This is a genomic window from Psychrobacter sp. H8-1, assembly GCF_904846575.1.
Lineage (GTDB): Bacteria > Pseudomonadota > Gammaproteobacteria > Pseudomonadales > Moraxellaceae > Psychrobacter > Psychrobacter fulvigenes.
In genome coordinates this window covers 634,388-865,073 of record NZ_CAJHBG010000001.1, presented here as the reverse complement: position 1 = coordinate 865,073, position 230,686 = coordinate 634,388, and the positions used below count along the sequence as shown (strand labels likewise).

The 230,686-nt window shown below is 43.1% G+C and carries 173 protein-coding genes, 3 tRNA genes, 1 other RNA gene and 8 pseudogenes (1 of these 185 only partly in view); 73 read left to right on the top strand and 112 right to left on the bottom strand.

Annotated elements, in window-relative coordinates; genetic code table 11:
* Nucleotides 1-118: 118 nt before the first annotated feature.
* A complete protein-coding gene (locus JMY01_RS03675; RefSeq protein ID WP_201574271.1) occupies nucleotides 119-337 on the bottom strand; it encodes a hypothetical protein in 219 nt (72 codons plus the stop codon).
* A gap of 421 nt (nucleotides 338-758) precedes the next feature.
* Between JMY01_RS03675 and JMY01_RS03670 the strand changes: the two genes are divergently transcribed.
* From JMY01_RS03670 to JMY01_RS03645, 6 genes and pseudogenes are all read left to right on the top strand, one after another.
* Nucleotides 759-2,498 (top strand): TIGR00341 family protein, encoded by a 1,740-nt coding sequence (locus JMY01_RS03670; RefSeq protein WP_201574270.1) that lies wholly within the window; start codon nucleotides 759-761, stop codon nucleotides 2,496-2,498.
* Between the two features lie 414 nt (nucleotides 2,499-2,912).
* Complete coding sequence (locus JMY01_RS03665) at nucleotides 2,913-3,995, top strand: hypothetical protein (RefSeq protein ID WP_201574269.1); 1,083 nt, start codon at nucleotides 2,913-2,915, stop codon at nucleotides 3,993-3,995.
* A 111-nt stretch (nucleotides 3,996-4,106) separates the two neighbouring features.
* Nucleotides 4,107-6,779, top strand: a complete 2,673-nt coding sequence (gene alaS, locus JMY01_RS03660; RefSeq protein ID WP_201574268.1) for an alanine--tRNA ligase — start codon at nucleotides 4,107-4,109, stop codon at nucleotides 6,777-6,779.
* A 399-nt stretch (nucleotides 6,780-7,178) separates the two neighbouring features.
* Entirely contained in the window at nucleotides 7,179-8,465 is a 1,287-nt protein-coding gene (locus tag JMY01_RS03655) for an aspartate kinase (RefSeq protein ID WP_201574267.1), read from the top strand.
* 361 nt (nucleotides 8,466-8,826) lie between these two features.
* A pseudogene (csrA, locus tag JMY01_RS03650) lies at nucleotides 8,827-8,994 on the top strand (carbon storage regulator CsrA); the annotation flags it as partial.
* Nucleotides 8,995-9,099: 105 nt separating this feature from the next.
* The gene (locus JMY01_RS03645) at nucleotides 9,100-9,474 is read left to right on the top strand and encodes a HopJ type III effector protein (protein WP_227677648.1); all 375 of its coding nucleotides are present in this window, start codon (nucleotides 9,100-9,102) and stop codon (nucleotides 9,472-9,474) included.
* A 109-nt stretch (nucleotides 9,475-9,583) separates the two neighbouring features.
* Here JMY01_RS03645 and JMY01_RS03640 read toward each other — a convergent pair whose 3' ends face one another.
* Nucleotides 9,584-9,895, bottom strand: a complete 312-nt coding sequence (locus JMY01_RS03640; protein ID WP_201574266.1) for a YeaC family protein — start codon at nucleotides 9,893-9,895, stop codon at nucleotides 9,584-9,586.
* A 55-nt stretch (nucleotides 9,896-9,950) separates the two neighbouring features.
* On the bottom strand, nucleotides 9,951-10,955 hold the full coding sequence (locus JMY01_RS03635; protein ID WP_227677647.1) for an NAD(+) kinase: 1,005 nt from the start codon (nucleotides 10,953-10,955) through the stop codon (nucleotides 9,951-9,953).
* A 300-nt stretch (nucleotides 10,956-11,255) separates the two neighbouring features.
* Between JMY01_RS03635 and JMY01_RS03630 the strand changes: the two genes are divergently transcribed.
* On the top strand, nucleotides 11,256-11,978 hold the full coding sequence (locus JMY01_RS03630) for a Bax inhibitor-1/YccA family protein (protein ID WP_201574264.1): 723 nt from the start codon (nucleotides 11,256-11,258) through the stop codon (nucleotides 11,976-11,978).
* Nucleotides 11,979-12,090: 112 nt separating this feature from the next.
* Here the strand turns inward: JMY01_RS03630 and JMY01_RS03625 are convergent, their stop codons facing one another.
* Entirely contained in the window at nucleotides 12,091-14,943 is a 2,853-nt protein-coding gene (locus JMY01_RS03625) for a heavy metal translocating P-type ATPase (RefSeq protein ID WP_201577162.1), read from the bottom strand.
* A gap of 360 nt (nucleotides 14,944-15,303) precedes the next feature.
* Between JMY01_RS03625 and mrcB the strand changes: the two genes are divergently transcribed.
* From mrcB to purH, 6 genes are all read left to right on the top strand, one after another.
* Nucleotides 15,304-17,784: a penicillin-binding protein 1B gene (mrcB, locus tag JMY01_RS03620; protein ID WP_201574263.1), complete on the top strand. Its 2,481-nt coding sequence runs from the start codon at nucleotides 15,304-15,306 to the stop codon at nucleotides 17,782-17,784.
* A 93-nt stretch (nucleotides 17,785-17,877) separates the two neighbouring features.
* A complete protein-coding gene (locus tag JMY01_RS03615) occupies nucleotides 17,878-18,702 on the top strand; it encodes a tetratricopeptide repeat protein (protein ID WP_201574262.1) in 825 nt (274 codons plus the stop codon).
* 153 nt (nucleotides 18,703-18,855) lie between these two features.
* Entirely contained in the window at nucleotides 18,856-19,782 is a 927-nt protein-coding gene (gene prmA / locus JMY01_RS03610; RefSeq protein ID WP_201574261.1) for a 50S ribosomal protein L11 methyltransferase, read from the top strand.
* A gap of 189 nt (nucleotides 19,783-19,971) precedes the next feature.
* A complete protein-coding gene (locus tag JMY01_RS03605; RefSeq protein ID WP_227677646.1) occupies nucleotides 19,972-21,093 on the top strand; it encodes a DUF3426 domain-containing protein in 1,122 nt (373 codons plus the stop codon).
* 289 nt (nucleotides 21,094-21,382) lie between these two features.
* Nucleotides 21,383-21,595 carry a helix-turn-helix domain-containing protein gene (locus JMY01_RS03600; protein WP_201577160.1) on the top strand — a complete coding sequence of 71 codons (213 nt, stop codon included), beginning with the start codon at nucleotides 21,383-21,385 and terminating at the stop codon, nucleotides 21,593-21,595.
* Between the two features lie 272 nt (nucleotides 21,596-21,867).
* On the top strand, nucleotides 21,868-23,448 hold the full coding sequence (gene purH / locus JMY01_RS03595) for a bifunctional phosphoribosylaminoimidazolecarboxamide formyltransferase/IMP cyclohydrolase (RefSeq protein WP_201574259.1): 1,581 nt from the start codon (nucleotides 21,868-21,870) through the stop codon (nucleotides 23,446-23,448).
* A 146-nt stretch (nucleotides 23,449-23,594) separates the two neighbouring features.
* Here the strand turns inward: purH and JMY01_RS03590 are convergent, their stop codons facing one another.
* Together JMY01_RS03590 and JMY01_RS03585 are read right to left on the bottom strand one after the other, a co-directional pair.
* Nucleotides 23,595-25,469 (bottom strand): SurA N-terminal domain-containing protein, encoded by a 1,875-nt coding sequence (locus JMY01_RS03590; RefSeq protein ID WP_201574258.1) that lies wholly within the window; start codon nucleotides 25,467-25,469, stop codon nucleotides 23,595-23,597.
* 341 nt (nucleotides 25,470-25,810) lie between these two features.
* On the bottom strand, nucleotides 25,811-26,083 hold the full coding sequence (locus JMY01_RS03585) for an HU family DNA-binding protein (RefSeq protein WP_201574257.1): 273 nt from the start codon (nucleotides 26,081-26,083) through the stop codon (nucleotides 25,811-25,813).
* Nucleotides 26,084-26,520: 437 nt separating this feature from the next.
* Between JMY01_RS03585 and JMY01_RS03580 the strand changes: the two genes are divergently transcribed.
* The 8 genes and pseudogenes from JMY01_RS03580 (at nucleotide 26,521) to fdx (ending at nucleotide 33,992) form a co-directional block, all read left to right on the top strand.
* Nucleotides 26,521-27,165 (top strand): hypothetical protein, encoded by a 645-nt coding sequence (locus JMY01_RS03580; RefSeq protein WP_201574256.1) that lies wholly within the window; start codon nucleotides 26,521-26,523, stop codon nucleotides 27,163-27,165.
* Between the two features lie 460 nt (nucleotides 27,166-27,625).
* On the top strand, nucleotides 27,626-28,138 hold the full coding sequence (locus JMY01_RS03575) for an Rrf2 family transcriptional regulator (RefSeq protein ID WP_201574255.1): 513 nt from the start codon (nucleotides 27,626-27,628) through the stop codon (nucleotides 28,136-28,138).
* Nucleotides 28,135-29,361 carry an IscS subfamily cysteine desulfurase gene (locus JMY01_RS03570; RefSeq protein WP_201574254.1) on the top strand — a complete coding sequence of 409 codons (1,227 nt, stop codon included), beginning with the start codon at nucleotides 28,135-28,137 and terminating at the stop codon, nucleotides 29,359-29,361. Before JMY01_RS03575 ends, JMY01_RS03570 begins: the two co-directional genes overlap by 4 nt.
* Nucleotides 29,362-29,525: 164 nt before the next feature.
* On the top strand, nucleotides 29,526-29,936 hold the full coding sequence (iscU, locus tag JMY01_RS03565; protein ID WP_201574253.1) for a Fe-S cluster assembly scaffold IscU: 411 nt from the start codon (nucleotides 29,526-29,528) through the stop codon (nucleotides 29,934-29,936).
* Between the two features lie 249 nt (nucleotides 29,937-30,185).
* On the top strand, nucleotides 30,186-30,506 hold the full coding sequence (iscA, locus tag JMY01_RS03560; RefSeq protein ID WP_201574252.1) for an iron-sulfur cluster assembly protein IscA: 321 nt from the start codon (nucleotides 30,186-30,188) through the stop codon (nucleotides 30,504-30,506).
* A 158-nt stretch (nucleotides 30,507-30,664) separates the two neighbouring features.
* A complete protein-coding gene (gene hscB / locus JMY01_RS03555) occupies nucleotides 30,665-31,246 on the top strand; it encodes a Fe-S protein assembly co-chaperone HscB (protein ID WP_201574251.1) in 582 nt (193 codons plus the stop codon).
* 396 nt (nucleotides 31,247-31,642) lie between these two features.
* Nucleotides 31,643-33,537, top strand: a pseudogene (gene hscA, locus JMY01_RS03550) (Fe-S protein assembly chaperone HscA).
* Nucleotides 33,538-33,653: 116 nt separating this feature from the next.
* Nucleotides 33,654-33,992 (top strand): ISC system 2Fe-2S type ferredoxin, encoded by a 339-nt coding sequence (gene fdx / locus JMY01_RS03545; protein ID WP_201574250.1) that lies wholly within the window; start codon nucleotides 33,654-33,656, stop codon nucleotides 33,990-33,992.
* 136 nt (nucleotides 33,993-34,128) lie between these two features.
* Here the strand turns inward: fdx and JMY01_RS03540 are convergent, their stop codons facing one another.
* Both JMY01_RS03540 and mfd read right to left on the bottom strand, forming a co-directional pair.
* Nucleotides 34,129-34,560, bottom strand: a complete 432-nt coding sequence (locus JMY01_RS03540; protein ID WP_201574249.1) for an HIT domain-containing protein — start codon at nucleotides 34,558-34,560, stop codon at nucleotides 34,129-34,131.
* A gap of 296 nt (nucleotides 34,561-34,856) precedes the next feature.
* On the bottom strand, nucleotides 34,857-38,597 hold the full coding sequence (gene mfd / locus JMY01_RS03535) for a transcription-repair coupling factor (protein ID WP_201577157.1): 3,741 nt from the start codon (nucleotides 38,595-38,597) through the stop codon (nucleotides 34,857-34,859).
* A 369-nt stretch (nucleotides 38,598-38,966) separates the two neighbouring features.
* On the opposite strand from mfd, the gene JMY01_RS03530 reads away from it, so the two are divergent.
* Nucleotides 38,967-40,181, top strand: a complete 1,215-nt coding sequence (locus tag JMY01_RS03530; protein ID WP_201574248.1) for an IS256 family transposase — start codon at nucleotides 38,967-38,969, stop codon at nucleotides 40,179-40,181.
* A 45-nt stretch (nucleotides 40,182-40,226) separates the two neighbouring features.
* Here the strand turns inward: JMY01_RS03530 and rraA are convergent, their stop codons facing one another.
* Nucleotides 40,227-40,745: a ribonuclease E activity regulator RraA gene (gene rraA / locus JMY01_RS03525; RefSeq protein ID WP_201577153.1), complete on the bottom strand. Its 519-nt coding sequence runs from the start codon at nucleotides 40,743-40,745 to the stop codon at nucleotides 40,227-40,229.
* A 114-nt stretch (nucleotides 40,746-40,859) separates the two neighbouring features.
* Nucleotides 40,860-41,561 carry an NAD-dependent epimerase/dehydratase family protein gene (locus JMY01_RS03520; RefSeq protein WP_201574247.1) on the bottom strand — a complete coding sequence of 234 codons (702 nt, stop codon included), beginning with the start codon at nucleotides 41,559-41,561 and terminating at the stop codon, nucleotides 40,860-40,862.
* 552 nt (nucleotides 41,562-42,113) lie between these two features.
* On the opposite strand from JMY01_RS03520, the gene rpsT reads away from it, so the two are divergent.
* The gene (rpsT, locus tag JMY01_RS03515) at nucleotides 42,114-42,380 is read left to right on the top strand and encodes a 30S ribosomal protein S20 (protein WP_201574246.1); all 267 of its coding nucleotides are present in this window, start codon (nucleotides 42,114-42,116) and stop codon (nucleotides 42,378-42,380) included.
* 94 nt (nucleotides 42,381-42,474) lie between these two features.
* On the opposite strand, the gene JMY01_RS03510 is transcribed toward rpsT, so the two are convergent.
* From JMY01_RS03510 to JMY01_RS03420, 19 genes and pseudogenes are all read right to left on the bottom strand, one after another.
* Nucleotides 42,475-43,314 carry a histidine phosphatase family protein gene (locus JMY01_RS03510; RefSeq protein WP_201574245.1) on the bottom strand — a complete coding sequence of 280 codons (840 nt, stop codon included), beginning with the start codon at nucleotides 43,312-43,314 and terminating at the stop codon, nucleotides 42,475-42,477.
* 107 nt (nucleotides 43,315-43,421) lie between these two features.
* Nucleotides 43,422-44,216, bottom strand: coding sequence for a metallophosphoesterase (locus JMY01_RS03505; RefSeq protein ID WP_201574244.1), 795 nt, complete (start codon nucleotides 44,214-44,216; stop codon nucleotides 43,422-43,424).
* A 142-nt stretch (nucleotides 44,217-44,358) separates the two neighbouring features.
* Nucleotides 44,359-45,060, bottom strand: coding sequence for an orotidine-5'-phosphate decarboxylase (pyrF, locus tag JMY01_RS03500; protein WP_201574243.1), 702 nt, complete (start codon nucleotides 45,058-45,060; stop codon nucleotides 44,359-44,361).
* 79 nt (nucleotides 45,061-45,139) lie between these two features.
* Complete coding sequence (locus JMY01_RS03495; RefSeq protein ID WP_201574242.1) at nucleotides 45,140-45,547, bottom strand: lipopolysaccharide assembly protein LapA domain-containing protein; 408 nt, start codon at nucleotides 45,545-45,547, stop codon at nucleotides 45,140-45,142.
* A 182-nt stretch (nucleotides 45,548-45,729) separates the two neighbouring features.
* Nucleotides 45,730-46,032: an integration host factor subunit beta gene (locus JMY01_RS03490; protein WP_201574241.1), complete on the bottom strand. Its 303-nt coding sequence runs from the start codon at nucleotides 46,030-46,032 to the stop codon at nucleotides 45,730-45,732.
* A 444-nt stretch (nucleotides 46,033-46,476) separates the two neighbouring features.
* Nucleotides 46,477-48,162 (bottom strand): 30S ribosomal protein S1, encoded by a 1,686-nt coding sequence (gene rpsA / locus JMY01_RS03485; protein ID WP_201577149.1) that lies wholly within the window; start codon nucleotides 48,160-48,162, stop codon nucleotides 46,477-46,479.
* A gap of 326 nt (nucleotides 48,163-48,488) precedes the next feature.
* Nucleotides 48,489-49,259 (bottom strand): (d)CMP kinase, encoded by a 771-nt coding sequence (gene cmk, locus JMY01_RS03480; protein WP_201574240.1) that lies wholly within the window; start codon nucleotides 49,257-49,259, stop codon nucleotides 48,489-48,491.
* A 213-nt stretch (nucleotides 49,260-49,472) separates the two neighbouring features.
* Entirely contained in the window at nucleotides 49,473-50,030 is a 558-nt protein-coding gene (gene tadA, locus JMY01_RS03475; protein ID WP_201574239.1) for a tRNA adenosine(34) deaminase TadA, read from the bottom strand.
* A gap of 9 nt (nucleotides 50,031-50,039) precedes the next feature.
* Nucleotides 50,040-50,780 (bottom strand): uracil-DNA glycosylase, encoded by a 741-nt coding sequence (locus JMY01_RS03470; RefSeq protein ID WP_201574238.1) that lies wholly within the window; start codon nucleotides 50,778-50,780, stop codon nucleotides 50,040-50,042.
* A 216-nt stretch (nucleotides 50,781-50,996) separates the two neighbouring features.
* Nucleotides 50,997-53,534 carry an ATP-dependent Clp protease ATP-binding subunit ClpA gene (gene clpA / locus JMY01_RS03465; protein ID WP_201574237.1) on the bottom strand — a complete coding sequence of 846 codons (2,538 nt, stop codon included), beginning with the start codon at nucleotides 53,532-53,534 and terminating at the stop codon, nucleotides 50,997-50,999.
* Nucleotides 53,535-54,357: 823 nt separating this feature from the next.
* A complete protein-coding gene (locus JMY01_RS03460) occupies nucleotides 54,358-54,777 on the bottom strand; it encodes an ATP-dependent Clp protease adaptor ClpS (RefSeq protein WP_374220342.1) in 420 nt (139 codons plus the stop codon).
* Between the two features lie 146 nt (nucleotides 54,778-54,923).
* Nucleotides 54,924-55,823 carry a hypothetical protein gene (locus JMY01_RS03455; protein WP_201574235.1) on the bottom strand — a complete coding sequence of 300 codons (900 nt, stop codon included), beginning with the start codon at nucleotides 55,821-55,823 and terminating at the stop codon, nucleotides 54,924-54,926.
* Nucleotides 55,824-56,028: 205 nt separating this feature from the next.
* Nucleotides 56,029-57,096 carry an N-acetyl-gamma-glutamyl-phosphate reductase gene (argC, locus tag JMY01_RS03450; protein ID WP_201574234.1) on the bottom strand — a complete coding sequence of 356 codons (1,068 nt, stop codon included), beginning with the start codon at nucleotides 57,094-57,096 and terminating at the stop codon, nucleotides 56,029-56,031.
* Between the two features lie 100 nt (nucleotides 57,097-57,196).
* Complete coding sequence (gene hemE, locus JMY01_RS03445; RefSeq protein WP_201574233.1) at nucleotides 57,197-58,333, bottom strand: uroporphyrinogen decarboxylase; 1,137 nt, start codon at nucleotides 58,331-58,333, stop codon at nucleotides 57,197-57,199.
* A 382-nt stretch (nucleotides 58,334-58,715) separates the two neighbouring features.
* Complete coding sequence (gene proB / locus JMY01_RS03440) at nucleotides 58,716-59,888, bottom strand: glutamate 5-kinase (RefSeq protein WP_201574232.1); 1,173 nt, start codon at nucleotides 59,886-59,888, stop codon at nucleotides 58,716-58,718.
* Between the two features lie 102 nt (nucleotides 59,889-59,990).
* Nucleotides 59,991-61,206 (bottom strand): annotated as a pseudogene (gene cgtA / locus JMY01_RS03435) (Obg family GTPase CgtA).
* Between the two features lie 479 nt (nucleotides 61,207-61,685).
* Nucleotides 61,686-63,131 (bottom strand): glyceraldehyde-3-phosphate dehydrogenase, encoded by a 1,446-nt coding sequence (locus JMY01_RS03430; protein ID WP_201574231.1) that lies wholly within the window; start codon nucleotides 63,129-63,131, stop codon nucleotides 61,686-61,688.
* Nucleotides 63,132-63,493: 362 nt separating this feature from the next.
* Nucleotides 63,494-64,681: a lipocalin family protein gene (locus JMY01_RS03425; RefSeq protein ID WP_227677645.1), complete on the bottom strand. Its 1,188-nt coding sequence runs from the start codon at nucleotides 64,679-64,681 to the stop codon at nucleotides 63,494-63,496.
* 558 nt (nucleotides 64,682-65,239) lie between these two features.
* Nucleotides 65,240-66,382, bottom strand: a complete 1,143-nt coding sequence (locus tag JMY01_RS03420; RefSeq protein WP_201574230.1) for an NUDIX domain-containing protein — start codon at nucleotides 66,380-66,382, stop codon at nucleotides 65,240-65,242.
* A gap of 157 nt (nucleotides 66,383-66,539) precedes the next feature.
* Here JMY01_RS03420 and hemP point away from each other — a divergent pair, with 157 nt between their 5' ends.
* Nucleotides 66,540-66,704, top strand: coding sequence for a hemin uptake protein HemP (hemP, locus tag JMY01_RS03415; protein ID WP_201574229.1), 165 nt, complete (start codon nucleotides 66,540-66,542; stop codon nucleotides 66,702-66,704).
* A gap of 322 nt (nucleotides 66,705-67,026) precedes the next feature.
* On the opposite strand, the gene JMY01_RS03410 is transcribed toward hemP, so the two are convergent.
* Together JMY01_RS03410 and JMY01_RS03405 are read right to left on the bottom strand one after the other, a co-directional pair.
* A complete protein-coding gene (locus JMY01_RS03410) occupies nucleotides 67,027-72,021 on the bottom strand; it encodes a translocation/assembly module TamB domain-containing protein (RefSeq protein ID WP_201574228.1) in 4,995 nt (1,664 codons plus the stop codon).
* 135 nt (nucleotides 72,022-72,156) lie between these two features.
* The gene (locus tag JMY01_RS03405) at nucleotides 72,157-75,525 is read right to left on the bottom strand and encodes an autotransporter assembly complex family protein (RefSeq protein ID WP_374220356.1); all 3,369 of its coding nucleotides are present in this window, start codon (nucleotides 75,523-75,525) and stop codon (nucleotides 72,157-72,159) included.
* A 389-nt stretch (nucleotides 75,526-75,914) separates the two neighbouring features.
* On the opposite strand from JMY01_RS03405, the gene JMY01_RS03400 reads away from it, so the two are divergent.
* The 7 genes from JMY01_RS03400 to JMY01_RS14410 all read left to right on the top strand — a co-directional run bounded on the left by JMY01_RS03400 (nucleotide 75,915) and on the right by JMY01_RS14410 (nucleotide 85,723).
* Nucleotides 75,915-77,255 carry an MFS transporter gene (locus JMY01_RS03400; protein WP_201574226.1) on the top strand — a complete coding sequence of 447 codons (1,341 nt, stop codon included), beginning with the start codon at nucleotides 75,915-75,917 and terminating at the stop codon, nucleotides 77,253-77,255.
* Between the two features lie 152 nt (nucleotides 77,256-77,407).
* Nucleotides 77,408-78,046, top strand: coding sequence for a 2-polyprenyl-3-methyl-6-methoxy-1,4-benzoquinone monooxygenase (gene coq7, locus JMY01_RS03395; protein WP_227677967.1), 639 nt, complete (start codon nucleotides 77,408-77,410; stop codon nucleotides 78,044-78,046).
* Nucleotides 78,047-78,472: 426 nt separating this feature from the next.
* A complete protein-coding gene (locus tag JMY01_RS03390; protein WP_201574224.1) occupies nucleotides 78,473-79,501 on the top strand; it encodes a hypothetical protein in 1,029 nt (342 codons plus the stop codon).
* A gap of 521 nt (nucleotides 79,502-80,022) precedes the next feature.
* Nucleotides 80,023-82,485, top strand: a complete 2,463-nt coding sequence (locus JMY01_RS03385) for a triacylglycerol lipase (protein ID WP_227677644.1) — start codon at nucleotides 80,023-80,025, stop codon at nucleotides 82,483-82,485.
* Between the two features lie 492 nt (nucleotides 82,486-82,977).
* On the top strand, nucleotides 82,978-84,489 hold the full coding sequence (locus JMY01_RS03380) for a cytochrome ubiquinol oxidase subunit I (RefSeq protein WP_201574223.1): 1,512 nt from the start codon (nucleotides 82,978-82,980) through the stop codon (nucleotides 84,487-84,489).
* On the top strand, nucleotides 84,489-85,505 hold the full coding sequence (gene cydB, locus JMY01_RS03375; protein WP_201574222.1) for a cytochrome d ubiquinol oxidase subunit II: 1,017 nt from the start codon (nucleotides 84,489-84,491) through the stop codon (nucleotides 85,503-85,505). The genes JMY01_RS03380 and cydB overlap by 1 nt, the downstream gene beginning before the upstream one ends.
* Nucleotides 85,506-85,606: 101 nt before the next feature.
* A complete protein-coding gene (locus tag JMY01_RS14410; protein WP_374220341.1) occupies nucleotides 85,607-85,723 on the top strand; it encodes a DUF2474 domain-containing protein in 117 nt (38 codons plus the stop codon).
* A 251-nt stretch (nucleotides 85,724-85,974) separates the two neighbouring features.
* On the opposite strand, the gene murU is transcribed toward JMY01_RS14410, so the two are convergent.
* On the bottom strand, nucleotides 85,975-86,703 hold the full coding sequence (murU, locus tag JMY01_RS03370; protein WP_201577140.1) for an N-acetylmuramate alpha-1-phosphate uridylyltransferase MurU: 729 nt from the start codon (nucleotides 86,701-86,703) through the stop codon (nucleotides 85,975-85,977).
* 95 nt (nucleotides 86,704-86,798) lie between these two features.
* Entirely contained in the window at nucleotides 86,799-87,908 is a 1,110-nt protein-coding gene (locus tag JMY01_RS03365; RefSeq protein ID WP_201574221.1) for an aminoglycoside phosphotransferase family protein, read from the bottom strand.
* Nucleotides 87,909-88,436: 528 nt separating this feature from the next.
* On the opposite strand from JMY01_RS03365, the gene JMY01_RS14040 reads away from it, so the two are divergent.
* From JMY01_RS14040 to JMY01_RS03350, 4 genes are all read left to right on the top strand, one after another.
* Nucleotides 88,437-89,501, top strand: coding sequence for a hypothetical protein (locus tag JMY01_RS14040; protein WP_227677642.1), 1,065 nt, complete (start codon nucleotides 88,437-88,439; stop codon nucleotides 89,499-89,501).
* A 26-nt stretch (nucleotides 89,502-89,527) separates the two neighbouring features.
* Nucleotides 89,528-91,708: an LPS assembly protein LptD gene (locus JMY01_RS14030; RefSeq protein ID WP_307781407.1), complete on the top strand. Its 2,181-nt coding sequence runs from the start codon at nucleotides 89,528-89,530 to the stop codon at nucleotides 91,706-91,708.
* A 198-nt stretch (nucleotides 91,709-91,906) separates the two neighbouring features.
* Nucleotides 91,907-93,316 carry a peptidylprolyl isomerase gene (locus JMY01_RS03355; protein WP_201574220.1) on the top strand — a complete coding sequence of 470 codons (1,410 nt, stop codon included), beginning with the start codon at nucleotides 91,907-91,909 and terminating at the stop codon, nucleotides 93,314-93,316.
* A 242-nt stretch (nucleotides 93,317-93,558) separates the two neighbouring features.
* Nucleotides 93,559-95,511: an acyltransferase family protein gene (locus tag JMY01_RS03350; RefSeq protein ID WP_201574219.1), complete on the top strand. Its 1,953-nt coding sequence runs from the start codon at nucleotides 93,559-93,561 to the stop codon at nucleotides 95,509-95,511.
* Between the two features lie 159 nt (nucleotides 95,512-95,670).
* Here JMY01_RS03350 and JMY01_RS03345 read toward each other — a convergent pair.
* Together JMY01_RS03345 and JMY01_RS03340 are read right to left on the bottom strand one after the other, a co-directional pair.
* Nucleotides 95,671-96,848: pseudogene (locus JMY01_RS03345) on the bottom strand (IS3 family transposase).
* Between the two features lie 397 nt (nucleotides 96,849-97,245).
* On the bottom strand, nucleotides 97,246-98,376 hold the full coding sequence (locus JMY01_RS03340) for an endonuclease/exonuclease/phosphatase family protein (RefSeq protein ID WP_201574218.1): 1,131 nt from the start codon (nucleotides 98,374-98,376) through the stop codon (nucleotides 97,246-97,248).
* A gap of 400 nt (nucleotides 98,377-98,776) precedes the next feature.
* Between JMY01_RS03340 and asd the strand changes: the two genes are divergently transcribed.
* Nucleotides 98,777-99,910: an aspartate-semialdehyde dehydrogenase gene (gene asd, locus JMY01_RS03335; protein WP_201574217.1), complete on the top strand. Its 1,134-nt coding sequence runs from the start codon at nucleotides 98,777-98,779 to the stop codon at nucleotides 99,908-99,910.
* A gap of 60 nt (nucleotides 99,911-99,970) precedes the next feature.
* Here the strand turns inward: asd and JMY01_RS03330 are convergent, their stop codons facing one another.
* Nucleotides 99,971-100,636 carry a heme-binding protein gene (locus JMY01_RS03330; RefSeq protein ID WP_201574216.1) on the bottom strand — a complete coding sequence of 222 codons (666 nt, stop codon included), beginning with the start codon at nucleotides 100,634-100,636 and terminating at the stop codon, nucleotides 99,971-99,973.
* A 274-nt stretch (nucleotides 100,637-100,910) separates the two neighbouring features.
* Between JMY01_RS03330 and tgt the strand changes: the two genes are divergently transcribed.
* Entirely contained in the window at nucleotides 100,911-102,062 is a 1,152-nt protein-coding gene (gene tgt, locus JMY01_RS03325) for a tRNA guanosine(34) transglycosylase Tgt (protein ID WP_201574215.1), read from the top strand.
* Between the two features lie 138 nt (nucleotides 102,063-102,200).
* On the opposite strand, the gene JMY01_RS03320 is transcribed toward tgt, so the two are convergent.
* From JMY01_RS03320 to rimO, 12 genes are all read right to left on the bottom strand, one after another.
* A complete protein-coding gene (locus tag JMY01_RS03320; RefSeq protein WP_201574214.1) occupies nucleotides 102,201-103,553 on the bottom strand; it encodes a sodium-dependent transporter in 1,353 nt (450 codons plus the stop codon).
* Nucleotides 103,554-103,806: 253 nt separating this feature from the next.
* Complete coding sequence (lpxA, locus tag JMY01_RS03315) at nucleotides 103,807-104,586, bottom strand: acyl-ACP--UDP-N-acetylglucosamine O-acyltransferase (RefSeq protein WP_201574213.1); 780 nt, start codon at nucleotides 104,584-104,586, stop codon at nucleotides 103,807-103,809.
* Nucleotides 104,587-104,728: 142 nt separating this feature from the next.
* Nucleotides 104,729-105,238, bottom strand: coding sequence for a 3-hydroxyacyl-ACP dehydratase FabZ (gene fabZ, locus JMY01_RS03310; protein WP_201574212.1), 510 nt, complete (start codon nucleotides 105,236-105,238; stop codon nucleotides 104,729-104,731).
* A gap of 156 nt (nucleotides 105,239-105,394) precedes the next feature.
* Nucleotides 105,395-106,411: a UDP-3-O-(3-hydroxymyristoyl)glucosamine N-acyltransferase gene (lpxD, locus tag JMY01_RS03305; protein WP_201577137.1), complete on the bottom strand. Its 1,017-nt coding sequence runs from the start codon at nucleotides 106,409-106,411 to the stop codon at nucleotides 105,395-105,397.
* Nucleotides 106,412-106,592: 181 nt separating this feature from the next.
* A complete protein-coding gene (gene bamA / locus JMY01_RS03300) occupies nucleotides 106,593-109,016 on the bottom strand; it encodes an outer membrane protein assembly factor BamA (protein ID WP_201574211.1) in 2,424 nt (807 codons plus the stop codon).
* 273 nt (nucleotides 109,017-109,289) lie between these two features.
* Complete coding sequence (gene rseP / locus JMY01_RS03295) at nucleotides 109,290-110,666, bottom strand: RIP metalloprotease RseP (RefSeq protein ID WP_201574210.1); 1,377 nt, start codon at nucleotides 110,664-110,666, stop codon at nucleotides 109,290-109,292.
* Between the two features lie 65 nt (nucleotides 110,667-110,731).
* Nucleotides 110,732-111,940: a 1-deoxy-D-xylulose-5-phosphate reductoisomerase gene (ispC, locus tag JMY01_RS03290; RefSeq protein WP_201574209.1), complete on the bottom strand. Its 1,209-nt coding sequence runs from the start codon at nucleotides 111,938-111,940 to the stop codon at nucleotides 110,732-110,734.
* Nucleotides 111,941-112,182: 242 nt separating this feature from the next.
* Nucleotides 112,183-112,992: a phosphatidate cytidylyltransferase gene (locus tag JMY01_RS03285; RefSeq protein WP_201574208.1), complete on the bottom strand. Its 810-nt coding sequence runs from the start codon at nucleotides 112,990-112,992 to the stop codon at nucleotides 112,183-112,185.
* 70 nt (nucleotides 112,993-113,062) lie between these two features.
* Nucleotides 113,063-113,818: a polyprenyl diphosphate synthase gene (uppS, locus tag JMY01_RS03280; protein WP_201574207.1), complete on the bottom strand. Its 756-nt coding sequence runs from the start codon at nucleotides 113,816-113,818 to the stop codon at nucleotides 113,063-113,065.
* A gap of 276 nt (nucleotides 113,819-114,094) precedes the next feature.
* Complete coding sequence (gene frr / locus JMY01_RS03275) at nucleotides 114,095-114,649, bottom strand: ribosome recycling factor (RefSeq protein WP_201574206.1); 555 nt, start codon at nucleotides 114,647-114,649, stop codon at nucleotides 114,095-114,097.
* Nucleotides 114,650-114,758: 109 nt separating this feature from the next.
* Nucleotides 114,759-115,484, bottom strand: a complete 726-nt coding sequence (gene pyrH / locus JMY01_RS03270) for a UMP kinase (protein WP_201574205.1) — start codon at nucleotides 115,482-115,484, stop codon at nucleotides 114,759-114,761.
* A 236-nt stretch (nucleotides 115,485-115,720) separates the two neighbouring features.
* Entirely contained in the window at nucleotides 115,721-117,304 is a 1,584-nt protein-coding gene (rimO, locus tag JMY01_RS03265; RefSeq protein ID WP_201574204.1) for a 30S ribosomal protein S12 methylthiotransferase RimO, read from the bottom strand.
* A gap of 139 nt (nucleotides 117,305-117,443) precedes the next feature.
* Between rimO and JMY01_RS03260 the strand changes: the two genes are divergently transcribed.
* From JMY01_RS03260 to JMY01_RS03250, 3 genes are all read left to right on the top strand, one after another.
* A complete protein-coding gene (locus JMY01_RS03260) occupies nucleotides 117,444-118,850 on the top strand; it encodes a nitrogen regulation protein NR(II) (protein WP_201574203.1) in 1,407 nt (468 codons plus the stop codon).
* Nucleotides 118,851-118,906: 56 nt separating this feature from the next.
* On the top strand, nucleotides 118,907-120,601 hold the full coding sequence (locus tag JMY01_RS03255) for a sigma 54-interacting transcriptional regulator (protein WP_201574202.1): 1,695 nt from the start codon (nucleotides 118,907-118,909) through the stop codon (nucleotides 120,599-120,601).
* 230 nt (nucleotides 120,602-120,831) lie between these two features.
* A tRNA-Leu gene (locus tag JMY01_RS03250) sits at nucleotides 120,832-120,916 on the top strand.
* Between the two features lie 147 nt (nucleotides 120,917-121,063).
* On the opposite strand, the gene JMY01_RS03245 is transcribed toward JMY01_RS03250, so the two are convergent.
* The 9 genes from JMY01_RS03245 to msrB all read right to left on the bottom strand — a co-directional run bounded on the left by JMY01_RS03245 (nucleotide 121,064) and on the right by msrB (nucleotide 130,813).
* A complete protein-coding gene (locus tag JMY01_RS03245; RefSeq protein ID WP_374220340.1) occupies nucleotides 121,064-121,852 on the bottom strand; it encodes a hypothetical protein in 789 nt (262 codons plus the stop codon).
* Nucleotides 121,853-122,135: 283 nt separating this feature from the next.
* Nucleotides 122,136-124,661, bottom strand: a complete 2,526-nt coding sequence (locus JMY01_RS03240; protein ID WP_201574201.1) for a DUF3141 domain-containing protein — start codon at nucleotides 124,659-124,661, stop codon at nucleotides 122,136-122,138.
* A 214-nt stretch (nucleotides 124,662-124,875) separates the two neighbouring features.
* Complete coding sequence (phaC, locus tag JMY01_RS03235; RefSeq protein ID WP_201574200.1) at nucleotides 124,876-127,038, bottom strand: class I poly(R)-hydroxyalkanoic acid synthase; 2,163 nt, start codon at nucleotides 127,036-127,038, stop codon at nucleotides 124,876-124,878.
* 203 nt (nucleotides 127,039-127,241) lie between these two features.
* Nucleotides 127,242-127,958: a phasin family protein gene (locus JMY01_RS03230; protein WP_201574199.1), complete on the bottom strand. Its 717-nt coding sequence runs from the start codon at nucleotides 127,956-127,958 to the stop codon at nucleotides 127,242-127,244.
* A 129-nt stretch (nucleotides 127,959-128,087) separates the two neighbouring features.
* The gene (gene phbB, locus JMY01_RS03225) at nucleotides 128,088-128,849 is read right to left on the bottom strand and encodes an acetoacetyl-CoA reductase (protein ID WP_201574198.1); all 762 of its coding nucleotides are present in this window, start codon (nucleotides 128,847-128,849) and stop codon (nucleotides 128,088-128,090) included.
* Between the two features lie 452 nt (nucleotides 128,850-129,301).
* Nucleotides 129,302-129,378, bottom strand: a tRNA-Asp gene (locus JMY01_RS03220).
* A gap of 56 nt (nucleotides 129,379-129,434) precedes the next feature.
* Nucleotides 129,435-129,510, bottom strand: a tRNA-Val gene (locus JMY01_RS03215).
* Between the two features lie 304 nt (nucleotides 129,511-129,814).
* Nucleotides 129,815-130,303, bottom strand: coding sequence for a glutathione peroxidase (locus JMY01_RS03210; protein ID WP_201574197.1), 489 nt, complete (start codon nucleotides 130,301-130,303; stop codon nucleotides 129,815-129,817).
* An 84-nt stretch (nucleotides 130,304-130,387) separates the two neighbouring features.
* Nucleotides 130,388-130,813 (bottom strand): peptide-methionine (R)-S-oxide reductase MsrB, encoded by a 426-nt coding sequence (msrB, locus tag JMY01_RS03205; protein ID WP_201574196.1) that lies wholly within the window; start codon nucleotides 130,811-130,813, stop codon nucleotides 130,388-130,390.
* A 283-nt stretch (nucleotides 130,814-131,096) separates the two neighbouring features.
* Between msrB and JMY01_RS03200 the strand changes: the two genes are divergently transcribed.
* Nucleotides 131,097-132,731, top strand: a complete 1,635-nt coding sequence (locus tag JMY01_RS03200) for an aminotransferase class I/II-fold pyridoxal phosphate-dependent enzyme (RefSeq protein WP_201574195.1) — start codon at nucleotides 131,097-131,099, stop codon at nucleotides 132,729-132,731.
* Nucleotides 132,732-132,966: 235 nt separating this feature from the next.
* On the opposite strand, the gene JMY01_RS03195 is transcribed toward JMY01_RS03200, so the two are convergent.
* Together JMY01_RS03195 and JMY01_RS03190 are read right to left on the bottom strand one after the other, a co-directional pair.
* Entirely contained in the window at nucleotides 132,967-134,574 is a 1,608-nt protein-coding gene (locus JMY01_RS03195; RefSeq protein ID WP_201574194.1) for an inorganic phosphate transporter, read from the bottom strand.
* A 742-nt stretch (nucleotides 134,575-135,316) separates the two neighbouring features.
* Nucleotides 135,317-136,969, bottom strand: coding sequence for an ATPase (locus JMY01_RS03190; RefSeq protein WP_201574193.1), 1,653 nt, complete (start codon nucleotides 136,967-136,969; stop codon nucleotides 135,317-135,319).
* Between the two features lie 325 nt (nucleotides 136,970-137,294).
* Here JMY01_RS03190 and JMY01_RS03185 point away from each other — a divergent pair, with 325 nt between their 5' ends.
* The 5 genes from JMY01_RS03185 to JMY01_RS03165 all read left to right on the top strand — a co-directional run bounded on the left by JMY01_RS03185 (nucleotide 137,295) and on the right by JMY01_RS03165 (nucleotide 143,180).
* Nucleotides 137,295-138,008 carry a hypothetical protein gene (locus JMY01_RS03185; protein WP_201574192.1) on the top strand — a complete coding sequence of 238 codons (714 nt, stop codon included), beginning with the start codon at nucleotides 137,295-137,297 and terminating at the stop codon, nucleotides 138,006-138,008.
* 106 nt (nucleotides 138,009-138,114) lie between these two features.
* Nucleotides 138,115-139,170 carry a bifunctional demethylmenaquinone methyltransferase/2-methoxy-6-polyprenyl-1,4-benzoquinol methylase UbiE gene (gene ubiE, locus JMY01_RS03180; RefSeq protein ID WP_227677641.1) on the top strand — a complete coding sequence of 352 codons (1,056 nt, stop codon included), beginning with the start codon at nucleotides 138,115-138,117 and terminating at the stop codon, nucleotides 139,168-139,170.
* Between the two features lie 109 nt (nucleotides 139,171-139,279).
* Nucleotides 139,280-139,999: an SCP2 domain-containing protein gene (locus JMY01_RS03175; RefSeq protein WP_201574191.1), complete on the top strand. Its 720-nt coding sequence runs from the start codon at nucleotides 139,280-139,282 to the stop codon at nucleotides 139,997-139,999.
* 54 nt (nucleotides 140,000-140,053) lie between these two features.
* Complete coding sequence (locus JMY01_RS03170) at nucleotides 140,054-141,712, top strand: AarF/ABC1/UbiB kinase family protein (RefSeq protein WP_201574190.1); 1,659 nt, start codon at nucleotides 140,054-140,056, stop codon at nucleotides 141,710-141,712.
* Between the two features lie 19 nt (nucleotides 141,713-141,731).
* The gene (locus JMY01_RS03165) at nucleotides 141,732-143,180 is read left to right on the top strand and encodes an FAD-binding oxidoreductase (RefSeq protein WP_201574189.1); all 1,449 of its coding nucleotides are present in this window, start codon (nucleotides 141,732-141,734) and stop codon (nucleotides 143,178-143,180) included.
* 208 nt (nucleotides 143,181-143,388) lie between these two features.
* Here JMY01_RS03165 and ruvB read toward each other — a convergent pair whose 3' ends face one another.
* From ruvB to JMY01_RS03140, 5 genes are all read right to left on the bottom strand, one after another.
* Complete coding sequence (gene ruvB / locus JMY01_RS03160) at nucleotides 143,389-144,366, bottom strand: Holliday junction branch migration DNA helicase RuvB (RefSeq protein WP_201577124.1); 978 nt, start codon at nucleotides 144,364-144,366, stop codon at nucleotides 143,389-143,391.
* Between the two features lie 169 nt (nucleotides 144,367-144,535).
* Nucleotides 144,536-145,156, bottom strand: a complete 621-nt coding sequence (gene ruvA, locus JMY01_RS03155) for a Holliday junction branch migration protein RuvA (protein ID WP_201574188.1) — start codon at nucleotides 145,154-145,156, stop codon at nucleotides 144,536-144,538.
* Nucleotides 145,157-145,253: 97 nt separating this feature from the next.
* Entirely contained in the window at nucleotides 145,254-146,291 is a 1,038-nt protein-coding gene (gene fba, locus JMY01_RS03150; protein WP_201574187.1) for a class II fructose-bisphosphate aldolase, read from the bottom strand.
* Between the two features lie 403 nt (nucleotides 146,292-146,694).
* A complete protein-coding gene (locus tag JMY01_RS03145) occupies nucleotides 146,695-147,105 on the bottom strand; it encodes a hypothetical protein (RefSeq protein WP_201574186.1) in 411 nt (136 codons plus the stop codon).
* 224 nt (nucleotides 147,106-147,329) lie between these two features.
* Nucleotides 147,330-148,544 (bottom strand): phosphoglycerate kinase, encoded by a 1,215-nt coding sequence (locus tag JMY01_RS03140; RefSeq protein ID WP_201574185.1) that lies wholly within the window; start codon nucleotides 148,542-148,544, stop codon nucleotides 147,330-147,332.
* Between the two features lie 442 nt (nucleotides 148,545-148,986).
* Between JMY01_RS03140 and JMY01_RS03135 the strand changes: the two genes are divergently transcribed.
* Nucleotides 148,987-149,316, top strand: coding sequence for a TraR/DksA C4-type zinc finger protein (locus tag JMY01_RS03135; protein ID WP_201574184.1), 330 nt, complete (start codon nucleotides 148,987-148,989; stop codon nucleotides 149,314-149,316).
* Nucleotides 149,317-149,398: 82 nt separating this feature from the next.
* Here JMY01_RS03135 and JMY01_RS03130 read toward each other — a convergent pair whose 3' ends face one another.
* Together JMY01_RS03130 and JMY01_RS03125 are read right to left on the bottom strand one after the other, a co-directional pair.
* Complete coding sequence (locus JMY01_RS03130; RefSeq protein ID WP_227677640.1) at nucleotides 149,399-150,079, bottom strand: thiamine phosphate synthase; 681 nt, start codon at nucleotides 150,077-150,079, stop codon at nucleotides 149,399-149,401.
* A 125-nt stretch (nucleotides 150,080-150,204) separates the two neighbouring features.
* Nucleotides 150,205-151,278, bottom strand: a complete 1,074-nt coding sequence (locus JMY01_RS03125; protein ID WP_201574183.1) for a serine hydrolase — start codon at nucleotides 151,276-151,278, stop codon at nucleotides 150,205-150,207.
* Between the two features lie 534 nt (nucleotides 151,279-151,812).
* Between JMY01_RS03125 and JMY01_RS03120 the strand changes: the two genes are divergently transcribed.
* The 3 genes and pseudogenes from JMY01_RS03120 (at nucleotide 151,813) to JMY01_RS14405 (ending at nucleotide 156,186) form a co-directional block, all read left to right on the top strand.
* Entirely contained in the window at nucleotides 151,813-152,448 is a 636-nt protein-coding gene (locus JMY01_RS03120) for a response regulator (RefSeq protein ID WP_201574182.1), read from the top strand.
* Between the two features lie 220 nt (nucleotides 152,449-152,668).
* Nucleotides 152,669-154,477, top strand: coding sequence for a PAS domain-containing sensor histidine kinase (locus JMY01_RS03115; RefSeq protein ID WP_201574181.1), 1,809 nt, complete (start codon nucleotides 152,669-152,671; stop codon nucleotides 154,475-154,477).
* Nucleotides 154,478-154,565: 88 nt separating this feature from the next.
* Nucleotides 154,566-156,186 (top strand): annotated as a pseudogene (locus JMY01_RS14405) (sigma-54-dependent transcriptional regulator).
* A gap of 141 nt (nucleotides 156,187-156,327) precedes the next feature.
* Here JMY01_RS14405 and JMY01_RS03105 read toward each other — a convergent pair.
* From JMY01_RS03105 to gpmI, 3 genes and pseudogenes are all read right to left on the bottom strand, one after another.
* A pseudogene (locus JMY01_RS03105) lies at nucleotides 156,328-157,596 on the bottom strand (IS256 family transposase).
* A gap of 101 nt (nucleotides 157,597-157,697) precedes the next feature.
* Complete coding sequence (locus JMY01_RS03100; RefSeq protein ID WP_227677639.1) at nucleotides 157,698-159,200, bottom strand: S41 family peptidase; 1,503 nt, start codon at nucleotides 159,198-159,200, stop codon at nucleotides 157,698-157,700.
* Between the two features lie 332 nt (nucleotides 159,201-159,532).
* Nucleotides 159,533-161,179 (bottom strand): 2,3-bisphosphoglycerate-independent phosphoglycerate mutase, encoded by a 1,647-nt coding sequence (gene gpmI / locus JMY01_RS03095; RefSeq protein WP_201574180.1) that lies wholly within the window; start codon nucleotides 161,177-161,179, stop codon nucleotides 159,533-159,535.
* Nucleotides 161,180-161,366: 187 nt separating this feature from the next.
* Between gpmI and ssrS the strand changes: the two genes are divergently transcribed.
* Nucleotides 161,367-161,562: non-coding RNA, 6S RNA (gene ssrS, locus JMY01_RS03090), on the top strand.
* A 258-nt stretch (nucleotides 161,563-161,820) separates the two neighbouring features.
* On the opposite strand, the gene JMY01_RS03085 is transcribed toward ssrS, so the two are convergent.
* Nucleotides 161,821-162,450: an FxsA family protein gene (locus tag JMY01_RS03085; RefSeq protein WP_201574179.1), complete on the bottom strand. Its 630-nt coding sequence runs from the start codon at nucleotides 162,448-162,450 to the stop codon at nucleotides 161,821-161,823.
* 135 nt (nucleotides 162,451-162,585) lie between these two features.
* Here JMY01_RS03085 and ruvC point away from each other — a divergent pair, with 135 nt between their 5' ends.
* On the top strand, nucleotides 162,586-163,170 hold the full coding sequence (gene ruvC / locus JMY01_RS03080; protein WP_201574178.1) for a crossover junction endodeoxyribonuclease RuvC: 585 nt from the start codon (nucleotides 162,586-162,588) through the stop codon (nucleotides 163,168-163,170).
* 172 nt (nucleotides 163,171-163,342) lie between these two features.
* Here ruvC and JMY01_RS03075 read toward each other — a convergent pair whose 3' ends face one another.
* From JMY01_RS03075 to JMY01_RS03040, 8 genes are all read right to left on the bottom strand, one after another.
* Nucleotides 163,343-164,236 (bottom strand): META domain-containing protein, encoded by an 894-nt coding sequence (locus JMY01_RS03075; protein WP_201574177.1) that lies wholly within the window; start codon nucleotides 164,234-164,236, stop codon nucleotides 163,343-163,345.
* Nucleotides 164,237-164,356: 120 nt separating this feature from the next.
* Complete coding sequence (locus JMY01_RS03070; RefSeq protein WP_201574176.1) at nucleotides 164,357-164,929, bottom strand: IS630 family transposase; 573 nt, start codon at nucleotides 164,927-164,929, stop codon at nucleotides 164,357-164,359.
* Nucleotides 164,856-165,206 carry an IS630 transposase-related protein gene (locus JMY01_RS03065; protein ID WP_201574175.1) on the bottom strand — a complete coding sequence of 117 codons (351 nt, stop codon included), beginning with the start codon at nucleotides 165,204-165,206 and terminating at the stop codon, nucleotides 164,856-164,858. The genes JMY01_RS03070 and JMY01_RS03065 overlap by 74 nt, the downstream gene beginning before the upstream one ends.
* A gap of 321 nt (nucleotides 165,207-165,527) precedes the next feature.
* Nucleotides 165,528-166,190, bottom strand: a complete 663-nt coding sequence (locus tag JMY01_RS03060; protein ID WP_201574174.1) for a glutathione S-transferase family protein — start codon at nucleotides 166,188-166,190, stop codon at nucleotides 165,528-165,530.
* 298 nt (nucleotides 166,191-166,488) lie between these two features.
* Complete coding sequence (locus JMY01_RS03055) at nucleotides 166,489-167,127, bottom strand: peroxiredoxin (RefSeq protein WP_201574173.1); 639 nt, start codon at nucleotides 167,125-167,127, stop codon at nucleotides 166,489-166,491.
* A 226-nt stretch (nucleotides 167,128-167,353) separates the two neighbouring features.
* Nucleotides 167,354-168,079, bottom strand: a complete 726-nt coding sequence (locus JMY01_RS03050; protein WP_201574172.1) for a phospholipase D family protein — start codon at nucleotides 168,077-168,079, stop codon at nucleotides 167,354-167,356.
* Nucleotides 168,080-168,226: 147 nt separating this feature from the next.
* Nucleotides 168,227-169,246 carry a patatin-like phospholipase family protein gene (locus tag JMY01_RS03045; protein ID WP_227677638.1) on the bottom strand — a complete coding sequence of 340 codons (1,020 nt, stop codon included), beginning with the start codon at nucleotides 169,244-169,246 and terminating at the stop codon, nucleotides 168,227-168,229.
* Between the two features lie 224 nt (nucleotides 169,247-169,470).
* Nucleotides 169,471-171,198, bottom strand: a complete 1,728-nt coding sequence (locus JMY01_RS03040; RefSeq protein ID WP_201574171.1) for a glutamine--tRNA ligase/YqeY domain fusion protein — start codon at nucleotides 171,196-171,198, stop codon at nucleotides 169,471-169,473.
* A 231-nt stretch (nucleotides 171,199-171,429) separates the two neighbouring features.
* On the opposite strand from JMY01_RS03040, the gene JMY01_RS03035 reads away from it, so the two are divergent.
* A complete protein-coding gene (locus JMY01_RS03035; protein ID WP_201574170.1) occupies nucleotides 171,430-171,945 on the top strand; it encodes a peptidylprolyl isomerase in 516 nt (171 codons plus the stop codon).
* Between the two features lie 261 nt (nucleotides 171,946-172,206).
* On the top strand, nucleotides 172,207-173,046 hold the full coding sequence (locus JMY01_RS03030) for a UDP-2,3-diacylglucosamine diphosphatase (protein ID WP_201574169.1): 840 nt from the start codon (nucleotides 172,207-172,209) through the stop codon (nucleotides 173,044-173,046).
* A 46-nt stretch (nucleotides 173,047-173,092) separates the two neighbouring features.
* Here the strand turns inward: JMY01_RS03030 and orn are convergent, their stop codons facing one another.
* Complete coding sequence (orn, locus tag JMY01_RS03025) at nucleotides 173,093-173,710, bottom strand: oligoribonuclease (protein WP_201574168.1); 618 nt, start codon at nucleotides 173,708-173,710, stop codon at nucleotides 173,093-173,095.
* Between the two features lie 282 nt (nucleotides 173,711-173,992).
* On the opposite strand from orn, the gene rsgA reads away from it, so the two are divergent.
* From rsgA to secB, 4 genes are all read left to right on the top strand, one after another.
* Complete coding sequence (gene rsgA, locus JMY01_RS03020) at nucleotides 173,993-175,096, top strand: ribosome small subunit-dependent GTPase A (protein ID WP_201574167.1); 1,104 nt, start codon at nucleotides 173,993-173,995, stop codon at nucleotides 175,094-175,096.
* Nucleotides 175,097-175,223: 127 nt separating this feature from the next.
* On the top strand, nucleotides 175,224-175,676 hold the full coding sequence (locus JMY01_RS03015) for a rhodanese-like domain-containing protein (RefSeq protein WP_201574166.1): 453 nt from the start codon (nucleotides 175,224-175,226) through the stop codon (nucleotides 175,674-175,676).
* A 239-nt stretch (nucleotides 175,677-175,915) separates the two neighbouring features.
* Nucleotides 175,916-176,179: a glutaredoxin 3 gene (gene grxC, locus JMY01_RS03010; RefSeq protein ID WP_201574165.1), complete on the top strand. Its 264-nt coding sequence runs from the start codon at nucleotides 175,916-175,918 to the stop codon at nucleotides 176,177-176,179.
* 96 nt (nucleotides 176,180-176,275) lie between these two features.
* Nucleotides 176,276-176,728 carry a protein-export chaperone SecB gene (gene secB, locus JMY01_RS03005; protein ID WP_201574164.1) on the top strand — a complete coding sequence of 151 codons (453 nt, stop codon included), beginning with the start codon at nucleotides 176,276-176,278 and terminating at the stop codon, nucleotides 176,726-176,728.
* Nucleotides 176,729-176,934: 206 nt separating this feature from the next.
* Here the strand turns inward: secB and adk are convergent, their stop codons facing one another.
* The 6 genes from adk to JMY01_RS02975 all read right to left on the bottom strand — a co-directional run bounded on the left by adk (nucleotide 176,935) and on the right by JMY01_RS02975 (nucleotide 184,149).
* Nucleotides 176,935-177,588, bottom strand: a complete 654-nt coding sequence (gene adk, locus JMY01_RS03000) for an adenylate kinase (RefSeq protein WP_201577113.1) — start codon at nucleotides 177,586-177,588, stop codon at nucleotides 176,935-176,937.
* Between the two features lie 342 nt (nucleotides 177,589-177,930).
* A complete protein-coding gene (ccmI, locus tag JMY01_RS02995; protein WP_201574163.1) occupies nucleotides 177,931-179,214 on the bottom strand; it encodes a c-type cytochrome biogenesis protein CcmI in 1,284 nt (427 codons plus the stop codon).
* The gene (locus JMY01_RS02990) at nucleotides 179,211-179,720 is read right to left on the bottom strand and encodes a cytochrome c-type biogenesis protein (RefSeq protein WP_374220355.1); all 510 of its coding nucleotides are present in this window, start codon (nucleotides 179,718-179,720) and stop codon (nucleotides 179,211-179,213) included. Before JMY01_RS02990 ends, ccmI begins: the two co-directional genes overlap by 4 nt.
* A 62-nt stretch (nucleotides 179,721-179,782) precedes the next feature.
* Complete coding sequence (locus JMY01_RS02985) at nucleotides 179,783-180,442, bottom strand: DsbE family thiol:disulfide interchange protein (RefSeq protein WP_201574162.1); 660 nt, start codon at nucleotides 180,440-180,442, stop codon at nucleotides 179,783-179,785.
* A 1-nt stretch (nucleotide 180,443) separates the two neighbouring features.
* Nucleotides 180,444-182,465 (bottom strand): heme lyase CcmF/NrfE family subunit, encoded by a 2,022-nt coding sequence (locus tag JMY01_RS02980; protein ID WP_201574161.1) that lies wholly within the window; start codon nucleotides 182,463-182,465, stop codon nucleotides 180,444-180,446.
* 352 nt (nucleotides 182,466-182,817) lie between these two features.
* Nucleotides 182,818-184,149 carry a hypothetical protein gene (locus JMY01_RS02975; RefSeq protein ID WP_201574160.1) on the bottom strand — a complete coding sequence of 444 codons (1,332 nt, stop codon included), beginning with the start codon at nucleotides 184,147-184,149 and terminating at the stop codon, nucleotides 182,818-182,820.
* 419 nt (nucleotides 184,150-184,568) lie between these two features.
* Here JMY01_RS02975 and mrdA point away from each other — a divergent pair, with 419 nt between their 5' ends.
* The 9 genes from mrdA to scpB all read left to right on the top strand — a co-directional run bounded on the left by mrdA (nucleotide 184,569) and on the right by scpB (nucleotide 193,680).
* Nucleotides 184,569-186,545, top strand: coding sequence for a penicillin-binding protein 2 (gene mrdA / locus JMY01_RS02970; RefSeq protein WP_201574159.1), 1,977 nt, complete (start codon nucleotides 184,569-184,571; stop codon nucleotides 186,543-186,545).
* A 43-nt stretch (nucleotides 186,546-186,588) separates the two neighbouring features.
* The gene (gene rsmD / locus JMY01_RS02965) at nucleotides 186,589-187,299 is read left to right on the top strand and encodes a 16S rRNA (guanine(966)-N(2))-methyltransferase RsmD (protein ID WP_201574158.1); all 711 of its coding nucleotides are present in this window, start codon (nucleotides 186,589-186,591) and stop codon (nucleotides 187,297-187,299) included.
* 196 nt (nucleotides 187,300-187,495) lie between these two features.
* The gene (rplM, locus tag JMY01_RS02960; RefSeq protein WP_201574157.1) at nucleotides 187,496-187,924 is read left to right on the top strand and encodes a 50S ribosomal protein L13; all 429 of its coding nucleotides are present in this window, start codon (nucleotides 187,496-187,498) and stop codon (nucleotides 187,922-187,924) included.
* 10 nt (nucleotides 187,925-187,934) lie between these two features.
* A complete protein-coding gene (gene rpsI / locus JMY01_RS02955) occupies nucleotides 187,935-188,321 on the top strand; it encodes a 30S ribosomal protein S9 (protein ID WP_201574156.1) in 387 nt (128 codons plus the stop codon).
* A gap of 264 nt (nucleotides 188,322-188,585) precedes the next feature.
* Entirely contained in the window at nucleotides 188,586-189,704 is a 1,119-nt protein-coding gene (locus JMY01_RS02950; RefSeq protein ID WP_201574155.1) for a lysophospholipid acyltransferase family protein, read from the top strand.
* A gap of 222 nt (nucleotides 189,705-189,926) precedes the next feature.
* Nucleotides 189,927-191,018 (top strand): lipid A biosynthesis acyltransferase, encoded by a 1,092-nt coding sequence (locus tag JMY01_RS02945; RefSeq protein ID WP_201574154.1) that lies wholly within the window; start codon nucleotides 189,927-189,929, stop codon nucleotides 191,016-191,018.
* A gap of 125 nt (nucleotides 191,019-191,143) precedes the next feature.
* Complete coding sequence (gene trpS / locus JMY01_RS02940) at nucleotides 191,144-192,229, top strand: tryptophan--tRNA ligase (protein ID WP_201574153.1); 1,086 nt, start codon at nucleotides 191,144-191,146, stop codon at nucleotides 192,227-192,229.
* 16 nt (nucleotides 192,230-192,245) lie between these two features.
* On the top strand, nucleotides 192,246-193,121 hold the full coding sequence (locus JMY01_RS02935; protein ID WP_201574152.1) for a ScpA family protein: 876 nt from the start codon (nucleotides 192,246-192,248) through the stop codon (nucleotides 193,119-193,121).
* Between the two features lie 25 nt (nucleotides 193,122-193,146).
* On the top strand, nucleotides 193,147-193,680 hold the full coding sequence (gene scpB / locus JMY01_RS02930; protein ID WP_201574151.1) for an SMC-Scp complex subunit ScpB: 534 nt from the start codon (nucleotides 193,147-193,149) through the stop codon (nucleotides 193,678-193,680).
* Between the two features lie 156 nt (nucleotides 193,681-193,836).
* Here scpB and JMY01_RS02925 read toward each other — a convergent pair whose 3' ends face one another.
* From JMY01_RS02925 to JMY01_RS02845, 17 genes and pseudogenes are all read right to left on the bottom strand, one after another.
* Nucleotides 193,837-194,556, bottom strand: coding sequence for a GNAT family N-acetyltransferase (locus JMY01_RS02925; protein ID WP_201574150.1), 720 nt, complete (start codon nucleotides 194,554-194,556; stop codon nucleotides 193,837-193,839).
* A 152-nt stretch (nucleotides 194,557-194,708) separates the two neighbouring features.
* Nucleotides 194,709-195,920 (bottom strand): DegT/DnrJ/EryC1/StrS aminotransferase family protein, encoded by a 1,212-nt coding sequence (locus JMY01_RS02920; RefSeq protein WP_201574149.1) that lies wholly within the window; start codon nucleotides 195,918-195,920, stop codon nucleotides 194,709-194,711.
* Between the two features lie 79 nt (nucleotides 195,921-195,999).
* On the bottom strand, nucleotides 196,000-196,653 hold the full coding sequence (locus tag JMY01_RS02915) for a NeuD/PglB/VioB family sugar acetyltransferase (RefSeq protein WP_201574148.1): 654 nt from the start codon (nucleotides 196,651-196,653) through the stop codon (nucleotides 196,000-196,002).
* Nucleotides 196,654-196,664: 11 nt separating this feature from the next.
* Nucleotides 196,665-197,261 carry a sugar transferase gene (locus tag JMY01_RS02910; protein ID WP_201574147.1) on the bottom strand — a complete coding sequence of 199 codons (597 nt, stop codon included), beginning with the start codon at nucleotides 197,259-197,261 and terminating at the stop codon, nucleotides 196,665-196,667.
* 1 nt (nucleotide 197,262) lies between these two features.
* Nucleotides 197,263-198,405 carry a glycosyltransferase family 4 protein gene (locus JMY01_RS02905; RefSeq protein ID WP_201574146.1) on the bottom strand — a complete coding sequence of 381 codons (1,143 nt, stop codon included), beginning with the start codon at nucleotides 198,403-198,405 and terminating at the stop codon, nucleotides 197,263-197,265.
* The gene (locus JMY01_RS02900) at nucleotides 198,392-199,462 is read right to left on the bottom strand and encodes a glycosyltransferase (RefSeq protein ID WP_201574145.1); all 1,071 of its coding nucleotides are present in this window, start codon (nucleotides 199,460-199,462) and stop codon (nucleotides 198,392-198,394) included. The genes JMY01_RS02905 and JMY01_RS02900 overlap by 14 nt, the downstream gene beginning before the upstream one ends.
* The gene (locus JMY01_RS02895; RefSeq protein WP_374220339.1) at nucleotides 199,459-200,490 is read right to left on the bottom strand and encodes an EpsG family protein; all 1,032 of its coding nucleotides are present in this window, start codon (nucleotides 200,488-200,490) and stop codon (nucleotides 199,459-199,461) included. The genes JMY01_RS02900 and JMY01_RS02895 overlap by 4 nt, the downstream gene beginning before the upstream one ends.
* Nucleotides 200,487-201,560, bottom strand: a complete 1,074-nt coding sequence (locus JMY01_RS02890) for a glycosyltransferase family 4 protein (RefSeq protein WP_201574143.1) — start codon at nucleotides 201,558-201,560, stop codon at nucleotides 200,487-200,489. Before JMY01_RS02890 ends, JMY01_RS02895 begins: the two co-directional genes overlap by 4 nt.
* A complete protein-coding gene (locus JMY01_RS02885) occupies nucleotides 201,557-202,522 on the bottom strand; it encodes a glycosyltransferase (protein WP_201574142.1) in 966 nt (321 codons plus the stop codon). Before JMY01_RS02885 ends, JMY01_RS02890 begins: the two co-directional genes overlap by 4 nt.
* Nucleotides 202,519-204,030, bottom strand: coding sequence for an oligosaccharide flippase family protein (locus JMY01_RS02880; protein WP_201574141.1), 1,512 nt, complete (start codon nucleotides 204,028-204,030; stop codon nucleotides 202,519-202,521). Before JMY01_RS02880 ends, JMY01_RS02885 begins: the two co-directional genes overlap by 4 nt.
* The gene (locus JMY01_RS02875; protein WP_201574140.1) at nucleotides 204,031-204,594 is read right to left on the bottom strand and encodes a GNAT family N-acetyltransferase; all 564 of its coding nucleotides are present in this window, start codon (nucleotides 204,592-204,594) and stop codon (nucleotides 204,031-204,033) included. It lies immediately after the preceding gene.
* 232 nt (nucleotides 204,595-204,826) lie between these two features.
* On the bottom strand, nucleotides 204,827-206,023 hold the full coding sequence (locus JMY01_RS02870; RefSeq protein WP_201574139.1) for an ATP-grasp domain-containing protein: 1,197 nt from the start codon (nucleotides 206,021-206,023) through the stop codon (nucleotides 204,827-204,829).
* Between the two features lie 214 nt (nucleotides 206,024-206,237).
* Nucleotides 206,238-207,434, bottom strand: a complete 1,197-nt coding sequence (locus JMY01_RS02865) for an acetyl-CoA carboxylase biotin carboxylase subunit family protein (RefSeq protein ID WP_201574138.1) — start codon at nucleotides 207,432-207,434, stop codon at nucleotides 206,238-206,240.
* Between the two features lie 7 nt (nucleotides 207,435-207,441).
* On the bottom strand, nucleotides 207,442-208,536 hold the full coding sequence (locus JMY01_RS02860; RefSeq protein WP_201574137.1) for a DegT/DnrJ/EryC1/StrS aminotransferase family protein: 1,095 nt from the start codon (nucleotides 208,534-208,536) through the stop codon (nucleotides 207,442-207,444).
* Nucleotides 208,533-209,411 carry a glucose-1-phosphate thymidylyltransferase RfbA gene (gene rfbA / locus JMY01_RS02855; protein WP_201574136.1) on the bottom strand — a complete coding sequence of 293 codons (879 nt, stop codon included), beginning with the start codon at nucleotides 209,409-209,411 and terminating at the stop codon, nucleotides 208,533-208,535. Before rfbA ends, JMY01_RS02860 begins: the two co-directional genes overlap by 4 nt.
* Entirely contained in the window at nucleotides 209,411-210,469 is a 1,059-nt protein-coding gene (gene rfbB, locus JMY01_RS02850) for a dTDP-glucose 4,6-dehydratase (RefSeq protein ID WP_201574135.1), read from the bottom strand. The genes rfbA and rfbB overlap by 1 nt, the downstream gene beginning before the upstream one ends.
* A gap of 57 nt (nucleotides 210,470-210,526) precedes the next feature.
* A pseudogene (locus tag JMY01_RS02845) lies at nucleotides 210,527-212,329 on the bottom strand (polysaccharide biosynthesis protein).
* Nucleotides 212,330-212,482: 153 nt separating this feature from the next.
* Between JMY01_RS02845 and JMY01_RS02840 the strand changes: the two are divergent.
* A pseudogene (locus JMY01_RS02840) lies at nucleotides 212,483-213,696 on the top strand (IS256 family transposase).
* 122 nt (nucleotides 213,697-213,818) lie between these two features.
* Here the strand turns inward: JMY01_RS02840 and JMY01_RS14025 are convergent.
* The 3 genes from JMY01_RS14025 to JMY01_RS02830 all read right to left on the bottom strand — a co-directional run bounded on the left by JMY01_RS14025 (nucleotide 213,819) and on the right by JMY01_RS02830 (nucleotide 217,420).
* Nucleotides 213,819-214,856 carry a polysaccharide biosynthesis tyrosine autokinase gene (locus JMY01_RS14025; RefSeq protein WP_265089832.1) on the bottom strand — a complete coding sequence of 346 codons (1,038 nt, stop codon included), beginning with the start codon at nucleotides 214,854-214,856 and terminating at the stop codon, nucleotides 213,819-213,821.
* Nucleotides 214,857-215,053: 197 nt separating this feature from the next.
* Nucleotides 215,054-216,037, bottom strand: coding sequence for a Wzz/FepE/Etk N-terminal domain-containing protein (locus JMY01_RS14020; protein ID WP_227677637.1), 984 nt, complete (start codon nucleotides 216,035-216,037; stop codon nucleotides 215,054-215,056).
* A 327-nt stretch (nucleotides 216,038-216,364) separates the two neighbouring features.
* Nucleotides 216,365-217,420 (bottom strand): polysaccharide biosynthesis/export family protein, encoded by a 1,056-nt coding sequence (locus JMY01_RS02830; RefSeq protein WP_227677636.1) that lies wholly within the window; start codon nucleotides 217,418-217,420, stop codon nucleotides 216,365-216,367.
* 679 nt (nucleotides 217,421-218,099) lie between these two features.
* Between JMY01_RS02830 and rluB the strand changes: the two genes are divergently transcribed.
* Nucleotides 218,100-219,014, top strand: coding sequence for a 23S rRNA pseudouridine(2605) synthase RluB (rluB, locus tag JMY01_RS02825; protein ID WP_201574133.1), 915 nt, complete (start codon nucleotides 218,100-218,102; stop codon nucleotides 219,012-219,014).
* A gap of 122 nt (nucleotides 219,015-219,136) precedes the next feature.
* Here the strand turns inward: rluB and JMY01_RS02820 are convergent, their stop codons facing one another.
* The 3 genes from JMY01_RS02820 to JMY01_RS02810 all read right to left on the bottom strand — a co-directional run bounded on the left by JMY01_RS02820 (nucleotide 219,137) and on the right by JMY01_RS02810 (nucleotide 221,267).
* On the bottom strand, nucleotides 219,137-219,700 hold the full coding sequence (locus JMY01_RS02820; protein ID WP_201574132.1) for a hypothetical protein: 564 nt from the start codon (nucleotides 219,698-219,700) through the stop codon (nucleotides 219,137-219,139).
* Nucleotides 219,701-219,730: 30 nt separating this feature from the next.
* Nucleotides 219,731-220,348: a hypothetical protein gene (locus tag JMY01_RS02815; protein WP_201574131.1), complete on the bottom strand. Its 618-nt coding sequence runs from the start codon at nucleotides 220,346-220,348 to the stop codon at nucleotides 219,731-219,733.
* A 148-nt stretch (nucleotides 220,349-220,496) separates the two neighbouring features.
* Complete coding sequence (locus JMY01_RS02810; protein WP_227677635.1) at nucleotides 220,497-221,267, bottom strand: hypothetical protein; 771 nt, start codon at nucleotides 221,265-221,267, stop codon at nucleotides 220,497-220,499.
* Between the two features lie 147 nt (nucleotides 221,268-221,414).
* On the opposite strand from JMY01_RS02810, the gene JMY01_RS02805 reads away from it, so the two are divergent.
* Nucleotides 221,415-222,017 (top strand): LysE/ArgO family amino acid transporter, encoded by a 603-nt coding sequence (locus JMY01_RS02805; protein ID WP_201574130.1) that lies wholly within the window; start codon nucleotides 221,415-221,417, stop codon nucleotides 222,015-222,017.
* A gap of 173 nt (nucleotides 222,018-222,190) precedes the next feature.
* Here JMY01_RS02805 and JMY01_RS02800 read toward each other — a convergent pair whose 3' ends face one another.
* From JMY01_RS02800 to JMY01_RS02785, 4 genes are all read right to left on the bottom strand, one after another.
* A complete protein-coding gene (locus tag JMY01_RS02800; RefSeq protein ID WP_201574129.1) occupies nucleotides 222,191-223,573 on the bottom strand; it encodes an NAD(P)-binding domain-containing protein in 1,383 nt (460 codons plus the stop codon).
* A gap of 280 nt (nucleotides 223,574-223,853) precedes the next feature.
* A complete protein-coding gene (locus JMY01_RS02795) occupies nucleotides 223,854-224,495 on the bottom strand; it encodes a MarC family protein (RefSeq protein ID WP_201574128.1) in 642 nt (213 codons plus the stop codon).
* Between the two features lie 232 nt (nucleotides 224,496-224,727).
* Nucleotides 224,728-225,600 (bottom strand): carboxylating nicotinate-nucleotide diphosphorylase, encoded by an 873-nt coding sequence (nadC, locus tag JMY01_RS02790; protein ID WP_201574127.1) that lies wholly within the window; start codon nucleotides 225,598-225,600, stop codon nucleotides 224,728-224,730.
* A 324-nt stretch (nucleotides 225,601-225,924) separates the two neighbouring features.
* Nucleotides 225,925-226,974, bottom strand: a complete 1,050-nt coding sequence (locus JMY01_RS02785; protein WP_201574126.1) for a hypothetical protein — start codon at nucleotides 226,972-226,974, stop codon at nucleotides 225,925-225,927.
* A 487-nt stretch (nucleotides 226,975-227,461) separates the two neighbouring features.
* Here JMY01_RS02785 and nadA point away from each other — a divergent pair, with 487 nt between their 5' ends.
* The 3 genes from nadA to JMY01_RS02770 all read left to right on the top strand — a co-directional run.
* Complete coding sequence (gene nadA / locus JMY01_RS02780) at nucleotides 227,462-228,601, top strand: quinolinate synthase NadA (RefSeq protein ID WP_201574125.1); 1,140 nt, start codon at nucleotides 227,462-227,464, stop codon at nucleotides 228,599-228,601.
* Nucleotide 228,602: 1 nt separating this feature from the next.
* Entirely contained in the window at nucleotides 228,603-230,462 is a 1,860-nt protein-coding gene (gene nadB, locus JMY01_RS02775; protein WP_201574124.1) for an L-aspartate oxidase, read from the top strand.
* Between the two features lie 97 nt (nucleotides 230,463-230,559).
* On the top strand, nucleotides 230,560-230,686 hold the 5' end (the start) of the coding sequence (locus JMY01_RS02770) for a phosphatidate cytidylyltransferase (RefSeq protein ID WP_201574123.1). It continues 815 nt past the right edge of the window; only the first 127 of its 942 coding nucleotides appear in the window; its start codon is at nucleotides 230,560-230,562; its stop codon lies off the right edge, out of view.

Below are 230,686 nucleotides of genomic sequence, written 5' to 3'. Positions count from 1 at the left end.
CAAATTAGGACTCGTCTTCAATTGGTATAAAAAAACAGCCTCTAATGGGCTGTTTTAAAATTTGTTAGTCGCTATTCTTTTGTGAGTTGTAACTCTACAGTATGAAAGTGCTCATTAACTAGGCTCGATGTCCGTTTTTACCTTCTTCGCCTGTGATGCTTCCGATTTTTTTAGTAAAGAATAAGCCAGCTGGAATAGAAACCAATAGGCCAACAGCCACAGCGATTTGAATATGAGGAATCTCATTAAACCCTGTCACTAGAGCGGCAATCATGAGCACGCCGACGATAACGGTTGCTGCCATAGAGTAGATCATTGAAAATAACGGCCAGTTCATGGTTTATTCCTTATATTTTTTGTGGGTATACCTATATTTATACACTAACTCCTTACAAAAAGTAAGCCTTAACCGTAGACTGGTAAGCCAACAATAGTAGGAGACTTACAGATAAACCCATGCTATAATTAGGGAGTTATCTATCGGCTATTTTATGCTCGTTTACAGAATATCTTATCTAAAGCCATTGAGTATTTATAACAGTCAGCACCCCTCTCCCTACATAAATCATTTTCTAGTATTGTTTCCTAATATCATTCCCTAGTACTGTTCAGTTATCTGCGATCTTGATTGCGCACGTTAATACCTTTTTCTATATCGCTCTTCTTTTTTAATATTTTTGAGTCATAAAATCTGCTAGGCTTTTACTGATTTACCATTACAATGGTGGTTCTTACTCATCTGCTAAAGCTCTGTCGCCATGACTTCATCTAATAACCACTCACCTGACTCTTTATCTAAACAACATCCACTAGATAATGCAGACCATACTAATAATAATGAAGCGACTACCGAGCCTGATACCCAAACAGCGCAAGAGCCTTTAACTGATCCTATCAATAATTTGACTGCGAAAAGTGCTGAGAAAAATAAAGATAGTGAGGAAGAGACAGATGAAGAAAGTACAGTGAAAGAAGATCAAAAAGCAGAAACTGAGTGCGCACAGCATCCTGAATCTGAAGTCACCATCACCTCGCCTAGCCCTGATGTGGTTATTGCTACCGTAGAAACCCCAGATGTTGAAGACTTGGTTCATGAGAACATAAAAGCAGAGCAACAAAACCACAGCGCATCAACCTCCTCCGAAGTAACAGCGACCCAACAAAACAACTCTAAGGATAATCAAGCAACCCATACAGAGAACGATAGCGTCAATAAAGGACAGAGTGACAACAACACAGACAGTCTTGATAAAACAAATAGTGTCGGTGATGAAGTCAATCAAAGTGAGTCAAACCAACATAGCTTTAATGAAAAAGAGCACGCGAAGAAACAAAGCCTCACTTCTGAAGATGGCGAAAATGAAGAATATCTGGATGATGAAGAAAAACAAGAGGCTGTCGAAAAACAGAAAGAAGCCAAACTCGAATCTTATAAGCAGTTCGTCGCTGAACAGTTTAGTCATCAAAAAGTAGATTATCCTGAGGTACGGGTCAAAATCGAGGCCAATGCCTTACCGAGCAAAATGTACTTTGTGATGAATATCCTCTCTGCCATTATTGCCAGTTATGGATTGGTGACCAATTCTGCAGCAGTAGTGATTGGCGCGATGCTCGTCGCCATGATGCTAGGCCCTATTACTGGCATAGCTTTGGCGATTATTGATCACCGTGCGCCTCTACTACGCAAATCGCTATTCACCGTGATAGCTGGCGTATCTTTGGTAGTCTTGGTTGGATTTTTGGTAGGTTGGCTGCATAAGGAACAACCGCTAACCGCAGAGATCCTATCACGTACTCAGCCGACGTCGATGGATTTGATGATTGCACTCGCAGGCGGCACGGCGGGTGCATACGCTATGGTCTCTCCGCATTTATCAGTCGCTGTGGTCTGCGTGGCAGTTGCGACGGCGTTGGTACCGCCATTAGCGGCCAGTGGTATTTTATTTGCCAATGGTGAGACCCAGCTCGGGCTTGGGGCATTGCTACTCGCTATCACCAACATCATCGCGATTCAATTTACCAATGCCTTAGTACTATGGGTTTTAGGCTTTCGGCGCTTAGTCGATGACGATTATAAGTCGAGCAATTATTTGACCTTTTTGCGCCGTAATGCTGTCACTTTACTGCTACTGGTTGGGCTAGGTATCTATTTATCATACAACCTGAATAAAAATGCCAATCAACAAACTTTTGAGAATAGTATCAAAACAGCGATTAACAACTACTTTATCGATAAAGGCAATGTGCTGACCAATACTCAGTTTGATAATACCTCTGAGCACTTAACCATTCGCGCCGTCATTCAGGGTGAGACGACGCCAAGCTCCTATGATGTGCGCCAAATTGAGGCCATTATCTCTAAAGATATGGCGGATAGCTTTGCTACCGACACGCCTATTAAACTGCAATTACGCTATTTTCCTGTACAAGTGATTGAGGCCGATCCATTGACTGCTGATAAGCTTGATAAAACCGATGCCGCAATTTTGACTAATTAGCTCTTAAACTAATAGACCCTAGTCTACCTTCTCAACAACCTGCAAAAACTCAGGCTTTTTATGTATAAAGCCTTGCCGCCATGATCTGACCCCCTGACGCCCAACCCTCTTGCAATGAAGTACTGGATATCCATTCGTGATGTGGTCATGGCAACGCTCGAGACCTCTTATATTTAGTAGTTTATCCCAATATGTAAATCAGACTTGAATTCAAGGCCCTGCCAAGTACAATGTGCTTCGAGCTAAACAGGCTCTCAGCCCTCATCGCAAGTCATGGGCTGATAAGCAATTCGGCGGCAGAGGTACTATCGCCTACTCAGCCGATGTTTATATATTCTATATTTTGCGCTACTGCAATAACTCAGGCACGTTAGCCTAACGAACCTACAGCTTCAGGGATAGGAGTACATAATAGTGAACAAACAATCTTGGCAAATAGCAGCGGCCTATATGTCGGTAGTGGTTGGCGGAGGTTTTGCCTCTGGTCAGGAAGTGCTTCAGTTTTTTACTGGTTACGGTATGGCGGGTGTTATTGGTACGCTGGTCAGTGCGGCACTTTTTGCTTTTTTGGGAATGCAAATTGCACGCATGAGCTCAAGCATGCAGGCCAATTCACACAAAAAAGTACTGTATACCCTATTTGGCACACGTGCTGGATTTGTTATGGACGTGGTTTTGTCATTCTTTTTGTTTGGCGTTGGCGTGGTTATGCTCGCTGGTAGTGGCTCAATTTTTGCTCAGCAGTACGCTTGGCCACCGCTGGTTGGCGGTGTTTTTATGACGATACTAGTGATTGCCACACTTTGTTTAAACGTAAGGGGCATTATCAGACTAATCAGTATCATCATGCCTATACTGCTATTATTAATATTGGCCATCACCACTTACTCAATTTTTACCAGCAACGTCGCCAATGACACGCTAAATGAGGTAGCAAAGGAAATACCCACTATCAGCTCGGACTGGCCAGTATCGAGCTGGTTTTTTGGTGCGGTGCTTTATGCTTCATTTAACATTGCAGTTGGCTTTCCTATGTTGGCCGTGATTGGGGGTATGACGCGCTCACAAAAAACAGCGGCGAGCGGCGGCGCGATGGGCGGTCTTGGCTTGGGTTTATTAATCTTCTTACTCAACATTGGCCTTTTTGCCAACATCGATACCCTCATAGGCGTTGAAATGCCTACTTTAGGATTGGCCTCAAATATTTCACCAGTGTTAGCGGTGATCATGTCAGTGACGCTCATTTGTATGATATACAGCACTGCAGTAGGCATGTTTTTTGCCTTTAGCACACGCTTTGCTACGCCAGGAACGAAGGGTTTTAAATGGCTTAGCGCCTTTTTTGCTGTCGTTGGGCTTGGCTTAAGTCAGCTTGGTTTCAGTAAGCTCATTGGTACAGTGTATCCAATGCTAGGCATCGTTGGTCTAATCATGATTGTAGCGATTATTTTGGCATGGGTTCGAAGCCGCAACCAGCCAGCACAAATACCAAGCTAAAACTGACCATACTTAGTATCCTATATCAACACCCTTGGCGTTTGTGCTAAAATCGCTTGCAAAATTACTTTACTTATTCTACTTAATATTATCCGTCAGTAAGGAGCCGCTGTGAGCCAGCCATTTCGCTCAGCCGATATTCGTCAAGCCTTTATAGATTATTTTATAAGCAAGCAGCACACCGCAGTCCCCTCATCGAGCCTGATTCCACATAACGACCCGACATTGCTATTTACCAATGCGGGGATGAATCAGTTTAAAGAGACGTTTTTGGGAATGGAGCCTCGTGACTATACGCGCGCGGTGACCTCGCAAAAATGCGTCCGTGCAGGTGGCAAACACAATGACTTAGATAATGTTGGCTATACTGCCCGTCATCATACTTTCTTTGAGATGCTTGGCAACTTCTCCTTTGGCGATTACTTCAAGCAAGCTGGTATCGCTTATATTTGGGAGTTTTTGACTTCTGATGAATGGTTGGCAATCGACAAAGACCGTTTATATGTCACCATTTACGAAACCGATGACGAAGCCTTTGATATTTGGCATACAGATATCGGCGTGCCTGCAGAGCGCATCATTCGTATTGGTGACAATAAAGGCGCGCCTTACGCTTCTGATAACTTTTGGACGATGGGCGATACGGGTCCTTGTGGCCCTTGTACCGAAGTCTTCTATGATCATGGTCCTGACATCGAAGGTGGCCTCCCAGGCACACCTGAAGAAGACGGCGACCGCTTTATCGAGATTTGGAACTGTGTATTTATGCAGTTCAATCGCCAAAAAGACGGCACTATGTTGCCTTTACCTGCGCCAAGTGTCGATACGGGCATGGGGCTTGAGCGCATCAGTGCCATCATGCAAGGTGTCCACAGCAACTATCAAATCGACTTGTTTGTCAGCTTGATGGATGCGGCAGCAGATATCTTAGGCATCGCTAATGAGCAGCAAGCCTCTCTGAACGTCATTGCTGATCACATTCGTGCAGTCGCGTTTTTGATTGCTGATGGTGTGCTACCAAGTAATGAAGGTCGCGGCTATGTCCTGCGCCGCATTATTCGCCGCGCGGTACGTCATGGCAATAAGCTTGGTGCAGAAAGCGAGTTTTTCTATCAAATGGTTGCGCCACTTGTCGCTGAAATGGGTGACGCGTATCCAGAGCTAAAAGACAAACAAAGCCAAATTGAAAATGCGATTCAAAAAGAAGAAGCGCAGTTTGCCAAAACATTGGCGCAAGGCCTACGTCTACTTGCCAGCGAGCTTGAAGGCTTGCAAGATGGTGACGTCCTCTCTGGTGCGGCAGCATTTAAGCTTTATGATACTTACGGCTTCCCGCTGGATTTGACCGCTGATATCACTCGTGAGCGCGGCATTACTATTGATGAAGACGAGTTTGACGAGCACATGCAGGCACAGCGCGAGCGTGCACGTGATGCCGGCAAGTTTGATGTCGATTATAGTAGCGTCATTCAAGTCGATAGCCCGACTGAATTCATTGGTTATGAGCAATTAACAGAAGACAATGTCACTCTGCTCGCTCTTTATCAAAACGGCGAATCTACTGAAGCCTTGAATGAAGGCATGGAAGGCGTCGTCGTTCTTGATCGCACGCCATTTTATGCTGAAGGCGGTGGTCAAGTCGGTGAGCTTGGTGAAATCCGTACCGCTACGGGCGTCTTTGAAGTACAAGACACCAAAAAATCTGGCCAAGCCATCATTCATCATGGTGTCGTTACCATGGGTGAGATTAGCGCTAAGCAAAGCGCTGAAGCGCAAGTACTCTCGGATATTCGTATCGCTAGCGCTAAAAACCACTCTGCGACTCATTTATTACATGCTGCTCTACGCCAAGTGCTCGGTGGCGAAGTCACGCAAAAAGGCTCATTGGTCTCAAGTGAGGTATTGCGCTTTGACTTCTCCTACGATAAGCCAGTCAGCAGCGCTGAGCTGATGCAGATTGAGCGCTTGGTAAACGAGCAAATTCAAGCCAACGCGCCAGCTTGCATCGAGCACATGTCTATTGATGAAGCCATGGATAAAGGTGCCATTGCGCTATTTGGTGAAAAATACGGTAATGATGTACGGGTACTGACCATGGGTACAGACAAAGTGGTTGATGGTCAGCGCCAACCCTTCTCTATCGAGCTATGTGGTGGTCTGCATGTAGAGCGTACTGGCGATATTGGTATCCTTAAAATCACCAGTGAGTCAGGTATCGCCGCTGGCGTGCGTCGTATTGAAGCCGTCACTGGCATGAACGCTGTCAAATATCTACAGCAAGGTGATCAACAGTTAAGCGAGTTGGCAGGTCGACTAAAAGTCAAACGTCCTGAGATTGCCCAGCGTGTTCAGACCATGGCAGACAAGCAACGTGAGCTTGAAAAGCAGCTAGAACGTTTAGAGCAAAAGATGGCCAGCGCGCAAGCAGCGAACCTACTTGATGATGTGCAAAATATTGCTGATGTACCTGTATTGATTAGCACCTTATCAGGCGTAGATGGCAAGTCGATTCGCACGCTGATGGATGATATCAAATCCAAGCTTCCTGATAGCGTCATTGTCTTGATCGGTGATAAAGACGGACAACTGGCATTGGCAGCCAGTGTGGCCAAGTCGGTCACCAATCGCATTAAAGCGGGTGATATCGTTCGTCACTTAGCAGGTGAGTTAGGTGGTAAAGGTGGCGGTAAGCCTGACTATGCACAAGGCGGTGCGCCCAAGCCCGATAATAGTGCTGCTATTATCAGCAGCTTACCCAATTGGCTTGAATCTCAGCTTGGCTAACCAGCACTTGTCTAAGCGCAGTCATGCTTTATTGAACAAGAAACATACGATTGGTTATATAGCTCATAACCAATCGCCATACATCAAAACGCAGCTATGACTTAATTTCAGCGCGTGATTATGGTATAAAGTACCACTGTCAGACAACAAGTCCGTCAATATATAGTCAATCCACTATAAAATGATGCAGTTTTTATAATTCGGCTTCAAGGGTGTTAATTTAATCAACAACGGTGCTTGGCCTCAGCCATCAGACCTACAATCTTTATCCAAAGGTATTTTATTAATAGAGACACTTTATTATCGGGTAAGTAAGGTTACTCAGCTTTAGGTATCGAAACGCCGTTCATTAGAGATTGATATTAACCAACAGCCATCGATGAATAATAGGTAAAACTTATGGCGTTAATAGTACAGAAATACGGCGGTACCTCAATGGGCAGTATTGACCGTATCAAAAACGTCGCGAAACGTGTCAAGCGTTGGCATGATAACGGCCATCAAGTCGTCGTCGTGGTCTCTGCCATGAGCGGCGAAACCAACCGTCTGATTGATCTAGCACGCCAAATTAGTAACGACCCTGATCCTCGTGAATATGATCAAATGGTCTCTACTGGCGAGCAAGTGTCTATTTCTCTACTGGCAATGGCAATTAAAGAGCTAGGCGTTGGTGCGCGCTCATTTACTGGCCGTCAAGTCGCGATTAAAACTGATAGCTCACACAATAAAGCCCGTATCGAAAGTATTGATGACGAAAATATTCGCGAGCAATTAGATGCTGGCAATGTCGTCATCGTTGCAGGCTTTCAGGGTATTGATGAGCACGGTAACGCCACCACATTGGGTCGCGGTGGATCTGATACCACAGGCGTGGCCATTGCAGCGGCGCTAGGTGCTGATGAATGTCAAATTTATACCGATGTCGACGGGGTCTATACCACCGACCCACGTGTCACCTCAAAAGCCAAAAAGCTTGAAAAAATAACCTTTGAAGAAATGCTGGAAATGGCCAGTCTTGGCTCTAAAATCTTACAAATTCGTTCAGTCGAGTTTGCTGGCAAGTACGGTGTACCATTACGCGTACTCTCTAGCTTTGATGAAAACACTGATGGCAGCTTCGACGAGGATTTTCAGAACAATGTCGGCACCCTAATTACGATAGACGAAGGAGACAGTATGGAACAGGCAATCATCTCAGGTATCGCCTTTAACCGCGACGAAGCAAAAATTGTAGTACGCGGTGTACCTGATCATCCCGGTATTGCCTCTGCAATCCTGACTCCGATTGGCCGCGCGAATATCGAAATCGACATGATCGTACAAAACTTATCGACTGGCGGTACGACTGACTTCACTTTTACTGTCAATCGTACAGACCTAGACAAAGCCATGAAAGTGCTGAATGACGAAGTCAAAGACGAGATTGGTGCCAAAGAAATATTGGGCAATAGCGAAGTCGTCAAAGTTTCTTTGGTCGGTGTTGGCATGCGCTCACATGCAGGTGTTGCAAGCCTGATGTTCCAAACTCTTGCTGAAAACAATATCAACATCCAAATGATCTCAACCAGTGAAATAAAAATCTCTGTTTTGATTCAAGATCAGCACCTAGAAAAAGCCGTTAAGTCCTTACATACGGCCTTTGGTCTGGATCGTGAAGAAGGTGATAGCAAGGTTTCAGGGCAATAAAGCGCTCTAACTAAGCAATCTGAGTCTTCAAGACTCTTGATATTAGCTGATAAAACAGGGTCATTTATGACTCTGTTTTTTTTCACTTTTATATTGGTTAAGAGTGATGTTTACCCACCAGTTTTGTTAAAAGCCGTGACAGTATCTGTTATGGCGCCTATAATGGACGCTCATTTGGGCTAAATGAACCTACCTATCATCGTCGCTTATCCCATCGCACTTTATCTATAATATGAGACAAAATGTATCATTTTGGAATTATTATTGATAAGATACATGTGCAATGATATAGCGATGATTTGCAATTGAGATGTAATGTAATGAGTAATATTTTCTTAATGCGACATAAGGAGTGTGACGCATGCTAATTTTGACACGCCGCGTGGGCGAGACATTAATGATCGGCGATGAGGTCAGTGTGACTGTCCTAGGCGTCAAAGGCAATCAGGTGCGTATAGGCGTTAACGCACCAAAAGATATTGCTGTACACCGCGAAGAGATCTATCAACGTATCCAGCATGAGCGCTCTGTACAGTCGCAAATGCAACATCTTGAGCAAGGCAATTTTGCGCCTTCATTTGATGACGAAGATTATTTTAATCGTTAATTTAACTTGCTTTGAGGTCACTTACTTATGAGTATCCGCCAATCAGACATATCGGCTCTACTTAATGGTTTGAACAAAAAAGCCATTGGATTCAATGATGTCATCAGCTTTATTGATGATTTCTATCGCTACACACCCGTACCCTTTGTCAATGGCATGGTACATAACCAAGCTGGCGAAAACGAGGGCAGTGCCAAGATTTTTGGCTTTGCAAAGCTGCATGGTCTAGACCAATTAGATACCCTGAAGCTATTCGGTGAGCATTACGCCAAGGTACAGGCAACACCGAAAGGTACAGATCATGCCAATATTCGCAACTTTTTGCATTGGGGCTGGCAAGGGTTCTTGATGGAAAACAACCCTCTTACAGAGCGTCCAAGTGTAGATACTACTGCGCTATAGTTGATACATAGGCAACCTGATCAAGACTGCAGTAACAACGACCGTAATAAAAAGCCACGCTATATAGCGTGGCTTTTCTTATGTTAACTTGTATGGCTTATAAACATCTTTATTTATCAATAAACTTGATTGGCTGGATTGCGCCTTTAGGATTGGGCATATTTGGATAGTGATGTTCGTGCTCCACATCACACTCAGCACCCACGATAGAGCCATCCTCTTTGACAGGTTTATGAATATAACCTGTACGCTCAGCAGGCGGTAAGTGCTCGTGCTCCCACACCATGACTGCCTGCATACAAGTCTCACGTTGTTCGACCGTTAGTCGTCCACCATCAGGCCATTTACCTAACTCAATGGCGACACGAAACTTCTCGACCACTTCTGGGGTTAAGCTTGCCAATATTGTTTGTTTGTCCATGTTATCTACTCTCCACCGCTGTTTTTAGCTAATATCATTTATATAACAGATATGTTTACTCATCATCAATACTATCATCATCGTCATCAAGGCTAAACTCTTCGGCATGCACATTCCAGTGCAACTTAGTGCGGCACGCTTCATAAAAGTCAAACCCTGGAGGATGCAGCAAGGTTAGCTTGTCTGGATGTTTGCGGATATACAGACGCTGATCCTGCTCCAAGGGCATACTTGCTTTGCCATCAGCACTGACCATAGGTTGGGTACGATTGTCTTCGTGAATCCTAATACAGACCTCACTGTTTCCACTGACCACAATCGGTCTGCTAGACAACGTATGCGGATGCATGGGTACTAAACAGATGGCATCCATGCTCGGATGGATAATAGGCCCGCCACCAGAGAGCGCATAAGCGGTTGATCCTGTGGGTGTCGCTGCAATCAAACCATCACTATGCTGGCGATAAACATCCTGTCCATCAATTTTCATTTGAAAATCAATCATATGCACAGACTTACCTGCATGCAATACCACGTCATTGAGCGCCATATCCTGATGAATAATCTCTCGGCCCTCACGTATCTCCATCGTTAATAAAAATCTATGATCCAGCTGATAATCACCCATCAATACTTGGCGTAATTTAAAAGCGGCCTCATCAGGCTTTACATCAGCCAAAAACCCCAGACGACCACGGTTAACTCCCAATACAGGCACTCGGTAACGGGCAAGCGCTTCTGCAGCATGGAGTATGGAGCCATCACCGCCTACCACAATGACTAAGTCGCAAATTTCGCCAATCAAACTACGTTTGACGATCTTAACTGATTCAATTTCAGTCAGGTCTAAAGTAGGCAAGTTGGCCGTCTGCACATCCATAATCAGCGTCAGTTTCATCTCATTGATGGTTTGGGCAATTTGCACAAGACTTTGGGTGACACTGCGTTTTCCTGCACGCCCCATCAGACCAATACGGCGAAAAGCAGGGTTTTTGATAGCGTGAAAAAGCTCTGATTGATGTAGATGTGGCAATCTTTCTGACTGCGCTGAGTTTTCCATAAAACGACTCGACATAACTTTAAAGTACAGCGCAATGATAGCGATAAATGAGCGCTTAGACTAGCATGTTTATCAATTATCGTTGTTAACTGTCGTAATTGACCCCATATATCAGCTATCATACGTCATCTTTAGACGTGTTTGTCTGGCGACGCAGCAGCCCTTTATCTACCTGTCAATATGCGACTCAATAATCTCGTGAAGCCTTGATGGCTGTCACGTAAACACAGTTGACAATAATGGCTGTTTTGCTAAAGTAGCTGACATCTAAATTATTTATATTTTATTAAGGACATATATATGGCCAATCCTATTGTCAGTCGCGCAGAGCTTGCGATCGGCGGGAATCCAATGACGGTCAAGGGCGTGATTCAAAAGACCAGTCTATTGCTTGGATTATCTGCGATCACTGGTGTGGGCTTTTTCTTTTATGCGCTTATGGCAGGTCTATCGCAGGGTTTCATTACGATGGCGGCCTTTGGTAGTATGTTTGCTGCCTTTGGTTTAGCAGTTTTTATTACCTTTAAACCACAAAAAGCCAAGACCTTTGCAGTACCTTACGCGTTACTAGAAGGCATATTTTTAGGCGGTATCTCGCTGTTTTTTATGAGAATGTACCCAAGCGTGCCAGTCACTGCTATGTGTGCAACCTTCGTGACAGCAGCAGTCATGCTAGGACTCTACCGTTCTGGCCTTGTAAAAGTGACTGAAAAATTCCGCTCAATTGTGACGTCTGCTATTATTGCCATTATGCTCGTTTACGTTGCGCAGTGGGTGCTTTCTTTAGCTTTTGGTTCAAGCTTACCCTTCCTATTCGAAGGTGGCGCTATTGCCATTGGCTTTAGCTTGTTTGTCATCGTTATCGCCTCTTTCACCCTTTTATTAGACTTCGATAACATTGATCGCGGAGTTGCGATGGGCGTTTCTGAAGATTACGAATGGTTATTTAGTATTGGTATTCTTGCAACGCTGGTTTGGATGTACATTGAATTCATGCGTCTGCTCAGCTATCTACAAGACTAATTCGTTAAACTGTCTCATAAAAGCTTTGCTTAAACACAAAAACCGCCTTTTGCTAAAGGCGGTTTTTTTATGGATGTAACTAATCATGGATGCAACGAAGTGCTTATTTATACTAGGCACGTTTTAGACGTAAGGCGTTTAATACGACTAACAATGAGCTTAACGACATCCCGATAGCGGCAAGCCAAGGCGGTACATAGCCTAGCGCTGCTGGTATTAATACGCTACCGTTATAAGCGAGTGCCCAGCGAAAGTTTTGCTTAATGATACGTTCGGTTTTGTCAGCGATACGCTTGGCGGCAGTAATGGCTTCGATTTGTCCATTTAATATGATGCTGTCACTAGAAACCTGCGCCAAATCGGCTGCCCCAGCAATCGAAGTCGAGACATCCGCTGCGGCTAGTACGGGTGCATCATTGATGCCATCACCAACCATCAGCACTATCCCGCCTTCAGCCTGCAGTTTTTGAATATGATTGACCTTATCTGTCGGTGACAAACCATTATAAGCAGCCTGCATGCCCAAGCTCTCAGCCATCACCAGTGCTTGCGGACTTGGATCGCCTGTCAACATAATAGGCTCAATGCCCATGCCTTTGAGCGCATCAAGCATCGATTTGGCGCTATCACGCACCCTATCGTTAAAGTAAAAACAAGCCAGTGCTTGCCATGATTCTGACTGACTCTGTTGGCAAGATAACACCACTGCTGAGCTGGCTCGCTCGGCAACCAAATCAATGGTTAAATCGTTATCCTCATTAAAGCCGCTGTTCGCTCTATCTAAAGCAAAATCCGCATGACCAATCCGGTATAGCACACCCTCAATCATCGCTTCTACCCCACCTGCAGGATAATGACGCAACGCTTGCGTAGGTGGTAGGTGTAGCTGATAAGCAGCGGTGAGCAGCGCATGAGCGATAGGGTGGCGACTGCCTACTTCTAGCGCCGCCGCAATCGCTAATAGCTGATCTTTTTTTGCAGCCAAAGCTAAGTCTTCAGTGTTATTTTGACGAGCAAAGTCTGTTAGCTCAATATTTAATAAGTTGGGCTTACCATAAGTCAGAGTACCCGTTTTATCAAAAGCCACATGCGTAATCTCAGCCAGTGTTTGCAGGGTATGTCCACGAGTAGTCAAAAAGCCATAGCTGGCCAAACGGTTGGTGGAGACGGTCAAAGCAATCGGCGTGGCCAGTGACAGCGCACAAGGACAAGTGGCCACTAGCACCGCTACCGTTGCCCAAATCGCTTGGCTTGGATCGACGATATACCAACCGATAAATACCAAGACCGACAGTACCAAAACCCGCGCGACAAACCAACGTGCCAGCTTATCCGCTTGCTGGGCGAGCTTTGGCTTTTCACTCATGGCACGGTTCATGAGTCTATCAATCAAGCCTATTTGGCTGTCTTCTGGCAAGGCTGTGACCAGCATCTCAAACGGCTGACTGTCGTTTTGCGCACCGCCAACGATATAGTCGCCTTGAGCTTTGATAATCAAGTCACCCTCGCCCGTCAGCAAGCTTTGTGAGACAGTCGCGGTTGGACTAAGCAAAATACCGTCACTGATAATTTCAGATCCAGCATCCACCATAATAATGTCGCCGACTTGCAAGCTATGAGCCGTCACCATGTGTTTTTCTTCTACAGGCTGCTCTGATTTTGAAAGAGAGGCTGATTGACTACTTTTCTGTTGCCAGTCTTGTGCAATACGGGTGGTTATTTTGTGAATATTGGCATCCATGCTCTGCATAAAGTTTGGCAGGGATTCTGGCGTCGTGTTTAATTGGTTTTGAGCGTCTGTATTGTTAGCAGTTTGATTAATAGAATCTTGGTTTACCTGATCAGATTCATTTTGCTTAACAGCATTTTTCTTAACAGAGTTTTGCTGTAGCTGCTGCAAGATACGTTCAGCCGCGTCTTTGTCTTCAGCAATTTTTTGTACCAAGACTGGTTCAATCACCACCAAATCATTGGCCATGGTGGCGGCTTTTAGACGCGCATTATGCTCAATATAACGTCCTGCCAATAAGAAGAAAATAAACATACTGACCGAATCGTAGTACGTCTCCCCTTGCCCCGTAATGGTGGCATAAAGACTGGCAAAGAAGGTCACAATCAAAGCGATACTGACTGGCACATCCATATTCACCTGACGGGCGCGAATCGCTGACCACGCTGAGGTAAAGAAAGGTATTCCCGCATAAAAGAATACAGGCGTACTGACGAATAAAGAGACCCAGCGCAAAAAGTCACGCTGAAAGACCAACATGTCGCTATAGTTACCAAGGTAAATCGCCACAGAATACATCATCGCTTGCATCGAGCCCAATGCAGCGATACCGAGCCTTAGTAGCATTTGATTGGTATGACGCGCTAGCATGGCCTCATGAGTATCTTGGCGATAGGGTTTCGCCTCATAACCAATTTCATTGATAATACCTAAGATACGGCTAATCGGCAGTTTGTCTTCATCCCAAATCACGCGCATACGCTGATTGGTCAAGTTCACCTGACATTTACTAATACCCTCTAGCTCATCTAAACGCGATTCAATCAACCAAGTACAAGCAGCACAGCGCAAATTATTGACAGACAGTTCTGCAACCGACATACCATCCTGCGCATAGACAAACTGCGACTTTATCTCGTCATGATCATAAGCTTCGAGACGAGTGAGCTGCGTTGGCAAGCTTGCTGTTCGGTTAATCTCAGAGCGGTCAAGGTAGTACTGCTCGAGACCAGCCTCTACAATACTTTGCGATGCCAATTGACAGCCCATACAGCACATCTCACGCGGCAAGCCCAAGATCTCGGTATGAAACGGCGGCTGTGGTACTGGATCGCCGCAGTGGAAACAGTGACCAGCGCGCGGTAATACCAGACCTTCAGTAATGGAGTTGTCTTCATAAGAAGATGCTGGATTTGCTGACACGGATGACGAGGCACTGGACGACCTACTAGAAATAGTCACGCTTACTTCCTTTAGATATACTGACTTTGGATATACGGTGTTGCACAAACATTACTTGGATTTAATAAAATGCAAAAATCACAATAACTTAGCAACGATTGGTAGAATAATCGCTGCTAATCCACACAAAAAACATCGTTATCATAATGATAGATTGTTATCTTATATGGCACTCGCTCATCGAATTAAAAGCGTTAATAAGTTATATAATATGGTGACGATAAATGCTGTGCTTAGTATACACTTTCACAGCTCAACACTCCTGAATGACTGAGTAGATGATGAGAGATTGAAAATTTAATCAATTTGCGTCATTATGAGTCAGTTTTTTTATGTTAAAACGGTGCAACATCAGTGCAAAAACCCAAGTTTACTCAGTCAAAGCTTCCTAGATCTGCTATAAGCACTTTGCCATCGCAGCAGCGCGGCATTGTATTTAGCAGTCTCTTATTAATCGTTGTCATCGCTGGCATGGTGTTGTTGGCACTGTATTTGCTCAAGCTCGATCGTACCATCACCCAAAAATTTGAAGGTAAGCGCTGGGATATTCCTGCCAAGGTATACTCGCAGCCTTTGGAGCTGTATCAAGGTGCCAAAGTCGATAATAACGCCATGAAGACTTGGCTTGAGCTGCTCAATTATCGCAGCAATAAAGATTATAATCGTACGGGCAGCTACCATAAGTCAGGCAGCACTTACTATATCCACACGCGTGGTTTTAGCTACAGTGCAAATGATGTCGATGAAGCGCAAGTCATTAAGATGACCATTGCTGACAATATGGTGCAGTCCATACAAAGCACTGTGCCTGCAGAATCTGGCATCATTCGTCTGGAGCCAGTAAGTATCGGTGGTATCTATCCAGATAGCAATGAAGACCGATTGGTCGTCTCTTTAGATGACGTACCGCAGCCATTAATTGATGCCCTGATTGCGACTGAAGATCGCAGTTTTTATGAGCATAAAGGCGTGTCCGTACGTGGTATTGCTCGTGCTGTGCTCAATAACTTCTCTGGTGGTTCTATGCAGGGTGGCTCGACCATCACTCAGCAGCTTATCAAAAACTTCTATTTAAACTCTGATCGCACCTTAAAACGTAAAGCGAATGAAGCTTTGATGGCCGTGTTACTAGAGCTGCACTATAGCAAAGATGAAATCTTGCAAACCTATCTCAATGAGATTTATCTTGGTCAAAATGGCAACCGCTCTATCAATGGTTTCGGTTTGGCTTCGCAGTTTTATTTTAATCAACCACTGAAGGAGCTACGTTTGGATCAGCAGGCGATGCTTGTCGGCATGGCAAAAGGACCAAGTGTTTATAACCCACGTCGCCATCCAAATGATTCAAAAGCACGCCGTGATGTGGTACTTAATAATATGCTCAGCATTGGCATGCTGTCTCAAGAAGAGTATGACGCTGCCATTGCCAAACCCTTAGATGTGGTCGATAAGCCAGTAGAAGGAAAGAGTCAGTTTCCAGACTTTCTAGATATCGTCAAACGTGAGCTCAATGAAGTTTATTACTCTGATGACCTAAAAAACGAAGGTCTCATTATCATCAGTACGCTCGACCCTATTACACAATTGGCAGCCAATAAGGCAGTTGATAACAAACTTGGTGAGCTACGACGCCGCGGTAGCAAAACCAAAGACTTACAAGGGGCTTTGGTCAGTGCCAATCCAGAAACTGGCGAGCTAGTCGCTGTAGTGGGTAGCGGCAGCGAGTTTACTGGATTTAACCGCGCTGTCGATGCAAAGCGTCAAGTGGGTTCACTCTTAAAGCCTGTCATCTATATGACGGCGCTTGAAAGCGGTCGTTATAACTTGGCCAGCCCTGTTGATGACTCACCAATTACGGTCAATTTAGGAGATGGCAGCAAATGGAATCCTAAGAACTACGACGGCCGCGATCATGGCTATGTACCCTTGACCACTGCCCTAGCAAAGTCTTATAACCAAAGTACCGTTCGCTTAGGGATGGAGTTTGGCGTAGATACATTTGCCAAGCAGCTACGCCGTTTGGGTGTTGAAGAAAAAATTCCTGCGTATCCATCAGTATTATTAGGCTCGGTTAACTTAAGCCCGATGGATATGCTCGGCGTCTACCAAGTTTTTGCTACTGGCGGTTTTCGCACTCCTATTCATAGTATTCGTACGGTCATTGATGATCGTGGACGTATCTTGCAGCGCACAGGACTGAACACCCAGCGTAGTATCCCGCCTGAAACCAATTATCTGACCAATTATGCGCTACAGCAAGTGGTAAAAAACGGTACCGCTAGACGTGTGCAATCACTCGGTAGCAACTTGAATCTGGCGGGAAAAACAGGGACAACCAACGATTACCGCGACGCTTGGTTTGCAGGTTATAGCGGTAACTACGTCAGTGTGGTTTGGGTTGGCCGTGATGATAATAAGCCCATTGGCCTGAGCGGTGGTACTGGGGCATTACCAGTGTGGGTTGATTATATGAAACGCTTAAGGCTGACCCCAGTATCTATGCCTGAGCCTGAAGGTATTGAATGGTTATGGCTTGAGAATAACTCAGGTAAACTGTCTCATGAGCGCTGCGAATCTGCGCGATATTTGCCTGTTATGTCAGCGCATCTACCAACAGAGGCCAGTAGCTGTGCTCTCGCTTTATATCAGCAAGAGCAAGCCCGCGATCAGTTGCAGTGGCAACGTGAACAAAGTAGTCTGAATCAGCAGCGCCAACGTGAAGGATTAGAGATACCCAATAGCGAGGTGATTAATCCAGATGAGCAAGGAGCAGATGAAGGTACTGCCCAAGAGCGTGCGGACACTTGGTATGATCGAGCACTTGAATGGTTCTAATACCTCAAATGGTGCTGATAAAAGATGAATGGATTGTTTATCAGCATATAGCGGTATTTAAAATTATCTAGGATTTAGAATAAGGGATTTGGTATGGCATTATCTATCAACGAACAGTTAATAGCAGCTAAAGGGCGCAAACTAAGCGCTACGCCTATTCTCGTTTTAGGCACTTTCATGAGTACCTTGGTGCTAAGCGCCTGTCAGACGGCTCCTTATTCAACGCCCAGTCATACCGCTACCACTACTCACCTGCCAGCAGCTAATGAGGTTGAACAGGCGGCCGACTACCCTATTGAGCCTTACATACCGCCTGCCGAGACAGCTAATGCACCTGTCTATCAGCGCTATCCTGGGTCACAAGGTTTTCCTAGTACTGAGCAACCCTCGACAAGTACCAATCCTTTAACTCAGCAGACGCCAATCATTCAACCGTCTCCAACCATTCAACCACCGATAGTTATCCCGAATGAGCCGCTTCCCACACCTTCGCGTGACGATTATATAATCTCACAGCCGCCAGCAACACCATCACATAGTGACCTGCTAGAGCGTGCGCGTCAAAGCTCGCAGCAGCAAAGTCGTAACACTACCAGCAGTCAAAGCGACCTGCCAGCATTTCGCAGCTTGATGCAAACGGGCACCAACCAGCTCAAAGCGGGTAATTTAACTGCCGCAGAAAACAGCTTTACCCGTGCTCAGCGCTTAGCACCAAGATCCTCAGCAGTATATTTTTATCTGTCACAAGTGGCGTTAAAGAAAAATCAACCACGCAAAGCAGAAGCGATGGCGCGTCGTGGTCTGACCGTCTCCGAAGATGACAGCCGCCGCCGTGCACTATGGCAACTCATCTTAGTTTCAGGACAACAGCAGAACAATGCGCGCGTCGTGCGTGAAGCTCAACAAGCACTTAGGTAATTGCAACACTTTAAGCTTTGAACAACTTAAAGCAATAGTCGCTGGTCATAGCAATGCTAGCGACTATTGCTTTAGATTTATTAATTTTTATATATTGTTCTTTGTCTAATTTAAGCTCAACTCCCTAACTTAAATTTAATTAAGGTTATTTTTATGGCATGGCAACAACTGCACCTACAATGTGAAAAAGCAAACGTCGATCTTGCAGAAGCGCTGTTATTAGAAGCAGGCGCACTCTCTATTGCACTAGACGATGCAGGCGATCAGCCTTTGTTTGAACCCTTACCTGGCGAGTCGCCGTTATGGGATGAGGTCATACTGACGGGTCTGTTTGATGCCACTACTGAGGTTGGTAGTCGACAGGCTGTTGAGCAGTTAAGTCATGACATTGCCGCGCAAGTACAAGCCAGTCGTGTTTGGCTATCAGCCGTTGATGACAAAGACTGGGAGCGTGAGTGGATGTCACATTATCATCCGATTGAATGCGCTAATAACTTATGGATTGTGCCCAATTGGCTGACACCTCCCGATGCAAATGCCACCAATATCATCATGGATCCAGGTCTTGCTTTTGGCACTGGCTATCACGCGACCACGCGTTTGTGTTTAGACTGGCTCACCGAGCAAGACCTAAAGGATAAAGTAGTCATCGATTATGGCTGCGGTTCAGGTATCTTAGGTATCGCCGCACTCCTCTTGGGTGCAAAACAAGTCTACGCGGTAGATATTGACCCGCAAGCAGTACTTGCAACCAATCAAAATGCCGAGCGTAATGATGTTGCTGGGCGACTTAAGGCATTCTTACCAGAGGACTTTACTGACTACTGCGCCCAACATGATGTAATACCTGTTGATGTCATTGTTGCTAATATTTTAGCCAAGCCGCTGATTGGTCTAGCGCCTTACTTTGCCACCTTAATGGCACCCCAAGGTCGGATTGTTTTGGCAGGCCTGATTGAGTCGCAAACAGAGCAAGTAAGTGCAGCTTATGCGCCTTATTTTGCTCTTGATCCCAAGCATGCTTTTACTGCACAAGAAGATCAACATTGGCAACGACTGTCAGGTAAGTTTACATACTAGCTACACTTCTTTACATATGTTACGATAGGGAATCAGTTAAAGCTCACCGGCTTCATACTGCTTCCCTTTCTTATTTATACCTGTTTAATAAATATTCGCTTAAAAAAATAGCGGTATATAGGGGGTAAGACAGCTTTTGGTGAGTGAGTGCGTGATAATTATTGCTGTATCTTTTTGGATTTTGCAAACATGATCTCACTTATAAAAACCCAATGCCCCACTTGCCATACGCTTTTTAGTTTGGCGCCAGCTCAACTGAGCAAGGCGCAGGCGAAAGCGCGTTGTGGCAATTGCCAGCAGGTGTTTTTGGTGAATGAGCATCTGATAGAGACAGAGAGTGAGTCGTCGGCTAAAACCGCCACTGTGCAAAAATCCACGACAGTCAATACACAAAAAAAAGCAACTCAACAAAGCGGCTTTTTAGATTCCGATACTTTGACTCATGACGATATGCCGCATGCGCAGATGCAAGATAACGATGCACAAGATAACTCTCTAGATGAGATGGACGCATGGCTCTCACAGCCCAACTCGGCCTCAATAGATAATATAATTCAAAGCTCTCGCTCTCAAAGCAATCCATCTAATCATTCATCTACAGTTACAACACACAAAAAAACGCCTACGACAGTACGCAAGTCAAAAAAACCTACGAACCATGCAGTGGTTACTGATGAAAAAAGTATGAGTCGCTCCACGAACTCAGCACCAGCGTCGGATACTGACTTATCGCAACTATTGACCAATATGGGTGTGCCAGAACCTAGCAACATTACAGCGCTTAGCTTAAAACAAACAAACACCACTCATTCAAAAAGCCCTGCAGTACAAGCTCAGGCTCAACACCCTGCTGCATTAATATTATGGCTGAGTGGTTGTTTGGTGTTGGTAATGCTATTATTTGCACAGTATGTTATTTTTAACCTAGAAACCTTGATCAAAGATCCAGACCATGCAGCACGCTTGCAAGCCGTTTGTGCGGTTGCCGTTTGTAGTTTACCTAGTGCTGATTTAACGACATTAAATATCACTAACCTCAATGTCAAACCCAGTAATATCAAAGCTGCTGATCAATTTAGTGACATTGAGGCATGGTTGGTCAATCAAAGCTTACAACCGCAGCTGCTACCGAGTCTGAAAGTGAGTATTTATGGCACCGATAGTTTGATTGGCGAGTTCATTGCGATGCCAGGCGATTATCTGGCCAGCCCGCAAAACCTACTAACAGCCGAACAAATCAAACCTTTGATGTTCACTATTCCAATTACTCAAAAACAAATCCGTGAAATCACTATCGACCCTATTTATTAATACCCTATTAAGACAAATGCTAGAGCGAGTTGAACAGAATACCTTACTGCATTCTCGTCACTCTTGAGGACATCACCTTATGGCACACCGTGCACACATCTCTGCCAACCGTTTTGCCCAAAGCTCTACTCATCCTGACCATCATAGTCTGGATAGCGATCACCAGAATAACCACTATCAAGTCTCTCCTAATGTAAACCCTCATTCTGATAAATCAGATCATGGCGACAGCCACTCTTACGACGACACATCCGCACCGATAACTATCGATCCACAAGCTCCATTACGTATGCACGTCGAACGTGTGGTTCGTGAATACTTTGCAGCGCTGGGTGATGAAGTTCCAACAGATCTTTATGAGCTTATCTTGAAGGAAGTGGAGCTGCCGTTATTGACTGTGGTTCTTGAGCAAACCCGCGGCAATCAAACAAAGTGCGCACAAATCTTGGGTCTCAACCGCGGCACCCTACGCAAAAAAATGAAAACTTACCATTTAATGTAGTTTATCTAAAAAAACATACATATTTACACCATAAAATGGCCTAGGGTTTTGTGTAAACTCGCCAGATGTTTTATCATAGCAGTCCTAAAATCTAGAAAATCAATTGGCAGTATTTAAATATCGATGAATACTGCCAATTGATAATGAAGCATCATTCCTCGTTTTTATCACTACTATGCTCGGTGACTCATAGCTTGAACCAATGACAGCTATGATTGCCATTACTATCCTGCCAGACATTTATGTCAGGCTTTTTTTATGGAACTGTTTTTATGGGTACAAAACCGCTTGCTCTACTCTCGGTCTCTGATAAATCCAACATCGTAGAATTCGCTCAAGGATTGATTCAGTCAGGATTTGGTCTGCTATCTACTGGCGGTACTTATCGTTTACTTAAAGAACACAACGTAGAGGTCACTGAAGTATCAGACTATACTGGTTTTCCTGAAATGATGGATGGCCGTGTCAAGACGCTTCATCCAAAGATTCACGGCGGCATCTTAGGACGTCGTGGTACGGATGATGCAGTTATGAGCGAGCATCAGATTGATCGTATTGATCTGGTCGTGGTCAATCTCTATCCATTTGCTGAAACGATTGCTCGCCCTGACGTTACCATGAAAGATGCCATCGAAAACATCGATATCGGTGGCCCTACTATGGTACGTGCTGCTGCTAAAAACCATGCCCACGTAGGTATTGTCACTGATCCTGCTGATTATGAACGTATCATTGCAGCCTTGACAGGTAATGGCCAGCTAACTGCGGCTCTACGTTATGATTTAGCCGTAAAAGCCTTTGAACATACTGCCCAGTATGATGGCATGATTGCTAACTTTTTAGGTAGCCGCGTCAATGAGACTCAGCAGCCAGAAACCTATGCACGCACATTGAATCTACAGCTCGATAAGGTCCAAGACTTACGCTACGGTGAAAACCCGCATCAACAAGCGGCTTTTTATGTGGAGAATCATCCAGGTCGTAGCCAACAAGCGTCTATTGCAACAGCTAAACAGCTACAAGGGAAAGAGCTGTCTTATAACAATATCGCTGACACCGATGCTGCCCTTGAGTGTGTCAAAGCCTTTAGCGCTCCTGCTTGTGTGATTGTCAAACACGCCAACCCTTGTGGTGTCGCAGTTGATAGCGATCAGGTTGCCGCTTACCGTACTGCCTTTAGTACAGACCCTGAGTCTTCTTTTGGTGGCATTATCGCCTTTAACCGTCAGCTGACCACTGCGGCTGCCAAAGCCATTATCGACAACCAGTTTGTAGAAGTCATCATTGCTCCTAGCATTGAAGAAGGCGTGCTAGAAATAACTGCCAGCAAGAAAAACGTACGTGTGTTGGTTTGCGGCGAACTGCCTGCTGCCTATCAGCGTCAAACACAGCTCGACTATAAGCGTGTCAATGGTGGCTTGCTAGTACAAGAGCAAGATCTAGGCCTAATCACTGCTAATGAGCTAAAAATCGTCACTGACGTACAACCAACAGAAGCGCAGATCGCTGACCTATTATTTACTTGGAACGTGGCAAAATATGTCAAATCTAATGCCATCGTTTATGGTAAAAATCAGCGCACGATCGGTGTCGGCGCAGGTCAGATGAGCCGTGTCAACTCAGCACGTATCGCTGCTATCAAAGCTGAGCACGCTGGACTGGCGACTGCAGGTGCTGTCATGGCCTCAGATGCCTTCTTCCCGTTCCGTGACGGCATTGACAATGCTGCAGACGTTGGTATTTCGGCTATCATTCAGCCTGGTGGCTCTATGCGCGACGATGAGACCATTGCTGCGGCAAACGAACATGGTATTGCGATGGTATTCACCGGCATGCGTCATTTCCGTCACTAATCTGATCGGTCAATCGTCATTAAAATAAAGATTGTTCATTAAAAAAGCCACTGTATAAAATACAGTGGCTTTTTCTTTATGCGGCTTTCCTGTGGGTTGATATCGGTCAAACAAGCATTAAGTACTGGGTCATTAGCGACAGGCCATTAGCGACCTTGTGCGCCAGCCATATTGGCTTCGTTGATATCAACTTTATAGACCAAACGTAGATAGTCTAAATAATCTTGTAATTGGTCTTGCCCTAAATTATCACGGATAATATTGGCTGTTTGCGACTTCTCAAGATCAGATAGCTGTGACTGGCGCTGTGTCTCAATGCGATCACCGACGAGCACACTGGCGCCCATTTCTGTTTCACTGGCTAATGCCACAATACCATTCTCAGGAGCCTGGGTACTAAATGCTAGGCTACGTTCTTTCTCTGTTAATAAAGCATTCTGGCGACTCACCTCACCCAATGCTTGCAAGCTTGCTGAGTACTTACTGATATCAGCAGGGGTTTTAATATTAGCGGCTAACTTCTTGGCATCTTTGAGTGCCAGTGCACTGGCTTTTTGTTGACGCAATATCTGTGTGATTCTTGGCGTTGCTGCTGCCAAGGCGAGAGTTTTAGTCGGACGATAATTACTCGGTTGTACCCATACCGTCCCCGTTCCTACTTCAATACCTGCTGTGACGGCTTGATCTTGAATCGTAAACTCATCAAAGGCCTGATTGATCACCGCTGGTTGTGACAACGCTGAGGTATTATTTTCTTTACGGTAGTCTTTGATACGCTTAAGTGCTACGTTTTCTTGTTGCGCGATATCCTCGATACTAAAGCCATCCGCTGCCAAGTCATTGATTGCAGTTACTTTATCCGCATAGACTGCTTGACGCTTATACTCTTTCGCTTTAGCGGTAAGCTCTTCACGCATGCTCTCCATAGTAGGCACTTTACTACCACTGTCTTCTGTTACCATAAATATCTGATAACCAAAGCTGGTTTTAATAGGTGCTGTCACGTCACCCACGCTCAAACCTTGAAGCGCCGTTTCAACAGCGGCAGCGTCATCACCAAACACTGATGGATTAAAGCGTCCAATGGCGCCGCCCGTCTCGCCTGATGGGTCATCTGACTCAGCTTTCGCAAGTGCTGTAAATGACTCACCCTTATCTAAACGATTTTTGATACTTTCAGCACGTGCCTTGGCATCGTCACCCGTTACTAAGATTTGACTAAGCTGACGCTCATCGACGACAGCCAGTCCCTGCTTATAAGCCTCATATTGCTGCTGCAGCTCTTCTGTGGTGATATCATCAACCTTGATCGTCGATGGGCTGATCTGGATATAAGCCAAATCTACCATAGCATCACTTTTGAGCGTGTCTTTATTAGCATCATAATAAGTCTGTATATCAGCATCAGTCAGATTAACTTGCTGCTGATAATCCTGCCAGTTAAACCGTTGGAGCCAAACATTACGTGACTCTAGCTGCAAGTCTATCAACTGGTTGACAGCTTTCATTGGATAAATGGCCGTACCGACAATACTGGCATTAAGCTGATCAAGGCTCAGCTGATTGCGAAATTCAGCAAACAGCTGGTCTTTAGTCATGCCGCGCTGACGCAAAAAGAATGAAAACTGCTCGTTAGAAAACTCACCATTCTCATCTTTAAAGATCTCTTCTTGCAGTAGCAGGCGGTTGATTGTGTCATCAGACACCGTCATCCCAAGCTTGCCTGCTTGTTGTTCAAGCAAAGTACGGTCAATAAGGCCTTTGAGCACTTGCTCATGCAGCACATCTTCGTTTAACAAACTGGCATCATCGAGTTGCTCTAGTATCTCAGAGCGTCGGCTATTAACAGCATTCTGATACTCTGACAGCCCTACACTTGCCTCACCTACCTGAGCGACCTGATTAGGATCAACCCCACCTTGAAAATAGCTTTCGATACCTAAGAGTGCGAGTGGTGATAGGCATAGAATCAATAAAATGCGACCAGGCCAGCTTTTTAAAAAATCGCGCAATTTATCCATAATTATTTCTACTTTTTAAGCTAAATTGATGAAAAACCATTGCAACACAGCCAATATTATTTAAGCCTGCAGTGGAGTGGTGAGGGACATCCGTACTATCTACACTTATATTCAGTTGATACATATAGTGAGTGTTTTTTATACATACAGAACTTATGTAAATAGCAGCGTCACGCGCGCCCTATGATACGTGATTTTTGACTTAGACTCAAAATATTCACACTACTAACATACAAATTTTGGCAATAAAAAAAGCACCTTTATTAAAAGATGCTTTTTTACTGCTTGCGTTGCCATTTAAAACTTAAACGGCAACCTTATATTTACAAGCAAGGAGTCGTTTAGTTTAAACGCTCTTTTAAGTTTTTACCGGCTTTAAAGCTTGGTACTTTGCTTGCTGGAATCGCAAGCTCTTCACCTGTCTTAGGATTACGGCCAGTACGTGCTTTACGGTCTTTTACGCTAAACGTACCAAAACCAACTAATGAAATGCTATCACCAGCTTCTAGAGCTTCGCCGATGCTTTCCATTACTGCATTTAGTGCATCACCAGCTTGTGTTTTGTTTAGGCCGCTTTTGTCTGCGATGCTATCAATCAATTCTGACTTATTCATAAAATTTCCTTCAAGTTTAAGGGCTGTAATAAACGCTAACGTCAGGCATTGTATCGCCCTCAGAGTATTTAAGCAATAAAAACAAATCTCAATGTCTTTATTTACAGATTTTGCGTTATTAACGCCTTTATATCAAGGCTACATAAGGAGCGCAAGTGATTTTACATTTTTTCGTAGCCTATCTTACTTATTTAACACTTAACGTTACGCAATTCAACTGTCAATGATCGCCTAACATATAAACTTGTATTGAATTTACAAAATAATTGGTAAATCTCAATTATTTACCAATGAGCACATCTATATGCGTTACTTTTTATAATGAAGACGTTATGATATACGCGTTATAATTTCCACGCTATCAGTCGCCTTGTGCCACATATTACTTCTAGATATTATTTTTACTTATAACTTGCCCAATAAAATGGATTATTTACATGAAGCGTTCTACGTTATCTCACTCTCTTCTTAATATCATCTTAGTGTTCGCTGAGTCAGCATTGACGCTCGTATTGCGCTTAGATCCTGAGTTACGTAAAGCCGCTTATCCTCTTGCCAAGCAAGGTACTGTCGTCTGCTTACGATTATATTTACCTCATGTGGAAGTATTTGCGACTTTCAGCTACAAAGGTGTGTTATTAGACGCTCAATTACCTGCTGATCGTAGTGAGCCTGACATTGTCATTAATGCTTATAGTATCCAGGTATTAAATGCCATCACCTCTCATGGCAGTGATGCCACCGATAAATTACAAATGCGCGGTGAAGTCAGCCAAGTACAGCAGCTGAAACAGTTCATTATGCAACTGGGCATGGGCAGCCTGATTCAGAGCGTTATCAAGAGATTTAAAGGTGGCAATAGCAAGAACAAGCCCAGTGCTAAAGAAACGGAAGAGAAAAAAAATGAATACAAGCTACGTATTAAAGAACAGCAAACTCAAATCAACACCTTAACCATCAAAAACCGTGAGCTTGAAACCACTGTAAAAGAGCTACAAAGCAAACAAAAGACATTGACCATTTCTGCTGTAGTTGCCGTAGTGATTGCGATTATCGCTCTTATAGCGTTATTTATAAACTAGTCATGTAGTCATGCACCTATCATGGCAATTAGCTGCTCACCTTTTTTTATGCGCTCAATGGCTATATTAAAATGACGATACCAGCTAGCTGTTGAGCCTTTTGCTGAGCCATCCTCTATACCTATCTTCTAACTACATATATCATCAGCCGCCCATCTGTATTTATCTATATTCTTCAGTATAAATATTATGGTTTGATTCTATTAATAATGGCGATAGATAAGATTAACCATTCAACGACATTTCAATCTTGACTAAATTACTCGGGATTAAGTATAATGACTCTATCGCAGCACATATCAAGTTATTCACCTGTTGTTTGACAGCGGTAATATTAGAATTACTTAATTTAGATTTATTAGCAGGGTTGATATCTGTAAAGTTCAGCTTAACGACCCAAATTATGATAATAAGCTCGTGATTGAACTTAGCCTATCATTTATCAGCTTGGAGATACTTTATGCGTTTAACTACTCGAGGTAGATATGCCGTTACTGCATTGCTAGATTTGGCGTTACAAACCAGCCAACAAGACAGCGCGGTCTCTCTATCTGATATTGCCAAACGACAGTCTATATCTATTTCGTACCTTGAGCAGCTGTTCTCCAAACTCCGCAAACGTGGATTAGTCACTAGTATACGTGGCGCTGCAGGCGGTTATCATTTAGCCAAGCCATTGCATGAGATAGATGTGATGAGCATTATATCTGCCGTTGACGAATCAGTGAATGCAATGCAGTGCGAAGGACGTGGTGACTGTCAAGGTGGCGCAATGTGTTTAACCCATGATTTATGGTGCGCATTGTCCAATCATATCGAACAGTACTTGAAAAATATAACATTAGCGCAATTATTAGATATAGAAAGTGTGCAGTCCGTATCATTACGTCAGCACCTATCTTCTACACAAGAGTTTTCTTTGAAAGACATTAACACTATTACCTTATCGACCAGCGAGGCAAACCCAGCATGAGCCAACATAATTCCCTTATTTACTTAGATTACGCTGCCACTACGCCAGTTGCCAAATCGGTGGCTGCAAAGATGAGCGAGTATCTGACTGTAGATGGTATCTTTGGTAACCCAGCCTCGCGCTCACATGGCTACGGTTGGCAAGCAGAAGAAGCAGTAGAAACAGCACGTCAGCAAGTTGCAGAAGCAATTAATGCCGATCCACGTGAGATCGTCTTTACTTCTGGTGCCACAGAGTCAGACAACTTAGCTATTAAAGGTGCTGCGCATTTTTACCACTCTCGTGGCAAGCACATCATTACTAGCAAGATTGAGCATAAAGCCGTCTTGGATACTTGCCGCGAGCTTGAGCAAGAAGGGTACGAGATTACTTACCTTGAGCCACAAGCCGCTACTGGCCTAATCATGCCAGAGCAAGTTAAAGAAGCTCTGCGTGACGATACCATCCTAGTCTCACTCATGATGGTGAACAACGAGCTTGGCACAATCACAGATGTGGCGGCTATTGGTGAGATCACTCGTGAAGCTGGCGTTATCTTCCATGTAGATGGTGCACAGTCTATCGGTAAAGTACCTGTCGATCTTGCAAAGATGAAAATCGACTTGATGAGCTTTTCAGGTCACAAAGCATACGGCCCTAAAGGTATCGGTGCCCTATTCGTCAGTCGTAAACCACGTGTTCGTCTAAAAGCAGAGCAGCACGGCGGTGGACATGAGCGTGGCATGCGTTCAGGTACATTACCGACGCATCAAATCGTTGGTATTGGTGAAGCATTTGCTTTGGCTAAAGAGCGTTATGAAGAAGATCATGCACACGCAGCAAAACTGCGCCAAAAACTGTGGGACGGCCTACAAGATATCGAAGAGACTTACCTAAATGGTGATCTTGAAAATAGCGTACCTAATATTGTGAACATCAGCTTTAACTTCGTTGAAGGCGAATCATTGATGATGTCGCTAAAAGACTTAGCAGTATCATCAGGGTCAGCCTGTACATCAGCAACGCTTGAGCCATCATACGTATTACGCGCTATCGGTCGCCCAGACGAATTAGCACACAGCTCGATTCGCTTTAGCTTTGGTCGTTATACGACTGAAGAAGATATCGATAGAGTGATCAAGCAAATGCATGAAGCAGTCGACAAATTACGTGCCCTATCACCACTTTGGGATATGTATCAAGACGGCGTAGATTTAGATTCAGTCGTATGGGCTGAGCACTAAAATTAAAAAAGCGACATGGTTATGACACATAGCCATTAAACAATTGATCAGACAATGACAAAGACAGTTTTTATTAACTGAATGTTTGACCCCAATTATCGATGAGTAGTGAGACATTCAAAGTCAGTAACTGACTACTCATCATCTAACTAGGAGAAAACCCCATGGCCTATAGTGACCAAGTTATTGATCATTACGAAAATCCACGCAACGTCGGCAATCTTGATAAAGATGCCAAAAACGTTGGAACCGGTATGGTTGGTGCCCCAGCTTGTGGCGATGTGATGCGTCTACAAATCCAAGTCGATGATAACGGTATTATCGAAGATGCGCGCTTTAAAACTTACGGCTGCGGCTCAGCAATTGCTTCAAGCTCGCTCGTGACTGAGTGGCTAAAAGGTAAAAGCTTAGATCAAGCTGGCGAAATCAGAAACAATGACATCGCAGAAGAGCTTGCATTACCACCAGTAAAGGTGCATTGCTCTGTACTTGCAGAAGATGCCATTAAAGCCGCTATTAGCGACTACAAAGGCAAGCATGGCGCTGCTGAAGTAACAGAAGAAGCGACGAGCTAAGCCTGTTAGCGTAGAAACTATTAGCATAAAGCTATATTGTAGTAGCGCAGTAGAGAACCCTTCTCGAAGCTACTAACGCTAAAGAGGTGACAATGACGCTTATGTAATTGTCACCTTTTGCTTTTAAAAATTTATTCACAGACTGTTGTGGCAATCATATATTTCATCAGTTGCCAGTTTAAACAGACCTGTTCATAGAGAATTATATTAAAATATCATTATTAATTTTGATAGTCAGTAGGAGTTGGCATGATTGAAATGACAGAACGCGCCGCTCAGCATGTTCGGGATTTTTTGGACAATCGCGGCAAAGGCGAAGGTATTCGAGTTGGCATTCGTACAGCCGGTTGCTCAGGCTTGGCTTACGTTTTAGAGTTTGTAGATACGCCTGACGAAAATGACACACGCTATGAAAGCCGTGATGTCAGTATCTTTATTGATCCTAAAAGCTTGGTATATTTAGATGGCTTGTTAATGGATTATGAAAAAGAAGGATTGAACGAAGGCTTTAAGTTCACCAACCCAAATAAAAAAGGCGAATGTGGTTGCGGTGAGTCCTTTACAGTTTAATGACTTAACGCTTCTGAGTTTAATAGCATGATCTTTTACTATCAGGCAGTGACGAACGACTAATGCTGTCGTTAGCTCAGTGCTGTACATCCGTTCGCAAGCAAATCTTCAGCCAGACAAAATTTTGAAATTACCAATAAAAAAGCAAGGCGTATGATATGACAGACATCACAGCAGAAGCACAGTTTGATAACTTCTTTGCCCTATTTGAGCAGCCTGTACAGTTTGAAGTCAGTCAAGACAGTCTCGACCAGCATCTACGTCTGCTACAAAAACGCTATCATCCTGATAATGTCGTAAAAAACGTGTCAGATACTGCACAAGCGCAAAAACAATCTGAGCAAGCTTCAGCACTCATTAACCAAGCCTATCAAACGCTAAGTAAGCCTGATAGCCGCGCTAGCTATTTGTTAGATATGGCAGATCAAGCGCAAAATCTAGAACACTCAATCGCAGACTTAGACTTTTTAGAAGATGCGATGCAGATGCGTATTGATCTAGACGAAGCGATTGAAGATAAAGACCGTGCGACCTTACAACAGCTACATCCGCAGATTACAGGACGCTTAGCCAAACAGTCTGAGCGTTTTAGCACTGCCTACCAAAGCCAAGACTGGCAAACAGCGATTGATGCGACGCAAAAGTTGAAGTTTTTAGTAAAGCTAAATGCTGACGTTACTATTGGTCTCGATAATCTAGCCACTGCTGAGCATTCGGATGATGATGATCTGTACGTTTAAATTCGTATAGCTTATTTCAGCTATACGCCTAGCAATTTAATTGCTATTCACAGGTTAAGGTTAAATTAATAGCAACGATACCGTATAATCTCTTATTTTAAGCACTTTTAATCGTTGGTGGTGTTCTAAAAAGTATGCTGGCGATAGAAGCCAATAAAAAATCTATGCTAAGTTCTCTGATTCTATAGGGCTTTCAAGGCTTCAAAAACTGTTCAAGTTTTAATCAGCATACTTTTTGACACACCACCTAATCGTTAAGTCTCTGCATTTTACGTGATTACAGCTTTTACGTAAGTGCAAAAAAGCAGTCAAACTATAAAAGTGTGCTTATCGTATTTGTTCCATTTCACTTATTAATTTTATCTCTTTCATTTCATTTTATCTTTGAGTTATCTTATGTCTTTATTGCAAATTGCCGAACCCAATCAAAGCGCTCAACCTCACCAACATCGTTTTGGTCTGGGAATCGATCTTGGTACCACACGTTCATTGGTCGCAGTGGTACGTTCAGGCAAGGCGCAAGTCCTAGAAGCAGGCGCAACGACAGATACCTTATTACCTTCTGTCGTCTATTATCCAAGTACAGGCAATCCATTAGTCGGCTATGATGCCCTAGCCCATTTAGCGGATGATCCAAAAAATACGATCATCTCGGCTAAGCGTTTTATGGGCCGTAGCCAAGCTGATATCAAATTCTCTCATCCTTATGAGCTAAGTGGCAGCAAAGATGCTATGCCAGCATTCGTGACGGCTCAGGGCGAAGTATCTCCTGTCGAAGTATCAGCACGTATATTAGCAGCGCTAGAGCAACGTGCAGCGAGCGCATTGCCTGCTGACAGCATCGAAGGGGCTGTCATCACTGTACCAGCTTACTTTGATGAAGCGCAGCGTCAAGCGACCAAAGATGCAGCGCAAGCAGCTGGAATCAATGTACTACGTCTATTAAATGAGCCTACCGCGGCAGCAGTCGCCTATGGTCTCGACCGGCCTTCACAAGATGGCAATAAAGAAAGCTATTACTTAATTTATGATCTGGGTGGCGGTACTTTTGACGTCTCTATCCTAAAGCTGACTGATGGCGTCTTTGAAGTATTGGCAACTGGTGGAAATAGTGCCTTAGGTGGTGACGATATTGACCGCCTGATGACCAATTGGCTTATCAAGCAATTGAACATCAACCCTAAAGATGTGAGCCTCCATGACAAATCGATACTCGCACAGCAAGCCAAAGCCTACAAGCAAGCACTGACCGACGCTGAACAAGTTGATATTGATATTACTGTCAATGAGCAGTCTTATCAAGGTGTACTACGTCGTGAAGATTTGCTCGCTATTGCAGAACCAGTTAACCGCCGTACGCTCAGCGTCTGTGAACAAGTTCTACGTGATGCCAAGCTTGAGATTAAAGATTTAGATGAAGTTATCTTGGTTGGCGGTTCTACGCGTATGCCTGCTGTACAACAAGTCGTCACTGAGTTTTTTGCCAAGCAGCCGCTTTGCCGTCTGAACCCAGATGAAGTGGTCGCCTTAGGTGCTGCCCAAACAGCGCATCAATTGGTCAATGGTGATAGTGACAATAACTTATTATTGCTCGACGTAACGCCGCTATCACTCGGTCTTGAGACCATGGGCGGCCTAGTCGAAGTACTTATTCCACGTAATACTCCTATCCCTGTTAAGAAGCGTCAAGTATTTACCACGTATCAAGATGGTCAGACTGGCATGGTGATTCACGTGGTACAGGGCGAGCGCGAAACGGTTGAAAACAACCGCTCGCTTGGGCGCTTTGAGCTATACGGCATTCCACCGATGAAAGCTGGCTTTGCCCGCATCGAGGTGACTTTTAGTATTGATGCTAATGGCCAGTGACGACTTGTTGTACAGCAGGCATACGCGTAGAACCGCCAACCAAGACAGAAAGCAAAATTGAGATTGTGCCTTCTTATGGACTGTCAGATGAGCAAATAGAGCAACTGCTTATGGCAGGGTTCCAGCATGCTGAAGAAGATAAAAATGCGCGCTCTTTGATTGAGACCAAAGTAGAAGCGGAGCGTGAAGTGCTTGCGCTACAGTCTGCATTAAAAGAGTTTGCCGCCCTATTATCTTCTGATGAGCAGCAATCATTAACTGAGCAGATGCAGGCACTACAAACCGCATTAAGCACTGACGATTTGACTGCCATCGAAGCAGAGCAAGCCAAGCTAAAGCCTCATAGTGATGCCTTTGCGGCGCGTATTATGAATCAGAGCGTCAAAGCCAGCATGGCAGGTACCAGTGCCCAAGATTGGTAACAGATATATCTAGGAATATTTATACTTGAGAATTAAGCTTAGCCATCCTACTAAGCTCACCTTTTATATTTCTCAGTTTTCATTTTTTTAATTGATTAGCATCGGACAAATAATTTATGCCAAAGATTACCGTATTACCTCATCATGAAATTTGCCCTGAAGGCACTGAAGTCGAGCTAGAAGCTGGCCAGAACTTATGTAAAGCACTACTAGAAAAAGGCATCAAAATTGAACATGCTTGTGAGATGTCAAAAGCATGTACCACCTGTCATGTGGTCGTACGTAAAGGCTTTAATAGTTTGGATGAGATGGATGATATCGAAGCTGACTTACTTGATCGTGCTTGGGGCTTGGAGCCTGATTCACGCTTGTCCTGTCAGGTTATGCTGGAAGATGAAGACTTAACCATCGAGATTCCTAAATATACGCTCAACCATGCAAAAGAAAACCATTAATGTAAAACTGCTTAGATCTTGCTAATAAGCTTGAATAAGCCGTTCATAAAAAAGCCAGCTATTAAGTAGCTGGCTTTTTCGTGTGTGAATATCTAATGTCTGGACATCTGGCTATTACTGTTACTGTTACTCTTATTTACATCTGCCAATCAAATGGCATCTGATGATGACCACGCAGCGCCATCATCAGTGTCTGCTGCATCTGTGACAATACTGCTGGCGTATACGGAATAGCAGGGACACCCCATACTGGGTTTGGCCACTGCATATCGTTTTGATAACGTACAATGTGATGAAAATGCAATTGTGGCACCTGATTTCCTAGTGCTGCGACATTCATCTTGTCTGCTTGAAAAGTTTTCGCAAGTTGGCTTGATAACCAGCTTGACTCACGTAAAAACTGCGCCTGATCAGATTCAGAAAGCTCATACAGCTCTTTGATGCCTGAGACGCGTGGCACCAATATCAACCAAGGAAACTGGCAATCATTAATCAAACGACACGTCGATAATGGAAAATCGCCCACCAAAAAACTATCAGCGGCAAGCTTAGGATGCAGTTGGAACATAATGAAGGCTTCTCTTGTTATAGAACATCAATAAAATAAAAGGAGGTAGAAGTTACTAAAATCTAAAATATATATTGCCACTATTTTATCAGTTATCTACGAGATAAAATAGCAACATTAGCCATTCACTAAAAGCTAATTGAGTTATGCCGTTTCACCCACCATATAGTCAGCTGAATGTAAAATTGTTATGGATTTAAACGCGCTACTGGTATAAATTTTACTTGCGTGCTGCGTACCCAGAGGCTGCGCAACTGTACTTCAAAAGATAGCATCCCAGTAGCGCTATGACATTTTTAGAGTGTATCGACTATATGCTCACTAAAATAGCGCAGTAGCTCTTGAATGACCGTTACTCGCTGTTGGGCAGTCTGTAGCTTATCCGCATCGCTATAGCGAATACCTGACGCGCCATTCATACGATAACGCTGACCATCAGATTGAATCAACTTAATAATCGCTAACGCATCGACTGGCGTATCGGGGGCAAACTCTAACGTCATACTATTGCTATTGGCATCTATTTTATTAATCTTCAGCGGCTCCGCTTGGAGGCGCAGTCCATGAATGGCAAAAAGCTGCTTGGTTTGATCTGGCAGAGTACCAAAACGATCTATCATTTCAGTACGAATATCCGTTAATGCCTCTTTATCATCGGCATTGCTAATGCGTTTATAAAATAACAAACGCTGGTGTACATCGTGCAAATACTCTTCTGGTATCAATGCTGAGCTATGTAGATTAATCTCACTGGTCAGCGATAATGGTGTATTTAAATCCGGCTCTTTACCCGCTTTGATCGCCTTAGTAGCACGCTCAAGCATGTCCATATACAAGCTAAAACCAATGGCCTGCATATTACCACTTTGCTGCTTGCCGAGTATTTCACCTGCCCCGCGAATCTCTAAATCTTCGCTTGCCAGCATAAAGCCTGCACCCAAGGTATTGGCACGCTCAATGGCATGGAGACGACGCTTGGCATCACCTTTAAGGCCTTTAATAGATGGCACAAGTAAGTAACAATAGGCCTGATGATGGCTACGACCGACACGACCACGCAGCTGATGCAGCTGAGCAAGACCAAACTTGTCAGCGCGCTCAATAATAATGGTATTGGCATTGGGTACATCAATACCGGTTTCAATAATCGTCGTACAGACTAAGACATTAAACTTTTTATGATAAAACTGCTGCATGATCTGTTCAAGTTGCCGCTCCTGCATTTGTCCATGCGCGACCCCTACTCGAGCTTCTGGCACCAGCTCACGAATTGTTTCTGCCATACGCTCAATGCTCGCCACATCATTATGCAATAAATAGACCTGTCCACCGCGTAGTAGTTCACGCAAGATGGCCTCTTTCATCAAGGCTTGCGTCTTTTGCATGACAAAGGTCTTGATGGCGAGACGGCGGGCCGGCGGCGTAGCAATGATAGACATATCGCGCATACCAGATAGCGCCATGTTCAGAGTACGCGGAATCGGCGTCGCTGTCATTGACAGGCTATCTACATTGGTCTGAATAGCTTTGATACGCTCTTTATGGCGTACCCCAAAGCGATGCTCCTCATCAACCACCATCAAACCTAAATTGGCAAATTTAACGTCTTCTTGCAGCAGCTTATGCGTTCCAATCACGATATCCACTTTCCCAGCAGCCAGATCTGCCAGTACCGTCTGCTGATGTTTTTTGCCGCCGAAGCGTGATAAGGTCTCGATACGTACTGGCCAATCGGCAAAACGATCGCGAAAGTTATCTTCGTGCTGCCCTGCCAGTAACGTCGTCGGCACCAGCACCGCCACTTGATAGCCAGCGCTGACCGCAATAAAGGCGGCGCGCATCGCCACTTCCGTCTTACCAAAGCCCACATCGCCACAGATGAGTCGATCCATAGGCTGGTTTTGCTTCATATCATGCATCACAGCATGAATCGCATTGGCCTGATCTGGTGTCTCTTCATAGGCAAATTGGCTGGCAAACAGCTCATACTGTGAGAGTTCAATTTTAAAATGAATACCCACCTTGGCTTCACGTCTGGCCTGCATATGCAGGAGCTCAGCCGCGACATCGTGAATTTGCTCTAGTGCCTTTTGTTTGGCTTTGTCCCATTTACCACTACCAATCTTATGCAGCGGTGCCAATGCAGGATCGCCACCACTATAGCGGCTAATCAATTGCAAATTCGCCACTGGTACATAAATACTGGCATCGTCAGCGTATTTTAGATGAATAAACTCCTGTTCACCATCACCGACATCTAAGGTAATAAGGCCATTATAACGACCAATACCATGTTCAATATGGACAATTGGACTGCCCTCAGTCATCTCTGTGACGCTTTTGACTAAGAACTCTTCTGACACCCCACTCTGCCGACGACGGCGCGTTTGTAGCACTTGACGACCAAACAGCTGCGTCTCACTAATCAGCACCAAACGTTCGGGTACATAAACGCCGCGCTCAATAGGCGCAACAGTTAAGCCAACATGGGGTAAAGTATTATGCTGTGCAGCTTTATGCGCATGATCTATCGCTAAAAAATCTTCAAAACTGCTATAAGCCTTGATATCAATCTTGCCCTTGAACAGCTCTATTAATATCTCACGGCGACCAGCAGTCTCAGCGACGATCAGCACTGGTGTACCTGTCTGCGCTTGCAGCTCCAAGAATGCTAGCAATTCAGCCAAAGGCTCAGCTTTTTGATGGTTGACGGATAGCTGTGGCGGTACAAGCGCACTTAGCGTGACTAGGCCTTGCTGTTTGTTTGAAGTCGTTTTCAATTGTGGTTGTGACTGTTGTTCTAATGACATGTCCTCACTATCAGTTGCAGCGACATCAATTGCAGCAACGTCGGTCATTGTAGCCAGCTCATCACGCGCACTTAAAATCACGCGCGGATAACGGTTGAGCTGTTCATTCAGCGCATTTGATAACAGATACAACCATTCGGGAGCGACAATAGGCTTATCAAGGTCATGACGACGCTCTTCATAGCGGCGCTGGATCTGCGACCAATAGTCGGCCTGTTTTTCACTAATTAATTCATCAGTGATAAATAAAGCATCGCTTGGCAAGTAGGAGAATAAAGTGCTTTCTGCCTCCCAGTCCTTTAAATCAAAAAACAGCGGCTGATAATACTCAAGACCACTACTGGCAATACCTGCCATCACGTCTTTATGCAGCTCAAGTTTACGACTGCTGGCATTAGGAAACATCTCAGCAAAGTTGGTACGAAAGATCTCACGGCCTTCTTCTAGCGGAAACTCTTTTGCGGGTAATATTTGAAACTGGGTAATAGGCTTAGAGATGTCTGGCAGTTTGTGCAGTAGGGATAGCGATTCTTGCCCCATACTCTGATCATTATTTGCAATCAATGCTTTGAGGTCATCTTCGGTCAAGGTACGCTGAGTCTGCGGATGAAAAAAACGAATGGTCTCGATCTCATCATCAAACAAATCTAAGCGCAATGGGAATGGCTGCCCCATCGCAAAAATATCAATGATGCTACCACGTACTGCAAACTCGCCTGGTTCAAACACATTTTCAACGGCTCGATAACCCGCTTTTGCCAGTAGTTCGCGCTGAGTGTTGATATCAAAGGTGTCACCCACGCTGAGATCAAAGTGTTGACCAATCACCCAACTGGGCGGTGCAACACGCTGCATGAGCGTCTGTACAGATATGAGCAAGACCCCTGACGTTGGCATATCAGTAAGCAGGTTAATACGCTCACTGACAATATCCTGATGCGGTGAGAGCTCATCATAGGTCAAGGTTTCCCAATCGGGAAACACGTAAGCATCGACACCGCAAAACGCCAGTTCAGTCTCTATCTGATTGAGTTGGTTCTGATCACGAGTTACCACGACTTTTAATCGATCCGCAACCTTCCATAACGGCTCATCAACCAAACTTGCTAGCCACAAGCTACTGACTGCACCATGGACAGGTGCAAGCCAACGCTTCTGAGTATCCTTAATAGGAAACAGCTGCTGATTAATAGGGGCAAATGCGTCAGTCAAAGCAGTGATAGGCATAGCAGATAGAATCAAGGTTAGGAAACAGAAGGCTATTATACGAGCATTTTGACCATTGACCAAACCAATGCCGTAACGGTTTGTCAATATCCACAAAAAAACCTATTACAGGCTCAATTTGCATCGTATTTATAAAGTAAATTAAAATATGTTGTTAGGGCATGCCTTTAATTCAATCGAAAGATACCTAAATGGGCTAAAAATGATAGAGGCTTGCACTTTTGAATTTTAAAAACCAAAAGCCCCAGTCTTTACCTGTAACCCAGTAGCAGACTGAGGATTTTATATAAACGTAGTACTTATGACAAACAGAGGGAGTTTCCTAAAAACTGTGTAACTGCTTATAATCCCCTAACAGGAGAATAAGCAATGACTACTCAATCTGACATTAAAAAACTGGCCGAGCAAATGGCTGGTAGCATGAACAGCTTTGATGACATCAAAGACTTCCAAAAGCAGCTCATGCAATCCTTTATCGACACTGCCCTTGAAGCTGAGATGGAAGACCATCTCGGCTATCCCAAGCATGAAAAGGCGGATAAACCTAATAAGCGTAACGGGCACACTAAAAAGACCGTCCGCAGTGACACAGGCGAGCTTGAAATCTCTACCCCAAGAGACCGTGATAGCAGCTTTGAGCCTGTACTCGTTAGTAAGCATCAAACCCGTATTAGTGGCCTTGATGACAAGATCATCTTCCTTTACGCCAAGGGTCAAACCACCACTGAGATCGTAGAGAGCATTAAAGAGCTCTACGATGTCGATATCTCCAGTAGCTTAGTTTCAAGAGTCACCGATAATATCTTAGACGACATCACCGCTTGGCAGAACCGGCCACTGAGCAGTGTTTATCCTATCGTCTATTTAGACTGCATCGTCGTCAAAGTACGTCAAGACAAGCAGATCATCAACAAAGCCATTTACTTAGCCCTAGGTGTTGCTCTTAACGGTAAAAAAGAGCTGCTTGGCATGTGGCTCTCAGAGAATGAAGGCGCTAAGTTCTGGCTGGGCGTACTCACTGAGCTACAAAACCGCGGGGTACAAGATATCCTCATTGCCTGTGTCGACGGCTTAAAGGGCTTCCCTGATGCCATTAACACCGTCTATCCAAAGGCACAGGTTCAGCTGTGTATCGTACACATGGTGCGTTACTCAATGAAGTTCGTACCGTGGACGGATAAAAAGGCCGTAGCGGCTGATTTAAAAGCCATCTACGGTGCGGATACGCTTGAGATAGCAGAGGCCAATCTTGAGCACTTTGATGAGACTTGGGGTAAGGATTACCCGCACGTGGTTAAGTCTTGGCGCAATAACTGGGAGGGCCTAACGGTGTTCTTTGGCTACCCTAAAGACATCAGAAAAGTGATTTATACCACCAATGCGATAGAGTCGCTAAACAGTGTGATTCGGACGGCAGTGAATAAGCGTAAGGTGTTCCCATCTGATCAGGCAGCATTCAAAGTGGTGTACTTAGCCACCCAGCAGGCGTCTAAAAAGTGGTCGATGCCAATCCGTAACTGGACGTCTGCTCTGAATCGTTTTATGATTATGTTTGATGACCGTATCAGTAAGCATTTAATCTAAATGGCAGTTACACAGAATCTGGGATGGGCTCCAAACAGAAGTCTATTAAGCGGTTAAAGGCTTGTCGCTTGCGATAATACCATTGTTATCCGCATAGACAAACATACCAGAAGTCAGAGTTAAGTCACCAAAGCTAATCTCTAAATCAGTCTGACCTTCGTCACGGCGGGTAGATTTGCGCGGGATACAGCCTAACGCCATCACCCCGATATCCATCTCTGCCATGTCGTCAACATCACGTACACAGCCATAAACTATGACACCTGCCCAACCATTATCAATCGCTGACTGCGCAATCATATCTCCTAGTAGCGCACAACGCATAGAACCACCACCATCAACGACCAGCACCTTGCCTTCGCCATTTGTGTCCTTGCCATCGCTATTGAGCAATGCCTTAACTCGGCTATTATCTTCAAAGCACTTTACCGTCACAATCTCGCCACAAAACTTGTCTTTAGCGCCGAAACTATGAAACGATTTGCCTTCGATATTAGGTAAGCAAACTTGTGACTCAGGATTGGCGTCCAATAAATCACAGGTTACGAAGTTTTCTTTGGTCATTGCTGTCGATTCTGACATGGCTCTACACTCCTTGTTGAAGGTTGTTTATCTTCTCTGTTTTACTTAGGCTATTTTTAATGATATGAAATACTGGTTAGTTATTTTTATCTTATCTCAATTTTTTACCCGCGTCATTGCCAGCATTTGTTTATTTTCGATAATGTCTGTCGTATTTGGCACGGTTGCTTTACGAAATTTACTACGCTCATACACCTCATGCGCAGCCATTGCCATCGCGATTGCCACACGTTTGGCAGAAATAGGATGCAAGCGTAACGACTCAGAAACCAACGGAGAGATAAGCTGAAAAGCTTTTTGGCTGATACTCTCGAGCGGTCGGCCTTTGTGTTTTCCCAATAACAATGAAGGGCGAAAAATTACCAACTGCTCAAAGCCTAACGCCATGATTGATTGCTCGGTTTCTGCCTTGACTTGATTATACAAAAACCGGCTGTCTTTATCGGCATTCATCGAAGACAACAAAAAGAAGTTCTTAACCCCTTTGTCATGGCATAGCTTGGCAAAGCTCACGTTGTAATCATGATCCACTTTTCGAAAGGCTTCATCACTACCTGCTTGCTTTCTAGTAGTACCAAGACAACTAAACGCATCCGTTGAGCGATCGACACCCACACTGGCAAACACTTCTGCTAAGTTATCAAAATCGTTGACTTGATAAAAACGCATACTGGTGTTGATATAGCGCGGTGGACGCCGTGCAATCACAATTAAAGTGTCATAAATCTCACTAAGCTGCTTGATAAGATGCTGTCCTACCAATCCTGTCGCGCCAATTACAATCGCTTTTCGCTGCATACCTTGTCCGTCTTCTTTTAGTTTTAGTCTTAAAATAAAACATCGTCTTCAAATATTGCGTATTACACGGCTATCAATCATTTTAAACACTGCATATTTTAAGTATGATATATATGTATGGCCTTTATTCTGTCTTACTTTTAAAACATACCATTAGGCTATCATACCTAAGTTAGAGTATGACAGAGGCGATTAATCAATAATTTATTGTAAGAGATTTTATCATAGCGATTGGCATCAACCGACCAGCAGCTGGTGACAATTTGCTGATTCTACGAATAACCAAGCCTAATCAAAACTTCTTTACGCATTAGCCGTCAAATATATTGTCCTTAGTGCAATAATTTGCTAAGATGTTCGGCTTTACACGTCAACGCTATTTAATTATTCCAAATGGCTTTGACGCTTGCGATGATCTCTTGATATTAGATACCTTAATATTAGACATCGACATCATGTTTGACGAGACGGCTGCTCGTCACCGATGATTGTTAAACCTATTATTGCAACCAACATTCATATTTTTATCTGTCTTTCATAAAGGAGATACGCGTGGCTAATACTGCACAAGCTCGTAAACGCGCCCGTCAAAACACCAAACGTCGCCAAGAATCTGCGTCACAACGCTCAATGGTTCGTACTTATTTAAAGCGTGTTGATGCGGCTATCGAAGCAAAAGATTATGACTCAGCTACCGAAGCTTTCAAAAAAGCGGTACCTGTTCTAGATCGTATGGCTGACAAAGGCGTTATTCATAAGAATAAAGCCGCTCGTCGTAAGAGCCGCTTAAACAAAGCTATCAAAGGCTTACAAGCTTAAGATTTGCTGCGCTCACATTACGTGCTAGCGAAAACCTTGTCCCTGTGACAAGGTTTTTTTATGCTTGTTCAAAAAGATAAATTTAATACAAACCTTATGTCCATTTGACCTCTGGTGGCAATAAGAGTTTATTGGGATGAAACCCTGACAAGCGATAGCCCTCTAATAAGCTGTTAATCGGACGCACATAGACCTCACCGCGCCAAACAAAATACGCACTAGCCTGCTCAAACGGTTTATCATCGAACCACAAAAACACCCCTTCCATCATCTTTGGCCAGTCATTCCAATCAATCTCGATGACATCGAGCATGACTGCCAAAAAGGCAGACAGTAACGTATCATGGCTAACTGCTAGCATTAAATGACCCTGCTGCGGCTGATTTTGGTAAAAAAGTGATAAAAGATCTAGACCACCCTGATAGGCATTCTTGGTACCTTCAAGGTTTCCTTGCAAAAAACGATTGATAAAATTAAGTACACCAATCTCTTTAAACACTGGATTGGCAATATCAGGCTCTGTCACTAAGCTACCAGGCTCTACCAATAGCGACTGATGCTCAATATGCCGCTGTAGACCAGCACCCTCTTGCATCAGCTGCGCGGTATCTATACAACGTCCGATAGGGCTTGAGATGCTGTCTACGTTGAGTGAGTATGGCAAATGACCTGCCAGCCAGCGTCCCCATGATTGTGCTAATACGCGGCCTTTTGGCGTCAGTGGCAGCTGATAACTGGCAAAGCCATTACCGTCAGAGCGCTCACGCAAGGAGTGTCTGGTAAATAAAATAAGACGCTTATCAGTCGGTAACAAGCTGACCGAGGAGATCATACTGTCAGGTAGGTGCGCAGGTGCTGGCGCAATTGGATTTTTGGTCACAGGGGCAGCATCAGTCTGTCGTTTGGATATATTAGAATCAGGTAGTTTACTCATGGCAGCTAGCGTAGCAGAATTTTTGTCTTAAGTGAAAGAAATACAAATTGAGTAACGATATAAATTCTAAGCTTACAATGTCCTAATATTTGAATTCCAAAAAAGCATTAGATTTCAATCACTTTATTCCATGCAAACTCTATTTCAGTACTACTGACCTCATTTGGATAAGCACGAGGATTCACAATCACACGCGTGTTATGAATTTGATAATCAAATGCCTCATGCGTATGTCCATGTACCCAAAGCGTAGGCGCCCACGGCTCATGCATCCAAGCACTAAAGTCGCTTACAAAAGCGGCATTACTTGGCAAGTTAGCATACTTCTCAGACACAGATAATGGGCTGATACTATGATGACTCATTACCACTGTTTTTTTACCAAGCGTTTTTGCCGTTATCAATGCTTGTCGTAACCATTGACGCTGCTTGGCATGGATTTTCATCGATACTTCAGGTGAAAAAAGATCACTCCCCGCATAAATCTGCTTATAGTCACGCATAAAACGCCTAGCGATCACCATCGTATCTTCATGAGCTTGGTATTGATAATCCGTCCATAGCGTACAGCCTAAGATACGTATATCACCGATATCAATATGCTGACACTGTAAAAATCGCACACCTTGCCCAGAGGCTTCATTATAATTGTCCCAAGTCGCCAGTTTTTGATCAAAATGCAGCACATCTTCACTAAAATACTCATGGTTGCCAGCGATAGTGATAATTGGCACTTGCAATCTTGCCGCCTGCTCCTGCAGCCACGGCATACCACTATCACTGTTGGCAGTATCCCCTGCTACGAGCACCAAGTCCGCATCTGTCTTGGGGATATGCCCCATCGGATGCGACTGACGAGCATAGCTATCGATGTGTAAATCGCTTAAAATCTGTAATTTCATACTATTCAATACAACCAAAAAATGTCAATAAATAGAAAACAGTGTAACACTTAGCTTTGCGCAGTTAAAAAGTAAAAAAGACAACTCAGGTGAGCTGTCTTTTTTATTATATTTCAAAAATAGATATTCCGTTTTACTCTTGTTAAATACCTTGCAAAATTTTATGTAGCTTTGCAGTAGGGTCTGGCGCTTGAGTAATAGAGCGACCGATGACCAGATAATCTGCGCCATCTTCTAAAGCCTGCTTTGGCGTGCAGATACGCTTCTGATCATCCGCATTGTCTTCAGGTAAGCGGATACCAGGAGTAATCAGTTTGAAGTCATGACCGCACAGCTCTTTTAGCGCCTTTGCTTCTTGAGCAGAGCAAACGACACCATCAAGACCTGACTGCTTCGTGAGCTGCGCTAAACGGCTCACTTGCGACTCTAGGCTATCAGTGATACCAATCTGAGGTAATACATCTTCGGTCATAGAGGTGAGCACTGTAACGGCTATTAGTAGCGTCTCATAGCCACCTGCTACTAATCGCTCCTTCGCTAGTGACATCGCTGCACTACCCGCGCTGGCGTGCACGTTCACCATCCACACACCAAGCTCAGCCGCTGCTAATACTGCTTGAGCAGTGGTATTAGGAATATCATGAAATTTTAGATCTAAAAACACCTCAAACTGACGCTGATGCAAAGCCTTTACAATCTCAGGGCCTGAGCGCGTAAACAGCTCTTTACCTACTTTTAGACGGCACAAGGTAGGATCTAGAGTATCAGCTAATGAGAGTGCCGCATCCATCGTATTATTGTCTAAGGCAACAATAACAGGGGAAGTCATGGTTTTTTTATTCATGGTTTTTTTTACTTTGTATCAGAATTATAGAAATATTATATATAAGGGTTTTCTAGCAATGGTCTGACCCATCATCAAATCAGTCACGTTTACGCTTAGTCAGAGTAGCCCCTTCATCATGAGTATTCTCTGATGCATCGTGCACCTGAGCGGCAGTAGCGCCATAGACGGCTTCCTCTACCGTTGGTGCCGTTGCCTGACGATCGATAACGGCATTTGCTTGCGTTACCTGCTCCTGCAAGTTCTTATTTAACTTTTGCAAGCGAGATATCTCCCACTTGTTTTGTAATACACGGAACATCAAGAGTGCCAATAGCATCCCAATCACAATACCCAGTATCAAGCATAGTATGAGTAATAGCCCTAAATTCATGGCAGGTGCTTGAGAGAACAATAAATTCACACCCACTTCGGTATTATTAGCCAATACCAAACCAAGAGAATAGGCAAAGCTCAAAAACAATAAGACAAACAGTAAAAATCGCATTATCTATATACCTCAGTTCTCAATCATATAGGACACTTACTTGATAACAGTATGCTTGATAAGCATATGCCATTAGTCAGCATCACTCGAGTTATAACTTGTAACTTATGGCTCACAACTGCTTAAGTAATTGGTTATGTAGAAAGTTTATAAATGCTCAAACATTCTAAGTGTTTTTTTTATTAGACTGCTACTTTTTCATTTACTGCTTCACGTAGCGCCTTACCAGGCTTAAAGTGTGGAATGGCCTTGGCAGGCACTGGCACACTCTCTCCCGTTTTAGGATTTCGACCTATACGAGCGCGGCGGTGATGCAAGCAGAAACTCCCGAAGCCGCGGACTTCGACTCGGCCATCATTTGCCAAAGTATCTACCATCAAATCCAATATCTCACGTACTGCGTCGTCTACTACTGTTTCCGCCATCGTGTCACAGTTAGCACTCAAATTGTTAATAAAATCGGATTTATTAATCGCTTGTTGCATTATTACGCTTGCCTTCTCATTTTGTAGTTATCCTCTTTATCTAATAGCAGGAACCTTGAATAGTTATTTAATAAAAATCCTATTCATAACTAAACCATTAGTAATAAAGACTGGTTCTACAGTTAAGTTAATATTTAATTATCGCTTAATATCTTTATTTTCAGAGTACCATCAAGCAGCTAAAAAAACTCTACTCATGAGCCTTTATGTACTCCAAAAGCTTATAGTCTTCAAGTACTTAGTCCTAGTTTACATTTCGTTACTCAGGGTTGCAAATGATAACGGAATTTATTGTAAATGGAAATGGTAGTTTAAGCAATTAAAGCAAAAACTTCATAAATCGTATTTTTGGAAACTAGAAATAATTTACTCATAAAAAAAAGCGACCGAGGTCGCTTTTTTCTTATAACTTGCTATTAAAAACAATCTACAGTTAGCAAAAGCTTACTGCATTTGCTCTTTGATTAAGTCACCAATTGTTTTTGGCTGGGCATCAGTCGACTGTGGCGCGCTGCTGCTACCTAGATCTTTAATCGCTTGACGCTCTTCAGCTTCGTCTTTCGCTTTGATAGACAGGCTGATGTTGCGTGTTTTGCGGTCAACACTGATGATCTTAGCTTCAACATCGTCACCAACTGTTAGATGCTTAGTTGCATCTTCAACGCGGTCACGCTGAATTTCAGAGGCACGTAGATATGCTTCAACTTCTTCAGCTAGCTCAATAGTAGCACCTTTAGCGTCTACTTCTTTCACTTTACCATTTACGATAGCACCGCGGTCATTAGCGACTAGGTATTCGTTGAATGGATCAGAGCTTAACTGCTTCACGCCTAGGCTGATACGGTTGGCTTCTGCATCTACAGACAATACCATTGCTTCAACGGTGTCGCCTTTGTTGTAGTTACGAATAGCGTCTTCGCCAGTTTCGTTCCAAGAGATATCAGATAGATGAACAAGACCATCAATACCACCATCTAGACCGATAAAGATACCGAAGTCAGTGATTGATTTGATAGTACCAGTGATTTTGTCACCGCGCTCATGCTTCTTATCAAACTCATCCCATGGGTTGGCTAGAGTTTGTTTGATGCCTAAGCTAATACGGCGACGCTCTTCGTCGATATCAAGAATCATAACGTCAACTTCATCACCCACTTGCACTACTTTTGATGGGTGGATGTTTTTGTTGGTATGATCCATTTCTGATACGTGGACTAGACCTTCAATACCTTCAGCGATTTCAGCAAAGCAACCATAATCAGTTAGGTTGGTTACGCGAGCTTTAACGATGCTACCTACTGGGTAAGTGCCGCCAACGTTATCCCAAGGATCAGTACCAAGTTGCTTAAGACCTAGGCTAACGCGGTTACGTTCGCGGTCAAACTTCAATACTTTAACTTTTAGATCCTGACCAACTTCAACCACCTCAGATGGGTGCTTGATACGGCGCCATGCCATGTCAGTGATGTGAAGTAAACCATCGATACCACCAAGATCTACGAACGCACCATAATCAGTAAGGTTCTTAACGATACCTTCGATCTCGATACCTTCTTCAAGCTTGTTCAATAGCTCTTCGCGCTCAGCTGAGTTCTCAGCTTCCATAACTGCACGGCGGCTAACCACAACGTTGTTACGTTTTTGGTCAAGCTTGATTACTTTGAATTCTAGCTCTTTGCCTTCAAGATGCGTCGTGTCACGAATAGGACGTACATCTACCAATGAGCCTGGTAGGAACGCACGTACTGAACCAATATCTACAGTAAAGCCACCTTTAACTTTACTTGAGATAATACCTTTTACGATCTCATCATTGTCAGAGATTTTTTCAAGGATGTTCCAAGTTTCAACGCGTTTGGCTTTTTCGCGTGACAGTAGGGTTTGACCCATACCGTTATCAACCGCTTCAACCACTACATCAACGCTATCGCCAACTTCAACTTCAAGTTCGCCTTCTTCGCTTAAAAACTCTTCACGAGCGACGATACCTTCAGATTTAAGACCAGTATCTACTGTGATCCAATCACTATCGATGGCCACAACAGTTCCTGTGATAACCGAGCCACGCTCGATATCCAGACCCTGCTCTTCAATGCTCGCTTCAAATAGTTCAGCAAATGATTCCATTATGTCTACCTTTGTATAGCCGTATCCTGTCCAGCACAGTACGGATCAAATTTATGAATATATAAAACGAGAATACTGGTTTTATATCTTACATATTCATATAAAAAAACGGTTGTTGGTAATAAGCGTACTATATTGACTCATTAGCAACAACTTTCTTTTCGTCTGATTGCTTTCTAATATAAAGATAGCGCTTATAAAACCGCTATCTTGTTCTAATTGCTATAATTTTATACTAAAACCCACCCTTTTTGGAATCTTTTAGTCGTTATTTTATTGTTTATGTTGACTGATGTTGTAATAGCTAGGATTTTATAGCCAAATTAACATTAGCCACTAAAACAAATGCCTTGTTTTTGACAGTGTATTTTAAGCTGCTCATAAACCGTATCAGCATTTAACATTGAGCTATCAATCATTAATGCATCTTTTGCTGGCTTAGAGGGTGCCGTTGAGCGATTTTCATCACGATCATCTCGCTCTTTAATCGTCGCTAAAATAGCGTCAAAATCTGCTGTTTGCCCTGCATTCAGTAGCTGAGTCACACGGCGCTCGGCACGCGCTTCCGCACTGGCCGTCAAAAACACTTTGACATCTGCATCTGGAAATACCACAGTACCCATATCACGACCATCAGCGACCAATCCTGAACGGGTGGCCATATCTTGCTGCAATTTTAGCAATGCTTGCCGAACCTGTGGGAATACTGCGATTTGTGATGCATAACCACCAACCGTTTCATTACGAACTTGCTCACCGACTGCTTCACCATTAACAATGATATCTACACGGCCTGATTCATTATTAGGTACAAATGAGATATCCAAGCCTTGCGTTAATTTAAGCACAGCTGTTTCATCTATTGACTGACTGGCATCAGCTGCAATCAATCCAGCTTCATAGGCTTTCAAGCCTACAATGCGATACAATGCACCTGAGTCCAGCAACTGATAGCCTAATGTCTGTGCGAGACGCCACGCTACCGTACCTTTGCCCGCGCCACTTGGCCCATCAATGCAAATGACAGGAAAACGCAGCGTTGGCAATTGACTCTTGTCTTCACTATCAAGTAGAGAGTTATCAGCTGTGGAGACAGTCATAGCGTTCACTTAGTCATTATCAATATTAAAATTGAAATTTGCTTTAAAGAATAACGGTTGGTCAAAAGATAAGACAAACATATATTTTTAATGATATGTACTTACGCTTCAACCACTTACGAGACAGCCAATTACCCAGCTGCCAAACAGGGCGATATTATAGCAAAAAAACACACCCATCACTAGCATCAAGGCTGATATGTTATTGATTAACTATATTGTCTTTGCGTTTGCTTTGTTTTTCTTTGCCGCTTGCCGACGTTTACGAAAAAAACTTTTGAGTATCTGACTGCTATGCTCCCTACACAAGCCTCTATAAGCTTGGATTTTATGATTATAAAAAGGCTGGATAGATAAATCCATTTGGCTGCCTACCATACCTGCTCGCGGCTCACTCGCCGCATAAATCAGCTTGTCAACACGCGCATGAATCAAGGCACCGATACACATGGTGCATGGCTCCAAAGTAACATATAAGGTCGTGCCCAACGGTAGACGATAATTGTTAAGCCTTAAACAAGCATTTCTGAGCGCAATGATTTCTGCATGAGCCGTTGCATCATGGCGACCTATCGGTTCATTGAACCCTTGGCCAATAATCTCTTGATTATGTACTAGTATTGCCCCTACTGGCACCTCTCCAAGCTCAGCACCACGCTGCGCTAATGTCAGCGCATACTGCATCCATTTGGCATCTTCAATGCTCCAAAACTCATGCGTGCTAAAATCAACAATACTAAGCCTATACGGCTGTAGAAAAGAGCGTGTCATGATTGGCTTCTACTGTGGCAACTGCCAGTCAATAGGCATTTGACCGTGCTGTTTTAGATAATCATTGGTTTTAGAAAACGGCTTTGTACCAAAAAACCCACCGCGATTGGCCGCGAGTGGTGATGGGTGTACCGCCGTCAAAATGAGATGCTTATCAGCATTGATATACTTACCCTTTTTTTGTGCTTTACTGCCCCACAAAATAAATACCGTATGCTCTGTTTGCTCATTGACCACATCAATCACTGCGTCCGTAAACTGCTCCCAGCCTTTACTTTGATGACTATTTGGCTCACTTTCTTTTACGGTTAGAGAGCTGTTCAATAGCAAGACTCCTTGCTGTGCCCAATGCGTCAAATCTCCATGCGCTGAGGGACTTATCCCAATATCATTCGCCATCTCTTTTAAGATATTATTCAGTGAGGGCGGCTTTGGAATGGCTTTTGGAACTGAAAATGAGAGTCCCATCGCCTGACCTGGGCCATGGTAAGGATCTTGACCCAAAATCACCACTTTTACCTGCGATAAGGGGGTCAAGTTTAGCGCATTAAAAATCAAAGGTGCAGGAGGATAAACACTATCGCCTGACTGATACGCCTCTTTTAAAAATTCACGCAGAGTATCCATATTGTCCGAGGTCAGCTCATCTGCAAGCGCAGCTTTCCAATCCTCTGGCAAACGTACCTTGTCTAGTATTGCTTGCTTTTGTGCTGCTGTTTTTTGCTCAGCTTGCTCACCGAATAGCTCCATGGAACATCACCTAATTTTTATTAATTTTAAGATAAGTTAATACTTTTGAATTTCACTAAAACTTGATTAAAACAATTCATAATAATGGTAGCAAAAAAACAGCTCGCATTGCGTTATAAAGTTTAATAATCACATAACAGCCCACTGAATAATCGTCATAAAAAAACGGTTACTCCCATAAGAAATAACCGTTTCTATCTAAACAAACGACCTTGATTAGCTCGCTACTGATTCAGAGTCTGAGTGTGGCTCATGTGTTTCAACCACCGTCAGTATGATTCGACTATCTGCTGAACCTTTATCACTTTTACCAATGTTGGCAGAAGGTTTTTGCAAGTCTACTGCTTCTCCCTCAGCTTCCAAGGTAACATGAACCACGCCACCATTAACCAAGTCACCAAACAAAATCATATTTGCCAACGGTTTTTTTATCTCATCTTGGATCAAACGCTGCATCGGACGTGCACCCATTAAGCGATCGTAGCCTTTGTCAGCCAGATATTCTCGGACTTCATCGTCAATCTCTAAGGTAACTTGCTTATCGTCAAGCTGAGCTTGTAGTTCAACCAAGAACTTATCAACGACTGAAACAACTACTGAAGTATCTAGAGGGTTGAACTGAATGATCGCATCCAAGCGGTTACGGAACTCAGGCGTGAATACGCGTTTGAGTGCCTCAGTATTATCACGACTATGATCTTGCTCAGTGAAGCCCATCGATGAGCGGCTAATGCTATCCGCACCGACGTTGGTAGTCATAATAATAATTACTTGCTTAAAGCTCGCCACACGGCCGTTATTATCCGTCAGTGTGCCATGATCCATCACCTGCAATAGCAAGTTGAAGACGTCAGGGTGTGCTTTTTCAATCTCATCAAACAACAATACACAATGCGGATGTTGATTTATCTTTTCAGTAAGCAGGCCACCTTGGTCATAACCAACATAACCTGGGGGCGCACCGATGAGACGTGAAGCAGTGTGCGCTTCCATGTACTCTGACATATCAAAGCGTACCAGCTCTACTCCCAACAAGTTTGCAAGCTGACGAGATACCTCTGTTTTACCCACACCAGTAGGGCCTGCAAACATAAACGAACCAATTGGCTTCTCTGGTGCTTTTAGGCCTGCACGTGATAGCTTGATTGCATCCGCAAGCGTTGCAATCGCTTCATCCTGACCAAACACCAAATGCTTAAGATCACGATCCAAGTGTTCGAGAATACTCTTGTCATCTGTAGAGACTGACTTAGGTGGAATGCGTGCTAGCTTAGCCACGATAGCTTCAATATCCGCCACATCAATTTTTATGACTGGCTTTTTACTGTTGGCCGTTTGCAGGTCATCGCTGTCCTTCAACTGATCATCTGCTTTGGCAGCTGCGGCTTGATCTTGCATCTCATTGTCAGCACTGGTATCCGCTTCAATATCAATATATTCTTGCTCATCGATATTTTGCTCTAAATCAGCAATGAAGGTATCTTCTGCATCAATGTCTTTGGCATCAGGAACGACTCCTAAACGCTTATAGGCACCCGCTTCATCAATCACGTCAATCGCTTTATCTGGTAAAAAACGCTCATGAATATGCTTAGATGATAACTCTACTGCAGATACCAAAGCTTCGTCAGTGTACTCGACATTATGAAATTCTTCATAGCGCGGCTTTAAGCCACGTAAGATTTCAATACTGTCTGCAACACTTGGCTCTTTCACGTCAATCTTTTGAAAACGACGAGACAATGCATGATCCTTTTCAAATACCTGACGGTATTCGGTAAAGGTCGTTGAGCCTATGCAACGTAACTCACCATTGGCAAGTGCCGGCTTAATTAAGTTTGAGACATCCATATTGCTGCTCATTGATGAACCTGCACCAATAATCATATGAATTTCATCGATAAATAAAATCGCATTAGGCTTTTTCTTGAGCGCATCAAGCAGTGACTTCATACGTTTTTCAAAATCACCACGATACTTAGTGCCTGCAATCAGCGAACCAATATCTAGGCTATAAATCACACAACCATTGAGCGGCTTGGGGGCTTTATTATTGATAATCAGCCACGCTAGACCTTCAGCAATAGAGGTTTTACCCACTCCTGGCTCACCAACCAATAAAGGGTTGTTTTTACGACGACGACATAGTACTTGTGCCGTACGCTCAATCTCAGGAGCGCGGCCAATCAATGGATCGGTTTTACCTTCAGCAGCGCGCTGGTTCAAGTTGGTGGCAAATTCGACCAATGGATCTTTACTGGTTTTTTCTGAGGCACTACGGCGCTCACCAGTCATAGAAGCGCGCGGCTCAGACGGCTCATCTTTATCTTGGCCATGTGACAGATACTGTGTCAGCTCCAGACGACTAATGCCTTGCTTTTTGAGCAAGTAGACGGCGTAAGTATCATGCTCTGAGAACATAGACACCAATATATCTGAGCCTTCAACCAAACGACCACCGCCAATGGACTGCACATGAAAAATAGCCCGTTGCAGTATACGATCAAAGCTTTGAGTAGGCTGCGGCGACTGTTCCATATCTACATCTATCGTTGGCGTATGCTTACTGATATAAGCTTCAAGCTCTGTACGTAGACTTGAGACATTTGCATTACAGGCCGTCAAAGTATTAGCGGCGTGAGTGTTTTCTAAGAGCGCTAGTAATAGGTGCTCAACAGTGAGGTACTCATGTGATTTTTGGCGCGCAAGCGTCATTGCTAAACGCAAAGAGACTTCAAGATGACGACTTAACATAAGGATTTCCTACGGTTATACATGTTTTTATAATTCAATAGCTTACAGACTAAATCAGGGCGGCAGATAGATTGTTCAAGGTCTAAAAGACAGTTTTTAACAGACAACAGCTACTTTGCTTAAACAGCGGCTGCACAACAATACACTCACTAGCTACACTTCAATACACTGAGCTCACTATCACGTTTTACGACAGTGCCTATTCATATCAACATGATAGGCGACTATAGTCAATCTATTAAAACGTACTAAAATGTATCAATACATACAAATATGACAAGTTAGGAGGTGTGATTCACCTGCTCTGGCCTTATATTGCATTGAATTGGTTAATTTAAGAGTAATAATATTGCTAGTAAAAATAGGGTTATTTCATACAAAAAACTTACCGAAACGCAAGGTCTTTGTTGAAATTCAGATAAAGATTAGGAATGAAATGAATACGTAACGACTAGTTATCTAATAGCGACCGATATGGTTGATACTATTTAAAAGAGGGTCATAGCGATTGAGTGCAGTTGTCTGTGTGATGGCTCACGCGATACACTGCAACTCTTAATTATGACGCTTTTACAATGGAGTGACTACAATACTAATATGAGGATGTTCTTGATAAATATCAAGTATAAACAATGACATACGGAACATTGTGCTTGTTTATCTTATACCATCTCCAAAAGTTAGAGTAGCGCGGGAAACTTATGCAAGTACTACTCTTAGTAAGCTTAGCAAGTTTGACAAAGTTAATTGCACTTTTTGGGTTTGGTATTAGACAGTACGAGGAGATGATGAGTATAGACTTAAAGCAGTAGGGTCTTTAATCTTACTCGCCTTGATGAGGTTCTATTTGCGTCAGTAATGGATAGCCTTCACGATGCGCTAGGCTATTTACTTTTTTGGCTTTGGTTTCGGCGATGTCTTTAGGGTAAATACCAGCAATACCTTTACTACTATTATGAATGGTCAACATAATCTCGACAGCTGTGTCGATATTATGACGAAACTCTGACTGCAGGATATATACCACAAATTCCATTGGCGTGTAGTTGTCATTATACATAACGACCGCATACATGGGCGGTTTTGCTATTTCAGGCTCTGCGACTAATACATCGGCTTGCGGACTGGTATCAGCATCGGTATCACTGTCGTGGGCACGATGATCCATTGGTAAGCTTGCTGGCATACTTGGAAAGTGCCAATCAGAAACCGTAGGTTCGGCATGCGTTAATTTTTGTTTCATGGTCATAGTTAAAATAATTTTAAAAGATAAATAGGAGTATAAAATATAAGATAAGTCGTTAGATTGAAACCAAAGCACTTAAGGTTAGGTGGTGCTTAAGACTTAGTAGTGCTTGAGATTTAACAGTACTTAAGTTTCAATAGCACTTATGGCTGAATCGGACTTTGATCAACTTCGGGCAAATCTAGAATTGACAACGGCATGCTATCTACCATATCACCAAGTGTCCAATCATAGAGCTGCTCAACTTCCTGATCATCTGCTTCTAGATTGAGCTTAACTTGCAGCGGCTTGAAGCCAGTAGGCATTACAAAGCGTCCACGAATACGTACGATACCCTCAATGGCATAATATGCAGGATCCAATGGTACCTCTACGAAACTCTCTTTATTTTGCAGAGTCAAAGTCACCTTTAAATTCTTAGCGGCGCCATCCTCACTAAGCATTCCTACATCAAAACCGTATTCAAAGGCGTTTTCAGGTAAAGGTTCAATTTTGGCACCGAGTACTTGTAACTCCATGCCACCTTGCTCAGCAATAATCTTGGCATATAACTCATTGAGCTGTGAGACTTGCTGGCTCTCAACTTTCAGCGCTTGCTGATTACTACGTAGCTCATCTAAGTTTGCCAAGCCAATCGCCAACTCTTGCTTGGCAGTCTCTACCTGACTGGTCAAAACTTTATTGCTAATACGTAAATCTTTGAGCTCATTAGTGGCTTGCTCATTATTGATGGCTGCTTGCTTGGTCTCTGTTTGTAATGCGTAGTAGCCACGTTGATAGCCAAGCTTGTGCCCTAATGTAATAGCCACTATCGCTGTGACTAACACAGCTACCGCAAACAAGGCGAGTAATAATGTCGAGGCACCTTGCTGATTATGATAAATAATTGGACTGTTTTTTAAGTGGCTTTTTATGTGATAGGTCCTATCAATGGTTGGCTGCAGCGTATGCTGAGATTCGACTTCAATAAATACATATGCAAAAGCGTGGCATGACAAACATGCTGGCTGCGAGCGCAAGCGGAGAGCAGTCTTAACACGCATTTATGCAATATCTCTTAACAGTAAAGGCAAGATATTATAACGGAATTTAAAGTCAATACCTAGCACGGGGCTGTAAGCAGAATGACTTAACGGTAAAGGTTCTGTAATAACCATATCTATCATAACAATCCCTGTAATCACTATAATAACAATCATAGTCAGCGACACAGTCATGCGTTAAGAGTAAACACTGAGCACTAAGATATTAAGGGACAATCGGCGCAGCATTTAATCCAAGCGTTTCGTCAAGGCCAAACATTACGTTCATGTTTTGTACCGCTTGCCCTGCCGCCCCTTTTACCAAGTTATCCTGTACCACCATGACAGTCAACTCACCGCGCGCATTATCTTGATGCAAAGCGATACGTAAACGATTGCTGGCACGCACACTGCGCGTATCAGGGTAGATGCCTTGCGGTAGAATATCAATAAAAGGCTCTCCCGCATAGTGGGTCTCAAACGCTTGCTGCCAATCAATAGCACTGCCCTCTTCAGTGAGTGCCATATGAATAGAGCTAAACATACCACGAATCATCGGTACTAAGTGCGGTAAAAAACGAATTTTTTGATCGAACTGACTATTGAGTAGCTGCTCAATGCCTTGCTCAATCTCAGGCAAATGGCGATGTCCTTGAACGCCATAAGCTTTGAAATTATCAGTCGTTTCGGCATAGTTGAGTGCCAAACTTGCCTGACGACCAGCGCCCGATACTCCTGACTTGGCATCAATCACGATACGCGATTCAATTAAGCGTGTCGCTTGCTTATTTTGCATCTCAATGATGGGCTTCAATCCGAGTATGGCTGTGGTTGGATAGCAGCCAGGGTTGCCCACGACTAAAGCATCGGCAAGCTGGTCACGATTAACCTCAGTTAGACCGTATACCGCTGTCTTTAGCAGCTCTGGGCAGCTATGTGGCTGCTGATACCACGCTTCAAACTCTGTCAACGATTGCAGGCGAAAATCAGCCGCCAAATCCACTACCTTAACACCCGCTTGCGTTAAAGCTTCCGCTTGCTTCATCGCAACCCCATGCGGTGTGGCAAAAAACACCACGTCACACTTTTGCAGGGCCGATAGCGTCTCATCACCCAAGTCGCTAAACACAATATCTGAGATACCGCGCAAACTGGGGAATATCTCATCAGCACGAGTGCCTGCTTCACTTCGCGACGTTAGTAAATCGATGGACACCTCAGGATGAGCGGTGAGTAGACGAATGAGCTCAATACCCGTATAGCCCGTACCGCCGACGATAGCTGCTGAAATCATAAGATATCCTTTTACTAATGTGTCATTAAGTGTAGCACTTTAAATATAGCATTAAAGTCTAGTGGTTTTGCAGTGTGTGCCTGGCTATGATCGACAATGTTTAAAGTTGATAATCATGCACAGCATCGATAAATACTTTCGCGCGATCAGGATTGACCCACTGAGTAATACCATGACCCAAGTTTGCCACATAGCCAGTCTTTTGACCGTCAGCATAAGCGCCGTCAAGCATCAGTTTCACTTCTGAGCGAATGGTCTCTGGTGAACCATAAAGTGTGGCTGGATCTAAATTCCCTTGAATGGCTTTATTACGCTGTATCTTTTTATGCTGCTTAGTTAGACTACGCTGACTTTCTGTCAAAACTTGGCGTGCACGATCTAGCGGCATAGTCCAGTCTAGACCCAACGCATCCGCTTCACTGTCTGCTTGAGTATCAAGCCAGAGACCACCGCCTTTGGTGAATAAAACCACAGGTATCTCTGGATGACGTACCTTCAGCTCCGCAACGATACGCTTGTTATAAGCATGCGAGAAGTCAACAAACTGACGATGTGCTAACGCCCCACCCCAGCTATCAAATATCTGTAATATTTGAGCGCCAGCAAGCACCTGCGCATCTAGATAATCAATCACAGCAACGGTCAGTTTGTCTAACAACTGATGTAAAAACTCAGGATTGCTATATAAGAAGCCTTTGGTATAACGATAGTCCTTTGAGCTGCCACCTTCAATCATGTAAGTCGCTAGTGTCCATGGACTACCGGAGAAACCGAATAAAGGTACTTGACCGTTCAAAGCTTTACGGATGCTGGTCACCGCGCGCATGACGTAATCAAGAGAGTCATTAACATCGAGCACTGGTAGCCTATCAAGGTCTGCCTGCTCACGGATAGGATACTTGAACTTAGGCCCTTCGCCTGTCTCAAAGTATAACCCCAATCCCATCGCATCAGGAATAGTCAAAATATCACTAAACAAGATAGCCGCGTCTAAATCCATACGACGTAATGGCTGTAACGTCACCTCTGTGGCACGAGCCGTGTCTTTACACAAGCTCATAAAATCACCACCCTCTGCACGCGTGGCTTTATATTCTGGTAAATAACGCCCAGCTTGGCGCATCATCCACACTGGCGTGGTATCTATCGGCTCAAAACGCAGGGCACGCAACAGTCTATCGTTTTTTAAAGGCGCAAAATTATGCTGGATTGGGGTGGTATTATCTGAAGCGCTCATGCACAAATCTCCAAAATGCTACAATGTTCATTGCTGTCATTGTCAAAAATAAGGATGGATAAAAAGAAATTGAAACAGGTCATAAATATAATAGAACGCTATAGCATTCAAGCTTATAGACGATTACTGCCATTAAAGGAAAGCCCGTTATGACAGTAATATTAAAAGTGAGTGGTACTTATCATAATTAACAATTAAAAACTAACTCAGTACGAACGTATGATTCAGTACAAGCTTAGCCAATCTCACTCATATTTCATAGACTGGCTATGTATCAAAAAACCCATGTATCAAGAAATCTATGCTTCTCGTTACTCAGCTTGCTTCGTACCTGTTTTGCTCACTGATTTGCAATCAGCTTGCTGTATCAAAGAAGGACTTATTATACAGATAATGCCAAGTTATCACGGTGTACCATGACCACGCGTTCTTCATTACCGCCAAGAATCTTATCAAATTGTGCGGTACGCTCACGAGCCACACGGCGAGCATCATGGGATGAAAAGTTCACTTGACCAATGGCTAACCGCTCACCAGTATCTTGATGGACGATTTCTACCACATCACCTTCATCAAAGTCGCCGCGTACTTCTACTACACCAACTGGCAATAAGCTCTTATTAAGTTCAGTCAGCGCTTTGGCAGCGCCAGCATCGACTATCAATGTACCAGACATGCGCAAGTGTGCTGCTATCCACTGTTTGCGGGCAATGATTTTATCCTGCTCATTAGTGGTTAATAAGGTACCTACCGCCTCACCAGACACCACACGAGTAATAACATCGTCAATGGCACCACTGACAATGACCGTTGGACATCCACCCATAGCGGCTAGACGACCTGCACGGATTTTGGTCAACATCCCACCGCGTCCTAACTTGCCGCCATCACCAGCAATATCAAACAAATAGTCTGCCATCGCTCGCTCTTGGCGAATCATTTTTGCATTAGGATTATCACGAGGGTTGTCAGTAAACACACCTTCTTGGTCAGTCAAAATAATATACAAGTCAGCATGCACCATGGCTGCTGCCATTGCGCCTAACGTATCATTATCACCAAATTTAATTTCATCAATCGTAATCGTGTCGTTTTCATTAATAACTGGCAATACACGCCATTCTAATAACTGTGTCAATGCGCTTGCTGTGTTCAAGTAACGACTACGGTTTGATAAATCATCGTGCGTCAATAGCAACTGAGAGCTTTGGACGCCATGTTGAATCAAAGCTGACCACCACGTCTCAATCAAACCCATCTGTCCGATAGAAGCACAAGCTTGTAGCGCAGCGAGCTTTTTGGGACGCTCTTCTAAATTCATACGCACCACACCTTCAGCGACGGCGCCTGAAGAAACCAACAGCACCTCCATTCCCTGATTGTGTAGTTTTGCGATTTGTTTCGCCCACCCGTAAATGGCAGTTCGATCGAGCCCGCGACCATTATTGGTTAATAACGATGAGCCGATCTTGACAATCACACGCTGAATATCAAAGTTACGGTCTTGCTTAATAAACCTTGCTTCTTCGGTCGTTTGTTCCATGTCACCTGCCATAAAAACTCCTGTCTGTTACGGATTGAGTATTGAGTATAGAAAATAAGTATTTTTAAATAAGCGGCCTATAGTCCTGCTATGAAGGGTTGCTTCTGTTTGCAACTAAGGAACATACACTACTTCGACATCGCTGTCATCATCGTCATCAAAGCTATCATCATCAGCCAAATCTAAACCTTCACGCTGTGCTCTACGGGCTGCGCGGTAAGCTTCGCGCTGGGCTTCAGTATTGCGGCGCACTTCTGCCTCTAGACGCTCAAAGCTCTCTTTCTGCGCTTCTGCGAAAATCGGATCTTCTTCTTCACGCTCGCGCTCGCGCTCGATCTCATTCATGAGATGGTACTTGACTGCATCGACGCCTTCACCAGTCAATGTCGAGGTACGGAATACCATACCTGTCCAACCAAGCTCTGCAACGATATGTGTGCATATCTCATTTAAATCTTCATCAACAATTTGATCGATTTTATTCAGCACTAAAATCTGTGGCAAACTGGCCAACTCAGGTGAAAAGCGCTCTAACTCATTTAAGATGACGCGAGCGTTTTCTACTGGGTCACTACCATCAATAGGCTTTATATCAACAATATGTAATAGACGACGAGTACGAGCCACGTGTTTTAAAAAGCGGATACCGAGACCTGCGCCTTCAGATGCGCCTTCAATCAAGCCTGGTATATCAGCCATGACAAACGAACGGTGGACTCCGACATCGACTACGCCTAGATTGGGCACTAATGTTGTGAATGGATAATCAGCTACTTTAGGTCTGGCTGCAGAGACTTGGCGAATAAAGGTAGACTTACCAGCGTTAGGTAGACCTATTAAGCCCACATCAGCGACTACTTTTAGCTCAAACTTCAGTACTTTTAGCTCACCTTCAAAGCCTGATGTTGCCTTGCGCGGTGCTTGGTTGGTTGAGCTTTTGAAATGGGTATTACCCAAACCACCATCACCGCCTTTGGCGACTAAGAAGGTCTGGCCTATCTCAGTCAAATCTCCGATGACTTCATCTGTTTCGGTATCGATAATAGTGGTACCAATAGGCACGGGTAAAAAGATATCCTCAGAGCCCTTGCCCGAACAGTTTCTGCTTTGTCCGTTTTCGCCGCGGCGCGCCGTCATAACGGCGGGTATAGCGATAGTCGACTAAGGTATTGGTATTGTCGTCAGCAATGACATAAACATCACCGCCACTACCACCATCACCGCCATCAGGACCACCACGTGGGACGTATTTTTCTCGGCGAAAACTGGCGATTCCGTTACCACCGTCACCTGCTTTTACCGTTACGACGGCTTCATCAATAAATCGCATGCTACGTTCCTTAATTGACAGTCAATGACTGTTTTCATTTTTTGCGCGTGTAAGTTATTACTAATAAGGTTAAAACTAAAAGTCTCTTCGGGCGTATTAAACACTCGCAAATACGCACTGATAAAGACTGTTTTTTAATACTCACAAATAGTCTAATACGCTCTATTTCTGACTGCTATTATTATAAAAGCAATGCTCGCTCAATTCTATAACACTCGCTCACTTTTAATAGCTTATACCATTTTCAAAATTAGAGTAACGAGAAAAACCTGCGCAAGTACTACTCCTAGTAGGCTTAGCAAGTTTGACAAAGTTAATCACACTTTTTGGGTTTGGTATTATTGTCATAGATTACTTTTATAGTAATAGTAGCCATCCTTATGTCAACAACACCCGATGACCAAATGGACTATCGGGTGCGGTGTAAGTGACATTCAGTATTCTTAACTGACTTAAACTCAAAGTTAGCTAGGCGGGTATTATGCAGGAATCTGAGTGTAGTTAATACCAGCCATCTGCGCCGCTAAGCGTAGTACTTGAGTACTATAGCCAACTTCATTGTCATACCAGATATAGACAGTGGCATGATTGTCAGTGACGATAGTGGCCTGCGCATCTACGATACCGACGTGCTTGGTGCCAACAAAGTCAGTAGACACGGCTTCCGTAGAATCCGTGTAAGCAATCTGCGACTGCCAAGTGCTACTATTGGCCATTTTGCGCATGAACTCATTCAACGCATCAGCACTTTCTGGTGCTCTTTGTAAATTCAAGTTCAGAATCGCTAAGCTCACATTTGGCGTTGGCACACGAATCGCATTACCCGTTAGCTTACCACTCAGCTCAGGCAGTGCTTTACCCACTGCTTTGGCAGCGCCAGTACTGGTGATAACCATGTTTAGTACCGCACTACGACCACGGCGATCGGCTTTATGATAGTTATCAATCAGATTTTGATCGTTGGTAAAGGCATGAATCGTCTCTACATGGCCATTTTCGATACCATATTCATCATGCAATACTTTTAGCGACGGCGTGATGGCGTTGGTCGTACAACTAGCAGCACTGACGATGGTGTCATCACCAATAGTGTCATTGTTGACACCATATACGACGTTTTTAATCTCGCCACCAGCAGGCGCTGTTAGCAATACTTTCTGTACGCCTTTAGCCTGTAAGTGCTTGCCAAGACCAGCTTCATCTTTCCAGATACCTGTATTATCAACGATCAAAGCATTATCGATGCCATAAGCAGTATAGTCGATTTCGCTTGGGTCATTGGCATAGATAATCTGTACAAAACGGCCGTTAATAATCATGCCGTTATTTTCTTCGTCAATACTGACATCGCCTGTAAAGCTGCCATGAATCGAGTCACGCTCAAGTAACGAGGCACGCTTAGCTAAGTCACCCGCTGCAGCAGGACGTACTACGATGGCTTTTAGTTGTAAACCTTTGGCACTCGACGCTTGTGACAATAGCAGACGGGTCAAAATACGACCGATACGGCCAAAACCATATAGTACGACATCAGTGGCACCATTGATGGCTTTTTTGTCAGTGTTGATAGCTTGCAAGGCAGCTTGAATATCACTGTCATTAGCAATCAGCTGACCCACATCGACACGCGCCGCCTGAATATCGCTGCTAGCAGCTAAGGCTTTTACCATCGCTAAAGTATCTGCTATCACGATAGGCTGTGCATCGGTGTCGCGTAAAGCAGCTTTTTGATGCAATGCCAGTACCTGACCGACTGAAGTGGTATCTAATGTTTCACCGAACAAAGTAACTTGGACATCTTGCTCATTATATAGTTTATTCAACAGCCCAATCAGCTCAATCGCTTGTTGTTCTTGATTGTTGTAGTTGCTTAAATGGTCTTGATGCAATTGGCGTAAGGTATCAGCTTGGCTCACGAGAAACATCCTTATGGTCAGTAAAATATAATAAATTGAAGGTGATGACGTATAAAAACAGAAGTATTAAGAACGCTAAATATAAGAAACTTAAACAAGAAACTGAGGTTAATCGCTATTTTTGCAAGGTAACGACTACAATTTAGTGGCACAGTGCTTATCAGGACGATTAATGACTGTCAATTCTAGCTCAAAACGTCCGATTTTGCCAGTGATAACCATTATTACTAACGTTTACCCCTCATAGATTATCATTTTGAATGAAAAACGACCTTTATAACGATTAAAGGTAGCTTAGTCAGCTTTGAGATTATGTAAGGGCCGTGCATGAATTAAAAAGCCTCGTCTCTTATTAATAGACCAATGCAATGTTAAGGTATCAGTTTCACTGTTTGCTTGGCATGAGTGGTCAGCTTAAATTCTTTTAAGCCATAGCCTTGTTGTTGGGCAATTTGACGATATTTTGCATATGTTTTTTGAGAGATATTGGGTGAGCGTGCAAGCAGCCACAAGTAGTCTTTATCAGGCGTACCTACTAATGCTGTTTGATAGCTTGGATCATGCGCTAGCACCCAGTAGTCTGCGCGGCCTACAGGCAACCAGCGAATCCACGACGGCAAAAAGGTAACTTTCAGTTTACTGCCTGTGTCATCAGCAGGTTTTGCGAGCCCTTCAGCGTCGATAGCCTTGCCATCCTCTCCCATACATTCATTGAGTACAGTAATGCCTGAACCGTCTGCTTTTTCAGTATAAGTAGCCGTCACATCGCTGGCACATTTACGCTGAAAATACATAGGCAAACGCCCAATCTCATACCAAGTACCTGCGTACTTTTTGAGATCAATGCTATCGACCGTAGTCGGCTCATCGGCTGACTTGTGAATAATCGTTGACGGCTCGACTTCTATCGTCTCTGTCGTTGTTTTATCTGCTTGTGTTTTGTTGATAGGCATAGCTTGCGGGGCAGCATAAGCAGAAATCGCTGCTAGCGGGACGATAATCGCCAAGGCAATCGCAGTATGTTTGACAAGGCTATTCATAAATACACGCTCTGGAATTTCGCTACTTTGCATAGTGGCCATAGATGTCTTTTTTTTAGGGATTGGTTTTTTATGAGTATCCTTACTAATAGCCAAAGTTTGATCCGTTACGGCATCAGATTGAGACAGTTTTTCAGTCAAGGTAGGCTTGTTATCTATTATACTTTTAGGCATTGCGCGCATTTTTTTGTAGCCATTATCAATGGATCCAACTTTCGAATGCACACTGATATCTTCGCTTTCACGACTCTCAGCACTATTATGTGAGCGCTTATAATCGAGCTCATTATTAGTCATTATTTCGTCGCTTGAGGACATGGACAAAGCCTTATAGCTGTAGTCGGCATCATTACTGGCATAACCTGTGCTTACATAATCTGAGTTACTGGCTGCTTTGTTTTGAGTGCTAGTCACATAATGACTGCTTGATTGATGACTCTTTTTGGTTTGGGAACAGACTGGCTGTAAGTCAGAGTTTCCCAACGTAAATAACTCATTGGGTTTCATATTGGTTTTCATAAGACTACCGTTGATATGTAGATTATTCTTACTAAATAGTTAGAGTTAGCAAACATAGAGCCAATCATGTTTTAACTTCAACCAAATACAGGCGCTAATACGCACCTTTTAATTGATACTTGCTTGTATCTTATAAAGCCTATGTATGACTTTTAGCAAGGTACGAATACTCATCTTTTCCTGGTGATTGTTACCGTCCGCCGTCCAAAATTTTTGGAAGTTCATCAGATAAGCTAAGGTCATGAGTCAATGATAAAAATTACAATGCAAAAGAAGTTGATGGCTTGAGTACTGGCTCATATTGGCTTTGGATTTTCTTACTATATATTAGTGATATGACTGATATTAGAACAGTGTGGCAATGTAGGAAAACGCAACCGTTTGTAAGTATTACTCTCTTTATGCATCGAATCAAATACATAGTTACCAAAAGACTAAGTAATGAAGGCTAGCCGACGATATTGAAATCAGAACAGAATTAAAAACAGTAAGTTGGCTAAAATATAAAACGAAACATAGTACGCAAAGATACCGTCGAAATTGGTCGCTTAACACACATTAGCTTTGCAAAAACTGTCGAATACCTGCAATGCTTGTCGCACCTTTTTGCTTGGCATGCTGCAGCAATTTGGGAGACAAACCGCCTAAACCAATAACAGGAATATCGGCAAGCTCCGCTAACTCTGACCATTGCTGCCAACCAAGTGGCGCAGCGTCTGGATGGGTTTGAGTTGCCAATACGGGGGATAAAAACATGCCCACTACTGGTGGCAATTGCTGTTGTATACGCTCAGCGGCAAGCTGATTGGCGGCATGAATGCTATCTACATCATGACAACTGACTATCATTGGGTGGCTTGATGATAATAATTGCAGATTTTTAGATAGCTCTTGTGACTTGTTTTGAGAACTGTCTTGAGAGCTGTCTTTTACCTCTGCATACCATTGCATCAAAGCGCTGTGCGTCAAATGTTTGGCGACGACTTGAGAATTAGTAATCGAATTAGGCACACCTGACTTATTCAGCAAAGAGTCATGAGCCACAGAATGGTTCGACAATATCATGTGCACATCTGGACGTAACTGCATTAGCTGCTCGGCAATAGCCTCTGAGTCTAACGCCTTCGCTCGAATGTATACCCACGCATCTGTTGCTAGGTTCTTTTGATGATACTCAAGCCATGCGGCACTAGCATCAGAATAGCCATCAAAATGTGCCAGTGGGTAAGTCACGGTTATCAGGGGCGGTAGCTGCAACCATGCAAGAATGGTTTGGTTGGCAGCGGGCAAACGATAGTTCCCTGCCAGTAAGTCAGGTTTATTTACCCACGTCAGAGCCTGCCCTTCTAGCCCGTACTGACAGTGCCTATGCTGATCATACTGCTCCGCTGTAAGCTCAATATCGTAAACCTGCAATGATACCTGCTTGTCACCATAATCATGATGCAGACGCCCAAGCTTTACGAGGGTATTAGCATGAATATCGATACCTGTCTCTTCATTCACTTCACGTATGAGTGCTTGTTTTACCGTTTCACCAACATCAATCTTACCACCGACAAACTCGTAACGATTGCCCTGATGTTGTTCAGTGCTACGGAATCCAAGTAAATACTGCTGCTGATAATGAATAACTGCAACCGCGACATTGACGATATTTTCTTGTTTATTTGTTTGTTGTTGGTTTGAGCTTCTAAGCATCACACTTCCTCTATTTTTTGTATCCAAGGCACAAGTTTTCATAATAGATAATATTTATTTTACAAATTCGCTTGCAAAACTCCTTAATGTAAATGATAATTATTATCGTTAAAAGTTTATTTACCGCTTCACTTTACTTTAGCAAAAGGATTTTACTATGAGCCTCGTTATTTCTCGATTTCTTAACCAACGTGAAAACCGCCTCCCTACTCTGCAATCGCAGCATCTGTTTGCCCTCACCAAAGAAGTGCGTATCGAGCACGAAGGTGAAGAATATCGCTTGCGTCTCACGCGTAATAATCGCTTAATTTTAACCAAATAGCTTATTTTGTTTTGGCTAAAATACAAATGGGGCGTGTCACCAATTAGTACATATAAATGATGACACGCCCTAGATATCGTCCGTTGAATGTAAAAATGTTATGGTTTTAAAGGCGCTACTGGTATAAATTTTACTTGCGTGCTGTTATCACAGAGGCTGCGCAACTTCAAAAGATAGCATCCCAGTAGCGCTATGAAATTTTTAAACTGTATCGACTATATAAAAGCTTATTTTTTAATGGAGACCAATAAAAACGCCTTTATTAATAAAGGCGTTTTTTAATAGATGATATTTACTAATCGATACTCATCATTAGAAGCTTTTAGAACTGCCAACTATAGACTACGTCAACTGCATTTTCAGCAGCAGAAGTCGCTTCAACGTAGATGCGACGTGTAAGCTGATAACGGATAGACAAGCTGTTTTGGGCGTTAAATACACCGACACCATAGCGTATATACAGATCAGGCGTGACGTAACCAGTGACGTTGACATTTGTATCTTCACTATTACCTGACGCATCAACCGTTAAGCTTTGCAGGCCAAAAACTTGTCCGATTTGATTGGTTAGGCTACGCGTACCACTCAAACCGAAACTCAATCCAGCAGCGGCTAGATTATTGGTGACCTGAGATTTAAAGCCTTGTTCACTAATCTGGGTAGCACCAGTATTATTAAGACGACCTGTCACCAAAGCGTTCATTGCTTGCTGCTGGGTAAGACCTGCATTATTAAAGACAATGATATTTGGGTTTTCAGTATCGCCTTTGACTCGTAGACCCACGGTTTTACCATCGATGGTTTTGACCGCCTCAATACTGAGGTTGGGTTTCATCACGTCGCCATTAAAGCGCACTTGCCCATAGTTTAGCTCTAAGTTCTGGCCAAAAGCGTCCACAGTAGTACGACGTGATACCTGTATCACCCCTTTGGCACGCATCACACCAGTGCCGTTTTGGGTGATATTTAACGCCCCTGCTAAAGGAAGTACCGCTCCAAAGCCGCGGAAGTTCACATCATCCCCTAAGTCGATACCGATATCAGCATTGATCGACCAAGGTTTTGAGATGGCTAAAACTTCGTCAATGTTACCAATCAAACGCCTATCGAGCACGACGGCATCTTCGGTCTGGGTAATAATGTCCTCACTGGCCTCAGGAGGACGTATGGTCGCTGATGGTACGCTGATTGCCCCTTCAATATTGACATAACGGTCGCCTGGACGCACGATGATATCAATATCAGGATTAACCTCGGCCAATAATAGTGGCGGCTGAGTTAAGACCAGCCTATCCCCAATGATACTCAGCTTCGCTTGCAGTTTTTGTTGCCAATCAACCGTACCTGTCAGCTTACCGACACCCGAACCTCTATTGAACGGACCATCAATGGTCGCTTGCGTGCCGCGAATTTTGGCCGCTATGTTAAGGTTTGACAGATTGACTGGCAAATCAAGCATCGCGACGCGCCCCTTAGCAAGCTTTACGTCACCATAAAACTGTGGCTTTTCAAGCGTACCACCAAGACCTCCTGCCATGGTGATATTGCCTTCAAGCGCGCGCATACCTGGGAAAAAAGGTTTGAAAACAGCGAGATTGAGCTCATTCAAAACCAAAGCACCTGATATTGGCTTAGGGGTTTTGTACGGATCAACGATGACTTCTGCATAGCCACGAGCACCGCGTCCAGTATTAATGTCTGCACGTAGTTTCAGACCTTCCGGTACTGACAATGCAATGAGAGACACGCGCTCATACGGGAAGGTGACAGGTGCCATATCACCTTCTTGAATCAGACCAATTTTACCATTGTCTGAATATAAGGTGGTATTGATAGTAGGCGGACGACCACGTTGCCAGCCGACAATGGCCTTACCATTAATGGTGCCATGCCAGTCGATATCTTTAGGTAAAAACACTGAAAACAGCGATGTATCTAGCTTTTGTAAAGCGATATCCACTTGACCACTGGCCGCAGAAGCGATGAGGTTCTCACGCAGACAAAGCTTGCCAGTTTGATCAGCCGCTTGCCAACAATGCGCTGCTAGCTGTACCTTTAGATCACTGCTGCCGCTATTTTGCGGTTTTGGTAGATTTACAATCAACTGCGCAGGCTGGAGTTGATTCAAAGTAGCATATTGTGATTTTACGCGGCCTTTGCCGATCACACCTGACCAACTGAGCTGGTCACGATTAAAACCACCTTTTAGCCGTGCTGAGATGTCTAATTGCTCATTGGCCACTTCAAGATCAAGCACATGAGATTGCTCAGTACCATTAAAGGAAGCATTAACATTTTTAAAGCTTTGACCAGCCGCATCCAAGCCTTCGGCGCTGATGATTAACTGACTGGGGCTGTTCGCCAAGTTTACTAACTTGCCACGCACACGACCTTCGCGCAAAATAAACCCAGGTAAAGCTATACGCTCGCCCACTAAATCAATATAGATCGTCGGCAACGCTTGACCTGCGGGCTGCGATAAAGTCGCACCACCTGTCACCTGACCTGCAAGCTTGTCTGAGAGCTGATCGAGACTGGTAATATTGATCTTAGCTTGCAGCTGCTGGGCATTGCCATCAGCAGTCAGATAATTATCTCCCCAACGTAGCACCAGATTGTCAGCATTCAGACTATCGATGAGCGCATTCACTTGTTGATACTGCGCTTCCGCATCTTGAGCCTTTAAACGCTGAAAGTAGCTGGCCAAATCTTCTGGTAAATGTAGCTTGGCTGCCAAACTGCCTTTCGCACTTAACGGCTGACCTTTTAGCGTTCCATTTAGATTGATTTGTTTTAGGTTAATGACTTGCTGCGCTTTACCCCAACGACCATCGGTATTTAAAGTGCCCGTAATCATACTTGGGGTGTCTTTTAGGAAATACCCTAAGTTGAAGCGATCCATCACGGCACTGATATCCCACGCAATGCCTTGACGCACATCAACAGTTCCTTTGGCATCAATACTACCGGCTGTGCCCACATGACGTAAACGCTTGATACGAATCAGCTGCGAGTCGCCACTCGCATCAATGGTCAGTTTACCCGCAGGTAGCTGCTCAGCATCAAGTACACCATCGAAATCTACCGCAAAGCGCTGCAATGTTCCAGCCGCATTTGGGCGATCTTTGGGCGCAGGTTGCCATTGACCGCTGGTGTTTAAGTCACCTGTGACAATGGCTGGGTTGTTCGGTAAAAAATAGCCCAAATCAAATTTGTCAAAGCGCCCTGTTACCGTCCAACCGATGTCTTGACGTAGATCAATCACCCCTTTTGCCGCAACTGCACCTGCCTCGCCGGCATAATCTAGCTTGCGTACGTTAATGAGCTTTGGCGTACCAGCCGCATCGATCGAAAGCCGACCATCAGGGACATCGGCCGTATCAAGCTGACCATTAAAACGTACATCAAATACCGACAGCTCACCCCCGACGATATCCACGCTAGCATCACCGCCACCCGCAATACCAATCTCGCGACCCTCTTGCGTCGCATCAAGCTGTGCCTGTAGATCAGTATTATTTAAATTAATAATATGACGTTGACCTTTGACGCCATTTTTTGTGATATTGAGCAGACGGCCGTTGGCACTGAGACTGCCTGTTAGACGCTCAAGTGGTAAGTCGCTACGGTACTGTTTGGGCAATAAACCATTGGTACGCGCATCGATCTGCCACGTGAGTGGTCGCTGCTTGGTCGCCAGCTGTATCTGACCCTTGCCCGATAGGTCGCCGACAATCCCTTTGTAGTTAAGGGCATTTATGTCGATGACGTTGCCAGCTTTACGCACACGCACATCATAGTTGCCTTTGGGCGCTGCATTTAGCTCATTGATCAGCGCATTGGCATCGACAGACAGGCGCGAGCCACGCACGATGACATCAGCCTGCCCACGCGGACTATCAATGTTGCCAATATCAGGTACATTGCGGCGAATAAGGTTTTGCCATCTGGCAGCAACATACCAAGGCGCAGTTTGGGCAGACTTAGGGGATACCTTGCCACGCACGATATTTGCATTGACGTGCTCGCCATCACGCTGACGTAAGTCAGCATCGATTTGTACGTTGCCAGCAAGGTTTTGCTGTTGATAGTGCAGCGACAGTCTGCCGTTTAGCGTTTGCGGTGCATAAGCCTTAAAGTCAGCATAGTCATCAGGAATGGCGCGGCGCACATCAAAGTTACTACCTGTTGCTCGCACTTTGGCATCAAAGCTGTCTTGCCAGTCTAAAATACCTTGCAGCAACAAACGTCCAGCAGGAACATCTGCGTTTAAACGATCTATGCGCAGTTGGCTATTGGCAATGATGCCGCGACCTTGATAGTGGCCTGAAGGGATGTCTTTGGCGGTCAGCTCAGTATTGATACGCAGGCGTATCTCAGAGATAACCCCAGTTGCAGTAGCCATGCCATCTTGTAGATGTATTTTTTGATCTTCAGCATAGGGAATGAGGACATCTTTCCACTGCAGTTTGGCTTGGAACGGTGCGTTTTTATCCAATCCTTGTACGACAAACTCACCACGCACATCGCCTTCATTATAACGACTACGGACTTTACCGACCGTACGCTTCAGACTGCCAGTTGCGGTAATGTTGAGTGGATCGACATAGGCTTTTTCTAAAGCGCTGACTTCAACGATGGCTGAAGCATCTAGCGGATAGTCCCCTTGCAGATCTATGTTGCCTTTCAGGGCGCTCACTTTGACAATATCTGCATAGCGCAAATCACCACGGCCAACCGTCACCTTACTACCTACCCAGGTCAGATCACGAGCAGCAATATCATGCACGACTACTGGCTCTTTCGTGACTTGCTTATAAACAATACGTTTTATTTTGGCTTGATCAAAACGCAAGTTAACGGGCAGTTGCAGAGTTTTATAATCAAAAGGCTCGCCCGTTGGCGGAGTATTGTTGATGATTTCTATACGTTGGATATCTGCATCACGCAGATGCACTTCTTTGGCAAACACCGCGCGCCAGCCTATTTTGACATACGCTTTGTCCACCAGTATCTGCAGATCTTCGGTCGCCTGAATATCTATGTCACTTACCCAAATACCATCACGCAGGTTGCCCTCACCATATTTGAGCTCAATGCCTGTCTCAGCGCCGACTTTTTCTAAGAGAAACTTGGTACCTGACTCTGTTCCCGCCATATAAAAGAATATCGCAAACATAATCAGCAAAACGACGAGTATCAATACCAATAATTTGAGCACAAAAGACAACGGATACCAACGGCGTACCGCGCGGGCATCTCTTTGAGCAGGATCTTCATCCGATGGATGGTCAGGCGGGGTTTTTTTGGTCAACATGACACTCAACTACGTTAAAAAATCATTACCAGCAATCGGCAAAATTAATGGATACGGCTTACTCATCTTCTTTTTAGTACTGTTTGTTTCGCACTGTCTGTTTGGCTTTATCTTTTGTAGTACTGTATGAAAGCATTATAAAGGCGAGCCGATAAAGAAGTGCAGTCTAACTGGAATACTGTCTTCTGTCACGCCAGCCGCGACATCGACACGTACCACACCTACAGGGGATGCCCAGCGAATACCGACGCCAACGCCGACCTTAGTATCAGCGTTAAAGTCCTTGTCATAGGCGTTACCCACATCAGTAAACACCGCTCCACGAAAACCAGGTATAAATTCATAGTTGTATTCAGCGCTACCGACGGCCAGTATTTGCCCACCCGTTAGATAACCCTTGTCTAATGGCGATAAACTCTCATAGTCATAACCACGAATACTTTGATCACCACCCGCAAAAAAGCGTAATTTATAAGGCACTTCGTAGAAATCATCTGCCCAAAGATATCCGGTATCTAAACTCCCAAGCACTTGATGTTTATTTGAGTCTCCAAAACTATAAATACCACTGACACCTGCCCGAGCGATCGCCATATCAGTATCACTCAGTGCGCTATCCGTACCCGCTTCAACACCATAATGTTGGCGTATACCACGAGTTGGGTTGGTCGCATTGTCAACGTCCGTCTTACTGACACCATAGCCAAATAACAAGGCTTTTTGCTTGGGTCTGGACGAGGTGAAACGCACAGGGAGATCGTCTAGATCAGCTGCATCGACGCCTGTCTCAAGCTCATCTAAGCGGTAACGCACAGAGTAGCTACGATTCCAACCACTGTCGCGGCGAATGTTGCGTGCCAATCCTGCTTTTAGCGTCTTGGTAGACAGATCGAAGTTTCCTTCTCCTTGGTCAATCACTTCTTCTTCATAAGTCAAACTGGCATCCAACTTATCATTTAGCGGATGCTTCCATGGACGACTGCCATAGACGGTCACGTTTTTATTAATCCGCGATATGGCTGTTTCTGCTCCAGCTTGATAGCCTTTACGGTTGATGAGATTGTAGTCTATTTTTGCGGTCGCTCGAGTACCAGTATCGGTACCATAACCGATACCGACTTGGGCATCACGTGGCTTTTCAGCTGAGACATAAACATACAGCGGCACTTTTTTATTCTCTTGCACTTGCTGCGGTGTTTTACGTCCCTCTAGTGTTGGCGCGACAAAATCCTCATCATTGATGACACTTTCTTCTTCAGGGAATATCTTTTGCGCCAGATTGCTGATGGAATTACTAATCTTACCTAAGATACTATCTACGGCTTCTGGTGGCTTTTCGTCGAGCACTCGGTCGTTTGGCAAAGTACTTAAACGCTCTGCTTTTGCTTTAACAGCCAGCAGCTTATCTTCTGTTTCCTGATCGACCTCAAACTCAATGGGAGCCACATCTGCTGCATCTACGGTCGCACCACTATTGGCATTGATAGCATCATCAGCACTGTCAATATCACTATCGTTTGACACACTACTGCCGCGCTCATTAGCAGTGGCTGTAGCATCACCTGTATTAGTATCGACATCGTCATCCATTAAATCGCTATCGTCAGAGTCCGCCGAGGTATTATCAAATGCTAAGGTACTACTTTCGCTACTTTCATCGGGTGGCAATATGGACTCAACGTTGACAGTATTAAAATAACGGGTCGCTGATAAGTCATTACTAAACTTGGTAACAGCCGGACGATAAAACGGATCTCCTGCTTCAAAACCGATCAACTGCTTTAAGACTGAGGTTTCAACAGGAAGCTTGGCAGGGTCGCGCGTCAATGTGCCCGACTCCTTATCGTAAGTAAAAAACACCACCTCATCAAACTCATAACGATCGCCAGTATTGTAAACCAGTGACACATCAGCTGTATTGTCTGGCAAGATGATATCGACTGATTTGTTTAACCAATATTGATCGAAGTACCCATAAGTATTACTCAGAGACTCTAGCGCAGCTTTACTGTTTTTATAGACACGATGGTTAAATACGTCGCCTTCTTGCGGTGGCAAGTCTTTTTCAAGTGCTTGGAACTCAGGTTGCTCAATACCCTCACCGCGAATATCTAAAATACGGCTATCTACACGTACAGGCTCGCCAAGCTCTTCAATAATCACTTCAATGGTATCAGCAGTTGGTTGCCGCAGACGTAAAGTCACATCATAGTAGCCCACTGCGCGCGCCGCATCTAAGGCCGTTTGGCGCAGGCGTGGCAAGGCAGCGGTAAAGTCCTCAACCGCTTGCACACTCGTATCGTCGAGCGCTGCTTTGATATTATTAATCGGCTGAATATCTTTATCAGCTTTGATTAGCTTTGGCTGTGCATTGACTGCATCATCGGCAGGCGCTTGCTGCAAATAAACCGTTGTCTCTACGTTAGGTATCGCCATAACGCCGCCGTTAAACAGACGGTTATATAACCCTTTGACTAACCCACCACCATTACGCGCTACAGATTTGGGTTTCGAGGCTTGCTCTATACTTTCGGTGACAGCCTCGGTCTCGGTAGACGCTTGATATTCAGGTAAATAATCTTCAGGATTTAGAGGGTCAGCATTCTCGCGCTCAATATTTTCTATAGGCAACTTACCAGCATTCGCTTGAGCTCTGATATCAGCGGTACTGTCGTCAGCACCAGTCACCGTATCAGGTTCTTGCTGTGCCAATACTTGTGCAGGCGCTTGGTCTGCATCACCACTGCCCACAGAGTCACTGACGTTAATTGGCCGTGACATAATTTCGGCAGCTTCAGCGCGGTCAGCAGCATCTTGTTCACGCCCCAGGGTCTCAAGGTTGGTCGGCGCTGGCAAATTGGCCGCATCTAATGCTGGATCTAAGCCAATAGGAAGTTGAGTACTGTCTAAAGTGGCAACTGGATTATCAAAGGACTCGTCAAAATCCGAATCCTTGTTGTTGCTTTGAGCACTGCTCTGATTATTTTGCGCATCCAATGCCGCAAGCTCACGATCAATCTGCTCAGGCGTCATCATCTGATACCCTTGCTGCTGTAAAGTCTCTGCTTGCTCGAGCAAACTGTCATCAGCAGCGTTAGACTGCAGCGTTTCTTTCTCATCTGCGCGGTTCAAATCATTAGCTTTATCAGCAGCAACCTTAACTGATGCAGGAGCCTTTAATAAGCTGCCTAGGCTTTGTTTACTATAGTCATCTAGTACCGATTGATCGACAATGCCTTGTTCTACTGCTTGTTTTAGGCGCAGCGCATCCAACGCGGCATCAAGTTGCGTGTCTTCACCAGCCATCAGCGCATTGTATTTGGATAAGCTAGAAAGCTTGGCAGAGCCATCAGCCGTTGGACTGACTTCTTCAGCCATAGCAGGGAATGCAACGCCAAAACCAACTAAGGTAGTCGCTAGCGCGGTGAAAAGCGCAGAACGGGTAAAACGAGTACGCGGCAACTCTAAGCAGCGGCGCGGGAGCGTTGAGGGCTGATGTTTCATCATACTTATTTCCTATCACCTCACGCGGCATACTCATACTGACGATAGTATCGTCTGGACTTACCGGTGATTATACTTATATATAGTAGTTAAACGAATAATAGTTAAACGAACGGATCTCACCATACCATGTTCATTACCCAAACAACTTTGAGGTAATTCAGTGAAAATTGCAAATCATAGCTTAGTTAATTATCAAATCATAGCATCTAGCGCATGTATTTCTAGCGCAGCCTTGCTATTATACGGTCTAAAAACAATAAAACCTATCTTATATTTTGATAAGTTTTTGATAATATTCATAATTATATATAGATATCAATGAGTTTGATCGCTTATATCTACTCTTGTTATTTTGCATTAGACGCTGGCCAATTGTAGGAGCTCACATGGCAAATCAGTTTCAGTTATTCAAGCGTCGCCGCTTTAGCGCTATGTTTTTCACCCAGTTTTTGGGTGCCTTTAACGACAATATTTTTAAGCAAGCGCTGATTTTAGTATTGACCTATACCGCCGCCAGTCAAATCGGTGTCGAAGTAAGCATCCTCAACAACTTAGCAGCCATGCTGTTTATTTTGCCGTACTTTTTGTTTTCAGCATTGGCTGGTCAAATCGCCGATAAGTATGAAAAGTCCAAACTGACTCGCCTTACTAAGCTGCTTGAACTGACAATCATGAGCGTGGCTGCGGTGGGCTTTGTGTTTGAGTGGTATGCGTTATTGTTCGTGGCGTTATTTCTCATGGGCACTCACTCTACCTTTTTTGGTCCCATTAAATACGCCTACCTGCCGCAAGCAATGAAAAAGGATGAGCTGGTCGGTGCGAATGGTTTGTTCCAAATGGGTACATCTTTAGCGATCTTGATAGGTATGATCGTCGCAGGATTATTGACTCAATTACCACAATCTCTATATTGGATCAGTGCAACGGTGGTAGTCATCGCTTTGTTAGGCTATGTGGCTACTCGCTATATTCCGATCACGCCAGCGATGCAGCCTGACCTAAAGATCAACTGGAATATTTTTACCACCAGTATGGCCACCGTGCGCTATTTATATTCTTTGCCGTTTTTGTTTTTTATCATTTTGGGCAATAGCTGGTTCTGGTTTTATGGGGCGACATTTTTGACCCAGACACCTGAGTTTAGTAAGGTCATTTTAAATGGCGATGAATCGGTAGTTATTTTCTTATTAACTCTATTTTCTGTTGGGGTTTCTATTGGCTCACTGCTGTGTAAGTCTTTGACCAGAAACAGAGTTAGCTTGCGACTACTGCCCTTCGGTATCGCTGGCTTGAGTATTTTTGCCATTGATCTGTATTTTTCTTTGTCAGGGTTAGACATCGCGATCAATGCCGACGCTTTATTTGGCATAGGCGAATTATTCAAAGTTACTGGCAGCTGGCGAGTGTTTGCGGATTTATTCTTTTTAGGATTCAGTGGTGGCCTGTATATTGTACCGCTATATGCCTCTATGCAAGCTTATGCACCCAAAAGTCATCGCGCACGTATCGTTGGTGCTAACAATATTTTTAATGCTATTTTTATGGTCACCTCAGCTATTTTTGCGATTGTGATATTAAATACTCTAAAGCTATCGCTGCCGCAGTTGTTTTTGGTCACTGGCGTACTCAACATTGCTTTTGGTATATTTTTATATATCAAATTGAATAAGCATGTTATGCAAGCTGTGATTCAAACTGATGATGAACCCCATGAAAAACAAAGTTAGGATGTGTTGAGGATTCATAAATAAGTAGCCGTACTGCTAGAGCAAATTTATTCATGCCGACGCGCGGCATTGTTTGCTATAGTAATGAGTGATTATAAAACCTCTATAAATACCTTGAGCAGATAACGTTATATCAGGAGCTAAACATGGGAATGCGTTCCTTATCCAAGATTGATCATTTGTTACTTGGCGTCGATCAGGCGCTACGAGCCGTCGTTCCACACTCAAACCCTAGTACGCGCCCGCTTCCTGTCAGTGATGATACTATCCCTGAGCTGAGTATCACAGAATCTCGTCATGTAGCAGGACTGATGCGTATTAACCATACGGGTGAGGTATGCGCGCAGGGCCTATATCATGGGCAGGCATTTACCGCCAAAGATGACGATGTAAAACAAGCCATGCAACAGTCGGCCGCAGAAGAAGTCGATCATCTGGTCTGGTGTGAGACACGCCTGCAAGAACTAGGCAGCCATCCAAGCATATTCACACCGCTCTGGTATGGGATGTCGTTTGGGCTTGGCGCTGTCGCTGGCGCCATTTCTAATGAATTTAGCTTAGGCTTCGTCGCTGAAACCGAAGCGCAAGTCAGTGAACATTTACAAGATCATATCGGTCAGCTACCTACACAAGATAAACGCTCGCGCGAGATACTGGCGCAGATGGATATTGAGGAGCTGCATCACCGCGAGTTGGCACTCGAAAATGGCGGTGCAGAGTTGTCACCACTGGTGCGCCACACGATGCGCTGGATGGCCAATCGCATGAAGGCGACGGCTTATCACTTATAAAGAGCCTTTTATAAAGAATCATTTATAAAAAAACCATTTATCAATGAATAGTAGCGTATAGAAAAATGATATATTCAATTTACTCTAAGAGTTACTCATTAAAATATGATTTAAGCATATGACCTAAGCCCAGTACTTTCTATGCTTTAAGTGGCTGCAAAGTACTGAGACTCTAATAGCTGATGCTAACCCGTAGGGTTTTTAACAATCCTACTACTGAGAAGCCCGATGCTAATTTGCTACGGTATCAAAATTAGGGCGTGTGTGAGACTATCCAACACGTCCTTATAAACGACATACTGTTTGATTGACACCTGTTAACTGAAGTTTTTGCATTCTGTCTATGCAGCACTGATTGTATTTTTATACTACTATTTATTTTATTCTATATACCATAACTTATTAATAACCAAGGTAACGACTGCCATGAGCCAACCCAACAACAACCATACTAAGCATTACAAGTCTGCAACTCTGACTGCTCTAGCAGCGGCCTGCGCCATGATGTTCGCCGCACCTGCCATCGCTGCTACGGATACAACTGACGCCTCTAGCGCTAGTGCTCCTAGTGCCATTGACTCAAGCAAGCGTGTCATTCGCCGTGCTCAGCCGACCAGTAGCGTACAACCAGTAGTACAGCAAAATGCTGCATCAGCAACGGCCGAACAGGCTGCTCAAGCGACTGCTAACGCGCCTACCGCATCAGAATCTACCAGAGCAACGCGCGTTTATGAGCGTGGCCCTATTACTGCCACTGGTATTGATATTAGCGGCGGCCAGCTGGCCAATATCCCAGCGCCACAAGTACAAGTGTCAAGTGTCAGCTTTGTACCGACGCTACTGATTCCGCAAACAACAGCCGTTGGCACCGACAAGCTTGATGTCAGCTTACTAGATGACTTTATTAAAGAAGTTTCACCCAATGCTCGCCATTACCCACCAAACTTCCCTAACCGCTCACAGCGTCATTATGCTCGCGAAAAAATCAAAGTATTAGCAGAGTGGATTGAGCCATATGCCAGTGCACCAAGTGCGTCTTTTGATGTACTTTTACGTGCCGCAAAGCTTAATGGCATGGGTCGTAACTTAGATTTGGGCTCAGACTTTGCAGTGCGCGGCGGCAGTTATGTCGATCGCGCTATCAAACTACAGCCAGACAGCGGCGAAGCAAACTTCTTATACGGTATGATGCTTGCTGAAGGTGGTGGATTTAAAGAAGGCAAAAAATACTTAGATAAAGCAGCCAGCCTTGGCTATACGGAAGCAGAACAAAGCTTAGCGCAGTCGGACTTATTAAGTGATCGTCGTAACGAAGCCTTAGAGCGTCTCCGTCGTCTAGAGCAGCAAGTACCAGACAATTCGGTTATTCGTCAACAGATTAAGCTTATCGAAGAGGGAAAATACTATATTTGGGATTTACCTGCACCTAATATCAATATCAAACCAACGATCTAGTCTTGATCTTATGACTTATCGGTAAATCGTTCAGTCAAAACTACTTTTAAAAGCGCGTTTATTTTATCGTGATATGACATCAGCGGTAAAACAAACGCGCTTTTTTGTGGCACTATTTTATTAACCGTGTCGGTAACGCTTATTTGTGAATCGCTCAATACGCCCTAGGGCGTGTCCTCAATTCAATCGATAGTCATATAAATGGGCTAAAAATGGCTAAATGTTGCCAAACAGCGGCAAATAGCTGGTTAATATCTCGATATTATCTGTGCTATTTTTCTTGTTTGCCTGTCATTTATCTCATTTTTGTCACCACTTTTAAAATGAGAACACGCCCTAGTGTAATTCTAAAAGTTACGCTAAACTTACAAACATATAACAATGCAGTATTGGGGTAATTAAAAGGACTTAATGCCATGTTTTACTTGTTAGGTCACTACTCATTTTAAGTGGCTTACTATTTTAAGTCGTTTTTTGATCCATGCCACTACCTAAATCATTGCTACTTACCGAGGCCACTTATGCTTGCCAAGCACACCGCAGTTGCGGCGATGAATATGAAGAAAAGATCCACGTCCATTGCAGCACTTACAGCATTGGTAGCGACTATGATATTACTCCCTGCCTGTAGCACTGTTTCAGTCAACAAGCAGTCTCAAGCAAAGACCCTTACGGCTCAACGTGGAAACATTGTCACCGAAAACGAACTCAGTAGTGCGACCGCTTCGACATTATTATCTGCAGGGCTTAATGAGCAAGCTTGTATACAGAATTTTGACTTGTGCTTAACCCAATTGACAGACAGCATGCTCAATAAGCACTATAGATCTGCGCTGGCTATTTTTTCTGAGCTGCATTATGCCAAAGCACGCCAGTTAGCAAACTCACAAGATTGCCAGATAGCATTATTACGCCCGCCTCTTGATCCTTATTATGCCAACGCGCCTTTAAGCGCTGAAGAGGAAGCGGCGCAAAAAGAAAATACCAGTGCTTGCCTTATCAGCTATCAAACCCGACTGTTTGATGCCATCAAATCCAGTTATGCCTATCTGTTTTTCAATAGCTTAGCTCATGACTTTGAAGGTGCTGCTACCGACAAAACTGTCGCCCGTCAGACGCATCGTATTCCAACCGATATCGACATTCAAACCCAAGATATCTACAATGCTGCTAGCAATGACATCATCACCCAGTTGTATGAATCTGCAGATCGCTCAGATAAGCTAATGGGAGATACACAAAAGCAGTACTTAGCGATCAATGACCATATTGACGACAGCAATGAAGCAGCCATTGCCAATCTAGCACCGCTAAAAGGCAAACTTACTGATCAAATCAAGGTCATGAATATGACCATCGATAATTATGATCTCAATATCTATCTGCCTAATGAAAACAACTACTTGCAAAATGCTCGTAAACAGACCTCTGCCCTCGCTGATTTGACGTCGACATACGAGTTGCGTCTATCAGGCCTAAACTCTGTCAGTAAGCGTCCAGGATTGGGAGTGAGCTTGGTGGCATCACTGAATGATCGCTACACCACTACGATTCGCCAACTTTTGGCCTCATCCTTATCAGGTAGGCTGTCCAAAACATCTCACAACGACAGTATGGATGACCGTGAGCCTAGCACCCGCATCTATCCAACGGGTCATCTACTGATGACTGGACTGGTAAAGCCCGCTGGTGACAGTGTACTGGAGGTGCTCAGTAGCCGTCAGCTTGATGTAAACCTATACAACCCTTATCGTACTGATAATGTGAATATCCTCGGAAACAACTACCCACTCGCTGCTAACTTTTCTGCAGGGTATGGGCTATGGTTGGCAGAAAACCAGCTTGATGGCGTCGGCTATTTAAACTTAATCACGCGCCAGCCAGAAGCCAACCTGCCTAGGCTGTTTATGCTTGAGCCTTATGATCCCGATAAGCGCGTGCTGATCATGCTGCATGGACTGGCCTCCAGTCCTGCAACTTGGGTAAACTTGACCAACGATATTCTCAACGATGATACCTTGCGTGATAACTATCAAGTGTGGCAAATATTTTATCCAACCAACCTCCCCATTTTAGAGAACCGCTATCAAATTCAAGGTCTGATTAATAGCGCCTATGAGCAGACTGATCCCAAGGGGCAAAACCGCGCCAGTAAAAACAGCGTAATCATCAGTCACAGTATGGGCGCGCTCATTGCCCGCATGATGCTGTCTGACGACAACCTGCTCGATGATCTCGATAGACTTGATGACCAAAACCTACTCTCGAGTAATGAGAAGTATCAAATTCGTCAAGCGCTCAAACAATCTTTTGGCGAACAACAGCTAAAAGCGCGTTTCGAGCTACAGACCTTACCACAAGTAGATACCGCCGTATTTTTGTCCGCGCCGTTTCGAGGGACAGATTATGCAGATCGTTGGTTCACGCGTGCGCTGCGCCGCATTGTTTACTTACCAGTGGGGCTAGTAAAAACAGTCACTGACAATCTGGCAACCATTGCCACTCAAGGTGAGCTAGCAGCGAGTCCTCTTGGGGCTTTATATCTGCAAAACGGTGCCAGCCAGCTAAGTGATAAGTCGTCATTTATCCAGCTGACTAAAGACATCACCATTAATGATCGCATTATCTATCATTCCATCATTGCGAATAACGACGCAGACATCACCCAAGGGTTAGCACAAATGCAGCCGGGTGGTGCCAAAATCGATTTATCTAGGGCATCTACCGCTACTGAAAGTGCTGCGAATACTACGGCTAGAGATGCCGCAATGGAAAATGAGCCATTGTTTGCAGCAGTATCAGTAGATGATGATATTAGCCAAGCGCTAACCGAAAGCTTATCAGATGGTATCGTACCTTATACTAGTGCTCACCTCGATGGCGCAGCATCTGAGACAGTCATTAATGGCGGACATAGTATTCAAACCAACCCACAAACCATCCTTACTCTGCGCCGCATCTTGCATCAGCAGCTACAGCAATAATCTTGGTAAAATTAATGAAGCTCTCTTCAATGACGGCTACATATCAACAAAAAAACCTATCTATCAGCCTCCAATAGTCTCTATTTCCATACATTATTAATACATAATAATGTATGGAATATCTCATGATTTATTCTCGTCTATAGCTCCCAAACGCCCGTCATTATTAACGATTGATGGTCATGAGGCTGTCATGAGCCATTGCTTGCACATCATTATCTTGAAGCGCATAATATTTAAACAATCAATGAGCTAAAATATTGATTTGATAGACAAATAATAGGTGGTTTGTAAGGATATAAATCACCTTAATAAGATCGAAGCAGTTTTGACGATGGCTTATTTTTAAATAAGATAAGTTTAATTTAAAATCCCTGCCGCTAACTAAAACTTGGCTATTGCCCGCGATATTGGTCTGAACCATTGCGGACAGTTACTTGGGCGTATCATGGAAGCCAGCGCTATTCAGCTAACAGATAAAGGTAAGCGCTTATGTTCGCTACATTTATGATAGACCAGCTCGATGCGTTAATGCTTGCGCGCATCCAGTTCGCTTTTGTTATCTCATGGCATATCATCTTTCCAGCCTTTACTATCGGTCTTGCCAGTTGGCTGACCGTTCTTGAGTTCCGTTGGCTCAAAACAGGCGACGCTATTTATGCCGAAGTATATAAACACTGGGTCAAAATCTTTGCCGTGGCTTTCGGAATGGGCGTCGTATCTGGCGTCGTGATGTCCTATCAATTTGGTACTAACTGGGCAGTGTTTTCTGATAAAGCCGGTAACGTCTTAGGCCCGCTACTCGCTTATGAAGTATTAACCGCGTTTTTCTTAGAAGCATCGTTTTTGGGCATTATGCTGTTTGGTTGGGGACGTGTAAGCAAACGCATGCACTTTGCTTCGACAGCGATCGTCGCTATCGGTACGCTTATATCAGGATTTTGGATTTTAGCGGCCAATAGTTTCATGCAAACACCGCAAGGCTTTATGATTGGTGCTGATGGCCTGCTCTATCCGACCAACTGGCTTGAAATCATCTTTAATCCCTCTTTCCCTTATCGTTATGCACACATGATAACGGCAGCGTTTTTGACCACTGCTTTTGTCATTGGCGGCATTGGTGCTTACTACCTGCAGTCCAAACGACATACTGAACATCGACAGCATGGGCGTGTGATGCTAGGTATGGCGATGATAATGGCAATCTTTGTTGCGCCAGCACAGGTGTTGATTGGTGATGGACATGGTTTAAACACCTTAGAACATCAACCAGCCAAAGTGGCAGCAATGGAAGGCATTTGGGAAGACGAACGCGGTGCCGCGCTACGTCTCTTTGCGGTTCCTGACCAAGATAATCAAACCAATAAATACGAAGTCAGCATCCCCTATGTGTCAGGGTTGATTTTAACTCATTCATTTGATGGTGAGGTAAAAGGTCTCAAAAACTGGGCGCCAGAAGACCAACCACCTGTTGCTATTGTGTTTTGGGCATTTCGTATCATGGTCGGTATTGGCATGCTAATGGTCTTGGTTGGGCTGTTCAGTCTGTATAAATACTTCAAAAAACAGCAGTTTAATCCCGAAAGTAAAACCTTTCACCGTACTTGGATGTTGATGACACCGCTTGGCTTTGTCGCTTTATTGGCTGGTTGGTTCGTCACAGAAGTAGGCCGTCAACCCTACACCGTCTATGGTGTGATTCGTACTGCTGAAAGCATATCACCCGTTGCGGCACAGCAGGTGGCAACCACGCTGATCGGTTTTATTGTGCTGTATATCTTCGTCTTTGGTGCAGGGAGCTTTTATATCCTACGTTTGATCGCTCAGGGACCACAGCCATACGAAGATCCAGCGGATGACAACTTCTATGAGCACTCTGTCACTGAGGGTCAAGGACGTACGCTTAGTGGTGACAGCCTTGCCAGTGAAAAAGTGCAGGAACAAGATGGTTCTGAAGATCTCGATAAGCCTGCAAATGACGTCGAAGATGGAGGGTTGCGCTAATGTTTAACTACGGTGATGTATTAGACTTACCCTTAATTTGGGGCGGACTTATCGCTCTTTCTGTGTTTATTTATGTGCTACTTGATGGCTTTGATTTGGGCTGTGGCATCTTGTTTCCCTTTGCCGGCTCAGATAAGAACCGTAGCCGCATAATGAACTCTATCGCCCCATTTTGGGATGGTAACGAGACTTGGCTTGTATTGGGCGGTGGTGGACTATTCGCCGCTTTTCCAGTCGCTTATGGCATCATTATGAGCGGGCTGTATTTGCCTGTGACTTTCATGCTATTCGGTCTTATCATGCGCGGGGTGGCGTTTGAGTTTCGCTTTAAGTCCTCTGCACGACGTTATGTGTGGGATGGTTTCTTTTTTGTAGGTTCTGTGGTGGCTACTTTTTCTCAAGGCATCATGCTCGGAGCGCTCGTGCAAGGCTTAGAAGCTAGCAATCGCCTTTATACGGGCGGCCCTTTTGATTGGCTCTCTCCATTTGCCATTATGTGCGGGTTTGCTCTAATCATTGGCTACGCGCTGCTTGGCTCTACTTGGCTTATTATCAAAACGGAGCACTCACTACAAGTTTGGGCGCGCAAAGTCTCTGGTTGGATGCTCTCAGCATTAATCGCGGCGATGATTGCTGTCACGATATCTATGTATTTTTTAGATATCGATGCGCTCGAAGGTTGGTTCAGTCTGCCAGGCCTATTGTATTTAGCCCCCATGCCGCTCATTGTGCTATTACTATTCTTCCTCATGCGTAAAGACCTAACCACTGAACGTGAATACCGTCCTTTCTTGTTGACCGTTGCTCTGTTTTTGATGGGCTATATTGGGGTTTGTGCCGCTATTTTCCCTTATATCGTACCCTATCAGATGACGATTTATGAGGCTGCTGCTGCTGACACTTCATTGTCCTTTATGCTGATTGGTGCGTTGATTATGCTGCCGATTATCTTAAGTTATACCGCTTTTGCGTATTACACATTCAAGGGTAAAACAGATCATGAGCATATGTATTAAGGATTAGGAAAAAATTAACAAAATTAATAGCTACTTTATATATCGTCAGTAGTGACACTTAGCAAAAGTAAAAAGCGTATTGCTACACAGTAGGAGCGATCATGAAAAAGCTCAGTAAGAAACAATCGCAATGGGCATGGTTCGTTGGCCTATATATAGCAGGATTTCTGGTTGTTTTTATCATCGCACAGTTAATTAAGCTGGCGATGGGGGTCTAATACCCTCTTATACACTGCTATTTATCCATTACCATATAATAAAAAAGCAGCGCCGATTAATCGGCGCTGCTTTTTTTATTAGGCTACGTATATAGATTGATTGAGCTATAGTCAGAGTAAAGTAACATCGATACACTTGTTCATGCTACTGGTATAAATTTTACTTGCGTGCTGTATCCACAGAGGCTGCGCAAAATTTATACCAGTAGTACTTTAACGCTTTTAAAATCTTTCGACTATATTACTTTAACCTAGGCACCCTGATGATTATCAACGCCATTGCTCTTGATAAACTCATTAACCTGCTCTAAACGTTCGGGTGTGCCGACGTCTATCCAGTTATCTTTAATCACTTCAGCGGTAATTTGAAATTTCATCATCGCCTGCTTAAGGAGCGGCGCCAAGGCGGCAGGTTGACCTTGTACCAATCCGTCGACTAGTTGTGGTGACATGACGCTGATACCTGCGAAGGTAAATTTATCTGCCTCGGCAACAGCTTGTTCGCTAGCCAAGCCATTATTAATCGCAAAATCGCCACCGCTGTTATGCGTCGGATTATCAATCAATAACAGATGCGCAAGCTGATCGTTACCCAGCTTATAGTTTTGCAGCTTGATAAAATCATACGTCGTCCAGACATCGGAATTCACTAAGATAAAGGGGGCATCTTTTAGCTTGCCTGTCTGTAAGGCTTGGAATATTCCGCCTGCCGTCTCTAAAGGTTCGTCATCTTCAACTGACCAGTGCAAATTGACACCGTACTGTGTGCCATCGCCCAGTGATGTCATCAGCTTGTCAGCAAGCCATGACGCATTTATCGTAATATCAGTGACACCTGCAGCTTGTAACGCTTTGATGTGCCACACAATCAATGGCTGCCCGCCTACTTCTACCAAAGGCTTCGGCGTCTCAAGCGTGAGCGGACGTAAGCGTGTGCCCTTGCCTGCTGCCAAGATCATTGCTTGCGTAATCGTCGATATGGACATGAAGAGACACGCTCCTTTTTAACAGTATTTAGATGGTTTTTAAGTAGTTTTTAAGTAGTTTTTAAGTACTAAGTTCAACTTATCATCATTTATATTGATGAGAATTTATTTTGATAAGCAGGTAACACAGTCTCTTGTAGCCATTGATTGAAGGGTAGCACTGCTTGCTTTATATCTTGACTACCCTGCTCAGCAAGCCAATTTAATTCAAACATCAAATCACGCATGACTTTGGGTATATCGGCCAAATAGCGATCCTTCCCATCACGCTCAGATAAGCGAATAAAAATTCCTAATACCTTTAAATGACGCTGGACACCCATCACATTCATATCGCTTGCAAACTGCTCTACATTATCCGCAGTGGCCAAACCTGCCTGCTTTTGCAGTTGCCAAAACTCACGAGCCCACTCGGAGACTTGGCTTTCAGGCCAATCAACATAGGCATCTCGCACCAATGACACCAAGTCATAAGTATACGCACCTATCACAGCGTCTTGAAAGTCTATCACTCCTAAACGTGAGTTGTCTGCCTGATCTTGCATCAAATTACGACTGTGATAATCACGATGGACGACAACTTGCGGCTGCGCCAAGATAGCATCAATCAGTGCTGACTTCAGATTTTCCCACAGCGAGTCTGCAAATTTGACTCCGATAAAAGGTATGAACCAATCACGGAACAAGTCCATCTCACGATTTAGTATTACCGTATCATAGTCTGGTAATTGATGCTCTGTGCGTGCCAGCTGTACAGGAGTTTTTTGCAGCTCAATCAGGGTCTGCATCGCCAACTGATAGTAATCATTGACTGCTGCGGCTGGAGCATCGACCAATAAGTGAGCGAACTCTATGGCACCAAAGTCTTGCAGCACTAAAAACCCTTGCGTCACATCTTGGCATATAAGCTCTGGCACATTGACTGCTGGCGCCATCAGCTTAGTGACATTGATAAATTGTTGCATTGCATCTTGTTCATCAGCGGAATCCATGACAATATAGCGCGCCGATGGCTCTTTATCTGCGCTGTTATCAAACAATTGTATGCGATGATATCGTCGGGCACTGGCATCACCTGGTAGACTATCTAGCTTAAACGTTTGCTCTGCAAACTGCTGTTGTAACCAACTCTCTAGCTGCTGCTGGCGAGTATTTACATGAGCATTATCTTGGGACTGTAAGGTAGTATTATCTGTCATAAGAGGCATCGCAGGTCAACGGTAAATGAATTTAAAATTCGGTGCTAATAAAAGATAAACGTAGAATACGGTCATCATAAATCTTAAGCTAATCTAAGCTATCCAAAATAACCTAGATTCATATAACTTAAGCTCATATAACTTAAGTTGACACAGCTTAGGTTTTTATAATTTAGCTTTGTATAACTTAGATCTACATCGTTTTAATTTACATCGTTTTAATTTATATAATAATGACGGCAAATACTTGCTAAAATGCTATCGGGACTTTATCTCCCTTAATAACTTTTATCGACGCCGCTGCGCATGAGCGTATAGAAACATCACGCTAGCGCATAAAAATTGTTCAATAGTGTAGCTGATTTGGTTTTTTTTGACTATGATAAGTCGTCAATATATGTAATATCGACAGATATTTGTGACCATATTATCGTATAGTGGTATTTTAATATCATTCATCATGGCTGACATACATACGAGCAAACCCAATATCGCGAACCAATAGGCTCTACAATCATAGGTGTGCCCTTGTTATATTCTCCGCTTTACCAAAGCATTCGTTTGATTTTATTTGGTGCTTTAAGCTTGACTGGCTTAGCTGTGAGTAATGCTGCGATAGCGGACACTCAATCGCAGACAGCCACGCCTTTAGTCGCTGACAGTCCTGATATCCTAAACAGTACGCCGACCAGTGTTAGTAACACTGACACGAGCAGCATGCCTATTGATCAAACAGCCCTTGCAACTGGTACCACAGATATTCGCATCACACGCTCTGTAACTCCTAGTGTCAATAATACAAATAGAGTCAAAAAGTTAAATTCAAATTCAAGCCGCGATACAGCGTTTGATCAGACAGCTCTCAATCAAGTTGGTATGAATCGAAGCAGAGTTAGCAGTGCTGGTTCTCAGCAAGTTATTAACAGCCCTAACATCACAGTTGTAGCAGACAGTACTGACATAGATATTACTGATACAGATAGCTCTTATACAGACAACACTGAAATAGATCTTTTTGTCCATGACGCAGTTGCGACCTCTGAAGTTCCAGTCACCACAATTACTGACAGCGCTGTAAACTCCGAAGCCTTAGTAACTGAAAACCTAATCTCACAATTAGACGATGCTGATGATAAAAACGACTTAACGCGTGCTGAGCAAGGCATAGCAACAGATCCTGCACTTGATAGCAGTCGCCTTGATGTCAGTGATGAAAGTATTCAAGAAAGCTTAATGCGTTTGGCAGAGTTTTACCAGTTGAAACCCGATAGCGATACCTCTCCAGCAAAAGATACTGATGACGTTGTGAGTGATGGACAACTCTCAATAGACAGCAGCCTATCACCCGATCTAACACCTATAGATATCCCACAAGCCAGCAATAGACCTATACGCCAGCTTGGCACTGACTTAAATCTATTACCACATAGCGTAGACAGCTCTCAGCGCTGCGAAGGTCAATGGGTTTATCCTCAGCGTAATCCCAACTATCAACGTGCCAGCAATGAAGAGGTTATCAGACTAAAAGCGGCACTGATAATAGTCAGGCGCCTTTATTTGCAGAGTCTGATTATGGCTATTATGATAATGTAGATTATGCTGAACTTTCAGGTAACGTCATTCTGAATCAGGGTACTCAGCATATCGAGGCTGATAAAATTGTACTGGATTTGACCAATGGCATCGCTGGCGCACAAGGCAAGGTGATGTTTACCGATCAAGCGATTGGCAATAACAACACAGCTGCAATGCAAGGCCAAGGTAATACAGCTTCTCTTACCGAAAAAGCTTCACAAGGGGGACTTATTGGCGTCGCTGATAGCTTGGCTTATAGTACTGAGTCTGGACAAACCACAGCTTATGGCGTGGCTTTTGCCAGTGTACCACTGCAGTCGCACGGTTATGCCAAGCGCCTAAACCGTCCTAACGAGAGTCAGTATGAGCTGGATGAAGTGATGTTCAGTACCTGTCCACCGACCAATCGCAAGTGGCAATTTGATGCCAAAAGTATTGACTTAGACACGGACACCGGACGCGGCAAAGCTTACGACACGACTTTCCGTATTGCTGATGTTCCTGTGTTTTACTTACCTTACTTCAACTTCCCCATTGATAGTCGCCGTAGTAGTGGGTTTTTGTTGCCTAGCGCCAGCATCGATAGCGAAAGTGGCCTTGAAGTCGACATCCCTTATTATTTCAACTTGGCACCCAACTATGATGCCACACTCAACACGCATATTTATACCAATCGTAACCCTATGCTTTCGGGGGAGTTCCGTTATTTAACTGAAGAGTACGGTGGCGGTATATTTAATGGTTCATACTTGCCAAATGACAAACAATATAATGACGAAGACCGAAGTAGCTTATTTTATGATCACTATTGGTCATCAAACAGCATCCCGCGCTTAAGTGGTGATGCTAAATATAGCTATGTATCTGATGCCAATTACCTCGATGATTTTGACACGCTTGGCTTATCAGATAGTACACTGAACTTACCCAGACGCGCTCGTCTTAACTATTACAATGATTACATCACTGGTGACTTAAAACTCGAAACCTTCCAAACTCTTGATGCCTTTACCAGTACTGGCGAGGCGCTAAAAGATAAAGATAAGCCTTATTCACGCTTACCTCAATTAGAGCTGAGCTATCGCCTACCTTGGGTAGAAAAATTCGATATCACTGGTGTCCATGATTCTGCTTATTTCAAAAAGTCTATCGACGATGGCTCGGAGGCAGAAAAAAGTGGTGTACGCGTTTATAACAAACTCAGCGCCAGCTACCCTATTGAGTCTTCGTGGGGATATATCAAGCCTAAGGTTGGTTTACAGCATCTATATACCTCATATGATCAAGATAGCTTGGCAGATAACTTGTTGAGTGAAGATGACGGTAGTCAGTCGGTGTTTGTGCCACAAGCCAGCATCGATGCAGGTCTTAACCTCTACAAAGCAGGCTCACCATTTGGCGCGTTTGATGACACGATGGGCGGGTATCAGATATTGAGCCCAAGACTTAAATATACTTACTCACCGTTTGAAGACCAAAACGAGCTGCCAAACTTTAACACTCGCATTGCTTCTATCAACTATGAGCAGCTTTTTTCAGACAGCTGGTTCTTAGGTCATGACCGCTTGCAAGACTTACACGCCTTCACTCCGGGCATTAACTATCGTTACATCGACGCAACGGGCGTGACACGTTTTGATGGTAGCATTGCAGAGCAATTTTATATCGATGATGGACGTGTCACCCTTGATGATCAACAATCGGTTTTTAATAGCTCATCATCAGGCATGGTATGGGACGCCAGCACTCAACCTTATAATAATGTCTGGGTTGATGTGAGCGGTGCACTCACCAATAGTTATGATTTGAATTATGTCACGACTGAGCTGCGCTATCAGCCATCAGACAACAGCTTATTTAATGTCGGCTTCGTTAAGCGTATGCGTGATGACAACACCAATCAGTTGCCACTATCCGCGTTTACCGCCTCTGCGATCTTCCCCTTTAACAACAACTGGCGAGCATTAGCACAGGGACAGTACGACTATAATAGTGATAAAATGCTCGATGCACTGGTTGGCATAGATTACGAAGATTGCTGCATTGGTTTTGCCGTATATGGTCGTCGTTATTACAATGACCTCAATACCAGAGACAAGCCAACACAAGCGATAATGGCAGAAATCAGATTAAATGGTCTGGGCAGTGGCGATAGCCGTCTAACCCGACTGCTTGCAGATAAAGTGCTCGGTTTTGAACCAGTACAAACTGCATGGAAAGAGTAGTAATAGCTTTGCGAAGATATCTGCTTAAGAGTCAAAAAACGTATTTAGGCTATGTTATCAACGCCTACCGAACAATCACTTAATAACATTATAGGCAAGATTATCCTATAGCTGATTATTTATACTAAAATCGTGCATAATATATTGGATAATATTGGCCAGACACTATCCGATGCGATGACATTGATGAGGAGCATCATGAGATTTTTTTCTTTACGTCAAACCAGCCGTGCTGTATTAGTTTCTATGGGTATGAGTGCAGGCCTTGCGCTTAGCTTCAACGCTCAAGCGGCAACAACGTCAGAGCCTATAACGCCGCAAGAAGTAGGTTCGACCGCTAGCCAAGATAATAGCGCTCGGTTAACACCCGCTAATAGTACCGACGGCATCATCGCACTAGTCAACGATAATGCCATCTTAAAAAGCGATTTAGTTGCTGCTATCACGCAAACTCAAGCACGCGCGCAAGCAGCTGGTGAGCCAATTCCCAATTCAGCTCAACTGCAGTCTGACGTGTTAAATGCACTCGTTTTACGTGAGCTACAACTGTCACTGGTCAATCGGGTGGGACTCAAACCCGATGAAGCGGCTATCAATCAACGCTTAGCACAAATCGCACAAGCTGAAGGACTCAGTAGCATTGCCGCCCTACAGCAGCGATTGGATAGTGAGCAAACAGGTAGCTATGCCAATTTACGAGCAAAACTGATCGAAGACGCTGCTATTCAGGCACTACAACAACGCCAAATTGCCAATCGTGTGCGCATCAGCGAGCAAGATATTGATGCGTTTTTAGCCTCACCTGAAGCCAAGCGCTTAAACCAAAGTGAATATCAAACCATTCACGTCCGCGTGCCTTATGTAGATGATTACAGTCGTCTATCAGAAGCTCAGCGTACGCAAGCGCTGACAGTCGCTCAAGGGTTACGTACACGCCTACAGGCACCTAACGTAGATGTTGAAGCAGCTATGAATGCCTCTCAAGGTAGCTACCCCATTCCGCTACAAGGCGGCGATATGGGATTTCATAAGGCTGCTGCCCTTCCAACCGAACTATCAAGTGAGATCGTCAAGCTTGATGTGGGCGCTGTGAGTGAACCGCTTATCACTCCTGAAGGCATTGATATCATCAAGCTTGCTAACAAAAAAGCCAGTGATACCATGATCATCCCGCAGTGGCATACACGTCATATCTTGATTAAGGTCGACGAGCTACAAACTGATGCACTCGCCGAACAAAAAGTAAACGACCTATACGAGCAGCTACGTCAAGGTGCTGACTTCGCAGGCTTAGCAGCTACTTACTCTGATGACCCAGGCTCTGCAGGGCGTGGTGGTGATCTTGAGTGGGTCAGTGAAGAAGACATGGTCGGTCCATTTGAAGCAGTCATGAAAAATACCAGCGTAGGGGACTATTCTGCACCGTTTAAGACTCAGTTTGGTTGGCACATCCTCAAAGTTGAAGGCAAGCGTCAACATGATATCAGCGAACAATATCGCCGTAATATCGCACGTCAGGCGCTGTATCAACGTCTCGCGCCACAAGCACAAGAAGACTGGTTACAAGAGCTACGTGCCGGCGCTTATATCCAAGTACTTGCACCCTAAGCAAACTGTCTACAAATAACATATATAAACTATTAGATTAAATAAAGGGGATACGCATTGCGTATCCCCTTTTTAGTTTTGGAAGTCTATCACTATTAAACTTTTACACTCACCCAGTTATAACTGCTGACATACTTACTTTATACCGTATAGAAAGCCAAAGAAAAAGTTTTATACATATATTCGAAAAAACATATATAATACATACAATCACCTTCACTCAACTTTTGGTTGGTTATATTATGAAGTTCAGAAAAGATATTAATGGCATAAGAGCCTTGGCTGTCATCGCTGTTGTATTATTCCATTTTAATACCGCTTGGATGCCAGGTGGTTTTGCTGGTGTTGATGTCTTTTTTGTTATTTCGGGCTTCTTAATGACAGGAATTATATTTAGAGGGATCGAGCAAGAAAACTTCTCTATTTTAAAATTCTATGTCGCTCGTGCTAATAGAATTATTCCCGCCTTAGCACTACTTTGTTTAGTATTATTAGCTTTTGGTTGGTTCTATCTATCGCCTTTAGAATATAAGGCCTTAGGAAAACATGCTGCTAGTAGTGTTACTTTTTTATCCAACATTACATATTGGAAAGAGGCTGGCTACTTCGATGCTGCTTCTCATGAAAAATGGTTATTGCACACCTGGTCACTCTCAGTTGAGTGGCAGTTTTACATCCTCTATCCTCTATTTCTTGTGGCTATGCGTAAGTTTCTATCTATTAATACTATGAAAATAATGTTAATACTAGGAACGATTCTAGGTTTTATTTTCGGTGTTATTGCAACTTATAAGTGGCCTATACCTTCATATTTCCTCTTGCCTACTAGAGCATGGGAGATGATGATTGGCGGTGTCGCTTACCTCTACCCTTTTACATTACAGGAAAGCAGAAAAAAGTTGGTAGAAAGAATAGGCTTAGTCTTAATTATTACCTCTTATTTCTTAATATCAGCAAAGAATCCATGGCCAGGTTATTTAGCCATATTTCCTGTCATGGGTTCGTTTCTAATCATTCAAGCCCAGCGCGACGATAGTTTCATTACAGGCAATATTATTTTTCAAAAATTAGGCTCTTGGTCTTATTCTATATACCTTTGGCATTGGCCTTTTGTCGTAGCTATTTACATGTTCTCACTGCCTAAGTATTATATTTATCCAGGCATGGCGCTATCCATATTAATGGGCTTCTTAAGCTATAAATATGTTGAAAAAATAAGATTTAGCAATAATTTTTCTAGTTTCTTTAGCTACCTCAAAAGCAAACCAATTTATATTGCAGGGTTTGTAGGATTACTAGGCAGCATGTTATTTATGAAATCTGATGCCATTACCCCTTTGCGTCTAACGGCAGAGCAAATTTCAATAATAGAGCAACAGCAGTTAGATCCTAGGACGGAAGTTTGTGGGAAGGTTGAAAATGGAGTGTCTCCAGCCTGCATTTACGGTGATGGTCCAGTAAAAGCAATCGTTATTGGAGATAGTCATTCACAAGTCCAGAATGTCGCTATTGGCAATAGAGCTACTCTTGCGGGTGGAAGCATTTTGAGCTTAGGGCTTTCTGCTTGCCCGACAGTTAGAGGACTTTACTGGGTAGATCAAAATGGACAAAATCCAGATTATAATTGTGGAAAACTGGTAGAAAACGCTATTAACCTTCTAGCAAATAAGTATCCAAATATTCCTGTCATTATTATTAGCAGAACCTCTCTTTATTTTCATGGATATAATGAAAACAAGGATTTTCACTTGGAACCACCAACCCATTTCGTAGATGAGGTGTTCTCTGAGAGAAATGATAAGTATTATAATAACTTAAGCGAACACATGGTTAACAGTATATGTGAACTTAATCAAACAAATCCTGTGTATCTGGTAAGGCCAATTCCTGAAATGTTAAAAAATGTGCCATTAACGATGATTAAGTCTGTAATGTTGACTGGTAAAAAGGAGTCTATCAGAATAGCACTTAAGGAGTATAAACAACGTCATCAGGTTGCTTATAATATGCAAGATAAAGCAGCCAAGCAATGTGGTGCTGAAATACTAAACCCCATTCCACACCTCTGTGATAATGAGTATTGTTATGGTGATATCGATGGTATCCCCCTTTATTATGATGATGATCATCTTAGTAGCTATGGATCAGAGATTATCTCTCCTATGTATGATGAGGTTTTGAAAAAAGTACACTAAGGTATTGGATATAGTTAAATCTTTATAAAATCAATACAGCCCATATCATGAAACAGTTTAGGTAGATTATTCTCCATCCACCCTTGGCGTAGAAACTTAGCCTGTGCCCATTTTGACCCCTGCCGTCAAATCCATACAGTTAAACTTGGGAGATTTTAGTTACGCAGCTTGACGATAATAATCAAACCACACCTGTCTTGGCGATTTATATCCCAAGCCCCCTTGAATCCTAGTCTGGTTGTAATAAAGCTCAATATATCCAATGATATCGTTTATGGCTGTAAATCTGGTTTTGTAATCCTTATGATATACCAGCTCATTCTTCAACACGCCCCAGAAGCTTTCTATTGGAGCGTTGTCATAACAGTTGCCTTTGCCGCTCATTGAGCCTATAAATTGATGCTGCTTGATGATCTTGTGATACGCATAGCTGCAGTATTGACTGCCTCTATCTGAATGAACAATTAATGCCTTGCTTGGTCGTTTGTGTTTAATTGCCATATTTAATGCATTGCAAACTAAGTCAGCAGTCATGCGTTTGTGGATGGCGTAACCGACCAACTCTTTAGTGTATAAATCTTTCACTCCTGCCAAGTATAATCAGCTCTCAGCAGTCCAGATATAGGTAATGTCGCTGACCCATGCTTCGTTAGGACGCTTAGCGTCAAACCTCTGATCTAAAACATTGTCATAGACCAGCTTGTTGTGGCTTGAGTCAGTAGTGACTTTAAAGCGCTCATAATGTTGTGGCCTTGTTTGCTTAGATGAGCATGCAATCGATCTACGCCATAACGTTCTTTACTTTCACTGTGAGCCGCTTTAACCAGTAACTCACAATGGTTGCGATGTATCTGTTGGTCGCTGATATCACGACCCAGCCAGTTATAATAGCTTGAGGGTTTAACCTTTAGTACACGGCACATAGTAGTGGTGCTAAATATCTGATGATTGTCTTTGATAAAGGCGTACTTTACGGGCTGTCACTGCGGACATAGCCCTTCGCCTTGCGTCACTAAAACAGTCTCCCAGACTGTTTCTTAACATTCCTCATTCGCGAAGTACGCGGTGGCCTTTTTTAGAATTTCGCGCTCCTCTTCAGCCACTTTGAGCTGACGCTTGAGCTGCTTTATTTCTTGAAGAGCACTCATAAGGTCAGGATCATATTGCTCTGTGCCGATAAGCTTGCCTTGATTGGCTTTATTATGCCAGTTTGATAGCGTTTGCATGGCAATACCTAACTGCTTTGCAGTAGCTGAGATATTGCCATTATTATCTGCTATCTTCTTGACAGCTTCAGATTTAAACTCGTCACTGTAGGTTCTTACTTTCTTGGTCATGGTAAACTCCGATTAATACGCTTAGTTTACCAAGTTTAGGTGTACGGTTTCTTCAGCATAGCTCAAACCTCTATAAATCAACTATTTAACAGACAAATAAAAACCCGAACCTAGGGCGATTGGTTCGGGTTTAGGGCGCTTCATGTTATTATTATTATCTCTTCCGTGCTGACTTATCCTAAGCCATAAACAATAACCTATAAGACAGTGGGCTGACCTGTGCTTGCATGGTTACTGCCTCAACACTGCATCCATGCCTATCCTTGTGTTGATGATGCTATTGTATGCCGATCATCAGCGGGTAGCTAGACGCCAAAAGCACTATTGTTTGTACGCTTTTGCTTACATTCGTATGTATGACTTTAATGGCCACCAAAAGATAATTCCAATGTCCATATTATTCACAAACACTCTGTTCCTCTGCATGCTCTTTTGAGACTTTACGCCCTTCTTCTTTACCTTCTTGGATTTTATTTTCTGTTTCTTTAAAGTCCTCGGACTGCACTGCAGGTGCATTTTGCTCCTGTTTGCTTGCTTCTTCTGGCTCATACTGCAAAGTAGTCAATACAGGAAAGTGATCGGAACCAATGGACGGTAAACGCTCGATATCGACGACGGTAAAACAAGCACTGTGAAAAAGATGATCCAACGCCCAGCGTAAGAATGGATAGTTAACATGGAAGGTATTGATAAAGTGTCTGCCAACACGTGGATCTAACAGTCCTGATATACGTTGAAAGCGGCGGGTAGTCTTCGACCAAGCCACATCATTCAGATCTCCTGCCAGTATCGCCGTTTGATCATGCTCTTTGATATGTTTGCCCACCATTAATAGCTCAGCATCACGCGTGGTCGACTTATCCGCTTCGGTCGGACTTGGCGGCATTGGGTGCAAACAATACAACCAAATCACACGGCCATTTTCCAAGCGTAGCTGAGTATGAATCGAAGGTATGTCATCAATCATTAGATATTTAACAGTAGGATCTATCAACTCAAGTTTTGAATATAAATGCATACCGTAGAGGTTATCCAATGGCACTTTAACCGTATAAGGATAATCTGACTCAATTTCATTCAGCGCATCCTGCCATTTTTCATCTGATTCGAGTGTGATTAAAATATCAGGCTGCTTTTGCTTGATTAGATTGATGAGCTTATGAGTCTCATCATTGGGAGTTAACACATTTGAAACCATTATTTTTAACTGATACGCTTCTCCCTCGGGCATTTTTTTAGCATTCTGAACTTCTTTTTTCCACAGCTTTGTATAAGGCAGCACCATTCTTAGCTGAAACGCTAAAGTGATATTTAGAGCTGCGAACAATAGCCACTGCCCCATTTGCCATTCTGACCAAAAAGCCAGCATGCCAATCCAAGCAATAATACCAAGCACCATTATCTGAATACGTGGAAAGTCAACACCGCGTACCCACCAGTGATCAAGAGGCAACCAACCCCAGACGGTCACAAAAGCTATTAACCCTGCCAATAACTGCACACCATAATACAATAGGGAAATATCCATAAGTTTCATTAACCGTTTATTAAATAAATTATGAGCAGATAAGAGTCTTCATCTTCATTTAGGTAAATAAGTTCTATATTATATTACCTCATCCGAAATAACTGTTTACTTTAACATTTCGTAGCGAAGGCGCATACTGTGCACTATAAATCTCCATACATCTCTTCTAAAAAATTACAAACTGAATTCTTAAATTATACTGCCTGCGTTATTTTTATATAAGTCATCACAAAGCATTAGGCTCAATTAACGAAGTAAATAACCAAAAGTTATGCTAAGCATAGGTAATAGTGTGTTAAAAACAGCTAAAATTATCTAAAACACCTTGCTTTTCAAGCATATTCACGGCATTGTTATCGGTTGGCAGTGCTACAAATAATTGTTAAAAGGATTAAATTTCATGAGTAATTTAACGGTAGGCTTGGTAGGTTGGCGCGGAATGGTAGGATCAGTACTAATACAGCGTATGCGCGAAGAAAAAGACTTCGACGGCATCACACCTGTGTTTTTTTCAACCAGTAATGCAGGCGGCGATGCACCAAACTTTGATGGTATTAAACCCAGCCAACTTAAAGACGCTCATGATATAGAAGCGCTCTCTGCTTGTGATGTGATTATTACCTGTCAAGGTGGCGACTATACGTCGAAAGTACACCAACCATTACGTGATGGTGGCTGGGACGGCTACTGGATTGATGCGGCAAGCACCCTACGCATGGAAGATGACAGTATCATCATTCTTGATCCAGTTAATCGTAATGTTATTGATAGCGCCCTTGCCAACGGTAAAAAAGACTTTATCGGCGGTAACTGTACCGTGTCGCTCATGATGATGGCGATTGGTGAGCTGTTTAATAGAGGCTGGGTTGAGTGGGTTAGCGCCATGACTTACCAAGCAGCTAGTGGCTCTGGTGCAAACAATATGCGCGAGCTTATCAATGGCATGGGCGTACTACGTGATGCAGTAGCAGACGAGCTTGCCGATCCAGCCAGTGCGATATTAGATATTGATAAAAAAATCGCCCAGACTCAGCGTTCAGATGACTTTCCTAAGCAGTACTTTGGTGTGCCACTAGCAGGTAGTTTAATCCCTTATATCGACTCACAGCTAGAGAACAAACAGTCGCGTGAAGAGTGGAAAGGTGGCGTTGAAACCAATAAGATTCTTGGTAATTCTTCAGACAATACCATTCCTATCGACGGCATGTGTGTCCGTATCGGTGCGATGCGTTGTCACGCACAAGGCTTAACCATCAAGCTAAAAAAAGATATTCCGCTAGAAGAAATCGAAGCAGCACTAAAAAATAGCGGTAATGAGTGGTTAGACTTGGTCGAAGACGATAAAGAAGCCACCATGAATCGCCTAACGCCAGTGGCAGTGACAGGGACATTAACAATTGCGCTTGGTCGTCTACGTAAGCTTAATATGGGTGGTGAGTACTTAGGTGCGTTTACGGTTGGTGATCAGCTATTGTGGGGCGCTGCTGAGCCGTTACGCCGCATGCTAAACATTATCCGCGCGCAAAACAGCTAAACTTGTTCATATAAAAGCTACTCACAAAAAAGACAGCTTAAGCTGTCTTTTTTTTATACATTATTTCTGCTCATATCGAATCATGACTTCATTACGACGCATAAAAGGCAAAGTCCAAGGCGGATTATAACGTGCCAGCTCAGGTGTACCTATAATTTTTAAGTTTTGACCTTGCATCCAAGACTGCAGCGCCTCAGTTTTTTCAGCGACCTTATTGCTCCCTGCCAGTCCCGAAAACTTAATCACACCATAAGTCTGCACAGACAACTCAGTAATCGTGATGTCTGGGTTATTGGGCTTCGGCAGCGATTGCATTGTATATTGACTGGGCATAGTAAATTGTACGCGCCACTTCCCATCGGCTTGTTGCATACTCACTGGTGCAGTCATGGCAATTTTCTCTGACTCGTCACTGTCTTTATTTTCTTCAGAAGACATGGCTTCAGGTTGCATCATTACAGGTGCAGTCATACTGATTTTACGACTCTTGCCACCTGGCGCGGTATTATTACCAAAGATATAGTCCGCTAAGATCTTAAACCCTTTACGACTGGCAGCATCTTGGTCGCCTGTGACCCAAGTCTGAGCCACAAGCTGTCCATCATAGCGACGCAGCTCAAAATCATTCGTTTGCGACAAAATCGTATAGTTAGGTTCTTCGGTCGCCATAGCAACTCTTGATATTAATAATGAGCTGCCAAGCAATAGATAAACTGCCGTTTTCATAAACCGTCTCCATAGCCAAACATCGTCATTAAATAATTGGTTATCTTGCAATGATATATGTCCTATATACCACTTTCTAGCTTATCAATCCGTAATGCCTTATGTCTGTGTATTTTAGTGTAGAAATCTCATTATCAGTCAATATAAAATATAAACTGAGTAACATAAGCGCTTATATACAGCATCTATTATTCCGATAACCATCCCTCACCCAATAAAGTCGCAAAAATGCTATAATCAGCAACATTTTCATAGCTCAGATAGCGATTATTATATGCAATTTATCCTCCATAAAACCGCAAGCGGTGAGACACGCGCACGACGCGGTACCGTCCACCTTAATCATGGCGATGTGCAAACCCCTGCTTTTATGCCAGTAGGGACTTACGGAACCGTTAAAGGTATGCTGCCACGTGATATTGAAGACATCGGTGCTGATATCATCTTGGGCAACACTTTCCATTTATGGCTACGTCCAGGCTCTGAAATTATTGATAAATTTGGCGGTCTGCACAAGTTTATGCATTGGGATAAACCAATCTTGACAGATTCAGGTGGCTTTCAGGTGTTTAGCTTGGGCGCAATGCGTAAAATCACTGAAGAAGGAGTGAATTTCAAATCTCCGATTGATGGTGCCAAAGTGTTTTTATCACCCGAAAAATCGATGCAAATTCAGTACAGCCTAAACTCGGATATCGTCATGCAGTTCGATGAGTGTACGCCCTATCCTGCGACACATGACGAGGCCAAAAAATCTTTAGAGCTATCACTACGCTGGGGACAGCGCTGTCTTGATGAGCATCAAAAGCTTGGCAGCAGCAATGCCTTATTTGGCATCATTCAAGGCAGTATGTATGCTGACTTGCGTCAACAGTCGCTTGAGGGTTTACTTGAGATTGGCTTTGATGGTTATGCGATTGGCGGCCTATCAGTCGGCGAACCGAAAGATGAGATGATGGATGTTTTGGATTATATTCCTCACGCCATGCCTGCGGACAAGCCACGCTATTTGATGGGTGTTGGTAAGCCTGAAGACATCGTCGAAGCCGTGCGTCGCGGTGTCGATATGTTTGATTGTGTCATGCCAACTCGTAATGCGCGTAACGGCCATTACTTCGTTACTGGTGATGCCGATAATGCGGGTGTGGTACGCATACGCAACAGTCAATACCGAGAAGATGAAGGCCCACTAGATCCAGAGTGCGACTGCTACACTTGCCAAAATTTTAGCCGTGCTTATTTATACCATCTAAACAAGTGTAAAGAAATGCTTGGAGCACAGTTGGCGACCATTCATAACTTGCGCTATTATCAACGTTTGATGCAAGGTATTAGAGACGCTATTGAACAAGATAGCTTCGATGAGTTTGTCAGCGAGTTTTATAGCAAGCGTGGACAAACGGTCCCTGAGTTAAATTTACGTTAGTCGCTTTCAACACTGACTTATAGGTTTAGATACAAGTTAAAGGGAATGCAAAAAGGGCTTAAGAATTATCTTAAGCCCTTTTTATTACCTATCAATTCTTAGAAATGAGCAGTTAGCTGCTATTAATAGGTATCTGTATTAGCTCATCAATGTGGTAATAAAGACGACAATTACTGCGATTGGAGCAACAAACTTAGCGATAATCTGCCAAACCTGCCAAGCGCCGTCAGACAATCCAAGCTCTTCTTGGATGCTACGCTGATCCATTCTCCAAGCAAGGAAAATAATCGCTGCAAGACCTGTTAATGGTAAGATGAACTTACTGGTAATCTTATCTAATGCATCAAAGATACCATTACCCATGATGGTAAAATCACTCCATAAGTTGAACGATAATAGAGCTGCAATACCCAATAGCCAAATCACAGTACTAGCAGCGATAGTTGAAACCGTACGACTCATCGGGGTACGCTCTTCCAAAAACTCAACGGTTGGCTCCAGTAGAGAGATCGATGATGTTATCGCAGCAAAGGTAATGAGTAAGAAGAATAACGTACCTATAATAGTACCCGCTCCCATACTACCAAAGGCAATCGGTAAGCTTACAAAAATGAGACCTGGACCTGAAGCAGGATCAAGACCATTACTAAAGATAATTGGGAAGATGGCCAGACCAGCAGCCAATGCAATCACTGTATCTAAGATAACAACTGTTCGTGCTGTCTTAAGCAAGTTTACTTCACGGCCCAAATACGAGCCATAAGCAACCATGATACCCATACCAATAGACAGCGTAAAGAACGCGTGACCTAGCGCAGCTAGCATCACATCAGCCGTGAGCTTACTAAGATCTGGTGCGAATAGATAAGCGACGGCCTCACCAAAGCCACCATTCATAACGTTGTAACCAACAATCACAAATAGAATAATACCTAATAGTGGCATCAAAATTTTGGCTGTTTTTTCAATACCACTAGTGACACCAATACCAACGATGATAGCCGTAATGATCATAAAGACAGTATGCCAGATGGTTAATGTGCCTGCTGATGCTAGCATTGCATCAAAAGTTGCGGCAACAGAGTCGCTACCTTGACCTGAAAAACTACCTGTACCGACTTTTGTAATATAGTTAAGAGCCCAACCGCCAATCACACTATAAAAAGAGAGAATTAAAAAGCCGCCCAATATACCTGAAGCACCAACAATACCCCAACTACGTGATTTACCTTCACTGGCTGCAACATCAGCATAACTGTTTACAGGGTTTTTTTGTCCACGGCGACCGATTAACCATTCAGCGACCAAGATTGGGAAACCAACCAGCGCGATACAAAATAAATAAGCAATAACAAAAGCGGAACCCCCACTTTCACCGACCATATATGGGAACTTCCAAATATTTCCTAAGCCTACTGCCGATCCTACTGCTGCCAGCACAAAGCCAAAGCTTGAGCCCCACTGCGCATGTTCTTTTTTATTGGTAGCCATTTTTCTATCCTCGTGCTTCAATTAACATTGTCTATAACCATCCCTGATTATCCTAAATAGCATCATAAATTATGAGGCTATTCAAATCACGCATCAATGTGACGCGCTCAGCAACATTAAGAAAGAATTGTTTACAATATCGTAGACGCTAAGTTTCTGCTAAGCAACCTAAAAAGTCAAGTAGTCATAAACACAAAAAGCCATAACGAATCGTTATGGCTAATCAATGATAATGCGATAGTAGCTGCACAAACTAACGCACTACACCCCTCGCGCTATTCTCCAACGAATCAATCAATAGTTGAATTTTGGGCTCTTTGAACAGCAAATCTTCTTGTAATATAATAAGTGCTTGTGCGGTAGTCATGCCAGACCTAAATACCGTTAAGTACCCTTTACGCAGAATCTCAATAGTGTCAGCAGACCATTTTCTTCGGCGCATACCCTCAATATTTAGACCATGAGCACGGGCAGGATTACCCGATACCATAGTGAACGCTGCCACATCTTTCAAGATTAAACTGCCACCACCGACCAAGCTATAATCATCGACACGGCAAAACTGATGAATACCTGAGTTGCCACCGATAATGGTATGATCGCCTATGATGACATGACCTGCAATACCAACATTATTTGCCACAACGTTATGATCACCAATCACACAATCATGGGCTACATGGGTATTGACCATCAATAAATTATGATTGCCTATCTTAGTGACGCCCTCATCTTGCGCGGTGCCACGATGCAAACTGCAGGCTTCGCGAATGGTATTGTGATCACCAATCTCAAGCCAAGTGCGCTCACCAGCGTACTTTAAGTCTTGCGGATCTTCGCCAATGCTAGCAAATTGATAAATTTGATTGTGCTTACCGATACGGGTTAGCCTGGTTACAACGACATGCCGATGCAATACAGTGTGTGCCCCTATCGTCACCTCATCACCGACGATACAGTACGGCCCGATAACTGCGGTTTCATCAATCGTAGCAGACGGTGAAACCAGCGCTGTGGGATGGATCTGACTCATAATGCAGGCCTTTGTATCATTTGGTGCAAATAAATTTCAAAACAGGACTTTAAAATAAGCTCAGCTGTTTCATTTTTAATAATACTAATCATTATAAATGTTTTGACAATCAACGTATGGCTAATCAGTACTTCTCAGTCACTTATTGCTCTTGCCGAGCAATCATTACTTGCGCACTAGCCGCCAATTCATCGCCAACATGTACAGTACAATCAAACTTATAGATACCATGACGCTGCATCACTGTTTTGGCTCGAATAATCAGCTGATCCCCAGGTATGACACGGCGCTTGAAGCGCACCTTATCAACGCCAGCAAATAGATATAAGTAACCATCTTCTGCAGTCAATCCTGCACTAATAAAGCCTAATACTCCCGACACCTGAGCCATCGATTCAACCATTAGCACGCCTGGCATAATAGGCTCATCAGGAAAGTGACCATTAAAGAACTCTTCATTGATAGTCACATTTTTGATACCGGTAATACACTCACCCGGCTTACATGCTGTAATTCTATCCACCAGCATAAAGGGATAACGATGTGGCAGATAGTGCTTAAGCGTATGGTAAGTTAGTGGTAGTGTCAGGCCTTGTTCAGACAATGATTGAATATCTGCATCAGTGAGAGTGTCGATATCGATAGCGCTCATAACGGGGCTTCCTTGCTTTTGTTGGGTACTGTTTGCAATGTTTGGTAGTAACTTTAATAGTAAGTATTACAGTGACTGTATTTTAAATAACATGATTTTAGATAACGTGCTTGACTTACGTTTAATCAGGTTGTCTTTGGCTCAGTCTTAATAGCCTTATCCGTTGCCCAGCTGACGAAAACGCACAGCAGCGCGACGCCACTTGGCTGTTGGCATTGCAGCTGTTCCTGATGAGTAAGAACCAGCCGTTTTGATAGATTTTGTTACCATCGTCATGCCTGATAAAGTGACATCATCGGCAATCTCAATATGACCAGTAATGCCGACTGCGCCACCAATAATGCAGCGCTTGCCAATGGTAGTGCTGCCAGCGATACCCGTTTGCGCAGCGATCGCTGTGCCATCACCGATACGTACATTATGAGCAACTTGCACTAAGTTATCAATAATTACATGATGACCGATAACAGTATCATCAATGGCGCCGCGATCAATGCAGGTGTTGCTACCGATGCGCACGTGATTACCGATAATCACACGCCCAAGCTGGGCAATTCGCTCCCAACCACTGCTACTAGGATCTCGGGTTGGTGCAAAGCCAAAGCCCTCAGCACCGACACTAGCCCCTGCATGCAGTCTAACATGTTCACCAATAATACAATCATGACCAACGACAACTTGTGACTTGAGTACACTATCAGCACCGATATGGGTACGATCATCAACGACCACATGTGAATCAAGGAAGCTATTTGCACCAATATGTACATGCTCACCGATGACACAAAAAGCCCCAATGGTCACGTTAGCAGCTATCACTGCACTTTCCGCAATGACTGCTGTCGGGTGAATACCTTGTTTAGATAGCTGTGGCGCAAAGAGCTGGCTGCCGCTAGCATAGGCTAAATAAGGCGTTGCTACGACTAGCGCCAACGTTGTTGATGGTACTTGCTCACGATATTGTTCGGTGACCAATACTGCACCAGCATGGCTGCTTTTGAGACTAGAGATATAGTGTGGATCTGCCAAAAAACTCAGCTGCTTACTAGCAGCATCGTTTAAACCACCGACACCTTCTAAAGTCTGAGATAGCTGCGCAGCATTCAGCTCAGCTTTATTCAATACTGGCTGACGCTGCTCAATTTGGGAAATAAGTTGCTCAATCGTTATCATAATAAAGCTAATATAACCAATAGACATAAAAATGGCACCAAGCTCAAGTCTCAGCTTGGTGACCAATTTAAATAATATTTATAGAGTGACTTTAATATTTTTATATACCTAAAACATCTGAGCCAAATATAGAGCCTCTCTAGGATAATGACCTAACTATTAAATAATAATTTAACTACTATTAGAAGGTACTACCAATCTGGAATTGCACCTTCTCAGTCTCGTCACCTTCTTTATCACCAATAGGTACTGCATAGCTAAGAGAAATCGGTCCAATCGGTGTGTACCAAGTAATACCCGCACCCGCACTGAAACGTAAATCGTTATCCTGAGTAAGCAAAGGCACATCTTGGTCAGGTGTTATATTAGGATCAGGATTGGGATTAGGATCAACAAAGTTACGATTTTTTTTATTCGTGGTATCAAATACTTGCCCACCTTCAGCGAACAGTACTGGACGTACCTGATCTGCCCAGTCGCCTTTAAACGGCATCGGTAAGATTAACTCAGTACCGAAAGTGACCAAAGCATTACCACCAACCTCTTCTTCTTTATAACCTATACTACTATTTATTGCATCATAATAACTTTTTGACTTAGGGCCAAGGGTCGATGATTCATAACCACGTACCGAACCATAACCACCAGCATAGAAATTTTCATAGAATGGCAAATCATTACCATAGCCCAGCTTGGTATAACCACGAGCTATCACATCTTTGTAGATGGGCTTATATACGTTACCACGATAGATCAGCTTTTGATAACTGGCATCACCGAAGCCTAAGGTAGCATCAACAGTATGACTCATACCCTTGGTCGGAAACACGGGACGATCCAAGGTGCTGTAATCCCAACCTAGTAGGAGATTGTAGGTGTTATAATCATTTTTAAAGCCCGTACGATCATCTTCAAATGAAGTAAATGAACCACCATCATCGATAATCTGCTGGACGTTGGACACTCCAAGCCAGCGCCCGCCACGTACAGTGGTATTATCGAAGTTTACCCCTGCACTGACGCGCTTGGTTTCATCGACAGGATAGCTGTAGTTCAGCGTCGCGCCGTAAGAGTCAGTGACATAGTTACTAACGTTTCGATCATCGTATTTAGTCTCACGATAATAGGCACTGATTCCTTGTGATACACCGTTTTCAGTAAAATACGGATCGGTATAACCTAAGCTATATGAATCACGCGTCTCTGAGCGTGACAGTGCCGCTTTGACACGGTTACCCGTACCCATAAAGTTATTTTGCGTCAGATCCAGCTGGAAAGTCACACCACCACTCTGTGAGTAACCAGCAGCAATGGTCGAGCTACCAGAAGGCTGCTCTTCAACCACATAGTTGACGTCAACTAGATCTGGCTGATTAGGTACTGGCTTCACATCTACGTTTACCGCTTTAAAAAAACCTGTACGCATCAAACGCGTACGTGACAGCTGTATTTTATCATTAGAAGCAAGCGCGCCCTCTAATTGACGCATCTCACGGCGCAACACTTCATCCTGGGTTTTTATGTTGCCATTAAAGTTGATACGGCGTACATAAATTGGACGCGCAGGGTCAATATAGTAATCAACATCGACGACTCTGGTCTCATCATCGATACGTGGGACAGGGCGTACTTGGGCTAGATAGTAACCCTCATTGCCATAGCGGCTTTTTAGGGCTGCCGTTGTGGCATCTAGCTTAGCTTGTGAATACTGCTCATTCGGGCCAAAGGTAACAAGCTCTTTGAGCTCATTGGTATCAAATTTTGGGTCGCCTAAGAAGCTGGTCTCACCAAATTGATACTGCTCACCTTCGCTGACACTGACTTCGATAAACACACTGCGCTTATCTTCACTGATATTGAGTACCGCATTATCAACTGCAAAGCGTACGTAGCCATCGTTTTGATAGAGCGCAGTTAAATTCTCTAAACTGGCAGCTAGCTTTTCTTTAGCGTAGCGATCAGACTTAGAAAGCAGACGCGTCCAAGATGATTCTTTTACCGCAAAGACATCTCTAATATCATCATCACTAAAGTGTTTATTACCGATGATATTAATATCGACAACTTTGGCTGGCTTACCTTCGATAAAACGCACGTCCAGTTTGACGCGGTTGCCATCCAGCAAGGTTTGATCGACTTCGATATTACTGTTGTAATAACCTTGGCTGATATATTGCTGCTGCAGCTCATTCGCGACACCTTGCAGCGTCGACTGCTTGAGCACATCTCCTACAGATAGGCCAGCATTTGCCAGACCTTCTGTTAACCCTTCTTTAGGAATGAGCTTATTGCCCTCAAAGTTGACTTCAGCAATGATAGGCCGCTCGACCACGTCAAAGCGCAGCTTACCGCCCTCAATACGACTTTGGATATTGGCAAAGTTGTCCGTGGCATACAAGGCTTTGATACTGGCTGCAAGGCTGCTATCAGTGACCGTATCACCTACCGTAACTGGCAATACTGGATAGAGGCTATCAGGGGTTAGGCGTTGTAAGCCAGTAAAACCAATATCGGTGACCACAAAATCTGCGGCCTGTGCCGAAACACTCATCATCGCTACAACTAACGGCAACCCAGCCGCGCTCATAAATAAAGGCGTACGCATAAACACTATCCGTCAATAAAAAACTTGCTTAAGTTAAGTTAAAAAGCATAATTTGTCTAGCCCAATCGCAATTATTGCGCAGTCGGCGACTTAATTTTGGGGTGACTCAGGACACTTTATATAAAATGCATTATAAAATAAACTAAAAAATACTATTAGTATAGTAGTAATAGCGCTGTTAACGTATCGCCATATTGCTATAAGAACTGAAGCTTGTTTCCTGCTTAGGCGTTATTGTATCGCACCTTACTCTATAAGTGACACCGCTTTCATCTAAAATAGCCGACTAATATCATTACCAATCGCTAACACCATGAAACTTAGCAGTAAGAGTAAACCGATATTCAAACCGACTATCTGAACCCTTTCTGATAAAGGTTTTCCGCGGATAAGCTCAATCACATAATAAACAATATGACCACCATCTAACACAGGAATAGGCAATAAGTTTAATACAGCAAGGCTCAAACTAATCAAACCTGCTGTAGATAATACCATCTCCCAACTGATATCGAAGCTTTGTTTGGCAACTTTGGCAATAGTAATTGGGCCTGATAAGTTATCAAGACCTATCATACCAGAGAGCATTTTGCCCATTGAACTGACCGTCATAACCGCCAATTGCTCAGTTTTTTCAAATGATTTAATCAGTGCCTCACCCGGACCATACACGACTGTCGTCTTATACTCATCAGGTATGACAATCTCAGATTGCTCCACCATAGCACCGATCTGACCATAAGTATTACCTAGATTGTCTTTTTTGCCTTGAGGCATGATCTGTAGCTGTACAGGCTTGTTATCACGTAATACCGTAAAATCTAACAGCACCTCAGGGCTATCACGAATGATACGTGTCACGCTGATCCAGTCTGTCACTGCTGTGTTGTTAATCGCAGTAATACGATCGCCCACTTCTAACCCTTGACGAATGGCTGCGCCATCAGCTGACAACTCACCAACCACGGGCGCGATTTGTGGTTGCCATGGCAACATACCAAAGCTTGTCAACGCGTCCTTACCTTGCGCATCGCCTTGCATAAAGTTAGTGACTGGCGCTTGGTAGGTTTTTGCAGTAACAGTCGCTTGCTCAGATGACTGTAGGGTGATGCTGATATTATCTGTTTCACCCATGCGCCCTGCTAAGCGATAATTGACCCCTTCCCACGTCTGCACATCATGGCCATCAATCGCTACGATTTTATCACCCACTGGCAGCTGTGCCATCGCCGCTGGTGACTCTGGCAGCACTTGCCCAACCTTGGTCGCTAACTGCTCAGATGGGGTCATAAATAACACCCAAAACAGTGCAATCGCAATAACAAAGTTCATGATGGGACCAGCAGCGACGATCGCGATTTTTTTCAGTGGATGCTGACGATTAAAGGCCAAATGCTGCTCATCTTCTGCCACTTCCCCTTCACGCTCATCGAGCATTTTGACATAACCACCAAACGGTAGCATTGAGAGCCGATAGTCGGTGCCTGTTTTTTTGCTTGTCCAGCCCGTCAGCTTAGGGCCAAAGCCTATAGAATACGTCAATACTTTTACACCGCACAAACGCGCCACGATATAGTGGCCCCATTCATGCAATGCAATCAGAGGGCCTAATACAAAAATCGCTGCTAATAGCGTTAGTAAAAACGTCATTACCTTCTCTCGCTTAGGTTACTTTTACTTAAGGTGCCATACATCTGATATTTCGCTTAGTTTGTTTACGCCATTTTTGCGATAAACGCACTGGTGTAGAGCCGCGCTTCATGATCAATGGATAAAATATCGCCTATATCTGCACTTGCGTCTAACAATGACACCTTTACTTGCGTCAACGCCTGCTCATTGATATCAGCAATGTCCGTTAAACGGATCTGTCCAGCCAAAAACGCAGCGACTGCAATCTCATTGGCGGCATTGAGTACAATGGTCGCCTGCGTACCTGCTTGCATCGCTTGACGTGCAAGACGCAGACAGGCGAATTTTTGTAAGTCTGGTTTAATAAACTCAAGGTCGTTTAGCGCAAATAAGTCTAATGGCTGTGAGCCACTATCAATACGATTGGGATAGCTTAAGGCATGAGCAATGGGCGTTTTCATGTCTGGGCTGCCAAGCTGCGCTAAGAAGCTACCATCGCTATATTCTACCATTGAGTGAATGATACTTTGTGGATGAATAACCACATTTATCTTGTTTTCTGGTAGGTCAAATAAATGACACGCTTCTATTAGCTCTAGCCCTTTATTCATCATAGTCGCAGAGTCGACCGATATCTTTTGCCCCATTGACCAGTTAGGATGTTTGACCGCTTCTGCGACCCCTGCCTGCTGCATCTGAGCAAATGACTGCTGTAAAAACGGCCCGCCAGAAGCGGTTAGCCATAACTTACGTACACCGTGGCTTGGTTCATGAATCTGGGTGTTGTTTTGCTGAATAGCAGCTGGCAAGCACTGAAAAATAGCATTGTGTTCAGAGTCAATTGGCAGCAAGGTTGCATTGTGGGATTTGACCGCTGCGATCATCACTTGACCTGCCATGACGAGCGCTTCTTTATTGGCCAGTAAGATACGCTTGCCTGCCCTAGCTGCGGCTAATGTCGAGGGCAATCCTGCTGCGCCAACGATCGCGGCGACCACAGTATCCACCTGTGAGTCTGTTGCTATATCTACTAAACCCTCAGCACCGCCCACCACATCAATAGTTAAACCAACATCACTAAGCCTTTTTGCAAAACCATCGACATCAGCACTCGGCACACAAACACGCGTCGGCTCAAATTGCTGGCATAGCGCCAATAGCTTATCTAGGCGCTGGTATCCTGATAAAGCATAGACATCATAATCATGCGGATGCGCTGCTAAGATTGATAAGGTGCTATCCCCAATAGAGCCCGTTGCGCCAAGTACGGCAATGCGTTGCGTCATAACCATTAATGCCCATTTATCGTGTTAACGTTTGTGTTATTAAAAAACCATCGTGAAAAAATGCCAGCAAAAAAAAGCATAAACATAAAGAAATAAAGAAAGAGAAAAATCAGAAATGCTACATCAGCGCTAGTAAACAACTGACGTAGCCAAATATAGAATAGAGATCTGCAAATAGACTAAAGGGTTTAACTCCTTAATTATGGCGTGTTGAACATTCAACCCACCTTAAGTGTTTGATAAAGCATTTAAGCGACGATTAAGCCCAAATACTGTAACCCCCAAAAACCTAGCGCAAATATCGGCGTGGCAGATAGTAACGAATCAATGCGATCAAGGATACCACCGTGCCCTGGCAAGATAGTCCCTGAATCTTTGACGCCAGCGCGGCGCTTGAGCATTGACTCAAATAAATCGCCAAGTACCGAGGCCAAAATCGTCAGCGCCGAGAGTGCCACAAAGGCGACCAATGCTGTACCAGTGAGTTGTAGCTTAAAGACACTGATGACCACGACGACCAGCAGACCAGTTACTAAGCCGCCCGCCAAACCTTCCATGCTTTTATTGGGGGAGACGTTAGGCGCCATTTTACGCCGTCCAAGCTTGCGCCCAACGAAGTAAGCGCCGCTGTCTGCACACCATACCAATAAAAACACATACATCAGCCACCATGCCGACAGCTGCCATAAATAAAACATAGCCGTAATAGATGCAGTTAATATCACCACCCCCATTAGCCCAAGCTTTTTGCCGTACCAGTTCGTATGCGTTGGGAACTTACCCACCCAAGAGAGCGCCATTAGCCAGATGACCAAAGATGCCACCCACCAAAACAACCAAGTGACTTTGAACATCAAGGATATAAGCGTGATTGCTAATACCATTAGTACAAAGACTGCAGGCTGACGCCATTTTGGCATCAGTTTGGTCCATTCATGCGCGGCTATGGTGACTCCTATTGCTAATAGCGGTGCAAAGAAGATGGGCGTTTGACTCGCAAATAGTGCAATACCAACAATAATAATTAAAATAATTGCTGTTTTAATCCGTTGCCACATACCAATCCGGCCTTATAATAATAAATATCTGCTTAATACTACATTATATTAGTTAATCCGTGTGCATTAACTACCGTGTTCCTTGCGCCTCAATCTGCTCACTGGTTTTACCAAAACGGCGCTGGCGCTGAGCAAACTCTTTTATCATTTGTGCAAGCTCATCTGCGCTAAAGTCTGGCCACAAGGTTTGGGTAAAAAACAGCTCAGCGTACGCAGATTGCCACAATAAAAAGTTAGAGATACGATACTCACCGCCTGTCCTTATGAGCATATCCACAGCAGGCTCATCGGCTAGCTGTACATACTGACTAAGCAACTCTTTGTCTATCTCTTCAGCCCGTAAATCACCTGCTTGTACCTGCTGCGCCAATTGTTGAGCGGCATGGGCGATATCCCATTGTCCACCATAACTGATCGCAATCACCAGCGTCATGGCTTCAAAATGAGCAGTTTTGGCTTCTGCATCTAGCATCAGCGCTTGCAAGTCATCGTCAAGCTGACTGCGATCACCAATGAAGCGGAGCCGAATACGATACTTATTCATTCGCGGCATCTGCTCATGGATGGTTGAGGTCAGTAGCCGCATCAGTAAAGCCACTTCATTGGGTGGACGTAGCCAGTTTTCACTTGAAAATGCAAATACGGTCAGCACTTCAACCCCAGCGTCGAGACAATACTCAACGATAGGATCTAGTGCATCTTTGCCTGCGATATGACCCTCGCCGCGGCCAAGACCTTTGGCTTTGCCATAACGATTATTACCATCCATGATAATAGCGATATGACGAGGAATAAGATCAGTCGGCGATGATAAGGATGTAGGCATGGACTATACTGCTTATTATGAAAGTAAATTTATCAGCGAGATTGGCTCAAAAACTGGCTTAAAAGAATGTGCTTTTATCACATAGTTGTTTCAATATAAAAGAGGATAAAAAAGCCCCTGCAGATGTATAAATAACACTCCAAGTGAGAGTCAAGACTAACGCTGTCACTCTTTTATAGTAGATTGACTACATATAGTAATAAACAGCCAATAGTGGTCCACTATTGGCTGTTAGCTTGAAACCATGATGAAAAGCAGTATTAAAACTGTTGCTAATTACACTTCCATTAGCTCTGTTTCTTTGTTATTCAATCTTCTATCAATGGTTTCGATGAACTTGTCGGTAATCTTTTGAATATCATCACTAGCGCGACGCTCATCATCTTCTGAAATTTCTTTTTCTTTGGCCAGATCTTTAATATCATTCATCATATCACGGCGAATATTACGAATAGAAACACGGCTGTTTTCAGCTTCAGCGCGCGCAAGCTTTTGCATATCGCGGCGGGTTTCTTCAGTCAAAGCTGGCATCGGTACACGAATCACGTCGGCACTCATCGGGTTGAGACCCAAATCTGCTTCACGAATGGCTTTGTCTATCGCCTGCACCATAGTACGCTCAAATGGCTGTACCAATAACGTGCGCGAATCTTCAACGTTGATACTCGCTACTTGGTTAAGCGGTGTATCTGCACCATAATAGCTCACCATGACGCCTGAAAGCATTCCTGGGTGTGCACGGCCTGTACGAACCTTACTAAAGGTGTTTTCAAGCGCCTCTAAGGTCTTTTCCATACGTGCTTCGCCGTCTTTCTTAATCTCATTAATCATTATGTGTCCTTATTTATCGATACCGATAATACTCAATGTTATATAGATGGTTATTAGCTATTAATATACTATGATTGCTACTCATCAGCTTGCAAGCCAACATGTTCCGTTAATGGTAAACGCGCGTTCCTTCATTTTCGCCCATCACGACATTTAATAAAGCGTTGGGCTTCGTCATATCAAATACTTGCAAGGGTACGTTATGCTCACGACATAGCGCAATGGCCGTCAAGTCCATGACGCCAAGCTTTTGCTCAAGTACTTCATCAAAGGTCAAACCGTCATATTTTACAGCATCACTATGTAAACTTGGATCTTTATCATAAACGCCATCCACTTTAGTCGCTTTAAGGATAAGACCCGCTTCAATCTCAATGCCGCGCAAACAAGCCGCGGTATCGGTTGTAAAGAACGGATTGCCCGTACCGGCGACAAAGATGCAAACCTCGCCATTTTTGAGGTAACGAATCGCATTTCGGCTGCTATAACTTTCGGTTACTTCACCGATCGGCAATGCTGACATCAGACGCGTTTTGATATTGCGGCGCTCCAGAGCATCACGCATGGCAAGGCCATTCATAACCGTCGCTAGCATACCCATTTGATCGCCAGTGACACGGCCAACCAAGCCTTCTTTTTGTAGCTGTGCACCGCGATATAAATTACCACCGCCGACGACGATACCAACCTGAACCCCAAGACCACGCAAGTGCGCGATTGACAAACTCATCTTGTCGAGCACTTCTGTATCGATACCCATATCCTTGCCACCTGCCAAGGCCTCGCCAGAAAGTTTGAGCAAAATACGGGAGAAACGAGGGTTTTTATCAGACATGATGGCACCTTTTTTATCGTTAAATGACGGTTATAATCAATAGGATCGGAGCACAGATGAAAACATGCAGTCCAAAATAAACAAGTAGGTCGTGTTCGATAATTCGACCATGACCAAATTGCGCTAATTGTAGCAAAAACTGCCCACTATTGGGCAATTTTCATCAGTAATGAATGATGAGTTTTCATCTGCTCGTTTATTGACTAACGATATCTGACTGTTTTTTTTGCGTTTGATTAACCATGATAGCTGGCAAACAAATCATACTCACTAGCATCGTCGATAGTCACAGTTAAGAATTCCCCGACCTTTACTTTAGCAGTGATATCGTCAACATAGACATGACCATCAATCTCTGGTGCATCAGCATAGCTACGGCAAATAGCGATATTTTCGTCATAATCAATTTCATCAACCAAGACGGTTAACGTTTTGCCGATTTTCTCTTGCAGTTTTTGTGCTGAGATGTCTTGTTGTAACGTCATCAAACGCTCATAACGCGCCTGCTTAACGTCTTCAGGTACATGATTTGGCAACTCATTGGCAACCGCACCTTCCACTTCTGAATAAGTAAATGCGCCAACGTGATCAAGGCGAGCTTCGACCAACCAATCAAGCAAACACTGAAAATCTTCTTCTGTCTCACCAGGGAAGCCGACAACGAAGGTCGAGCGAATGACAATATCAGGGCAAATCTCACGCCAGGCTTTAATACGTGCTAAGGTGTTTTCGCTATGCGCTGGACGCTTCATCGCTTTTAGGATGCGATGGCTGGCATGTTGAAAGGGGATGTCGAGATAAGGCAGGAGTTTCTTTTCGCCCATGAGTTCAACGACCTTATCCACGTGTGGATACGGATACACATAATGTAGACGCACCCAAATACCCAAGTCGTTCAATGCTTGGCATAAGTCATAAAACTTTGACTTCAATGGCATGCCATTCCAAAAGCTGGTCTTATACTTGAGATCTAGCCCATAAGCAGAGGTATCTTGCGAGATGATCAGTAGCTCTTTCACGCCAGCGTTCTTAAGCGCCATAGCTTCATTCATCACATTATCAATCGGACGTGAGACCAGATCACCGCGCAAACTTGGAATAATGCAGAAAGTACAACGATGATTGCACCCTTCTGATATTTTTAGATACGCATAATGACTTGGGGTCAACTTGATACCCGCCTCATTAATCAAATCTATTTTTGGGTCGTAGTTTGCATCTAGGCTACGATTTGGCTTAGGGACATGTTGTGCAACCGCCGTAATCACTTCATCATAAGCATGCGCGCCCGTCACTGCTAGCACTGCTGGGTGCATTTCACGAATTTTATCCGCCTCTTTGCCCAAACAGCCCGTCACAATCACTTTACCATTTTTACTAATGGCCTCACCGATTGCGTCTAGTGACTCTTGCACCGCTGATTCAATAAAGCCGCAAGTGTTGACCACGACCAAGTCCGCACCATTATAGTCGCTGGCTACTTGATAACCATCACGGCTTAGCTCAGTGATAATGCGCTCACTATCGACAAGTGCTTTTGGACAACCTAGCGACACAAATCCAATCTTGGGTGCTGCGTCTACTGGCGCATTAGCTGATACCACATGGCTACTTTGCTCAATGCTACGGTTTTGATTGTGGTTGGCTTTATGGTGGCTGTTGTTCATAGAATTGGGTTGAACACTGCCCATTGAGCTTTGAGCAGATGTTACTGCTGGCTTGGCAGGATCAAAAACTGAGACAGTACTTTTTGCTTCAGTAGATGTTGGCAATGAAGTGGTAATAGTCGTGTTAACTGACTCGGTAGAAGTTTTGGGCATGGCTGACCTTGCTAGAGAAAAATTGGCTGTGCGCATTGTACGTTTTTTTTGTGATAATCACCAGTTTTGCCGCGCTATAGTGTTGATTTATGGTTAAATATTCACTTAAACGCAATTTGCGACTAGGCTTCTTATACTTATGACCTCTCCTACAACCCGTCACAGCACACCAGACTTAGCTTTCATCTCGCAACATTTGTATACCGCCATCCTATGGGTCGATAATGATCTTAGGGTTACATGGCTCAATGCTCAAGCCGAACAGCTATTAGCAATCAGTCGTGAGCGGCTATTAGGTCAGTCAGTACTCACCTTACTTGCTCCTGAAGAATTGAGCAATGGTTTAACTGGCAGATTAAATAATAAAGAAAGTACTGCGTTAAAAACTGACTATTCAGAAAGTGCTGCTGTACATAACGAAATGAATAGTAGCTTAAAAAATGATAAAGAAAAAACGCCTCCAAACTGCCCTCTCACCGAGCGTTTCAGTCAGGCTCAGAAATTCCAGCAACCTTTTATCGACCATGATCATAGTATAAAGCGACACCCAAGCAGCGGTGCAGCAGTGTCAATCGACTATAGCGTAACGCCTGTTACTTATCAGCAGCAGGCTTATTTTATTATTGAGATGTGGGGTAAAGACCGTCAAAGCCGTATCTCAGAAGAACAACGGCAACAGCAGCAATATGAGGTCGCCCGTCATATGCTGCGTTCGGTCGCCCATGAGGTAAAAAACCCATTAGCAGGTATTCGCGGAGCCGCGCAATTATTACAAAGGCAATTTATCAAATTTAGTGACATCTTTACTCTTAGCAACCATAATCCAGTCCTTACTAATATTACCGAACCAACTAGTGATAAAACCCTGATAAAAACCGCTGAAAAGCTGCGTAGCTACACCGATATTATCATCTCAGAGACCGACCGCTTGACCCAGCTCGTTGGCCAACTTCTTGGTTCCAACCAACTGCCAAATTGGCAAGCGGTCAATATTCATGAGCCACTAGAGCATGTTTTATCTTTAGTAGCTCATCAATATCCGAAAGTCACTTTAATACGAGATTACGATTTATCTTTACCTGAGCTGGATGCGGATAAAGATCAGTTGATCCAAATATTTTTAAATTTGGTGAACAATGCTTGTGAAGCGATGACTGACTATCAACAAACGCTCAAAACAACAAACACTACCGCTCAAGCAATAAATGCACAGCCAGACAGCCATTATAAGCCGCACTTGCACATTCAAACGCGCGTTGCCTTTCAGCATACCATCGGCAGTCAGCAGCATAGACAAGCACTACAAGTCACCATCACCGATAATGGCCCAGGGATTGATCCTGCACTCATTGGACAAATATTTTTCCCAATGGTCACCAGCCGTGCCTCAGGCACAGGACTAGGGTTGTCTATCGTTCAAGATATCATCAGCCGCCATCATGGTATGATTGAGGTCAGCTCCATTCAACTTGAAAACTCTAGTCAGAATAGGCAAACGCACTTTACGCTGTATTTGCCTTTTAGACAGCCAGCGCTTAACACGTAAAAATCACAGCTAAACAAAAAAAACGATCTGAAACACTTGCTCATTAGGCCTGATATATGACTGAATATAACGAAAACCCTGCGACTTTATGGCTAATTGATGACGATGCGGCATTGCGCTTAGTGCTAGCCGACACCTTTGAAGATGCTGGTTTTACTGTAATTAGCTTTACCCAAGCACAGGCAGCTTGGACGCAGCTCAATGATGTCTTACAGCACGAATCAGCGACGCAGCTGCCTGATGTGATATTGACTGACATCCGTATGCCGATGATGGATGGCTTATCCTTTAGTGAATGGGTGCAGAAGCACTTCCCTCAGCTGCCTATCGTCATCATGACAGCCCACTCAGACCTCAGCTCTGCCATCAATAGTTATCAGACAGGGGCATTTGAATATCTACCCAAACCCTTTGATCTAGATGATGCGGTTGCGACGATTTATAAGGCCATCAATTATCAGCCGGACTTACAAACAAGTGACAAGCAAGCCGAAACCGATGTCCAAGCTCAGGCAGAGAAAGATCGCAAGCTGAATCCAAAAGCAAAACCAACCAATAGCTCTGACCATGCGATTGAAGATAAGAATTCAATAAAAGATAAAACGACTAAGAGTACTAACAATAACCCCAACGGCATTATTGGACAGTCGCAGGCCATGCAAACGGTCTTCCGAGCAATTGGAAGATTGGCACACTCTCCTATCACTGTTCTCATTACTGGTGAATCTGGAACTGGCAAAGAGCTGGTCGCCAGTGCCTTACATCAGCACTCACCAAGGCAGCAAGAGCCCTTTATCGCACTCAATATGGCGGCCATTCCACATGATTTGATTGAATCTGAGCTATTCGGGCACGAAAAAGGCGCTTTTACAGGCGCTACTACGCGCAGGCAAGGCCGCTTTGAGCAAGCAGACGGCGGTACGCTATTTTTAGATGAAATCGGTGACATGCCCTTTAGTACGCAGACCCGCCTGCTACGAGTACTGGCAAATGGCGAGTTTTATCGAGTTGGTGGTCAACAGCCCATCAAGGTTGATGTGCGCATCATCGCTGCCACCCATCAAAACCTAGAGCATCTCGTACAGCAAGGAAAGTTCCGCGAAGATTTATTTTATCGTCTCAACGTTATTCGTCTGCCTTTACCACCGCTACGCGCTCGCCGTGAGGACATTCCCGCACTTAGCATTCACTTTATGCAGCGCGCCGCTGAGCAAATGAACACCGCACCCAAACAGCTACATCCTGAAGCGCTACGTCTCATGCAAACCTTTGACTGGCGAGGCAACGTGCGCCAACTCGAAAACGTCTGCTTATGGCTGACGGTCATGGCAACGGGAGATACGGTCTTGATTGAAGACTTGCCACCTGAGCTATTGGCTAATACCCATCATTCTTTACAGCAACTTTCTGACCAACAATTACCTTTACAGCAGCAATCAGATCAGCCTTATGATGACTCTTATCATCATGACCTAATGCAGCCGTTAGAGTCTATCTCCTACTCGGTTGCTGCATTAACGTGGCAAGAAGCGCTGGCTATCTGGGCGACAGAATCGCTACAAGCAGGCGCAATCGATATCTTACAAACAGCGACACCTGAGTTTGAACGCGTACTACTCAATGCAGCACTGACTCACAGTGGCGGTAAAAAGATTGCCGCAGCCAATCTATTAGGCTGGGGACGCAACACCTTAACCCGTAAATTACAGCAACTAAATATTGACTTATCAAACAAACAATCAGATAAGTAAGTAAGAGCTTTATTTGATATGAAAAAACTATTTTAAAAATCGCTTAAATATCATACACTTATGCAGAATAATGTAAAAATTAACGATTAACTTGAAATTAAATGCAAAAAGGGCTTGCCAAACTCCTGAAACTCTATATAATAGCCAACCACTGAGACGCACTACCGAATCAGTTATTTATCTTGATGGTGTTTGAATTTAAACACTTTTGATGATAGAGTAACGAAAATGGGGATGTGGCGGAATTGGTAGACGCACCAGATTTAGGTTCTGGCGCCGAAAGGTGTGAGAGTTCGAGTCTCTCCATCCCCACCATTTTCGGATAGTTCATCTTAGACCAAATATTAAAACCCACTAGTTAGTGGGTTTTTTATTGCCTAAAATTTGAGTGGTTTGTTATCGTTGATTCACTTTAAAACGGATATAGTGCTAAAACTCTAGTTAGTCTTACTTTACTCAGTATTAAAGGCTGTCTAACACTTGGACTGGAAACGTAACCACATCAAAGGCTAATGCAAACGGTAATAAGACCAGCTTCTCGGCACCGCTTCTACCACTACGAGAGACCTCTTTCTGCGTTGACTCGCTATAAAAACTTACAGTATAAGGTTTTGTCAGCGCTTTATATTTGGCTTGTATCAAGTTCAAATTACTAACCTGTGGGTAGATGGCACCTTTGATCGGAACACTAAAACAGAACCGCTGAGCGTTGATGCGCTGATCACTAGCCGTGGTACATTCTTTACCGCCGTTTTGTAAAAAGAACTGATAATCAGACCGCTCAAACTCATCTTTGAGTTTTGCATAAGACAACTTCATCTCACCTTGAAAATATCCGTCATTTTTTGGCGAGTAAAAGCTCATCTCGTTATCGACCTGAATATTCTTTGGTGTCAGATTGGTGAGTAAACTCACCATCTCTGTCCCGCCCTGAGTCAGTACATAACTGTTTTTTTCACCCACAATGACCATCGTACTGTTTGGCATATTGGCTATCGGCTGTGCTGGACGACCAAAGGCAACAATTTGATCTTCAGACAGAATTTGCTTTACTGTCTTTGAGCTGACCTGTCTGTCACTACTCTCTAACAATGAGCTGGTCGCACAGCCTGAAACGGCTATCATCGCAGCCATTGAAGCACCAACGCCAACGACAAATGGCTTTGATATGAGAGACTTGGTACTTTTTACCTCACCACTCTCATTGCGTGCTTTATTATTATCAGCAACATTATTGCTACCTCTTATCATAATCAACTTTCCTTGTATACAGTATTTAATTAGCTCACTAGTTACTCGTCCACCTACAAGAGCATATTAGAGTAAGCAGAGATTGTTTCACTCATTACTACCATCTAATAATTATCATGTCATTTATGATGATAGCGTAATTAATATAAAAATCATACAGCCGCTTATCTTTGGCAAAATCATCAGACATAAAAAAACCTCAAGTAAATCAATACTTGAGGCGAAAGTTAGTTAAGTAATAAAACATATTTAGCGATGGTTTGCTTGTTTTATACAAAGACTTTTATTTGATGTCAGCATCCGTTAGACCTAATGCATCATCGATACGGTTTTTGATAGACAAGATTGCAGGATCTTGCTCTACTAGCTTGTCACCGACCACATAGCGAACCAATTTAAGCGCTTCGATACGTTTGTCCTTGGTTGTTAATAGTTTACTTAAGGACTGTATAGAGTCATCTTCCGCAAAACGCACGATAATCGTCTGAGTATGTATCATAGATGCCAAATCAGCTTTTAATATATTGGCAAACGGCTCTCGCTGAGTAAGCACTTCCGTTAATCGCATCAGCTGATCACGATCTATATTGTTATCAGCAACAATATTACCTAAGATCAGCATCCGTACTACCGCTTCATTAAAACCGCCTTTGGTGATTTTGGCTAATGCCTCATCTACTGTTGGCAAATCCTGCAACTCGTCTTTATCTAAAAGACGACGCGAGCCTACGGCTTTACCATACTGACGGAACCACGGCATTGACCATATACTAAAGAACAGGCTCTCAGTATATCGACCATGCCAATCTCGCCAAAAATCAAGTGTCATTCTCGTACTGTCCATAAACATCTTTTCTATCTGCAAGAAAAGATTGTCCTGCTGAAGAGATTCAATGGCTGGTAGTCTCACTCTGCCATAAAAATCAGATGGATCGTACGATTCTTTATTGGTTTGTACAGGAACGAAACTTTCACTTTGGTTTTTTTCGATATTACCCGTGATCATTTGGTTCAATTGACTGGCCGCAACTGCTAATGGGTTTTTGCTACTCCATATACTTCTCTGGAGCCTCAGCGGATGCATGGTGCGCAGAAACTGAGCAGAAGTCTCATTACTCATGGCTTTAACCAATGGACGCAAATTATGCTCATAAGCTTGCGTCTGAGACATAGAGTAGCGATGTACCGCCTTAAATGCCTCCTCATCCGTACGATTTGCCCCTATCGCTTCACTCAAATCTTCGAAGGTTCGACGCTTTAAGTCAACCGTAAAGGTTTTTTCTTTGCCAGACCCTTCATAGTTGTCAATTTCCATCTCATACAAACCAGGTGGTAAAACTTCAATCATATCCATGATTGAGGCAATACCTGTATGCTCATTATTAGCAATTTTTGAGCTGACAAAGATGCCCAAATGACCTACTTGTTCATGAATCATATAGATGATGCGTTGACCGCACACTTCTACATCTTTTTCATCACTATAGGCATCCAAAATCCAAGACAATGCCTGTTGCGGTGGGGTAATATCATCACCATGTGAGGCAAAAGCTATAATCGGCGCTTTGATATGACGCAAGTCAATATTCACGCCTTTTTCTAGCTGGGCAGTATTTCGAGCAATACGATTACCAATGAAGATGTTTTCTACAATCCACTGAATCTCTTGCTCATTCATTAAGAAAAAGCCACCCCACCAGCGCTCAAAATCAAGAAAACGCTGACGGTTGGCCTGTGGGTTTTTGTACAAGTCGTAATATTTACCCACATAGTTCCGATAAGGAGTCATCTGTTCAAAATTATGAACAAGCGCTGCCCCATCAAACACCCCATTGTTCATATCAGCACTAAGCATGGATAACCACGTACCGCCATTGACCCCTGCTTTATAACGCATTGGGTTAACGCCAACCTCTCCACTCCACGCAGATACAGGCGCACCGTTTAGGATAATAGGGCCCTTTATGTCTGCATTAGTTGCGGCCAATATAAGCGCAGCCCAGCCACCCTGACAGTTACCAATGATGACAGGCGCATCTGAATCTGGATGTCTTTTTGCTACTTCACGAGCGAACTTCCCTTCCGCATATGTAACGTCAGCAATGGTCTGTGTCGGCTCTGGCAGACGCTTAAACGCTACAAAGTACACAGGGTGACCCTGATTGAGTGCAACACCGACCTGACTTTCATGTTTAAAGCCACCGATACCAGCACCATGCCCCGCTCTAGGATCGATAATGATATAAGGACGCTTACTATCGTTAGTGATGATCCCTGCAGGTGGAACGATTCTCAGCAATACATAGTTACAAGGGCGTTCAAATTCGCTCGCATCCATGATTACGTCATAGTCATAATCTAACACTGGTGGGCAACCAGCACTTTCATGTTCAAGAAAGACATCGCCGCGCTCTCTGAGTACATCGACTGTTTGCAACAGGCGCTTACTACTATCTGTGCTATAACTCAGCCACTCTTTCCATAATCTGTCAGGTGTATAGGCTTTTTTAAAGCTATCAGTAATGTCCTTAGTGTTTTGACTCAGCGTTTGCACATTTTCTTGTATTTGCTGATGGTTTTGCTGTTGATGTCTTGAAGTGACATCCAATATCAAACTACTACTCTCTGCTTTGTAGCGATTGCGCAGAGAGTATTCGTCGATAGTACTTTCACTCTTGTAAAATTGATGCTTTAGCATATCTTGAAGATTTGGTATCGAACCTGTGACTCTATGACGTGGGTTTTTGCGGCTTAACCAAACTTCGGCTTTGTCTGAATGCTCAATATTTTCTTCGATGATATCTGACATAGGTTTTTCCAGTTTTGATTTGAGAGTGGTACTTCATATTAAGTATATATTGGTTTCAATCTTGAGATTTAATACTAAATATTAATACAAACGTTTAGATATTGAAAATGGTTTAGATATTGAAAATGGTTTAGATATTGAAAATTGTAGTGATAGGTCAAAAAGGGGCTATTTACCGCCCCTTTTTAATAGTAAATAAAATGAATAATGCGCGCTAAGTACTAGCCGCATTTAGAGCTTCATCGGCTCTAACCTTCACATACTCTCCAGGCGCGTCACTCAGTACTTGCCAGTCTTTACCCTTATGATCGATACCAGGTTGTCTACTATCTACCTTACCTGCGCTATGTTTTTTGATCCATTCTCTCCAATGTAGCCACCAGCTCTTATCATGCTTTTGGGCATTGGCATACCATTCATCAGGGTCTGCGACATAATCTTCATTGGTATAAAAACCGTATTTACCTGTAGGTGGGTTAATGATACCAGCAATGTGCCCTGATTCACCAAGCACAAAAGTCACGTCACCGCCCAGCACTTGCGTTGACGGATAACTTCCCTTCCACTTAGCGATATGATCTTGCAAGGTTGCTATAACATAGACTGGGGTCTTCACTTTTGATAAATCAATCTTAATACCATCAAACTCAAGCTCACCTTTTTGGATCAGCTTATTACCTTGATACAGCTCACGTAATATAAAGCGATGTGAGGCGGCAGTTACGTTGGTAGCATCAGAGTTCCAATACAAGAGATCAAAAGGCATAGGGCGCTCACCTTTTAGATAGTTTTGGATATAGTAGTTCCAATAGAGGCTATTTTCACGTAGCAAACTAAAAGCCAAGCCCATCATACGCCCATCGAGAACCCCTTGTTTATCTTCTACTTCCTCAAGGGTATTGATCATACGCTCATCGATAAACACTCCAATCTCGCCTGGATCGCTAAAGTCAAATAACGTTGCCCAAAAGGTAGCACTAGCGATACGATCAGCTTGATCATTTTCGTTTAACCAAGATAGGGTCAGTGCCAGTAGATCACCACCGATACAATAACCGATGGTATTGGCATCAGGCTCACCAGTAATCTCTTTGACAACGTCCAAAGCAGTCAATAAGCCTTCGTGCATATAGGTTTCCATACCCACATCCTTATAGGCAGGAGTAGGATTGACCCATGACATAATAAACACACTATGCCCTTCCTCTAGTGCCCAGCGTATATAAGAGTTTTTTTCCTTAAGATCCATGATATAAAACTTATTAATCCATGGCGGCACGATCAATAAAGGACGCTTATTCACTTTGTCTGTGGTCGGGGTATATTGAATCAGCTCAAATATGCGATTGCGGAATACCACTTTGCCAGGTGTGGTGGCGATATTCTCTCCAAGCTCAAAAGCATCATTATCCGTCATACTGATGCTAAGCATCTGTGAGCTATTTTCCATATCTTCAGTCAGCTGCTTGAGACCTCTGACTAGGTTTTGTCCCTTAGACTCCATGGTCAAGCGCAGCAATTCAGGGTTGCTCCATAGGAAGTTACTTGGTGCAATGGCATTTAGAAGCTGACGAGTAAAAAAGGACAGACGTTGGCGGGTTTTCTCATCCACACCTTCAGTATCATCAATGGTTTGCATGATATTGTTGACGGTCAAAAGGTAGCTTTGTTTTAGGTAATCAAACATAGGGTTGTTTGACCAATCTTCATCGGTAAAGCGTCTATCACCTCTTTCTGGCGTGATCACAGGATCTGTTTGATTGCCTGAAGCTTTCATTAATGCTTGTTGATACAATTCAAACTGTTGCTTCCATAGCTTTGCTTGCTGCTCAGCTAGCACTGTAGGACTTTCTTCTGTCACACCAGTGGTAAAATGTTGCCAACCATCTATTAGATTCAGCATCACTGATTGACTGATCTCATTACTTTGATCTTGACCAACTCGCTTCAAGCTTTCCATCAAAAATCTTTGAGTCATTTGAGTAAAATCAGCCATAGGGTTGCCACTACTTTCCTGAGTGTCATCTTGCTGATGTAACTCTTGTGTAGACACACTTTGAGTACTATTCGGCGCCATCATATTACTAAAACGATCAACTGATTCTTGCCACAGTTTCATGTTTTCTGCAAATGGGTTTGAAGCTTGGCTAGACTTGTTGGCTTGATTAAATAAAGATTTGTTTACCTGATTGACTTGATTCAACTGATCCAAATAGTATTGGCCGAAGCTACTAAAGTCAAAAACACTATTAGTGTTGTCTTGGATATTGTCTTGATTATCTGCTTCGCTTGATGATTTATTGGTTTGCTGATCATCCTTGTCAGAGCGCTTATTATCCATATTGGTATCCATAGTTATATCTGATTTGTCATTCATATTTGGTCTATACAAAGTATAAGCACATTAATAATGCTAACACAATAAAAAAGGTGGGAAAGAACGCTCTAACCCACCCCTTAGGTATCATGTAAGTCTATTAACTACCCAGTTTTTCAACTACATAGTATCTACCAATTGAGTATCAACAAGATTATTTACAAACAGTCAGTCTTATTGATAATCACTTTAGTCATAGCTACTTACTTAGTCGTCGTTTTTGCAGTACTACTAGTACCAGTCTTGGTATTTGTAGCAGGTTTTGCAGCTTGCTGAGTAGACTTTGCAGCTTGCTGAGTCGCTTGTTGGGTATTCTTCGTAGCTTGCTCAGCGGCCTTAGTCGCTGCTGCAGTTGCTTGCTCTGCAGCGTTTTTGGCTGCTGCAGTTGCTTGCTCTGCGGCTTTTTTAGCTGCTGCAGTCGCTTGCTCTGCAGCCTTAGTGGCTTGTTCAGCGGCTTTCGTAACTTGCTCAGTCGCTTTTTCAGCCATTTTATTCATATTTTCAGTATATTCTTGAGTTTTTTTCTTGGCTTGATCAGTGGCTTTTTGCATATTAGCTTGTACTTGTTCATTGGTCTCACCATGAACTTCACTCAAAACCTTCATGACTTCTTCTTGCATGTTATTGCCAAGTTCTGTCATACGCTTAGCATCTGCTAGCATTTGCTGGCTAATAACATTAAGCATTTCAGCTTGCTTGCTATTGAATTCTTTCGCTGATTCTGGTGAGTCAATTCCAGCAACTTGACGCATGTTTTCTAGACCCATCTCTGAGTAAGACTTAATAGTATTAAGTGAAAACTCAGTCATAGTTTCAGCATTTTTCAAGAATGCTTGATTAAGCTTTGTCCAAGGTTCAAACATTTTTTGCGTGTTTTCATTGAACTGATTGATAAAATCCTGAGGATTCGATTGTGACATAAATTGCTCCGTATGCGGATGATTGGTGTGTAGGGGATTGAGATGACATTATAATGCCATTCAAATCATAATGTTACTTAGTAATGTAACAAATATAACTTAATTAATGCTGAGTTCAAATTATTCAAACTAAGACATGTACTGACCACCGTTGACTGATATGGTTTCTCCTGTGACAAATATGGCTTCGTCACTGATAAGATACATACAAGCAGCGGCAATTTCGTTTGCACTTGCCAAACGATTCATTGGAATGGTTTCTTTGATTTTATCCATAATATGCTCAGGTACTGTCTCTACCATAGGGGTGTGAGTGTAACCAGGAGCAACTACGTTAGCGGTTATAGATGAAGGCGCACCTTCATAGGCTAGAGCTTTAGTAAACCCGATGATTCCTGCTTTGGCAGCAGAGTAATTGGTCTGACCATATTGACCACGCAGACCATTAATAGAGCTGATATTGACGATACGCCCTGTTTTTTGTTGCAGCATTTTTGAAAATACAGGGTGAACGATTGTATAAAGAGAAGTTAAGTTGGTATCAATTACCTGTTTCCACTGCGTGTAGCTCATCTTTTTAAAGCTACTATCACGAGTGATACCGGCACTGTTTATCAAGGCATAAACGTTGTCATACTTATCTAATGTTTTTTGAATAGCGGCCATAGCTGTTTCGTGATCGCTTAGATCTACAGCAAGAAACTCAAAGTTATTTTGATCGAATCCGTTATCATCGCACCATTTTTTAGTACGCTCTGGATCGTCATTACTCAACGTTGCAATAACGTGATAGCCCTTCGCCACCAACTCATCACAAATAGCCGTACCGATTCCACCAAGTGCGCCAGTTACCATAGCGACTTTCTTATCTGATGTATTTGATTGTGACATAGATAATCCTCTAATTAATTTATAAATCCATTTGTCCTTCTATTATTACATTTTTTTCATGACGAAAGTATACTAAATTGGTAACAAATTAAGAGGTTTTTACCATATAAGTCGATTATTAGAAATATAACGAACAAAAGATTGGTTCCCATGCAGTAAACTAACACTTGGGTGACACAATGCTTTATTGTAAAAAATACGCTTGGTAAATAAATCGCTGAGAAAATTAGATTAAAGGCTAGATTTTAATCAAATTCCAATTTATTAAATCGTAGTAGTAAATAATTATTGATAAACTCAAGTAGCAATTCGAACAGCTTTTATGCTGGGCAGGCACTTATCAGTAACAGAAGGGCTTAAATAGAAATTAATAGACACAAAAAAAACCCCAAACAATCTAATGTTTGAGGCGAAACTTGCTTAAACTCGAGAGTCTAAATTCGTTTTAAATATGGCGCAGCGGACGGGACTCGAACCCGCGACCCCCGGCGTGACAGGCCGGTATTCTAACCAACTGAACTACCGCTGCTTAGGTCGTCTTTAGCGTTTTGCTCTTTATAACCAGAGCCCACTTCGCTAAATGAGTGGTGGGTGATGACGGATTCGAACCGCCGACATTCTGCGTGTAAGGCAGACGCTCTACCAACTGAGCTAATCACCCTGAGAAGCGTTAAAAAATTGCACTGCAATTTTAGCTTCGCAAGAGAATTTTCCTTAAAGGGAAAATTCTAAAAGCTTTGATATTCAAAGCTGTCACCCTTTGAAAAGCTCTTAACAGAAGATAGCTAACTAAAGCCTCGCTCTGTGGGTGTGTATTATATACATTTACACATGGCTGTCAAATGGTATTTTGCCTTTTTAGGCTTATTTTTTACTTTATTACTCATTATCTCGACAAGCATTTGTTTTTATTGACTTTATATTTTACGTACTATTACAGCTATAATGCTATTTAACAACTCAAGCTACTTGATAGCTAATAATGCGCGCTCAATGTCGGATGCCATAGACTCTGGTTTAGTCGTTGGCGCATAGCGTTCAAGTACGTGCCCATCGTCACCCACTAAAAACTTAGTAAAGTTCCATTTGATACCATCAGTAAGTACACCGCCCTTCTGCTCTTTTAGCCAATCAAAGATAGGATGGGCGTCTTTACCATTGACGTCTACTTTAGCCATCATTGGAAAGCTCACACCATAGTTCTTTTGACAAAAATTACCAATCTCCTCATTACTACCAGGATCTTGGTTACCAAACTGGTTGCAAGGAAAGCCAATGACCACAAGCCCTCGATCTTTGTATTGTTGATACAAAGTCTCCAAACCTGCAAACTGCGGCGTAAAACCACATTTACTAGCTGTGTTGACTATCAACAATACTTTGCCTTGATAATCAGTAAAGTCTTGCTGCGTACCATCCATACGCTCTGCTGTAAAATCATAAATACTGCTCATCGGCTTTCCTTATCTTATTGTATAGAGCCCACCATAACTCTGACAGCTACTTTTAATAGCTACTTATTTTATTTCAATAGCTACTTACTTAGCCGTCTTATCCAAATCGATAGCAACTGAGTTGATACAGTAGCGCATACCAGTAGTCTCGCGTGGACCATCAGGGAAGACATGTCCTAAATGCGCATCGCAGTTACTACAGGTCACTTCAGTACGGCGCATGCCTAGCGAGTCATCAACATGCTCATCAATGGCGCTGTTATCTATGCTCTGATCAAAACTTGGCCAACCGCAGCCCGCATCAAACTTGCTTGCCGAGTCAAATAACTTTGCACCGCAGCCTTTGCAGCGATAAACACCGTCATCATTAATATCATTATAAACGCCCGTAAAAGGACGTTCTGTGCCCTTCTCTCGCATGACGCGATACTCATCGGCACTGAGACGCTCTTTCCAGTCAGCTTCGGTTAATTGTGCAACTTCTTCGGCACTCAACTGATTGTCTTGCATGGTTTATCCTTTATAAGTTTATTGTGTAGATAAGATATGGGAATACTCGCTAAAGATGCAAGAGTGAGTGATTCATCTTTACCAAACTTACACGTGAAAACAGGTCCTATGATTTCGATAAGAAGATTAAGAATAGCATTGCAAGCATATCTTGCAATAAATCATAAATAGCACTTGCAGCTTAGTTATGAATGCAATAAAATCTTGCATTAAGTACTTAATATTATTTTCTGATATTTTCAACACTGTCTATAGCATAGAAAAACAAAAGGCCTAAATGGTTATGATTGATAATAAAGACAAGTTGGCACAAGCTGAACGCTTGGTACAGCTGCGTCGCGATAAAGGCATGACTGCTGAGCAACTGGCACAGGCCATGACCCAAGCTGGCGCTAAGGTCAGTCGCGGCGCTATCTCTAATTGGGAGCGCGGTACTAATGGTATCGTTTCCTCAAAGCTGCCAACGCTTGCACGCATCTTGGGATGCAGTGAAGGTTATTTACTGCGTGGCGACATTATAAATGATGATAGCCATAAGACAGTAAACGCTTCCACAGACAAACAAACTCTGACCACCGACCACAACCAAGACTCAAAAAACAAAACGACTATGGGTAGCAATACTATGGCTTCACTAAAAAAATCCACCAAATTACAAAACGTCTGCTATGACATTCGTGGCCCTTTACTAAAAGCGGCGACCCAAATGGAAGCAGAGGGTCAACGTATCATCAAGCTAAATGTCGGTAACCCTGCTCCCTTTGGTCTGGATGCGCCACATGAAATCTTGCGCGATGTATCAATGAACCTATCTGAGGCAACTGGCTATTCAGACTCACAAGGTGTTTTTTCAGCGCGCAAAGCTGTATTGCAATATTATCAGTCAAAAGGCTTGCTCTCTGCTGTAGACGTACGTGATGTGTATTTGGGCAATGGGGTTTCTGAGCTGATTGTCATGACCATGCAAGCGCTGATGGACGATGGTGATGAGGTTCTGATTCCAATGCCAGACTATCCTCTGTGGACAGCAGCAGCGAACTTGGCCGGTGGTACAGCGGTGCACTATCGCTGTAATGAAGAAGACAACTGGCACCCTGATATCGAAGACATCAAATCCAAGATTACCAGCAAGACCAAAGGCATTGTGGTTATCAATCCCAACAACCCAACAGGCGCACTATACTCAAACGACATCCTTAAGCAGATCATCGAAGTCGCTAAAGAGCATGACTTAGTTCTAATGGCAGATGAGATCTATGATCGCGTGCTGTATGATGAGGCGGTGCATACACCAATGAGCACCTTAACTGATGAGGTCTTGGTTTTAACTTACAATGGTCTATCCAAGTCCCATCGAATCGCCGGATTCCGTGCTGGCTGGCTCATGGTATCGGGTAAGAAACAACATGCTGCAGATTTCATCGAAGGCTTAGACATGCTCGCTTCTATGCGCCTGTGCGCCAACGTCCCTGCGCAGTATGCCATTCAAACGGCTATGGGTGGCTACCAAAGTATGCAAGCGCTCACTGCGGAATCTGGACGTCTATACAAGCAGCGTGAAATGGCAGTTTCTCGTCTGAATGCTATCCCTGGTATCTCATGTACCCTGCCCCAAGGCGCGTTTTATTGTTTTCCAAAAATAGATCTTGAGGTTTACCCCATCGAAGATGATATGCAGTTTATGATGGATCTTTTAATCGATGAAAAAGTACTGATGGTGCAGGGATCGGGCTTTAATTGGGACGCCCCTGATCACTTCCGCGTGGTATTTTTACCCAACCTTCATGATTTAGAAGATGCGATGGATCGCTTGGATCGTTTCTTTGCAAAAAAACGCCAACAGTTTGGCACAGATGACATTGTAAACACCTCATCTAAAAACACTCTATCTGCAGACGTCAACGCTTTAGAGGCCTAATACCAAACCCAAAAGTGCGATTAACTTTGTCAAAATTGCTAATCCTACTAGAAGTAGTACTTGCACAAGTTTTTCGTGCTACTCTAATTTTTGGAAATGGTATAATTGCTAATCAACTTGGCTTTAGACAAAAATAGACAAGAAAAACGCTTATCGGCATCAAGTCGATAAGCGTTTTTTTAGCAGTCGCTTAAATAACAATAATCTTGAAATCTAAAACCTCAATTTTAGTGTTCTAGAATATTTTTGTTAAAACAAAGAAGCTTAATGCTGACATACTCGCTGCCGCAGGCAATGTAATCACCCATGCCAGACCAATAGGTTTCATCAATTTCCAGTTAGTATTTCTATTGACGATACCAATACCCAGTACCGCTCCTACTAGAGTATGCGTGCTCGATACAGGTAACCCCATCGTTGATGCGCCCATAACGACAGCCGCAGCCGCAAGCTCAGCTGAGAAACCAGACGCTGGATGCATCTTTGCCAAGTTAGTACCAACGGTTTGAATGACCTCCTTACCAATGAACCAAAGACCGACGATGAGCGCCACACCAAACGTTAGCATGACTGCTGGAGGCACCGCTGCTTCTGAAGATATTTGATTGGTACGAATGACATCCATAATCGCTGCAAAAGGGCCTACTGCGTTAGCAATGTCGTTTGAACCATGACTAAAAGCAAAAGCGGATGCCGTAAATACCTGCATCCAACTGAACAGGATAAAGGTGGCTTTGGTCAGATCTTCTTTGTGTTTACCACGAATACTTTTGGTATAGATAAAGGTAGCCAGCCACACTAAGGCACCAACCATCCCCATGAATAAAAAACCATGTAAGGTTGTAAAGTTATCATTGACGTTTTTCAGGCCTTTGAAAACGACCAATGACGTCATGACCACACCGCCCATAGCGGCAATGATAGGGACCCACTGTTTAATCGCTTTTAGAGTATCTAGATTGCTACGCTCCCGATCAATGGTGTACAGGTTTTTGTAGTAGTCAGTTTCTAAGTCTTCAAGCTTACAGTCATCATCTTTATAAATATCCTGATCACGTAGCATGGCAGATGTATAGGATAGCTGCTCTGATTCTGATAGCGCCTCAAAAAATACTTTATGCTCTTCTTTTACAGTCTTTTTATTGGCTTTTAGTACGACAATCTTTGCTTCTGCTTTATCATTATAATTGATGATATTCTTTTTGATTTGTCCGTAGAGTATGAACGAGAGTATGCCGCCTAGTAATGGTGATAGTACCCAAGAAATGGCAATCTTGCCCACAGTGCCCCAGTCTACTGTTGATAGTGCCATTTCGGTACCACCTAAAGTGATGCCTAATACAATAGAGCTGCCTACCACACCGCCAATAATAGAGTGGGTGGTAGAGACAGGCAGTCCCTTACGTGTGGCAAACAGTAGCCAAAATGCTGCGGCTATCAAAGCAGAAAGCATCACATAGATAAACTGATTGGGCGTCACAGCTAAGCCGTCCAAATCAACGATACCACTACGGATAGTATCTGTGACCTCGCCACCAGCGAGCACTGCACCTGATACCTCAAATATTGCAGCCACACCAAGTGCCTGCGGAATAGTCAGCGTTCCTGCACCTACCGAGGTGCCAAAAGAGTTAGCAACATCATTGCCGCCGATGTTGAATGCCATAAAGACACCAAAGGCTGTGGCAACGATAAATAGAGTGGTCTGCTGACGCATGGTGTAGTCAAGACCCCACCATAAAAAATAAGCTGTCATTACAATCAGTAAAGTGGCAAAAAATAGATTGATTCTCATAGTGCCAACTTTCTTGGTCGGCTCTTTAGAACTGCTAATAATACCCATAGATTGATACGCCCTGCGTAAGCTGGTTAAAGATATTTAAGATTGATAAGGTTGCGGTGTTACTAGGTATAGCTAGCCAATGATATGGCAGCGCACACGCAACGTAATTTTTTGAATATATATGCAAATATTATTTGCATATAGTCTGAAAGCACTAAGAAATTATTAAGTCTTCACTTATCCTGATGTCGTTATCAGTATGAATGCACTGCAAAAACGACATTCATTAACATACTATTAAGCCGCAAGTGAGAGCGCTAAATCATTTGATTAAAGCATCTTGCGGCCTAAATATTTGATTCTAATAGTCTAATGGTGATTATACTGCTCAAAACAGCTGTGACCAAGTAACGAAACAATGCAATACTGAAACTGCGCCCTTACTTTATGGCCTATCTGACTGCGCTTACTCATGCCCATATTGCAAGTGCTAAGCTGACCTTTACAACCACTCGCCCATTATATTAAATAATTGAGGATAATGCATGATGATACTGCGAGATTTGTAACTGCAAAGATAAGTTTCAGCAGCAAGCAAGAACAACATTATCAAGATTTTAAGTTTGTTAAATAAATAGAGAGCTTATTTAGGTAATAAGCTCTCTATTTAATATCCGCCTATTATGGTTATTCATAGCGGATTGTCAAAGACAAACTGTGTTATCTGACAATATTTGCGCGATTTATATTCAGCAGTACATCCCATATCACAAATAATACTCAGCATGACTGTGTATAGTCATCATAAGTACTTTTTTAACTGCTCGATAGCATGATCCAGCACTGCCAAACGCGCACTGCGCTTATCGTTAGTAGCGATGACACACCAAGGTGCCGATTCTGTATCAGTATGCGCCAACATATCTGCCGCCGCTTGTACATAGTCTGACCACTTATCACGGTTGCGCCAATCATCATCAGTTAATTTAAATTGCTTATGTGGCGTCTCTTGTCTTTCTTCAAAGCGCTCTAGTTGCTCTTTTTTATCAATAGCAAGCCAATACTTAATCACCACCGTCCCTGCTGTTGTTAATTCTGACTCAAAACGATTGATTTCATCATAAGCACGTTGCCATTCAGCTTCAGATATCAATTGCTCAATACGCTCAACCAAAACCCTGCCATACCAAGTACGGTCAAAGATGGCGATGCGACTCATACGATCTTCTCTTTCATTCGGTAATCGCGTCCAAAATCGCCACAGATACGGATGCTGCAGCTCATATAGCATTGGCGCACCAATATTATAAACTTGGTACTCACGTGGATCGAGAGGCGCTACCAGTCTTTTAATAGCGCCACCCTTGCCAGCAGCGTCCATACCTTCAAAGGCAAACACCACATGACGACCCTGACGTGCGCGCAGCAGCTCTGCTAGCTTGGCTTGTTTTTTGGCCAGCTGTGCACGGTAATCCGACTTATCCATATCAGGGTCATCGATATCTATGAGTTCATAAGGTATTTTTACTGACTTGAACCCTTGCTTGCCATCGTTGTTTTTTTCGTTATCGTCCTCTTTATCGATGTTATTAGCCATATCAGAGTGATCGTTTGCAGAAGCCCTACTACTGACCAGTGCTTTTTGCATGGCTTGTAGTACTTGGTGACCAAAGTTGGTCGCCGCTTGCGTCTTGTCACTGCCATCTATGATGACCCAATCACCTTGCTGCCGCAATAACTCCGTTGCCACCTGATTGAACTGCGCCAATGTTTCAGTATCACTCCAATCAATTTGGTATAAATAGTCAGGATCATCTTCTTCATCTTTTAAACGTGCCTGCAAGACATCCGCATCAACGTGGAACCAACATTTAAGCACTTTAGTCTGATTGGCCGCGAGATCTTGCTCAAACACTTTTAGCTCTGTTAATTGCTGCTGCAAATAATCTTGCCATTTACCAGTCGGTAATTGACGCGTGGATTTTGCTTTACCATTTTTTTTACGCTTATCTTTTTTCTCACTCGTCGCCAATTGCATGACATTGTAGAGCAAGTCTGCATACCAGTTGCCAAAATACACCATCACATCCCCATGACGCGGCATGGCTTTGGTATGTACTTGCCAAATAGGTTGATACGCAAGCGGTGGGTGACCAACTGTCGCCTCAACCTTTAGTAGTCGCGGATCAACCCATTGCCTTAATTGCTTGACCGCCGTGCCCTTGCCTGCCTGCTCCATACCATTAACGAGTACCAATAGTCCTGTTGGCTTGTTGATGGTCGACGGCTCTTGCTGACGTGTCGCGCGTAAAGCATATTGAGCCGTCACTAACGCCAATCTAAGCTCGTCCTTATCCAAAGAAAACTGACTCAACAAGTTAGGTGTCAAACGCTCACTGACGACTTGCTCATCAAATTGCGCGCTTACGGTCTGTAATGTCTTATTTTTAGGCATACTTTGACTCCGTTTTATTTTTATAAAAAGTTTAGGGTCTGTTGACCATTCAAATGTGGTACTGGCGGTGTGTAACCGTTTGCTATTTGTATTTTGCTTTATTTTCTTTTAAGGTGGCGTACTATAATAGCACTGAAGCATAGATTCGTTTTACTAGATATAGATTACTATCGATGATACGCTTAACTCTTAGGCTCGATAGTAGTGAAACAACTTTGAGTTTGTAAGTTTATACTAACTGTAAAGCCATAATAAATTAAGCTCTATTATTTTATTGTGCTCTGCCTAAAACACCCCCACCTTTATCTATTTAGGATTATCCGTCATGTCTGCATTATCTGAACTACAACAACACTTAGCGCGCTATTGGGCGCTGCCTTCTCATGAAAACGCTGAATTAAAGGCCAAGCTTGATGAAGTACAGGCATGGCAACGCGCTCGTATTCAACAGACCCATAAAGATGTTTTTGAACAGAAAAAAAACAAGCCAATGGCGAACTACTTTCTCACTCAACTGTATGGTGGTGATGAGTTTAAATTATTAGCTGAACAGTTAGAACGTATCCTACCCAAAGCCAAAAGGCTTGAGAGCCTAACTAAAGAGTCAGTATTACAGACGGGCAGCATGGCCATTCAAGCAGCTATCTTAGCAATTGAATTAGACATGCATCTGGCGCAGTGGTTTATCGATCAAAAGTTAGAAATAAACGAAGAAAACATGCTTGCCGCCTATCGTGCTGTCGATGAGGCAGATGCACGCCGCACGCAAATCAACAACCTAAAAGACGTCTGCTATCGTACAGACAAATACCTTAACTCATTTATATTACGTAAAGTATTTTCGCTGACTAAAGGTACTGCTTACCGTCATAACTTCCAGCCTTTATATGACTTCATTGATGCCGGCTTTGTGGCAATGAAACCTCTTGATAGTGTCGCAAGCTTCATCGAACCTTTCTGTGAGCGTGAACTCATGATTATAGATCAAGTCCACAGTACGGATAATGACGGTAATAAATCAGCGTTTGATGTATCATAGAGCTCATCATAAGCATTGCTCTAAGCACTCATAGTTACGTAGTGATATCTGCTCACTCGTAACAGCAGGCTTAGATAATCATAAAAGCAAGTAACAGGATACCTCTATGACCGACAACTCAAACACTGATGTAGCACCTAACAAAGCAGCTGCAAACCAGCATCTACAAGACAAGCTGGTTGAAGACAGTATTACTAACAATCAAAAAATCACTGCAAATGTAAAAGCAAGTCATAACGCTGAGTTTACCCAAGTGCAGGACTTGCCAACAGGAACTCCTCAAGGTCAACAAACGACTATGTCAAATAACAACGCCAACGCAAGTATCATGTCAGCATCAGATAAAGCACAAACATTGAAACAAACAGCCTTCAATCAGCGTGATGATATCAACAATCCTCACACCCTTGAGACCGATGGCGCAGAAGAAACCCATTTCGGCTATAAGACGGTCAAAAAAGTTGAAAAACAAGCCCGCGTGGCAGACGTTTTTACTTCAGTTGCTAAGAAGTATGACATCATGAACGACTTGATGTCTTTTGGTATTCACCGCCTATGGAAGCGTTTTGCCATTAGCCTGTCAGGCGTACGCGCTGGTCAGCATGTGCTTGATATTGCTGGCGGTACGGGTGATTTAGCCAAAGTATTTAGCCGTGAAGTGGGTCGTAATGGTCATGTAGTCTTGTCAGATATCAACGCCGCTATGTTAGAAGTTGGCCGTGAGCGTTTGATTAACGCGGGCTGCAACAACGTTGACTTTGTCCTAGCCAATGCCGAAACGCTTGCCCCCTTCGAAGATGAAAGCTTTGATCTGGTGACGATTAGCTTTGGCTTACGTAACGTCACTGATAAAGATGCGGCTCTACGCTCAATGTATCGTGTGCTAAAGCCAGGCGGTCGCTTGCTAATCCTTGAATTCTCAAAACCTATCTTTGAGCCGTTATCCAAAGCTTATGACTTGTATTCATTTACTGCCCTACCGCTTATGGGCAAGCTTGTTGCCAACGATGCAGAGAGCTATCAATATCTGGCTGAGTCGATTCGCATGCATCCTGATCAGCAAACCTTGAAGCAAATGATGGAGCAAGCAGGCTTTGAAAACTGTGACTATCACAATTTAACGGCTGGTATCGTTGCTGTGCATCGCGGCTTTAAAGCTTAACTGGCTTTGCTTAATTAGTTGTTCTTAGTTATGAGCTTGAAAATCGAACAATCAAGCTCGCAACGCAGACTCGTTATAAGAATAACCCCTTTAAAAAAGTGAGAGTATTATGCTAACTGTATTACTTTTGGCCAGTGCCGAAAAGCTGATTAATATGGCTATTGCTAGTGATGAGATTACGAGAGCTGGATTGAAACCGCTTGCTGGTAAAGTACTGCGGTTTAATATGGTGATGCCTGAAGTACACTTAGATGTTTTATTCAATGATGAGCATCTGCGTTTTGAGCCTCTCACTGCCAATACTGTATTTGAGCCGCGCGGACAAGGCTTTCGAGGGCATAGTGATGAACGCCAACAAGCAGATATAGACATGGCGCGTATTGGTCACAGTACTCCAGACTGCACCATCAGTGTCGAAAACCCTGCTCAGCTACTCAATCTGATGCGCGGTGCTGAAGGCAACCTGCCCATTACGGGCGACTATAAAGTGCTGATGCAGCTTAAGCAATTGGTTGCAGGGTTTGATCCTGATATTGCTGGTCAGCTTGAGCCTTTCATTGGCAAACCAACGGCAAGCCAGTTACAGCTACTGATATCGCAGCTAAAAGGCAGCTTTCGCCATACTGCCAAGCGCGCTTTTGATGATGTGAGCGATTGGGCCAACGATATTGCTGGCAATAGCGAGCCTGATCCTGCGGAAAAAGCAGAAGCAGATAGTCTTAAGCAGCAAATTCTTAAGTTGCGTGCTGATGTCGAGCGCGAAGAGGCACGGCTGGCTGCGATTAAAGCTGAACAAGCGCGTTTGCTGCATATGCAAAACCAGCAATAGTCAGTCGATAAGCGTTCCATCTATTTCCATCTTTTTGTAGAGTATTTATCACCCATGTTATTATCTCATCGTGCTCGTTTATTTGAGCTTTGGCGCATTGCGGCAAGCTATCGTATTGATACCCATCTGCCCCTTGATGAAGCTCCGCAGCTACAGCCTATCGCACGTATGATTCGTCTGCACCCTGCTGCTTGGGGTAAAAAGCATCAACCCAACGCTATTAAATATGCACTTGAAGACATGGGTACGCTATTTTTAAAGCTCGGACAGCTGCTGTCTACTCGTCGCGATTTGGTGATCCCAGAAATCATCGAGCAATTGATTCAACTGCAGGACAAGGTAAAGCCCTTTGACGCTGATATTGCCATCGCTCAAATCCAAGACCCAAAACACGGTCTTGGCCAGTCTATCGAGACGTTGTTTGCACGCTTTGATGTCAAACCTTTAGCTGCTGCTTCCATTGCCCAAGTGCATACTGCCGCATTGACGGATGGCCGTGAAGTCGTGGTCAAGGTAGTACGCCCTGATATTCGCGCCACTATTATCTCTGACTTTGAGCTGCTACGTGAGCTTGCTAGCTGGGCATCAGCACGTATAGAAGCTGCCCGCGCCATACATATCATTGATATCGTCGAAGATTATCGGCAAGTGATGCTCAATGAGCTGGATTTGACCTTAGAAGCTGACAATACCACGCAAATGCGCAATAACTTCTTGGGCTCAGCATTGATGTATGTGCCTGAAGTCTATGACGCGTCAAAAAACGTCATGGTGATGGAGCGTATTCAGGGCGTGCCAATTTCACAGATTGAGATATTTGATCAGCTTGGCTATGACCGAGCGGCACTTGCAGAAAAAGGCTTAACTATTTTTTTCACCCAAGTATTCCGTGATAACTTCTTTCATGCCGACATGCATCCGGGTAATGTCTTCGTTGAAACGCCCCCTGTTAAAACACTCAGTGCAGATATGCCCCTTGTCGATCTGGGTCACGAGCCACGCTATATCGGTCTTGATTGTGCCATTATGGGTACCTTGTCCAATGATGATCAGATGATTGTGGCACGAATGCTTTTGGCAGTAATGAATAATAACTTTACTGCGATGGTTGATATTGTTAGCCGCGCGGGCTGGATACCACCGAACTCAGACAAGCATGCATTGATGCGAGATATGAAACGTACCGTCGGTCCGATGCTGCAAAAATCCATCAACGAAATCGATTTTGCGGGCGTATTGATGCAAATACTGGACATTGCTCGTCGTCATCACATGAGTATCCCGCCACAGCTTATGCTACTACTCAAAACCTTAGTACACGTTGAGGGTTTGGGCCGCGAGTTATATCCTGACTTAGACATTTGGTCACTTGCCAAACCTATCCTAAGCGGCTGGATTAAAGAGCAGCTCGACCCTATGCGTAACTTGCAACAACTACGTACGCAGCTTCCAGAGATTTTACTATCCACGACTGACATCCCTAAACTACTGGATCAAGGCTTGCAAAGCTTAGCCTCTCAAGGCTCACGTCAGGACAGCCAGCTGCGGGAGATGCAACAAATACGCGCAGATATGCTGAATGATCGTCGCCGTGACTGGTTGGCTTTAGCAGGTTTTGGCGTCAGTATCGCTATCGCTACTCAAGTCGGTTGGTTTGCACCGATCTTTTATATCATAGCGATGTTGGCTGTTGTCTGGCGTATCTTGGCGTAACCCTCATTAGGAGTTTTTTATGTCTATTTCCGACGTGCGCATTGTCCCTCTCACAAACGAGCTTTCTGTAAATAACAATCAAAAAGACAACTCTGATACATGCAATCATGATGCTGCCATCAAAGCACTACAAGCACAGTTTGGTGGCAAGCTAAGTACCAACTTGACCGTACGTGAGCAGCATGGTCACACCATGACTTGGCTTACCAATCAGCCACCAGATGCTGTACTAACCGCGCAGAACAAGCACGATGTTGCACAGGCGGTAGCGATTTGCAATCAATACAAAATGCCAGTCATTGCTTTTGGTGTTGGTTCATCCTTAGAAGGTCAGCTAAATGCCCCTTATGGTGGCCTGTGTATTGACATGCATGCGCTCGATGCTATCGTGCAGGTGAATAATGAAGATCTTACGGTAACGGTACAACCTGGTGTCACGCGTGAGCAGCTCAATCATTATTTACGCGATACTGGTTTGTTTTTTCCAATAGATCCAGGTGCTAATGCCAGTATCGGCGGCATGGTTGCTACTCGCGCTTCAGGTACCAACGCAGTACGCTATGGCACCATGAAGGATGTGGTACTTGCGCTCGAAGTAGTGACAGCAAGTGGAGAGATTATTCGCACGGGGACGCGGGCAAAAAAATCTGCTGCAGGTTATGACTTAACCCGCTTAATGATTGGCTCTGAAGGCACGCTGGGTATCGTAACCGAGGTAACACTGAAACTGTTCGGCATCAACGAATGTATCGGTAGTGGACTTTGTCATTTCCCGACGATTGAAGATGCCTGTCAGGCGGTGATGCTCACCATTCAGATGTGCTTACCTATTGCGCGTATTGAGCTGCTTGATGCACTGCAAGTCAAAGCCTGCAACCAATATGCAAATCTTGACTTGGTCGAGACACCGACGCTGTTTGTGGAATTTCATGGTACTGAAGCAGGCGTGTGTGAACAAGCACAAACCTTTACCGATATTATCGAAGAGTTTGGTGGTACGGACTTTGTGTGGGATACCAATGAGGCCGAGCGCAAGCGTCTCTGGCAAGCGCGGCACAATGCTTATCATGCCAGCTCTGCGCTACGTCCAGAAGCAAAAGCACTATCGACGGATGCCTGTGTGCCTATTTCACGCTTAGCAGAGTGCGTCAGTGCCACTGCAAAAGACATTGAAGATGCTGGTATGATTGGCCCTATCGTCGGTCATGTTGGTGATGGGAACTTTCATGTTTTACTCTTGGTGGATACAGATAATCCTGAAGAGGTTGCCAAGGCTGAAGATATTATCGGTCGCTTAGCCATCCGCGCCATTGAGATGGATGGTACGTGTACGGGTGAGCATGGTATCGGTCAAGGCAAGCAAAAATATATGCAGCAAGAGCATGGTAATGCCTTAGGAATGATGCAAGCCATCAAGTCTGCGCTTGATCCTAATAACATCTTAAACCCTGGTAAAATATGGCCGTAGCGTAGGTTTGATGATTAATAAAGTAACAGATAAACACATACTAAAAAAGCGCTTCTTTTACGAGGCGCTTTTTTGATTGAAACCATCTATCACAACTTTTCCCAATAATTAGAATAGCAAGAAAAACCAGTGTAAATACTATGTTTTGTAGACTAAACGAGTTTGACATAGCCAGTCGTATTTTTTAGGTTTGGTATTGATAGTCGAACTACATCTGATCAATCGCCATCTGTGTCAATACGCGTCCACGAGCGGTACGCAACACATAACCTTGCTGTATAAGATACGGCTCGATTACATCTTCTAGCGTGCCGCGATCTTCTGCCATGGCCGCTGCTACCGCTTCAACACCTGCTGGGCCACCATCAAAACGCTCATGCAGGATTTCAATATAGCGTCTATCCAGATGATCCAAACCCCGTCTATCAACCGCCAGCATATCGAGTGCACTGGCAGCAATAACACCATTGATACTCCCATCTCCTCTTACTTCAGCGTAATCACGTACACGGCGCAGCAAACGATTGGCAATCCGTGGCGTGCCGCGAGCACGGCGCGCAATCTCTACCGCACCATCTTCAGTCATCGTCACTCGCATCAGACGCGCTGCGCGCCTAACAATGGTGGTCAGATCGGCAATATTATAAAACTCAAGACGCTGGACGATACCAAAGCGATCACGCAGTGGTGAAGTCAGCAGCCCTGCCCGCGTGGTCGCAGCCACCAAAGTAAAGGGCGGCAAATCAAGCTTAATAGAGCGCGCTGCAGGCCCCTCACCAATCATGATATCCAGCTGAAAGTCTTCCATGGCTGGATAGAGTATCTCTTCAATGACGGGACTCAAACGGTGAATCTCATCAATAAATAAGACATCGCCCGCTTCAAGATTGGTCAACATCGCAGCCAAATCGCCGGCACGCTCAAGCACAGGCCCAGACGTTGAGCGCAGATTACCGCCCATCTCACGTGCGATAATATTGGCAAGGGTTGTTTTACCCAGTCCAGGAGGGCCAAAAATTAGCGTATGATCCAGCGCTTCATCACGGCCCCGCGCTGCACCGATAAAAACTTCCATTTGCTCACGCACTACTGGCTGACCGATATACTCGGACAGTAATGCGGGGCGAATATTGGCTTCCGGAGCATCATCTGCTCCTTCTAGCGGATTAATCAAGCGGTCTTGCATCATATCTCTTATCATTATTTAAAAGGTATAAATAGCATAACTAAGCACAGCTGATAAGTCATGCACAAATATAGTAAAGTAACACTTAGAAATAAAATAAGCGACAACCAGTGTCGCTTATTTACTATTACTTAAAAACCAATCAAACACTCAGTCAGCATCAGCCATATTAAAAGCCTGATAATTGCTGCAGCGTCGCTTTTAGCAAGCTTTGCGTATCTTCAAAGACATCGCCGTTACGCTTCGCGGCTTTGATTGCTTGTTGAGCTTCTTTTTCTTTATAGCCCAAGCTAATCAAAGCGCCTTCTACCTCGGCGATGACACTGCCTTCATGAGAGACTGCTACTGGCTGACTGGTAAGCTCTAAACCACTACTATCTACTTCGATATTCTTCAGCTTATCTTTTAGCTCAATCAGTAGACGCTGTGCAGTTTTTTTACCGATGCCAGGTATACGCGTCAGTGCCGTCTCTGAGTCTTGTTCAACATGCATTTTTAGCTCGGCAGGCGACATGGCAGACAGCATGGCCAATGCCATTTTGGCACCAACACCATTAATCTTAATTAACTGCCGAAAAACATCACGCTCTTTACGGTCGATAAACCCATACAGCAGCTGCGCATCCTCGCGCACATGAAAATGCGTCCAAATACTGGCTTGCTGCTCAAGCTGTAATTGACAAAATGACGGTAGTGGCAGCTCAATGTCATAGCCTACGCCAGAGGCAGTCATAACACAGGCCGTTGGCGCCATCAAATACTGCACCTGACCAGTAATCAATCCTATCATCACTTACCCTCTCTTATAACTATGAATTAAGCTGCTTTTCTAAAGTTCAATAGTTACTGAACTGCAATCAACACGCTAAACGCTTGATTGGCTCAGTTTATTGGTAAAAATCAACCATTGCCTCAAGGCTAATCGGACGAATCTTATGTGCTTGACCTGCAGAACCAAACGCTTCAAAACGGTTGCTACAGATATCTGACATCGCCACCATAGAAGCTTTGAAGTATTTGCGTGGATCAAACTCACTAGGGTTTTGTGCAAGATACTGACGGATAGCACCCGTCGACGCCAAACGTAAATCCGTATCGATGTTTACTTTACGTACACCGTGCTTGATCGCTTCCACAATTTGCTCAACAGGCACCCCATAAGTCTCACCAATATCACCGCCATTTTCATTAATAACTTTTAGCCATTCTTGCGGTACTGATGAAGAGCCATGCATGACAAGATGTGTATTAGGAATACGGGCATGAATCTCTTTGACACGCTCAATAGATAAAATATCACCTGTCGGTGGACGCGTGAATTTGTAAGCGCCATGACTGGTACCAATAGCAATCGCCAAGGCATCAACATTGGTATCTTTTACGAACTGCTCGGCCTCATCAGCACTGGTCAATAACTGCTCACGATCAAGCACTCCTTCTGCACCAGAGCCATCTTCTTCACCGGCCATACCGGTTTCAAGGCTACCTAAACAGCCGATCTCACCTTCTACAGACACACCACAAGCATGGGCCAATTTGACAACTTCGCGGGTAACACTGGCATTATAATCATAGTCCATTGGCGTTTTACCATCTTCACCGAGCGAGCCGTCCATCATCACTGATGAAAACCCCTGCTGAATTGAGCGCTGGCAGATAGCTGGTGACATACCATGGTCTTGGTGCATAACCACTGGAATATGGGGCCATTCTTCAATCGCAGCGGTGATTAAATGACGCAAAAATGCCGAGCCTGCATATTTGCGCGCTCCAGCGCTGGCTTGCACGATGACAGGTGAGTCACAAGCATCCGCAGCCATCATGATTGCGCGCATTTGCTCTAGATTATTCACATTATATGCAGGAACACCGTAGCTGTGCTCAGCGGCATGATCTAAAAGTTGACGTAAAGAGATTAAAGCCATAAAACGCTCTCAAGTTGGAATGAAACAGGATGATATGAATAAATAAGGATGAAAGTTGCTATAAATACATACCCAGATCTATTGCGCAGTGATTATAGCAAATATTCCCTTGCTCTCGTAGCTGTTAGCACGGTATTTAAACACCGCCTACGTATACGCATGACAAATCTTAGAACTTCCTGTATTTAGAACTCACTGTATAAGTGACCCTTTATAATGAAATAAGAACCCCGATCAAATAAGACAGTCAAAAAAAAGCCTTGGCGATAACCAAGGCTTTTTAACTATATTCAAGGCTTATATGCAATTTTTATTAGCTCACAATTAACACGTTGATAGCTAATTAATTACTACATTAAAATCTATACGATCACTGTCTACCTAAAGATATGGTAGTAGCAAATTAGTACTGTTGATCTTCAGCAACTTCTGCATTTGCTTCAGCATCGGCAGCGACATCAGACGCACCGTCAGCAACTGCATTTGCACCATCAGCAACTGCTGAGGCAGTACCAGCAACCGCTTTATTAGCGCCTTCTGTGATGGCTTCACCTGCATTGGCGGCAGCATCAGTAGCAGCGGCACCAGCAGTCTCTGCGCTATCAGCTAGCTCAGCACCTGCGTCTTGAGCAGCAGCTTCAGCTTCTGCAGCCGCGGCTTCTGTCTCTTGAGCAGCAGCGTCAGTATTGGCAGCAATATCTTCGCCAGCTGACTCAACAGTAGCTTCAGCTTGATCTTCAGTTTGTTGGCTACAGGCAGTAACTGCGAAAGTACCAGCAAGAATACTAGCAAGTAACAAATGACGTTTTAACATAATAAACCTCTTGTGAATGATGCATATCAAAGTACATAGTGGCGCTATTTTATAGATAGCAAATAAGACATGCAATAATAATTTGTAGCAAGTTAACAAATAACAACTACTTGATAATAGTCATCAACCATCAACTATACAGCTGTATAACGAATATAATATCACCTATAGACTATAGCAGTTATAGTTTGCGTTTTGTACGGATAATGTTACCGAATTGTATTTCAGGCTTCAATCTCCAATGCCGCCACTGCTGGCAATACCTTACCTTCGACAAATTCTAAGAAGGCGCCACCGCCTGTCGACATATAGCTCACTCCGTCAGAAACTTGATATTTATCAATGGCAGCCAAAGTATCACCGCCACCAGCAATCGAAAACCCTGCACTGTCTCGTACCGCTGTTGCCAAGATTTCGGTGCCAGCACCAAACGCATCTACTTCGAACACACCAACTGGTCCATTCCACAAGATGGTCTTGGCATTCATGATAGCCTCAGCCAATTGCTTAGCACTCTCTGCAGCAATATCTAAGATCATATCGTCAGCACCAATGTCACTTACTGCTTTGACAGTGGCTTTGGCTTGTTGCAATGAGCCTGTAAAATCGTCAAAGCTGATATCATTCTTATCGGCAACAACAACATACTCAGGCAGAAGAATATTGGTTTTACTCATAATGTCACGAGCAGTATCCACTAGGTCCGCTTCATATAAAGACGAACCCACATCATGCCCTTGTGCCGCCAAGAAAGTATTGGCGATACCGCCGCCTACGATAATCTGAGTGCACACTTCAGCCAAGCTATGCAGCACTTCAAGCTTGGTAGATACTTTTGAGCCACCAACGATGGCTAGCATAGGCTGCGCTGGCGTCTCAAGAGCTAGGCTCAATGCGTCAAGCTCTGCGGCAAGCAAAGGCCCAGCGCAGACTGTCTTGTCCGCTTGGCGCATCGCTTGGGTAACCCCTTCTGTGGAAGCCTGTGCACGATGAGCGGTACCAAAAGCATCCATCACAAATACATCACATAAGTCAGCATAAGCTTTTGCTAGCGTGGCATCATTGTTTTTTTCACCCTTGTTGAAGCGTACATTCTCTAACAGTACCACTTCCCCAGCTTTGATATCGACACCTGCACTCAGATAATCACCGCTAAGCCTCACTGGGTTTTTTATTTGCTCAGCCAGCTCGTTTGTTAAATAATCAGCAACAGGAGCAAGCGAATATCTCGCTTCCGCAGAGCCTTCTGTCGGACGACCTAAGTGTGAGCAGACAATCACGGCAGCGCCTTTATCTAGCGCCATCTTGATAGTTGGAAGACTTGCTTTCAGACGTGCATCGCTTGCTACTTTGCCATCTTTAATAGGTACATTGAGGTCTTCACGAATCAGTACCACTTTATCCGTTAAAGTCAGCTCACTCATACGCAGAAAATTCATTGTCAGTCCCACTCCTATGTCTATATATCGATTACTGAGTTTATTTACGAAACTTGATAGCTGCCATAGTGTATAAATTAGCGCTGGCGCATTTTAAGCAAGAGTTTAGCATAACGTCAACTTTTCAATAAGACTATTCGCTAGCGATTCATGCCTGCTACTAGCCACTATAGCCAAATATCATCAGTATTTATGATAAAGCCTAGGATATCCATTAGTGAATTTATATTTTCTATGATTATTTACCGTTTATCGGAGTGGTATAAATACCAAATACTCAACAAAAGCGATAATGAATCCATTAACATTTGGTGGTGGCGTACTACTCATATCCAGACTATGATAAGAGTAGTAAACAATAACAACACCCAATAGCGACCCCACCATAATGAGATAAAAAAATCTTTATAAAATAGTGGATCAGCTATATTAGGAGGCAATAATGAGTATTGATTTTAAGGTTGCTAAGCAAGAGTTGCTAAAATTAAAAGAAGAGTTTCAAACTCGCATCGATAAAATTGAAGATCATATCCAACATCCACAAGATGACCTAAATGAGCATTGGGACGATCAAGCGATTTCTTATCGTCAAAATGAAATGCGAAAGACCTTGTTAGGAGAAGCCCGCCAAAGTCTTATCTATGTTGAAAATGCATTGAATCGTATTGAAAACGGCACCTACGGGGAATGTGAAGTATGCGGTGAAGACATAGAGATCAAACGCTTAGAAGCGTTACCGTATGCCACCTTATGTATGGATCATGCTAAGTAAGTCTTTGTGCGCATGACATATAGTTAGGCTCGCACATCAAAGCTTAATTCTCCTCAATTAATTACCTTCATTAGGCAGGCATTTACCAGTTGGTCAGTGCCTGTTGCCATTCATAGCAACGCTTTTCTACTGAATCTATTGGTAAGTCCATAATATCTCCTACCACTGCTATATAAACCAATGGCAACCCCTTTAACTGACTGATATTCTCAGCGGTTAGTCCACCAATCACACATATATCAATATTTTGCTGACACCCTTCTGCTAACTGTTGATAAGAAACTGTATGGGCATGAGGTTTGGTAGATGAGGCAAATACAGCGCCCATTGCTGCATAAGTCGCTCCTGCCTGTTTTGCCTCTTTTACTAGCGCTACATCGCCATGGCAAGTGCGACCGATAATCTGATCAGGCGCTAACGTCTGTTTTGCCTCATCAATATCACCATCACCTTGACCTAAATGCACACCAACACCAAGTTTGCTAGCAAGCGCTATGTCATCATTGATAACGACTGGAACTTTATATTGCTGGGCTAATGCCACTATTTTCTTTGCTTCCTCATAAAGCTTTGCCTCACCGTTTGACTGTGCCAACACTTGCTTGCGTCTGATTTGTAGCAGCCCAATCACTCCTGTTGCCAAAGCAATTTTCAACTTACGATAAAGCAATTCAAACTCATCATCATTCGTCAGCAAATACAGCGTAGGCACCGTTGTTTTTATCATAGTAGATGTTTCTGGTATGGTAGATGCTTTAGTCATATCAACCCCTGCAACGAAATAAGAATAAAAAAAGGCCGTTATCTTAAATAACGACCCTTTAAACTTTTTACAAAGTTGTCATATATAAAGACATATAAACAACCTAAGTATTATCAGCTACTAATCTATACTGTACGGCGAGTAGCAAGGCTGGTTAAGATGTTTTTCGCATCGCCCCAACGTGTTGCTGAACTATTAGCACCTAAGATAACGATAATAGCAGGACGGTTGTTCACACGTGTCTCCATAACCACACTACGACCTGCTTCGTTAATGAAGCCTGTCTTCGAAATGCCGATTGGATAATCACCTGCTCTCACAAGGCTACTGGTATTACTGGCTTTATAAGTACGGTTGCCGCTTGAGTAGTTGGCAACAAAAAAGTCATAGCTTTTAGTAGTAGAGAAACGACGAATCACGTCATACTCACCTGCAGCACGTACCAGTTTTACCAAATCATTCGGCGATGAAACGTTACGCTTATCAAGGCCTGTCGGATCACCGAAATATGCTGTTGTCATGCCTATTTCTTGGGCTTTGCGGTTCATGGCACGCATAAAGGCAGCATAACCACCTGGATAGTTACGCGCTAAGCTTTTTGCCGCAGGGTTCTCTGATTTCATCAAGGACATGAGCAAAAGCTCAGCACGGTTCATGCGATCACCTGATTTCAAGCGCGAACTGGCACGTTTAGGGCCAACAAAATCTTCTGGATCTAAGGTGATTTCTTCACGCATATCAAGCCCACTATCTAGTACAACCATAGCAGTCAGTATCTTAGTAATACTTGCGATAGGGCGTGCAATATCTGCATCTTTTTCATAGATAGATTCGCCCGTTTGTGCATCGACTACCACCACACTACGTGAGTTGGTGCTAATCGGGATCATGTCACTGCTACCAAAGCTACCGCGATAGGTCGTATTGTAGTTGTTATTGCTGCTACCGAAGCTATTAGCATTAGTCAGGTTAGTAGTACCATAACCATTATCGATTTTTTTGATGGTAGAGCCAGTGTTCGTGTTAGCGCTGTACATAATATTACGTGCTTCTGATAGGCTATCAGCACCACCCCAGCCTATACGTGCATTAGAGTTTGAGCTGTTATTGATACTCAGCGCAGCTTGTGCAACACTGCCCAAACTCAAAGAAATCATGGCAGCAACTAACTGCTGTTTGGTTAATGGTAAATGTTTCATTATTCCCCCTGCTATTGCTATCGCGTCAGTGACTAAAGACTATACACGATTCACACGCGTAGTGTTTCTAGATATGTTTGAAGGTGTTCATATAGAGTTATTGTACATTTAGTGTATCATGGTTTGCATTTAAGTTTAATCTATCAGCTTGACTTCACAAGTTTTTTTGAAGATTGTGAATCTTTACTACATTCGCTTTAGCCTTGTGTAATATTGATTAACATTTGAGCAATATCGTCTATTTATATCTTACTTTCTCAGATTTTTCTGACATCAGCAAGTAATATATGAATTATTTTATGATTAAATTAGCAGTCTCATCACGCAAACCTTAAGCTTAAGATCTGTCAAACACATCCTAATATGCTATAAATAGCAGTTTTTTGTTATGAAGATAAAACTGTTATATAAATTAAAACGCACTACTGGTATAAAACTACAACCCTATCAAAGTATTAATAATAAATATTAATTTTAAAGATGTTAGGGTGTTCCTGACGAGTATCAATCTATCAAATGGCAAAGAGCACAACTATGATTCGAGTATTAGTAGTAGATGATCACGATTTAGTACGTATGGGTATCAGTCGCATGCTGGCTGACAGTGCCGATATAGAAGTTGTCGGTGAGGCTGATAGTGGTGATATGGCATTAAAACTTGCCAAGCAGCTTAGCCCTGATGTCGTATTACTCGATGTCAATATGCCTAATATTGGTGGTCTGGAAGCCACCAAACGCCTTGTTCAATTAGACATGGGTATCAAGATTTTGGCAGTGAGTAGCATGTCAGCACAACCCTATCCTTCGATGCTCCTTAAAGCTGGGGTGAATGGTTACATTACCAAAGGTACACCGCTTGATGAGATGATACTTGGTATCAAAAAGATATACCAAGGCGGGCGCTATTTTAGCCAAGATGTCGCTGAGCAACTGGCAGAAGTATTATTATCAGACAATGCCGCATCCCCTTTTGATTTACTCAGTGATCGCGAAAAACAAGTGGCCATGATGGTGGTTAATTGCCAAAGCCCACAACAAATCGCAGATCAGTTATTTGTCAGTGTTAAGACTATTAACACCTATCGCTACCGTATTTATGAAAAAGTCGGCGTCGATAGCGATGTCAAGCTGACTCATCTGGCCATACGCCACGGCCTAATACAGCCCTAGACCTCTACCTACTCTTACCAAAGAATGGATGCTTAAAATGATTGATATTCAATAGTGCTTAATTAACGCTGAATATAGGTACTTGCTAGACACACCACATTTATTAGTCGATATTTTTCGGCTTAAATGGCTTTTATACTCTCTTATACATATATATTTTGATATAATCCAGTCCGCTATAAACCCATATTTATTTAGCCAACCCTATACTGGTCGTTTTATGAAACCTGCTTCTAAAAAAATTGCAGCTATCGTTAAGTTGCTACAACAAGGTGATACCTTACCTGTAGAACAGTTGCGTAAACTTGGGCTTATTTATAGCGCTTATCGACTATTAGTCAGCGCCTTTTTTTTATTGATGGTGTATGTTTCTGCCACAGCAGATGCCAGTCAACTTTTACCCAGTTTGGTTCAGCAGACTGCACTTGCATTTTACTTACTCATCAGTCTGATTTTATTTGGTCTGTTTTACGTAACGACTAAGCAGCAAAGACAACAATTAGCGCTGGGCTTAGTGCTCGATGTGGTCATACTGAGCCTATTGCTCTATACCAATGGTGCACCAGACTTACAATTGACCATGCTGTACATGGTTGTAGTCGCCGCGAGCTTTATGTTGTTGCGCGGCCCGCAAGCGTTAGCGATTACCCTGTTAGCGATTATATTTGTCATTTATCAACAGTTTTTTTATGCGATTGCCAATAGCTTGAGCTTCACCAATTTAGGTGATGCTTTACTGATGTCAGCCAGCTTTTTGGCGGTTGGTTTTCTAAGTTGGTCGATCTCACAGCGCTTGGTGCAGGTCGAAAACTTTGCCATACGGCAAGCAGATGAAGTAGAACGATTGAATGCGATTAACCAAGAAGTGATCAGTCATATGCTAAATGGTGTGATGGTCATCGACCAGCAGCATATTGTGTTAGCCAATCATGCAACTTACCACCTACTTGGCATGACTGAAGTACAAGAACCCACCTCTGAAATCACGCCAGCTAATACTGATAGATATTCACATGAGCGCAATAGCCTTAAACAGCGGCAACGAAAATTTAAGAATCATCATAATCCATTGACTGACTTTCAGCAGCAGCTTGCACTTCATCATGGTCAACTGCTCAGGAGCTGTCTATCTGTTGACACTGAACAGACGCACAGCTTCATTTATGAGCTACCCAAAGAAGCTGATGTGTCATTAGCAGGTAAACTGCGTGTGCAAATCATTCCGCTAAAAGATCGGAGTCAGCTGGTACTGTTTGAAGATTTACGTCGTGAGCAGGCCAATGCCCAACAATTAAAACTGGCTTATTTGGGTCAATTGACAGCCAGCATCGCTCATGAAATCCGCAATCCATTGGCAGCTATTTCACAAGCCAGCCAACTACTTATGGAAGATATCTTTGATAGCTCAAACGCTACTGATAGCGACCATCTTAGTTCCGATAATAAAGAAGAACAATTACAGATAGGCACTGAAGTGGATACAACGGGCAATTATGAGTTGTATCAGATGATATTTGAGCAGACTAAGCGCGTCAACCGTATTATAGAAGACGTACTAAAGCTCTCGCGACAACAACCTCCAAGTAAAGAAGATATTACCTTAGCCACTTGGATACCACAGCTGTTAGAAAACCACTTTCGTGGGCATGATGTCTTTTTGCACACATACAAAAACCCAGTCATAGAGTTCGATACCCATCAGCTAGAACAGATTTTAATCAATCTTATAAACAATGGTTTGTTTTATAGTAGCCGCTCCCAACCATATGCCTATCTTGAGGTCGAGATTTACTGTATCCATGGCGATGTTATAATTGATATATTAGATGACGGTAAGGGCGTAGCAGCAAACGATATCGAGCATCTGTTCGATCCGTTTTTTACCACGGATAAAAATGGTACTGGATTAGGATTGTATTTATCTCAAGCATTTAGTGAGGCTAATCATGCTAGACTTCTGTATGTAGATCAACACGAAAAAACCTGTTTTCGATTGATCATACCAGCTGTTTCTTGCTCTGACACATGACCAAAAATATTGTCTTAATCAAAAGAAGTTAAATAAAAAACCAATATTTGGTTCACAACTACCAACTTGAGTACATATGAGGTGATATATGACAGCAACCGCACTGGTCGTCGATGATGAAGTGGATTTATGCCGGCTCATGCAAATCACCCTCACAAAAATGGGTATCAAAAGTGATGTCGCTTATACTCTATCGCAAGCCAAATCCTACTGGGATGATAACGATTATGATTTTTGCTTAACTGATTTAAAACTGCCTGATGGTTCGGGGTTAGAGTTAGTAAAATATATCAGCAACAGCTCAGACACGCCGGTTGCAGTCATCACCGCTCATGGCAGTATGGACTTAGCGATTGAGGCACTGAAACTCGGTGCTTTTGATTTTGTCAATAAACCACTCGAGCTGCCACGCTTACGACAGCTGGTTGAAAATGCGCTCAAAGTTGTGCAGCAAGACAAGAGCACCCAAACACCAGATGAACGCACCCCAGAGCAAAATCTGTTAGACAGTCGCTTGATTGGTGACTCTTCAGTAATGCAGACGCTGAAAAAGACTATCGTTAAATTGGCACGCTCACAAGCACCCGTGTTTTTGTCAGGTGCTTCAGGGACAGGTAAAGAGGTAGTCGCAAGACTCATCCATGACTTAAGTCCACGCCGTGATGGTAGCTTCGTGCCAGTGAACTGTGGTGCCATCCCCTCAGAGCTGATGGAGTCAGAGTTCTTCGGTCATAAAAAAGGCAGCTTTACTGGAGCGGTCACTGACAAACAAGGTCTATTTCAGCAGGCCAGCGGCGGTACGTATTCCTAGATGAAGTAGCAGACTTACCGCTTGCCATGCAAGTGAAACTGCTACGTGCCATTCAAGAAAAAACCGTCCGCGCTATTGGTGATACCAAAGAGATACCTGTCGATATTCGTATTTTGTCAGCCACTCACAAAGATTTGAATGATTTGGTAGAATGTGGCGAGTTTCGACAGGATTTGTACTATCGCATCAATGTCATTGAATTAAAATTACCAACGCTGAAGGCTCGGCGTGAAGACATACCCGTGTTAGCCAAGCACTTCTTAGCTCAGATAACCAACGAGTGGCAGTTGGACAGTCCGCCACAGTTAACGGATACTGCCTGCGAGCGCTTACAACATCATGAGTTCTCTGGTAACGTTCGTGAGCTGCGGAATATACTTGAGAGAGCCATAACCTTAGCAGAGACATCAATCATTGATAGTGAGCATCTAGGTCTACCAGATGTCAGCGATGATATTGCCAATAAACAGCCTGTAGAAACGCTTGAAAATTCAGACAGAGCTCAGAAAACAATCGCCAAAGCCCTGTGATGGCAAGTGACCAAGCACAAGCTAACAACCCAAACATCAGGCATTCCACCAACAATCTACATCCTTATCGTACTCACAACCAGCAGTACAATATATCCGCTATCCAAGCATCCAGTGCCCATGCAACACATCGTAAGCAACCATCACTCAATAGTGATACTGCTAATCAACAACCTTCAGCAGGCAGTCCTGAGGTCAAACTGCCACAGCAAGGCTTAGAAGCGTATCTTCAAGAGCAAGAAAAACGCCTGATCATAAAAGCCCTTAAAGAGACAGAAGGTAATAAAACTCAAGCTGCAGAGCTATTGGGCACGACTTTTCGCTCACTACGCTATCGCATGAAAAAGCTCGAAATTGATGAAGACTAAAATAGAGAACAAGAGATAAATGAACAAAGGCTAAGTTAAGCTAAGACGAGTATGCTTGATGGTACTATAGAAACGATGACATAAAACATTGCCGAGCATACTCTATTTAGGAGACCATCCCAGATTCTGTGTAACTGCCCTTTAGATTAAATGCTTACTGATACGATCATCAAACATAATCATAAAGCGATTTAAAGCAGACGTCCAGTTACGGATTGGCATCGACCACTTTTTAGACGCCTGCTGGGTGGCTAAGTACACCACTTTAAATGCTGCCTGATCAGATGGGAACACCTTACGCTTATTCACTGCCGTCCGAATCACACTGTTTAGCGACTCTATCGCATTAGTAGTATAAATCGCTTTTCTGATGTCTTTAGGATAATTAAAGAACACCGTTAAGCCCTCCCAGTTATTGCGCCAAGACTTGACCACATGCGGATAACTTTCGCCCCACACCTCATCAAAGTGCTCGAGATTGGCCTCTGCTATCTCAAGCGTATCAGCGCCGTAAATGGCCTTTAAATCAGCCGCTACGGCCTTTTTATCCGTCCACGGCACAAACTTCATTGAATAGCGCACCATGTGTACGATACACAGCTGAACCTTGGCTTTGGGATAAACGGTATTGATGGCATCAGGAAGCCCTTTAGACCGTCAACACAAGCGATTAAGATGTCTTGTACGCCGCGGTTTTGTAGTTCAGTGAGAACACCCAGCCAGAACTTAGCGCCTTCATTCTCTGAGAGCCACATACCAAGCAGCTCTTTTTTACCATCAAGCCCCACGCCTAGCGCCAGATAAATAGCCTTGTTGATGATCTGCTTGTCTTGACGTATCTTCACGACGATGCAGTCTAGATAGACGATAGGATAAACACTGCTCAGCGGCCGGTTCTGCCAAGCAGTGATGTCCTCTAATATGTTATCGGTGACTCTTGAGACAAGAGAGCTTGAGATGTCGACATCGTAGAGCTCTTTAATGCTCTCTACGATCTCAGTGGTGGTTTGACCCTTGGCGTAAAGGAATATGATTTTATCATCGAGACCTGAGATACGGGTTTGATGCTTGCGCACCCACGCGAGCACAGCTCTTGTCTTGCGCTCGGGCGAAGCAGTCTTCGCTATTTCCTCGCTCAGGTTCAAAGTCACCATGACGGTCTCTTGGGGTGGAGATTTCAAGATCGCCTGTGTCACTGCGGACGGTCTTTTTAGTGTACCCGTTACGCTTATTAGGTTTATCCGCCTTTTCATGCTTGGGGTAGCCAAGATGGTCTTCCATCTCAGCCTCTAAGGCAGTATCGATAAACGACTGCATGAGCTGCTTTTGAAAGTCTTTGATGTCATCGAAGCTATTCATGCTACCAGCCATTTGCTCGGCCAGTTTTTTAATGTCAGATTGAGTAGTCATTGCTTATTCTCCTGTTAGGGGATTATAAGCAGTTACACAGTTTTTAGGAAAGGCTCCTATTTAGCAATATATTCTTTATTAACATAGTCTTTAGCACTATTTTACTTAGTGCTATTTTCTCTAACAGTTCCGACAGCATCTTGCTCTAGCTGACTTTTTAGTACAAAGCGAATCCCCGAAGAGTTTACTTGCTGACTTAATATTTCAAGCGCCTGCTGCTCCCACGTACTTTCATTACCAGATAATATAACATCAGGCTGTACACCGATTTTATCAATATCTTTACCTGTTGCCGTTAGATAGTGCGCTACCGTTAGCTTGATTGCTTGCTCATCATTGAGTGGCAATACAGACTGTACCGACCCTTTACCATAGCTTACCTCACCGACGATAGCCGCACGCTTTTGGGTCTGCAGACTACTTGCCACGACCTCTGCTGCTGATGCAGAGTAGCGGTTTTGCAAAATCACGACAGGCAAGGGTTTTAATAGCGCACTGCCTTGAGTGGACAAGACACGCAATGGTTTTTGGCGACTTTCTACCTGCACCACATCTGTATCGGTCATAAACAAGCTTGCGACCTTCACAGCTGACGTCAAAACCCCACCTGGATTATCACGTAAATCAAGCAGTATCCCTGCAACGGGCGCATCAAGGCTGGTTAAGCTTTGCAAGATTTGTTCGCGGCTATTATCTTGAAAAGCAGGCAGCTTAATAACAGCCATCTTATCGATGAGGCGTATGCCAATAGTCTGCGGATGGCTGTTATTACGTTGTAAAGTCACTGTATGTTTGCGTCGGCCAGCTTTAGAGGTAACAAGGTCTACTTGTGTGCCAGCGATACCGTTGAGAAGCTGCTTAACATCATTAGACTGCTTGTATTCATCAAGCTTAAACTCATCAATCTGATGTAAGTAATCACCGACGGCAATACCCTTAGTATCCGCAGGAGAGTCCGCTATTACTTGTGTCACTACCCAGTAACCCACCTCAGGCTGATACTCAGCTTGTAGACCGATATCACCCACATCTCCTTGAGTAAACGCGCGCAGGTTCTCATAAGCCTCAGCATCTAGAAACTCAGCATGACTATCAAGCTTGGTCAGCATACCGCTCATCGCATTGTTAAAAAGCTCTTCATCATTGACTGGATCAATATATTCTCGGCGCACCAAATCTACTGCCGCCACAAACGTCTTGAGAGTCTCAGGGGAGATGGCGCTCAAAGACACCTGTGCTACTTCGTCTGGGATATCCGAATAAACCTCATCTGACTCATCCAACGCTGAAGGATCGCCTTGGGCATCAATATCATCATCCGTCCAATTGTCCGTTTCATCTGCAGCACTCAACATATCTAGATCAGATAAGTCATCAGCTTCATTGCCTACGGGAACCTCATCATCCCTGAGATCGATAAGCTGCATATTTGCGGTAGGACTTTTGAGGTTCGCCTTGGCTGGCTCAAGATTGGCAGCCTGTGCGTACAAGCTGATACCGCCTAACCCCAGCAGACCTGTCCTAACTGCGGCCTTAAAGACCTTAGGCTTTATTGTTGCTGCCATAATTGGCTTGGCAAGTACTTTAAAGGCTGATAAACGCATAGGAGGACTCGTATCGAAGAATAAAATCATGCAGGGTTATTATAAGGTTTTTATAGGGTTATAATACCATTTACAAAAATCAGAGTAACGCGGAAAACTTGTGCAAGTACTACGCCTAGTAGGCTTAGCAAGTTTGACAAAGTTAATCGCACTTTTTGGGTTTGGTATAAGATAGCACTAAATTTATGTGAAGCACTACCCTATTGTTACAAAGCCATTATCAACAAATACCACATATAAAAAAAGGAAGAATAGTTAATATCCTTCCTTTTTTATAAATTACCAGTAGAAATAACTTAAAGCTACTTCATGCACAAATGATGAGGCGGACGCTAAGAGGCAGGGACTAATAAGTTCTGACCCGTCATTTCAGCGGGTGGATTGATATCCATCAACGCCAAAATAGTAGGGGCAACATCACTCAGTTTGCCACCGCTGCGCACGGTTACTTCTTTTTCACCAACATAAATCAAAGGCACATGCTCGGTCGTATGCTGGGTATGCACCTGGCCACTTTCATAATCTTGCATCTGTTCGCAATTACCATGATCGGCGGTGATAAGCATGTCACCACCAGCTGCACGTACCGCGGTCTCAATACGTCCAACACAGATATCTAGTGCCTCTACTGCTTGCACAGCCGCATCAAAGATACCAGTATGGCCAACCATATCACCGTTCGCGTAATTCACTATTAGCACGTCGTATTTTGCCGACTCAATAGCTGCGACCAGTTTATCTGTCACTTCAGAAGCGCTCATCTCAGGCTGTAAATCATAAGTCGCCACATCTGGAGATGGCACTAAAATGCGGGTTTCGCCTTCATACTCTTCTTCGCGGCCGCCACTGAAGAAAAACGTCACATGCGCATATTTTTCAGTTTCGGCAATACGCAGCTGAGTCTTTCCTGAATCCTGTAAGAACTCACCCAATGTATTGCTCAATGATGCTGGATAATAAGCAGTACTGGTTTTAGGGTTGTCAGCCAAAACATCTGAGTACTTGGTCAACATTACAAAGGCAGCAAGCTTTGGCTGCTTATGACGAGCAAAGCCTGAGAATTCATGATCCGGCAACACAAAAGCTTGAGCCAGCTCACGGGCGCGGTCAGCACGGAAATTCATAAAAATCAGCGCATCGTTATCATCAACGGTATAAGGCACTTCATCACGGCCGATTACTGTCGTTGGACTAACAAACTCATCAGTTTCACGTGCTTTGTAAGCCGCTTGGACAGCGCCATCTGCACGGGTTGCTAAGCGATCAGCCGTACCTTCAGTAATCAGCTCATAAGCCTTCTGTACTCGATCCCAACGATTATCACGATCCATTGCATAGTAGCGACCAATAATACTGGCAATCTGCACTCGGCCACCTTCATAGTGAGCATTGAGTTTTCCAATGTGATCTTTTAAACGATTGATATATTTGTCAGCAGATTTCGGTGGTGTGTCTCGACCATCCAAAAAGCAATGAACAAAGACGTTCCTGGCACCATGTACCAAAGCTGAGTGGCACATCGCTTCGATATGATCTTGATGTGAGTGCACGCCACCATCAGACAATAGTCCCATGATATGTACGTTGCCGCCTAAGTCGTTAGCAGCCTTTACAGCATCAACTAAGGCTTCGTTTTTATAAAACTCACGATTGGCAATTTCACTAGAGATACGAGTAGAGTCTTGGTATAGCACTCGACCTGCTCCTAAATTCATATGTCCAACTTCTGAGTTGCCAAACTGTCCCTCTGGTAAGCCAACATCTTCGCCTGACGCTGATATCAGTCCATGCGGATACTGTTGGTAAATCTTATCTAAATTTGGAGTATTAGCAGCGGCAATGGCATTATCCTTTTCATCTTCACGATGCCCAAAGCCATCTAGTATCATTAACACATGGGGTGTTTTTTTATTTTGCTTATTGTTAAGCTGTGCCTGACTGTCGTCATTATTCTCTGATTGTTGCTGCTTATTGGTCATAGATTACCGCTCCTCAAGTGGATGAACGCCTATCGTACTAAATTTAAGGTGTTGAACGCCCTCTATCTTACCACATATCTCAAAATAGCTGAAAACTCAACACTTTTTAGCACTATTAAGGCTCTTTCTTAAAACAATTAAACTGTGAATCAGACTTGCAATCACCAATATCATTGGTTAAGATGAAACTATTCTGAAGTGTTGGCTAGTAGATGTTTATTCCCTGAGCCGATAATGCTTTACCAGGATACGCTACCTATTGCTTCATTGTGTATGCCTGCACTGCTTGCAGTGTATCAGGAAACCTGCAGAGGCGATGACGTATCCGCCCTGAACTTCACGGTTCATGGGTCACCATCTTACGGCGGCACTTCGGTTGTTAAATTCGGTTTTTAGCCTTGTGGCTATTACCAACAAAAAGCCCCTTTTGTCATCGACGAGAGGGGCTTTTTTTATGCCGACTTCTTTAGGTATGCCGAACTCTTAAATCGATTGAGGTATAAACTGCCAGAGCTTTTGCACTCATTAGACAGTAGTAACCTCGTCACACCTTGCATTATCATTTGATCACTCAAGATAATGCAACCACTGACACTCATGACAAACCATCACTCAGTAGTCGCATTGTCTAAACTTATAATTTACTCATCATTGGCTGACTTGGTAATCTTCTTCACATCTTTAGGGATAGTTTTGGCGGTACCATCAACGGTGGTGTGCTGCTTGTAAACATCGCCAAATGGGTTTTGTTGTTGCTGACCAAATGGGTTCTGCCCATTCATGCCACCTGCACCGCCAAACGGGTTTTGACCACCCATACCGCCTGCACCGCCGAATGGGTTTTGTCCGCCCATTTGCCCACCCATCTGTTTGGCCATCATCTCCATCATTTTTTGCTGATTGTTCATGACATAATTGTTGGCCATGTCTTTCAGCTTCTTTTGCACGGGTGGTAAAACCACAAGCAGCGCCAACAGATCGCTAATCACGCCTGGAATCAGTAGCAAAATACCCGCCACTGCCATAGCGACACTTTTGATCATGGTAGATTCTTGCGGGCGCATTGCAGGGTTCATCATGCCGCCAGCTTTCATCTGCTGCGCCATAGGATTGAGGGCAACCATACCTTTGCGAATCAGCGAGAGTCCGATAACAGCGGCGATAATAAACCACATAAATACCCACCAGCCGCTGACAAACTGTGCTATCAAATACCACAGCAGCATCTCAATAATAAACCAAACAATGGCAATACCGACTATCTGACCCATAAAGTGTCGTCCTATATATTAAAAACTGAAGAAATTAAATGCTATGCAAATTAAATTGGTTAACTTGTCATGTATATGGGGATGGCTTGCTATACTATCAAACTTAAGATTGATTTTTAAGTAATATGGAACACTATGGCAATTATTATTGGGATTGATCCCGGCTCTCGTATGACGGGTTATGGGATTGTTCAGCAAACGGGTGATAAGCTCACCTTTATCGATGCAGGCACTATTCGTACCGACACCAAAGAGATGCCCGAACGCCTTAAGCGTATTTTTAATGGCTTGACCCGCATTACTCAGTACCATTTAAAATATGCTGACGAACCTATCCATACGGCTATTGAACAGGTATTTATGGCAGAGAACCCCGATTCAGCGCTTAAGCTCGGACAAGCCCGAGGTGCGGCAATAGCTGCCATGGTTGCGCTTGACTTAGAAGTCTCAGAATATACGGCGCGGCAGATCAAACAGTCTGTGTGTGGTTATGGTGCTGCTGCCAAAGAACAAGTACAAGAAATGGTTTGCCGTATCTTGTCTTTGGACGTGGTACCACAACAAGATGCCGCTGATGGCCTAGCCTGCGCTATTTGCCATGCACACTCAAGCCACTCTATGAATAAACTGCTACTTAATAGTGGTACACGTGGGCGCGGATCCTCTAAGAAAAAAGGTCGCTGGCGCTTAACAGAAGAGGATTTGGGTAATTTACGCTAACACTCATATTAAAAACGAGCCAGCAAAATTTCACCAAAAACAACACTTACAAATAACGTTGGTTAAAAAACCAATCCTTCAAAAGCCATTCAAGTAAAAAGAGCACGTATCATTGAACTATCATGCGTGCTCTTTTTATCGTACAAAATATATGGTGTTATGGTGTGTTGACTTACTCAGCAACCGCACTCTCGATAACGGTATCTAAGACATAAGCATACTCGCCAGCTGAGCCCTCAACTACCGCATTATTGCTATCTAACTTATAACGCTGTAAGCGTAATACCTGATTATGCTCTGCGTCATGCTGGTAACCATCGATTGTTCCGACGAACTCTGTCCACTCACCTTCGCTCGTTTTTATGCCCTGATCATCATAAGTAATCGGCTTGACCTGTAAGCATGACTGCGTATCATCACTGCCACAAGGCTTGGTTTCAGAGCTTACCGCCCAAAATATCGTTTTGCCTTTGGTGTTATATTTTGCTTGAGGAGTCAGCACTCCCTGCCATACCAAGGTGGCTGCCTCATTAATGACCTGGGTAAGCATTGGCGGCGTGCTTTCCGCTAGACTCAACTGGCTCTCACCCTGCATTAGCTTATTAAGCTCATCCTCAGCTTGGTTGAGATCTTCACACAGCATTTTTGTGCTCATACTACCGTCAATTAGCATGGTGTGACCTTGCAGTTGATACGCAGCACTCATCATATTACACCCAACACTATAACTGACAGTATTCTGACCTTGACGATGATTGAAATTCAAAGTGACCTGATCTTTGATATCAAGCAGTGACGTCAGCGGCTGATTATTACTGTCTGCTGCGGTAGCTAAAGTCCAGCGATAACGGACAAGATTATCAATCATTTGCTCCTCAGCACTCATCTTATCAGCAATAGAAGCTGTTTCTGCTATCTGCTCAGTCTGCACAGATTTATCTGTAGCATCCGTTGTCTGCTCCCCTACCTGTGTATCGTTGGTGGTCGAATTACCACTACAGGCACTCAAAGCCATGCTCGTCGCTAACAGACCGGGCAGCAATGCCAGCTTCAAAAATGATTTCATAATTACACCTATTTTGTTGCAAATCTCTCAGTGCCTCACTTGAGACTAATTATTATTTTTATTATCTTTAGTAGAAAGTCGATCTGCTGTGTTATAAACACCTAAACTATGTATATATAGTCAGTTCAAAATAAAATTGTTATGGTTAGGACAAACATCATAAAACAACTTGGATAAGTCATTTTCCAACCAGCCTTGGCGTAGAAACTTAGCCTGTGCCCATTTTTTCTCGATAGGGTTCAGATCAGGGCTGTACGGCGGTAGCCAAAGAATACGATGACCATGCCTGTTCAGTAGCTTTTGAATGCGTTTATTCTTATGAAATCTGGCATTATCCATCACAATCACGCATTTGGTTTTAAGACTTGGGATTAGCTTGTGTTTGCACCAGTCGTAGAATATGCTGCTGTTAATGTTGTGCTTAAAGTAATCTAGTGCAAACAGCATCTTTTCATATAGAGCACCGATAACGTTGGTTCGCTTTTTACCTTGCCAGTTGTAACTATCGATACAGGGTTTACCAATCGGTGCATAACCATGAGAGCGAATGGTCTCGTGCTCAAAGCCGCTTTCATCCATATAGACGATGGGATAGCCTTGTTGTTTAAAGTTATCAAGCTTACTGTGGTATATCGCTCTTTTGATCGGACAGGCTTTTGGGTGTTCTAAGGTCTTTTTTTTGACTGATGCCAAGTCGCTTTAGGGCATGATAAATGCCTGTTTTACTACAGTTTAGACGACGAGCTCGCTCATACTGGTAATCATCGGGATGTTCTTGAACATCATTAAGTAGCACGTCATCTGGTATTTTATAGGGTTTGGTTTGCCTGGTTGTTTTACTATGAACACGTCTCTTCCAGTTCTGTATAGTGGTTGGGCTCAGATTGTAAAACTCAGCTGCCTCGGCAAAGGTCATACCATCATCTATACTTTTAAGAACTTGCATACGAAAATCTAGTGAGTAAGTCATGGTCTTTATAATAACAATTGGGTTTGATAATTAATTTATAACACTTTTAGGTGTGCTTAGCTATAGTAGATTCAATTTAAAAATACTACAGTGCTACTGGGATGCTTTCTTTTAAAATACAGTTAAGTTTACTTACTATAACCTTCAAGTTTTTATATTTTGTAATAAAGTGTTGAGTTTCATTATTCAATAATTTGACCCATAAGTTGTCAGCTATATCTTTCCTACACTCTCCTATGGTCTAAAAAACGATGGGTAGTTGATTACCTCAACCACCCACTATATAGAACCACATTCTCTACCACTTATTTAGTCGAGCTATCACTGACTGGTCTCTGTAGGCTCAGCTTTTGCCATTTTTTGAATACTAAAACGCTCATTCATCATCTGATAGAAACGCGCCAGATTTTCACCTTGCTCAGTCGGTTTAACCTTTAGCAATTTACCAAAGTCCAATCCCAAATAGAGCACAATATCAGCGAAGCTTAATTGTTCGCCCACCAAGTATTCACGACCTTCTAAGGCCTTTTCAAAATAAGGCAATGCTTTTACAGCGCGAGCGATAGATGGGGCGACAAACTCTGGTACTTGCTCAACGCGCTCGGCTTTTGAGGGATGACTGTGCTGGAATGCCAACATCAAGTTATATAAAACTTCAAATTCAGCAACACGGCGCATGGAGCAGACCTGCGCACGCTGCACCACATCGTTACCCATCACCGAGCGTTCGCCGTAAACGCGATCAAGGTACTCACACACAGCCTGTGAGTCATTCAATATAGTGCCATCATCCAATTTCAGGACTGGTACTGTCTGCATTGGGTTCATCTGAGTAAACTCATCTGACATTTGCTCATTGGCAGCAAAATCAATATCTACCACATTGACGTCATCCATATCGTCGACATCAATGCCTTTGGAGGCTAACAAGATAAGCACTTTGCGTGGATTGGGTGCAGTACGGGTTACGTATAGGGTTTTCATGGCAAACTCCTTGTAAGAAAAATTCAACAGCGGCTCAGTGCTGATAGGTTCTGACTGATAATTTCTGATTGTGACTATCTTTTACAGCTATTGTATTTAAGAATATAACGTGTCGTTGTAGCGGTGTTCAATACAATTATGAGCCCGACCCTTATCATAATAACAGAACCCTATCAAAGCTTGTTAAGAGAATAGTAAAAAGCCCCACAACTTTAAGTTATGAGGCTCTCATTTTATGAACGTCTATATAAATTTGAGACACGAGCAATAATGCTCATTTCTATCCAACAAATAAAGCTTATTTATTTGGTGCAGGTGTCGTGCGTAAATAAGGCTTAATTTCTGTATGGCCTTTAGGGTATTTGGCAGGAATATCTTCATTTTTCACACTTGGTGGAATGATGACGTCATCACCATCTTCCCAGTCAACTGGTGTTGCAACGTTGTATTCATCTGACAATTGCAGTGCATCGATGACACGGATAATCTCATCAAAGTTACGACCTGTACTGGCTGGGTAAGTCAACGTTAGACGGATTTTTTTGTTTGGATCAATGACAAAGACACTACGCACGGTATGCGTGCTGTCTGCATTTGGATGCATCATGTCATACAGCTCAGCGACTTCTTTGTTTGGATCAGCAATGATTGGGAAGTTTAGCTCCGTGCCTTGAGTCTCACCGATATCTGAAGCCCATGCATGGTGATCTTCTAGACTGTCAACAGAGATACAGATTGGCTTCACACCGCGCTTCTGAAACTCACCGTTAAGAGCAGCGGCGCGACCAAGCTCAGTCGTACATACTGGCGTGAAGTCTGCTGGATGTGAGAAGAAAACAACCCAGTTATCACCTGCCCACTCATGGAAATTAATATCGCCGTCTGTCGTTGCAGCGTCAAAGTTTGGTGCAGTATCACCTAAACGTAAATGTGCCATGCTTAACTCCTTGTTTATAAAACTTTAGTTATAAAACCGTTATATAGGGCGTGTTTAAATATAATCACACGCTTTATTTGTTATCAACGCACTCAGATAGTAGCAAACAAATCAGAGCACGTCAGCAAAAAATCCATTCTATCTTAGCAAATTGGTTATGAATGTCTTGTGAGAGATTGTAATGCGCTTATTCCATTTACCACTAAGTAGAAAGACAGATAATGAATCAAACTACCATTCCTGCATCCCATAAACAGAATTCACCGAACTTGCCACGCTTGGTTATGCTACCAGCCTGACTGCCAGCATCCGTTAATACCAACTCGCCATCTTTATTTTCTAGATATCCTACTTTGAGTAACTTGTCATTTAACTCCTGGGTTTTAAGTCCCAACTCTTTGGCAAGCTTAGCTGTCGTTAATTTCGAGTAATTAGGAGTTGCGCTTTCTGCTGATTTGTCGGCACTGGCTTTACCATTGGAAATCGTTTCATCGCTTGTATCATTCACTTTTTCTAATGACATACGTACTTCATCACTAATACGAATAATACGCTGAGCTTCTTCATAAGTATCGGCATATAACTTAGTATCTTCATCGCGATAAATAAGCACGCCCATCTCATTATTGTTCACTTGGCTAAACTCGTATAGGTTTAAACTCGTTATAATGCATTCATTTTCATTGAGATAGCACTTGGCATGCAAGTTTTTGCAAAAGCTAGTGCGAATAAAGGTTAAGTTTTTCAGCCAGTTGATTTCTTCTGGTTGTAAGTCATTCTTGCCATAAACGATGCGAATATCAATTTTTAGTCTATTCCGATCCTCTAATAGCTCCTTAATACGCTCGCTCAGTTTCAAGTAAGGACTGATAATAATTAAACGATCAGAGGCATTTTTAATCAGCTCTTCTAAATGATAGGTCGTGCCACTGGTGTTTAAAAACTTTGCCATTTTTATACCCTCAAAAAATTTATTAAGCAATTAATCTACTTACTACAAAAAAACCCATTCCTAGCGTACTAGAAATGGGCTTGGTTGCAAACCACTATTGTTACGTTTGATCGATATTGTTAAGGCTCTAGTTTACACATAACTCGCTTATGAAAACTCACTCTGCAAATCCAAAGTAGACTCCTTGCCTAGACTCTCGTAGTGCTCATCCAAAAATGCCTTGGCAGACGCGCGACCGATATCACGCAGTTGTGTTAGAAACAACCATTCAGTATTCACTTTGCTAGAGGCTGACAATGGATTGATCTGTTCAGTGGCTTCGATACGATGCACCAGTATTTCTGAATAGCGATTTGTATCTAGCTTATCCTCGCGTAGTTGACGGGTCACAAAATCAATGGCGCGCAGCTCTCTTAGCAAAGATGAGTTAAACGAAATTTCATTGATTCGATTCTGTATTTCCTGCGCACTTTTTGGGGTCTCGTTACGCTCAATTGGGTTGATTTGAACGATTATGGCATCTCTGGACTTGGTGGTATCAAATAACGGATACAGAGGTGGATTACCCACATAACCCCCATCCCAATACGGTACGCCATCAATCTCAACCGCCTGAAAATAAGTGGGCAGACACGCCGAAGCTAAAAGCATGTCGGCGGTCAGCTCTTCGCGGTTGAATACTTTTATTTTACCCGTGTGCACGTTGGTTGCTGCCACAAATAGCTTTAACGCGCTGCACGCTCTGACCTTTTCAAAGTCGATGGTAGACTCAACCAACTCAAGTAGCGGGTTGATATTTAGCGGGTTGGTGTCATAAGGCGAAGCCACTCGGCTAAACAGGTCGAGCATTAGGTAAGCTGGTGAGTCATCCATACCCCAGTTGCCGGTCAGGATACTCAAAGGACTACGCTTAATAGGACTCATCCTGCCCATATAAGCCACTTGGCGCCAAAATTGCTCAAGCGCCTCGCGGGCACCGTCTATACCGCCATCCAAATAGCCTTGTGCTAAAACGGCGGCATTCATAGCCCCAGCACTCGTCCCAGTAATACCTTCTACACTGACTCGACCATCTTCCATGAAGTAGTCCAGTACGCCCCAAGTAAAGGCACCATACGAGCCACCACCTTGTAGTGCTAGATTGATTGATTTTTGGTGGTGTGTCAAAAAGTATGCTGATTAAAACTTGAACAATTTTTGAAGCCTTTAAAGCCCTATAGAATCAGAGAACTTAGCATAGATTTCTTATTGACTTCTATCGCTAGCATACTTTTTAGAACACCACCTGATTTTTTAATCATAAACTCTGTACTCTCCTTTATATGTCGCGTTGAGCTTGCCTGTCTCGCTTCCTGATAGATAGAGCCTGTCAGTAAGTTATTGTTCACACATTAAGCGGGTTTGTAGCTGTCACGTAAGCTGACGATTTGGTTAAATACTGGCTTGTCACTGCTATGCTCGTCGCTATCAGCGATGAAGTAACCTTCGCGCTCAAACTGAAAGCGCGTGCCAGCATCGCTATGCGCAAGCGATGGCTCAACCACTGCATGAAGCTCAGTCAATGAGTTAGGATTCAATGCTTGATGGACGTCAGCGACGCTACTTGGATCTTCGACGCTAAACAACTGCTCATACATGCGCACGGTCGCTGGTACGCCTTTGCTCGCCGATACCCAATGAATCACGCCTTTGACCTTACGGCCTTCAGGGTTATTACCTAGTGTTGCAGGATCAATCGTTGCTTTTAGCTCAATGACATTACCATTATCATCCGTAACATGCTCAGTCACTGCCAACACATAAGTATTACGCAGACGGATCTCTGGCTTTTCTGGTGAGAGACGTTTATAACCTGCTGGCGGCTGTATTTCATAATCACTTTGATCAATGTATAAAATCTCGGTGAATGGAATCTCACGCTCGCCCATATCGACGTTAGGATGGTTTGGCTGCGTGAGCCATAAAACCTGCTCAGCCTCATCAAAACGAGCATTAACGCTATCGGCCTTTTGCGACTCCCAACTACTGACCGCATCGCTAAAGTTAGTAATCGTCACTTTTAATGGTTTTAATACTGCCATACCACGTGCGGTAGTCGACTCTAATGACTGGCGCACGCTAAACTCTAATAAGCGAAAGTCAACCACACTATCCGCTTTGGTCACGCCCACTCGATCACAAAAGTCACGTAAGCCCTCTGGGGTATAACCACGACGACGCATACCAGCAATCGTCGGCATACGTGGATCATCCCAACCACTGACGATACCTTCATCGACCAGCTGCTTGAGCTTACGCTTACTGGTCATAGTATGGTCGACATTTAAGCGCGCAAACTCATACTGATGCGGCGGCAAATCAAAGCCGATTTTCTCAACCGCCCAATCATAAAATGGGCGATGGTCTTCAAACTCCAACGTACATAATGAATGGGTAATGCCTTCAACTGCATCAGAGAGCGGGTGGGCAAAATCATACATGGGATAGATACACCATTTATCGCCAGTTTGATGATGCTCTTGATGCATGACGCGATAAATGACGGGGTCACGCATGTTCATATTTGGGCTTGCCATATCAATCTTGGCACGCAGCACGGCTTTGCCTTCAGCAAACTTACCCGCTTTCATATCAGCAAACAGTTTGAGGTTTTCTTCGACACTGGTATCACGCTGCGGTGACGGCTTGCCAGCTTCATTGAATGAGCCACGATTATCGCGAATCTGCTCTGGTGATTGCAAATCGACATAAGCATCACCTTGCTTGATAAGCTGAACCGCCCACTCATGGAGCTGATCAAAATAGCCTGAAGCGTAACGAGCTTCATCCGCCCATTCAAACCCAAGCCATCTCACATCGTTCTTGATATTATCGATGTAATCTTGCTTTTCTGCGGTCGGGTTGGTGTCATCAAAGCGCAAGTTACAAACACCGCCAAACTCTTTGGCAATACCAAAGTTTAGGCAAATAGATTTCACATGACCCAAGTGCAAATAGCCGTTAGGCTCAGGTGGGAAACGGGTTACGATTTGTTGGTATTTTTGCGCATTGACATCATCGCGAATGATATTGCGAATAAAATCGTTTTTTTGTGCATGGTTGTTTGGGTGCTCACTCATCGGGCATTGCTCCTAGCGCAAGTTTTCAGTATATAGAGCGTGCCATCACGCCTTATAGAAAATTAAAATAATAAATAAAAGATAAAGTTGCGTTATTCTATCAGCTTTTGCAAACGCATTAACAGCCTGATACATGACAGACGACAAAAAAGCCGTTAGACTAGCCATAACTTTTTATCATCCACTCACCACAGTGCCATTTGAGGCGCGACAATTACAAAGGATCACAACATGGTAGACATGCCACCAGTAGTAGAACTTGACACCAGTATGGGTGCTATCGTTATCGAACTTAACGAAGAAAAAGCGCCAAAAACGGTAGAAAACTTCTTAAACTATGTAAAGTCTGGTCATTATGACGGTACTATTTTTCATCGCATCATCGATGGTTTTATGATTCAAGGCGGCGGTATGGACGCTGAGATGAATGAAAAATCCACCAATGCACCGATTGAAAATGAAGCCGATAACGGTCTAAAAAATGACGCTGGCACCATTGCTATGGCGCGTACGCAAGACCCACATTCAGCGACCAGTCAGTTCTTTATCAACGTAAAAGATAACGATTTCCTAAACCACTCTGGCAAAAACATGCAAGGTTGGGGCTATACAGTATTTGGTAAAGTCACCAGCGGTATGGACGTCATTGAAAAAATGCGCGGCGTGCCTACTGGTCGTTTCGGTATGCATGCTGATGTGCCAAAAGAAGCCGTCGTTATCAACTCAGCGACCATCGTTACTCAATAATTATTAATAAGTCCTATCTGACTCTCAACTTATTATGACCTATCGTAGGCTAGCGCTTTTAGCGAAACACTGCGACATATTTTTCAAAGTATCTTCCAGAAATTCTATTTAAAGAATTTCTCTTGCGAAACTAAAATTGCAGTGCAATTTTTTAACGTTTCTCAGGGCTAAAACCACAGCCTACAGCAATAGTTTTAGAGTAGTTGAGAGTGTAGTAAGTCTTATAAACTTATAATAAATAGATGATAAGGATCATGACAAATGCAAACGTTTAATCATTTAATAACGACCCGCCCTCATGATGTGCGGCAAGTGTTGATTAGCGATTTGCATTTATCGCCTGAAGAGCCTGCCTTAGTGCAGGCTTTTTTAGCCCTGCTTGATGATTGTCTTGCTCTGCCTGCTCTCAAGCGCCTATTTATTTTGGGTGATTGGTTTGAGGTATGGCTTGGCGATGACGTTTATTTGTCATTGTCAGATGACGCGCGCCAAACCCATTGGCTAACCCCGCTCATCGTTAAATTAAAAAAACTGCGAGTAGCTGGCTGCGAGATTTTGGTGATGCATGGCAACCGTGATTTTCTGTTAGATCAGCCATTTTGTAATTTGTTCGGTGGCGAGCTTATTTATGAGCCTTACTCTTTGACGATCGGACAGCAAAGCTATCGGCTGGAGCATGGCGATGCATTATGTACTGATGATAAAAAATATCAGTTTTTTCGCAAAATCATGCGCCATCGGTTAACCCAGTGGTATTTGCTCAATAAATCATTAGAAAAACGCTTGGCCATCGCTGATAATATACGCCAAAAAAGCAAACAACAGAATACAACCAAGGCGGCCTATATCATGGATGTGAATGATGATACCGTGATAGAAGCCCTTGAGAACAATGATGCACTGCTGCATGGACACACTCATCGTCCACACGTTCATCAAGCGACCCATAATAAAAAACGCTACGTGCTTGGTGATTGGCGGTTGTTAGAGGAAGATACGCGCCAAGCAAAAGTCAGCGCGGTCATTGGAGCGGTTATAGCAGAAGACTCAGACAATGATGATTCTGAGTTTGGACTATTTGAATTTAGATATTCAGTGTAGGGTGCGACCTGCACACCCTACAACCCTCAACCCTTGCTAGCTTAGTCTAAGGCATTAGCTTAAAGAAATGCTGACGATAATGCTTAAGCTCACGAATAGAATCACGAATATCGTCTAAGGCTAAATGACTACCGCCTTTTTCAAAATTCTTTAAGATATCAGGACGCCAGCGAAAGCATAGCTCTTTAATCGACGACACATCCAGATTACGATAATGAAAGAATCTTTCTAGCTCAGGCATTTGCCGTGCCAAAAAGCGGCGATCTTGGCAAATAGAGTTGCCGCACATTGGCGACTTGCCGCTATCTACCCACTTATTAAGAAATTTAATGGTTTCAGCTTCGGCTTCGGCCAGTGTCACCGTACTACGGCGCACACGATCAACCAATCCTGACTGCCCATGTTGCTTGGTGTTCCAGTCATCCATTTGGTTTAGCCTTTGATCTGATACCTTGATGGCAAACACTGGCCCTTCTGCCAAAACGTTTAAATCTTCATCAGTGACAACGGTGGCAATCTCGATAATCTCATCATTTAAGGTATCAAGACCTGTCATCTCAAGGTCAATCCATACCAACCCTTTTTTACCTTGGTTTTTAATTTTGATCTTATTGGGATGGTCATCGGTATTTGTATTAGTACTTATATTAGTGTTGCTACTCATCTTGTGTCCTGTAATTAATAAATCTTATAATCATTCCCCCCATTCTCAGCTGACTAAATGTATTGGCGTAGGCTGTGGCTTTAGCCCAGCATTTTGCTTTTGCAAAGATTTAAGCTGGGCTAAAGCCACAGCCTACAATCATACTAAGTTGAGAATCAGGTCATCATTTATATTTCTGACGGCTAAAGGTTACAAAACCCCTATCTGATGCAGTCGCTTTAGGCTGTATGTTAGCAAATTTTCACGCTACACTTAGCAATATTTTCATAATAGGCATCAACCATGGCATTAATCCGGCAACGTAAACTGACCAAACAGCAGATTCGTCGCATCGATAAACAACAACAATCCAATCAAGACAGCATCGATGAGGGCTTGATGGACGGTATTGTCATGGCACATTACGGCAAACAACTAGAAGTGCAGATGACCAGCTTACCGGCTGTCATACCTGTACAACCTGAGATTGCTCCAGATGACCCTGAGCCTTTCTGGCAAGCGCTTGAACTAGGTGATATCTGGCGTTGTCATGTACGCACCAATCTACCCATGCTGGCAACTGGCGATCGTGTACGCTGGACGGCAGATCCCAACACTGGGTTTGGACGTATTGAGTCTGTACAGCCGCGTACCTCCTTAGTATCAAGACCTGACCGTTACCATAAGCTCAAGCCAGTCGCCGCCAATGTCGATATTCTTGCCATTGTCTTTGCGCCCTTGCCTGCTGCTGCCCCTACTTTAATAGATCGCTATCTGGTGGTCTGCCACCATGCCGGCGTACAGCCATTACTGGTATTGAATAAAGCAGATTTATTGGCACAAGAAGGGTATGCAGACACTGAGGAGCTGCTGACGCAATATGCTGCCCTTGGTTATGATAGCGTACTGACCTCAGTCGATTGTCCCGAAAACATCGCCGACATCGCCACGCAGCAAGGCCTTGGCGAACTAAAACGTTATATTGATAAAAAGCTCGTTATTTTTGCTGGTCAGTCAGGTGTCGGTAAAAGCAGTTTAATCAATGCGCTATTGCCCGAATCTGCCCAAAGCGTGAACATCATCTCCGAAAACTCACAGCTTGGGCAGCATACTACTACCACCAGTCGCTTGTTGCCATTCAATCCAGAGGATCTGACACAAGGTGGTATCGTTGATACGCCTGGTATTCGTGAGTATGGCAACAGACATTTAACCCCTGATGGCATCATTTCTGGTTTTATTGAGTTGGCACCTTTATCAGGTGACTGTAAGTTCCGTGATTGTAAGCATACGCATAATAGTAAAGGCTGTGCCCTATGGCAGGCCGTCGCTGATGGTGATGTATTGCAGCGCCGTGTTGAAAACCTGATTACGTTACAAGCCGAGGCCGATACAAAGCCTTATTAGAACTTAACCGTTAGGTTGACCATCGCACGTTTACTATGGTCGGGCTAATCGGTATAATAGCGCCTTGTTCGGTAACCCTAAGCTGTATTCGCAGTTTAATAGAACACTTATTTTTTGGAGGTTTGGTTTGGATCGTGCGCTTGAATTCGTGGGCAACCACCCGTTTTTATTTGGCATCTTGGCAGTACTGGCTGTCTTGTTTTTTGCCATTGAAAATAAACGCAGCGGCAAAAAAGTGTCGCCCAATACCCTCGGCATGATGGTCAACTCCCAAAACGCGCAGCTTATTGATATTCGCGCCAAAAAGAAGTTTACCACCGGCTATATCCAAGGCAGCCGTAATATTCCTTTTACTGAGCTCAAAGACCGCTTGGACGAGATACGCGCTATTGAGCAGCCAGTGATAATCATTTGTGACATTGGTGTCCAAGCAGGGGCAGCCGTACAGATGATTGCCAAAGAAAATGTCTACCGCTTGGAAGGTGGTATTGGTGGCTGGCAAGGTGCTGGCATGCCACTGGTTGGGCTAAAAGACGCTCAGCCCAAAAAAGGTAAAAACAAGCCAAGCTTGCATAAATAAAAGCTCATATAATTTATGGTCGCTGTAAAATAAAAAGACATCATTTTATATGGTGTCTTTTTTATGTGATGGCTGTTATTCTTTCATAAGCTTTCAGAGCAGCTGGCTTGAATTCATCATTTAGATCCCCACTTTATAGTTAGCATAATAAAATATATACTTATCTTTAATCTATTTATAACCAAGTTATGAGCGGATAACTGATAAAAAATACATTTAAAATTAACTAAGGATACTTCATGACTGTCTCTGTCAAAGTCTATACCACCCCTATCTGCCCTTATTGTTCACACGCCAAACAACTTCTAGATTCTAAAGGCGTTGCATATGAAGAAATTGGTATGCATGATATGAGCAGCGAGGAGCGCCGTGCATTAATGCAACAAACCAATAACTATCGCATGGTGCCACAAATCTTTGTCGGTGATACTTTTGTAGGCGGTTTTAGTGAGCTTAATCAGCTGAACCAACAAGGCAAGCTTGATGAGATGTTAGCAGGCTAATCTAATAGATTATCGCTAGCCAGTCACACTGAGCTTTTAACTAACTATCGCTACTGCGATAACAACGATACATTGCACCATATTTGAGGAATTATCATGGCTGAAGAACAAGCACAACCACAATTGGCTTTAGAACGTATTTATGTAAAAGACATGTCGCTAGAAGTACCAGGCGCTGGCGTGTTCACTAAAGAGTGGAACCCTGAGCTTGATATCAATCTATCTAGCAATGCTGAAAAGCTTGATGACGATCATTACCAAGTAGTCTTGACAGTCAGTGTGACTGCCAAAAACGCCGAAGAACCTGCCTTTATCGCTGAAGTTCATCAAGCAGGTATCTTCTTACTTAAGCACATTCCAGAAGATCAAATCGGACAAATCCTAGGCGCATACTGCCCTAACGTTTTGTTCCCATATGCCCGCGAAGTCATTAGTGATATCGTTACTCGTGGTAGCTTCCCGCAGTTGTTACTTGCACCAGTGAACTTTGACCAAGCGTACGCACAAAGCCAGCAACAAGCGCAAGTAGATGCTGAAGGTAATGCTTAAACTTAAAATATTAACTTGATACAATATAAGTTTTATTTCTAGCATATCTTGATTTCAAAGCCGTTTACTTATGATAATAGTAAGCGGCTTTTTATTGGCTGTATTTTAGAGCGTGTCCCTAACATAAGTGATGTTTATTTGGCATAAAAAAACCCTGCCAATCAGCAAGGTCTTCAATTAAATATTAAGTAAACAGACTATAAAAACTAGCCTTTTAAGGCAGATAATATTTGTTGCTTAACTTCGTCAATGGCTTGCGTACCATCGAACTTATCATAATTAGGCGCATCACCACCTTCTTTGGCTTTATCTTGATAGAAGCCAACCAGGGCTGATGTCTGCTGATGGTAAGTGGCTAAACGATCACGAATGGTAGACTCTTTATCATCTTCACGCTGGATAAGCGCTTCACCAGTCACGTCATCGATACCTTCTTGCTTAGGTGGATTATGCTCGATATGGTATACGCGGCCTGATCCTGGATGCTGGCGACGACCAGACAGACGCTTCACGATTTCGTCATCAGGTACACTGATTTCGACCACATGATCAATCGCAACATCTGCATCTGCAAGCGCCTGCGCCTGAGGGATAGTGCGCGGGAAACCATCAAGAATACAGCCATTCACACAGTCAGGCTTAGCGATGCGCTCTTTTACTAGATTGATGATAAGATCATCAGAAACCAGCCCGCCTGCATTCATAACACCTTCGGCTTTTTTGCCAAGTTCGCTACCTTCTTTGATCGCTGCACGCAGCATATCGCCAGTTGAGATTTGCGGAATGTCATACTCTTTAGAGATAAACTGTGCTTGGGTGCCCTTACCAGCGCCAGGTGGTCCTAGCAAAATAATACGCATCATAATACGTCTCTCCTCGATAAATGGGATTTAGGGATTGGTTTACTACTCAAATGCCATGACTACCTTACATCGTGCCTTTATAAAGCTCAAGTATTTTTATTATAAGCCTTATGCCAACAGATGACTTATCTGTTCATGTAACAGCATTGCACGCTGCAACATCAGGCTGCAGCATGGACGTCAATGCAAAATTTGGTGGTGTGTCAAAAAGTATGCTGATTAAAACTTGAACAGTTTTTGAAGCCTTGAAAGCCCTATAGAATCAGAGAACTTAGCATAGATTTTTTATTGGCTTCTATCGCCAGCATACTTTTTAGAACACCACCCAAAATTTAAATGCTATGGTATCTGTTGATTGATCTGCACATTCACTTCGGTTTGATCGCTACCAATGACTACTGGGTTGCCAGATAAATCTCCTGACTCCGCACCAGCATTGCCACTACGACTGATACGAGCAATGACCGCCAACTGTGTTTTTTCAGCTCGTGCTGACTGTATCGTACGCTCAGGCATCATCGCATCGAGATCACTTAAGCTGACATTGGCACCACCTTGCCTAATGACACTAATTGGTAGACGCTTGGCCGCATAAGGTGCACCGCCATTGACATCACGAATCGCGACAAACAACACATCATCACCTTGTACCAGTGGCAGAAGGCTTGCGTTGATTGTTATGGTCACATTGACACCTTCAGCCGCTTGCGCTTGCTGTGCGATGACATTAGCGCTTAGCTCATCTAAGCTTGCCAACGCTTGGGTATGATCACCTGGTTTGGCGGCGATACTTTCACGCAGTCTTTGAATCCAGCTCTCGGCCTGATCGAAGTTACTGGCACGTGCTTCGCCCATTGCCATCAGCATTTGCGCGCCTTCATGCTGTGGGTTGTTGCGCAAGACCTCTTGTAAAACACGGCGACCATCAGCATCCAATTGACCATTGTTTGCAAAAAAGCTGATTTGAGCATAAGTGGTCGCAATCTCTTCATTATCTGGTGATAATCGATAAGCACGAGATAATGCTTCTAGCGCAGAATCAGTTGCTTCTAATGACAAAAACAGCTCTGACAAACGCATCCAGCGATTAGGATCGTCAGCATGACGATGGACGTTGGCTTGCATGGCCGTAATTAATTGCCGTCCATCCTCACCAATTGCCCATTCAGGTGGCTGATCGATTTTACCAGTTAGTAAGTCATCAGCGACTTGACCAACCTTGTCTTCTGCTTCCCAGAATTCAAAGACAGGCTGACGGTCACCGATCAATAGATACGCCAGTGCTGCTAATAACGGTACCCAAACAAAAACCATCATTCTGTTCTTGAAACTAGGAGGCACCATTGTAGCTACTTGACGTTGGACATCTAGCAGCTGACGTTCAAGCTCAAGTTTCTGATTTTGATAATGAGCCTCATCAATCGTGCCAGTGTCTTTGTCTGTTTTTAGCTCCGCGAGGCGTTCACGAAACACCGCCACGTTGATATCCAATAACTGATTATCGACGGGACTGGCTTTGAGCCGCGCTGCACGCATCCACGGTGCAATGACGATGACAGCAAGTATCAAGGCAATAAGTAAGCTTAGGGCAATAAATAAGCCAAAAGTAGAGAATATGGTCATTTTTTGTCCTCTGTGCTGGTGATGTCATGGTCAGCAGTGTCAGTACGCGCTAGCAGTCGATCAAGCTCAGCTCTTTCCGCTGGCGTGAGCGCTTCCACAGTGTTGGCGTCTACCGTCGTACCGCTTTTGCCACTCGCCACTACTTGGCGACGTTTGGTCTGCCAGAACCAACCAACAATCAATGCAATTAATAATAGTGGTGGAAAAAACCATAGAATCCACGTCGATGGGCGTACAGGCGGCTTGTAACTGATAAAGTCACCATAGCGCTCTTGCATATAGTTACGAATTTCTGTATCGCTGCGGCCGTCTTTTACTAAATCATATGTTCTTTGCTTCAGATCTTGCGCAATGGGCGCATCTGACGCAGCAAGGTTTTGGTTTTGACATTTGGGACAACGTAGCTCCTCAATGAGACCACGGTATTGAGCTTCTTGTCGTTCTGAATCAAAATCGTAGACATCAATAGCGGCATAGCTGGTGATGCTAAGCATACAGGCTAGCATAAAGCCTACCACTTTCCCGACCATGCCCGTCTTTACTAAAAGAGTTTTTATATGGGTGTTTTTCATTGACAAGCCTCCGCAAGCTGACTTGAATCTAAACTGACATTATTCTTATTGGCATCATTGAGCACCATCATGCAAGGGGCAATACGACCTTGCCAGTTGGCCTCATTTATCTCACCAATAATATGTTGACGAATAACACCGTCGCCATCGACTAAAAAGGTCTCAGGCGCGCCAGTCAAACCCAAGTCTAAGGCAAACTGGCCTGATAAATCTTGAACAGACATCGAGAATGGGTCGCCACCTTGATTTAGATAGGTAAACGCATTACCAATCTCGTCTTTGTAGTTTACCCCAACGATATTGACTCCACGACTTTCAAGCTCCATCAAAAAAGGATGCTCGATAATACAAGTTGGGCACCAAGAGCCCCAAACGTTCATCAAAAACGGCTCGTCAGGTAAATTCTCATTGGTCATGATACGCGAGGTATCTGATAACAATGGCAACTCAAAAGCCGGTACAGGCCGCTCAAGTGCCGTACTGGGTATAATATCCGTTGGCTTGCCCAAACGCATATACAGTATTACTATCAAACCAAAAAACACAATGAGCGGGATTAAAAACCATATTTTCATTTGCTTTTTGTTCATCGTTTGGCTACGACCTGTATTATCCCCTTTATCACTTTGGTTAGGGGTGTTATTAGATGTGCTCATACTACCCCTCCTTCACAGTCGTTACTGAATCTACCGCTGCTGGATCTAGCGCATGGTCAATCGTAATCTCACGCGGCTCTTTGGTCTTTTTGATACGGTAGCGTCTATCAAACATACTGAGCAATGCGCCCAAGGCCATAATAATCGACCCCAACCAAATCCAGCGAATTAAAGGCTTCACATAGATGCGTACTGCCCACTGATTACTATCTTCTGCGATAGGCTCACCAAGTGCGACGTACAAATCACGCATGAAGCTTGCGTCAATCGACGCCTCTGTCATTGGCATCATACTAATGATATAAGTCCGTTTTTCAGGATATAAAGTCGTGACCTCGCGGCCATCTTTCGTTATATCGACCTGTGCTTGCATGCCATCATAGTTACTACCTTTGACTTCATGAAAATCCGATACTGTAAAGTCATAACCTTGTACATGCACCGTGTCTCCAAGCCCCATCGCCACATCGCGCTCAATATCTAAGCTGGTGACAAAAGCAACACCTATACAGGCGATAATCACCCCTACGTGTGCCGTTTGCTGACCCCAATAGCTAAGACGCAGCTGACGCAGACCTTTAAAGAAATTAGGGGCGTTCTTGGTTTTGTCTCTAAAGTCAACGATCATCCATAGCAGTACCCAAAAGCTCACCGCTAAAGTCACGCCAATATTGAACATAGCAGATGGACTGGTAAAGTAGGCGATAATAGCAGCCAATACGATACTACTAGCGGCAATGGCGATACCCACCCCTAGTAACGGACGCCTATCTTGTTTCCAGCGAATATTAGAGCCCATACCCATAGCGATTAACAACAGCCATGTCAAAGGCACAAACAGCGCATTGAAGTATGGAGGCCCTACAGATACCTGACCGAGACTAAAGGCATCAGCGATAATAGGATAAAGTGTACCGAGCAATACCACGAGCGTTGCAATCAAGATAATAGCGTTATTAATGACTAAGAAAGACTCGCGCGAAACCAGCTGATACTGACTCTCAACCGTCAAACGCCAACCACGGACAGCGAACATCAGCAGACCGCCACCAACGATGATACCAAGAATGATTAGGATAATCAGACCACGGGTTGGATCGGCTGCAAACGAATGCACAGAGGTGATTACCCCAGAGCGTACTAAGAAAGTACCGAGCAGACTGAGTGCAAAAGCAAAAATTGCCAGCATAATGGTCCAAGCTTTAAACACACCACGCTTTTCGGTGACTGCTAAAGAATGTATCAATGCGGTCCCAGCAAGCCATGGCATCAATGACGCGTTCTCTACTGGATCCCAAAACCACCAACCACCCCAGCCAAGCTCATAATATGCCCACCACGAACCAAGAGAGATACCGATGGTCAAAAAGCCCCAAGCCGCCAATGCCCAAGGACGTGACCAGCGCGTCCAGACCGCGTCCAAACGTCCTGCCCACAATGCCGCCATACAAAAAGCAAACGGCACCACCATACCCACATAGCCCATATACAGCATCGGTGGATGGAAAATCAATCCAGGATCCTGCAGTAAAGGGTTTAAGTCAGCGCCATCAACGATCAGATTTGGTAATGTGCGCTCAAACGGTGATGAAGTAAAGATCATCATCGCCATCATCATCAGCTGCACGCCAGCTAAGATCACCAGTACCCGCGCGCGCATCGACAGCGGCAGACCTCGACTGAAATATGATACCAGCGCACACCATGTCGCCATGATCGTCATCCACAACAATAGCGAGCCTTCATGACCGCCCCATGTCGCTGATAACTTATAATACCAAGGCAACAAGCTGTTAGAGTGCTGCGCAACATAAACAAGGCTAAAGTCGTTATAGTAAAAGCCTGCCATCAGTGCGCCAAATGATAATATCATTGCCACAAACTGCGCCCAAGCCAAGCTTGGCGCTAAACGCTGCAATGAGACTTGGCCATGCATGACCCCAACGGTCGGTAATACCACCTGCAAAATCGCCAGCACAAAGGCGGCGAGCAAGGCAAAATAACCCAATTCTGTGATTAACATACGGTCTAACCTTGTTTACCTTAATACGGTCATAGTTTAAATACAGTCATAGCTTACGGTTACAGATTAGGTGTTTAAGTATCATCACTCGCCCCCTACTATCTGTCTATGTATGACTCATTATATTTTTAACAGGATATTTATCTAAGCATCATCTAACTAGGTTTTGTCTAACTAGGTTTCTTCTAGTTTCTAAACTCTGAGGTTTATAGGATTTACATTGGCGTACATTAACGTCAACTTGTCACGGTGTTGTATCTGCCCTGTATGCGCAGTGTAGTAGCAACTTATAAAAACCCATCATCTAATAGCGACAGCGAATGAAGATACGCGTCTTTTACTGAGCACCCTACTACATAGTTGGATAGAACACTAAAACCAAATGCAACCAACCCGCCAAAAAGCCAGTCAAACCACCCAGTACAATCAGCGTCAACTCATCTTCACGAAACGCAGGGCGCAATAAGTTTTGGAACTCATGCGGTGATAGCGCACGCAATCTATCACGGAACATCCCAAATATTTTACTTGCACGGCTCTCATTTAGCTCAGGATCACGTATTGGCACCATGGTGGCGGAGATTGACTTATCAATAATGGTATTTTTGAGTTGACCGAACTCTCGGCGACCAAGACTTAAACGCAAAGTCGTTCTCACCACCGGAGATTCTAAAATTTGATAAAGATGCGACTTCATCAGCTCGCGGGTTTGCGCAGCACGAGCACCATACATCATCTCATTCATGATGTTTTCTAAAGTCACCAAATCATTGACCACAATTTCAGCAAAAACATCAGATACTTCATCCTGGCGCTTCATAAAGCCGCCCTGCCAACGAAAGTGCGCCACATGTGGCAACTGCAGCTTAATAAACGGAAAGGCTTTACTTATTGATAAAAACTTAATGTAAGGTATCAATCGCGGCTCAACAGGATTGAACACCATCCAAATCGCGATCCAGTTAGTAAGCAGCCCCCAAACGGCAGCAAAAAACGGTACGGTCCAATGCTGTGGCACGACTAAGAATATGAACATCTGGATAATACCAAAAGCCAAACCAATCAGCGCACTGATGTGCCAGATAAAATCTATCTCTTTTTGGCCAACTTTCAAAAACATATTGACCATCAAACGCCGATCACCTTCCATCTTATTGACAATCATCTGACGCATATCGACCAATTCTTCTACTTGGTAGGTCAGATCCGTCACCATCGACTGCATGATTTCAGGTAACACTTCATGAGCTTGTGCATAAATACGGCGTTTTATTGCATAGGGCATATTGGCCCATAACACATCTGAACGCTCGAGCATGATCTCATCCATTAAGGACTCTAGATTCTCATCAACAGCGTCGGTGATAAACACTGCCATCTGCTCGGGTTCCATCGCTTGTACAAACTCATCAAGTGAGCCAAGCTTTGAGAGCGTTTGATCAACGATCACCCCTGATATCTTACCCGCTTTACGCGGCACAATACCTTGCCAGCCTATGCCAGGCAATCCAAAAAACGGAAAATTAGGTATGCGGATACCCCAAAACTTAATGGGATAAAACAACATTTTTAGTGCCATCCACACATGTGCCCACGTAACAAATGCAGTCACTGGCGGAATGGTCAGCATAGCAAAAAATTCTGGGTGTTCAGCGAACGTCTGCCATATTGAAGTTGCGTCCATGAATCTGTATGCCCCTGACGTAATCGTTATTGTTGCTTAAGCTATCATCGTTGTTGCTACTAACCAGTTGTCATACTACCTAGCGCTTGGCAAACGTTTGTAGAACAACGTTTTACCCATAAAAGATGCTAGTAAACAAATCGCCTGATTTTAGCATACTTGCCATTTATTAGCACATAATGAGCCTATCCAAGTTGTGACTATAAGTGACAGATTTAGCATTTGCTTTTATCATTCTATGTTTTAAGATACTATTTGCCTGACTCCTGTATGGCACACACGCTGGCAAGGTCAATGTGAGCCGACAAAATCAGCGACAGTCACTCTATTCTGTTATAATTTATCGTTGCCTCAATCATTCTTTTTTTGCAAATATATACAGCCGCTATTATCTACTGTGCTCATTGGTACCGCTTTACATGAATAAAACCCTCTCCTCAGATACCGACCAAAGCACTCGTGTTTTTATGCAGCGTATCCTTATTTTCGGTCTACTGATCTTTTTAGGTCTGGGTGGGTTACTGCTGCGTTATGGCTATTTGCAAGTGTACGAGCACGATAAATATAAGACGCAAGCTGACAACAACCGCATTAAATTGATATCAGCGCCGCCAAGCCGTGGTTATATCTACGATCGCAACGGTATCTTACTCGCTGATAACCAACCTGTTTTTACCGCTATGCTCAGTCCGGATGCCGTAGAAGATCCCGAGCGCACGTTAAACCTACTTGCTCCTATTTTTGAGTTGACAGAAAAAGACATCACCGATATTTTGGCGCGCTTGAATAAAAGCAACAATGACCCTGTCACCATCAAGATCGATTTAACCGATGCACAACTGGCACAGTTCAGTGAGCGTAAACCGTTTTTTCGCGGCGTCACGATTCAAAGCAAACTGACTCGCGCCTACCCTTACGATGAGCTATTTGCCCACGTCATTGGCTATGTTGGCCGTATTAACGATAAAGAAACCAAGCAAATTGATAAAGATCGTTATGCTGGGACTGACCTTATCGGTAAAATTGGTATCGAACAAAACTATGAAGATATTTTACTTGGACAGCCAGGTTATCAGTCAGTAGAAACAGACGCTCATGGCAATATTTTACGGCAATTAGAAACCAAACCACCGATTGCGGGTAACGACATTACCTTAAGCTTGGACTACGGTTTGCAGACCGTTGCCCAGCAGCAGCTAGATGGCCGTCGCGGCGCTATTGTGGCGATAGACCCGAAGACTGGCGATGTGCTAGCGTTTGTCAGCAATCCAAGTTACGATCCCAACCCCTTTATCTCTGGTATCTCCTTCAAAGATTATGGCGCGCTACGAGATGACATTGACCAACCTCTCTATAATCGTGCGCTGCAAGGTATGTATCCGCCTGCTTCTACCATCAAGCCCTTTGAAGGCTTAGGCGCGCTACATTATGGCTTGCGCGATTGGAACACCTCTATTTATGATCCAGGTTATTTTAGCTTACCAGGAGACAACCATCGGTTTCGTGACTGGAAAAGAGGCGGTCACGGCTCAGTAAATCTTGAAAAATCTATCGTTATGTCTGTCGATACTTACTATTATAAACTGGCTTACGAGATGGGCATCCAACGCCTGCATGATTGGATGGTGCGCTTTGGTTTTGGTGAAAAGACAGGTATTGATTTGCCGAATGAAAAATCCGGTCTCATGCCCTCGCCAAAATGGAAAAAAGAGACGTATGATAAAAACTGGCTACCAGGTGAGACCATTTCAGTCAGTATTGGTCAGGGTTACTTTTTGGCCACACCGTTACAGATTGCTAATGCGACCGCGATGACCGCTAGCAAAGGACAGCATATTACGCCGCACCTACTAAAAAGCAGTGATGGCGCAGCAGAAATCGATATCATTACCAAGCCTGACGGCAAAATCGACTTCGATGGCAAACCTTCTGACTGGACTCGTATGCATGATGCCATGGAAGAAACCGTCAAACGCGGCACCGCTCGTGGTATTTATACCCCGCGCTATCGCATCGCTGGCAAAACAGGTACAGCACAGGTCAAGTCTATCGCTCAAGGTAAGAGCTATGATAAGTCAGCGATAGATAAGCGCCATTGGGACCATGCTTGGTTCAACGGTTTTGCACCGGTAGAGGATCCACAGATTGCGCTTGCGGTACTGGTTGAGAATGGTGGTGGCGGTAGTGCCGTCGCTGCGCCCATCGGACGGGCACTATTTGATTATTGGGTGTTACAACGTCCAACGGATCCTATATTGCCACCGACCGCTGATGAGCTAAAAGCCATCAAACGCCAAAAAGCGTTCGAAAAAGCAGAAAGAGACGCGATACGCGATCAAGAGCAAGCACTAAAAGAACAGGCAGAAGCCGAAGCAGCGACTAATACTACTGAATAAAGATACCGAATCATCTGGTCATGACTGGTCAAAAAATCAAACTATGAAAAAAACTTCTAAGCAGCGTAAAGCTAATTCACTTACAACTAAGCCACGTAGAGCCAAGCCAAAAACGACCGCTAACTCTAAACCGACTGCTGCAGGCAGTGTGCGTATTATTGGTGGTCAGTTTAAACGCCGCAGCGTGACTTTCATTGACGCAGACGGCTTACGACCAACACCAGATCGCCTGCGTGAGACCTTATTTAATTGGCTAATTGCGGATATCTATAGCGCGCGCGTGCTTGATAGCTGCGCAGGAAGCGGGGTGCTCGGCTTCGAAGCGTTATCACGCGGAGCCGCTCACTGTACCTTTATTGAAGCCAGTCACCCTCAAAGCCAAATGATCCAACAAAGCGCACAGCAGTTAAGCCTTGCTACTGATAACTATCAAATTTTTCATGGTATGGCCGAAAAAGTCTTAACTCAAGCTGGGCACTTTCAACATCCCTTTGATATTGTGTTTATCGACCCACCCTATGCTGCTGAAGATCTGTGGAAACCCATTTTAACGACTTTGATACTACAAGACTTAATTTCTGCCAACACTCTTATTTATTTAGAAGCAGATAAAGATTTGGACGATCAATTAGCCGAACTGGCCACCTCACTGCAAATAAAATTGACGACACAAGGAGCAAGTGGCTTTGAGTGTGTTAAACAAACCAAAGTTGGACAAGTTGTCGCTGGACTTTATCGGCTCGCACCGTCATAATTAGCCCACTCGCCTTAAGAAATGCCAAAAACTGCTAAAAACCTATCTAGATATTGATATTTAATGCTTAGCAGGCAAAAATAAACCACAATGCAGCTTGCAAGCGTAAGCTCTACTGCTTATAATGTGCAGTCTGTTTTTTGAGAGCCCCGTTCCCAGACAAACTCTCAACGAATTTTAATTTTAAGGTTTTATCATGAAAACACTTAGTGCAAAACCAGCTGAAGTGACCCATGACTGGTATGTCGTAGATGCTGACGGCAAAACCCTTGGTCGCTTAGCCACTCAAATTGCTACTCGCTTACGTGGCAAGCATAAGACTTGTTACACTCCTCACGTTGATACTGGTGACTTCATTGTTGTCATCAACGCTGAGAAAATCGCGGTAACAGGCAAAAAAGCACAAGATAAAAAGTACTATCGTCACAGTGGCTACCCAGGCGGTATTAAAGAAACCAACTTCACTAAGCTGCTTGCACATAAGCCTGAAGATGTTCTACACAAAGCAGTTAAGGGTATGCTTCCAAAAGGTCCTCTTGGCTACGCGATGATCAAGAAGCTGAAACTATATGCGGGTACAGAGCACCCACATACTGCTCAGCAACCTAAAGAACTAGACATCTAAGGAGTCACTTATGGAACGCAATTACGGAACAGGTCGCCGCAAGACTTCTACTGCACGTGTCTTTTTAGCGAAAGGTACTGGTAGCATCGTTGTTAACGGCAAGCCACTTGATGAATATTTCAGCCGCGAAACGTCACGTATGGTTGTTCGTCAGCCTCTAGAACTACTAGAATCTGCTAACGAATACGACTTATACATCACAGTTGCAGGCGGTGGTATTAGTGGTCAAGCTGGCGCAATCCGCCACGGTATCACTCGCGCGCTTATCGAAGCTGACGAAACCTTAAAGCCTGCCCTAAAAGCAGCTGGTTTTGTTACTCGTGACTCGCGTAAAGTCGAACGTAAGAAACTGGGTCTACGTAAAGCACGTAAGCGTCCTCAGTTCTCAAAACGTTAATCAAAGCTATTACTTATCTCTATGCTATTACTGTATTTATCGTAAATACGCAGTAGCAACTTTAGATAAATTAATAGATTTGCGAAACCTTACAAGTTGTTTACAGCTTGTAAGGTTTTTTTTGTGCCTGAGTTTTTATGGAATTAATCATTGATATGCATTCGCCTTATGGGCTTGTTAATTGATATAGATGCAAAACCTCCCTTGTAAAACCCTTCTCTCTACTTCATCATGACAGCAATCTTTATAATTAGCCTTGATGCCATGAAAGCGCCTGAACGATTTGACCCCAGCAAACCTGATGCTCAGGATGATGGACCACCGCCAAACATTGAACACCATGACAACCCTTATAAACTTACAAAACCACCTTCATCACTAGCACCTACTAAAGACACACCTACCATTAAGCAGGCCCAAAAGCGCGATACATCGATAGATAAAAAATCATTCCAATGGGCTTTCTTGCTGCCCAAATATTGGGGAATATGGTTGATAATGGCAGTAGTTTTACCCCTTATTTACCTACCGCTACGTTGGCAGTTTTGGTTAGGGCGCAAGTTAGGTATTACTCTATATAAGACGGCCAACTCGCGGCGGCGTGATACCTTAATTAACCTTAGGCTTGCCTTTCCTGAGAAGTCAGAAGCAGAGCGTGAGGCGATGGCTAAGCAAGTCTTTGTCAATCAAAGTATCGGCGCTTTTGAGACCTTATGTGCCTGGTTTCGACCCAACATATTTACACGCACCGTTACGATTTCAGGTCTGCAACATGTGGTGAATGCACAAAATGAAGGGCGAGCAGTGATACTATTGGGAGCACATTACACCATGCTTGATCTAGGTGGTTTGCTGTGCTCACAGTTTTTTACGTTGGATTGTATGTACCGCCCGCAGAATAATGCATTCCTTGACTGGTTTATCTATAATGCTCGCTCATCTATGTGTAGCAAGCTCATCTCAAGTCGTAACATGAACAGCTTAGTCGACTCAGTGAGAGAAGGACGTATCGTCTGGTACTCGCCCGACCAAGATTATGGCCTTAAGTATGGAGTGATGGCACCCTTTTTCGGTGTTCCCGCAGCGACAATTACTGCCACGCGGCGACTGGCGACCGTTGGTAGTAAGGAGCATATGCCAGCGGTGATGGGACTACATACTTATCGGCAGAGCCCTGATAGTTTGTCACGCGGCAAACGTCCCCATTACCATATAACCATCACGCCAGCACTAGATAACTACCCTAGTGATAATGAAGTGGTAGATGCAACGCGAGTTAATGAGATGTTAGAGGATCTCATTCGTATTGACCCCACCCAATGGATGTGGTTTCATCGACGCTTTAAAAACGGCCCCGTTGGTCTTACTGATATCTATAAGTAGCCTTTTCAATCTAAAACAATAGCTGCTTATAATTTTGCTATACTTTGCTGTAAAAGCTACTCAATGCCAAGCCCATTCAACTCTAATTTTAACTACCTAACTTTGTTGGTGTAGACTGATACCAATACGCCCTAACAGTAGTAACTTTTCATTCTCAAATAAAGATCATGATAAGATGAAAACTCGCCCAAAAAATAAGACGTATTGCGATGAAAGGATCTTATGAAAGCGCCAGAACAATTTGACCCTAGTAAGCCCGACTCTCAAACTAATGTTGCACCCGTGCAGCAAAGCAGTTCGAGCAAATCACCTGCGCTTGCAAAAGGCACACCAACGATTACCCAAACTCATAAACAAACGGCACAAGCAGATAAAAAACCCTTTCAGTGGCAGTTTTTACTTCCTAAATACTGGGGTATCTGGCTTCTGATGGCGTTTATTATGCCGATGATATATCTACCATTACGATGGCAGTTTTGGCTAGGTCGTAAGCTGGGTATTTTGATTTATAAGGTAGCTGGCTCGCGGCGACGTGATACTTTGATCAATCTAAGACTGGCCCTTCCTGACAAGCCCGAAGCTGAGCGTGAGCTAATGGCAAAACAAGTTTTTGTCAATCAAGGCATTGGTATGTTTGAAACTTTGTGCGCTTGGTTTCGCCCCAATGTTTTTACCCGTACAGTATCTATATCAGGTCTACAACATCTGGTTAATGCACAAAACGAAGGGCGTGCCGTTATTTTATTGGGCGCTCACTATACGATGCTGGATCTAGGTGGTAGACTCTGTACGCAGTTTTTTGCCACTGATTGTATGTATCGGCCACAGAACAATGAGCTTTTAGAATGGTTCATCTATAATGGTCGCACCAACATCTTTGGCAAACAAATCTCCAGTCGTGATATGCGCAGTCTGGTGAACTCTATCAATGATGGACACGTTATTTGGTACTCTCCTGACCAAGACTATGGTTTAAAACAAGGAGTTATGGCACCCTTCTTTGGCGTTCCTGCCGCAACGATTACCATGTCTAGACGACTGGCAAAGCTTGGTAGTAAGGAACACCCGCCAGCGGTCATGGCGCTGCATACTTACAGGCAGACACCAGATAACCTTCCGCGTGGCAAACGTCCGCATTATCACCTGACCATTACTCCCAAACTGGATAACTATCCTAGTGATGACGAGGTCGCTGATGCTACCCGGGTGAATGAAATCCTAGAAGGATTAATTCGTATTGATCCGACTCAATGGATGTGGTTTCATCGTCGTTTTAAAAATGGGCCTGAGGGTCGTACTGATATTTATAAGTAGGTTTTATTCCCAAGAAAAACAGCAAGGGAATTTGCTATACTTTACCGCTAATATTTTGCGCTATTGCCAACCCATAAATAACAATGCATTTATAATCACTTGATAAACAAAATAACGGATTTTTCATGAGTAATAATCAAAATTCTGACAGTCAAACCTCTGGTGACTCCGCAGCCACCAAACGCATTCTCACTGGCATAAAACCCACAGGTATTCCCCATTTGGGTAATTATGTTGGGGCAATTCGTCCAGCCATTCAATCGATTCAAAATAGTGACGATGAAGCATTTTTCTTTTTGGCAGATTATCATGGCATTATCGGCTGTTACGATCCTGCTATCATTCATGAGTCCACTAAGGCGATTGCTGCCACGTGGATTGCTTGTGGTCTCGATCCTGAACGCGTGACCTTCTATCGTCAGTCAGATGTGCCTGAGATTCCAGAGTTGGCTTGGATTTTAAATTGTTCATGTGCCAAGGGATTGATGAACCGTGCACACGCCTATAAAGCAGCTGTCGACGTCAACATGGAAAAAAGCGATGTCGACCCTGATCAGGGCGTCACTATGGGTCTATTCGGCTATCCAGTGCTCATGGCCGCTGATATTTTAATGTTTAACGCGACCCATGTACCCGTTGGTCGCGATCAAGTGCAGCATATTGAGATGGCGCGTGATATTGCGGGTACGTTTAATCACAGATACAAGCCACTATTTACGCTACCTGACGCTGTTGTCGATGAGGATATACCGCTACTGACAGGGCTTGATGGCCGAAAGATGAGTAAAAGCTACAACAACACCATCCCATTGTTTGGGGACGCCAACCCACAAGTAAACTCCGAAAAACAGATGCACAAAGCCATCATGAGGATTGTCACTAACTCTCAACTGCCAGATGAGCCAAAAGACCCTGATGACTCAGCTATCTTTGAGATTTATAAAGCCTTTGCAACACCTGATGAGATTGCCGATATGCGCACACAATATGCGGCAGGTATTGGCTGGGGCGATGCCAAACAAACTTTATTTGATAAAATTAATGCTGAGATTGCCCCATTCCGTGCACGTTACGAAGAGCTAATGGCAAATCCAAAAGAGCTAGAAGAAATCTTACAAATGGGCGCAGACAAAGCCCGTCGTCATAGCCGTAAACAGCTAGACAAGACCCGCCGCGCGATTGGTATTCGTCCGCTTGCTAAGCTTAAGTAGTCGATAAACAGTGCTCATGAATGCGAGCTATCCAGCTCAACATGCAACTGACCATAGTACGAATGATACGCTTAGCATTCGTATTTATCAGACACCAGTGCAGCACTTGCCAGAAGATCTTTATGTGCCACCTGGGGCCTTTGCTATTTGGTTAGAGCAATTTGCGGGGCCACTGGACTTTCTTTTGTATCTGGTCAAAAAAAACAACGTCGATTTGACGCAAATGCCGATACTGCCCATTACTGAGCAGTATTTGGCTTATATCAGCGAGTTGGACACTGATCATTTTGAGCTAGCTGGTGACTATCTATTGATGGCATCGACGTTGATAGCCATCAAAACTGAGCTGCTACTGCCTGCGCCTGAAATGCCGAGCGATGAGCGCGACCCAAAAGCTGAGCTGACCCGTCGCCTTGAAGAGTATGCGCAAATCAAGATTGCCAGTCAGCGCTTGGATAATTTAGTGCGTCTTGAGCGTGATGTGTTCTTAGCGATGGTCAGTATGCCCAATCAAGACATTATGAATGCCGAGCTACCAAACTATTCACCAAATTTATTGGTTGATAGTTTATTCAAGATGCAACTGCAGCCCGACTACCAGATGCATAGCGTCAAGGTTGATGCGGTACCGCTCGCTGATCGTATTGCTAGTATCAGCAGACAACTGAGTACACATGGATCAGGCTCGTTTTATGAGCTGCTTGATAAAAAGCAAGGTAAGATTGGCGTGGTGGTAAGTTTTGTGGCGGTGCTTGAATTGATGAAGCGGCAGCTGGTTGGTGTCGTCAACACAGAGTTAACAGACAGTACTCCTACTAATGATACTTCTGCTCATAATGAGTCTGCGGAAGACAATCAGATTGACCAGCTAACCTTACAGTGGCTAGCTTAATGACTTTCAACAGAGAATATTTCTAATGACAGACTCTCAAAGTCTATATCTTGAAGAGATGAGCAGACATATAGAAGTGCTGTTGCACGCATCAGAAGCCTCGCTCACTACAAACGCTATTAAAAAGCATTTGTCTTTATCTACCAAAGAGCTAGAACAGGCTTTAGAGATATTACGACAACGCTTGGACAATGGAGTGCTTAGCTTACATGAGACCGCCGGTGGATATCGCCTGCAAATTGCAGATAGTTATAGCACGCTAATACAACGGGTCTTCCCGCAGCGGCAAGAACGTCTCAGCCAAGCGTTACTGGAGACTCTGAGCGTCATAGCCTACAAGCAACCAGTAACTCGTAGTGATATTGAATATGTGCGCGGTGTGAGCTTATCAAGCAATATACTGCGGCAATTGTTTGATAAAGGTTGGATCATCGAGGATGGTTACAAAGAGACGTTAGGTCGTCCAGCCCTCCTCCATACGACACCGCAGTTTTTGGATGCTTTTGGACTGACTCATTTGGATGAGCTGCCACCAATGCCTGATTTGGCAGCTATTTGAAATATAACACCTTACTCTTTAAATATTTTTTTAAGGATCGAATTCGGCTTGCACAAAGCAATCAGGTTAGAAAGGCTTATGCCAATAGAACAATATGAGACATCCTTCTCTTCTATATTAACCTAATTCTAAAACTCGACATAACATATCAAACGTTCATCCGTTAATATATTTTACCATTCCAACAACTACTCTATTGTAGATAGATTTAGACAAGGCTTTTTTCGAGATAGATTCCGAATCTACTACTAATAGTCCATTTATAGCTCCATGTAACTTATTAAGTAGCTTATCCTCTACTATCTCAGCGTTTTTTAATAATAAAGTATGAGGCTTTACAAAATAAAAATCCAAGCCTTTAATACCCATAACATTTACGTTAGAAAACCCAAAATTAGATAGATTCTCTCTATCATGGTACACAATAGTATTAGGTTCTTGACTTTTCAATTCTAGGATAGAGAATCTCGTTTCACTTTTGATTTCAAAGCCATTAGATAAATACCAGTCAAAAGCTTTCTTATTAGTTGAATCCACATCTAAAGATACATTCAAACCATTTAGTTCAGCTTCTTGGATAGCCCAATATAATAACTTTTTACCCAAACCAACTCCTTGATGAGAAGACGCGACTACCATATGATTTATATGTAAACACCCGTCAGATTTCTTATACTGTATGACAGCAATCAACTCATCATCATTAACAATACCAAAAAAATCTTCTAGCTTGTTCTCACAGATAAATCTTAAATAATTGCTTATCTTAGGGCTTTGATATGCAGTACCTAATAGATATAGGTATTCTAACTCTTTTTCATATAACTCACTGATATTATTAGCATAATCAGAAGATAGCTTTATGACTTTCATCATCGTTTCCTAGTTGCCTACACTAAACTTTACAATATAACTTGAAAAGTTTTCGTAAAAATAATTTACTTCTTTAATTAACTTACTCTAATTAAAATTAGGCAATCTATCTTCATACACTCTACTAAACTTGACCTAGACAAAGCTAATACTACCTAACTTGCGCTAGTATCACATATCTTAGAAAAAGTCATGTTTATGGCATGTAACGTTTCTTCAATCTCTTTTTGGGTAAGTGTTGGATGTACCAAGAACATCAGACTGGTATCTCCAAGTTGTCTAGCAACTGACAATCTAATCTCAGGACGTAGCCCCGTCCCGTCAAAAGCCTTTTCCAAATAAACCTCAGAAGCAGAACCAGAAAAGCATGGCACTCCTAACTGATTGATTTCTTCAATAATACGATCGCGTGACCAACCGTTTGGTAAGCCATCGGAATTAACATATATGTACAATTTATAATATGCATGTTTGCAGTCTGCAAATTGTTGCGATGTTTCTAGTTTTGGAACATATAAATAACCTTTATCTACCCACTGACTACAAACCTGTAAGATTGCATGCGCATTGGCTGTACGTTTGGCGGTCCATTCAGGCATTCTCTCAAGTTGAATACGTCCGATGACCCCTTGCATCTCAGTCATGCGCCAATTAGTGCCAAAGCTCTCATGTAACCAACGATAACCAGATGGATGCTCTTTTTCATACACAGCAGCATAGCTCTTACCATGATCTTTATATGCCCACATCTTGCGCCATAGTTGCTCATCATTAGTAGTGACCATGCCGCCCTCACCACCAGTAGTCATTATCTTATCTTGGCAAAAGCTCCATGCACCAATATGACCAATACTACCAACGCTACGACCTTTATAAAGCGCCCCATGAGCTTGTGCACAGTCTTCGATGACATACAAATCATGTTTGTCTGCCAATGTCATGATGCCATCCATGTCACATGGCCAGCCTGCCAAATGCACACAAATGACCGCTTTAGTTTTGTCCGTTATAACAGCCGCTATACTCTCTGCCGTAATATTTCCTGTTGCTTCATCAACATCTGCAAAGACAGGAGTTGCCCCCACATTGACTACACAAGAGATACTCGCAATGAAGGTACGTGGAGTCACGACGACTTCATCGCCTGCACCTATACCGAGCGCGATTAAAGCCACATCTAGCGCTAGAGTACCATTACCTAATGTAATGGCATACTTACTATCTGCCCAATCAGCGAATTCTTTTTCAAATTGACGGCACTCAGTACCTGTCCAGTAATTGACTTTATTAGATAACAGTACTTGGCTAACAGCATCGGCTTCTTCTTGGGTGAAACTTGGCCATGGTGAAAAATTGGTATTTAGCATATATCCCTCAATATTAATTACTGATAAATTATCGCTTACGACATTGTTTTCTATCAGCGCTAGTAGACTATAACGCTAGTTATTTAATTAACGCACGAGCCGGATTTCCTACAACTACCGCACCAGCAGGAACATCCTTAGTCACGACAGCACCCATACCTATAATAGCACCTTCACCAATAACTAAAGGTTTGTCAGGGGTACCTTGTCTAATGATAGCACCTGTACCGATATAGACATGATTATGAATATGAACATTGCCATTACAGCTAACCCTTGGGGCAAAAGTAACGTAGTCACCAATCAAGCAATCATGTGCAATATAACTGTACGTATTGGCATGAAAAAACTTACCAATTTTAATATTAACTTTAATGCAGACACTATTACACAAAATACTACCTTCACCTAAAATGAACGTTTCATCATCTAATATAAGAGTGGTGGGCGCCTGGACTTCGATTGAAGGTATGCTATCATTTTTGAGCTTATTTGCTAACAATTCACGTATTTTGCTATCAGCAATAGCGATAGTTACCGATTTTTTTTCAGAAGAGTGGTTTAAGAATTCATCATACTTTAGTACCTGATGACCATTTAGCTCATCAATCGTTCCAGCATCATCGATAAATACAAAAGAGGATTTATCCAAAAATGGATATTGTAATTTAACCAACGGCATAATTTGTTTACCAAATCCGCTTGCGCCGTATATACCAATAATTTGCTGCATATTAGTTTCTCTTATTGATTGTTGCCAGTAAACTTACTCATAGTCACGTCGCTACTAGCGTTAATACCATCTTTGATTAGTACTTGTTTGACAGTTTTAACTAAGATTTTAAAGTCTAACCATAGGGATTGGTTGTCAACATACCAAGTATCAAGCTTAAACTTTTCTTCCCAACTTATAGCATTACGACCATTTACCTGAGCCCAGCCTGTAACACCAGGGCGTACATCATGCCTACGAGTTTGCTCATCATTATATAGAGGCAAATATTCCATCAATAGAGGTCTTGGTCCGACTAAACTCATATCACCTTTAATCACGTTCCAAAGCTCAGGTAACTCGTCTAAGCTAGTGGCTCTAAGCGTTTTACCAAACGGAGTAAGACGCTCACTACTAGATAAAAGATTGCCTTCTGAATCTTTAGAATCAGTCATAGTACGAAACTTAATCATTTCAAAAGGTTCACCATGTAGACCAGGCCGAGTCTGCCTGAACAATACAGGCGATCCAAGGTTCTTTTTCACCTTGTAAGCAACAGTGGCGTATACTGGAGACAGTACTACTAAAGCTATACTACTAGCGGTAACATCAAAAAGTCGTTTCATCATCTCATAAGCCTAAAATATCTAAAAGTCGTTTGTTTACTGTATTGGCATCAAATTTTTCTTGAGCCATTTTATAGCTTTCTAAACCCATTTTTTCTATCTGCTCAGGGTGTTCAATGAAGTAAATCATCTTTTCAGCTAAAGCCTGAGGCTGCCATTTTTCAACTAAAAAACCGTTTACTCCGTCTATGACTGTTTCACGACAGCCTGGAACATCTGTAGTGATAATGGGTCGCCCAATAGCCATTGCTTCTTGGGTACTACGCGGTACACCTTCACGATAGGAGGGCAAAATAAATACATGACTACTAGCAATCCACTCTTGTATATTATCGACATAACCAGGATAGTTAATCACTCCTGTTGAGACCAACTCTTCCAACTCAGACTGCTGTAGTGCTCCTGGATTGGCTGAATCTATTTGACCTAAAACAGTAAACTCACTCTCAGGATACTTCTGTTTTACAATTTTGGCGGCTGATACAAAATCGTGAACACCTTTCTCTTTTAATAAGCGACCTATAAACAAGAAATTGACAGGTAATTCGACTGTAGATACAGGGCTATATATGTATTTTTTTAAATCTAGACCAATACCTCCCAAAACTTGTATTTCTTTCACTTTTATGGAGTACTTTTTTAACAAGTCTTTAGGATCATCTGGATTCAGGAATATTAATTTATCTAACTGAGGCAGTGCTAGTTTGTAAAGAATCACTCGTATATTTTTTATGACCTTTGTTCTTTTACTCAATCCTTCAGGTTGTTCAGTAAAGGTATAACCTAGTCCTTCTAGCATACCTACAACTTGAGGAACTTTTGCAAGCTTTGCAGCCAAAGTTCCAAATATGACTGGTTTTGAAAAATAAGAAAACACCATAATAGGCGCTATTTCTTTAATTTTTTTAGACAATAAGTAGGTTGCCTTTATATCTTTCAAAGGGTTTAACCCACCCCGATTTAAGCTGTAAGTTACTGGCAAGACCCCTAAACCTTCTAGCTTCTTAAGTTGATTCTCATCATACTCGGATGTAAAAGCATAGACTTTATAGTGCTTATTTAAAAGCTGTTTAATTAAATCAGCACGAAAACCATAGAAGCTTGAAGCAACTGTACCTATTATTATGATTTTATTATTGTTTTTCATATAATTCTAACCATGTATTTATAGAAGCTTCTAGAGAAAACAGCTCTTCAACTCTTGCTTTTGCTTGCTCGTTATTACGAATTATTTCACTTATCTCTAAACCAATTGCTTCTTTGAGACTATCTGCTAAAGCCTTACTATTTTGTATAGGAACCAATTTTCCTGTATCTCCCATAACTTCTGAAACACCACCGCAGTCTGTCGCTACTACGTAGCACTCACAAGCCATAGCTTCAGCAACAACTAAGCCAAACCCTTCATATTTTGAAGCTAAAACAAAAATATTGGCTTCACTTAAAAGCTCTGGAATATCTGAGCGTCGTCCTAATAACACGACACTATCACTTAAATCCAACTTTCGAATTAGCTCTTCAATTTCTGATCTGAGTTCACCATCACCGACAATAGTTAATCTTACACTTTTCTTTATATCATCCTTCAATAAAGCAAAAGCATGAATTAAATTAGGATAGTCTTTGGCATCAGAAAATCGACCTATCGTAATAATATTTAAGACATTTTCATTTAAATGGTTATTATAAATAGTTCTTTTGAATTTACTAAGATCAATACCATTATAAACAGTCCTCAAGTCACTTTTTGTAAAGGCACCTTTAGAAATAAGCGAGTCAGTAGCCCGTTGGCTGACATTAGTATTTATATCAGAGAGAGAGTTGGTTACTCTATATGCAATCATTCTTGCTTTGCCGCCCTCATTAGAGCTATGTGCTGTACAAATCAATTTTGGAACTTTAATACCAATCCGATTTAAACGAGCAAAAATATTTGCATGCACCATATGAGCATGTACAACATCAGGTTTATAGCGATTAATAAGGTGTCTATACTTCTTTGAAGCAGATAAAAAGCCACTTACTGAATCTAAATTTAGTGCAATTATCTCAATATCTTGTGATACTGGCTTGACTAATACGTTTCCGGTCAAGTAAGCAATTTTGACAGAATGGCCTAAAGCGTACATTTGATCAGCAAGATCAACGACAACTTTCTCTGCACCGCCTAACCCTAGCCCTGTAATTAAGTAAAGTATTTTCATAAGCTAATTAAACTCTTCCAATAGTTCCTAAACTCTTCTGGAGATACAGAAATAGCAAAAAGATCTGTATAACTACCATTTATGAACAAAAATAGAAATACCATAATTAAGAAGAAAATCATAACAAAAACAATCGCTCTACTTCTACTTACTAATAGAAAGATTACGAAAGGGATGACTGTGTTAAATAATCGTCCTGCAATAGGTGATATAAAGTATGATGTCAAGAACATAACCAAGCCCATCATGGCAAACTCATACATCTTTCTATTTTCTCTATTACCAAAAAAATATAAATAGATAAAAACGATTAAGAATACTAAAAATGCGCCACCACCTACTCCAAGATCCTCAATCTTTTCATAACCCTCTCCCTGTCTCAGGCCAAAAAACTTAGCTGCTAAAACTGCTATAGAAGCAAAGGCTAACATTACGAAAAAGTGTACAACTAACTTCTTATTAAAACTAAAACTCTTCAGAACAAAAAAATTCAAAAAATAAAAGACGGTAAAAATGAAGAAAACAGAGTGAAAAAGAGAGCATAAGAAAAGCACAGCTAGTATCTTCTTATCGTCCTTCAATATAAAGAAAGATAAGATAAATACAGATGTTGCAAAACCTTGTCTAATCGCAACCAACTCACCTTGTAAAACATAAGGCATTATCAAACACAAAAACAAACCAGGAATAAAAATTAAAAAGTTTCTAGAATTACGACCTAGAAAAATAAAGAAAACACTTGTAATAAACCCAACAAAAATATGTGGAATAAACTCAGGATCAAATACTTTTTCTAAGTAATAGTTAAAATACAAAAATATTGGCTCATTAAAAAACAATGCTAAAATCGACTGTTCTTTATAAGCATCAATGATCTGATCAGAGAAACTCGCATATATTACATAATAGTATCTATCACGAAACCATTCATTAGGCATATTAGATAAAAAAGCCACATACGCAAGGCCTATTACGGATAAGACTATCCAATAAATGGTTCTGTCAAGTGTTAACTTTATGCTTTTCATATAATAACTGACCATTTTTTTGATATATGATGTGCCGAAAACTTTGATGATGACTTGCTTGCGTTTCTACTTATTTCAATATAGCTTTCATTATCTATATCTATACATTCTAAAATTTGTTTGGCTAAAGCATCAATATCGCCATTTTTAACTAACCAACCATTAATTCCATTTTCAATAAGATCAGTCGGCCCACAATCACAGTCAAACGATACGACCGGCAAACCAAAAGACTGCGCCTCCAAAATAACCATTCCGAAGCCTTCAAACCGAGAGCTTAAACAAAAAAATGCACTTGTTTTGTAATGATGCTCCACATCCCTAGTTACTGGTATAAAATCAATGCGATCTGAAATGCCCAAGTAATTGGCTTGATCTTTTAACGCCTTCTCATCCTCGCCACCACCAACTATTCTTAGCTTCCAATCCTGACTTTCTTGACAAACATGTGACCAAGCCTCAATCAGAATGTCAAAACCTTTTTGATAAGTTAAACGGCCTAGCGCAAGTATGGTTTTGGATTTAGTATTAGGTAGGTGCTCTACGTTTTCATACGGTGTAGGATTTGCGATTGAAACAATTTTAGCATTTATACCTTCTAAACCGCGTTCCCATAGCTCTTTATCACGATCAGTAAGTGTGACAATATAGTCGCAATACTTTGCTGCCAACTTGCGCCCTAAATCTCTTAGCTTGACACCGAGATTCACATTAAAGTTAAAGTGTTCCCAACAAATATGATTTACTTTTAATCCGTAAACAGCAGGGACTGTAAATACACATGAAATACTATCAACTACAATAAGTGTATCAATTTGATTATGCTTTATAAATTGACGTATTTTCCAGACCACGCCAACAAAGTTCTTTTTAAAAGATATATGTTTGGGGTATAGATTATAATTATGAATACTGTCTTTCAGCTCAAAAAATGGTGTAGTTCCACCACTGAGACTTAATATAGAAACATCAACATTCTTCTCAGCCAGCTCATTAGCTATCAGACTGGTTACTCGCTCAGTTCCTCCAGAGTTATCAAGATTTCCAATCAGAAAGCATATTTTTTTCATTTTCCTTCCCCTAGTTTGTCACGTATTTTTCTTCTCAAATTAAACAAGGCAAACGATAATTCCGGTCTTAACAATGAGGCTCTAAAGGCATAGGAAATGGGTCCAATTTTTTTGGTTTCCCAGGACTTAATAACATATTCATTAAATAACTCTTTATCTTTTATAGATACAGCACATTGATAAGCATACTCTAGAAGAGTTCTTGCATACTTCTCTTGGATTAAGTTGAGCTCTTCTTCAGTAAAGTAACTTTCATCAACATTTTCATATACATGTATAATCCTATCTCTTACAAATGAACTGACAAAGCTATTTTCGTAGGTAATGCCAACAAACTGTCTATAAACGCCAAGATTTTCCTCTATAAAATATATATCACCTTGTTTTGCTTGCGCAATATGAAACTCTATGTCTAACGGCATTAAATGAGTATCACCTATATAATCATTTATCTTATTTACAAACATTTTAGATGAGTGAACAAAAAGCGCGTTAATTAAATATAAATCTAGTAAAGTATATTTTCTTTCATCAGATAGTCTGAAAGACTCTTTCATATACTTACTGTCAGCGTCCATTGCTTTCATATTATGCACACAAACGGAGCAGTCTGGGTTCGCTTCCAAAATATCGAACTGCTTTTGCAATTTACCAGGTAGCGCCATATCATCGCCATCCATATGTGCGATGTACTTACCTCTTGCTTTTTTGTAAACTTGTAAAATATTTTCCACTGCACCTACGTTTTTTTCATAAAAAAGAGGAACAATTAAATCTGGATACTTATCGACATACTGTTGCACAATCGCACGAGTATTATCTGTAGAACAGTCTTCACCAACAATAATTTCAAATTTAAAGTTTGTCTCTTGTGACACTAAACTATCTAAACACTCTGCAATATATTTTTCTTGATTATAAGTCACTACACATACTGACACCTGAATATCATTATCACTCATACTGTTCTCCTATAGAGTTTTGCTTTAAATATATTTAGGACTCTTACTGAACTGAACATTGCAATCACTACACTAATACCACTAATAATAATTATTTTAAGTAGAATCATTAAGCGATTTCCTGAAAAATCTACCCACTGTGTTGATAGCAATACAAAAACAGATACTGTCACTAAACTTGGTAAAAAAGTTTTAAACCACACCAGATTAATATTAGGTTCAATTTTTATATGGATATAACTCACCCAAAATACTAAGTAAAATAGCTGCATTAAGAACCAAACCCAACCAGCGCCAACAGCTCCATAGTGTGTGGCTGCCCAAATAACAGCTGGTATTAGTATCATCACACTTGTAATATTTCCAATTAAATGGTATTTCAAATTCCCTTTTGCATATTGCAGATAATACGGGAACGCGGTAAGGGCTAAAACTGCATTACCCAGTGCATACAACCTTAGAACTGGCGCTGCTTGATTTGCTAACTCCATATTCCCAGTCCATGCATATAATACTGGTTCCGCTACACCAGCAAGTACAATACCTGCAGTAACTACAATTACAGCAATAAACTGTGTTGCGTTTAAATAAACCTGTCGCATTTGCTCGTATTGCTGCTCTGCTTCCAAGCGTGCCATGCGTGGCATAATCGGCGAACTAATTGGAGCACTTAGTTGTAACACCCCCCCTGCCACTAAAACAGCTAAGGTAAAATATCCATAATCAGCTAAAGGTAAGATACCTGACAGTACAAATTTATCTAACTGAGTGAATAACACCCAAATTGAAGATGTCAAAGCAATCGTTAATGCAAAACCTAATAAAGGTTTTACCGGTTTAATAGACCACCCTATTAAATCTTTTGAAGATGTCTTAGGTAAAAGAAAATAGGTTTTTGTCACTAAAATAGCGAACTCTACTAGCGCCAACATTAACTGAAAAACAAAAAAACTTTTGATCGTAAAACCAAAAAAGTACATGTATAGCAATACACCTGGAAATTTGAAGGTAGCGCTTATACTATTGATTACGCTTAACCACACTATTTGCTCAAAGCCAGATATTACGCCGCGATATAAACCTGCCATCCAACGTAGTGCTACACATACCGCCATTACTTGAAGACAGAACAAAACATCTTCGACACTTAAGTTTTCTAAGTTTAACCATTCTGCGGCGATATAGTCATCTAATAAAAATAAAACACCACCACCTATAATGGCAATAACTAAGAATATTAAACTTAGAGCTCTAAATAACTGTCTAAAATTTAGAGCCGTTTCTTTACCAGCATTATATTGCGCAGTTTGTCGACTTATAGTAGGTGTCAAACCAAAATCAAGTAAGTTAAATAATCCTTGAAGCATGGCAAAAAAACCTACTAAGCCATACGCCTCAGCGCCCATATACTCAATATAAAAAGGTAAGATTGCTATACTTATAACGATTAAGTAAATCTGGCTAGTATAGCTCGCTATAACATTGAGCTTTAATGAAGGTCTTAACACTTAGCTATCCCAATAATTATTGTCTTTCATAAATTCATCATATTGTTTATGAGTCATACCAATTAAAACTTCATCATGAAACTTACCGTTACGATATATTGATTCTACTCGTTTACCTTCAATCTGCCATCCCAGTTTTTTTGTGGACAAGCCGATCGACCTTGCATTATATTCTAAGATTGTTGCACCTAGACGATTCAAGCCTAACTCTTTAAATGCATAGCGCATGATAGTCATTCCAGCATCATAAGCATAGTTCTTACCTCTATTACCCACTTCGCCTAGCATACCTCCGCTTATTGCATTTCTGTTTTTCCAATCGATATCAGACAAAGTGTATGTACCGATTAATCCAATATCATAAGCTTCTACTGCAAAAATTTGATTTTTCATATTGCCATGATCTATATTTTTGACATAGCTCTCAGTACTTATTTTAGAGTACGGGAAGTGCCAGCCTACTAAGTGGTGCCAAAGTTCAGGAGAGTTCGACCATTTTATTAAAAGATCTAAATCATCCAGCTCTATCGCGCGAAACTTTACTAGCTTACCTTCAATATTCATGAAAACACTCCTCTTTTTATTAAATCCACTTAACCTTTATTGCAAAAACTGTTTAACCATAAATTAACTAAGTGGCGTTTAGAAACTTCCTTATTAAAAACTTTCCAGACTGATAATCTATGTTAAATGCTCAATAATTTCATAACATGAGAAAAAACAGATGTTAAGATCAAGTATTCATAAAATAAGTAAAAAATCCTCAATAAATACAAACATCTCAGTATTTATGTTTCTACTCAACAAGAACGAGAATATCATTCTCCATATTATCCAACATATTTAACATTTTTTGCATAGAAGGGAACTTGATAATCATAGTACCCAATGTATCATGAGAACCACTAAACTTACTTACGCTGTCGCCAGGTTTAACATGAATATCCTGTTCTACAATATACGGTTTTACTCTATCCGACAGCCATAACTCTTTAAATAGCCCATCTTCTCGTGCATGTACTATGTAGCTTGACCAATACCCATTCAAACTATAGTCATCTTTTTCATCGAACTTGATACCAACAGCTTCATCTACCGTCGCAGCAATAGTATCTACACCTGAAGCATATTTAATAACTTGTGGAATTAGATTACCACCATTTCTTGGTCCAATTTCTATGATCCAGACTTCACCATTTGTATCAACGACAAACTCAACGTTAAATGCTCCAGTTTGGAATCCGAGTTTTGTGAGAACTGACTCAACTTGATTTTTTGCTTTTTGTTGTAACTCACTATCTAAAACAGAAGGAAAACTGATAGCGATAGGCGCATAAGGGTGACAGAGCGTATCTTGATGCTGATCACCCCATAGCCAGAAGGCTATTTTTCCATTACTCATAAATATGTCACTGTCTATTTGATATCCACTCCTTGGTATTACTTGTTCCGCCACTACTTTTTTTTCACGAGAGAAAGAGAGTGCGTGCTCAAAAGCACTGTCAAAGTCTTTATGTTCTTCTATGCGAGTGACACCTTTACTACCTGAAGAATCAATAGGTTTTATAAACGCGGGAACTCCAATTTCATTCAACCAGTTACGTGCTTTTTCTAGTTCATAAAACGATTCTGAACGCGGAACATTAAAGCCATTATCTGCCAAAAAAGTTCTAAAGTAATCTTTGCGCGCGAGTACCTCTACAGCAGCATAAGGATTGCCTGGTAGACCCATTTTTTCAGCAACATACGCTGCTGTAGGTGCTGCAGGATCAGAAGCATAAGCAACAATTCCATCTATTTTTAACTCTTGAGCTAATGTTAATACTGCATCCTTATCCGTGGTAGAAATATCGTAGTATTCATGAGCTAGCTTATGACCTGGGTTCTCGGGTAGATAGTCACAAGTGATTACGTAATACCCCTGTTCTAGAGCATATTTAATTGGTGGTGTTTGAGTTGGCGCTCCGCCTAAAAAAAGAATTCGTTTAGTCATTTTTAACTGGTACCTCTAATAATTTATAGTTCGCTTGGTAGTAGATCAAATTGTTAATAGTTACTTAGTAAATAAGTTATGAAAATAAAAAATCATTATAGATAAAAAATCGCTTTCAAAGTTAGGAGTTTATACTTTGACTCATACTAATTAATAATTTTTTAGACTACTCGAATTACATTTGGACCCACTTCAATTTCAATTGATTATTTTGCTATTTAACATCAACATAAATATCGTTTTCCATATTATCTACCATATCTAACATGGTACTCATATCAGGATACTCCAAAATCATCATACCAAGAGTATCATTCGATCCACTATATTTATTAACTTGATCTCCTGCTGAAGTGTACATATTCTGTTCAACAATCATTTTCTTAGCTCTTTCTGAGATATTTAGTTTCTTAAATAGCCCTGTTTCAATACTATGTACCATATAGCTGGACCAAAAACCTGTTACAGGAACTTGCTTTATATAACTGCAGTCCAAACCTAATGCTGCATCGACCGTTGCTTTAATCAAATCAATAGTTGTAGCGTAACGGATTACTTCTGGGATTAAGCATCCACCATTACGTGGCCCTAACTCAAGAAAATAAAACTTTCCCTCTTCAGAAAACACGAAATCAAAGTTCAATGCTCCCGTAGTCATATTTAACAAACCCAAAAGTCTTTGTGTTTCTTTATAAGCTTGTAGTAGTAAAACCTCATTATGAGAAGTTGGAAAAGTTTGACCAATAGGTACTAAGCCATTACAGAGCTTATCAAAATGCTCATCTGCCCAACAATAAAAAGCTAATTTACCTTCTAATATAAATCCATCACCTGCTACTTGATACCCTTGCTTAACTATTTTTTCTTCTACAACAACTTTTTTTTCTCGTGAAAAACTTAACGCATAAGAGAACGCTTTTTCTAACTGATCTTTAGACTTAATTTCTGTGACACCTTTACTACCAGATGAGTCAACCGGCTTTATAAATGCTGGAACATTTATTTTATCTAACCATAGCCTTGCTTCCTCTAATTCGTAAAAAGAATTGGACTTAGGTACGTTAAAACCATGCTCTTTCAAAAATTCTCGGAATAAATCCTTACGGGCTAACGTAAGTACAGAGCTATATGGGTTGCCTGGCAGTCTCATTTCTTCAGCTACATAAGCGGCAGTTGGTGCAGCAGGATCAGAAGCATAAGCAACCACACCATCTATTTTTAATCTTTTTGCAAGTGCCAAAACCGCATCTTTATCTGTCGTTGAGATAACATGAGATTCATCGGCCAATTGATGACCTGGATTATCTGGTAAATAATCGCAGGTAATAACATAGTACCCCTTTGATTTGGCATACTTTATTGGCGGAGTTTGCGAGTGTGCTGCACCCAAAAAAAGAACTCGTTTAGTCATTTTAAAGTCATCCTTTAATAACTCTTACAATATTATCAATATCATCAGTGCTCAAGTTTGGATACATCGGCAAACATAATACTTGTTCAGACAGCTGCTTAGCATTTGGAGTATCCGACTGGTACTGCTTATAAACATTAAAATCAGTCATGAGAGGATAAAAATATTTGCGAGCATAAATATTATGTTGTTTCAATTTCTCAAAGAGCTCATCACGGCTCAGAGAAAAAGAGGAGGATATTATGACTGGAAAATATGAGTAGTTGTCTTTATCTAAATTGAGTCGCTGGATACAAGTTATACCCTCTATATCCGCTAACAGCTCACGATAATGGCTATCAACTTTTTGACGAGCTTGTAAGGTTTGATCAATGGTCTTTAACTGCAGTAAACCTAAAGCAGCATGTACTTCACTCAGCTTACCGTTCATTGAGACATCATTCACCGTCGTTTCATTAACGATACCGAAGTTTTTTAGCTGGTCGATATGATGTTTCATTTCAGCACTATGGCAAACGATAGCACCACCTTCAAAGGTATTGAAGACTTTGGTTGCATGAAAGCTAACCATGCTTAAATCACCATAACTTAATAGGCTCTGTCCTTTGTATTTCGCACCAAATGCATGCGCAGCATCATAGATAAGCTTCAGATTATGCTTATCTGCAATAGTTTGTAATGCATCTACTTCGCATGGAATGCCATAGCAATGTACCGGTAAAATAGCGACAGTATTTTCCGTGACGGCTTTTTCTACTGCTTGTGGATCAATATTTGATGTGACAGGATCAATATCTACAAAAACAGGGGTCAGGTTGTTCCAAACGATAGCATGAGCAGTCGCAATGAAAGTATAAGGAGTAGTGATAACCTCCCCTTCTTTTAAACCTAATGCTTGTAGAGCTGTAATCAGAGCGATCGTACCGTTATTGAATAATGAAATATAATCAACGCCAAGGTACTCACATAGCTCTTTTTCTAGCTGTTGATGCAGTGGACCACCGTTGGTCAATATTTTATTCTCCCAAATTTGTTCTAAATAAGGGACGAAATCTTTGAGATCTGGTAGCACAGACTGAGTAACATAAATGGGCTTGTTCATAACTCACCCTCTGCCAATGAGATTAAATACTGACCATAGCCATTCTTACTCATGCTATTGCCAATCTCTAGTACTTGTTGTTTGCTTAACCAGCCATTATTAAGAGCAATTTCTTCTAAACACGCCACTTTATAGCCTTGTCGTTTTTCAATCGTTTCTACAAAATGTGCCGCTTCTAGCAAGCTTTCATGCGTCCCCGTATCTAACCAGGCAAACCCCCGACCTAAGAGTTCTACATTTAAGTCACCACGTTCAAGATACATCTGGTTGACTGTAGTGATTTCCACTTCACCCCGCTCTGATGGCTTGACTTGCTTGGCAATTTCGATGACATCATTGTCATAAAAATATAGTCCTGTGACTGCGAAATTAGACTTAGGCTTTTTAGGCTTTTCTTCTAGTGAAACTGCTCGCAGATCTTCATTGAACTCGACCACACCAAAGCGCTCAGGATCTTTTACTTGATAACCAAAAACCGTTGCCCCTGTTGCGCGATTAACTGCTTTTCGCAACATGGTTGTAAACCCTAGCCCATAAAAAATATTGTCACCTAAGACCAAGCAGACATTACTATCGCCAATGAACTCTTCACCAATAATAAAGGCTTGAGCCAAGCCATCTGGACTTGGCTGAGTGGCGTAACTGAGATTGATACCGAAATCACTACCGTCTCCAAGCAAACGTTGAAAGCCTTCTATGTCTTCTGGCGTGCTAATAATCAGCACATCACGAATACCTGCTAGCATAAGCACAGATAAAGGATAATAAACCATAGGCTTATCATAGATAGGAAGCATTTGCTTAGACACGCCTTTAGTGATTGGGTATAACCGCGTCCCTGAACCACCTGCTAAAATAATACCTTTAGTGTCCATTATTCACTTACTCCTAATCTTTCGCGTTGATAGCTGCCATCCTGCACTCGGCGGCACCATTCTAAATTATTCAAATACCAATTAACTGTTTTGCGAATACCAGTCTCAAAAGTCTCTTCTGGTGTCCACCCTAACTCACTTTCAATTTTGCTAGCGTCAATCGCATAACGTAAGTCATGTCCTGGGCGGTCTTTTACAAAAGCAATTAACGATTCATAAGAGACATTATCTGTTTGAGGCTTAAGGTCATCTAAAATTTTACAAATAGATCTGACCACTTCGATATTCTGTTTTTCGTTATGACCACCAATATTATAGGTTTCACCTATCACTCCTTCGGTGACAACTTTATATAGCGCACGGGCATGATCTTCTACATACAGCCAGTCACGAATCTGATCTCCTTTACCATAAATCGGTAATTCCTTACCATCTAATGCATTTAAAATAACGAGAGGAATCAGTTTTTCAGGAAAATGATAGGGCCCATAATTATTAGAACAATTCGTAATCAAAACTGGAAAATCATAGGTACGATGCCATGCTCGCACTAAATGATCAGAACTTGCTTTAGAGGCGGAGTAAGGGGAACTAGGGGCATAAGGTGTGGACTCTGTAAATAAGCCTGTCGTTCCTGCCAAATCGCCATATACTTCATCTGTAGAAATATGATGAAATCTAAATGCAGATTTCTCCTCAGCATTCAAACCTTGCCAATACTTACGCGCAACTTCTAACAATGTATAAGTACCAACGATATTTGTGTTAATAAACTCTGCAGGTCCATCAATAGAACGGTCCACATGCGATTCTGCTGCCAAATGCATCACTAGATTTGGTTTAAAACTCTCAATAGCTGACTCTAAATCCTCTGCATCGCAAATATCGATCCTCTTAAACTGATACCTACTGCTATCTTCGATTTCTTTAAGTGACTCTAAATTGCCAGCGTAGGTCAGTTTGTCGATATTTAAGACTTCATCATCGGTATGTTTAATAATATGGCGAATCACAGCAGAACCGATAAAACCTGCACCACCAGTAATTAGTATTCTCATAACAATTCCATTGAACCTTTGGTTTTTTGGCTAAAAAATCTGTTTCGGGTAATGAACTTAGGTAGTCATAGAACCTGCGTTATATCCCTCTACAAAGTAAGCAAGTTCCTGCTTAAGCCATTCAACATCATGTGGCTGCGCTCTGTGTATCAGCTGCGACAGCATATTTTCGATATCCATTAATGGAAAACTATCTTCGATTGCTTGTCTAATCAAAGGATGATAGGTGGTCTCAACATTACCATCACCAATGATAAGCTCTTCGTAAAGCTTTTCACCTGGTCTAAGCCCAGTAAAAATAATTTCAATATCACCTTCAGGATTGGTTTTGTCTTTTAGCTTATACCCTGTTAGAAAAATCATACGTTTGGCTAAATCTACAATCTAGACTGACTCACCCATATCAAGCACAAACACTTCACCACCTTTCGCCATTGCGCCAGCTTGAATAACTAGACTTGCTGCTTCAGGGATGGTCATAAAATAACGTGTTACCTCTGGGTGAGTAACAGTGATAGGGCCACCTTTCTCGATTTGCTTAGTAAACAAGGGAATAACAGAACCAGACGAACCCAACACATTACCGAAACGCACCATACTGAAACAAGTCTTACTGTTCATTTGGCTGAGCCCTTGACATACCAGCTCAGCTAAACGTTTGGAAGCTCCCATTACATTTGTAGGTCTAACTGCTTTATCAGTAGAGACGAGTACAAATGTCTCTACCTCAGCCTGCATGGCTGCATAAGCACAGTGATAAGTGCCTTTAGAATTATTAATAACACCCTCAAATGGATTACTTTCTACGATAGGCACATGTTTATAAGCGGCTGCATGATATACCGTGTTCACGCGATATTCTTCGAATACTTTCAGCAGCTTATCTTCATTAGTGACATTACCGATCATCGCTACAATCTTAATGTCTTCATAAGCCGGGTTATTTGTTTGTTGTATCGTTAACTCTTGATGAATGGCATACAGAGCATATTCAGAAAGCTCATAAAGTATCAAACACTGAGGCTTATTTTTAATGATCTGACGACACAGCTCACTTCCAATAGATCCACCAGCGCCAGTAACAAGGATGTTTTTACCTGTGATATTCTTACTTAACAAAATATCATCTGGTTCAACAGTTTGACGATCTAATACGTCGAGAATGTTGACTCGACGCATGTTACTCACTGTAACTTTTCCGTCAGCGATCTCATGCAAGCTTGGTAGCTGCTTGATTTTTACAGGAACTTCTGAAAAATCATTGATTATCTGTCGACGACGGTCACGACTGGCAGAAGGTATTGCCAGAAATATCTGTGAAATGTTTCTCTTATTTATAAGTCCTAAGACTTCATTAGCTGCATATATTTTTTTGCCAAATAAGTAACCACCTGCAACTTCTAGATTATCATCGATAAAAGCCACGACACGGTATTTGTCAGAGCGCTCTAGACCTTCAAACAACTCTCTACCAGCTGCACCTACACCGTAGATAATGACGTTTTCACGAATATTTCCATGACGGTTTCTATAGTTACCTTTGCTGAGCTCTAATATCTCTCTAATACTTAAGCGAATACCCCATAACCATATATAAAAGAAAAACAAGTATAGAATAGGGACTGAACGTGGGATATACGCTAAGGAATCGAATGAGTAAATAATTTCATAAACAATAATGAGTACAACAAACATCTGCAAAACTTTACGCATTGCTGTGTCGGAAAATATTCTTGATAGCCCCTTATAAAACCCAATATAGTACAGGCCAATTACAGGAGGTAAGGCAAAAATACATAGAGCAAATAAGCTGATGTGGTTATCGATATAGCCGTATCTTAAGGATAATGCAAAAAACAAACACACTACTGACATCAAGAAGTCTGCACTAATTAGGATACTACGTTTAACTCCTCGTGGTAGAGATAGCAAACGTCTAGCGTTACGCTGATACCAAGAGCCTTTCCTAAAAACTGTGTAACTGCTTATAATCCCCTAACAGGAGAATAAGCAATGACTACTCAATCTGACATTAAAAAACTGGCCGAGCAAATGGCTGGTAGCATGAACAGCTTTGATGACATCAAAGACTTCCAAAAGCAGCTCATGCAATCCTTTATCGACACTGCCCTTGAAGCTGAGATGGAAGACCATCTCGGCTATCCCAAGCATGAAAAGGCGGATAAACCTAATAAGCGTAACGGGCACACTAAAAAGACCGTCCGCAGTGACACAGGCGAGCTTGAAATCTCTACCCCAAGAGACCGTGATAGCAGCTTTGAGCCTGTACTCGTTAGTAAGCATCAAACCCGTATTAGTGGCCTTGATGACAAGATCATCTTCCTTTACGCCAAGGGTCAAACCACCACTGAGATCGTAGAGAGCATTAAAGAGCTCTACGATGTCGATATCTCCAGTAGCTTAGTTTCAAGAGTCACCGATAATATCTTAGACGACATCACCGCTTGGCAGAACCGGCCACTGAGCAGTGTTTATCCTATCGTCTATTTAGACTGCATCGTCGTCAAAGTACGTCAAGACAAGCAGATCATCAACAAAGCCATTTACTTAGCCCTAGGTGTTGCTCTTAACGGTAAAAAAGAGCTGCTTGGCATGTGGCTCTCAGAGAATGAAGGCGCTAAGTTCTGGCTGGGCGTACTCACTGAGCTACAAAACCGCGGGGTACAAGATATCCTCATTGCCTGTGTCGACGGCTTAAAGGGCTTCCTGATGCCATTAACACCGTCTATCCAAAGGCACAGGTTCAGCTGTGTATCGTACACATGGTGCGTTACTCAATGAAGTTCGTACCGTGGACGGATAAAAAGGCCGTAGCGGCTGATTTAAAAGCCATCTACGGTGCGGATACGCTTGAGATAGCAGAGGCCAATCTTGAGCACTTTGATGAGACTTGGGGTAAGGATTACCCGCACGTGGTTAAGTCTTGGCGCAATAACTGGGAGGGCCTAACGGTGTTCTTTGGCTACCCTAAAGACATCAGAAAAGTGATTTATACCACCAATGCGATAGAGTCGCTAAACAGTGTGATTCGGACGGCAGTGAATAAGCGTAAGGTGTTCCCATCTGATCAGGCAGCATTCAAAGTGGTGTACTTAGCCACCCAGCAGGCGTCTAAAAAGTGGTCGATGCCAATCCGTAACTGGACGTCTGCTCTGAATCGTTTTATGATTATGTTTGATGACCGTATCAGTAAGCATTTAATCTAAATGGCAGTTACACAGAATCTGGGATGGTCTCGATACCAACTGTCATCAGCGTTGCTAGTTACAGAATAGGTGCTCTTAGGCTTTTGCTTCATAGACATAAAATTCAACTTATAAAGTTATTACTACTTACTATGGCCATATGAATAGGCATAGTTATAGTTATTCTTGTCAAGCATTCCTTGCTGAACATCATTTAGTACAATACCATCGACTTCAATCTTCGCTTTATTCATTTGTTTAATGGCGTATGCTAATTGCCCTTCTAGTGAGTCGTTATGCTTGGTTACCATCAACACCTGATCTGCATGCTGTGACAGAACTACAGCATCTGTAGCCGCTAATACAGGAGGCGTATTAACGATAATATAGTCATAGTGTTCAGTCAGCTCCTTCATCAATTCGCCAAACCTATCACTGGCAAGTAGCGAAGACGGATTGGCTGTTTGTTGCCCACGAGGAATCAAATCAAGATTGTCTATGCTAGTAGGGTGCGTAATGCTGGCTATTTTCGGATTGGTTGGTGAAAAATAATCAGCAAGGCCTGCAGGCTGCTCTACATTAAAAGTCTTATGCAAGCTTCCTAAATGCATATCAGCATCAATAACAAGAACCTTCTTATCTAACTGTGAAAAAACTTCTGCCAAGTTGGCACAAATGAAAGACTTACCAACTTCTGGACTCTCTGCTGTCAGTACAATCACTTTGCCACGCTGATTAACAGCGCCCTGAGAAAGTCCTGACATTAAGAATGTTCTAAGACCCTTGATGGCTTCATAACTTAAACTGCTGTTATTTGAATATGACAACAAAGGATTAGTATTAGCCTTACCATTGCTCAGTCCTTTTGAAGATCTTGATCTTGGGATCGTTGCAATGACAGGAACCCCCATTTTTGCTTCAATATCCCTAGGATCTCTAACAACATCTCTCATTAGGTTTCTGAGCAACACTATCATCGCTCCTAAACCCCCTCCAAGTATTATACCCAGTAGCCATATCACCAACTTTCTTGGAGCAATAGGTTTATAAGTATTACTAGGAAAATCGATGATTCGCGCGAAACCAATTTGACCAGCTTCAACAATTTTTAATTGTTCATAGTTCTTGAGTAAAGTCAGATATATCTCTTTATTAATATTGGCATCTTCTGCCAATTTCAAAAACTCTCTTTGCACTTCGGGTAACCGCTCAACGCTCCGAGTTATCTCATTTTTTCTAGCATTCAAAGCTCTAAGTTGGTCATTAATCTGAATAACTAGCGGGTGCTCTTCAGTATAATAAGTAGTAAGCTCTGCTTTTTTTGAGTTTTAGCTCATTAAGCTGAGCATCTATCTGATAGTTTTCTGTTACTAATAATTCAGCTTTGATTAACATCGATAGTGCCAGATTGTTCACGAAACTTATTGTATGCTGCCTCAGAGGTTTCAAGCTGCTTCTTTAGTACAGGGATTTGCGTTTCCATAAACTGCAGGGTTTTTGTTATTTCTTCAGAACCGCGAGACTGATTTTGATCTAAGTAAGACAAAACAACTTCTTTCAAGATCAAGCTAACTTGATCTTGATCAGCTCCTTTTAAAGAGACCCTAATCACACCTGTTGACCTACCAACCTCTTCGACTGATAAAGCTCTATTTAAGTTATCTGTTGTTGTTTTGAGCGCTTGCCTTGTTATTTCAATAGGATGATTCTCATCTGGCAAGTCACTTACCATGATTTGAATCTCACCATCTGGAGTTACAAAGGTGTTAGGTCGGTTTATCCAACCTTTAAAGCTCATATCATCATTGCTAAGCTCAAATCCTGAGCTTGTTCTAAGAAGTTTAAATTGTTTGTTTAGGTAAGCTTCAGGAACATCAAAACTAACAACTTGCGCTAACCCACTCTCAGTTTTTAGCGAAACGCTGTCTACCATATTGATTTGCGAGTGAATTCGGTCTTTCTGTAGCTTATCTAAGTGACTAACTAAAGGATCAGATAGCTGAATATTTAAATGTAGCAAGTCGACTACAGGCTCTAACACCATACGTGATTTTATCAACTCTGCTTCAGCTTGAGCTTTGGTCAAAACTTGATCTATAGCTCCTACTTGCTGAGAGGTAGTGCTAAGTGCCGATACACCTTGAGAGCTTTCCTCTTCAATTTGAATAATAGCATCTGCTTCAAATGTTGGAGAAACATATCGACTGTATAAAATACCGAGCAATAAACCCAGTGCAGCCAATAAAAGGATAACTTTCCAACCGCGTAATAACATTAGCATTAAAGCTACCAAATCTATGTCATCACCACTTTTAGGAGCCATAGATTCTGATGTATTCTGTATGTCTTTATATTTGCTCATAAATACCCGCTACTTAGCTTATCAACTTATTGATAAAGGACTTTGATTGTATCTTTTTGTCTGCCTTTAAGATTGAGTAATTACTTTGGTATTAAGACCATATCTACCAAACTAATAACTATTGCTTTTTCTATATACCCTATAGTCTTATTCATTTCTTCACACGTAACATTCAGACTGATATTCATCTTATCCATAAAGCTTTACTGTAGCTCGTAACTAATATCAAACTATGTAGATATTGATGAGTCATCACGAGAATAAAAATAGAGCTACAGTAATCCTAAAAATACGTGTCACTAAGATATCAACGAATAATTTAATAACCTATAAATCTGATAACAAACTGATTGTAGAGGTGGACGGCAATAACAGACTAATAATACGATTCCAACGAGCCAGTCCAGTGGCATCGACATAAACAATGTCGTTAGGATGCATCTCAAAGCGATTGGCTAGAGCAAAATTCGTCACTGTCTGCATATCAATATAATAAATATTTGTCAGCACAGACTGCGGATTGTCTCTTACAATATAGATTTTAGCTGCATTAGCTGTAGTAGCGTCTAATCCACCTGACTGCCCTAGTACATGAGCTAAATTAAGTCCTTGCTCTGGTATCGGTACCGGAGCAATTCTGCCAAGCTCGCCCAATACATAAACTTGTTTTCGGCTTAAGCTATTGACATGAATGGAATCACCATCCTGTAAGTAGATTTGGCTAGCTGACCTACCAGCCTTTTGCAATGACTGCAGTCCTATGGAGTAACTCCTCCCATCTCGATTCAACACTATATTGTTTGAATCACCAACAGCCGTCGCACCACCCGCCATAGAGATAGCGCTATATAGTGAAACTGGTGCGTCTGTAATAGCAAATTCACCAGGCTGTCTGACCTCACCATCGATAAAAAACTTGTTACCAAGATAGTTTATTACTTTGACTTGAGGGTCAGAATGTTTTAGATAGCGTTGCAATTGTCCACGCAGATTGGCTGTAAACTGCGGCACACTCAAACCGCTAGCTTTAATACGTCCAATCAATGGAAACTGAACAAATCCTTGTTGATCAACAGGAAATCCTGAATCATATGGGTTGTTCTCATTTCCAGTTGGAGGGGTTATTTCTGGATAACCAACAAGATTGATACCCAAAATATCGCCTTGAGAAATACGGTATTCAGACTTATAAGAATTTTGAATGAGTTGATATATGTCATTATCAGGTCTGACAACTTGTGGCGGCGGCAGAGTAGCTAAGCTCAAAGATTGAATATTAAACTCTAAGCCGTTGTCTGCCGTAAAATACCCAGTGGGAGGTAAACTTCCCGTCTGAAATCCAGAGTTAATGGCACAGCCAGAGAGTAATCCTATAGATAACAAGCATGAAACGCTCAATAACCTAGCGGACTTATATGTAGAAAAAAAATATCTATAGACCATAATAGTCTCTCAAGTTAACGTTCAAAAAAGCAGGTTAGTATACCCTACATTCATAAAAGCGAATTAATACTCACCAAATATACACGCAAAACAAACGTACCGCAATATTAAGAACTTTTGCAGACAGTAAAAACTAACCTCTACATAATATCTTTATAAACAAGAGCTTGCCAGTCCACCTATCTATTTTATTAAAACAAAAGCAAACAAAAGACAGGTAGTTTAGAGTATTTTTATAGGGTAAATGGTGCTTATTTAAGTTTAAACGGTATAAAATGATATAAAAAAATAAAAAACCTTCTTTTTAACGTATATATTAGCGAAACATAATCAAACTTTTGGATACAAAAAAACTGGCTATATCTCTACTTTATTAAACTCAAAACTCTGTATTAGCTAATTAGCAATGATATGCAACATGAAGTTTCTCATTGTTATTCGAAAAAATGGATGGACTTTTGTTTTCTTGTTGAGATAATCAATCACAATGTAACTCTAGTGTTATTACGTAGAAGAAAAAGTGCTGATTTTCGCGCTAAACATCGCAAAATAGCGTAGAATATACAGTCCAAATTTCTTACATTGCGAAATGTAAACCAACCGATTCAAGGTAATCCTTATGAAAGATGAAAAACTACAAAAAGCCCTTGCCCGTATGGGTTTAGGCTCACGCCGTCAGATGGAAGAAGTCATTAAGTCTGGCCGTGTCTCAGTCAATAGTGGCCCTGCTACGATTGGTGATCGCGTGAGCCAAGGCGATGAGATTCGCGTCGATGGTCGCTTGATTAAATATACTGCGGAAAACGAGAAGCGCCGCCGAGTATTGGCTTACTATAAGCCTGAAGGTGAGATCTGCTCTGCTAATGATCCTGAAGGTCGTCCAACCGTGTTTGAACGCTTGCCAAAGCTGACGCATGACCGCTGGGTGATGGTGGGGCGTTTGGACATCAACTCCTCTGGACTATTATTATTTACCAATGATGGTGAAATGGCACATCGCTTGATGCATCCGTCCAATGAGATTACTCGTGAGTATGCTGTACGTGTGCTGGGTGAAGTGACTTCTGATATCGCTCGCAATCTGACTGCGGGCGTCATGCTAGAAGATGGTATGGCACAGTTTGAAGATATAAAAGACGGCGGCGGCGAAGGCGTCAATAAATGGTATCACGTCAAACTCAAAGAAGGTCGTAATCGTGAAGTGCGCCGCTTATTTGAGTCGCAAGGCCTTAAGGTAAGCCGTCTACTACGTACGCGTTATGGCAGTATTGCACTACCGAAAGAACTGCGTACTGGTCGTTTCTTGGAGCTGGACAAAAAAGACATCAATACCCTAACTGATTTGGTCAGTCTGCGTCCACGTCATGGTACTGGTTTACATGGTGCCGCCAAAGAAAAGCAAGAGCGCATCAAAAACAAGCCACTAAAAGCGCGTCGTACGGATAGTCGTAGTAATAGTACCAAGCCTAAGAGTAGCGCAAGCCCAGCCAGTCGTGGTTCACGCAATACTCGTGATCGCAACAATAAGCGTTAAAATGCACTTATTCTAAAATTGCTATCCGTTTCATATTTGTATTAAAAAAGCTGCCAGTGAATTCACTGGCAGCTTTTTTGATTCATATTTTGAACCGTTGATAGTAATTTAATCTACTTTTATCATGACTGACTGTCTATATAACGCTTCATAACACGTAAATCTTGCAAGTTTTGAGTGTCTATTTGCCTGATAAAACCATCTAAACGTCCCTCAATACTATCCAATGCTTGTTGCAACACCTCAGCAGCCTCGATTTGGTTGTCGTTATAAGTCGTTTGCTGGTTTGTGCCTGTGCCTGTACTCATTAAACGATAATGGCTATCCAGTATTTCAGGCAAGCGCGTATAAATAAGCTTATGTAGAATAAAATGCTCTTCACTGATAATTGGGGTTTTATTTTGTTGTTTTAAATTCTGCTGATAATTTTGGTAAATTGCTACCTTTTCATCAATGCTCTGTAATTGGCGCAGCTGCCTGTCTGTTAACACCTTAAGATAACTCTTATGTAAACTCAGCTGCTGCCAGCTCAATTTAGACAAAGCTAATGGCGCACTAGAATCTTGATAGATGAGCACACCTGGGGTAATGCCAACCGCTTTATGGAAAGCATGCCAGCCCTTTCTGCCTAAATAAATGGCGGTAATGGTGGTAGCCGCTACTCCAACACCCAGTATGATACTCATATCCAGTTATTCCTTATCCACTATCCATCTCTAAGTCTTGTTTTCATCAGCCATTGGTCTATCACTGGTATCAATACGTGTGGTCTCTAGTATTTGCACCTCAGATGCAGGGTTATCAAAGCGCTGCTGCAAATATCGTTTGGTAACCAGCAGTTTTTGGCCGTCTTGATGATAAGAAGCATCCAGTAAATCATCGAACTGGGTATTAATGGTTCTAAGTACCTCAAGCAAAGCTTCTTTACCAGTGACATCGGAGTGTTTAATTTTGGTATTGTCGGCACGTGCACCATCTAAATCATGCAGACGACGATAGTCAGCCACTGCTTGTGGAATATGCTTATCCATCAAGTTTTGAATCATGAGATAGGTTTCACTGACGGTATCAGTATCGTCTATCTTGCCATCATTATTGGTATCACCATAAATTACTCGTAACTTTTCGCCTTTTTGGTTAATCTGAGTAAGCGCTGTTTTGACTTCAGCAGGTAAGCTTTTTTCAGGAATATAACCCAGTTGCGGCATGGCTTCATAGGCAAGCATTTTGGGTGCAGTGAGTTTTTTGACACCACGATAGCCCAGATATAACCCTGCTGCTGGTAGTACCCCATATAAAATAAACATCACTAACATAGCCGTTGCTTGGGTCATTATCTCATCCTCATGTTTGATAGATTTATTATTATTATTGATTGTTCAACAGACCTTAATATTAAACAAAAAAATAAGGCTCTATGAAAGCCTTATATTGTTATGTATTGAGCCGTCTGTATTTAATCACAATGATTTAGAGCAGAAACTAGCTTTTGGTACGGCTCTTAACATAACGATGTGTTGAAGCAAGTTTGTTCATGACCGTTTGATGTAATTCATCGAGCAATTCGTCCAATTCATAATCAATCTCCAAAAACAGATCGGTAAGCATATCGCCTGCAGTCATACTGCCTTGTGCCATGTTGTTCTTAGTGCGATGCGGACTAAAGCGCTGTAGCTGCTCGTAATGATGTAGCGCTTCTGGAATGCTCTCTGACACCAGCTTATCAATGACAAACTGGCGCTCATTGTGCTGTTGTTGCTGCTGCTCGTTTAGCTCACCGCTCCAGTCACGGTAGCGTTTCAGTTTGCCATTAATTCGGTCAAGAATAGCCACCGCTTCGATGGGCATGGCATTTAGGGTGGCCTCGTCAACCACATCAACAAGTTCAGTCATAATCGGACAGCGTCCATGTTTGAGATACCATAAAGTATCAGGGTCAAAAGGAGGGCGATTGGTCGGGCGCAACTGCGCGCGATTGGATAGATATCGATCAGTCAGCGGCGTTGGTGAGTGTATATCATTAACCCGCGCCAAGGCGTCACAGATACGATCAGCACGCGCAGGAGGTGTCAGTACAGAACCTTTATGACTCTCCAAATTGCTGTTGGAATCGCTGTTATCGGAATTACTGTTATCAGCACCTTCTGTGTCGCAGCTGACAGCCGCTTGCTGAGCGCTCTTTGCAGCTTGCGTTGGCAGATCATCATGAGCTTGCCCAAATGACTGTAGCATTCTTGTCAAACTTACGACCATGACCTACTCTACTCCTCATCCGTTGCTTTCGGTATCGTGCTGGTATTGCGTACATTCATTCAATAGCGTATCTTAACAGCTTTTTATCTGTCTGCCAGTAAGCAAAATGTCACCACACTCTCTCTACAACACTGTAAGCACAATATTATGAATGCTCCCGATTATATTTCTGGCTTCTTGCTTGGGCTGTCTCTCATCATCGCAATTGGTTCACAAAACGCATTTGTGCTCAAACAAGGTCTGAGACGCGAACATATATTCTTTATTTGTCTGTTCTGTGCGCTCAGCGATGCGTTCTTGATCTCTGCTGGCGTCGCTGGTTTTGGTGCAGTGACCGCTCAATACCCACAAGTTATCAATGTTGCTAAGTTCGCGGGCATAGTATTTTTACTCGGCTATGGATTACAAAGCCTATATGCTAGTGTGCGTTTATCTCATGCTCTGACTGTTGATGGACAAACTGTAACTAGCTTAAAAAAAGCACTATTATTGTGTTTTGGCTTTACTTGGCTCAATCCTCACGTCTATCTAGATACATTGGTGCTAGTGGGGATGGTTTCAACAGGAGCAAGCAGCAAACTGGCATTCGCAACTGGTGCGGTGAGCGCTTCATTCTTTTTCTTCTTTGCACTTGGCTATGGCGCAAGGCTATTAAAACCATTATTTGCAAAGCCTAAAGCTTGGAACATACTTGATGCACTGATAGGTATTTTGATGTTTTATTTGGCTTGGCACTTATATCAAAGTTAAATTGTACCAAAGCTAAAGCTAAACAAAACAGAAGCAGAAACAAAAAAACCAAACACACTCATTGAGTATGTTTGGTTTAGATAGTCTGTGTTGTTGCCTCTAATACTGCTATTAATGTTGCTACTCATCATTTTACTATTAGTGAAGGCAACTATGAAACAGCTTGTTTCGGTTTATGATGCTTTTTTGCGCTTCTTAGGTTTAACGAAGGTTAAGTTTAAGAAGTGCTCTAGCGAGTCATCAAGAATATCTAGCCACGGCTCTGGTAACTCAGGAGATAAGGTCCCAGTCAAAGTAGAACGATAGGCCTTTTCTCTAAAGGTCATGATGTTCTCGGCTTTGTCTTTTTGCCATTCTTTCAAGATCTCGCCCTGCTCTTCTACCGCGAACTCTGGATAATCCGTTGCATTCGTTAAATCACGGATATAAGCAGCTTGAAAATCAATTGAATCGCTGACTGTGACGCACTTAGCATAGGTTGCCAACCATTCTTGCTCGTCTTTTTCACGAGTGGCTAGATCTGGCAATTCAATATCACCCATGATTACATCGCGGGCATACCATGCTTGCGCATCAAACATATTAAAGGTGAAGTACTGATCTTGCATGCCCAAATAAATCAGTTTTGGATTAGGCTGCCAGAAAATACCTTTATACAAGTTGGCTGGATACAAGCAGTTGTGCGTCTGCAAGCGTAGCTCATCAGGCATGAATGGGAAATGGAACAAGTAACCCGTACACATAATGATGGCATCAAAGCTTTGGCTAGTTCCATCAGCAAAGTGTGCCACATCATCTTCAAAGTGAGTCACTAGTGGTACTTCTTTAATACCATCAGGCCAGTCGTAGCCAAGCGCTTGTGTGCGATAGCTGATCGTCACTGATTTGGTACCGTACTTGTAGCACTGCGTGCCTATGTCTTCGGCAGAATAACTGCTACCGATAAGTAAGATATCTTCGTCTTTAAACTCTAGTGCATCACGGAAGTCATGAGCATGTAGAATACGACCTGGGAACGCTTCCAAACCTTCAAAGTATGGCATGTTTGGCGTGGAGAAATGGCCTGTCGCAACCACGACATAATCAAACTCTTCAACTTCTTGCTCACCGCTTTTATGATTCATCACCGTAACGGTGAATTTTTGCGTTTCATCATCAAATGATACCCAACGTACTGGGCACTCAAAGCGGATGTATTTTTGAATATCTTGCTTATCGATACGACCCATGATGTAGTCTTTTAGGACTTCACGTGGTGGGTATGATGGGATAGGTTCACCAAAATGTTCGTCGAACGAATAATCTGCGAACTCTAAACATTCTTTAGGGCCATTTGACCATAAATAACGATACATACTACCGTGGACAGGCTCACCATTTCTATCTAGACCTGTGCGCCAGCTATAGTTCCACATACCACCGATAGCATTTTGTTTTTCATAACAAACTATTTCCGGTAAGTCTTTAGCACCGGCTAAACGAGCTGCTTCAAAAGCACGTAATTGCGCCAGACCACTTGGACCTGCACCTAAAATAGCAATTCTTTTCTTACTCAAGATTAACTCCTGCTAAAATTAATGGAAGCCCATTATAACATAATTTTATTAATGACTTTTAAACGCGGTGGTTCTTGGTTATCTATAGGCGATTAGACGCTGCAAAGATAGTTGCTAAGTCTATTTTAATGTGGCGCTGAGTAGTGATGATTTGAGAAGCTTAATATTTAGAAACGACAGGCCTTTTAGTTTTATTGCCTGCCATTGATTCAGAGGGAGTGTGTGTGTATGGATGGAAAAGAGAACATAGTAAAAAAGAGAGCGATAAAGCTTTTAATGGCTATACCAAACCAGGAAACAAAGTACGCAAGCCGCTAACAATAATTTCAATAGAAACAGCAGCCAACAACATACCCATGATTCGGCTCATAATGTTTAGACCTGTATCACCAAGCAAACGGCTGATACGTCCTGCTGCCATCAGCGCTAAGTAACAAAAAAGACTGATCAATAAACCTGCAATAATAACCGCAGAGACACGCAATATACCTGAGACTTGCGAAGAGTAGATAATGACCGTTGAGATACCACCAGGACCAATCATCATAGGAATAGCCAGTGGTACTACCGCTGAAGCGGTGCTTGGAGGGGCATACCTATCGAATTCAACATCGAAGTTTTCTTGGTCAGGCTTGGCTGGATTACCCTCACCATTCATCATATTAAGGGCAATTAAGAATACTAAAATCCCACCTGCCAGCTGGAACGAGCCTATAGAGATACCAAGTGCCTTTAGCAGTACTTCGCCTACTACCGTAAAAAAACTGATCGTAATAAAAATAGTCAAACAGGCAACGCGGGCAACTTTGCGTCGATTAATCATCGAGTAGCCGCGCGTCAAGTCTAAAAATAGCGTCAAGGCACTAAATGGATTGATCAATACCACAAAGGCCAAGATGATTTTAATGATTTCAGTATCCACTGAGCACTCGCTTATTCATCGGTAAAAATAAAGCAAAAAATAAGGTCATCGTGCGCGTGCAACAATGACCCAGTAGGCGTTTAATAGCGGCATTGTAGCATAGGCAGATATGCTAATAAAATCATTAACTTCGATTGATTTTATCTTATAAAAACACCAGTCAACAAAACACTATTTAGTCCTCTTAAGACGCTACCATATATAAATTATCTTGATGCAAACCTCTGCAAGGCTAAGCACTAAAATCAAGGCCAATATCGAGCGCGGTGGTGCTGTGCGTCAGATAACCCATGGCGATAAAATCAACGCCTGTTTCTGCCACCGCTCGCACGCTTTCAGGCGTGATTCCGCCAGAAGCTTCCGTCTTTGCACGTCCTTGGCACATGATGACCGCTTGTCGTAGCAGCTTGGGTGCCATATTATCCAATAATACTAAGTTTGCGCCCGCATCCAAAGCCAGCTCCAATTGCGCTAAGGTATCGACCTCGACTTCAATTGGCATCAGATGACCTGCAAAATCTTGCGCTTGTTGAATAGCAGTGGTGATATCACCCGCAATCGCAATGTGATTGTCTTTTATCAAAATCGCATCGTCGAGTCCCAGACGATGATTACGTCCACCACCGCAGCGTACCGCATACTTCTGTACTGTACGTAGTCCTGGAATGGTCTTGCGTGTACAAGTAATCTGCGCTGGATACTCTGCAACACTATCGACGATCTGTCTGGTGGCGGTCGCGATGCCACTGAGATGAGTCATAAAGTTCAGTGCTGTACGCTCAGCAGTAAGCAGATGACGGGCATTGCCCCGCACTGTCGCCAGTACACTACCCGACGCGACAGATTCTCCATCAGCCACTTGTGCCACAAACTCAATTTGCGCATCAATTAACTCAAAAGCTAAGCGCGCTAAGTCTATACCGCATATCACCCCTGCTTGCCGTGCCCGAATCTGTAATTGCGCCTGCATCTCAGCTGGAATAGTCGCTTGCGACGTCACATCACCGCGTCTACCTAAGTCTTCTGCCAATGCCACCTCAACCAGTGGCTTGAGTAATACTTGATCTATTTTTGGCTCTGATGTTGACTGTGCTTTAAACGTCATATCCACCCCTAGTTTGGACGATTACTGATAGTGTTTATTTAAACTCAAAATGAGCATAAATATAGCGTAAAGTAACTAAGCTCGCAACATAAAGTCGCAATTATATTGATTGTATAAATTTATTAGCTGAATAAGGTTCTATAGTTAATGCTAAATAAAACTGGCACGCTCTATGTCACGTGCTGCTGGTATTAAGTTTTCGCAGCCTCTGTCGGCGTAGGCGCAGCACGCAAGGAAAATTAATACCAGCAGCACTGTACCTATTTTAAAGTGAGTTAACTATATACAAATTAGAGAAGGCTGAAATCAAAAAATGACTGATATTTATTTCCGTTTAGGTAATTTACTGTCCATGAGTAAGCTTTGTAATTCAATGTCATGACGGAAACGATAAAGCTTGGCAGGTCGCCCACGCTGAGCACTGCTACTCTCACCTGTTGGCTGCACTAAGTTTTGTGAATCCAGTAACCGACGGAAGTTTTGCTTGTGTAGCCTTACTCCCGACAGCGCCTCAATGCTTTGCTGCAACTGCAGCAAAGTGAACACTTCTGGCATCAAGCCAAATATCAAGGGACGATATTCTATCTTGGCACGCAATCTGGAGATGGCTGTCGCAATCACACGGCGATGGTCATAATACATGGGTGTGCCTATCATCTGAGTCCAGTTGTCAGGCAATTTACTAGGCTGATAACTTGGAGCCTCAGGGATAAGTCCTGCTTCATAAAGCATCTCGTAGCGCAGGAGGACATGCTCTGCAACCCACTCACTACTGCTGTCATTGTAATTTTCAGATATTTCTGGATAGTCTTTTAACAAACTATGCGTATTATTATGCGTAAACGTGACAGCACCTATCACGCCTTCACTTAACCCCCAACATAAGCGGATTCGTTGACGCCGTCGATGCTGCGAAACGTCATCTTCCGCAGCATCTGCCCAAACCAATAGCTCAGGCACAATAGAGGTCATAATAATACTTGGCATACCCTCTAAGTGATTTTCCCATGGAAAGTAGTCGTACCAATCTCGCCAAATTGCTTGGCTTGGCAACTCTGGCACTTGCGCCTCCTGCACCAACCCGAGATAGCTAACATAAACCAATGCATGGCCATCGCTATTGCGGCGATTGGTATCCACAAAGGTATATAACTGCTCAAGATAACCGAGTGGTTGCCGAGTTTGCTCTTCCACCCACTGGCGCACACCTGCTTGTAGTGAGCGATGTAACGGCATCAGTGGCCCATTGGGCAGCAGCTTGCCTTGGTCTACCGTCAAAACCCGCGCTGTATGATCCGTGATGGCAATCAATACCGCCACCACTTCCGTGGTACCACTACCCTGCTGATGCGCATGTGAATAAGACAACGTCATGGCTATTTATGATTATCCTTAGTTATAGGCAAAATAGTTAAAACAAAACTCAGTATAGCGCGAATTAGGATTTATCGTAAAAACTGGATGCAATTAATAGCTCAACAGTAGCCACTACTCTTTTGATTAAAACGCTTAATTACCTCATATAGTTGATTCACGCTAGAAACGATACAGTGCTGCTAGGGTAAATTTTGTGCAGCCTCTGTCGGCGTAGGCACAGCAAGCAAGTAAAATTTATACCAGTAGCACGTGACTATTAATAATGTATCGATTTTATTTAGTATTGACTATATGGGCACCTAAATAACGGTAAAAAACCTCCTATCTCTATCAGCCTAAATGATAAACTGCAAAAAAATACTTGTTTTTATGCTCAAAATGAGCATAATTAAAACACGTTATTTTTTAACAGCTTTATTCACTCTGTTTAACTCTCTCGACATGCGCACTTTTATTATTGCTATCGCACCGGAGGCTTGCCCCAATGAAAATCTATCCTTATGACGCACCAACCTTAAGCGCTGATAATAGCAGCACCACTCAGTTCAATATTGAATATGCCAAGGCAAAGATACCAGCCGAGCTTCCCCGCGATAAGCGTCTGGCAGTAGAAGCCAATATCAAGCAACTATTGCAAGATCATAACGCGGTATTGGTCGCGCACTATTATGTTGACCCTTTTATCCAAGATTTGGCATTGGCAACAGGCGGCTGCGTTGGTGATTCACTCGAGATGGCACGGTTCGGTCAAGCTCATAGCGCCCAAACTCTAGTGGTGGCAGGCGTACGCTTCATGGGCGAATCAGCCAAAATATTAAGTATGGAAAAAACGGTACTAATGCCAGATTTGGAAGCTGAATGTTCGCTTGATTTAGGCTGTCCTGCCGATGAATTTTCAGCCTTCTGTGATGCTCATCCTGAGCGCACGGTGGTGGTTTATGCCAATACCAGTGCAGCGGTAAAAGCGCGTGCCGATTGGGTGGTGACCTCATCAGTAGGCATCGACATCGTCCGTCATCTGCATGAGCAAGGCGAGCCGATTATCTGGGGGCCTGACCGCCATTTGGGTAAATACATTGCACAAGAGACTGGCGCCGACATGTTGCTCTGGCAAGGGTCGTGCTTAGTGCACAATGAGTTTAAAGCAACGGAGCTTATGCAATTAAAAGAGGAGCACCCAGACGCTAAGGTGTTGGTACACCCTGAATCCCCTGATAGTGTGGTGGCACTGGCTGATGTGGTCGGCTCAACCAGTAAGCTACTGAAGTCAACTTATGAGATGGATGCCGATACCTTTATCGTAGCGACTGACCTTGGCATATTACACGAGATGCAAAAGCGCTCACCACATAAGCGTTTCTTAGCCGCGCCGACGGCTGGTGAGAGTGCCAGCTGTAAGAGCTGTGCGTTTTGCCCGTGGATGGCGATGAATGGCTTGCAAGGTATTGAGCAATGCTTGACGCATCACAGCGGTGAAGTACTCATGACCCCAGAGCTGGCAGCAGCCGCAAAAAAACCATTACAACGCATGCTTGATTTTGCCGAATCACAAAAACAACGCGTACAAGCCAGTGGCGATATCGTCAAAGACCGTGCGCTATTTGCCAATGTGGGAGCGGCGTAATATGAATGAGGCGTGTGCAGCTGATAGAACAAGCTATAACGCTGATGATGCTAGGCAAACAGACGTACTTATTATTGGTGCTGGCCTTGCAGGGTTAACGACCGCTTTAGCATTACCAAAATCGCTAAACGTAACCGTATTAAGTAAAGCGGCAATGGAAGTTTGCTCAAGTCATTACGCTCAAGGCGGCATCGCAGCCAGCCTAGATAAAAATGACTGCGTCGCTGATCATATCGCTGATACGTTTGTCGCTGGTGCAGGGCTATGTGAAACGGATAATACGACTCATATCCTCAGTGCCGGTCAACAAGCTGTACAGTGGCTATGCGAGCAAGGCGTGCCCTTTACTCAGACTGCACAAACACACACTGCTAAAAAAGCCGCTGAGCAAACCTTTAATAAAACCTCAATGGCATTAAGTACCAGCGATTTACATCTAACCAAAGAAGGCGGCCATGGCTGTAGACGGGTTGCCCATGCTGATGATGCGACTGGTCGTCATATCATGCAAGCCTTGATCATAAAAGCACAGTCTGCGGCTAATATTACCATCTTGCCCTTTCATAAGGCGCTACACCTTTTAAAAGACAGTAGCGATAGCCAATGCCAAGGGGCACTCATTTTTGATCATCATAATCAACGGCAAGTGACGTTCCATAGTCGTGCAGTCGTATTAGCCAGTGGCGGCTTAGGACAGCTGTTTAAACGTGCCAGCGCGCCAAATGTCTGTGTTGGTGATGGGGTAATGATGGCGTGGCAGGCAGGTTGCCGTCTCGCAAATTTGGAGTTTATCCAATTTCATCCAACAGGACTAGCACTGGACGACAGTAGCTTTTTGATATCCGAAGCCCTGCGCGGTGAAGGAGGACGGCTATATTGTCCTTTGACGGGCAAGCGATTTATGCTCGATATAGACGATCGTGCTGAGCTAGCGCCACGAGACATCGTCGCCCGTGCCATCGCTGAGCAAATTAATAATAATGGTTTGGGCTACGTGCATCTCGATGTCAGCCACTTGCCTGCCAAGTTTTTACAAGAGCACTTTCCGCAGATTTATCAGACACTATTAGACCTCGGTGTTGATATTACTACCGACCCTATTCCAGTCGCTCCTACTGCGCATTATAGCTGTGGTGGCGTAGTCACTTGCGCTAATGGCTTAACAGATATACCAGGGCTCTATGCCGCTGGTGAAGTCGCTTATACTGGTCTGCATGGTGCAAACCGCTTGGCCAGTAACTCTTTATTAGAGTGTGTGGTGGTTGGGCGTCATATCGCTGCGCATTTGCCACGTTATTTGTCTGATAAGACTTGGAGCACGCCCAACCTTTTTGACACTCAAGCTATCTCTCACACAACACCTCTCTGTTCTGAGTCTGTCTCTGCTGCTGAAAACCTTACTACTAAAAACCTTGATGGCAATTTTGATGGTAGCTTTGATAGCAATGCTAATATCGATATTGATAACATGACTGCTCAATTAAAAACCTTGATGAGTAGCCACATGGGTATTGTGCGTAGCGCTGAGCAGTTAGAAAGCGCCTTGGTTCAAATACAACAGTGGCAAGGGAGTATCCATACGCTACACATATCTGACAATCCTGCTTTGTTTAACGACTTGGCTCATTGGCAATTATCACGGCAATTACAGCTGGCCTCTCTCATTGTGCAGTCAGCTTACCAACGCTATGAAAGCCGTGGCGGTCACTATCGACAGGATTATCCTACTCTAGCAACCGAGCCAAGGATTAGTGTCATTGAGCCCTTGATAGCTACTAAGTTTGATAGTGAGAGCTTGCGATATGAGCTCGCAAACTCTACTGAAAGGACTGACGGGCTAAAACTGGCTGCTACTGTTTGAGTTTAAAAAACCTTCTTTTTGTAGGTTGTTTTGTAGACTTTCAGCTCGAGAACTTATAGCATTCTAATACTCTAAAACCTTTGACCAGAGCCTAACCATGATAGCTACAGATACGCTATTTGTGATCGGACTGATGACCATCGTTAGTGTGGTTTGGAGCATGCTTGCTCTGCCGCGTTTGCGTGCTCGTTTGCCCACCATTTATCTGATTGCACGCTCATGGT

Bases quoted from the DNA above. Each gene is read 5' to 3' on its own strand.
- JMY01_RS03675 (WP_201574271.1), bottom strand. From the start codon at position 337: ATGAACTGGCCGTTATTTTCAATGATCTACTCTATGGCAGCAACCGTT.
- JMY01_RS03670 (WP_201574270.1), top strand. From the start codon at position 759: ATGACTTCATCTAATAACCACTCACCTGACTCTTTATCTAAACAACAT.
- JMY01_RS03655 (WP_201574267.1), top strand. From the start codon at position 7,179: ATGGCGTTAATAGTACAGAAATACGGCGGTACCTCAATGGGCAGTATT.
- JMY01_RS03645 (WP_227677648.1), top strand. From the start codon at position 9,100: ATGAGTATCCGCCAATCAGACATATCGGCTCTACTTAATGGTTTGAAC.
- JMY01_RS03640 (WP_201574266.1), bottom strand. From the start codon at position 9,895: ATGGACAAACAAACAATATTGGCAAGCTTAACCCCAGAAGTGGTCGAG.
- JMY01_RS03635 (WP_227677647.1), bottom strand. From the start codon at position 10,955: ATGGAAAACTCAGCGCAGTCAGAAAGATTGCCACATCTACATCAATCA.
- JMY01_RS03630 (WP_201574264.1), top strand. From the start codon at position 11,256: ATGGCCAATCCTATTGTCAGTCGCGCAGAGCTTGCGATCGGCGGGAAT.
- JMY01_RS03615 (WP_201574262.1), top strand. From the start codon at position 17,878: ATGGCATTATCTATCAACGAACAGTTAATAGCAGCTAAAGGGCGCAAA.
- prmA (WP_201574261.1), top strand. From the start codon at position 18,856: ATGGCATGGCAACAACTGCACCTACAATGTGAAAAAGCAAACGTCGAT.
- JMY01_RS03605 (WP_227677646.1), top strand. From the start codon at position 19,972: ATGATCTCACTTATAAAAACCCAATGCCCCACTTGCCATACGCTTTTT.
- JMY01_RS03600 (WP_201577160.1), top strand. From the start codon at position 21,383: ATGCACGTCGAACGTGTGGTTCGTGAATACTTTGCAGCGCTGGGTGAT.
- purH (WP_201574259.1), top strand. From the start codon at position 21,868: ATGGGTACAAAACCGCTTGCTCTACTCTCGGTCTCTGATAAATCCAAC.
- JMY01_RS03590 (WP_201574258.1), bottom strand. From the start codon at position 25,469: ATGGATAAATTGCGCGATTTTTTAAAAAGCTGGCCTGGTCGCATTTTA.
- JMY01_RS03585 (WP_201574257.1), bottom strand. From the start codon at position 26,083: ATGAATAAGTCAGAATTGATTGATAGCATCGCAGACAAAAGCGGCCTA.
- JMY01_RS03580 (WP_201574256.1), top strand. From the start codon at position 26,521: ATGAAGCGTTCTACGTTATCTCACTCTCTTCTTAATATCATCTTAGTG.
- JMY01_RS03575 (WP_201574255.1), top strand. From the start codon at position 27,626: ATGCGTTTAACTACTCGAGGTAGATATGCCGTTACTGCATTGCTAGAT.
- JMY01_RS03570 (WP_201574254.1), top strand. From the start codon at position 28,135: ATGAGCCAACATAATTCCCTTATTTACTTAGATTACGCTGCCACTACG.
- iscU (WP_201574253.1), top strand. From the start codon at position 29,526: ATGGCCTATAGTGACCAAGTTATTGATCATTACGAAAATCCACGCAAC.
- iscA (WP_201574252.1), top strand. From the start codon at position 30,186: ATGATTGAAATGACAGAACGCGCCGCTCAGCATGTTCGGGATTTTTTG.
- hscB (WP_201574251.1), top strand. From the start codon at position 30,665: ATGACAGACATCACAGCAGAAGCACAGTTTGATAACTTCTTTGCCCTA.
- fdx (WP_201574250.1), top strand. From the start codon at position 33,654: ATGCCAAAGATTACCGTATTACCTCATCATGAAATTTGCCCTGAAGGC.
- JMY01_RS03540 (WP_201574249.1), bottom strand. From the start codon at position 34,560: ATGTTCCAACTGCATCCTAAGCTTGCCGCTGATAGTTTTTTGGTGGGC.
- mfd (WP_201577157.1), bottom strand. From the start codon at position 38,597: ATGCCTATCACTGCTTTGACTGACGCATTTGCCCCTATTAATCAGCAG.
- JMY01_RS03530 (WP_201574248.1), top strand. From the start codon at position 38,967: ATGACTACTCAATCTGACATTAAAAAACTGGCCGAGCAAATGGCTGGT.
- rraA (WP_201577153.1), bottom strand. From the start codon at position 40,745: ATGACCAAAGAAAACTTCGTAACCTGTGATTTATTGGACGCCAATCCT.
- JMY01_RS03520 (WP_201574247.1), bottom strand. From the start codon at position 41,561: ATGCAGCGAAAAGCGATTGTAATTGGCGCGACAGGATTGGTAGGACAG.
- JMY01_RS03510 (WP_201574245.1), bottom strand. From the start codon at position 43,314: ATGAGTAAACTACCTGATTCTAATATATCCAAACGACAGACTGATGCT.
- JMY01_RS03505 (WP_201574244.1), bottom strand. From the start codon at position 44,216: ATGAAATTACAGATTTTAAGCGATTTACACATCGATAGCTATGCTCGT.
- pyrF (WP_201574243.1), bottom strand. From the start codon at position 45,060: ATGAATAAAAAAACCATGACTTCCCCTGTTATTGTTGCCTTAGACAAT.
- JMY01_RS03495 (WP_201574242.1), bottom strand. From the start codon at position 45,547: ATGCGATTTTTACTGTTTGTCTTATTGTTTTTGAGCTTTGCCTATTCT.
- JMY01_RS03490 (WP_201574241.1), bottom strand. From the start codon at position 46,032: ATGCAACAAGCGATTAATAAATCCGATTTTATTAACAATTTGAGTGCT.
- cmk (WP_201574240.1), bottom strand. From the start codon at position 49,259: ATGACTGTCTCCACAGCTGATAACTCTCTACTTGATAGTGAAGACAAG.
- tadA (WP_201574239.1), bottom strand. From the start codon at position 50,030: ATGACACGCTCTTTTCTACAGCCGTATAGGCTTAGTATTGTTGATTTT.
- JMY01_RS03470 (WP_201574238.1), bottom strand. From the start codon at position 50,780: ATGGAGCTATTCGGTGAGCAAGCTGAGCAAAAAACAGCAGCACAAAAG.
- clpA (WP_201574237.1), bottom strand. From the start codon at position 53,534: ATGTTAAGTCGTCATCTTGAAGTCTCTTTGCGTTTAGCAATGACGCTT.
- JMY01_RS03460 (WP_374220342.1), bottom strand. From the start codon at position 54,777: ATGAAACAAAAATTAACGCATGCCGAACCTACGGTTTCTGATTGGCAC.
- JMY01_RS03455 (WP_201574235.1), bottom strand. From the start codon at position 55,823: ATGCGTGTTAAGACTGCTCTCCGCTTGCGCTCGCAGCCAGCATGTTTG.
- argC (WP_201574234.1), bottom strand. From the start codon at position 57,096: ATGATTTCAGCAGCTATCGTCGGCGGTACGGGCTATACGGGTATTGAG.
- hemE (WP_201574233.1), bottom strand. From the start codon at position 58,333: ATGAGCGCTTCAGATAATACCACCCCAATCCAGCATAATTTTGCGCCT.
- proB (WP_201574232.1), bottom strand. From the start codon at position 59,888: ATGGCAGGTGACATGGAACAAACGACCGAAGAAGCAAGGTTTATTAAG.
- JMY01_RS03430 (WP_201574231.1), bottom strand. From the start codon at position 63,131: ATGTTTCTCGTGAGCCAAGCTGATACCTTACGCCAATTGCATCAAGAC.
- JMY01_RS03425 (WP_227677645.1), bottom strand. From the start codon at position 64,681: ATGAAAACCAATATGAAACCCAATGAGTTATTTACGTTGGGAAACTCT.
- JMY01_RS03420 (WP_201574230.1), bottom strand. From the start codon at position 66,382: ATGCTTAGAAGCTCAAACCAACAACAAACAAATAAACAAGAAAATATC.
- hemP (WP_201574229.1), top strand. From the start codon at position 66,540: ATGAGCCTCGTTATTTCTCGATTTCTTAACCAACGTGAAAACCGCCTC.
- JMY01_RS03410 (WP_201574228.1), bottom strand. From the start codon at position 72,021: ATGTTGACCAAAAAAACCCCGCCTGACCATCCATCGGATGAAGATCCT.
- JMY01_RS03405 (WP_374220356.1), bottom strand. From the start codon at position 75,525: ATGAAACATCAGCCCTCAACGCTCCCGCGCCGCTGCTTAGAGTTGCCG.
- JMY01_RS03400 (WP_201574226.1), top strand. From the start codon at position 75,915: ATGGCAAATCAGTTTCAGTTATTCAAGCGTCGCCGCTTTAGCGCTATG.
- coq7 (WP_227677967.1), top strand. From the start codon at position 77,408: ATGCGTTCCTTATCCAAGATTGATCATTTGTTACTTGGCGTCGATCAG.
- JMY01_RS03390 (WP_201574224.1), top strand. From the start codon at position 78,473: ATGAGCCAACCCAACAACAACCATACTAAGCATTACAAGTCTGCAACT.
- JMY01_RS03385 (WP_227677644.1), top strand. From the start codon at position 80,023: ATGCTTGCCAAGCACACCGCAGTTGCGGCGATGAATATGAAGAAAAGA.
- JMY01_RS03380 (WP_201574223.1), top strand. From the start codon at position 82,978: ATGTTCGCTACATTTATGATAGACCAGCTCGATGCGTTAATGCTTGCG.
- cydB (WP_201574222.1), top strand. From the start codon at position 84,489: ATGTTTAACTACGGTGATGTATTAGACTTACCCTTAATTTGGGGCGGA.
- JMY01_RS14410 (WP_374220341.1), top strand. From the start codon at position 85,607: ATGAAAAAGCTCAGTAAGAAACAATCGCAATGGGCATGGTTCGTTGGC.
- JMY01_RS03365 (WP_201574221.1), bottom strand. From the start codon at position 87,908: ATGACAGATAATACTACCTTACAGTCCCAAGATAATGCTCATGTAAAT.
- JMY01_RS03355 (WP_201574220.1), top strand. From the start codon at position 91,907: ATGAGATTTTTTTCTTTACGTCAAACCAGCCGTGCTGTATTAGTTTCT.
- JMY01_RS03350 (WP_201574219.1), top strand. From the start codon at position 93,559: ATGAAGTTCAGAAAAGATATTAATGGCATAAGAGCCTTGGCTGTCATC.
- JMY01_RS03340 (WP_201574218.1), bottom strand. From the start codon at position 98,376: ATGGATATTTCCCTATTGTATTATGGTGTGCAGTTATTGGCAGGGTTA.
- asd (WP_201574217.1), top strand. From the start codon at position 98,777: ATGAGTAATTTAACGGTAGGCTTGGTAGGTTGGCGCGGAATGGTAGGA.
- JMY01_RS03330 (WP_201574216.1), bottom strand. From the start codon at position 100,636: ATGAAAACGGCAGTTTATCTATTGCTTGGCAGCTCATTATTAATATCA.
- tgt (WP_201574215.1), top strand. From the start codon at position 100,911: ATGCAATTTATCCTCCATAAAACCGCAAGCGGTGAGACACGCGCACGA.
- JMY01_RS03320 (WP_201574214.1), bottom strand. From the start codon at position 103,553: ATGGCTACCAATAAAAAAGAACATGCGCAGTGGGGCTCAAGCTTTGGC.
- lpxA (WP_201574213.1), bottom strand. From the start codon at position 104,586: ATGAGTCAGATCCATCCCACAGCGCTGGTTTCACCGTCTGCTACGATT.
- fabZ (WP_201574212.1), bottom strand. From the start codon at position 105,238: ATGAGCGCTATCGATATCGACACTCTCACTGATGCAGATATTCAATCA.
- lpxD (WP_201577137.1), bottom strand. From the start codon at position 106,411: ATGATAACGATTGAGCAACTTATTTCCCAAATTGAGCAGCGTCAGCCA.
- bamA (WP_201574211.1), bottom strand. From the start codon at position 109,016: ATGCGTACGCCTTTATTTATGAGCGCGGCTGGGTTGCCGTTAGTTGTA.
- rseP (WP_201574210.1), bottom strand. From the start codon at position 110,666: ATGACGTTTTTACTAACGCTATTAGCAGCGATTTTTGTATTAGGCCCT.
- ispC (WP_201574209.1), bottom strand. From the start codon at position 111,940: ATGGTTATGACGCAACGCATTGCCGTACTTGGCGCAACGGGCTCTATT.
- JMY01_RS03285 (WP_201574208.1), bottom strand. From the start codon at position 112,992: ATGTGGCAACGGATTAAAACAGCAATTATTTTAATTATTATTGTTGGT.
- uppS (WP_201574207.1), bottom strand. From the start codon at position 113,818: ATGCCTACATCCTTATCATCGCCGACTGATCTTATTCCTCGTCATATC.
- frr (WP_201574206.1), bottom strand. From the start codon at position 114,649: ATGATTAATGAGATTAAGAAAGACGGCGAAGCACGTATGGAAAAGACC.
- pyrH (WP_201574205.1), bottom strand. From the start codon at position 115,484: ATGTCTGATAAAAACCCTCGTTTCTCCCGTATTTTGCTCAAACTTTCT.
- rimO (WP_201574204.1), bottom strand. From the start codon at position 117,304: ATGCCCAAAACTTCTACCGAGTCAGTTAACACGACTATTACCACTTCA.
- JMY01_RS03260 (WP_201574203.1), top strand. From the start codon at position 117,444: ATGACCTCTCCTACAACCCGTCACAGCACACCAGACTTAGCTTTCATC.
- JMY01_RS03255 (WP_201574202.1), top strand. From the start codon at position 118,907: ATGACTGAATATAACGAAAACCCTGCGACTTTATGGCTAATTGATGAC.
- JMY01_RS03245 (WP_374220340.1), bottom strand. From the start codon at position 121,852: ATGATAAGAGGTAGCAATAATGTTGCTGATAATAATAAAGCACGCAAT.
- JMY01_RS03240 (WP_201574201.1), bottom strand. From the start codon at position 124,661: ATGTCAGATATCATCGAAGAAAATATTGAGCATTCAGACAAAGCCGAA.
- phaC (WP_201574200.1), bottom strand. From the start codon at position 127,038: ATGAATGACAAATCAGATATAACTATGGATACCAATATGGATAATAAG.
- JMY01_RS03230 (WP_201574199.1), bottom strand. From the start codon at position 127,958: ATGTCACAATCGAATCCTCAGGATTTTATCAATCAGTTCAATGAAAAC.
- phbB (WP_201574198.1), bottom strand. From the start codon at position 128,849: ATGTCACAATCAAATACATCAGATAAGAAAGTCGCTATGGTAACTGGC.
- JMY01_RS03210 (WP_201574197.1), bottom strand. From the start codon at position 130,303: ATGAGCAGTATTTATGATTTTACAGCAGAGCGTATGGATGGTACGCAG.
- msrB (WP_201574196.1), bottom strand. From the start codon at position 130,813: ATGCAAGACAATCAGTTGAGTGCCGAAGAAGTTGCACAATTAACCGAA.
- JMY01_RS03200 (WP_201574195.1), top strand. From the start codon at position 131,097: ATGATTGATAATAAAGACAAGTTGGCACAAGCTGAACGCTTGGTACAG.
- JMY01_RS03195 (WP_201574194.1), bottom strand. From the start codon at position 134,574: ATGGGTATTATTAGCAGTTCTAAAGAGCCGACCAAGAAAGTTGGCACT.
- JMY01_RS03190 (WP_201574193.1), bottom strand. From the start codon at position 136,969: ATGCCTAAAAATAAGACATTACAGACCGTAAGCGCGCAATTTGATGAG.
- JMY01_RS03185 (WP_201574192.1), top strand. From the start codon at position 137,295: ATGTCTGCATTATCTGAACTACAACAACACTTAGCGCGCTATTGGGCG.
- ubiE (WP_227677641.1), top strand. From the start codon at position 138,115: ATGACCGACAACTCAAACACTGATGTAGCACCTAACAAAGCAGCTGCA.
- JMY01_RS03175 (WP_201574191.1), top strand. From the start codon at position 139,280: ATGCTAACTGTATTACTTTTGGCCAGTGCCGAAAAGCTGATTAATATG.
- JMY01_RS03170 (WP_201574190.1), top strand. From the start codon at position 140,054: ATGTTATTATCTCATCGTGCTCGTTTATTTGAGCTTTGGCGCATTGCG.
- JMY01_RS03165 (WP_201574189.1), top strand. From the start codon at position 141,732: ATGTCTATTTCCGACGTGCGCATTGTCCCTCTCACAAACGAGCTTTCT.
- ruvB (WP_201577124.1), bottom strand. From the start codon at position 144,366: ATGCAAGACCGCTTGATTAATCCGCTAGAAGGAGCAGATGATGCTCCG.
- ruvA (WP_201574188.1), bottom strand. From the start codon at position 145,156: ATGATAGGATTGATTACTGGTCAGGTGCAGTATTTGATGGCGCCAACG.
- fba (WP_201574187.1), bottom strand. From the start codon at position 146,291: ATGGCTTTAATCTCTTTACGTCAACTTTTAGATCATGCCGCTGAGCAC.
- JMY01_RS03145 (WP_201574186.1), bottom strand. From the start codon at position 147,105: ATGTTAAAACGTCATTTGTTACTTGCTAGTATTCTTGCTGGTACTTTC.
- JMY01_RS03140 (WP_201574185.1), bottom strand. From the start codon at position 148,544: ATGAATTTTCTGCGTATGAGTGAGCTGACTTTAACGGATAAAGTGGTA.
- JMY01_RS03135 (WP_201574184.1), top strand. From the start codon at position 148,987: ATGAGTATTGATTTTAAGGTTGCTAAGCAAGAGTTGCTAAAATTAAAA.
- JMY01_RS03130 (WP_227677640.1), bottom strand. From the start codon at position 150,079: ATGACTAAAGCATCTACCATACCAGAAACATCTACTATGATAAAAACA.
- JMY01_RS03125 (WP_201574183.1), bottom strand. From the start codon at position 151,278: ATGAAACATTTACCATTAACCAAACAGCAGTTAGTTGCTGCCATGATT.
- JMY01_RS03120 (WP_201574182.1), top strand. From the start codon at position 151,813: ATGATTCGAGTATTAGTAGTAGATGATCACGATTTAGTACGTATGGGT.
- JMY01_RS03115 (WP_201574181.1), top strand. From the start codon at position 152,669: ATGAAACCTGCTTCTAAAAAAATTGCAGCTATCGTTAAGTTGCTACAA.
- JMY01_RS03100 (WP_227677639.1), bottom strand. From the start codon at position 159,200: ATGCGTTTATCAGCCTTTAAAGTACTTGCCAAGCCAATTATGGCAGCA.
- gpmI (WP_201574180.1), bottom strand. From the start codon at position 161,179: ATGACCAATAAGCAGCAACAATCAGAGAATAATGACGACAGTCAGGCA.
- JMY01_RS03085 (WP_201574179.1), bottom strand. From the start codon at position 162,450: ATGGGTCAGATAGTCGGTATTGCCATTGTTTGGTTTATTATTGAGATG.
- ruvC (WP_201574178.1), top strand. From the start codon at position 162,586: ATGGCAATTATTATTGGGATTGATCCCGGCTCTCGTATGACGGGTTAT.
- JMY01_RS03075 (WP_201574177.1), bottom strand. From the start codon at position 164,236: ATGAAATCATTTTTGAAGCTGGCATTGCTGCCCGGTCTGTTAGCGACG.
- JMY01_RS03065 (WP_201574175.1), bottom strand. From the start codon at position 165,206: ATGACTTACTCACTAGATTTTCGTATGCAAGTTCTTAAAAGTATAGAT.
- JMY01_RS03060 (WP_201574174.1), bottom strand. From the start codon at position 166,190: ATGAAAACCCTATACGTAACCCGTACTGCACCCAATCCACGCAAAGTG.
- JMY01_RS03055 (WP_201574173.1), bottom strand. From the start codon at position 167,127: ATGGCACATTTACGTTTAGGTGATACTGCACCAAACTTTGACGCTGCA.
- JMY01_RS03050 (WP_201574172.1), bottom strand. From the start codon at position 168,079: ATGGCAAAGTTTTTAAACACCAGTGGCACGACCTATCATTTAGAAGAG.
- JMY01_RS03040 (WP_201574171.1), bottom strand. From the start codon at position 171,198: ATGAGTGAGCACCCAAACAACCATGCACAAAAAAACGATTTTATTCGC.
- JMY01_RS03035 (WP_201574170.1), top strand. From the start codon at position 171,430: ATGGTAGACATGCCACCAGTAGTAGAACTTGACACCAGTATGGGTGCT.
- JMY01_RS03030 (WP_201574169.1), top strand. From the start codon at position 172,207: ATGCAAACGTTTAATCATTTAATAACGACCCGCCCTCATGATGTGCGG.
- orn (WP_201574168.1), bottom strand. From the start codon at position 173,710: ATGAGTAGCAACACTAATATAAGTACTAATACAAATACCGATGACCAT.
- rsgA (WP_201574167.1), top strand. From the start codon at position 173,993: ATGGCATTAATCCGGCAACGTAAACTGACCAAACAGCAGATTCGTCGC.
- grxC (WP_201574165.1), top strand. From the start codon at position 175,916: ATGACTGTCTCTGTCAAAGTCTATACCACCCCTATCTGCCCTTATTGT.
- secB (WP_201574164.1), top strand. From the start codon at position 176,276: ATGGCTGAAGAACAAGCACAACCACAATTGGCTTTAGAACGTATTTAT.
- adk (WP_201577113.1), bottom strand. From the start codon at position 177,588: ATGCGTATTATTTTGCTAGGACCACCTGGCGCTGGTAAGGGCACCCAA.
- ccmI (WP_201574163.1), bottom strand. From the start codon at position 179,214: ATGACCATATTCTCTACTTTTGGCTTATTTATTGCCCTAAGCTTACTT.
- JMY01_RS02990 (WP_374220355.1), bottom strand. From the start codon at position 179,720: ATGCTAGCCTGTATGCTTAGCATCACCAGCTATGCCGCTATTGATGTC.
- JMY01_RS02985 (WP_201574162.1), bottom strand. From the start codon at position 180,442: ATGAGCACATCTAATAACACCCCTAACCAAAGTGATAAAGGGGATAAT.
- JMY01_RS02980 (WP_201574161.1), bottom strand. From the start codon at position 182,465: ATGTTAATCACAGAATTGGGTTATTTTGCCTTGCTCGCCGCCTTTGTG.
- JMY01_RS02975 (WP_201574160.1), bottom strand. From the start codon at position 184,149: ATGGACGCAACTTCAATATGGCAGACGTTCGCTGAACACCCAGAATTT.
- mrdA (WP_201574159.1), top strand. From the start codon at position 184,569: ATGAATAAAACCCTCTCCTCAGATACCGACCAAAGCACTCGTGTTTTT.
- rsmD (WP_201574158.1), top strand. From the start codon at position 186,589: ATGAAAAAAACTTCTAAGCAGCGTAAAGCTAATTCACTTACAACTAAG.
- rplM (WP_201574157.1), top strand. From the start codon at position 187,496: ATGAAAACACTTAGTGCAAAACCAGCTGAAGTGACCCATGACTGGTAT.
- rpsI (WP_201574156.1), top strand. From the start codon at position 187,935: ATGGAACGCAATTACGGAACAGGTCGCCGCAAGACTTCTACTGCACGT.
- JMY01_RS02950 (WP_201574155.1), top strand. From the start codon at position 188,586: ATGAAAGCGCCTGAACGATTTGACCCCAGCAAACCTGATGCTCAGGAT.
- JMY01_RS02945 (WP_201574154.1), top strand. From the start codon at position 189,927: ATGAAAGCGCCAGAACAATTTGACCCTAGTAAGCCCGACTCTCAAACT.
- trpS (WP_201574153.1), top strand. From the start codon at position 191,144: ATGAGTAATAATCAAAATTCTGACAGTCAAACCTCTGGTGACTCCGCA.
- JMY01_RS02935 (WP_201574152.1), top strand. From the start codon at position 192,246: ATGAATGCGAGCTATCCAGCTCAACATGCAACTGACCATAGTACGAAT.
- scpB (WP_201574151.1), top strand. From the start codon at position 193,147: ATGACAGACTCTCAAAGTCTATATCTTGAAGAGATGAGCAGACATATA.
- JMY01_RS02925 (WP_201574150.1), bottom strand. From the start codon at position 194,556: ATGATGAAAGTCATAAAGCTATCTTCTGATTATGCTAATAATATCAGT.
- JMY01_RS02920 (WP_201574149.1), bottom strand. From the start codon at position 195,920: ATGCTAAATACCAATTTTTCACCATGGCCAAGTTTCACCCAAGAAGAA.
- JMY01_RS02915 (WP_201574148.1), bottom strand. From the start codon at position 196,653: ATGCAGCAAATTATTGGTATATACGGCGCAAGCGGATTTGGTAAACAA.
- JMY01_RS02910 (WP_201574147.1), bottom strand. From the start codon at position 197,261: ATGATGAAACGACTTTTTGATGTTACCGCTAGTAGTATAGCTTTAGTA.
- JMY01_RS02905 (WP_201574146.1), bottom strand. From the start codon at position 198,405: ATGAAAAACAATAATAAAATCATAATAATAGGTACAGTTGCTTCAAGC.
- JMY01_RS02900 (WP_201574145.1), bottom strand. From the start codon at position 199,462: ATGAAAATACTTTACTTAATTACAGGGCTAGGGTTAGGCGGTGCAGAG.
- JMY01_RS02895 (WP_374220339.1), bottom strand. From the start codon at position 200,490: ATGAAAAGCATAAAGTTAACACTTGACAGAACCATTTATTGGATAGTC.
- JMY01_RS02890 (WP_201574143.1), bottom strand. From the start codon at position 201,560: ATGAAAAAAATATGCTTTCTGATTGGAAATCTTGATAACTCTGGAGGA.
- JMY01_RS02885 (WP_201574142.1), bottom strand. From the start codon at position 202,522: ATGAGTGATAATGATATTCAGGTGTCAGTATGTGTAGTGACTTATAAT.
- JMY01_RS02875 (WP_201574140.1), bottom strand. From the start codon at position 204,594: ATGAATATTGAAGGTAAGCTAGTAAAGTTTCGCGCGATAGAGCTGGAT.
- JMY01_RS02870 (WP_201574139.1), bottom strand. From the start codon at position 206,023: ATGACTAAACGAATTCTTTTTTTAGGCGGAGCGCCAACTCAAACACCA.
- JMY01_RS02865 (WP_201574138.1), bottom strand. From the start codon at position 207,434: ATGACTAAACGAGTTCTTTTTTTGGGTGCAGCACACTCGCAAACTCCG.
- JMY01_RS02860 (WP_201574137.1), bottom strand. From the start codon at position 208,536: ATGAACAAGCCCATTTATGTTACTCAGTCTGTGCTACCAGATCTCAAA.
- rfbA (WP_201574136.1), bottom strand. From the start codon at position 209,411: ATGGACACTAAAGGTATTATTTTAGCAGGTGGTTCAGGGACGCGGTTA.
- rfbB (WP_201574135.1), bottom strand. From the start codon at position 210,469: ATGAGAATACTAATTACTGGTGGTGCAGGTTTTATCGGTTCTGCTGTG.
- JMY01_RS14020 (WP_227677637.1), bottom strand. From the start codon at position 216,037: ATGAGCAAATATAAAGACATACAGAATACATCAGAATCTATGGCTCCT.
- rluB (WP_201574133.1), top strand. From the start codon at position 218,100: ATGAAAGATGAAAAACTACAAAAAGCCCTTGCCCGTATGGGTTTAGGC.
- JMY01_RS02820 (WP_201574132.1), bottom strand. From the start codon at position 219,700: ATGAGTATCATACTGGGTGTTGGAGTAGCGGCTACCACCATTACCGCC.
- JMY01_RS02815 (WP_201574131.1), bottom strand. From the start codon at position 220,348: ATGACCCAAGCAACGGCTATGTTAGTGATGTTTATTTTATATGGGGTA.
- JMY01_RS02810 (WP_227677635.1), bottom strand. From the start codon at position 221,267: ATGGTCGTAAGTTTGACAAGAATGCTACAGTCATTTGGGCAAGCTCAT.
- JMY01_RS02805 (WP_201574130.1), top strand. From the start codon at position 221,415: ATGAATGCTCCCGATTATATTTCTGGCTTCTTGCTTGGGCTGTCTCTC.
- nadC (WP_201574127.1), bottom strand. From the start codon at position 225,600: ATGACGTTTAAAGCACAGTCAACATCAGAGCCAAAAATAGATCAAGTA.
- JMY01_RS02785 (WP_201574126.1), bottom strand. From the start codon at position 226,974: ATGACGTTGTCTTATTCACATGCGCATCAGCAGGGTAGTGGTACCACG.
- nadA (WP_201574125.1), top strand. From the start codon at position 227,462: ATGAAAATCTATCCTTATGACGCACCAACCTTAAGCGCTGATAATAGC.
- nadB (WP_201574124.1), top strand. From the start codon at position 228,603: ATGAATGAGGCGTGTGCAGCTGATAGAACAAGCTATAACGCTGATGAT.